Source organism: Streptomyces sp. NPDC001381 (genome assembly GCF_042895685.1).
Classification (GTDB): Bacteria; Actinomycetota; Actinomycetes; order Streptomycetales; family Streptomycetaceae; genus Streptomyces.
Genome location: NZ_JBIAWO010000002.1, coordinates 397423 through 623282 on the forward strand (window position 1 = coordinate 397423; position 225860 = coordinate 623282).

The 225860-nt window shown below is 73.1% G+C and carries 192 protein-coding genes, 3 tRNA genes, 2 pseudogenes and 1 riboswitch (2 of these 198 only partly in view); of the genes and pseudogenes, 106 read left to right on the top strand and 91 right to left on the bottom strand.

All coding sequences use genetic code 11. The features are described from left to right. The 4 genes from dxs to ACFY2L_RS08870 form a co-directional block, all read left to right on the top strand. Positions 1 to 966: the 3' portion of a 1-deoxy-D-xylulose-5-phosphate synthase gene (dxs, locus tag ACFY2L_RS08855; RefSeq protein WP_390656213.1), read on the top strand. The gene continues 936 nt to the left of window position 1, outside the view; 966 of the gene's 1902 nt are visible here — the last part of the coding sequence; its start codon lies off the left edge, out of view; its stop codon occupies positions 964 to 966. Then, a complete protein-coding gene (locus ACFY2L_RS08860) occupies positions 963 to 2348 on the top strand; it encodes an aspartate aminotransferase family protein (RefSeq protein ID WP_390821905.1) in 1386 nt (461 codons plus the stop codon). The genes dxs and ACFY2L_RS08860 overlap by 4 nt, the downstream gene beginning before the upstream one ends. A gap of 71 nt (positions 2349 to 2419) precedes the next feature. Then, positions 2420 to 3052 (top strand): helix-turn-helix domain-containing protein, encoded by a 633-nt coding sequence (locus ACFY2L_RS08865; protein ID WP_390821906.1) that lies wholly within the window; start codon positions 2420 to 2422, stop codon positions 3050 to 3052. Beyond that, positions 3049 to 3171: a DUF6126 family protein gene (locus ACFY2L_RS08870; protein ID WP_390656216.1), complete on the top strand. Its 123-nt coding sequence runs from the start codon at positions 3049 to 3051 to the stop codon at positions 3169 to 3171. Before ACFY2L_RS08865 ends, ACFY2L_RS08870 begins: the two co-directional genes overlap by 4 nt. 31 nt (positions 3172 to 3202) lie before the next feature. Here ACFY2L_RS08870 and ACFY2L_RS08875 read toward each other — a convergent pair whose 3' ends face one another. Further along, a complete protein-coding gene (locus ACFY2L_RS08875; protein ID WP_390821907.1) occupies positions 3203 to 4000 on the bottom strand; it encodes a tyrosine-protein phosphatase in 798 nt (265 codons plus the stop codon). A gap of 220 nt (positions 4001 to 4220) precedes the next feature. On the opposite strand from ACFY2L_RS08875, the gene ACFY2L_RS08880 reads away from it, so the two are divergent. The 4 genes from ACFY2L_RS08880 (at position 4221) to ACFY2L_RS08895 (ending at position 9572) form a co-directional block, all read left to right on the top strand. Further along, entirely contained in the window at positions 4221 to 6308 is a 2088-nt protein-coding gene (locus ACFY2L_RS08880) for an alpha-galactosidase (RefSeq protein ID WP_390821908.1), read from the top strand. 304 nt (positions 6309 to 6612) lie between these two features. Beyond that, a riboswitch (cyclic di-AMP (ydaO/yuaA leader) is annotated at positions 6613 to 6770 on the top strand. Positions 6771 to 6774: 4 nt separating this feature from the next. Beyond that, positions 6775 to 7743: a peptidoglycan DD-metalloendopeptidase family protein gene (locus tag ACFY2L_RS08885; RefSeq protein ID WP_390821909.1), complete on the top strand. Its 969-nt coding sequence runs from the start codon at positions 6775 to 6777 to the stop codon at positions 7741 to 7743. 209 nt (positions 7744 to 7952) lie between these two features. Then, positions 7953 to 8660: a DUF6250 domain-containing protein gene (locus ACFY2L_RS08890; protein WP_390821910.1), complete on the top strand. Its 708-nt coding sequence runs from the start codon at positions 7953 to 7955 to the stop codon at positions 8658 to 8660. Positions 8661 to 8786: 126 nt separating this feature from the next. Further along, the gene (locus ACFY2L_RS08895) at positions 8787 to 9572 is read left to right on the top strand and encodes an SGNH/GDSL hydrolase family protein (protein WP_390657097.1); all 786 of its coding nucleotides are present in this window, start codon (positions 8787 to 8789) and stop codon (positions 9570 to 9572) included. 89 nt (positions 9573 to 9661) lie between these two features. Here ACFY2L_RS08895 and ACFY2L_RS08900 read toward each other — a convergent pair whose 3' ends face one another. Together ACFY2L_RS08900 and ACFY2L_RS08905 are read right to left on the bottom strand one after the other, a co-directional pair. After that, on the bottom strand, positions 9662 to 10360 hold the full coding sequence (locus ACFY2L_RS08900; RefSeq protein ID WP_390821911.1) for a TetR/AcrR family transcriptional regulator: 699 nt from the start codon (positions 10358 to 10360) through the stop codon (positions 9662 to 9664). 68 nt (positions 10361 to 10428) lie between these two features. Beyond that, positions 10429 to 11610 carry a Glu/Leu/Phe/Val dehydrogenase dimerization domain-containing protein gene (locus tag ACFY2L_RS08905; RefSeq protein WP_390656222.1) on the bottom strand — a complete coding sequence of 394 codons (1182 nt, stop codon included), beginning with the start codon at positions 11608 to 11610 and terminating at the stop codon, positions 10429 to 10431. 128 nt (positions 11611 to 11738) lie between these two features. Here ACFY2L_RS08905 and ACFY2L_RS08910 point away from each other — a divergent pair, with 128 nt between their 5' ends. The 18 genes and pseudogenes from ACFY2L_RS08910 to ACFY2L_RS08995 all read left to right on the top strand — a co-directional run. Next, positions 11739 to 12989, top strand: coding sequence for an MBL fold metallo-hydrolase (locus tag ACFY2L_RS08910; protein ID WP_390821912.1), 1251 nt, complete (start codon positions 11739 to 11741; stop codon positions 12987 to 12989). An 890-nt stretch (positions 12990 to 13879) separates the two neighbouring features. After that, on the top strand, positions 13880 to 16786 hold the full coding sequence (locus ACFY2L_RS08915) for an ATP-binding protein (protein ID WP_390821913.1): 2907 nt from the start codon (positions 13880 to 13882) through the stop codon (positions 16784 to 16786). A gap of 59 nt (positions 16787 to 16845) precedes the next feature. Next, positions 16846 to 17280 (top strand): roadblock/LC7 domain-containing protein, encoded by a 435-nt coding sequence (locus ACFY2L_RS08920; protein ID WP_390656225.1) that lies wholly within the window; start codon positions 16846 to 16848, stop codon positions 17278 to 17280. Positions 17281 to 17282: 2 nt separating this feature from the next. Beyond that, on the top strand, positions 17283 to 17654 hold the full coding sequence (locus ACFY2L_RS08925; RefSeq protein WP_359279256.1) for a DUF742 domain-containing protein: 372 nt from the start codon (positions 17283 to 17285) through the stop codon (positions 17652 to 17654). Next, positions 17632 to 18285 (top strand): ATP/GTP-binding protein, encoded by a 654-nt coding sequence (locus tag ACFY2L_RS08930; RefSeq protein WP_390656226.1) that lies wholly within the window; start codon positions 17632 to 17634, stop codon positions 18283 to 18285. Before ACFY2L_RS08925 ends, ACFY2L_RS08930 begins: the two co-directional genes overlap by 23 nt. 63 nt (positions 18286 to 18348) lie before the next feature. Further along, on the top strand, positions 18349 to 18909 hold the full coding sequence (locus ACFY2L_RS08935) for a GAF domain-containing protein (RefSeq protein ID WP_390656227.1): 561 nt from the start codon (positions 18349 to 18351) through the stop codon (positions 18907 to 18909). A 168-nt stretch (positions 18910 to 19077) separates the two neighbouring features. Beyond that, positions 19078 to 20106: an L-threonine 3-dehydrogenase gene (gene tdh / locus ACFY2L_RS08940; protein ID WP_390656228.1), complete on the top strand. Its 1029-nt coding sequence runs from the start codon at positions 19078 to 19080 to the stop codon at positions 20104 to 20106. Positions 20107 to 20134: 28 nt separating this feature from the next. After that, positions 20135 to 21328, top strand: coding sequence for a glycine C-acetyltransferase (locus tag ACFY2L_RS08945; protein ID WP_390656229.1), 1194 nt, complete (start codon positions 20135 to 20137; stop codon positions 21326 to 21328). Between the two features lie 21 nt (positions 21329 to 21349). After that, on the top strand, positions 21350 to 22252 hold the full coding sequence (locus tag ACFY2L_RS08950; protein ID WP_390821914.1) for a LysR family transcriptional regulator: 903 nt from the start codon (positions 21350 to 21352) through the stop codon (positions 22250 to 22252). A 46-nt stretch (positions 22253 to 22298) separates the two neighbouring features. Beyond that, positions 22299 to 22874, top strand: coding sequence for a helix-turn-helix domain-containing protein (locus ACFY2L_RS08955; protein ID WP_390821915.1), 576 nt, complete (start codon positions 22299 to 22301; stop codon positions 22872 to 22874). Continuing rightward, positions 22871 to 23392: a GNAT family N-acetyltransferase gene (locus ACFY2L_RS08960; RefSeq protein ID WP_390821916.1), complete on the top strand. Its 522-nt coding sequence runs from the start codon at positions 22871 to 22873 to the stop codon at positions 23390 to 23392. The genes ACFY2L_RS08955 and ACFY2L_RS08960 overlap by 4 nt, the downstream gene beginning before the upstream one ends. A 30-nt stretch (positions 23393 to 23422) precedes the next feature. Then, positions 23423 to 23782 carry an MmcQ/YjbR family DNA-binding protein gene (locus tag ACFY2L_RS08965; RefSeq protein ID WP_390656233.1) on the top strand — a complete coding sequence of 120 codons (360 nt, stop codon included), beginning with the start codon at positions 23423 to 23425 and terminating at the stop codon, positions 23780 to 23782. A 90-nt stretch (positions 23783 to 23872) separates the two neighbouring features. Continuing rightward, positions 23873 to 23946: transfer RNA gene (locus ACFY2L_RS08970), tRNA-Pro, on the top strand. A gap of 322 nt (positions 23947 to 24268) precedes the next feature. After that, positions 24269 to 25513 carry an ABC transporter substrate-binding protein gene (locus tag ACFY2L_RS08975; protein ID WP_390822397.1) on the top strand — a complete coding sequence of 415 codons (1245 nt, stop codon included), beginning with the start codon at positions 24269 to 24271 and terminating at the stop codon, positions 25511 to 25513. 70 nt (positions 25514 to 25583) lie between these two features. Then, positions 25584 to 26543 carry a carbohydrate ABC transporter permease gene (locus ACFY2L_RS08980; protein ID WP_390821917.1) on the top strand — a complete coding sequence of 320 codons (960 nt, stop codon included), beginning with the start codon at positions 25584 to 25586 and terminating at the stop codon, positions 26541 to 26543. Continuing rightward, positions 26543 to 27376: a carbohydrate ABC transporter permease gene (locus ACFY2L_RS08985; protein WP_390656235.1), complete on the top strand. Its 834-nt coding sequence runs from the start codon at positions 26543 to 26545 to the stop codon at positions 27374 to 27376. Before ACFY2L_RS08980 ends, ACFY2L_RS08985 begins: the two co-directional genes overlap by 1 nt. A 90-nt stretch (positions 27377 to 27466) precedes the next feature. Then, positions 27467 to 28654, top strand: a complete 1188-nt coding sequence (locus ACFY2L_RS08990; RefSeq protein ID WP_390656236.1) for an ABC transporter ATP-binding protein — start codon at positions 27467 to 27469, stop codon at positions 28652 to 28654. Between the two features lie 1265 nt (positions 28655 to 29919). Then, a pseudogene (locus tag ACFY2L_RS08995) lies at positions 29920 to 30456 on the top strand (sigma-70 family RNA polymerase sigma factor); the annotation flags it as partial. 4 nt (positions 30457 to 30460) lie between these two features. Here ACFY2L_RS08995 and murJ read toward each other — a convergent pair. The 6 genes from murJ to ACFY2L_RS09025 form a co-directional block, all read right to left on the bottom strand. Beyond that, a complete protein-coding gene (murJ, locus tag ACFY2L_RS09000) occupies positions 30461 to 32029 on the bottom strand; it encodes a murein biosynthesis integral membrane protein MurJ (protein WP_390657099.1) in 1569 nt (522 codons plus the stop codon). A 126-nt stretch (positions 32030 to 32155) separates the two neighbouring features. Then, the gene (locus ACFY2L_RS09005) at positions 32156 to 32572 is read right to left on the bottom strand and encodes a (2Fe-2S) ferredoxin domain-containing protein (protein WP_390821918.1); all 417 of its coding nucleotides are present in this window, start codon (positions 32570 to 32572) and stop codon (positions 32156 to 32158) included. Between the two features lie 5 nt (positions 32573 to 32577). Beyond that, a complete protein-coding gene (locus tag ACFY2L_RS09010; protein WP_390656239.1) occupies positions 32578 to 33117 on the bottom strand; it encodes an NUDIX hydrolase family protein in 540 nt (179 codons plus the stop codon). A 15-nt stretch (positions 33118 to 33132) separates the two neighbouring features. Then, positions 33133 to 34266, bottom strand: a complete 1134-nt coding sequence (locus tag ACFY2L_RS09015; RefSeq protein WP_390656240.1) for an amidohydrolase family protein — start codon at positions 34264 to 34266, stop codon at positions 33133 to 33135. Between the two features lies 1 nt (position 34267). After that, positions 34268 to 35671, bottom strand: coding sequence for a glutamine synthetase (locus tag ACFY2L_RS09020; protein WP_390821919.1), 1404 nt, complete (start codon positions 35669 to 35671; stop codon positions 34268 to 34270). A gap of 45 nt (positions 35672 to 35716) precedes the next feature. Then, the gene (locus ACFY2L_RS09025) at positions 35717 to 36505 is read right to left on the bottom strand and encodes an SAM-dependent methyltransferase (RefSeq protein ID WP_390656242.1); all 789 of its coding nucleotides are present in this window, start codon (positions 36503 to 36505) and stop codon (positions 35717 to 35719) included. Between the two features lie 139 nt (positions 36506 to 36644). Between ACFY2L_RS09025 and ACFY2L_RS09030 the strand changes: the two genes are divergently transcribed. After that, positions 36645 to 37499: a Cof-type HAD-IIB family hydrolase gene (locus ACFY2L_RS09030; protein WP_390821920.1), complete on the top strand. Its 855-nt coding sequence runs from the start codon at positions 36645 to 36647 to the stop codon at positions 37497 to 37499. Between the two features lie 60 nt (positions 37500 to 37559). After that, the gene (locus ACFY2L_RS09035) at positions 37560 to 38813 is read left to right on the top strand and encodes an amidohydrolase (RefSeq protein ID WP_390656244.1); all 1254 of its coding nucleotides are present in this window, start codon (positions 37560 to 37562) and stop codon (positions 38811 to 38813) included. On the opposite strand, the gene ACFY2L_RS09040 is transcribed toward ACFY2L_RS09035, so the two are convergent. The 4 genes from ACFY2L_RS09040 to ACFY2L_RS09055 all read right to left on the bottom strand — a co-directional run bounded on the left by ACFY2L_RS09040 (position 38803) and on the right by ACFY2L_RS09055 (position 40806). Continuing rightward, positions 38803 to 39135, bottom strand: coding sequence for a DUF3140 domain-containing protein (locus ACFY2L_RS09040; protein ID WP_390821921.1), 333 nt, complete (start codon positions 39133 to 39135; stop codon positions 38803 to 38805). The two genes, ACFY2L_RS09035 and ACFY2L_RS09040, sit on opposite strands and share 11 nt — an antisense overlap. An 83-nt stretch (positions 39136 to 39218) precedes the next feature. Next, complete coding sequence (locus tag ACFY2L_RS09045; RefSeq protein ID WP_390656246.1) at positions 39219 to 39701, bottom strand: Dps family protein; 483 nt, start codon at positions 39699 to 39701, stop codon at positions 39219 to 39221. After that, on the bottom strand, positions 39698 to 39961 hold the full coding sequence (locus ACFY2L_RS09050) for a WhiB family transcriptional regulator (RefSeq protein ID WP_390821922.1): 264 nt from the start codon (positions 39959 to 39961) through the stop codon (positions 39698 to 39700). The genes ACFY2L_RS09045 and ACFY2L_RS09050 overlap by 4 nt, the downstream gene beginning before the upstream one ends. 44 nt (positions 39962 to 40005) lie before the next feature. Beyond that, on the bottom strand, positions 40006 to 40806 hold the full coding sequence (locus tag ACFY2L_RS09055; RefSeq protein ID WP_390656248.1) for an alpha/beta hydrolase: 801 nt from the start codon (positions 40804 to 40806) through the stop codon (positions 40006 to 40008). A 102-nt stretch (positions 40807 to 40908) separates the two neighbouring features. On the opposite strand from ACFY2L_RS09055, the gene ACFY2L_RS09060 reads away from it, so the two are divergent. After that, complete coding sequence (locus ACFY2L_RS09060) at positions 40909 to 42096, top strand: thiolase family protein (protein WP_390656249.1); 1188 nt, start codon at positions 40909 to 40911, stop codon at positions 42094 to 42096. Positions 42097 to 42193: 97 nt separating this feature from the next. Then, positions 42194 to 42967 (top strand): sulfite exporter TauE/SafE family protein, encoded by a 774-nt coding sequence (locus ACFY2L_RS09065; protein ID WP_390821923.1) that lies wholly within the window; start codon positions 42194 to 42196, stop codon positions 42965 to 42967. On the opposite strand, the gene ACFY2L_RS09070 is transcribed toward ACFY2L_RS09065, so the two are convergent. The 6 genes from ACFY2L_RS09070 to ACFY2L_RS09095 all read right to left on the bottom strand — a co-directional run bounded on the left by ACFY2L_RS09070 (position 42956) and on the right by ACFY2L_RS09095 (position 47272). Next, complete coding sequence (locus ACFY2L_RS09070) at positions 42956 to 43789, bottom strand: HAD-IIA family hydrolase (protein ID WP_390656251.1); 834 nt, start codon at positions 43787 to 43789, stop codon at positions 42956 to 42958. The two genes, ACFY2L_RS09065 and ACFY2L_RS09070, sit on opposite strands and share 12 nt — an antisense overlap. A gap of 21 nt (positions 43790 to 43810) precedes the next feature. After that, positions 43811 to 44266, bottom strand: coding sequence for a PaaI family thioesterase (locus tag ACFY2L_RS09075; RefSeq protein WP_390656252.1), 456 nt, complete (start codon positions 44264 to 44266; stop codon positions 43811 to 43813). 45 nt (positions 44267 to 44311) lie between these two features. Further along, on the bottom strand, positions 44312 to 44986 hold the full coding sequence (locus ACFY2L_RS09080; protein ID WP_390821924.1) for an enoyl-CoA hydratase-related protein: 675 nt from the start codon (positions 44984 to 44986) through the stop codon (positions 44312 to 44314). A 212-nt stretch (positions 44987 to 45198) separates the two neighbouring features. Beyond that, positions 45199 to 45795 carry a TetR/AcrR family transcriptional regulator gene (locus tag ACFY2L_RS09085; RefSeq protein ID WP_390821925.1) on the bottom strand — a complete coding sequence of 199 codons (597 nt, stop codon included), beginning with the start codon at positions 45793 to 45795 and terminating at the stop codon, positions 45199 to 45201. A gap of 101 nt (positions 45796 to 45896) precedes the next feature. Beyond that, positions 45897 to 46670, bottom strand: a complete 774-nt coding sequence (gene cobF / locus ACFY2L_RS09090; RefSeq protein ID WP_390656255.1) for a precorrin-6A synthase (deacetylating) — start codon at positions 46668 to 46670, stop codon at positions 45897 to 45899. A 44-nt stretch (positions 46671 to 46714) separates the two neighbouring features. Continuing rightward, positions 46715 to 47272, bottom strand: a complete 558-nt coding sequence (locus tag ACFY2L_RS09095; RefSeq protein ID WP_390656256.1) for a DUF309 domain-containing protein — start codon at positions 47270 to 47272, stop codon at positions 46715 to 46717. Between the two features lie 100 nt (positions 47273 to 47372). Here ACFY2L_RS09095 and ACFY2L_RS09100 point away from each other — a divergent pair. The 6 genes from ACFY2L_RS09100 to ACFY2L_RS09125 all read left to right on the top strand — a co-directional run bounded on the left by ACFY2L_RS09100 (position 47373) and on the right by ACFY2L_RS09125 (position 52191). Continuing rightward, positions 47373 to 47446: transfer RNA gene (locus tag ACFY2L_RS09100), tRNA-Pro, on the top strand. A gap of 357 nt (positions 47447 to 47803) precedes the next feature. Then, the gene (locus ACFY2L_RS09105) at positions 47804 to 48301 is read left to right on the top strand and encodes a hypothetical protein (RefSeq protein WP_390656257.1); all 498 of its coding nucleotides are present in this window, start codon (positions 47804 to 47806) and stop codon (positions 48299 to 48301) included. A gap of 231 nt (positions 48302 to 48532) precedes the next feature. Next, complete coding sequence (locus tag ACFY2L_RS09110) at positions 48533 to 49519, top strand: aldo/keto reductase (protein WP_390656258.1); 987 nt, start codon at positions 48533 to 48535, stop codon at positions 49517 to 49519. 41 nt (positions 49520 to 49560) lie between these two features. Further along, the gene (locus ACFY2L_RS09115) at positions 49561 to 50133 is read left to right on the top strand and encodes a TetR/AcrR family transcriptional regulator (protein WP_390656259.1); all 573 of its coding nucleotides are present in this window, start codon (positions 49561 to 49563) and stop codon (positions 50131 to 50133) included. A 118-nt stretch (positions 50134 to 50251) separates the two neighbouring features. Then, a complete protein-coding gene (locus ACFY2L_RS09120) occupies positions 50252 to 51430 on the top strand; it encodes an acyl-CoA dehydrogenase family protein (protein WP_390656260.1) in 1179 nt (392 codons plus the stop codon). A 2-nt stretch (positions 51431 to 51432) separates the two neighbouring features. After that, positions 51433 to 52191 (top strand): SDR family NAD(P)-dependent oxidoreductase, encoded by a 759-nt coding sequence (locus tag ACFY2L_RS09125; protein WP_390822398.1) that lies wholly within the window; start codon positions 51433 to 51435, stop codon positions 52189 to 52191. 3 nt (positions 52192 to 52194) lie between these two features. Here ACFY2L_RS09125 and ACFY2L_RS09130 read toward each other — a convergent pair whose 3' ends face one another. Next, positions 52195 to 52980: a GntR family transcriptional regulator gene (locus ACFY2L_RS09130; protein ID WP_390656261.1), complete on the bottom strand. Its 786-nt coding sequence runs from the start codon at positions 52978 to 52980 to the stop codon at positions 52195 to 52197. Further along, a complete protein-coding gene (locus tag ACFY2L_RS09135) occupies positions 52964 to 53656 on the bottom strand; it encodes a PfkB family carbohydrate kinase (protein WP_390656262.1) in 693 nt (230 codons plus the stop codon). The genes ACFY2L_RS09130 and ACFY2L_RS09135 overlap by 17 nt, the downstream gene beginning before the upstream one ends. 310 nt (positions 53657 to 53966) lie before the next feature. Here ACFY2L_RS09135 and ACFY2L_RS09140 point away from each other — a divergent pair, with 310 nt between their 5' ends. The 6 genes from ACFY2L_RS09140 to ACFY2L_RS09165 all read left to right on the top strand — a co-directional run bounded on the left by ACFY2L_RS09140 (position 53967) and on the right by ACFY2L_RS09165 (position 59514). Next, positions 53967 to 54983, top strand: coding sequence for a sugar ABC transporter substrate-binding protein (locus ACFY2L_RS09140; RefSeq protein WP_390656263.1), 1017 nt, complete (start codon positions 53967 to 53969; stop codon positions 54981 to 54983). Next, complete coding sequence (locus ACFY2L_RS09145) at positions 54983 to 56059, top strand: ABC transporter permease (protein WP_390656264.1); 1077 nt, start codon at positions 54983 to 54985, stop codon at positions 56057 to 56059. Before ACFY2L_RS09140 ends, ACFY2L_RS09145 begins: the two co-directional genes overlap by 1 nt. 5 nt (positions 56060 to 56064) lie before the next feature. After that, a complete protein-coding gene (locus ACFY2L_RS09150; RefSeq protein ID WP_390656265.1) occupies positions 56065 to 56982 on the top strand; it encodes an ATP-binding cassette domain-containing protein in 918 nt (305 codons plus the stop codon). Between the two features lies 1 nt (position 56983). Continuing rightward, entirely contained in the window at positions 56984 to 57886 is a 903-nt protein-coding gene (locus tag ACFY2L_RS09155) for a sugar phosphate isomerase/epimerase family protein (RefSeq protein ID WP_390656266.1), read from the top strand. A gap of 149 nt (positions 57887 to 58035) precedes the next feature. Continuing rightward, entirely contained in the window at positions 58036 to 59289 is a 1254-nt protein-coding gene (locus ACFY2L_RS09160; RefSeq protein WP_390656267.1) for a serine hydrolase domain-containing protein, read from the top strand. A gap of 33 nt (positions 59290 to 59322) precedes the next feature. Further along, the gene (locus ACFY2L_RS09165; RefSeq protein ID WP_390657143.1) at positions 59323 to 59514 is read left to right on the top strand and encodes a hypothetical protein; all 192 of its coding nucleotides are present in this window, start codon (positions 59323 to 59325) and stop codon (positions 59512 to 59514) included. A 41-nt stretch (positions 59515 to 59555) separates the two neighbouring features. Here the strand turns inward: ACFY2L_RS09165 and ACFY2L_RS09170 are convergent, their stop codons facing one another. The 3 genes from ACFY2L_RS09170 to ACFY2L_RS09180 are packed head-to-tail and all read right to left on the bottom strand — an operon-like array spanning position 59556 to position 62568. After that, the gene (locus ACFY2L_RS09170) at positions 59556 to 60560 is read right to left on the bottom strand and encodes a Gfo/Idh/MocA family oxidoreductase (protein WP_390821926.1); all 1005 of its coding nucleotides are present in this window, start codon (positions 60558 to 60560) and stop codon (positions 59556 to 59558) included. A 50-nt stretch (positions 60561 to 60610) separates the two neighbouring features. Then, positions 60611 to 61387: an SDR family oxidoreductase gene (locus tag ACFY2L_RS09175; protein WP_390656269.1), complete on the bottom strand. Its 777-nt coding sequence runs from the start codon at positions 61385 to 61387 to the stop codon at positions 60611 to 60613. Between the two features lie 14 nt (positions 61388 to 61401). Further along, positions 61402 to 62568: a phytanoyl-CoA dioxygenase family protein gene (locus tag ACFY2L_RS09180; RefSeq protein WP_390821927.1), complete on the bottom strand. Its 1167-nt coding sequence runs from the start codon at positions 62566 to 62568 to the stop codon at positions 61402 to 61404. Between the two features lie 126 nt (positions 62569 to 62694). Here ACFY2L_RS09180 and ACFY2L_RS09185 point away from each other — a divergent pair, with 126 nt between their 5' ends. Then, positions 62695 to 63741 (top strand): LacI family DNA-binding transcriptional regulator, encoded by a 1047-nt coding sequence (locus ACFY2L_RS09185; RefSeq protein WP_390656271.1) that lies wholly within the window; start codon positions 62695 to 62697, stop codon positions 63739 to 63741. Here ACFY2L_RS09185 and ACFY2L_RS09190 read toward each other — a convergent pair. Continuing rightward, positions 63722 to 64882, bottom strand: coding sequence for a Gfo/Idh/MocA family protein (locus ACFY2L_RS09190; protein ID WP_390821928.1), 1161 nt, complete (start codon positions 64880 to 64882; stop codon positions 63722 to 63724). The genes ACFY2L_RS09185 and ACFY2L_RS09190 overlap by 20 nt on opposite strands. A gap of 142 nt (positions 64883 to 65024) precedes the next feature. Between ACFY2L_RS09190 and ACFY2L_RS09195 the strand changes: the two genes are divergently transcribed. Next, entirely contained in the window at positions 65025 to 66026 is a 1002-nt protein-coding gene (locus tag ACFY2L_RS09195) for a LacI family DNA-binding transcriptional regulator (protein WP_390656273.1), read from the top strand. A 48-nt stretch (positions 66027 to 66074) separates the two neighbouring features. Here the strand turns inward: ACFY2L_RS09195 and ACFY2L_RS09200 are convergent, their stop codons facing one another. Continuing rightward, positions 66075 to 66419 (bottom strand): cupin domain-containing protein, encoded by a 345-nt coding sequence (locus tag ACFY2L_RS09200; protein WP_390656274.1) that lies wholly within the window; start codon positions 66417 to 66419, stop codon positions 66075 to 66077. 232 nt (positions 66420 to 66651) lie between these two features. Here ACFY2L_RS09200 and ACFY2L_RS09205 point away from each other — a divergent pair, with 232 nt between their 5' ends. From ACFY2L_RS09205 to ACFY2L_RS09235, 7 genes are all read left to right on the top strand, one after another. Next, positions 66652 to 67302 carry a GntR family transcriptional regulator gene (locus ACFY2L_RS09205; protein WP_390821929.1) on the top strand — a complete coding sequence of 217 codons (651 nt, stop codon included), beginning with the start codon at positions 66652 to 66654 and terminating at the stop codon, positions 67300 to 67302. A 69-nt stretch (positions 67303 to 67371) separates the two neighbouring features. Further along, positions 67372 to 68124: a PIG-L deacetylase family protein gene (locus ACFY2L_RS09210; RefSeq protein WP_390821930.1), complete on the top strand. Its 753-nt coding sequence runs from the start codon at positions 67372 to 67374 to the stop codon at positions 68122 to 68124. Positions 68125 to 68159: 35 nt separating this feature from the next. Then, positions 68160 to 68864 (top strand): 4-carboxy-4-hydroxy-2-oxoadipate aldolase/oxaloacetate decarboxylase, encoded by a 705-nt coding sequence (locus tag ACFY2L_RS09215; protein ID WP_390822399.1) that lies wholly within the window; start codon positions 68160 to 68162, stop codon positions 68862 to 68864. Then, on the top strand, positions 68861 to 69973 hold the full coding sequence (locus ACFY2L_RS09220; RefSeq protein WP_390656278.1) for a 4-oxalomesaconate tautomerase: 1113 nt from the start codon (positions 68861 to 68863) through the stop codon (positions 69971 to 69973). The genes ACFY2L_RS09215 and ACFY2L_RS09220 overlap by 4 nt, the downstream gene beginning before the upstream one ends. Further along, positions 69970 to 70920 carry a VOC family protein gene (locus tag ACFY2L_RS09225; protein WP_390656279.1) on the top strand — a complete coding sequence of 317 codons (951 nt, stop codon included), beginning with the start codon at positions 69970 to 69972 and terminating at the stop codon, positions 70918 to 70920. Before ACFY2L_RS09220 ends, ACFY2L_RS09225 begins: the two co-directional genes overlap by 4 nt. Before the next feature lie 205 nt (positions 70921 to 71125). After that, positions 71126 to 72451: an MFS transporter gene (locus ACFY2L_RS09230; protein WP_390821931.1), complete on the top strand. Its 1326-nt coding sequence runs from the start codon at positions 71126 to 71128 to the stop codon at positions 72449 to 72451. A gap of 120 nt (positions 72452 to 72571) precedes the next feature. Further along, positions 72572 to 73360 carry an alpha/beta fold hydrolase gene (locus tag ACFY2L_RS09235; RefSeq protein ID WP_390656281.1) on the top strand — a complete coding sequence of 263 codons (789 nt, stop codon included), beginning with the start codon at positions 72572 to 72574 and terminating at the stop codon, positions 73358 to 73360. A gap of 237 nt (positions 73361 to 73597) precedes the next feature. Here ACFY2L_RS09235 and ACFY2L_RS09240 read toward each other — a convergent pair whose 3' ends face one another. The 7 genes from ACFY2L_RS09240 to ACFY2L_RS09270 all read right to left on the bottom strand — a co-directional run bounded on the left by ACFY2L_RS09240 (position 73598) and on the right by ACFY2L_RS09270 (position 90107). Beyond that, complete coding sequence (locus tag ACFY2L_RS09240) at positions 73598 to 74542, bottom strand: alpha/beta hydrolase fold domain-containing protein (protein ID WP_390821932.1); 945 nt, start codon at positions 74540 to 74542, stop codon at positions 73598 to 73600. A gap of 95 nt (positions 74543 to 74637) precedes the next feature. Beyond that, positions 74638 to 75705 carry a class I SAM-dependent methyltransferase gene (locus ACFY2L_RS09245; RefSeq protein WP_390821933.1) on the bottom strand — a complete coding sequence of 356 codons (1068 nt, stop codon included), beginning with the start codon at positions 75703 to 75705 and terminating at the stop codon, positions 74638 to 74640. Further along, entirely contained in the window at positions 75702 to 76880 is a 1179-nt protein-coding gene (locus ACFY2L_RS09250; RefSeq protein WP_390821934.1) for a glycosyltransferase, read from the bottom strand. Before ACFY2L_RS09250 ends, ACFY2L_RS09245 begins: the two co-directional genes overlap by 4 nt. Beyond that, complete coding sequence (locus ACFY2L_RS09255) at positions 76877 to 77683, bottom strand: alpha/beta fold hydrolase (RefSeq protein WP_390656285.1); 807 nt, start codon at positions 77681 to 77683, stop codon at positions 76877 to 76879. The genes ACFY2L_RS09250 and ACFY2L_RS09255 overlap by 4 nt, the downstream gene beginning before the upstream one ends. Positions 77684 to 77686: 3 nt before the next feature. After that, positions 77687 to 77995 carry an acyl carrier protein gene (locus ACFY2L_RS09260; protein WP_390656286.1) on the bottom strand — a complete coding sequence of 103 codons (309 nt, stop codon included), beginning with the start codon at positions 77993 to 77995 and terminating at the stop codon, positions 77687 to 77689. Next, positions 77992 to 82902 (bottom strand): beta-ketoacyl synthase N-terminal-like domain-containing protein, encoded by a 4911-nt coding sequence (locus ACFY2L_RS09265; protein WP_390822400.1) that lies wholly within the window; start codon positions 82900 to 82902, stop codon positions 77992 to 77994. The genes ACFY2L_RS09260 and ACFY2L_RS09265 overlap by 4 nt, the downstream gene beginning before the upstream one ends. An 80-nt stretch (positions 82903 to 82982) precedes the next feature. After that, positions 82983 to 90107, bottom strand: a complete 7125-nt coding sequence (locus ACFY2L_RS09270; protein WP_390821935.1) for an SDR family oxidoreductase — start codon at positions 90105 to 90107, stop codon at positions 82983 to 82985. 536 nt (positions 90108 to 90643) lie between these two features. On the opposite strand from ACFY2L_RS09270, the gene ACFY2L_RS09275 reads away from it, so the two are divergent. From ACFY2L_RS09275 to ACFY2L_RS09290, 4 genes are all read left to right on the top strand, one after another. After that, entirely contained in the window at positions 90644 to 90769 is a 126-nt protein-coding gene (locus ACFY2L_RS09275; protein ID WP_390821936.1) for a hypothetical protein, read from the top strand. A gap of 265 nt (positions 90770 to 91034) precedes the next feature. After that, positions 91035 to 91108: transfer RNA gene (locus ACFY2L_RS09280), tRNA-Pro, on the top strand. Between the two features lie 220 nt (positions 91109 to 91328). After that, complete coding sequence (locus ACFY2L_RS09285; RefSeq protein WP_390821937.1) at positions 91329 to 92324, top strand: GerMN domain-containing protein; 996 nt, start codon at positions 91329 to 91331, stop codon at positions 92322 to 92324. A 239-nt stretch (positions 92325 to 92563) separates the two neighbouring features. Beyond that, a complete protein-coding gene (locus ACFY2L_RS09290) occupies positions 92564 to 93073 on the top strand; it encodes a flavodoxin domain-containing protein (protein WP_390821938.1) in 510 nt (169 codons plus the stop codon). Between the two features lie 329 nt (positions 93074 to 93402). Here ACFY2L_RS09290 and ACFY2L_RS09295 read toward each other — a convergent pair whose 3' ends face one another. Continuing rightward, positions 93403 to 94041 (bottom strand): TetR family transcriptional regulator, encoded by a 639-nt coding sequence (locus ACFY2L_RS09295; protein WP_390821939.1) that lies wholly within the window; start codon positions 94039 to 94041, stop codon positions 93403 to 93405. Between the two features lie 57 nt (positions 94042 to 94098). On the opposite strand from ACFY2L_RS09295, the gene ACFY2L_RS09300 reads away from it, so the two are divergent. Beyond that, positions 94099 to 94785, top strand: coding sequence for a class II aldolase/adducin family protein (locus tag ACFY2L_RS09300; RefSeq protein WP_390656291.1), 687 nt, complete (start codon positions 94099 to 94101; stop codon positions 94783 to 94785). Between the two features lie 25 nt (positions 94786 to 94810). Next, entirely contained in the window at positions 94811 to 95740 is a 930-nt protein-coding gene (locus ACFY2L_RS09305; protein ID WP_390822401.1) for a carbohydrate kinase family protein, read from the top strand. 514 nt (positions 95741 to 96254) lie between these two features. On the opposite strand, the gene ACFY2L_RS09310 is transcribed toward ACFY2L_RS09305, so the two are convergent. Then, on the bottom strand, positions 96255 to 97340 hold the full coding sequence (locus ACFY2L_RS09310; RefSeq protein ID WP_390821940.1) for a M12 family metallopeptidase: 1086 nt from the start codon (positions 97338 to 97340) through the stop codon (positions 96255 to 96257). 96 nt (positions 97341 to 97436) lie between these two features. On the opposite strand from ACFY2L_RS09310, the gene ACFY2L_RS09315 reads away from it, so the two are divergent. Then, a complete protein-coding gene (locus ACFY2L_RS09315; RefSeq protein ID WP_390821941.1) occupies positions 97437 to 99176 on the top strand; it encodes a response regulator transcription factor in 1740 nt (579 codons plus the stop codon). 31 nt (positions 99177 to 99207) lie between these two features. On the opposite strand, the gene ACFY2L_RS09320 is transcribed toward ACFY2L_RS09315, so the two are convergent. Then, on the bottom strand, positions 99208 to 101811 hold the full coding sequence (locus ACFY2L_RS09320; protein WP_390821942.1) for a CHAT domain-containing protein: 2604 nt from the start codon (positions 101809 to 101811) through the stop codon (positions 99208 to 99210). 312 nt (positions 101812 to 102123) lie between these two features. On the opposite strand from ACFY2L_RS09320, the gene ACFY2L_RS09325 reads away from it, so the two are divergent. The 3 genes from ACFY2L_RS09325 to ACFY2L_RS09335 all read left to right on the top strand — a co-directional run bounded on the left by ACFY2L_RS09325 (position 102124) and on the right by ACFY2L_RS09335 (position 104757). After that, positions 102124 to 103536 carry a S8/S53 family peptidase gene (locus ACFY2L_RS09325; protein ID WP_390821943.1) on the top strand — a complete coding sequence of 471 codons (1413 nt, stop codon included), beginning with the start codon at positions 102124 to 102126 and terminating at the stop codon, positions 103534 to 103536. A gap of 142 nt (positions 103537 to 103678) precedes the next feature. Further along, complete coding sequence (locus tag ACFY2L_RS09330; protein WP_390656296.1) at positions 103679 to 104254, top strand: RNA polymerase sigma factor; 576 nt, start codon at positions 103679 to 103681, stop codon at positions 104252 to 104254. A gap of 23 nt (positions 104255 to 104277) precedes the next feature. Then, on the top strand, positions 104278 to 104757 hold the full coding sequence (locus ACFY2L_RS09335) for a hypothetical protein (RefSeq protein WP_390657103.1): 480 nt from the start codon (positions 104278 to 104280) through the stop codon (positions 104755 to 104757). Between the two features lie 15 nt (positions 104758 to 104772). Here the strand turns inward: ACFY2L_RS09335 and ACFY2L_RS09340 are convergent, their stop codons facing one another. After that, the gene (locus tag ACFY2L_RS09340; protein ID WP_390656297.1) at positions 104773 to 105567 is read right to left on the bottom strand and encodes an N-formylglutamate amidohydrolase; all 795 of its coding nucleotides are present in this window, start codon (positions 105565 to 105567) and stop codon (positions 104773 to 104775) included. A gap of 151 nt (positions 105568 to 105718) precedes the next feature. Further along, positions 105719 to 107938, bottom strand: coding sequence for an NADP-dependent isocitrate dehydrogenase (locus ACFY2L_RS09345; protein ID WP_390821944.1), 2220 nt, complete (start codon positions 107936 to 107938; stop codon positions 105719 to 105721). A 219-nt stretch (positions 107939 to 108157) separates the two neighbouring features. Here ACFY2L_RS09345 and ACFY2L_RS09350 point away from each other — a divergent pair, with 219 nt between their 5' ends. Beyond that, positions 108158 to 109723: a M1 family metallopeptidase gene (locus tag ACFY2L_RS09350; RefSeq protein ID WP_390821945.1), complete on the top strand. Its 1566-nt coding sequence runs from the start codon at positions 108158 to 108160 to the stop codon at positions 109721 to 109723. A 168-nt stretch (positions 109724 to 109891) separates the two neighbouring features. On the opposite strand, the gene ACFY2L_RS09355 is transcribed toward ACFY2L_RS09350, so the two are convergent. Together ACFY2L_RS09355 and ACFY2L_RS09360 are read right to left on the bottom strand one after the other, a co-directional pair. Next, on the bottom strand, positions 109892 to 110989 hold the full coding sequence (locus tag ACFY2L_RS09355; protein WP_390656300.1) for a mechanosensitive ion channel family protein: 1098 nt from the start codon (positions 110987 to 110989) through the stop codon (positions 109892 to 109894). A 235-nt stretch (positions 110990 to 111224) separates the two neighbouring features. Continuing rightward, on the bottom strand, positions 111225 to 112184 hold the full coding sequence (locus tag ACFY2L_RS09360; RefSeq protein WP_390656301.1) for a YbhN family protein: 960 nt from the start codon (positions 112182 to 112184) through the stop codon (positions 111225 to 111227). A 162-nt stretch (positions 112185 to 112346) separates the two neighbouring features. Here ACFY2L_RS09360 and ACFY2L_RS09365 point away from each other — a divergent pair, with 162 nt between their 5' ends. After that, positions 112347 to 114215, top strand: coding sequence for an ABC transporter ATP-binding protein (locus tag ACFY2L_RS09365; protein WP_390822402.1), 1869 nt, complete (start codon positions 112347 to 112349; stop codon positions 114213 to 114215). A 10-nt stretch (positions 114216 to 114225) separates the two neighbouring features. Here ACFY2L_RS09365 and ACFY2L_RS09370 read toward each other — a convergent pair whose 3' ends face one another. The 3 genes from ACFY2L_RS09370 to ACFY2L_RS09380 are packed head-to-tail and all read right to left on the bottom strand — an operon-like array spanning position 114226 to position 119880. After that, positions 114226 to 116394 (bottom strand): bifunctional serine/threonine-protein kinase/ABC transporter substrate-binding protein, encoded by a 2169-nt coding sequence (locus tag ACFY2L_RS09370; RefSeq protein ID WP_390821946.1) that lies wholly within the window; start codon positions 116392 to 116394, stop codon positions 114226 to 114228. 10 nt (positions 116395 to 116404) lie between these two features. Beyond that, complete coding sequence (locus tag ACFY2L_RS09375; protein ID WP_390821947.1) at positions 116405 to 119062, bottom strand: ABC transporter substrate-binding protein; 2658 nt, start codon at positions 119060 to 119062, stop codon at positions 116405 to 116407. Beyond that, on the bottom strand, positions 119062 to 119880 hold the full coding sequence (locus tag ACFY2L_RS09380; RefSeq protein ID WP_390656304.1) for a hypothetical protein: 819 nt from the start codon (positions 119878 to 119880) through the stop codon (positions 119062 to 119064). Before ACFY2L_RS09380 ends, ACFY2L_RS09375 begins: the two co-directional genes overlap by 1 nt. Before the next feature lie 294 nt (positions 119881 to 120174). On the opposite strand from ACFY2L_RS09380, the gene ACFY2L_RS09385 reads away from it, so the two are divergent. The 6 genes from ACFY2L_RS09385 (at position 120175) to pqqE (ending at position 124665) form a co-directional block, all read left to right on the top strand. Beyond that, the gene (locus tag ACFY2L_RS09385; protein ID WP_390821948.1) at positions 120175 to 121296 is read left to right on the top strand and encodes a PQQ-dependent sugar dehydrogenase; all 1122 of its coding nucleotides are present in this window, start codon (positions 120175 to 120177) and stop codon (positions 121294 to 121296) included. 63 nt (positions 121297 to 121359) lie between these two features. Beyond that, on the top strand, positions 121360 to 121509 hold the full coding sequence (gene pqqA / locus ACFY2L_RS09390; RefSeq protein WP_390656306.1) for a pyrroloquinoline quinone precursor peptide PqqA: 150 nt from the start codon (positions 121360 to 121362) through the stop codon (positions 121507 to 121509). A gap of 9 nt (positions 121510 to 121518) precedes the next feature. After that, complete coding sequence (gene pqqB, locus ACFY2L_RS09395; protein WP_390656307.1) at positions 121519 to 122418, top strand: pyrroloquinoline quinone biosynthesis protein PqqB; 900 nt, start codon at positions 121519 to 121521, stop codon at positions 122416 to 122418. Then, positions 122415 to 123236 (top strand): pyrroloquinoline-quinone synthase PqqC, encoded by an 822-nt coding sequence (gene pqqC / locus ACFY2L_RS09400; RefSeq protein WP_390656308.1) that lies wholly within the window; start codon positions 122415 to 122417, stop codon positions 123234 to 123236. Before pqqB ends, pqqC begins: the two co-directional genes overlap by 4 nt. A 47-nt stretch (positions 123237 to 123283) precedes the next feature. Further along, complete coding sequence (gene pqqD / locus ACFY2L_RS09405; protein WP_390657105.1) at positions 123284 to 123505, top strand: pyrroloquinoline quinone biosynthesis peptide chaperone PqqD; 222 nt, start codon at positions 123284 to 123286, stop codon at positions 123503 to 123505. Further along, the gene (pqqE, locus tag ACFY2L_RS09410; RefSeq protein ID WP_390656309.1) at positions 123502 to 124665 is read left to right on the top strand and encodes a pyrroloquinoline quinone biosynthesis protein PqqE; all 1164 of its coding nucleotides are present in this window, start codon (positions 123502 to 123504) and stop codon (positions 124663 to 124665) included. The genes pqqD and pqqE overlap by 4 nt, the downstream gene beginning before the upstream one ends. On the opposite strand, the gene ACFY2L_RS09415 is transcribed toward pqqE, so the two are convergent. The 3 genes from ACFY2L_RS09415 to ACFY2L_RS09425 all read right to left on the bottom strand — a co-directional run bounded on the left by ACFY2L_RS09415 (position 124625) and on the right by ACFY2L_RS09425 (position 127413). Continuing rightward, positions 124625 to 125086 (bottom strand): hypothetical protein, encoded by a 462-nt coding sequence (locus ACFY2L_RS09415; protein ID WP_390656310.1) that lies wholly within the window; start codon positions 125084 to 125086, stop codon positions 124625 to 124627. The genes pqqE and ACFY2L_RS09415 overlap by 41 nt on opposite strands. Before the next feature lie 78 nt (positions 125087 to 125164). After that, the gene (locus ACFY2L_RS09420) at positions 125165 to 126637 is read right to left on the bottom strand and encodes an APC family permease (RefSeq protein ID WP_390656311.1); all 1473 of its coding nucleotides are present in this window, start codon (positions 126635 to 126637) and stop codon (positions 125165 to 125167) included. A 77-nt stretch (positions 126638 to 126714) separates the two neighbouring features. Continuing rightward, positions 126715 to 127413: a FadR/GntR family transcriptional regulator gene (locus ACFY2L_RS09425; protein ID WP_390656312.1), complete on the bottom strand. Its 699-nt coding sequence runs from the start codon at positions 127411 to 127413 to the stop codon at positions 126715 to 126717. 184 nt (positions 127414 to 127597) lie between these two features. On the opposite strand from ACFY2L_RS09425, the gene ACFY2L_RS09430 reads away from it, so the two are divergent. Next, entirely contained in the window at positions 127598 to 129061 is a 1464-nt protein-coding gene (locus ACFY2L_RS09430; protein ID WP_390656313.1) for an amino acid permease, read from the top strand. Positions 129062 to 129233: 172 nt separating this feature from the next. On the opposite strand, the gene ACFY2L_RS09435 is transcribed toward ACFY2L_RS09430, so the two are convergent. Then, positions 129234 to 129362, bottom strand: a complete 129-nt coding sequence (locus ACFY2L_RS09435) for a hypothetical protein (RefSeq protein WP_390656314.1) — start codon at positions 129360 to 129362, stop codon at positions 129234 to 129236. Between the two features lie 512 nt (positions 129363 to 129874). On the opposite strand from ACFY2L_RS09435, the gene ACFY2L_RS09440 reads away from it, so the two are divergent. Continuing rightward, on the top strand, positions 129875 to 130981 hold the full coding sequence (locus tag ACFY2L_RS09440) for an NAD(P)/FAD-dependent oxidoreductase (protein WP_390656315.1): 1107 nt from the start codon (positions 129875 to 129877) through the stop codon (positions 130979 to 130981). Between the two features lie 211 nt (positions 130982 to 131192). Continuing rightward, positions 131193 to 131606, top strand: coding sequence for a DUF6069 family protein (locus ACFY2L_RS09445; RefSeq protein WP_390656316.1), 414 nt, complete (start codon positions 131193 to 131195; stop codon positions 131604 to 131606). A gap of 65 nt (positions 131607 to 131671) precedes the next feature. On the opposite strand, the gene ACFY2L_RS09450 is transcribed toward ACFY2L_RS09445, so the two are convergent. From ACFY2L_RS09450 to ACFY2L_RS09490, 9 genes are all read right to left on the bottom strand, one after another. Further along, a complete protein-coding gene (locus tag ACFY2L_RS09450) occupies positions 131672 to 132331 on the bottom strand; it encodes a CoA transferase subunit B (RefSeq protein ID WP_390656317.1) in 660 nt (219 codons plus the stop codon). Beyond that, a complete protein-coding gene (locus ACFY2L_RS09455; RefSeq protein ID WP_390656318.1) occupies positions 132328 to 133083 on the bottom strand; it encodes a CoA transferase subunit A in 756 nt (251 codons plus the stop codon). Before ACFY2L_RS09455 ends, ACFY2L_RS09450 begins: the two co-directional genes overlap by 4 nt. 22 nt (positions 133084 to 133105) lie before the next feature. After that, positions 133106 to 133852: an SDR family NAD(P)-dependent oxidoreductase gene (locus ACFY2L_RS09460; protein WP_390656319.1), complete on the bottom strand. Its 747-nt coding sequence runs from the start codon at positions 133850 to 133852 to the stop codon at positions 133106 to 133108. Next, entirely contained in the window at positions 133849 to 134820 is a 972-nt protein-coding gene (locus tag ACFY2L_RS09465; protein ID WP_390656320.1) for a fumarylacetoacetate hydrolase family protein, read from the bottom strand. The genes ACFY2L_RS09460 and ACFY2L_RS09465 overlap by 4 nt, the downstream gene beginning before the upstream one ends. 120 nt (positions 134821 to 134940) lie before the next feature. After that, entirely contained in the window at positions 134941 to 135879 is a 939-nt protein-coding gene (locus ACFY2L_RS09470; RefSeq protein WP_390656321.1) for a VOC family protein, read from the bottom strand. A 12-nt stretch (positions 135880 to 135891) separates the two neighbouring features. Beyond that, positions 135892 to 136905, bottom strand: coding sequence for an amidohydrolase family protein (locus tag ACFY2L_RS09475; protein ID WP_390656322.1), 1014 nt, complete (start codon positions 136903 to 136905; stop codon positions 135892 to 135894). Next, positions 136902 to 138038 carry an FAD-dependent oxidoreductase gene (locus ACFY2L_RS09480; RefSeq protein WP_390656323.1) on the bottom strand — a complete coding sequence of 379 codons (1137 nt, stop codon included), beginning with the start codon at positions 138036 to 138038 and terminating at the stop codon, positions 136902 to 136904. Before ACFY2L_RS09480 ends, ACFY2L_RS09475 begins: the two co-directional genes overlap by 4 nt. A gap of 179 nt (positions 138039 to 138217) precedes the next feature. After that, entirely contained in the window at positions 138218 to 139180 is a 963-nt protein-coding gene (locus ACFY2L_RS09485; RefSeq protein ID WP_390656324.1) for a cyclase family protein, read from the bottom strand. After that, a complete protein-coding gene (locus tag ACFY2L_RS09490; RefSeq protein ID WP_390656325.1) occupies positions 139177 to 140160 on the bottom strand; it encodes a fumarylacetoacetate hydrolase family protein in 984 nt (327 codons plus the stop codon). The genes ACFY2L_RS09485 and ACFY2L_RS09490 overlap by 4 nt, the downstream gene beginning before the upstream one ends. A gap of 121 nt (positions 140161 to 140281) precedes the next feature. Here ACFY2L_RS09490 and ACFY2L_RS09495 point away from each other — a divergent pair, with 121 nt between their 5' ends. After that, positions 140282 to 141232 carry a LysR family transcriptional regulator gene (locus ACFY2L_RS09495; protein ID WP_390656326.1) on the top strand — a complete coding sequence of 317 codons (951 nt, stop codon included), beginning with the start codon at positions 140282 to 140284 and terminating at the stop codon, positions 141230 to 141232. A 273-nt stretch (positions 141233 to 141505) separates the two neighbouring features. Here ACFY2L_RS09495 and ACFY2L_RS09500 read toward each other — a convergent pair whose 3' ends face one another. The 3 genes from ACFY2L_RS09500 to ACFY2L_RS09510 form a co-directional block, all read right to left on the bottom strand. After that, positions 141506 to 142780 (bottom strand): MFS transporter, encoded by a 1275-nt coding sequence (locus tag ACFY2L_RS09500; RefSeq protein ID WP_390656327.1) that lies wholly within the window; start codon positions 142778 to 142780, stop codon positions 141506 to 141508. A gap of 276 nt (positions 142781 to 143056) precedes the next feature. Next, on the bottom strand, positions 143057 to 143599 hold the full coding sequence (locus ACFY2L_RS09505) for a hypothetical protein (RefSeq protein ID WP_390656328.1): 543 nt from the start codon (positions 143597 to 143599) through the stop codon (positions 143057 to 143059). Between the two features lie 183 nt (positions 143600 to 143782). Beyond that, positions 143783 to 145258, bottom strand: a complete 1476-nt coding sequence (locus ACFY2L_RS09510) for a glycosyltransferase family 2 protein (protein WP_390657106.1) — start codon at positions 145256 to 145258, stop codon at positions 143783 to 143785. Positions 145259 to 145725: 467 nt separating this feature from the next. Here ACFY2L_RS09510 and ACFY2L_RS09515 point away from each other — a divergent pair, with 467 nt between their 5' ends. Further along, positions 145726 to 146763, top strand: a complete 1038-nt coding sequence (locus ACFY2L_RS09515) for a glycoside hydrolase family 5 protein (protein WP_390656329.1) — start codon at positions 145726 to 145728, stop codon at positions 146761 to 146763. Between the two features lie 415 nt (positions 146764 to 147178). Continuing rightward, positions 147179 to 148339, top strand: a complete 1161-nt coding sequence (locus tag ACFY2L_RS09520; protein WP_390656330.1) for a PQQ-dependent sugar dehydrogenase — start codon at positions 147179 to 147181, stop codon at positions 148337 to 148339. A gap of 112 nt (positions 148340 to 148451) precedes the next feature. Here ACFY2L_RS09520 and ACFY2L_RS09525 read toward each other — a convergent pair whose 3' ends face one another. The 6 genes from ACFY2L_RS09525 to ACFY2L_RS09550 all read right to left on the bottom strand — a co-directional run bounded on the left by ACFY2L_RS09525 (position 148452) and on the right by ACFY2L_RS09550 (position 153425). Then, positions 148452 to 148709, bottom strand: a complete 258-nt coding sequence (locus ACFY2L_RS09525) for an acyl carrier protein (protein WP_390656331.1) — start codon at positions 148707 to 148709, stop codon at positions 148452 to 148454. Positions 148710 to 148723: 14 nt separating this feature from the next. Continuing rightward, positions 148724 to 149947: a beta-ketoacyl synthase N-terminal-like domain-containing protein gene (locus ACFY2L_RS09530; protein ID WP_390656332.1), complete on the bottom strand. Its 1224-nt coding sequence runs from the start codon at positions 149945 to 149947 to the stop codon at positions 148724 to 148726. After that, the gene (locus ACFY2L_RS09535; protein WP_390821949.1) at positions 149944 to 151212 is read right to left on the bottom strand and encodes a beta-ketoacyl-[acyl-carrier-protein] synthase family protein; all 1269 of its coding nucleotides are present in this window, start codon (positions 151210 to 151212) and stop codon (positions 149944 to 149946) included. The genes ACFY2L_RS09530 and ACFY2L_RS09535 overlap by 4 nt, the downstream gene beginning before the upstream one ends. After that, positions 151209 to 151967: a thioesterase II family protein gene (locus tag ACFY2L_RS09540; protein WP_390656334.1), complete on the bottom strand. Its 759-nt coding sequence runs from the start codon at positions 151965 to 151967 to the stop codon at positions 151209 to 151211. The genes ACFY2L_RS09535 and ACFY2L_RS09540 overlap by 4 nt, the downstream gene beginning before the upstream one ends. Before the next feature lie 101 nt (positions 151968 to 152068). Further along, positions 152069 to 153043 (bottom strand): dTDP-glucose 4,6-dehydratase, encoded by a 975-nt coding sequence (rfbB, locus tag ACFY2L_RS09545; protein ID WP_390656335.1) that lies wholly within the window; start codon positions 153041 to 153043, stop codon positions 152069 to 152071. A 58-nt stretch (positions 153044 to 153101) separates the two neighbouring features. Continuing rightward, positions 153102 to 153425: a DUF6059 family protein gene (locus ACFY2L_RS09550; protein ID WP_390656336.1), complete on the bottom strand. Its 324-nt coding sequence runs from the start codon at positions 153423 to 153425 to the stop codon at positions 153102 to 153104. A gap of 140 nt (positions 153426 to 153565) precedes the next feature. Here ACFY2L_RS09550 and ACFY2L_RS09555 point away from each other — a divergent pair, with 140 nt between their 5' ends. The 5 genes from ACFY2L_RS09555 to ACFY2L_RS09575 all read left to right on the top strand — a co-directional run bounded on the left by ACFY2L_RS09555 (position 153566) and on the right by ACFY2L_RS09575 (position 159260). Then, a complete protein-coding gene (locus ACFY2L_RS09555) occupies positions 153566 to 154321 on the top strand; it encodes an FkbM family methyltransferase (RefSeq protein WP_390821950.1) in 756 nt (251 codons plus the stop codon). Positions 154322 to 154404: 83 nt separating this feature from the next. Continuing rightward, positions 154405 to 155007, top strand: a complete 603-nt coding sequence (locus tag ACFY2L_RS09560) for a PadR family transcriptional regulator (RefSeq protein WP_390656338.1) — start codon at positions 154405 to 154407, stop codon at positions 155005 to 155007. After that, positions 155000 to 156028, top strand: coding sequence for an ATP-binding cassette domain-containing protein (locus ACFY2L_RS09565; protein ID WP_390656339.1), 1029 nt, complete (start codon positions 155000 to 155002; stop codon positions 156026 to 156028). Before ACFY2L_RS09560 ends, ACFY2L_RS09565 begins: the two co-directional genes overlap by 8 nt. 8 nt (positions 156029 to 156036) lie before the next feature. Beyond that, the gene (locus ACFY2L_RS09570) at positions 156037 to 156798 is read left to right on the top strand and encodes an ABC transporter permease (protein ID WP_390656340.1); all 762 of its coding nucleotides are present in this window, start codon (positions 156037 to 156039) and stop codon (positions 156796 to 156798) included. Next, complete coding sequence (locus ACFY2L_RS09575) at positions 156795 to 159260, top strand: excinuclease ABC subunit UvrA (RefSeq protein ID WP_390821951.1); 2466 nt, start codon at positions 156795 to 156797, stop codon at positions 159258 to 159260. Before ACFY2L_RS09570 ends, ACFY2L_RS09575 begins: the two co-directional genes overlap by 4 nt. 536 nt (positions 159261 to 159796) lie before the next feature. On the opposite strand, the gene ACFY2L_RS09580 is transcribed toward ACFY2L_RS09575, so the two are convergent. Further along, a complete protein-coding gene (locus ACFY2L_RS09580; protein WP_390821952.1) occupies positions 159797 to 161308 on the bottom strand; it encodes an FAD-dependent monooxygenase in 1512 nt (503 codons plus the stop codon). Next, a complete protein-coding gene (locus tag ACFY2L_RS09585; protein WP_390821953.1) occupies positions 161305 to 162294 on the bottom strand; it encodes a methyltransferase in 990 nt (329 codons plus the stop codon). The genes ACFY2L_RS09580 and ACFY2L_RS09585 overlap by 4 nt, the downstream gene beginning before the upstream one ends. A 228-nt stretch (positions 162295 to 162522) precedes the next feature. Here ACFY2L_RS09585 and ACFY2L_RS09590 point away from each other — a divergent pair, with 228 nt between their 5' ends. The 4 genes from ACFY2L_RS09590 to ACFY2L_RS09605 all read left to right on the top strand — a co-directional run bounded on the left by ACFY2L_RS09590 (position 162523) and on the right by ACFY2L_RS09605 (position 167315). Then, positions 162523 to 163650 (top strand): nucleotide disphospho-sugar-binding domain-containing protein, encoded by a 1128-nt coding sequence (locus ACFY2L_RS09590; protein ID WP_390656345.1) that lies wholly within the window; start codon positions 162523 to 162525, stop codon positions 163648 to 163650. Positions 163651 to 163731: 81 nt separating this feature from the next. Then, on the top strand, positions 163732 to 164955 hold the full coding sequence (locus tag ACFY2L_RS09595) for a nucleotide disphospho-sugar-binding domain-containing protein (RefSeq protein WP_390656346.1): 1224 nt from the start codon (positions 163732 to 163734) through the stop codon (positions 164953 to 164955). Continuing rightward, positions 164952 to 166118 carry a nucleotide disphospho-sugar-binding domain-containing protein gene (locus tag ACFY2L_RS09600; protein WP_390821955.1) on the top strand — a complete coding sequence of 389 codons (1167 nt, stop codon included), beginning with the start codon at positions 164952 to 164954 and terminating at the stop codon, positions 166116 to 166118. The genes ACFY2L_RS09595 and ACFY2L_RS09600 overlap by 4 nt, the downstream gene beginning before the upstream one ends. Before the next feature lie 12 nt (positions 166119 to 166130). Further along, positions 166131 to 167315, top strand: coding sequence for a nucleotide disphospho-sugar-binding domain-containing protein (locus ACFY2L_RS09605; protein ID WP_390656348.1), 1185 nt, complete (start codon positions 166131 to 166133; stop codon positions 167313 to 167315). A gap of 118 nt (positions 167316 to 167433) precedes the next feature. Here the strand turns inward: ACFY2L_RS09605 and ACFY2L_RS09610 are convergent, their stop codons facing one another. Continuing rightward, positions 167434 to 168477 carry a methyltransferase gene (locus ACFY2L_RS09610; RefSeq protein WP_390821956.1) on the bottom strand — a complete coding sequence of 348 codons (1044 nt, stop codon included), beginning with the start codon at positions 168475 to 168477 and terminating at the stop codon, positions 167434 to 167436. Positions 168478 to 168665: 188 nt separating this feature from the next. Here ACFY2L_RS09610 and ACFY2L_RS09615 point away from each other — a divergent pair, with 188 nt between their 5' ends. The 3 genes from ACFY2L_RS09615 to ACFY2L_RS09625 are packed head-to-tail and all read left to right on the top strand — an operon-like array spanning position 168666 to position 171167. Further along, positions 168666 to 169898, top strand: a complete 1233-nt coding sequence (locus ACFY2L_RS09615) for an FAD-dependent oxidoreductase (protein WP_390821957.1) — start codon at positions 168666 to 168668, stop codon at positions 169896 to 169898. 18 nt (positions 169899 to 169916) lie between these two features. Continuing rightward, entirely contained in the window at positions 169917 to 170693 is a 777-nt protein-coding gene (locus tag ACFY2L_RS09620; protein WP_390821958.1) for a cyclase family protein, read from the top strand. A 27-nt stretch (positions 170694 to 170720) separates the two neighbouring features. Continuing rightward, entirely contained in the window at positions 170721 to 171167 is a 447-nt protein-coding gene (locus ACFY2L_RS09625; RefSeq protein ID WP_390656352.1) for a nuclear transport factor 2 family protein, read from the top strand. Between the two features lie 61 nt (positions 171168 to 171228). On the opposite strand, the gene ACFY2L_RS09630 is transcribed toward ACFY2L_RS09625, so the two are convergent. From ACFY2L_RS09630 to ACFY2L_RS09660, 7 genes are all read right to left on the bottom strand, one after another. Then, positions 171229 to 171516 carry an antibiotic biosynthesis monooxygenase family protein gene (locus ACFY2L_RS09630; protein WP_390656353.1) on the bottom strand — a complete coding sequence of 96 codons (288 nt, stop codon included), beginning with the start codon at positions 171514 to 171516 and terminating at the stop codon, positions 171229 to 171231. Continuing rightward, positions 171513 to 173087, bottom strand: coding sequence for a class I adenylate-forming enzyme family protein (locus tag ACFY2L_RS09635; protein ID WP_390821959.1), 1575 nt, complete (start codon positions 173085 to 173087; stop codon positions 171513 to 171515). The genes ACFY2L_RS09630 and ACFY2L_RS09635 overlap by 4 nt, the downstream gene beginning before the upstream one ends. Next, on the bottom strand, positions 173080 to 174024 hold the full coding sequence (locus ACFY2L_RS09640) for an aromatase/cyclase (protein ID WP_390821960.1): 945 nt from the start codon (positions 174022 to 174024) through the stop codon (positions 173080 to 173082). The genes ACFY2L_RS09635 and ACFY2L_RS09640 overlap by 8 nt, the downstream gene beginning before the upstream one ends. A gap of 65 nt (positions 174025 to 174089) precedes the next feature. Continuing rightward, entirely contained in the window at positions 174090 to 176072 is a 1983-nt protein-coding gene (locus ACFY2L_RS09645; RefSeq protein ID WP_390821961.1) for a KedN5 family methylcobalamin-dependent radical SAM C-methyltransferase, read from the bottom strand. Between the two features lie 128 nt (positions 176073 to 176200). Beyond that, a complete protein-coding gene (locus ACFY2L_RS09650) occupies positions 176201 to 176956 on the bottom strand; it encodes an SDR family NAD(P)-dependent oxidoreductase (protein WP_390656357.1) in 756 nt (251 codons plus the stop codon). An 85-nt stretch (positions 176957 to 177041) separates the two neighbouring features. Next, positions 177042 to 178634, bottom strand: a complete 1593-nt coding sequence (locus ACFY2L_RS09655) for an FAD-dependent monooxygenase (RefSeq protein ID WP_390822403.1) — start codon at positions 178632 to 178634, stop codon at positions 177042 to 177044. Between the two features lie 5 nt (positions 178635 to 178639). Further along, on the bottom strand, positions 178640 to 179638 hold the full coding sequence (locus ACFY2L_RS09660; RefSeq protein ID WP_390821962.1) for an aldo/keto reductase: 999 nt from the start codon (positions 179636 to 179638) through the stop codon (positions 178640 to 178642). A 200-nt stretch (positions 179639 to 179838) separates the two neighbouring features. Here ACFY2L_RS09660 and ACFY2L_RS09665 point away from each other — a divergent pair, with 200 nt between their 5' ends. The 5 genes from ACFY2L_RS09665 (at position 179839) to ACFY2L_RS09685 (ending at position 186636) form a co-directional block, all read left to right on the top strand. Beyond that, positions 179839 to 181176, top strand: a complete 1338-nt coding sequence (locus ACFY2L_RS09665; RefSeq protein ID WP_390656359.1) for an NDP-hexose 2,3-dehydratase family protein — start codon at positions 179839 to 179841, stop codon at positions 181174 to 181176. Beyond that, positions 181169 to 182140, top strand: a complete 972-nt coding sequence (locus ACFY2L_RS09670; RefSeq protein WP_390821964.1) for a Gfo/Idh/MocA family protein — start codon at positions 181169 to 181171, stop codon at positions 182138 to 182140. Before ACFY2L_RS09665 ends, ACFY2L_RS09670 begins: the two co-directional genes overlap by 8 nt. A gap of 192 nt (positions 182141 to 182332) precedes the next feature. Next, positions 182333 to 184147 (top strand): BTAD domain-containing putative transcriptional regulator, encoded by a 1815-nt coding sequence (locus ACFY2L_RS09675; RefSeq protein WP_390821965.1) that lies wholly within the window; start codon positions 182333 to 182335, stop codon positions 184145 to 184147. A 684-nt stretch (positions 184148 to 184831) separates the two neighbouring features. Further along, positions 184832 to 185899 carry a glucose-1-phosphate thymidylyltransferase gene (locus tag ACFY2L_RS09680; RefSeq protein WP_390656362.1) on the top strand — a complete coding sequence of 356 codons (1068 nt, stop codon included), beginning with the start codon at positions 184832 to 184834 and terminating at the stop codon, positions 185897 to 185899. Continuing rightward, positions 185896 to 186636, top strand: coding sequence for an NAD-dependent epimerase/dehydratase family protein (locus tag ACFY2L_RS09685; protein ID WP_390821966.1), 741 nt, complete (start codon positions 185896 to 185898; stop codon positions 186634 to 186636). Before ACFY2L_RS09680 ends, ACFY2L_RS09685 begins: the two co-directional genes overlap by 4 nt. A gap of 1 nt (position 186637) precedes the next feature. Here ACFY2L_RS09685 and ACFY2L_RS09690 read toward each other — a convergent pair whose 3' ends face one another. Then, positions 186638 to 188407, bottom strand: a complete 1770-nt coding sequence (locus ACFY2L_RS09690; protein WP_390821967.1) for a BTAD domain-containing putative transcriptional regulator — start codon at positions 188405 to 188407, stop codon at positions 186638 to 186640. Positions 188408 to 188772: 365 nt separating this feature from the next. Then, a complete protein-coding gene (locus ACFY2L_RS09695) occupies positions 188773 to 189840 on the bottom strand; it encodes an NAD-dependent epimerase/dehydratase family protein (protein WP_390656365.1) in 1068 nt (355 codons plus the stop codon). Positions 189841 to 190127: 287 nt separating this feature from the next. Between ACFY2L_RS09695 and ACFY2L_RS09700 the strand changes: the two genes are divergently transcribed. Both ACFY2L_RS09700 and ACFY2L_RS09705 read left to right on the top strand, forming a co-directional pair. After that, the gene (locus ACFY2L_RS09700; protein ID WP_390656366.1) at positions 190128 to 190928 is read left to right on the top strand and encodes an alpha/beta fold hydrolase; all 801 of its coding nucleotides are present in this window, start codon (positions 190128 to 190130) and stop codon (positions 190926 to 190928) included. A 602-nt stretch (positions 190929 to 191530) separates the two neighbouring features. Continuing rightward, entirely contained in the window at positions 191531 to 192724 is a 1194-nt protein-coding gene (locus ACFY2L_RS09705; protein WP_390656367.1) for an oxygenase MpaB family protein, read from the top strand. A 145-nt stretch (positions 192725 to 192869) separates the two neighbouring features. On the opposite strand, the gene ACFY2L_RS09710 is transcribed toward ACFY2L_RS09705, so the two are convergent. The 4 genes from ACFY2L_RS09710 to ACFY2L_RS09725 form a co-directional block, all read right to left on the bottom strand. Continuing rightward, entirely contained in the window at positions 192870 to 194066 is a 1197-nt protein-coding gene (locus tag ACFY2L_RS09710; protein ID WP_390656368.1) for a TetR/AcrR family transcriptional regulator, read from the bottom strand. 338 nt (positions 194067 to 194404) lie between these two features. After that, the gene (locus ACFY2L_RS09715; RefSeq protein WP_390821968.1) at positions 194405 to 195496 is read right to left on the bottom strand and encodes an NAD(P)-dependent alcohol dehydrogenase; all 1092 of its coding nucleotides are present in this window, start codon (positions 195494 to 195496) and stop codon (positions 194405 to 194407) included. Further along, positions 195493 to 196002, bottom strand: coding sequence for a DUF4334 domain-containing protein (locus ACFY2L_RS09720; protein WP_390656370.1), 510 nt, complete (start codon positions 196000 to 196002; stop codon positions 195493 to 195495). Before ACFY2L_RS09720 ends, ACFY2L_RS09715 begins: the two co-directional genes overlap by 4 nt. Before the next feature lie 77 nt (positions 196003 to 196079). Continuing rightward, complete coding sequence (locus ACFY2L_RS09725) at positions 196080 to 196817, bottom strand: TetR/AcrR family transcriptional regulator (protein ID WP_390821969.1); 738 nt, start codon at positions 196815 to 196817, stop codon at positions 196080 to 196082. A gap of 263 nt (positions 196818 to 197080) precedes the next feature. On the opposite strand from ACFY2L_RS09725, the pseudogene ACFY2L_RS09730 reads away from it, so the two are divergent. The 5 genes and pseudogenes from ACFY2L_RS09730 to ACFY2L_RS09750 all read left to right on the top strand — a co-directional run. Continuing rightward, positions 197081 to 197521 (top strand): annotated as a pseudogene (locus tag ACFY2L_RS09730) (CoA transferase); the annotation flags it as partial. Positions 197522 to 197565: 44 nt separating this feature from the next. Continuing rightward, positions 197566 to 198714, top strand: a complete 1149-nt coding sequence (locus ACFY2L_RS09735) for an acyl-CoA dehydrogenase family protein (RefSeq protein WP_390821970.1) — start codon at positions 197566 to 197568, stop codon at positions 198712 to 198714. A 77-nt stretch (positions 198715 to 198791) separates the two neighbouring features. Further along, entirely contained in the window at positions 198792 to 200006 is a 1215-nt protein-coding gene (locus tag ACFY2L_RS09740; RefSeq protein WP_390821971.1) for an acetyl-CoA C-acetyltransferase, read from the top strand. Between the two features lie 47 nt (positions 200007 to 200053). Continuing rightward, positions 200054 to 202255 carry a 3-hydroxyacyl-CoA dehydrogenase NAD-binding domain-containing protein gene (locus ACFY2L_RS09745; protein WP_390821972.1) on the top strand — a complete coding sequence of 734 codons (2202 nt, stop codon included), beginning with the start codon at positions 200054 to 200056 and terminating at the stop codon, positions 202253 to 202255. Between the two features lie 467 nt (positions 202256 to 202722). Further along, the gene (locus ACFY2L_RS09750; RefSeq protein ID WP_390821973.1) at positions 202723 to 204555 is read left to right on the top strand and encodes an AMP-dependent synthetase/ligase; all 1833 of its coding nucleotides are present in this window, start codon (positions 202723 to 202725) and stop codon (positions 204553 to 204555) included. A gap of 111 nt (positions 204556 to 204666) precedes the next feature. Here the strand turns inward: ACFY2L_RS09750 and ACFY2L_RS09755 are convergent, their stop codons facing one another. Further along, a complete protein-coding gene (locus ACFY2L_RS09755) occupies positions 204667 to 205806 on the bottom strand; it encodes an acyl-CoA dehydrogenase family protein (protein WP_390821974.1) in 1140 nt (379 codons plus the stop codon). A gap of 89 nt (positions 205807 to 205895) precedes the next feature. Between ACFY2L_RS09755 and ACFY2L_RS09760 the strand changes: the two genes are divergently transcribed. Next, positions 205896 to 206522, top strand: a complete 627-nt coding sequence (locus tag ACFY2L_RS09760) for a TetR/AcrR family transcriptional regulator (RefSeq protein WP_390656377.1) — start codon at positions 205896 to 205898, stop codon at positions 206520 to 206522. A gap of 56 nt (positions 206523 to 206578) precedes the next feature. On the opposite strand, the gene ACFY2L_RS09765 is transcribed toward ACFY2L_RS09760, so the two are convergent. Both ACFY2L_RS09765 and ACFY2L_RS09770 read right to left on the bottom strand, forming a co-directional pair. Continuing rightward, positions 206579 to 208084: an aldehyde dehydrogenase family protein gene (locus ACFY2L_RS09765; RefSeq protein WP_390656378.1), complete on the bottom strand. Its 1506-nt coding sequence runs from the start codon at positions 208082 to 208084 to the stop codon at positions 206579 to 206581. After that, positions 208081 to 209022: an oxygenase MpaB family protein gene (locus ACFY2L_RS09770; protein ID WP_390821975.1), complete on the bottom strand. Its 942-nt coding sequence runs from the start codon at positions 209020 to 209022 to the stop codon at positions 208081 to 208083. The genes ACFY2L_RS09765 and ACFY2L_RS09770 overlap by 4 nt, the downstream gene beginning before the upstream one ends. 718 nt (positions 209023 to 209740) lie before the next feature. Here ACFY2L_RS09770 and ACFY2L_RS09775 point away from each other — a divergent pair. Beyond that, positions 209741 to 212836, top strand: coding sequence for a glycosyl hydrolase (locus tag ACFY2L_RS09775; RefSeq protein ID WP_390821976.1), 3096 nt, complete (start codon positions 209741 to 209743; stop codon positions 212834 to 212836). Between the two features lie 293 nt (positions 212837 to 213129). On the opposite strand, the gene ACFY2L_RS09780 is transcribed toward ACFY2L_RS09775, so the two are convergent. Continuing rightward, positions 213130 to 213963, bottom strand: coding sequence for a DUF2182 domain-containing protein (locus ACFY2L_RS09780; RefSeq protein ID WP_390821977.1), 834 nt, complete (start codon positions 213961 to 213963; stop codon positions 213130 to 213132). Positions 213964 to 214274: 311 nt separating this feature from the next. Between ACFY2L_RS09780 and ACFY2L_RS09785 the strand changes: the two genes are divergently transcribed. Then, complete coding sequence (locus ACFY2L_RS09785; RefSeq protein ID WP_390656382.1) at positions 214275 to 214931, top strand: DUF1326 domain-containing protein; 657 nt, start codon at positions 214275 to 214277, stop codon at positions 214929 to 214931. A 188-nt stretch (positions 214932 to 215119) separates the two neighbouring features. Here ACFY2L_RS09785 and ACFY2L_RS09790 read toward each other — a convergent pair whose 3' ends face one another. Beyond that, positions 215120 to 216340 (bottom strand): metallophosphoesterase, encoded by a 1221-nt coding sequence (locus tag ACFY2L_RS09790; protein ID WP_390821978.1) that lies wholly within the window; start codon positions 216338 to 216340, stop codon positions 215120 to 215122. Positions 216341 to 217198: 858 nt separating this feature from the next. Between ACFY2L_RS09790 and ACFY2L_RS09795 the strand changes: the two genes are divergently transcribed. The 4 genes from ACFY2L_RS09795 (at position 217199) to ACFY2L_RS09810 (ending at position 220572) form a co-directional block, all read left to right on the top strand. Then, positions 217199 to 218587 (top strand): rhodanese-like domain-containing protein, encoded by a 1389-nt coding sequence (locus ACFY2L_RS09795; RefSeq protein WP_390821979.1) that lies wholly within the window; start codon positions 217199 to 217201, stop codon positions 218585 to 218587. Between the two features lie 186 nt (positions 218588 to 218773). Further along, positions 218774 to 219358, top strand: a complete 585-nt coding sequence (locus ACFY2L_RS09800; protein WP_390656385.1) for a rhodanese-like domain-containing protein — start codon at positions 218774 to 218776, stop codon at positions 219356 to 219358. After that, a complete protein-coding gene (locus ACFY2L_RS09805; protein ID WP_390821980.1) occupies positions 219355 to 220251 on the top strand; it encodes a sulfite exporter TauE/SafE family protein in 897 nt (298 codons plus the stop codon). The genes ACFY2L_RS09800 and ACFY2L_RS09805 overlap by 4 nt, the downstream gene beginning before the upstream one ends. A 30-nt stretch (positions 220252 to 220281) precedes the next feature. Then, entirely contained in the window at positions 220282 to 220572 is a 291-nt protein-coding gene (locus ACFY2L_RS09810) for a metal-sensitive transcriptional regulator (RefSeq protein WP_390656387.1), read from the top strand. 1386 nt (positions 220573 to 221958) lie between these two features. Here ACFY2L_RS09810 and ACFY2L_RS09815 read toward each other — a convergent pair. The 5 genes from ACFY2L_RS09815 to ACFY2L_RS09835 form a co-directional block, all read right to left on the bottom strand. Then, on the bottom strand, positions 221959 to 222165 hold the full coding sequence (locus ACFY2L_RS09815; protein WP_390821981.1) for a methyltransferase domain-containing protein: 207 nt from the start codon (positions 222163 to 222165) through the stop codon (positions 221959 to 221961). Between the two features lie 94 nt (positions 222166 to 222259). Next, positions 222260 to 223270, bottom strand: coding sequence for a sulfite exporter TauE/SafE family protein (locus ACFY2L_RS09820; RefSeq protein ID WP_390821982.1), 1011 nt, complete (start codon positions 223268 to 223270; stop codon positions 222260 to 222262). Beyond that, a complete protein-coding gene (locus ACFY2L_RS09825) occupies positions 223267 to 223848 on the bottom strand; it encodes a rhodanese-like domain-containing protein (protein ID WP_390821983.1) in 582 nt (193 codons plus the stop codon). Before ACFY2L_RS09825 ends, ACFY2L_RS09820 begins: the two co-directional genes overlap by 4 nt. Before the next feature lie 83 nt (positions 223849 to 223931). Next, positions 223932 to 225317 (bottom strand): rhodanese-like domain-containing protein, encoded by a 1386-nt coding sequence (locus tag ACFY2L_RS09830; protein ID WP_390656392.1) that lies wholly within the window; start codon positions 225315 to 225317, stop codon positions 223932 to 223934. A gap of 112 nt (positions 225318 to 225429) precedes the next feature. Then, on the bottom strand, positions 225430 to 225860 hold the end of the coding sequence (locus ACFY2L_RS09835; RefSeq protein ID WP_390821984.1) for an FAD-dependent oxidoreductase. It continues 799 nt past the right edge of the window; the window shows 431 of its 1230 coding nt (coding positions 800–1230); the start codon falls outside the window, past its right edge; it ends in the stop codon at positions 225430 to 225432.

Sequence of the window (225860 nt, forward strand, 5' to 3'; positions counted from 1 at the left end):
GCCGGCGGGCCGTCCTGGACGTCCGTGTTCGGCGACGAGATCGTGCGGATCGGTGAGGAGCGCGACGACGTCGTGGCGATCACCGCTGCCATGCTGCACCCGGTGGGGCTCGGCGCGTTCGCCGAGCGCTTCCCGGACCGGGTGTGGGACGTCGGCATCGCCGAGCAGCACGCCGCCGTCAGCGCGGCGGGGCTGGCCACCGGCGGGCTCCACCCCGTCGTCGCCGTCTACGCCACCTTCCTCAACCGTGCCTTCGACCAGCTGCTGATGGACGTGGCCCTGCACCGGTGCGGGGTGACGTTCGTGCTGGACCGGGCCGGGGTGACCGGCGTCGACGGGGCCTCGCACAACGGCATGTGGGACATGTCCGTCCTCCAGGTGGTCCCGGGGCTGCGCATCGCCGCCCCGCGCGACGCCGGGCAGCTGCGGGCCCAGCTGCGGGAGGCCGTCGCCGTGGACGACGCGCCGACCCTGGTCCGCTTCCCGAAGGAGTCGGTCGGACCGGACATCCCGGCGGTCGGCCAGGCCGGCGGCATGGACGTGCTGCACCGCGCCGACCGGGCCGAGGTGCTGCTGGTGGCGGTCGGCGTGATGGCACCGGTGTGTCTGCAGGCCGCCGAGCTGCTGGAGGCACGCGGGATCGACTGCACGGTCGTGGACCCCCGTTGGGTCAAGCCCGTCGACCCGGCCCTGCCCCCGCTCGCCGCCGGGCACCGGCTGGTGGCCGTCGTCGAGGACAACAGCCGTGCCGGCGGCGTCGGTTCGGCGGTGGCGCTGGCCCTGGGGGACGCCGAAGTCGACGTACCCGTACGGCGGTTCGGCATCCCGGAGCAGTTCCTCGCGCACGCCAAGCGCGGCGAGGTGCTCGCCGACATCGGGCTCACCCCCGTCGAGGTCGCCGGACGGATCAGCGCCAGCCTGGCCGTCAAGGGAGCCGACGGCCCAGCCAAGGAGAAGGACGCATGACCAAGGAGTTCGACCTCGGTGCCCTCCTGGCCGAGCGCGGAGCCGAGCGTTACGAGCTGCACGCGAGATACCTCAACCACCAGCTCCCGCGCATGCTGCACACCATCGGCTTCGACAAGGTCTACGAGCGGGCCGAGGGCGCCCACTTCTGGGACGCGGACGGCAACGACTACCTGGACATGCTCGCCGGGTTCGGGGTGATGGGCCTCGGCCGCCACCACCCCGTCGTCCGCAAGGCGCTGCACGACGTCCTCGACGCCTCCCTCGCCGACCTCACCCGCTTCGACTGCCAGCCGCTGCCCGGACTGCTGGCCGAACGGCTGCTGGCCCACAGCCCCCACCTGGACCGGGTGTTCTTCGGCAACAGCGGGACCGAGTCCGTCGAGACCGCCCTGAAGTTCGCCCGGCGGGCCACCGGCAGGCCCCGGATCCTCTACTGCGACCACGCCTTCCACGGTCTGACCACCGGCTCGCTGTCGGTCAACGGCGAGGACGGCTTCCGGGACGGCTTCGCCCCGCTGCTGCCCGACACGGCCGTACCGCTCGGCGATCTCGACGCGCTGGCGCGGGAGCTGAAGAAGGGGGACGTCGCCGCCCTGATCGTCGAGCCGATCCAGGGCAAGGGCGTGCACGAGGCCCCGCCCGGCTATCTGCGCGCGGCCCAGGAACTGCTGCACGCCCACAAGGCGCTGCTCATCGCCGACGAGGTGCAGACCGGCCTCGGCAGGACCGGCGACTTCTACGCCTACCAGCACGAGGACGGCGTCGAACCCGACCTGGTCTGCGTGGCCAAGGCGCTCTCCGGCGGCTATGTGCCGGTCGGCGCCACCCTCGGCAGGGACTGGATCTTCAAGAAGGTGTTCTCGTCCATCGACCGCGTCCTGGTCCACTCGGCGAGCTTCGGCTCCAACGCCCAGGCGATGGCGGCGGGTCTCGCCGTGCTGTCCGTCATGGAGAACGAGCAGATCGTCGCCAACGCGCGGGCCACCGGCGAGCGGCTCAGGTCCCGGCTTGCGGCGCTGACCGACACCTACGAGCTGCTCGCCGACGTGCGCGGCCGCGGCCTGATGATCGGCATCGAGTTCGGCAGGCCCCGGTCACTGAAGCTGCGCAGCCGGTGGACCATGCTCCAGGCGGCCCGCAAGGGGCTCTTCGCCCAGATGGTGGTCGTACCGCTGCTCCAGCGGCACCGGATCCTCACCCAGGTCTCCGGCGACCACCTGGAGGTGATCAAGCTGATTCCGCCGCTGGTCGTCGACGAGCGGGACGTGGACCGGTTCGTCGACGCCTTCACGGAGGTCATGGACGACGCCCACCAAGGGGGCGGCCTGATGTGGGACTTCGGCAAGACGTTGATCAAGCAGGCGGTGGCCCACCGCTGACCGTCGGCCCGGGCTTTTGCCTCTGAGGCAAGGAATTTGCCCCGGAGGCAAGGGTGCGGCTGAATGGACGTATGAGTTCGTCCCCGTCCGAGCCCCCCGAGGCCGCGGCGGACCCGGCTGATGCCGTCCCCGTCGTCGCCCCGCAGCTGCGGTCCCTGCGCCGCAGGGCCGCCCTCACCCTGGAGGCCGCGGCCCGCGCCGCCGGGCTGTCGCCCGCCCACCTCTCCCGTCTGGAGACGGGACAGCGCCAGCCCTCGCTGCCGATGCTGCTCGCGCTCGCCCGGATCTACGGTACGACGGTCTCGGAGCTGCTGGGCGAGACGGCCGTCGACCGCGACGCGGTCGTCCGCGCCGCCGACATGGAACCCACCCGTGCGGGCGGCTGGACGTACTGGCAGGCCGGCGCCCCCGGGCGGGGGATGCAGGCCCTGCGCGTGCACATTCCCCACGGCTCCCAGGGCGACATCGTGCGGGTGCATCCGGGGGAGGAGTGGCTGCACGTGCAGCGCGGGCGGCTGCGGCTGCGCCTCGGGGACACCGTCCATCTGCTCGGGCCCGGGGACAGCGCGCACTTCGACTCGCTGACCCCGCACCGCCTCGCCGCGCAGGACCCCGAAGGGGTCGAGCTGCTGTTCGTCCACACCCTGCTGCAGAGCCCCACGGCCACGCTGTGCCTGGGCCCGACCCCTGGAGAGACGTCATGACCGACATGGAGGAACGGTTCCCCCGCAGCCTCTGGATCCGGCTGATCATCTACATCGCCGTGGGCCACCTCCTCGCCGCGTTCATCTGGCTGCTGTTCGAGGTGGGGGCCAAGCGGTGAGCCGCCCGCGCGGGGCCGGCCTGCCGGGCCGTCAGTCGAGCAGGCGCTCGCGCAGCCGCTCCCGGGTCTCGGACGCCAGCCCGAGGCCCCGCTCCAGATAGGTGTCGACGCCGCCCCAGGTCTCCCCGATGGTCTCCATGGCCGCCGCGAGGTACTCCGCCCGGGCGTCGAAGAGGGGGCTGAGCAGCTCCAGCACCTCGGGGGTGTAGGCGGTCGCCTGCGAGCCGTTGCTGCGTATCTTGTAGCGGCGGTGCTTGGCGTTGGACTCCAGGTAGTCCGCGAGGATGGCCTCGCGCTCCACGCCCAGGGCGAGCAGCGTCACCGCGACGGAGAGGCCGGCGCGGTCCTTGCCCGCCGCGCAGTGCATCAGGGCCGGGACGTTGTCCTCGGCGAGCGAGTGCAGCACGCGCGAGTGCTCGGCCGTGCGCTCCTTGATGATCGAACGGTAGGAGGCGATCATCCGGCCGGCCGCCTGTCCCTCGCCGAGGATCGCGCGCAGCTGGTCGATGTCGCCGTCGCGGACCATCTTCCAGAACTCGGCGCCGTCCGCCGGGTCCGACAGCGGCAGATTCACATTGCGCACGCCCGGCAGCTCGACGTCCGGGCCCTCCAGCTTCTGGTCCGCCGCGTTGCGGAAGTCGAAGATCGTGTGCAGGCCCAGGGAGGACAGGAACGCGGCGTCCTCGTCGGTCGCATGCGCGAGATGGCCGCTGCGGAACAGCACGCCGTGCCGTACCCGCCGTCCGTCGACGGTCGGCAGACCGCCGACGTCGCGGAAGTTGCGGACACCGGCCAGCTCGGGCTCGGTCGACGGGATCTGCTGCGTCACGGGGGCTCCCTCCCGGTCGGGCTCCGCCGGCGCGGCTCGTGGTGGCCGGCGGGACCTCCTCGACCATACGACATGGATTCCCCGGGCAACGGTTGTCCGCAGGTGGACAAATCCCCCGTCTCTGCAGGTGAACGGTTTCTCCACAGGCATTGCCGGGTGGGGCACCCGCATCCGATGATGTTGAGACTTGATCGCACCTGTTCGAATCAGTGGGGGTTTGATGCCCGAGACCGTGAAGCCCGAGATCGCCGCGGACGGCCGCACCTGGCTCCTTTCGGGGCCCGCGAGCAGCTACGCCCTCCATCTCACCGAGGCCGACGAGCTGGTGCACCTGCACTGGGGCCCGAGGATCGCGCTCGCCGACGCCGAGGCCCTCGCGGCCCTTCCTCTGCGGGGCCGCGCGTCCTTCGAGGCGGCTCTGGACGGCCACGAGGAGTACCCGGTGGAGGGCGGCCCCCGTTTCGTCCGTCCCGCCCTGTCCGTACGCACCGCCGAGCGGCGCGGCACCGAATGGACCTTCGAGACGTACGAGACCGAGGGCGCCGAGCTGCGGCTGCGCTTCCGCGACGCCGGTCTGACGATCACCCTGCACTACCGGATGCGGGACGACGTCATGGAGCGCTGGACGACCCTGCGCAACGAGGGCGCGGAGCCGCTGGAGCTGCTGCGCGCCGACTCCGCCACCTGGACCCTGCCCGAGCGGGAGGGCTGGCGGCTGTCGCAGCTGCACGGCCGCTGGGCCGCCGAGTCCCGGCTCGTGAGGGCCCCGCTCACCTACGGTGAGAAGGTCATCGGCAGCCGCCGCGGCCACACCGGCCACCAGTATCTGCCCTGGGTCGCCCTCGACACCGACGCGACCGAGGAGCGCGGCGAGGTCTACGGCTGCGCCCTCGGCTGGTCCGGCTCCTGGCGCATCGCCGTCGCCCAACTCCCGGACGAGCGCGTACAGATCACCGGCGGCGCCGGCCACGACGACTCGGGCCTGCTGCGCCTGGCGGCGGGGGAGTCCTTCACCGCGCCCGTCTTCGCCGGCCTGTGGAGCGACGGCGGCTTCGGCGGCGCCAGCCGCGCCTGGCACGCCTACCAGCGCGCCCATGTGATCCCGGACGCCGAGCGGGACCGGCCGGTGCTGTTCAACTCCTGGGAGGCCACCTTCTTCGACATCTCCGAGGAGCAGCAGGCGGCCCTCGCCCGCCGTGCCGCGGAGATCGGCGTCGAGCTGTTCGTCGTCGACGACGGCTGGTTCGGCGCCCGCACCAGCGACCGTGCCGGACTCGGCGACTGGCACCCCAACCCGGACCGCTTCCCCCACGGCCTCAAGCCCCTCGCCGACCAGGTGCACGGGCTCGGCATGCAGTTCGGCATCTGGGTCGAGCCCGAGATGGTCAACCCGGACAGCGACCTGTACCGCGCCCACCCGGACTGGGTGCAGTTCCAGCCGGGACGAAAGCGGACGGAGTTCCGCAATCAGCTCATGCTGAACCTCGCGCGCGAGGACGTCCAGGAGTACCTCTGGGGACAGCTCGACGGGCTCCTGTCCAGTGCGCCCATCGACTACGTCAAGTGGGACTTCAACCGCTGCTTCACCGACGCCGGCTGGCCGGACGACGCCTACCCGCAGCGTCTGTGGGTCGACCACGTGCGCGGTCTGTACGCCCTCCTGGACCGGTTGCGGGCGGCCCACCCGGGTGTGGCCTTCGAGTCCTGCTCGGGTGGCGGCGGGCGGATCGACCTCGGCATCCTGAGCCGCACCGACCAGGTGTGGACCTCCGACAACACCGACCCGCTCGACCGCCTCGCCATCCAGCACGGCTTCAGCCAGATCCACCCCGCGCGCGTCATGGCCGCCTGGGTCACCGACAGCCCCAACACCCAGCTGAACGGGCGGGTCAGCTCACTGCGCTTCCGTTTCGTCAGTGCGATGGCCGGGGTGCTCGGGGTCGGCGGGGACCTGTCCGAGTGGACCGACGAGGAGCTCGCCGAGGCCCGGCGATGGGTGGACCTCTACAAGGAGATCCGGCCCCTCGTCCAGCAGGGCGACCTGTACCGGCTGCGTCCCCCGGCGGGCGGACTGAGCGCCGTCCAGTACGTCCGCGGCGACGAGGCCGTGGTCCTCGCCTGGCTGGAGGCGCAGCGGTACGGCGAGCCCGTACCCGCGCTGAGGCTGCGCGGCCTCGACCCGGCAGCGTCGTACGAATGCCGCGAAACGGGCGAAGTGCACCGGGGTGCGGTGCTGTTGCACCATGGACTGCGGATCGCGCTGCGGGGTGACCTCGATGCGACGGTTATCCGTCTGCGTCGGATCTGAGGGTTCTGTCCGAATTGGATCCTTCGTTACAACTCGCTCTGGAATAGGGGATCCTGGAGGGGCGTCACGTGAGCAGCGTCATATTCGTGACCGTCCGTCGCCCGTCATGTTCACGTAATCCAATGTCTTTTCAGGGACGTTGGGCGAAAATGCGCGTGCCTGATGCACGCAGCGTCACCGGTAATTCTCACAGGGGATCAAGAGAAAGGAGTGAGCAGGGCAACCTGTGCTTGTTCCCGTGCGTCTGGGTCGCTTACGTTCCAGTCCAATCCGGACGGACGCCGAATCCTGCCGCCGCCCGGAGTCCGCACACTCACCCGTCACGGCAGGAGCGGGGGACCCACAGGTAGAACCGCCTGTTCCGGTCTCCGGAACAGGCTTGGGGTAAAGCCGCGCCTCGGCGCGGCCGGGCATCTCCAGTCCGCACCCGACAGCTCACCTCGCAGGCGCCGGAGAGGAATTCGCCATGCCCGCGAAGGGTAAGCACCGCCGTCCGAAGACCCAGCGTTTCACCCGTTCCATAGCCGTCGCCGGAACCGGCGGGGCCGCGCTCGCCCTCCCGCTCATGGGAGCCACCGGCGCCCATGCGGCCACCACTCAGTCGGTTTCCCAGTCGGCCGCTCAGGCCGTTTCCGGATCGGTCGCGGAAAACGCCGTACAGGCCGCTCCGGTGTCGCGGAAGTCCCCGGCTTCGCACGCCAGGACCTACACCGTGCGGGCCGGTGACTACCTCGCCAAGATCGCCGACGAGCAGAACGTCAGCGGTGGCTGGCACAAGCTGTACGCGGACAACCGTGAGGCGGTCGGCGGCAACCCCTCGCTGATCCACCCCGGCCTCGAGCTGTCGATCGGCAAGAAGGCCGCGACCACCAAGTCCTCCTCCGGTTCGTCCGCTTCCTCCTCCTCGTCGTCGAAGACCTCGACGTCGTCGTCCTCCTCCACCACGTCCTCCGGCTCGAAGGCCTCGACGTCGTCCTCCTCGAAGACGACCGCCACGGCCGCCGAGAGCGGCGCCGGCACTTCCAGCGGTTACAGCCTTCCGGTGGCCGGCGCGACCGTCGGGACCGGCTACCGCGTGGCCGGCGGCATGTGGTCCAGCGGCTACCACACCGGCGTCGACTTCGTCGTGCCGACCGGCACCTCGCTCAAGGCCGTCGGCGCGGGCACGGTCGTCTCCGCCGGATGGGGCGGCGCGTACGGCAACCAGGTCGTCATCAAGCTCAACGACGGTTACTACGCCCAGTACGCCCACCTCTCCCAGCTCTCCGTCTCGGCCGGTCAGACCGTGACCGCGGGCCAGCAGGTCGGCCTCTCCGGCGCGACCGGCAACGTGACCGGCCCGCACCTGCACTTCGAGATCCGCACCACGCCGAACTACGGCTCGGACGTGGACCCGGTCGCCTACCTCCGCTCCCACGGCGTCTCCGTCGGCTGACCCGCGCCGACGACCCCCGCGCGACACGCCTGATCGCCTGACACGCAGCCGAAGGCCGGACCCCCGCCCCCGGGGTCCGGCCTTCGGCGTGCCCTCCGGGTTCCGGGGCGGCTCGACGGGTAGGGGGTAAGCGCTTTCCGCTTGTTCCCGCAAACGTCCCCAGACGTCCCGCAGACGTCCCGCCGATGCTCACCGAAGGAGCCGCCGCCATGACCACCACCCGTCGGGCCCTGGGAGCCCTCGCCGCAGGCGCCGCCCTCGCCGCCCTGGCCCCGGCCGGTCCCGCGAGCGCCACCCCTCGCCACCGCCGGCTGATCGCCCACGACGACTTCCGCCACGGGCTGCGCCAGTGGGTCGTGGAACGGGAGCGGGGCGGGAGCGTCACGGCCTCGCGCGGAATCCTGGACATCGACGTGCCCGCCGGGGCGACGGTCTGGTTCAAGCGGCCGCTCGAAGGACCGTACGTCCTCGAATACGTCGCCACCCCCGTCGCCGAGGGCGGCGCCAACGACCGTGTCTCCGACCTCAACAACTTCTGGAACGCCGTCGACGTCCGCTCCCCGGACGACCTCTTCGCCACCCCGCGCGGCGGCGCCCTCGCCGAGTACGACCAGCTCACGACCTACTACGTCGGCTACGGCGCCAACACCAACACCACGACCCGGCTGCGCCGCTACGTGGGCCTGGCGGGTGTGCGCCCGCTGATCCTCGACTACACCGAGCCGCTGCTCGTGGCGAACCGGCCGCACCACGTGCGGATCGTCTCCGACGGCTCCACGGTGAGGTGGTGGAACAACGGGCGGCTGGTCTTCGACTACGCCGACCTGCAGCCCTACACCCGCGGGCACTTCGCCTTCCGGACGACCTGGAGCCACTTCCGGATCAACAACTTCCGGGCGTGGTCCCTTATTCCCTGAGGGGCGAACTCTTCGGGAGTGGCTTATCTCACCGACCGTCAACCCCTGCCTACGGTCGCGTAGGTCACATTCGAAGGTGAATCATGATCTGCCGTGGCAGACGATTCGAAGAGTGACAACAGATCAGTGATCGGGTCGTACGTGGCGGTGGGGGACAGCTTCACCGAGGGCGTCGGCGACCCCGGGCCCGACGGGGCGTTCGTCGGCTGGGCCGACCGGTTCGCGGTGCTGCTCGCGGACCGGCGGCCCGAAGGCGACTTCGAGTACACCAACCTGGCCGTGCGCGGAAAGCTGCTCGACCAGATCATGGAGGACCAGCTTCCGCGGGCCGTCGAACTCGCCCCGGACCTGGTGTCCTTCTGCGCGGGCGGCAACGACATCCTCCGGCCGGGCACCGACCCCGACGAGGTCGCCGAGCGCTTCGAGAGCGCGATCGCCGCACTGACCGCCGTCGCTGGCACGGTCATGGTGACGACCGGCTTCGACACGCGGGGCGTGCCCGTGCTCAAGCATCTGCGCGGGAAGATCGCCACCTACAACGGGCATGTCCGGGCCATCGCGGACCGGTACGGGTGTCCGGTGCTCGACCTGTGGTCCCTGAAGTCCGTGCAGGACCGGCGGGCGTGGGACGGCGACCGGCTGCACCTCTCCCCGGAGGGGCACACGCGGGTGGCGCTGCGGGCCGGGCAGGTGCTCGGGCTGGAGGTGCCGGCCGACCCGGAGCAGCCCTGGCCGCCGCTGCCGCCCCGGGGGACGCTCGAGGTGCGCAGGGACGACGTGCAGTGGGCGCGGGAGTATCTCGTGCCGTGGATCGGGCGGCGGCTGCGGGGGGAGTCGTCGGGGGATCACGTGACCGCCAAGGGCGCGTTGTCGCCCGCGGACATCAGGATGCGGATCGCCGCGGTGGCGTGAGGGGCGGGGTGCGGCGGGAGGGATTCACCCCGCCGCACCCTTCCCGTGCTCGCCCCCGGAGGCTGCGCCCCCCGACCCCCGTCCCGCCGTCAGGGGCCCTCGTCGTCGACCTCGGATGCCTCGGAGACCGCGGAGAACTCGGAGACCCCGGAGACCGCGGAGAACTCGGAGACCCCGGACGCCGGGCGGGCCGGGGTGCTCAGCCCGAGTTCCCTCGTCAGCGTCTCTTCCACCCACTCCTGTGCCCTGGCCCGGGACACCGTGCCGCCGTACGACGTCAGCTGGACGGCCAGACCGTCCAGGAGGGCCGTCAGCCGCAGGGCCGTCGCCGTCGGGTCCGGGCAGGTGAACTCGCCTGCCGTCACACCCTCGGTGATGACCTCGGTGAGCGCCGACTTCCACTTCCGGTCGAGGTCCCGGGCGACCTCCCGCAACGCGGGCTCGCGCAGGGACACCGCCCAGCCCTCGATCCACAGCCGCCAGCCCTTGGCCTGCCCGGTCGGGGCGTACCAGCGCACCGCCGACCGCAGCCGGCGCAGCGCGGTCGTCCGGCGGCCGAGCAGCCGGCGCAGCTGGGCCAGGTCGCCCTCGGCGGCGTACGCGAAGGCCTCGGCGACCAGCTTCTCCTTCGTCGAGAAGTGGTAGAGGACCAGCGCGTTGCTCACACCGAGCGCCGCGGCCACGTCGGCGATCCTGACCGCCGCCACGCCCCGCGCCTCGATCTGCTCGATGGCGGCCCGCAGCAGCTCCTCACGCCGCTCGGCCACGCTCAACCGGACCCTCGCCACGCCGTCACCCTACACAGGAGCCGGACGCCCGCCGATCCGTACGGGCTCCGCGACCTGCGCCGACGTCCTCACCGGTGCCGTCCGAACCGCTCCGCGATCACCGGCAGCCGCTCCGCGGCGAGGGCGTGCGCGGCGGCCCGGGGCGTCGTCCCGTCCGCCTGGGCGCGCGCCAGGACCAGCTCCATCAGCGCCCGCATGGCACGGCGCGTGTGCGCGAACGCCTCGTCCGCGTCCGCGCCGATGTCGCCGAACAGTGTCCACCACCACCAGGCGTTCGTCCCGGAGTTGACCACCACGTCCGGCAGGACGCGCACCCCGCGCGCGTGGAGCGACGCCTCCGCCTCCGGCAGGACCGGCATGTTGGCCGCCTCGGCGATCCAGCGGGCGGTGATCCGTTCCTCTTCCTCGACGCCGATCGCGTACGACACCGCCGCCGGCACCAGCACCTCCGCGTCCACCGACAGCCAGGCCTCGCCCGGCAGTTCGCGGTCGGCGGGCCGCAGCGCGGCACGGTCCACGGTGCCGTGGCCGTCGCGCGCGGCGAGCAGCGCCTCCACGTCGAGTCCGTCCGGGTTGGCGATCGTGCCCTTGACGTCGGCGACGGCCACGACCGTCAGCCCCGCGCGCGAGAGGAAGCGTGCCGTGGCGCCGCCCATGGTGCCGAGCCCCTGCAGCGCCACCCGCGTCCCGGTGTACGGCACCCCGGCCCCGTCCAGGGCGGTCAGCACCGACTCGGCCACCCCGCAGCCGCCGACCAGCTCGTCCAGGCCGATGCCGTCCACCTCGACGGCGAAGGCGTCCGCCAGACGCGCGCGGGCCGCCTCCTCGTCGTCGAGCAGCGGGTACACGGCCTGCACCGAGGAGACCAGGCCCACCTCGGCGACCGCCCGGTCCACCAGGTCCTGGGTCAGGCCCAGGTCCTCGCCGGTGGTCCAGCAGCTCTCCACGTACGGCCGCACCGCCCGCAGATAACGGACCAGCAGCCCGTACGCCTCCGGGTCGCGGGGATCGCAGTCGATGCCGCCCTTGGCCCCGCCCAGGGGGACGTAGCGCGCCCGGGGGTCGTAGTGCAGCGCCTCCTTGAGGCTCATCCCGCGCGCGAGCCCCGTCACCTCCTCCAGGGTGCAGCCCTCCCGCATCCGCAGACCGCCGCTGCACACACCGCGCACGAGCCGGTCCACCACCAGGAAGCCCCGGCGGCCGGTGACGTCGTCCGTCCAGGTCAGGGACAACAGGGGCGCGGCGGACATGGGGGCTCCTCGAACCGGATCGTTACTGAACAGTGGGTCAGTATCGGGAGGCGGGACGAGGGCTGTCAACGCACTGTCGGAGGGGGCGACCATAATGGAATGCCTCAGCGACCCCACCTGGAGGTACCGTGTCCGGTTTCCGTTCCCTGAGCCGCGGGCTCCGCGCACTGCAGCCCGAGGCCTTCGGCGCGGACCCCAGTGGTGAGCGCATGGCGCTCATCCGCAGATCGCCCCACTTCAGGGACGGGGTCTTCCAGAACCCCGGCGGCCCGGCCCGCACCCGCCCCTCGGGTTCGGCACTGGACTTCGCCAAGGTCTTCTTCGACAAGGAGCAGCGCCCCCGCCGTGCCCCCACGGGAACCGTCCCGGTGCACGCCACCACTCTCGCCGACCTCGCCAAGCCGCCCGTCACGGGCCTGCGCCTGACCTGGATGGGCCACTCCAGCGTGCTTGCGGAGATCGACGGGCAGCGCGTGCTGTTCGACCCCGTCTGGGGCGAGCGCTGCTCCCCGTTCCCCTTCGTCGGCCCCAGGCGGCTGCACCCGGTCCCGCTCCCGCTGGCCGCGCTCGGCCCGGTGGACGTCGTCGTCATCTCCCACGACCACTACGACCACCTGGACCTGCCCACGATCAAGGCACTGGCCGGCACGGACACGCTGTTCGCGGTGCCGCTCGGGGTCGGCGCCCACCTGGAGCACTGGGGCGTGTCGGCGGACCGGCTGCGCGAGCTGGACTGGCACGAGGCGACCAAGGTCGGCGGACTCACCCTCACCGCCACCCCGGCCCGCCACTTCTGCGGCCGCGGCCTGCGCAACACCCAGCACACCCTGTGGGCCTCCTGGGTCGTCGCCGGCGAGGAGCACCGGATCTACCACAGCGGCGACACCGGCTACTTCGACGGCTTCAAGGACATCGGCGCCGCCCACGGCCCGTTCGACGCGACGATGATCCAGATCGGCGCGTACTCGGAGTTCTGGCCCGACATCCACATGACGCCCGAGGAAGGCGTGCGCGCGCATCTCGACCTCCAGGGCGGCACGCCGGGCGGCGCGCTGCTGCCGATCCACTGGGCCACGTTCAACCTGGCGACGCACGCGTGGACCGACCCGGGCGAGGGCACCCTGGCCGCCGGTCGCGCCGTGGGCACCCCGGTCGCGCTGCCACGCCCGGGCGAGCCCTTCGAGCCCGGCGGCGAGAGCGTTCCGGCCGCACCGTGGTGGCGCGAGGTGGCCCTCGCACCGGCGGGTGGCTGGCGGCCGCTGGTCGAGGTGGTGACGGTGGCCAAGGCCGGTACCGACAAAGGTGTTCCGAAGGATCTGACCGATGTGCGGCGCGATCGCCTGGATCTGGTGGGCGAGGAGGGCGTACCCGGAATCTGACGGAGTCCTCCGAGCGAGGCCGCGGCCGGTCCCGCTGCAGCTCGATCACCGCGGTGTAGACCGGTTCCGCCGCAGCCCAGTGGGACTGGCGCTGCAGTGCCGTGCCCACGGCGGTCCAGGCCCGGACGGCCCGGTCCAGGCTCCGGTCACGCCTCGCAACCCGCCCGCCGCACGGTGGACTGGACGCCTTCCTCGGCGCGCTCGGGGGTGCCGGGGCCGGCCTGGTCATGACCTTCCTGGGAGCCTCGCCGGTGGACGCCGCGAGTTTCGGGCTCGGCGCCGGGGCGGTGATCGTGCAGTTGCTGACCGGGCCGCGCCGGGCCAGGCGTCTCTCCCCGCCCTCATCGGGAGGGGCCGACGGGGGAGCGGTGCAGGACCCGCCGCCCCCTTCCGAGGGTATCGGGCACCGGCGCGCCGCCGAAGCGCACCGGTGTTCCGGCTGCGGCCAACGGCACGGTGACCTCGGCAGCGCGACGAGGGACGACCCTTGATGACCGTCTCGGCGGCCGACCGAGGGCCATGGCCGATACCGAGAGTGACAACCCGGAGGGTGTGGCGGAGGGCGGCGCGGCCGCGGAGGCGGTTCCGGTCGGGTGGGAAGGAGTCCGGAAGAGGGGGGTGGTGAGGGGCGGGGGGCCGGAGGTCTCCCCGGTCCTCTCTGTTTGTTTGGGGTCGGGTCTGACCAGGTGTGATCGGTTTGTTTTCTGGTTGTGTTGTCGTCGGGTGGTGAGGTCTCGGTCTGTCGTGCGAAGCCTCATACCAGAGCGGGACCCTCACCGGGGGAGTTTGTCAACGGCCCACCGAACCTGATGCGTTGGCGACTACTGTGAGTGTCCGTCGCGCATATCTGCGCGAGCGACCAGGCCCGACAGACCAGTACGAGGACACCGATGTCTCACCTCCGCGCACCCGCCGCACGTGCAGACCGCCGTGAGGGCGGGCGGCACGGACGGCCGGTGACCCGTACCGCCCCCGCGCCGACCGAGACGCACATACGGCCCCAGTTGCTGCGGCTCGCCGTGCTGCCGCCGACCGCGGTCGCCCTCAGCGCCTGCGCGGTCGTCCTGTTCACCGTGCGCTCCACCGGCACCCGGCCCGGACCCGTCCTGTGGGCCGTCCTGGCGGGCGCGGTGGCGGTCACCGGTGTCGGCATCCTGGTCGCGGCCGTCGCCGCCGAGCGCGCCGCCCGCTCCGTCAGCGACCGCCTCGCCGCACTGCGCCGGAGCAGCGCGCGCGGCGAGGCCGAACTGCGCGCGCTCATCGAGGAACTGCGCCGCGGCGAGGTCCCGCCCCCGCGCAAGTCGCGCGGCGGACCTCCCGGTGACGCCGACGACTTCGAGCTGCTCGCCGCCGACCTCGCCCGCGCGCACGACGGGGCCGTCACCGCCGTGGTCCAGGCCTCCCAGCTGTCCAGCCAGGCCGGCAGCGAGCAGAAGCTGGAGGTCTTCGTCAACCTCGCGCGGCGGTTGCAGTCCCTGGTGCACCGCGAGATCTCGATCCTCGACGAGCTGGAGAACGAGATCGAGGACCCCGGACTGCTCAAGGGCCTCTTCCACGTCGACCACCTCGCCACCCGGATCCGCCGCCACGCCGAGAACCTCGCCGTCCTCGGCGGGGCCGTGTCCCGGCGGCAGTGGAGCAACCCCGTCTCCATGACCGAGGTGCTGCGCTCCGCCATCGCCGAGGTCGAGCAGTACTCCCGGGTCAGGCTCGTACCGCCGATCGACGGCGAGCTGCGCGGGCACGCCGTCGCCGACGTCATCCATCTCCTCGCCGAACTCGTCGAGAACGCCACGGTGTTCTCCGCCCCGCACACCCAAGTGCTGCTGCGCGCCAACCTCGTCACCTCCGGGCTCGCCGTCGAGGTCGAGGACCGCGGCCTCGGTATGCCCGTCGAGGAGCAGGCCCGTATGAACGCCCTGCTCGCCGACCCCGACCAGGTCAACGTCGGCCGGCTGCTGGCCGACGGCCGCATCGGTCTGTTCGTCGTCTCCCAGCTCGCCCGCCGGCACGGCATCCGGGTCCGCCTGCAGTCCAACATCTACGGCGGAGTCCAGGCCGTCCTCGTCGTCCCGCAGGCGCTGCTCGGAGGCGCCGCCGGAGTTGTCGTAGCGGCGCAGGACCCCCTGACCGGGGGAGGGACGCAGCCCACCCCGGCGCCGGACCCGGCCCGCGGCGCCGCGCCCGGACTGCGTCCGCCGGTGCCGGCACGCGGCGCCGTCGAGGCGGGCCACCCGGCGGGGGCGGCGTCGTCGCAGCGGCAGGCCGCTGCTCCCGTGGACGGACAGGACGCGGGCCGCGGCGGCCGCCGACGGGCGCCGGCCCACGCCGCCCCCGACGGCGGCCGCCCGCCGGTCCCGCCCCAGGAGCAGGGCATCCGGCGGCCGCCCGTGTCGTCGCGGAGCGAGGACGCGTCCACCACCGGCACGGGTGGCCCCCTCGCTTCGCCGCTCACGCGCAACACCCCCGACCCGGCCAGGTCCGCGGCGCCTCCCCGGCCCCGGTCCGCCGTGGACGCGGGCCGGCCGGCGGCTTCGGCGCGCCCGAGGTCCGGCGCGGACACGGGCGGTTCGGCCGTGCCGTCGCATCTCCGGGCCGCTGCCGACGCGGGCCAGTCGGCGGCCTCCGCGCGCCCGAGGTCCGGCGCGGACACGGGCGGTTCGGCCGTGCCCTCGTCTCTCCGGGCCGCTTCCGACGGTTCGCCTCCCGACGGCGGCCGGGGCCTCGGCGCCCCGACCACTTCCGTCGAGTCGGCCGGGCGGACGGCGTCCGGGTTTCCCCCCGGGCCTGCGTCGGCCGACGTCTCGGCCGTGCGCGCGTCGGCCCACGTGCCGGGCGGGCGGGCGGAGGCATCTCGGGCGGACGGCCCGGGGCCCGTGCCGCTGCCCGTCCGCGGAGCCCGTCAGGACCGGCCCAACCCGGCCGAGGCCGTGCCCGGGATCCGGCCGGCCGACCGGGCCGTGGTCGAGGAGCACGCGGGCATCGCACCCGTCCCGCGCGTGAGTGCCGTCCGCGGGACCATGGGCAAGCCCCAGTTGCCCCGTCGTCGCGCCCAGGAGCACATCGCGCCGCAGCTGCGCGGGGGACCGGCTCCCCGTCCGGACGCCGAGCAGGCCGCCGGGCACGACCCAGGTCTGATGGCCGCGTTCCAGCGGGGCATCGGCCTCGCCGAGGCCCAGCAGAGTCTGGAGGCGGAGTCCCCCGAATCCGCCCCGTCACCGGAGTGGGAACCACTGGAACGCAGCTCCTACCCGGTGTCCGACCCCTTCGAGCCCACCCGGCAAACCGCACCGGACTCCCCGCTCCTGCCCCCGCTCCCGCACCCTGCCCGGACGGACCCGACGGCCCCCACGGACCCGACGGCGCCCACAGACTCGACGGCCCCTCACCCCGCGTCGGACACGACGTCCACGGCGGGGCGCTCCCCGTACGCACCGCTCGGTTCCACGTCCCGCGCAACGGCGGCTCCGAACCTCGGGTCCGACGCGCCGTCGCCGGCGGAGCCCTCGCCGTACCGGCCACCCGGCTCGGCATTCCCCGACCGGACGGCTCCCCGCCCCGCGTCGGACGCGGCTCCCACGTCGGAGCGATCCCTCTACGCACCCCCCGGCTCCACCTCCCCGGTATCCCAGGCGCCGTCCGCGCACGCCTCCGCCTCCTCCCAGGGGTACGGCGTGCGGGGCGGGGCGGACGGGCCCGCCCATGGGCCCGGGCGTGGTTCCGGAACGGGGACCGGAACCGGAGCCCGGACCGAGCAGCCCACCCCCCGGCACGACGGGAGCGCGTCCGCCGGATGAGCGGTACCCCCACCCCCAGCGCTCCCGCAGACCTTCGTACCCCAAGGAGTCGATCCACCATGGCGAGCGATGTGCCGACCGGCCATGCATCCGATCTCGACTGGCTGATGAGCGGCCTCGTGCAGCGCGTCCCGCACACCATGAGCGCCGTGCTGCTCTCCTGCGACGGGCTGGTGAAGTCGGTCCACGGCCTGGACGCCGACAGCGCCGACCACATGGCCGCCCTGGCCTCCGGCCTGTACTCCCTCGGCCGCAGCGCCGGCGTCCGTTTCGGTGACGGCGGGGACGTACGGCAGGTCGTCGTCGAACTCGACTCGACCCTGCTGTTCGTCAGCACCGCCGGTTCGGGAACCTGTCTCGCCGTGCTCGCCGGGCGGGAGGCCGACGCCGCCGTCCTCGGCTACGAGATGGCGATGCTCGTGAAGAGCGTGCGGCCGTATCTGACGACCGCGCCCCGGCAGCACGCCGTCGAACCGTCGGTGACGGGACCTTGAGCGTGGCGGCGGCCGGCGACGGGCCCTGGCTCGACGACGCGGCCGGACGGCTGGTGCGCCCGTTCACGGTCAGCAACGGGCGCACCGAACCCACCGTCGCCCTCGATCTCATGTCGCAGGTGATGGCCACCGGGGCGAGACCCCTCGGCTACCTCGGGCCCGAGCACGCACAGGCCCTCGACCTGTGCCGGGCGCCCGTCCCGGTCGCCGAGGTGGCCGCCCATCTGAAGCTCCCGGCGGCTGTCACCAAGGTGCTCCTGTCGGACCTCGTCGACTGCGGGGCCCTGACCACCAAGCCCCCCGAGTTCCACCACAACCCCACCGACCGGGCCCTACTGGAGGCAGTGCTCGATGGACTACGACGACAGCTCTGAGGCCGACGCGTACGGCGTGCGCGAGGCACCCGCCGGCGGCCGCGCCGACCCCTTTCCGACCGCGCTGAAGATCCTGGTCGCGGGCGGGTTCGGGGTCGGCAAGACCACCTTCGTCGGCGCCGTGAGCGAGATCGCGCCGCTCAGCACCGAGGAGCTGCTCACCACGGTCGGCGCCGCGACCGACAACCTCGACGGCATCGAGAACAAGGTCGAGACGACCGTCGCCATGGACTTCGGCCGCATCAGCCTGGACCCGCAGCACGTCCTGTACCTGTTCGGCACGCCCGGCCAGGAGCGGTTCTGGTTCATGTGGGACGAGCTGTCCGAGGGGGCCCTCGGCGCGGTCATCCTCGCCGACACCCGCCGCCTGGAGGAGTGCTTCGCGGCCGTCGACTTCTTCGAGGAACGCGGCCTCGGCTTCATCGTCGCCATCAACGAGTTCGACGGTGCCCACCGCTACGACCCCGAGGAGGTGCGCGCCGCCCTCGACCTCGACCCGGACATCCCCGTCGTGCGCTGCGACGCCCGGATCTCCGCCTCCGGAGTCCAGACCCTGCTCACGCTTGTCCGGTACCTCATCGCCCACGCACCGGCGGAACCCCAGCCGAGCCGCGGCGCCACCACCATGTGACCCCCGCGCACCCACCCCGGAGCCGCATATGACGTACGACGTCCCCCGCGACGGAGCCCGCCCATGAGCTACGACCCGCCCCGCCCGGCCGGTCGTCTGCTGCTCACCCCGGAGGACAAGGAGGCTCCCGCCCGCACCCGGAGACTGCGCCGACTCGGTCTCGGGGAGCGGCCGGAGCCCGCCCTGGACGCCTTCGCCGACCGCCTCGCCGAACTGACCGGCGCACCCTACGCCATGGTCAACTTCCTCGACGCGGAAGGGCAGTTCCTCGCCGGACTGCACACCCCGGCGGGGGGAAGCGGCGCCCGGGGCGGGAAACCCGAGCTGGGCCGGCGGCTGCCCCGTGAGTACGGCTACTGCCCGCATGTCGTCGTCCGCCGCAAGGCGCTCGTCCTGGAGGACGTCGGCGACTACCCGCGCTTCGCGGGCAACCCGGTCGTCGACGAGTACGGCATCCGCTCCTACCTCGGCGCCCCGCTGATCGACACGACCGGCACGGTCCTGGGCACGGTCTGCGTCGCCGCCCTCGCACCCCGCGCCTGGGGGAAGGCCGGCCTGGAGACCATCAAGGCGACGGCCGCCGACCTCGTCGTACGGCTGGAGACGCGCGCGCCGCCGCCGTAGACCGGGCCGAGGACCGGGCGTGAAGGAAAGCTGTTGCTCCGCTTAAGAAAAGCTCGATGGACCGGGGCGGGCGCGATGAGGCAGATTGCTGACACATCCACACCCCTCCCCGGCCGCGGGGCGCTTCGGCCTGCTCGCGTCCGGGACCTCACGCACAGGAGCCGCAGCTTGAAGGCGCTGGTCAAGGAGAAGGCGGAGCCCGGGCTGTGGCTCACGGACGTCCCGGAGCCCGCCGTCGGCCCCGGCGACGTACTGATCAAGGTCCTGCGGACCGGCATCTGCGGCACCGACCTGCACATCCGGGCCTGGGACGGCTGGGCGCGGCAGACGATCGGCACCCCGCTCGTCGTCGGCCACGAGTTCGTCGGCGAGGTCGTGGAGACCGGCCGGGACGTGGCCGACATCGGGATCGGCGACCGGGTCAGCGGCGAGGGACACCTCGTGTGCGGCAAGTGCCGCAACTGTCTCGCCGGGCGCCGCCATCTGTGCCGGGCCACCGTCGGCCTCGGGGTCGGTCGCGACGGCGCCTTCGCGGAGTACGTCGTGCTGCCCGCGTCCAACGTGTGGGTGCACCGGGTGCCGGTGGACCTCGACGTGGCCGCGATCTTCGACCCGTTCGGCAACGCCGTGCACACCGCCCTGTCCTTCCCGCTGGTCGGCGAGGACGTGCTGATCACCGGTGCCGGCCCGATCGGTCTGATGGCCGCCGCCGTCGCCCGGCACGCGGGTGCCCGCAACGTCGTGATCACCGACGTCAGCGAGGAGCGCCTGGAACTGGCCCGCAAGATCGGTGTGAGCCTGGCGCTGAACGTGTCCGAGGCGGGGATCGCCGACGGGCAGCGTGAGCTGGGACTGCGCGAGGGCTTCGACATCGGCCTGGAGATGTCCGGCCGCCCCGAGGCGATGCGTGACATGATCGCCAACATGACCCACGGCGGCCGCATCGCGATGCTCGGCCTGCCGTCCCAGGAGTTCCCGGTCGACTGGGCCCGGATCGTCACCTCGATGATCACCATCAAGGGCATCTACGGCCGGGAGATGTTCGAGACCTGGTACGCGATGTCGGTCCTCCTGGAGGGCGGCCTCGACCTCGCCCCCGTGATCACCGGCCGGTACGGCTACCGCGACTTCGAGGCGGCGTTCGCCGACGCGGCGAGCGGCCGCGGCGGCAAGGTCATCCTCGACTGGACCGCGTAAGTCACCTGCATTCCTTAGGAGTTCCCCGATGTTCGACTCCGTGCGCGACGACCTGCGCGCCACCCTCGACGAGATCCGCGCCGCCGGTCTGCACAAGCCCGAGCGGGTGATCGGCTCCCCGCAGTCCGCGACCGTCGCCGTCACCGCGGGCGGCCGCCCCGGCGAGGTGCTCAACTTCTGCGCCAACAACTACCTCGGCCTCGCCGACCACCCCGAGGTCGTCGCCGCCGCCCACGCCGCCCTGGACCGCTGGGGCTACGGCATGGCGTCCGTGCGCTTCATCTGCGGCACGCAGGAGGTGCACAAGGAACTGGAGGCGCGGCTGTCCGCCTTCCTCGGCCAGGAGGACACGATCCTGTACTCCTCCTGCTTCGACGCCAACGGCGGTGTCTTCGAGACCCTGCTCGGCCCGGAGGACGCGGTCATCTCCGACGCCCTCAACCACGCCTCGATCATCGACGGCATCCGGCTGTCCAAGGCCCGCCGCTTCCGGTACGCCAACCGTGATCTGGAGGACCTGGAGCGGCAGTTGAAGGAGGCGTCCGACGCGCGCCGCCGTCTGGTCGTCACCGACGGCGTCTTCTCCATGGACGGCTACGTGGCGCCGCTGCGCGAGATCTGCGACCTCGCCGACCGCTACGACGCGATGGTGATGGTCGACGACTCGCACGCCGTCGGCTTCGTCGGCCCCGGCGGCCGCGGCACCCCCGAACTGCACGGCGTCATGGACCGCGTCGACATCATCACCGGCACGCTGGGCAAGGCGCTCGGCGGGGCCTCCGGCGGCTATGTCGCCGCCCGCGCCGAGATCGTCGCGCTGCTCCGCCAGCGCTCCCGCCCGTACCTCTTCTCCAACACCCTCGCGCCGGTGATCGCGGCCGCGTCCCTGAAGGTCCTCGACCTGCTGGAGTCGGCCGACGACCTGCGCGTCCGGCTCGCGGAGAACACCGCGCTCTTCCGCCGCCGGATGACCGAGGAGGGCTTCGACATCCTCCCCGGCGACCACGCCATCGCCCCCGTGATGATCGGCGACGCGGCGAAGGCCGGCCGGATGGCCGAGTTGCTGCTGGAGCGCGGGGTGTACGTGATCGGCTTCTCCTACCCGGTCGTCCCCCAGGGGCAGGCCCGGATCCGCGTCCAGCTGTCCGCCGCGCACTCCACGGAGGACGTCGACCGCGCCGTCGACGCGTTCGTCGCGGCACGCGCGGAACTCGAAGCCTGACATATTGCAATAATCGATCCCATGATCGAGGCGCGGCGGCTCCACATCCTCCGTGCGGTGGCCGACCACCGCACCGTGACGGCGGCTGCCGCCGCGCTCTACCTCACCCCCTCCGCGGTCTCCCAGCAGCTCACCGCGCTGGAGCAGGAGACCGGCCACCGCCTGGTCGAGCGGAGTGCCAAGGGTGTACGGCTGACCCCGGCCGGCGAGATCCTGCTCGGCCACACCCACGCGGTCCTCGCCCAGCTGGAGCGCGCGGAGGCGGAACTGGCCGCCTACAGCTCCGGGGCGGCCGGCACGGTCACCGTCGCCGCCTTCGCGACCGGTATCGCCCTGGTCGTCGCGCCCGCGGTGGCCCGGCTCGCCGGCACCGCGCCCGGCATAAGGATCCGGGTCCAGGACGCCGAGGGGGACGCCAGTCTGCCGATGGTCCTCGACCGGCAGGTCGACGTCGCCGTCGCCGTCGAGTACCGCGGCGCCCCGGCCGCCGACGACCCCCGGCTCGCGCACGTCCCGCTGTACGCCGAGCCCTTCGACGCGGTCGTGCCCGTGACCCACCGCCTCGCCGACGCCCCCGAGGTGCCCCTCGCGGAGCTGGCCAAGGACCCCTGGATCGGCCCCTACCCCGGCAACCCCTGCCATGACGTGGTGGTCCTGGCCTGCGAGAACGCGGGATTCCAGCCGAGGCTCGAACACTCCTCGGACGACTTCCGCGCGGTCGTCGCCCTCGCCTCGGCGGACGCCGGGGTGGCGCTCGTCCCGCGCTCGGCGCTGCGCGGCATGGACCTCACCGGCGTGGTCGTCCGCCCGATAGACGGCGCGGCCCCGACCCGCCGGGTCTTCGCGGCCGTACGGCGCGGCGCGGAGGAGCATCCGCTGATCCGTCCGGTGCTGGACGCGTTGCGTGAGGCCGCGCGGGTGTGAGCCTCCGGTAACCCTGCCGTTTCATATCCGGGATATCATCCCGGATATGAAACAGGATGACGTCCCGGAGCCGGTGGACGCCCGCCTCGGCCGCAGGCTCGCCGAGCTGCGCGCCGAACGCGGCTGGTCCCTGGGTGACCTGGCGGAGCGCAGCGGGATCAGCCGTTCGACCCTGTCCCGGGCGGAGCGGGCGGAGATCAGCCCCACCGCCGCACTGCTCAACCGGCTCTGCCATGTCTACGGCCGGACCATGTCCCGGCTGCTCAGCGAGGTCGAGGAGGAGCCCGCGCCGCTCCTGCGCGCCGCCGAGCAGCCCGTCTGGGAGGACAGGGCCTCCGGGTTCGTCCGCCGCTCGGTGTCCCCGCCGCACCCCGGCCTGCGCGGCGAACTGGTCGAGGGCAGGCTCGCCGCGGGCGCCGACATCGCCTACGACCGTCCGCCGGTGTCCGGTCTGGAGCAGCACATCTGGGTCCTGGAAGGCGGCCTCGCGGTGACGGCCGAGGACGTCGAACACCGCCTGGACGCCGGAGACTGCCTGCGGCTGCGGGTGGCGGGGCCCACCCGGTTCCGGTGCGTGGGCGGCACTCGGGCCCGTTACGTCCTGGCGGTGGTGCTGCCATGACGGCGACGCGACTCGACGCCGGGCAACTCGTGGACCGTGTCGAGGAGTTGGCCGATCTGCTGGTGGACGCGGTGGACGGGGGCGCCTCGGTCGGCTTCCTCGCGCCCCTCGACCGCGCCGAGGCCGTCGAGTGGTGGCGCGGACGGGTCTCCGAGGTGGCCGGAGGGCGGTCGGCCGTCTGGGCGGCCCATGACGGGGGCCGGGTCGTCGGAACCGTCGGCCTGGTCTTCCCCGACAAGGCCAACAGCCGCCACCGCGCCGAACTCGTCAAGCTGATGGTCCACCGCGACGCCCGCGGACGGGGCCTCGGGCGCCGCCTCCTGACCGTCGCCGAGCAGGCCGCCGTCGCCGCCGGCATCACCCTGCTGCACCTAGACACCGAGACCGGCAGCCCCGCCGAGCACCTCTACCGCTCGGCCGGCTGGACCAGGGCCGGGGTGATCCCCGACTACGCGGCGAGCCCGCACGGCGTGCTCCGGCCGACCACCCTGTACTACAAACACACAGCCGGGGGGTGACTGTCAGTGGCAGCGGCTACGGTGCGAAGCATGCCCGACGCCGAAGACGTACGACGTATCGCCCTCTCCCTGCCGGACACCACGGAGAAGATCGCCTGGAGCATGCCCACCTTCCGGGTCGCGGGGAAGATGTTCGCCACGCTGCCCGAGGACGAGACGTCCATCGCGGTGCGCTGCCCCAAGGAGGAGCGCGACGAGCTGGTGCTCGCCGAGCCCGCGAAGTTCTGGATCGCCGCCCACGAGGCCCAGTTCGCCTGGGTGCGGGCCCGTCTGGCCGCCATCGAGGACGAGGACGAACTGCGCGCCATCCTCGCCGACTCCTGGCGTCAGGCCGCCCCCACCCGTCTGCTGGAGGCGTATCCCGGGCTGGGTGTGCCGCAGGGCGGGTGACGGCGATAAACGGGTGCGCGACCACCGACCCGAGTGCGGTATTGTTTCCCTGCACGATCGGCCAGGGGAAACCCCAGGTCAGACGGGCAACGGGACGTGGCGCAGCTTGGTAGCGCACTTGACTGGGGGTCAAGGGGTCGCAGGTTCAAATCCTGTCGTCCCGACTTGTGAAGTAGCAGGTCGGAGGTCATTTCCGCTGAGTCGGAAATGGCCTCTTCGTCGTTCCTGGGGACCGGATCGGGGCCGAGCCCCCGTCCCCGCCCCCGGGTTCGCCGCGTCGGTTCCGCTAATGGGCCGGTCTGGGCGATTTGAATGCGATATGTGCTTGATCTCGCTTTATGTGGTGTCTAGCGTTCGCCGGAAGGAAGCGCTGCGAGGTCCGAGTCCCGTGTCACCGTCCGGAAGCGAGGTGGGGAGGGCGTGCACGCGAGGTGCGGCTGCCGGCCCGTTTCGGGTGACAGGGGACGTCCCGGAGGGACGCGATGGCTGCGGGCGTTCGCCGTACTGCCGTTGCTGGCGTCGGCGCTCACCGCTTGTGGCGGCGACGAGGGCACCGGTAGGCCGACCCTCAACTGGTACAACTTCCCCGACGACTCCGGTGCGCTCCAGAAGGCGGCCGACCGGTGCAGCCGGGCGTCCGGCGGCCGCTACAGGATCAGCTACAACAAGCTCCCGCGTGCCGCGGACGGCCAGCGCCAGCAGCTCGTCCGCAGGCTCGCCGCCGAGGACGACTCGCTCGACATCCTGGGTCTGGACGTCACCTGGGCGGCGGAGTTCGCCGAGGCGCGCTGGATCCGGGAATGGACGGGGGCGGCGAAGCGGCAGGCCGTGGCGGGCACCCTGCGCGTACCGCTGCAGACCTCGACCTGGAAGGGCAAGCTGTACGCCGTCCCGTACAACACCAACACCCAGCTCCTGTGGTACCGCAAGGACCTGGTGCCCACCCCGCCCAAGACCTGGGCCGAGATGCTGGACATGGCCGGCGCCCTCGCCCGCCAGGGCAAACCGCACTTCGTGGAGATCCAGGGCGCCCAGTACGAGGGCCTGACCGTCTGGTTCAACACGCTGATCAACAGTGCGGGCGGCTCCATCCTCAACGCGAGCGCGACCGAGCCCTCCCTCGGTCCTCCTGCCGTGCGGGCCGCGGGGATCATGCGTGATCTCGCGAAGTCCCCGGCTGCGGACCCCTCCCTGCCCAACCAGATGGAGGACCAGAACCGCCTCGCCATGGAGTCGGGGGTGGCGGCCTTCGAGCTCAACTACCCGTTCGTCTATCCGTCGATGAAGGCGAACAACGCCGCGCTGTCCAAGAACTTCCGCTGGGCGCCGTACCCTCGGGTCGACGCGAACCGCCCCGCACGGCCCACCGTCGGCGGCATCGATCTGGCGGTGAGCGCCTACTCGCGCCACCCCGACCTGGCCTTCGAGGCGGCGCTGTGCCTGCGCAACCGGGAGAACCAGCTCAGCGCCGCACTCGAGGGCGGTCTGCCGCCCACCCTGCGCGCCCTGTACGACGAGCCCGCCTTCATGAAGGAGTACCCCTTCTCCGGGGAGGTGCTGGCCGCCCTGGAGAAGGCGAGCGTGCGCCCGCTCACTCCTGCCTACCAGAACGTGTCGATCGCGGTCTCCCACACGCTGTCTCCGCCGGCCGGGATCAAACCGGAGAGCTCCGTCGACACCATCGGGGAGCAGATCGACGATGCCCTGCGATCCGAGGGTGTGATCCCGTGAACCACCTCCTCCCGCACCACTCCGTGAGCCGACGCCGCAGCGCGCGGGCCTCGTCCCCGGGCGGCCCGAGATGAGCACGCGGGCGCGACCGGCCGCAACCCCGCCGCCCCCCGGGGCGGAGACGGAGCATGCGGGGCCGGACCGGGCGACACTCTCGGCGGGCGCCAGGCAGGAGCGGCGGCTCGGCTGGCTGCTCTGCGCGCCCGCGGTCGTCGTCATGGTCGCCGTGACCGCCTACCCCATCGGGTACGCCGTCTATCTGTCCCTCCAGCGGTACGACCTGCGCCTCCCCGGACAGGCGGAGTTCGTGGGCCTGAGCAACTACGGGGCGGTGCTGTCCTCCCCGTTCTGGTGGGACGCCTTCTGGGTCACGCTCTTCATCACCGCCGTGTCCGTGGTGATCGAACTGGTTCTCGGAATGGGGCTCGCCCTGGTCATGCACCGCACGATCTTCTGGCGCGGCGTCGTCCGCACGTCGGTCCTCATTCCGTACGGAATCGTCACCGTGGTCGCCGCCTTCTCCTGGCAGTACGCCTGGACCCCGGAACTCGGATACCTCGCCGAACTGTTGCCCAGCGGAGAGGCCCCGCTGACCGAACAGTGGCCCGCCCTCTGGCTGATCATCCTCGCCGAGGTGTGGAAGACGACGCCGTTCATGGCCCTGCTGCTGCTCGCGGGCCTCGCGCTGGTCCCCGAGGAGACCTTGAAGGCGGCCATGGTGGACGGTGCCACCGCCTGGCAGCGCTTCACCAAGGTCATGCTGCCGCTGATGAAACCGGCCATCCTGGTGGCACTGCTCTTCCGCACACTGGACGCCTTCCGGATCTTCGACAACATCTACATCCTGACCGCCGGCGCGCACGGGACCGGCTCTCTGTCGATCCTCGGGTACGACAACCTGTTCACCGCGCTGAACCTGGGCATCGGCTCGGCGATCTCGGTCCTGATCTTCATCTGCGTCGGGATCATCGCCTTCACCTTCGTCAAACTGTTCGGCACCGCCGCACCCGGCGCGGAGGTGAAGCGCTGATGGCCGCGGCAGGAAGGACGCATGCCGCCCGATGGGGTGTCCTGAACGTGGTGGTGGTGCTGTACGCCCTGTTCCCGGTGTGGTGGATCGCCGCGTTGTCGTTCAAGGACCCCAGCACCCTCACGGACGGCGACTACATCCCCCGGGACTGGACCCTCGAGAACTACCGGGGCATCTTCGAGACCTCCGAGTTCACCCGGGCGCTGATCAACTCGATCGGTATCGCCCTGATCGCCACGGTGATCGCGGTGGCACTGGGCACCATGGCCGCCTACGCGGTGGCCCGGCTGCGGTTCCCCGGCAAGCGCGTACTCATCGGCATGTCACTGCTGATCGCCATGTTCCCGCCGATCTCCCTGGTGTCACCGCTGTTCAACATCGAGCGGATCATCGGGATCTTCGACACCTGGATCGGGCTGATCATCCCGTACATGACCTTCTCCCTGCCGCTCGCGATCTACACCCTGTCGGCGTTCTTCCGGGAGATCCCCTGGGATCTGGAGAAGGCCGCCAAGGTCGACGGGGCGACGCCCGCACAGGCCTTCCGGATGGTGATCGTGCCGCTGGCCGCGCCGGGCGTGTTCACCACGGCCATTCTCGTGTTCATCTTCTGCTGGAACGACTTCCTGTTCGCGATCTCGCTGACGTCCACCGAGTCCGCGCGCACGGTGCCGGCCGCGATCGCGTTCTTCACCGGCAGCTCCCAGTTCGAACAGCCCACAGGGTCGATCGCCGCCGCCGCTGTGGTCATCACCATCCCGATCATCGTTTTCGTTCTGTTCTTCCAGCGGCGGATCGTCGCCGGACTGACCTCCGGGGCAGTCAAGGGGTGAACGGGCCGACCGCGGCAGACAGGCCACCGGTCCGAGACGCCGACCGCAGTGCTCGGCCCCGGAAGGCATGAAGGCAAGGAGGCACCATCCATGGCCGAGATCATCCTTGAGGGAGTCACCAAGCGCTTTCCCGACGGGTCCCTCGCCGTGAAGGACGTGGACCTCGAGATCGCCGACGGCGAGTTCGTGATCCTGGTCGGTCCGTCGGGATGCGGCAAGTCCACCACCCTGAACATGATCGCCGGACTTGAGGACATCACCGAGGGCACCCTGCGCATCGGAGACCGGGTCGTCAACGACCTGGCTCCCAAGGAACGCGACGTCGCCATGGTGTTCCAGAGCTATGCCCTGTACCCGCACATGAACGTCCGGGAGAACATGGGCTTCCCGCTGCGCCTGGCGAAGGTGGACAAGGACACCATCGACGCCAAGGTGACGGAAGCCGCCCGGATCCTCGACCTGACCGAGCACCTGGACCGCAAGCCGGCCAACCTCTCGGGCGGGCAGCGCCAGCGGGTGGCCATGGGACGGGCGATCGTCCGCGACCCCAAGGCGTTCCTGATGGACGAGCCGCTGTCCAACCTGGACGCCAAACTCCGGGTGCAGATGCGCACCCAGATCTCCCGGCTGCAGCGGCGCCTCGGCACGACCACCGTGTACGTCACCCACGACCAGACCGAGGCGATGACGCTCGGCGACCGCGTCGTGGTCATGAGGCAGGGCCTGGTCCAGCAGATCGGCACACCCGCCGAGCTGTACGACCTGCCGCGCAACATCTTCGTCGCGGGCTTCATCGGCTCCCCGGCGATGAACTTCGTGAACGCGACGGTGGAGGGCGGTGTCCTGCGCTCGTCCCTGGGCGACCTGACCCTCGACGACCGTACGCGGCGGGCACTGGAAAGGCAGAACGCGCCCCGCGAGGTCATCGTCGGGCTGCGGCCGGAGGCATTCGAGGACGTGGCCCTGTCACACGACCGCGACCGGACGGGCCCGGTCTTCACCGCCACCGTGGAGGTACTGGAGTCACTGGGTTCCGATGCGTATGTCTATTTCACCGCGGAGGGCGGGCCCGCGACGACCACCGAACTGGAGGAGCTCGCCAAAGACTCGGGTCTGCGTGACACCGGCACCGACACCCAGAACATCGTGGCCCGCCTGGACGCCGCCACGCGTGCCCGCGAGGGCGAACCGGTGGAGCTACAGGTCGACATGGCCAAGGCTCACGTGTTCGACCCGGCGACCGGCGCGAACCTCACGCATCCAGTGAGGGCGGACTGACGAGGCACCACACAGGGGGCGCGATCCGCATCGATCCCGTCGTCCCGACCGGCTTCACCGCAGGTCGGAAGGCCGTTTCCACAGAAACGGGGAAGCGGCCCCGGTCGTGTGCGCGCACGCGGCCGCGCACGCCGTCGGCGCCCGGCCGCCCGGCCGTCCCGCCTGTGAGCAGCCCGAGCCTGCTGTGGATTCGCCCAACCCTCGCCGGCGTCCGTGAACCCGCTGCCAGGATGAGGCGCCATGATCCCGGGGCGCTGCTCGCGCATGCTGCGGGCCGCGGTGTTCGCGGCCGTCTGTGTGCTGCTCGCCGCCCTGGCGCATGTGCCGGTCTCCGGCCGCACCCCGGCCTGGTGGGTGGCGGCCGCCGGAGCCGTCGGCACGGGTGGCGCGGGCTGGTGCCTGGCCGGGCGTGAGCGTGGCGCGCCGCTGGTGACGGCGGTCGTGGTCGCCGCCCAGGCGGCCCTGCACACGGCGTTCTCCCTCGCACCGGCGGCCGTCCCGGCCGCGGGCGGCATGGCCGCCATGGCCGGCATGAACCACAGGGGGCCCGCCCCCGCGGGCCCGCCCTCCGCCGGCATGCTCGCCGCCCATCTGTCGGCCGCGCTCCTGTGCGGGCTGTGGCCGGCACACGGGGAGCGGGCCGTGTTCCGTGTCCTGCGTGCGGTGACAGGGTGGCTGACGGCACCGCTGGGACGGCCGGGGGAGCGGACCGTCCCGGCGCCTTCACGCCGCGCCGGGGTGCGAGCCCGCGCGGCACGGGCGGCGCGGTCGCTGTTCCTCGTCCACGCGATCACTTCCCGGGGGCCGCCCGCACGGTCCGCCGTCGCCCGACGGCGGCCGGAACCGTACGGCTCATCCCCCCGACCCGAGAAGGACCCACGCCGATGCCCCCTGCCCCGACGACTTCCCACGCGAGGACCGCGACGCCCGAGAAGGCCGCGACCCGCGCGAGGGCGGCCGTGCCCGAGAAGGCCGCGACCCACGCGAAGACCGGAAGGCGCGACAAGGCCACGACCCGCGCGAGGGCGGCGAGGCCTGAGGAAGCCGCTACCCGCGCGAAGACCGTAGAGCCCGAGAAGGCCGCGATCCACGGGACGGCCGGGAGGCCCGAGAAGGCCACGACCCACGCGAAGGCCGGGAGGCCCGAGAAGGCCGCGACCCACGCGAAGGCCGGGAGGTCCGACAAGGCCGCGCAACACGAGAACGCCCGGAGGCACACGAAGGCTCACCACCACCGTGCCCGCCGTTCCCGTGCCCGGGAGACCCCCGCCGACGAGACGACCACCGCTCTCGCCCTGGCCGCCCAGCAGGGGGACACCGACGCCGTCGAGCGGTTCGTGCGGGCCCTGCACCGGGACGTGCTGCGGTACGTCGCCCATCTGTGCGCCGACCCGCAGGCGGTGGACGATCTGACGCAGGACACGTTCCTGCGGGCGCTGGGCAGCCTGCACCGGTTCGAGGGGCGGTGCTCGGCGCGGGTGTGGCTGCTGTCGATCGCCCGGCGGGCGGTGATGGACAGCTACCGGTCCGCCGCGGCCCGCCCGCGCCTCGCGGACCTGCCGGACTGGCGGCCGGTCGTGGAACTCGCCCAGCCGCGCGGGCTGCCCGGCTTCGACGACGGCGTCGTCCTGCTCGACCTGCTGGCCGCGCTGCCCGCGGACCGGCGGGAGGCGTTCGTGCTGACACAGCTGCTGGGGCTGCCGTACGAGGAGGCGGCCCGGGTGAGCGACTGCCCGGTGGGGACGGTCCGCTCACGGGTCGCCCGCGCCCGCGCCGCACTGGCCGGGCAGGTCGCGCGGTGAGGGATCACCGCAGCCGGCCGAGCCGCCCCAGCTCCTCCACCCTCAGGAGCCGGGCCAGGCCCACGTAGACCAGGCCCAGGGTGACGGTTCCCGCCGTGAGCGCGATCGCGGTGGGGACCGTTCCGCCGCCCAGCCAGGTGCCGCAGGCCCGGTCGGCCGCCCAGCCCAGGGCGGCCGCGAGGGCCGCCGCGCACATCAGCCGGGTGTACGTCCGGCGCAGGGCGCCGTCGTCGAGGCGGCCGTCCACCCGTCTGCGGATCAGGCGTGCGGTGAGGGCGAGGCCGGCGAGGTAGGACAGGGTGTAGGCGCCGGCCATGCCGGTCACCGCCCAGCGGACGGGCAGCAGCAGATGGCAGGCGGTGGCCAGGGCGATGTTCACCGCCGCGATCCACACGGCGAGGAGGAACGGCGTCCGGGTGTCCCCGAAGGCGTGGAAGCCGCGCAGCAGCAGGTACTGGGCCGAGAACGGGATCAGCCCGAGACCGAACGCCTGGAGCATGTGCCCGAGCGGCTGCGCGGAGGCCGCGTCGGACGCGCCGTGCGCGAACAGCAGCGTGGCGACGTGCGGGCCGAGCGCCAGGAACAGGAAGGCGGCGGGCACGATCACCACCCCGCTCACCCGCAGGCCCCGGGACAGGTCCGCGCGCAGGTCCGCGATGCGGCCCTCGGCCACCGCCCGGCTCATCCGCGGCAGCAGCGCGGTCACCAGCGAGACCGTGACCACCGACTGCGGCAGCATCCAGATGGTCTGCGCGTAGGTGTACGCCGTGTAGCCCGCGCCGGCGTCCGGCAGCGCCTGGTCGGCCGCGTTCGCGTAGTTGGTGACGACGGTGAGGGCGACCAGGTTCGTGAGGACGAACAGCAGCGTCCACTTGGCGGCGTGGACACCGGAGCCCAGGCCCGAGCCGCGCCAGTCGAAGCGCGGCCGGAAGCGGAACCCGGCCGCCCGCGCGAACGGGATCAGCGCCAGCGCCTGCACGGCGATCCCGGCCGTCGTACCGATGCCGAGCAGCCGGACCTGGGCGGCGGTGACGTCCTCCACCCGCTGGGGCACGGACATCAGCCCGAGATAGGCGCCGAACACGCCCAGCAGGACGACGTTGTTGAGGACCGGCGTCCACATCATCGCGCCGAACTTCTCGCGGGCGTTGAGCACTTGGCCGTACATGTTGAACACGCCGTAGAAGAAGATCTGCGGGAGCAGGAAACGGGCGAAGACGACGGTGAGTCGGTACGCCTCGTGGCCGTCCGGGGTGTCGCGCAGATACACGCTGACGATCTGCGGGGCCGCCCACACCGCCAGCGCGGTGCCCACGGCGAGCACGGACACCACCAGTGTGACCAGCCGCTGCTCGTACGCCCGCCCGCCGTCGGGACGGTCGGCCCGGGCCCGCACCAGCTGCGGCACCAGCACCGAGTTCAGCGCGCCGCCGATCAGCAGCGTGTAGAGGCTGGTCGGCACGGTGTTCGCCGTGTTGTACGTGGTGGCCAGCAGGCCGGTGCCCAGCGCCGCCCCCTGGAGCACCTGCCGGATCAGTCCGGTCGCCCGGGACACCACCGTCCCCAGCGCCATCAGCACCGAGGAGCGCGCCGCCCCGCCGGAACGTTTCGCTGCCCGCTCTTGTGTCGTCGCCCCCATCGGGCCAACCTAAGCCATCAAGATCCGCGAGCCCAATCCGCCCGTGCGGAGCGGCAGTTGCTAGCGGCGGCTGCGGACCCGCGCGTCCCTCGGCGGTTTGACGAACTGCAGCTCCAGGGTGACCGGAGGCGCGGCGACACCCGGTCCGCCGGCCGCGGCCCACTGCAGGATCTCCTCGGTGCAGTCGTCGTCCATGGCGAAGCCGACCCAGGTGGCCCGGCCGCCGGCCCGGCGTCCGGCGGCGGAGGGCTGGACGACCACGACGTTCGCCTGGTCGCAGGGGCCGAGGCAGTCCGTCGTACGGACCTGGAAGGCGCCCCCCGAGTCGGCGGCCGCCGCCATCAGGCGCTCCAGTTGCCAGTCGTGGTCGTAACCGGGGTGCTTGCGGGCGTCGCCGCAGCAGCAGCCCCTGCACACCACGAGGGTGCAGGGACGGCTGACGGCGGCGCCGATCAGCGCACGCTGACGAGGGACCATCCCGGTCAGGAGGCCGAGAGGCCGACGTGGGCCAGGGCCTGCCGGAGCAGGAACCCGTGCCCGCCCGGCATCTCGCTCTGCACCGCAGGCGACGCCGCCTCCTGCGGGCTGAACCAGACCAGGTCGAGGGCGTCCTGCCGGGGCCGGCAGTCGCCGGTCACCGGCACGATGTAGGCCAGCGACACCGCGTGCTGACGGGGGTCGTGGTACGGGGTGATGCCCTGCGTCGGGAAGTACTCCGCCACCGTGAACGGCTGGAGGGAGGCCGGGACGCGGGGCAGGGCCACCGGGCCGAGGTCCTTCTCGAGGTGGCGCAGCAGCGCGTCACGGACGCGTTCGTGGTGCAGGACCCGGCCGGAGACCAGGGTCCGGCTGACGTTGCCGTCCGGTCCGATGCGCAGCAGCAGGCCGATGCTGGTGACTTCGCCGCTGTCGTCGACGCGCACGGGCACGGCCTCGACGTAGAGGATCGGCATCCGGGCGCGGGCCATCTCGAGCTCGTCGGCGCTCAGCCAACCGGGCGTGGTCTCGGTCAAGTCTGACATTGCTTGATCATACTTTCAGTGTCCGTCGGGAAGCCGGTAGACCCGGCGGGCGTTGTCCGCTCCGGCCCAGCGTGCCAGGCGCAGCGCGTCGGGCAGGCTCAGTTCGTCGGCGTCCACCCGGTCCTGGAGCAGTTCTCCGAGACCGCGCCGGAACGCCAGCGCGCCGAGCGCGTAGAACTCGGAGACACCGTAGGCGTCCGAGCTGTACAGCAGTTTGCGGAACGGTGTGATCTCCAACGCTTCCTCCAGCACCGCCCGCGCCCTGACCGGTCCGACGTGGTGCAGGGTGAGACCCACGTCCAGGTACACCTGCTCGAACACGGCGGCCAGATAGGCGGCCTGCCGCTGGTAGGGCCAGCAGTGCAGGAGCAGCACCGGGATCGTGCCCGCGGTCAGGTGCAGCCAGTCCGTGAGGTGGGTGGGGTCCACGCGGTGCAGCCGGATGTCGTTGTCGCCGAAACCGGTGTGCAGTTGGAGGGGGAGGCCCAGGTCCACGGCCGTCCACAGCAGGTGCCGGACCAGGACCGGTTCGTCGAGCCGTCCGCCGCGCGCCAGCCAGCGCCGGGCCGCGCGGGTGACGTCCGCCTCCGAGGGGCGGGCCGGGTCCAGGTCGAAGCCGGTGCGGTAGGCGGCCACCGACTTCACCGCGACCACCCCCGGCCGCCGCACCGCGTCCAGGGCGGCGGCCCGGAACGCGTCGGCGTACCCGCCCGCGTCGGCACCGCGCGCGGCGACCGATTCCGCCACCGCCTCCAGCCGTACGACCTCCCGGGCCGCGCCGCCTCCCGCCCGGGCCAGCTCGGCGGGCGGGGTGAGGGGGTGCGGGGCGAAACCGGTGTCGACGCAGAACACGCCCGTGCGGGCGGCCGTCAGGAAGCGCCGGTTCACCTCCCGCGGCCCCAGTTCGGCGCGCCGCGCCAGATAGACGTCGGCCGGGGCGTGCCGGTCCAGGTCCAGCAGGGGCGCGCAGTGCCGGCGTACGGCCACGCCGGCCGGGGTGTCGAAGGGGGAGACGCCGGGCCAGCGGTCGCCCTCGGTGAGCAGGGCCTCGAAGCCAGGCCGGGTCAGCGGGCCGGGGACCACGCCGTGGCAGTGGTGGTCCACCAGCTCCAGTCCGTCGAGCGCCTCGTGGACCGGTCCGGAACCCACCTCAGTACACCCAGCGGTAGGCGGCGGCCACCCGCGCGTCGTCCAGTCCGTCCACGGCGTCGATCTCGCCCTGCCGTACGGCGGTCACGGCGTCGGCGAGGACCGGCCCCAGCGCCGCCCGCAGCACCTCGTCCCCGCGGAACTCCGCGAGGGCATCGCCGAGCGAGACCGGCAGCCGCCGTACGCCCCTGGCCGCGGCCTCGTCGGCGGCGAGGTGGGCCGGATCGCCGGTGATCTCCTCCGGCAGCCCGGCTTCCGAGACCAGCCCGTCGAGGCCCGCGGCGATCAGACAGCCGAGCAGGAGATAGGGGTTGGCGGCCAGGTCGACCGGCTTGACCTCGAGGTTCGCCTGCTCGGCGCGCCGGCCCGCCGTGCCCCGCACCAGCCGCACCGCCGCCTCGCGGGTCTCCAGACCCCAGGCCGTGAACACCCCGGCCCACTGGGACGGTCTGAGCCGCAGATAGCTGGCCGGGCTGGGCGCGGTCACGGCCGTCAGGGCGGGCAGCCGGGCCAGCACACCGGCGGCGAACGCCTCCGCCTCGGCCGTCATGCCGTGCCGCCGGTCACCGCCGGAGTGCAGGTTCACCCCCTCGCGCCAGGCGGACAGATGGACGTGCCCGCCGTTGCCGACGCCCTCCGCGGCGACGGCGGGGGAGAACGACACCCGCAGACCGTGCCGGCGGGCCACCGCGCGGATCGTCTGCCGGACCAGGACGCTGCGGTCGGCCGCCGCCACCGGGTCCAGCGCGCCCACCGAGATCTCGAACTGGCCGGGCGCGTACTCCGGATGGACCTGGTCGACGTCCACGCCCTGCGCCGCGCACGCCGCCAGCAGGTCGGCGGTGTACTCGCTCAGCTCGACCTGACGGGTCGCCCCGTACGCCGGTCCGGTGGTCGCCGGCACGAACTCCCCGGCGGGCGCGGAGTCCAGGCCGACGGCCCACTCGATCTCGATGCCCGCCTTGAAGGCGAGGCCGTGGTCGCGGGCCGCGCCGGTGACGATCCGGCGCAGGAAGGTGCGGGAGCAGCCCGGGTGCCGCGCGCCGTCCTGGGCGACGCGGTCCACCGGCGCCCACGCCCACCCCGGCTGCCCGGCCAGCACGACCAGCCGGTCCAGATCGGGGTAGAGGCGCAGATCGCCGTCCGGGGAGCCCAGGACGTCCGTGGTGACGATGTGGTCGTTCGCGAGGAACGTGTCGAACACCGGGGACATGCCGACGCCCCAGGCCGCCGCCGACGCCAGCCCCGCCGTCGGGACCGTCTTCACCCGGCCGACGCCCGCGGTGTCGACGTAGGACAGGACGATCCCGTGCACGCCTCTGCCGGACAGTTCCCCGCTCAGCGCGGACGCCCGCTCGACGTCTCCGGGACGCCCGCCGGGGACGGGGTCGGCAAGGGTGGTCATACGTCCTCCACGGATACGTCCGTCGGTGCACGTCCGGCTGTGCGGTCAGGGTTTCACGGCCACCGCGCCGTACTGCGGCACCACCGGGGCACGGTCGTCGGCGGCGCGCCAGCGCGAGCAGGACACCAGGCCCGGCTCCAGCAGGTCCAGGCCCTCGAAGAACGCGGCGATCTCCGCGCCGCCGCGGGCCGTGATCGGCGGGGTGGCGTTCTCGTTCCAGAACTTCATCGCCGGGATCTGGCCCTCGCCGCCCACCTCGGGGTCGTGGGTGGGGTGGGTGAGGACCAGGCAGCTGCCGGAGGGGATCTCGGCGACGATCTTCCGGACGATGTCCCGGGCCGCCTCGTGGTCCAGGACGAAGTTCAGGATGCCCAGCATCATCACCGCGACCGGCCGGCCGAAGTCGAGGGTGGCGGAGGCCCGCTCGAGGATCGCGGCCGGGTCGTGGACGTCCGCGTCGATGTAGTCGGTGGCGCCCTCGGAGGTGCCGGTCAGCAGGGTGCGGGCGTGCGCCAGCACGATCGGGTCGTTGTCGACGTACACGATCCGCGCGTCCGGCGCGATGCGCTGGGCTATCTGATGGGTGTTGTCGGCCGTCGGGAGCCCGGTGCCGATGTCCAGGAACTGCCGCATCCCCCGCTCCTCGGCGAGGAACCGCACCGCCCGGCCCAGGAACCAGCGGTCCGCGCGGGCGATGTCCCGGATGAGCGGGAACATGCCGGCGACGTGCTCGCCGACCCGCTGGTCGACCTCGTAGTTGTCCTTGCCGCCGATCCAGTAGTTCCAGACCCTCGCGTTGTGCGCCACGCTGGTGTCCAGCCGTGCACCGCCCACGTCACCGCTCCTTCTCCGCCGTACCCTTCGGCTGCCATTGTGCCGCCGCATGATCACCGCTGTCCCGGGATTCGCCGGGTCCCCCGGTAGGGTGACAATCCGGTCATCAGCCGAGGATCAGCAGCACAGGAAGCAGGACATGCCCTACTCGCACGCCCCCCAGCCGACCGCGCCCGAACCACCGGCCGGTCCCGTCGACATCCGGCTGGTCGTCACCGACATGGACGGCACGCTGCTCGACGACGACAAGCGGACACCCGAGGGGCTGTGGGAGACGCTGGCGCGGCTGCGGCGGCGCGGGGTGCTGTTCAGCCCGGCGAGCGGCCGGCAGTACGCGACGCTGGCGGCGGAGTTCGCCGAGGTCGCCGACGGGATGGTGTTCATCGCGGAGAACGGCACCTATGTGGTGCGCGACGGGCGGGAGCTGAGCTCCGATCCGCTGGAGCCCGGGGTGGTCGCGGGGGTCGTGGACGCCGTACGGGGCCTCGCGGCCGGCGGGGTCGACCTGGGCGCCGTCGTCTGCGGGAAGCGGTCCGCTTACGTCGAGCGGGCCGACGAGGCCTTCCGGGCCGAGGTCGACAAGTACTACGTGCGCTGCGAGGTCGTCGAGGACCTCACCGCCGTCGACGACGACGTCATCAAGGTCGCCCTCTTCGACTTCGGCAACGCCGAGGAGACCACCGCCCCGGGCCTCGCGCCGTTCGCGGACACCCACCAGGTCGTCGTCTCCGGCGAGCACTGGGTCGACGTCATGAACCGCACCGCCAGCAAGGGCGCCGCCCTGCGCCGGCTCCAGCGGGAGCTCGGCATCACACCCGCGCAGACCATGGTGTTCGGCGACTACCTCAACGACCTGGAGATGCTGGACGCCGCCGACTGGTCGTTCGCGATGGCCAACGCCCACCCGGAGGTGGTCCGCCGGGCCCGCCACCTCGTGCCCTCCAACAACGACAACGGCGTGCTGCGCACGATCGCCCGCGTCCTGGACCTCTGAGACCCGCGGCCACGGGCCGGTTCCTCGACCGCCCGGCCGGCCGCGCCGTACCCTCCGCGTATGACCGAACCGGCCGACGTCGCCCGTGTCACCCGGGACATCACCTCGGGCCTGAGGACGGCGGACCTGGAGGACTTCTACCAGGACCTGCACCGGCACCCCGAACTCTCCTTCCAGGAACACCGCACCGCGGCGAAGCTCGCCGCGCGGCTGGCGGCCGCCGGGTTCGAGGTGACCGAGGGCGTCGCCCGCACCGGCGTGGTCGGGGTGCTCGCCCGGGGTGAGGGGCCGGTGGTGTGGCTGCGCGGCGACATGGACGCGCTGCCCGTGCGGGAGGGGACCGGACTGCCGTACGCCTCGGCCGTCGACGGTGTGATGCACGCCTGCGGTCACGATCTGCACGTCACCTGGCTCGCGGAGGCCGCCGGGGCCCTGGCCGCCGCCCGGGACGTCTGGTCCGGCACGCTGGTCGTGGTCGGGCAGCCCGCCGAGGAGGCCGGGGGCGGGGCGGCGGCGATGGTCGCCGACGGTGTCCACGAGCGCTTCCCGCGTCCCGACGTGCTGTTCGGGCAGCACGTCACGCCGGGGCTCGCGGGATTCTGTCCGCACACCCCCGGACTGACCCTGTCGGCCTCGGACGACGTCGACGTCGTCGTGCACGGCGTCGGCGGGCACGGTTCGCGGCCCGAGTCCACCGTCGACCCGGTCGTCACGGCCGCGTACATCGTCACCCGGCTGCAGACGGTCGTCTCCCGCGAGGTCGCGGCGGGCGAGCCGGCGGTGCTGACGGTGGGGCGCTTCCACGCCGGGACCCAGGGCAACATCATCCCTGCCGAGGCGCGCCTCTCACTGAACGTGCGCACCCAGGACACCCGGGTGCGCGAGCGCGTCCTCAGCGCGATCCGGCGGATCGTCGAGGGGGAGTGCGCCGCCGCCGGCTGCCCGGTGCCGCCGGAGATCACCGTCCACCCCGGCTGCCCGAGCACCGTCAACGACGCCGACCTGGACCGCGAGATCGCCGCCGTGCACCGTGAACTGCTCGGCGAGCACACGGTGTTCGACTTCGGCCAGGCGATGGGCAGCGAGGACTTCTCACTGCTCGCGCCCGAGGGGGTGCCCTACGACTACTGGTACCTGACCTCGACCCCGGCCGCAGTGTGGGAGGCGGCACCGGGGGAGGAGCTGACGGAGAAGCTCGCCCATGTGCCGGGGAACCACAGTCCGTTGTTCGCGCCGGACCCGTCGGTCCTGCTGCCGGGCGTACGGACGCTGGTGGCGGCCGCCCTGTCCCGGCTGGGCACGTTCAGGCCCTGAGCGGGTCGTGGCCGATCGCCATCAGCCGGTGGCGCCGGCCGGTGTCCTCGGCCTCCGGTTCGTTCTCCGGGTCCGCCTGCGCGGCGACCGTGTCGACGACCCGGTACATGACCCGGATGTCGTCGTCGGTCAGGTCGGTGCGCCTCTTCTGCAGGATCGCCAGGACGTGCTGCCCCGTCGGGGTCCCCGCCTCCCCGGGCAGCGGCTCCGCGGTCCCGTCCGCGTCCCGCACCCGCAGCCGGGCGGCCAGTTCCTGCGAGGTCATGTTCACCGCGCGGCGGAAGTCCTCCCACAGCGCGTCGAGTTCGAGGGCGTCCGTCATGACGTGCCCCTTTCCTGACGGGTCGGTACGCGTGCCGAGGGATCCTCGGGCTGAGTGGTACGCGTGCCGAGGGATCCTCGTGTTCAGTGGTCGCGCGGCCCGTTCTCCGCCTCGAACATCCAGCGCTGCTTCTCCAGCTCGGCCGTGATGCCGATCAGCAGGTCCTGGGTGACCGGGTCCGGCTCCGCGGTCGCCGCGATCCGCTCGCGCAGCCGTCCGATCGCGGCGCCCAGCGCCTCGGCGACCACCTGGACGACCTCCTCGTCCCGCAGCCAGCCCTCCTTCGGCCCGGGCAGGGTGAACGCCGAGGCGATCGTCTCCGGCCGTCCGTCCGGCGGCAGGCCGAGCGCGGCGGCGCGTTCGGCGACCGTGTCGGCGTACGAACGGGCCGCCGACACCACCTCGTCGAGCTGGAGGTGGACCGAACGGAACCGCGGGCCCACGACGTTCCAGTGCGCCTGCTTCCCGATCAGGGAGAGCCCGAGGAGATCCACGAGGGTGCCCTGCAACGCGTCGTAGGTGACCTGGCGGGCGGGTTCGGGAAGGGGGCTCCTCACGACGGTCATACCGTGCTCCTCCGTGTCCTTGTCACGTTCTGTCCCGCGGTACGGAGCAATGCGACGCGTTCCGCCTCGCCCGTCCCGCCCCACACGCCCGAGGTCTGTCCGCTGCCGAGCGCGTAGTCCAGACAGTCGGCGACGACCGGGCAGCGGGCGCAGACGCGCTTGGCGTCGGCGACCTCCCGCAGGGCCGGTCCCGTCGTGCCCACGGGAAAGAACAGCTCGGGGTCCTCGCCCACGCAGGCGGCACTGCGCAACCACTCCATGGGGGCGCGGGTGCCCCGGGCGAACCGGTGCAAACGGCCGGGTCTCAGCGGGTGAGCGCCCGGTCCAGGAAGTCCGTCAGGTCCGCGAACACCTGCTTCCGGTTCGTCTCGTGGAACACCTCGTGCCGCGCCCCGGCATAGATCCGCTCGGTCACCCCGTCCCCGCCGAGCCGTTCGACCCCGGCCCGGCTGCCGGGCAGCGGGACCAGCCGGTCGTCGTCGCCGTGCAGCCACAGCAGCGGGAGCGGGCCGACGGCGCCCTCCTCGGCGACGGTCTCCAGGGTGCGTACGAAGGCCTCCAGCGTGGGCCGCTTCATCGGCCCGTGCCAGACCAGGGGATCCGCCGCGTACGCCGTCCCGACCGCCGGGTCACGGGAGAGGGCGGCGGGGCTGACCGGGATGTCGGGGATCTCCTCGTACGCGAGCAGCCGACCCGGCAGCTCCCAGGCGCCGACGACCGGCCCGGAGAGCACGAGCGCGGCGAGCCCGGCACCGTAGCGCTGGGCGTAGCGGGCCGCGACCAGACCGCCCATGGAGTGACCGATCACCACCAGCGGCAGGTCCGGGTGCGCCTCGCGGGCGAGTTCCGCCACGGCCCGCACATCGGTGACCACGTCCTCGAAGTCCTCGATCCGCACCCGTTCGCCGGCCGATCTGCCGTGCCCCATGTGGTCGGGCGCGAACACGGCCGCGCCGTGCCCGGTCAGGACGCCGGCCAGTTCCCCGTAGCGGCCCGCGTGCTCTCCGTACCCGTGGACGACCAGGGCGACGTAGCGGGCCCGTTCGTTCGGCCACTCGTGTGCCGTGATCGTGCCCCGTGTGCCGGTGAGGACGTGCTCGGCCATGACTCCTCCAGCTGCGTCGGTGAAGGCCTGCGGGGATCTTCCCAGGGGGCCGGGCCGGGGTCTACAGTCAAAAACTAGCAGCGCTAACCAAGGAGTCCCGTCGTGCGTCCCGTCCACTTCGCCGCCGCCCGCCGCACCCCCATCGGCCGACTGCGCGGCGCCCTGTCCGCCGTACGCCCCGACGACCTGGCGGCGGCCGTGATCCGCGCCCTGGTCGCCGACGTGCCCGCGCTCGACCCGGCCCGCGTCGACGACGTCTACTGGGGCGCCGCCAACCAGGCCGGCGAGGACAACCGCAACGTCGCCCGGATGGCCGCCCTCCTCGCGGGGCTCCCGGAGACCGTGCCGGGCGCCACGGTGAACCGGCTGTGCGCCTCCGGTCTGGAGGCCGTCACGACCGCCGCCCGCACCATCGCCGCGGGCGAGGCCGACATCGTGCTCGCCGGCGGTTCCGAGTCGATGAGCCGCGCCCCCTTCGTGCTGGCCCGCCCCGACGAGGCCCTGCCGCACCGCGTCGAGACCGTCGACACCCGCCTCGGCTGGCGCCTGGTCAACCCCGCCATGAAGGACCTGCACGGTCTGCTGTCCATGGGCGAGACGGCCGAGGAGGTCGCCGCGCGGTACGGCGTCTCCCGCGAACGCCAGGACGCGTTCGCCCTGCGCAGCCACCGGCACGCCGCGATCGCCCGCAAGAACGGCCACTTCGACGACGAACTCCTCCCGGTCACCCGCCCGGACGGCGTGGTCGTCGACGCCGACGAGAGCATCCGCGAGGACACCTCGTACGAGAAGCTGGCGAGCCTGAAGCCCGTCTTCCGGCAGGGCGGCACGGTCACCGCGGGCAACGCCTCGCCCATGAACGACGGGGCGGCCGGACTCCTCCTCGTCAGCGAGGAGGCCCTCAACGAGCTGGGTCTGGAGTCCCTGGGACGGTATGTCGCGGGCGCCTCCGCCGGGGTGCATCCGGACGTCATGGGCATCGGACCCGTCCCGGCCACCCGGAAGGCGCTCGCGCGAGCGGAGTGGCGCGTCGAGGACGTCCAGGAGGCCGAGTTCAACGAGGCGTTCGCCGCCCAGGCGCTCGCCTGCGTCGACCAGCTCGGCATCGACCCCGACCTGGTCAACCCCAGCGGCGGCGCGATCGCCCTCGGCCACCCCCTCGGCTGCTCCGGCGCCCGCATCCTCACCACCCTGCTCCACCGCATGCGCCGCACGGGAGCGGAGCGCGGCCTGGCGACCATGTGCGTGGGGGTGGGGCAGGGCAGCGCGGTGCTGGTCGAGCGCCACTAGCGCCACTGGCGCCACTGCGGACCGGCTCCGGCCCGGTGGTCATCTGGCGAGACGGTGCTGATGCCGCCGTATGCGTGCGCATAGCATCGGTCTCCGCATGAACACGATGACTCTGTGGCACATCACCGGCTGGGAGTTCGCCGCCCTCGCCTTCGCGGCTCTGCTCGTCGGCTTCTCCAAGACGGCGGTGAGCGGCGCCAACACCGTCAGCCTGGCGATCTTCGCCGCGGTGCTGCCCGCCCGTGCCTCCACCGGCGTCCTGCTGCCGCTGCTGATCGCGGGGGACGTGCTGGCCGTCCTGACCTACCGGCGGCACGCCCACTGGCCCACCCTGTGGCGGCTGTTCCCGGCGGTCGCGGCGGGGGTCGTCGTCGGCACGGTCTTCCTGATGTGGGCCGACGACGGCGCCGTGCGCACCTCGATCGGCGCGATCCTGCTGCTGATGGCCGGCGTCACGGTGTGGCGCCGCCGCACCGCCGGGGCGGCCGACGATCCCGACGCCGTGGTCACCCGCGCCGGCCGCGTGAAGGCCCGCTCCTACGGCGTCCTGGGCGGCTTCACCACGATGGTGGCCAACGCCGGCGGGCCCGTGATGTCGCTGTACCTGCTCTCGGCGGGCTTCCGCAAACTCGGCTTCCTGGGCACCTCCGCGTTCTTCTTCCTCATCGTCAACGTCACGAAGGTGCCGTTCAGCGTCGGCCTCGGCCTGATCGACGGCCGCTCGCTGCTCCTGGACGCCGCGCTCGCCCTGTTCGTCGTCCCCGGCGCGCTGGTCGGCAAGTGGGCCGTGCACCGCATCAACCAGCGGCTGTTCGAACAGCTCGTCATCGCGGCGACGGTGGTGGGCGGCGTCCAGCTGCTACTGCGCTAGACCCAGGAGACCCGGAAGGTCCGCGAAGGAGTCGACGACGTGGTCGGGGGTGCCGCTCGCCTCCCGGTGCGTCTCCGGCAGGTACTTGCCCGTCCGCACCAGCACCCCGGTGATCCCGGCCCGCTGGGCGGCCAGGACGTCCGACTCGATGTCGTCGCCCACCATCAGCGCCTCGTCCGCCCCGGCGCCGAGGTGCCCGAGGGCCGCGGCGAAGAACGCCGGGGACGGCTTCCCGGTGACCTCGGCCTCGACCCGCGCGGCCGCTTCCAGACCGGTCACGAACGCGCCCGAGTCCAGCCGCAGTCCGGTGTCCGTGCGCCAGTACAGGTTCCGGTGCATCGCCACCAGCCGCGCGCCCCGCTGGAGGTGCCCGAAGACCCGGTCCAGCGCCGCGTACCCGAACTCGGGGCCGGCACCGCCGACGACGACCACGTCGACGTCCCCGGCGTCCTCGGCCCCCTGGTCCACGAGCGTGACCCCGGCCAGGTCCTCCGCGACGTCACCGCTGTTCAGCAGCGCGCACCGGGCTCCCGGACAGTGCTCGGCCAGATGCGCGGCGGTCACCGCCGGGGCGGTGAGGACGTCCTCGGCGGTCACCGGGAAGCCGGCGTCCGCGAGCGTGCGCGCGATCGAGGCACGGGTCCGGGAGGTCGTGTTGGTCACCAGGGCGACCGCGAACCCCGCCTCCCGGAGCGCCCGCAGCGCCTCGACCGCGCCCGGCAGCGGCTTCCAGGAGACGGTGAGCACCCCGTCGATGTCGACCAGGACGGCCCGCACGCCGGCCGGCGGGGCTTCCGTACGGGCATCCACACGGGCTTCCATACGGGGACGATAGCGCCGGGATCAGCCGTCCGCCGGGAGGATCATGCACGTGGTCGTCGCGTGGGCGATCAGCCTGCCCCGCTCGTCGACGACCCTGCCCTCGGCGGTGGCGGTGCGGCGGCCCGCGTGGATGACGGTGCCCTCGGCGGTCAGGGTCTGCCCGTCGGTGCGGGCGGCCCGTATGTAGTTCACCTTCAGCTCCAGCGTGGTGTAGCCGGTGCCGGCGGGCAGGGTGGTGTGCACCGCGCAGCCCAGGACCGAGTCCAGCAGGGTCGCGGCTATGCCGCCGTGCACGGTGCCGAGGGGGTTGGCGAAGTCGGGGCGGGTGTCGAGGGAGATCACGATCCGCCCGGGCTCCACCTCGTCGAAGCGCATCCCGAGCAGCCGCCCGATGGACGGCGTGTCGCTCAGGTTCCCGGCCTGCACGAGACGCATGAGTTCGAGGCCGGACAGGGCGGAGAGGTCGGTGGTGGTCACGGCGGATCCTTTCGGAGGGCTTGCTGTGTGCTGTGGTCCGGGTGCTCAGTCGCCGAGCGGGTTCTCCCGGTCCCGCAGGGCCGTCAGCACGGGCGCGTACATGCGCGACCTGATGGCGCGCAGGGTGTCGCCCGCCTTCCCGGCCTGGGCCGCGGCGAGCTCGACGGCCGTGGTCCGTACGGCGTCCTCGTCGGCCGTGTGGTCCACGATCCCGGCGGCCAGCGCCTCCCGGCCGCCGTAGCGGCGGGCGGTGACCATGGCCTCGTGCGCGGCCCGCGGGGCGAGCCGGGCCTGGATGAGGGCGGACATGCCCGGCGAGAACGGGATGCCGAGGTCGGCCTCGGGCAGGCACCAGAAGCCGCGGTCGGCGCGCATCACCCGGACGTCGTGGGCCAGTGAGAACATCGCGCCCGCCGCGAAGGTGTGCCCCTGCAGCGCGGCCACCGTGACGAGCGGCAGGGTCAGCAGCCGGGCGAAGAGCGCGTGCACCGAGATCACGTAGTCACGCTGCCGGTCCGCATGGGCGAGCAGCCAGTCCAGGTCGAGGCCGTTGGAGTAGAACCTGCCGGTCGCGGCCGTCACCAGGGCGCGCGGCCCCTCCGTCTTCTCCACCTCGTCCAGGGCGGCGTCGACGGCGGCGAGCCAGTCGGGGTGGAAGCGGTTCTCCCCGTCCCCGAGGTCGAGGACGAAGACGTTCTTCTGACGGTCGAGCTCGGGCACGGCTACTCCTTCGGACGAGGGACAGGCTCGGACGGGAGACACGTCCGGTGGACGGGACACACGTCAGGCGGACGGGAGACACGGCCGGACGCGAGACACGCTCGGACGGGACGGCCGCTCGGACGGGACGGACAGTGGGACGGGACGGACATGCGGACAGGAGGAAGGCCCGGACACGACGGAGGTTCGGACGGGGACCGGGTTCGGACCCGTCAGCCGCGCGGTCCCGCGGACCGCAGGGCGTGTTCCAGCAGGTCGTGGATCTCCACGGCGGCCGCGTCGATCGGGGCGGTGCTCCGCTCGGCCCGGCACATCACCACCGCCCCCTCGACGGAGGCGATGACGAACGCGGCCAGCCGCCGGCTGCGCTCCTCGGCCAGCCCGTGGCGCAGCAGCAGCGTGGCCAGCGCCTGCTGCCAGCGCGCGAAGGCCGCGGCCGCCGAACGGGCCGGCTCCGGGGCGGCGTCGGCGCTCTCCACGGCGACCGCGACGACGGGGCAGCCGACCCGGAAGTCGCCGCGCACCAGCCGGTCCCGCCACAGGGTGAAGAACCCGTCGACGGCCCGCAGCGGATCGGGGTCGTCCATGGCGTCCTCGATCATCCCGGCGATGAAGTCCCCGGCGAACACCACGGCCTCGTCGATCAGTTGGGTACGCCCGCGCGGGAAGTGGTGGTACACCGAGCCGCGCGGCGCCCCGCTGTGCGCGAGCACCCGGTCGATGCTCACCCCGGCGGCGCCGTGCTCGCCGAGCAGGGCGGCGGCGCCGGTGATCATCCGTTCACGGCTGTCACTTCTGCGCGGGCTCATGGCACACCTCTCCGCAGGTGCGCTGGGCACGACCCTGCTACTGCTCGGTAATTATGCTCTATGGCATAGAACATGCAAGGGGTCGTGGCCGGCCGACGGGGTCACCCCTCCCCGGGGCCCCGGCGCAGCAGGTACGTGTCCATGATCCAGCCCTTGCGCTCGCGCGCCTGCGCACGCAGCCGCTCGATACGGGGGGCGGCCTCGGCGATCGGACCGGAGACGAGGATCTCGTCCGGGGTGCCGATGTAGGCGCCCCAGTAGATCTCGATGTCCTCCTCGGCGTACTGCCGGAACGTCTGGTGGGCGTCCAGCATCACCACCACGTCGTCCACCCCCTCCGGGAACCCCTCGGCGAGCCGCCGCCCGGTCGTGATCTGCACCGGCCGCGCCACCCGGTTCAGGCCCGTGCGGTGCCGGGCGACCAGCGCCGAGACACTGCTGATGCCGGGCACGACGTCGTACTCGAACGCCACCCGGCCCCGCTCCAGCACCTCCTCCAGGATCCCGAGCGTGCTGTCGTACAACGCCGGATCGCCCCACACCAGGAACGCGCCGCTCTCCTCCTCGCCGAGCTCCTCGGCGATCAGCCGCTCGTAGATCTCCGCGCGGGCGCTGCGCCAGTCGCCGACCGCGGGGGAGTAGTCGGCCCCGCCGGCCCTGCGGTCCCGCTCCGGATCCCGGGCCTCGACCACCCGGTAGGAGCCCTCCGGTATGTGCGTCTCGAGCATGTCCCGGCGCAGCCGCGTCAGATCGCTCTTCACCTCGCCCTTGTCCAGGACGAAGAACACGTCCGTGCTCCGCAGGGCCCGCACCGCCTGCAGGGTGAGCTGGTCGGGGTCGCCCGCTCCGATACCGATGACATGAATCTTTCGCACGCCGCCGAGTCTGCCGTACGCCACTGACGGTGACCGGGGCGGGATCAGCGCAGCCGGGGCGCGTGCCGTCCCGCGTCCACCGCCGCGCCCGTCCGCTCCACGTCGTCCGCCAGCGCGCGTGCCCAGCCGGCGAGGCCCGCGAGGTCCATCCCGTACGGACGCGCCCGCCCCGCGCCCGCCGCCCACTCCTCCACGGACCCGGCGCCCCGCCGCAGCAGCCGCGGGCCGCCCGTGAGGTTGCCCCGGGCGGCGTGGGTGAGGCCCACCGCGAGCTGGGCGAGCGCGCGCCACAGGGTGCGCTCCGCCTCGGGGCCGGCCTTCCAGGCGTCCTCGAAGACCTCGTGCGCGTGGAACGGCTTTCCCGCGTCCAGCAGGGCCTGCGCCTCGGCGACGGTCTCCTCCGGGGACCGCGCGACCCCTTCGGGCTGCCGCTCCACCCCTGGTGTCCCGTACGGCAGGGGCCGCCCCAGCCCGTCCCGGGGCCGGGCGCTGCGTGCCCGCCCCTCGCCGTCCCGGTCCCGCGCCCCGGCCGGACGGCCGCCGCCCGTACCTCCCGTGCTCCCCGCGCTGTCCGCGCCGCCTGTCCTGCCCGAACGGTCCATACGCCGATTGTCCCCCGCCCGGGTCCCCTTCGGTGCGGCGCCCGGTGTGGGGTAAAGTGCTGTTCGCGCGATCACGTGGAAACCCGCGACGATCGCGCACCGGGACGTGGCGCAGCTTGGTAGCGCACTTGACTGGGGGTCAAGGGGTCGCAGGTTCAAATCCTGTCGTCCCGACTGGAGATTCTTTCTCGGTCGCAGCTTCGGAGCCCTGTCTCACTTCGGTGAGGCGGGGCTCCGCGTCGTTCACGGCTTCTCCCGGCCGGCCGGCCCGCACGGGCGCGGCGGTGCGCCGCCGCCGACACGCCGGTCCGCCTCCTCGAAACACCCGTTCATAGTAACGGGCTCTTTGGTGTGACTTGTCCGCTTCATATGCCTCTGGACTGGGCTTTTCCGCCGGTCGTGGGCCCCCGACGGCTCCTGTGGCCCGGAGCGGGCGGGACGACTGGACTTGCCGCCGGTCACGCTCCGGGGCCTGCTGAACACGGGGACCTCCCCACACCTTCCTTGTTCACTCACGAAGAAAGGCGCGGAATGCCATCTCTCAAGCGCTTCGGGCCCGCTGTCGCGTCGGCCGCCGTCCTGGCCTCCCTGGCCATGGCCGTCGCTCCGGCGGCCTCGGCGGCCGCGGACCCGCAGACCGGCACCCCTCTCCCGGTCGTCCAGGAGGCGAAGACCGAGGGCACCAAGGCGGCGACCTGTGCCGCTCTGACCGCTCAGCTCACCACGCAGTTGCAGGCCGCCCAGACGGCTCTGGCCGCCGCGACGCCCGACGTCGTCGCGGCCCAGGCGGCCATCACCGCCGCCCAGGCCACCGTGGTCCAGCTCCAGGCGCAGCTGTGTCTGCCGACGGTGCCCTCGGTGCCGCCCACCTGCGCTGCCCTCGCCCTGCAGCTCCAGCAGAACCTGCAGGCCCTGGTGGCCGCGGTGACGACCTTCCCGCTCAACCAGACGCAGATCAGCCTGGCGCTGAACGCGGTGCTCACCACGACCGCGGCACTCCAGGCCAACGCCTGCACGAGCGCCACCTGAACCGGGGGCGTCGGCACGCCGCCGGTCCCACGAGCGGTCCGGGAGTGCCGGTGTCCCCGTGAAGAGGTCTGACCTCGCGCTCGCGACGTGTCGCGTCGGGTCCGGCGGTTGCGCACCGCCGGACCTGACGCCGTGCTCGGGCAAGGGCCTTGCGGTGAAGCGCACTTCAACGTGAAGACTCCCCTCCGAGCCGGAGCCGGCGGTGGCTCCGGCCGGACGGGAGGACCCGCCATGAGGTACCGCACCATAGGAACCGATCCCGCCACCCGGCGCGAGGTCAGCGTGCTCGCGCTCGGCGCGATGCTGTTCGGATCGGCGACCGACGAGAAGACGTCGTTCGCGATCCTCGACCGATACGTCGAGGCCGGCGGCACGTTCGTCGACACCTCCGACAACTACGCGTTCTGGGAGGACGGGAGCCAGGGCGGCCAGAGCGAGGAACTGCTCGGCCGCTGGCGGCGCAGCCGCGGCGTCGGGGACGAGATCGTCATCGCCACCAAACTCGGTGCCCGGCCGCTCGCCCCGGGCACCGGCTACGTCGACAACCCCGAGGGACTGTCGGCCGAAGTGATCCGGGAGTCGGCCGAACGCAGCAGGGACCGGCTCGGCGTGGAGAAGCTGGACCTGCTCTACGCCCACATCGACGACCACACCGTCCCGCAGCGCGAGACCGTGGAGGCGTTCGCGGAACTCGTCGCCGAGGGCACGGTCGGCCTGCTCGGGGTGAGCAACCAGGCGATCTGGCGGGTGGAGCGGGCCCGCGCCCTCGCCGCCGCGGCGGGGCTGCCCGGCTACGAGGTCCTCCAGTACCAGCACAGCCATCTGCGCCCGCGCACCGACATCCCCGACGACCTCTTCCCGGACGGGAGCCTCGGCCACGCCGGCGCGGAACTCCTCGGCTATCTGCGGGCCGAGCCCGGTCTGACCCTGGTCGCGTACTCGCCGCTGCTCAAGGGCGCGTACACCCGCCAGGACCGGCCGCTGCCGGCGGACTACGACCACCCGGGCACCCCGGCCCGGCTCGCCGTCCTGCGGGAGGTGGCGCGCGAGACCGGAGCGAGCGTCAACCAGGTCGTGCTGGCCTGGCAGTTGGGCGGCGAGCTGCCCGTCCTCCCGCTCGCCGGAGCGTCCTCGCCGGCGCAGCTGGAGGAGAATCTCGCGGCCGTGGACCTGGAACTGACCGAGGACCAGCGGGCGCGGCTGGACGCCGTGCACTGAGGGCCGGGCGGCGCGGCCCACCTGCCGGTTAGGCTGGGATCATGCCGTCCACCCGCCGTACCGCCCGACAGGCCGACCTGCTGGAACGACTCGTCGCGCTGCTCACGGCGGAGGGGTTCTCGGATCTCACCCTCGACGGCCTCGCCGAGCGGCTGCGCTGCTCGAAGACCACGCTCTACCAGCTCGCCCGCAGCAAGCAGGGCCTGGTCGTCGAGGCGACCAAGCACTACTTCCGCGGGGCGACGGAGGCCGTCGAGAAGCGGGTGGCGCAGACCGTGGACCCCTCGGACCGCGTCCGGGTGTACCTCACCACCGTGGCCGAACAGCTGCGCCCGCTCTCGCGCCGCTTCCTCGACGACGTGGCGGACTTCCCGCCCGCCCGTGAGGTGTACGAGGCGAACACGCGGATGGCCGCGGAGCGGGTGCGGCAGCTGATCGCCGAGGGCGTCTCCGGCGGCGCCTTCCGTGACGTGCACACCGCGTTCGTGGGCGAGGTCGCCGCCGCGACCATGCGCCAGATCCAGCAGGGCGAGCTGAAGGCGCGGACCGGGCTGACCGACGCGGAGGCGTACGAGCAGCTCGCCTCCTTGATCGTGCACGCCGTCTCGTCCTGATCCCGGGCTGAAGTCCTCGGTGAACGGGGGTGCTGAGGGGCGCCCTCTTGCCGTACTGTGAATGATACGTTCGTACGCACTCCAGTATCACTTCCAGTACTACTTCGTGGAGGTCACCATGCCTGCCACTCGCGCCCTGCCGACCGAGGAAGCGGTGGAGCTCATCCAGCTCACCCGCACCCTCGCCGCCAAGGAACTCGCACCCCGGGTCGCCGAGGCGGAGGCGGACGGGGCGTTCCCCCGGGACGCCTTCCGCACCCTCGGCCGCAGCGGCCTGCTCGGGCTGCCGTTCGCCGAGGAGTACGGCGGGGCGGGACAGCCGTACGAGGTCTATCTCCAGGTGCTGGAGGAGATCGCCGCGGTGTGGTCGAGCGTCGCCGTGGGCGTGTCCGTGCACGCCCTGTCCTGCTTCCCGCTCGCCCGCTTCGGCACCGAGGAGCAGCGGCTCAAGTGGCTGCCCGACATGCTCGGCGGGGAGCTGCTCGGGGCGTACTGCCTGTCGGAGCCGCACGCCGGCTCCGACCCGGCGGCCATGCTGACCCGGGCCGTCCGCGACGGCGACGAGTACGTCCTCAACGGCGCCAAGGCCTGGACGACCCACGGCGGGTACGCCGACTTCTACACGGTCATGGCCCGCACCTCCGACGACCGCAGCCACGGCATCTCCTGCTTCCTCGTCCCCGCGGACACCCCGGGGCTCAGCGCCGACCCGCCGGAGCGGAAGATGGGACTGACCGGCTCGGCGACGGCCACCATGCGGCTGGACGACGTGCGGGTGCCGGTGGAACGGCGGATCGGGGAGGAGGGGCAGGGTCTGAAGATCGCGCTCGCCTCCCTCGACTGCGGCCGTCTCGGCATCGCCTCCGTCGCCACCGGCCTCGCCCAGGGCGCCCTCGACCACGCGGTGCGGTACGCGCGTGAGCGGGAGACCTTCGGCAAGCCGATCATCGAGCACCAGGGGCTGGCGTTCGTCCTGGCCGACATGGGGGCCGCGATCGAGTCGGCGCGGGCCACCGCGCTGTCCGCCGCGCGGCTGAAGGACCTCGGTCTGCCCTTCACACGGGAGGCGTCGATCGCCAAACTCGTGGCCACGGACAACGCCATGAAGGTGACCACGGACGCCGTGCAGGTCCTCGGCGGATACGGGTACACCCGCGACTTCCCCGTCGAGCGCTACATGCGCGAGGCCAAGGTCATGCAGATCTTCGAAGGAACCAACCAGATCCAGCGCATGATCATCTCCCGTGCGCTGGACCGGAACGAGGGCGGTGTGCTCACCGCCCTCGGCAAGGAGTGATGATGCAGCTCGAGAACACCGCCGCCCTCGTCACCGGCGGTGCGTCCGGCCTCGGCGCGGCCACCGCGAAGGCGCTCGCCGGCCGCGGCGCGAAGGTCTTCGCCCTCGACCTCAAGGACGGCGTCGACAAGGCCCCCAAGGTGGACGGCGTCACCTACGTCCCGGCCGACGTCACCGACCCCGAGCAGGTCCGTGCCGCCGTCGCCGTCGCGGCGGGCGCGGGCGTCCCGCTGCGTACGGTCGTCAACTGCGCCGGCATCGGCCCGTCCGCGCGGATCCTCGGCAAGAAGGGCGTCCACGACCTGGGCCTGTACGCCAAGGTGATCCAGATCAACCTGATCGGCACCTTCAACGTGCTCGCACTCGCCTCCGAGGCGATCGCCGGGACCGAGGCGGACGAGCACGGCCAGCGGGGCGTGATCGTCAACACCGCGTCCATCGCCGCGTACGACGGCCAGATCGGCCAGGCCGCCTACTCGTCCTCCAAGGGCGGCGTGGTGGGCCTGACCCTGCCCGCGGCCCGGGACCTGGCCCAGTACGGGATCCGGGTGTGCACCATCGCCCCGGGCATCGTGGAGACGCCGATGCTGGCCACCGTGTCCGAGGAGTTCCGGGCCGGCCTCGCGGCGGGCGTGCCCTTCCCGCACCGCCTCGCCCGGCCCGAGGAGTACGCGCAGCTCGCCCTGTCGATCATCGACCACGACTACCTCAACGGCGAGACCATCCGCATGGACGGCGCGCTGCGGATGGCCCCGAGGTAGTCCCTACGCTCTGACCAGCAGCTGGAAGTCGAACGCGTACCGGGACGCGCGGTAGATGTGCGTCCCGTACTCGACCGGCCGCCCGGTGTCGTCGTACGCCGTGCGCTGCATGGTCAGCAGGGCCGCGCCCTCCTCCTCCGCGAGGAGCGCGGCCTCCTCGGCGGTGGCCGAGCGGGCGCCGATGGTCTGGCGGGCGCTGTGCAGGGTGATGCCGCCCGCGCGCATCAGGTGGTACAGGCCGGTCGCCTCCAGCCGCCGCGTGTCGAGGTCGAGCAGGGCCGGGGGCAGGTAATTGCACAGGAACGCCACCGGCTGGCCGTGCGCCGAGCGCAGCCGCTCCAGGAGCGTGACCTCGGCGCCCTCCGCGATCCCCAGTGCGGCCGCCACGTCCGCGGTGGCGGGGACGCGTTCGTTGCGCAGGACGTGGGTGGTGGGCCCCTGTCCGGCCGCCTCCAGGTCGTCGTAGAGGCTGCTGAGTTCCAGCGGCCGTTTCACCTGGCTGTGCACGACCTGTGTGCCGACCCCCCGGCGGCGCACCAGCAGGCCCTTGTCGACCAGGGACTGGATGGCCTGGCGGACCGTGGGGCGGGACAGGCCGAGGCGGGTCGACAGGTCGATCTCGTTGCCCAGCAGGTTGCCCGGGGCGAGCGCGCCGTGCTCGATGGCCGACTCCAGCTGCTGGGCGAGCTGGTAGTAGAGCGGCACCGGGCTGGAGCGGTCGAGCGCGAAGTTCAGCCCGTCCAGCGCCGAGGCGGCCACCGCGCGGGCACGTTCACCGGTCTTCGCCATCGGGGGCACCTCCTGAGTCGGCCGCGTAGCGGATGGTCTCTTCCAGCGCCCAGCCCGCCAGCAGTCCGTGGACGAGCCGTCCGCCGAAGGTTTCGCCCGCCCCGGCCGGCAGCTCGGCGGTGGTGCCGTCGCGGTGCACGGCGAGGACACCCCCCGACCCGGGTCCGACGACGGCCAGTTCCACCCCGGCGGCGAGCAACTCCTCGGCGCAGGCGCGGGGTTCGCGCACGCCGGTGGCGATCGCGCAGTCCTCGGCCGTGCCCACGGCGATCGTCGCGTGGCGCAGGCCCTCCGCGTAGCAGGGCCGGGCCGCCTCCGGATCGGACCAGAGCGCGGGCCGCCAGTCCAGGCCGAACACCGTGACGGCCGTCCGGTCGCGCACCTTGAGGGCGGCGAGGGTGGCCGAGCGGTCCGGCTCCCGGCTCAGCCCGGTGCCGGTGAACCAGAAGACCCGGGCCGCGCGGATCGCGAAGAAGTCCAGGTCGTCGGCGCGGGTCACCACGGCGGCGGAGCGGCCCAGCCGGGCGGCGGTGTTCGCCACACCCGCGGCGGCACCGTCGGAGAACCTCCTCGAATCGTCCACGCGTGCGAGGGGTACACCCGCGTGCGAGGGGTAGAGATCGATTCCGGTGCGACCCATCGTGATCAGGTCCAGGGGCTGGGCTGACTCGGCCATGCGCGACACTCCTCACGGTGGTCGGGGGGCCTGGCGTCTCCCAGGTGTAGGTCCCGGTGGCCTCCGCTGTCAATGGTTTGTTCTTACATTCGGACCTGCTCGTGAAATGATGTCTTAACAAAGTATTGACAGCGGGCGTGCCAGGGGATTGGATCCCGTCCCAGCAGTGCACAAGGCGAGTCCGTACAAACCGAACAGTCGCGGACCCGGCCGCATGGCCCCACCCTGAGCAATATCGGGCCCCGGATCCTCGAGATCGCCTCCCCTTTCCCCGGTCGTTTCCCCCGTCGCACAGTGAGGTGCAGGAAAGATGGACAGCTCTTCGCCCCGCTCCCGCAGAATCGCCCCGGTCGTGGCCATGGCCGCGGCGGTGGCCCTGACCCTCGCGGGCTGCTCCAGCAGCTCCGGCGGCAAGAAGGCCGAGGAGAGCGCGGACGGCGCCTCCGCGGGCAAGGCGAGCACCCCGCAGATGACGGTCGCGCTGGTGACCCACCAGTCGCCCGGTGACACCTTCTGGGACATCGTCCGCAAGGGAGCCGAGGCCGCCGCGGCCAAGGACAACGTCAAGCTGGTCTACTCCGCCGACCCGAACGCGGGCAACCAGTCCAACCTCGTCCAGAACGCGATCGACCAGAAGGTCGACGGCATCGCGATCACCCTCGCCAAGCCCGACGCCCTCAAGGACGTGGTGGCCAAGGCGAAGGCCGCGAACATACCCGTGGTCGGCCTCAACTCCGGTGTCAGCGAATGGCAGAAGCTCGGACTGATGGAGTTCTTCGGCCAGGACGAGACCGTGGCCGGTGAGGCGCTCGGCAAGCGCCTGAACGAGGCCGGCGCCAAGAAGGCCGTCTGTGTCATCCAGGAGCAGGGCAACATCGGTCTGACCCAGCGCTGTGACGGCGTGAAGAAGACCTTCTCCGGCACCACCGAGGTGCTCAACGTCAACGGCACCGACATGCCGTCGGTGAAGTCGACGATCACCGCCAAGCTGAGCCAGGACAAGGCCATCGACTACGTCGTCACGCTCGGCGCCCCGTTCGCGCTGACCGCCGTGCAGTCGGTGTCCGACGCCGGCAGCAAGGCGAAGATCGCCACCTTCGACCTGAACAAGGACCTGACCGGAGCCATCAGCAAGGGCACCATCCAGTTCGCCGTCGACCAGCAGCCCTACCTCCAGGGCTACCTGGCGATCGACTCGCTGTGGCTCTACAAGAACAACGGCAACTACATGGGCGGCGGGGAGCAGCCGGTGCTGACCGGTCCGGCCTTCGTCGACAAGACCAACGTCGACTCGGTGGCCGCGTTCGCCGCGAAGGGCACCCGGTGATGAGCATGACCCAGCACGCCGGGCCGGCGGTGACCACACCGCCGGCCTCCGGCCCGAAGCAGACCGACGGCCGGACCGCCCGACGACCGCTGGCCATCCGCCTGCTGGCCCGTCCCGAGGTGGGCGTCTTCCTCGGCGCCGTCGCCGTGTACGTCTTCTTCCTCGTCACGGCCCCGCCGGTGCGCGAGGCCTCCTCGATGGCGAACATCCTGTACCAGTCGTCCACCATCGGGATCATGGCCCTGCCCGTGGCCCTGCTGATGATCGGCGGCGAGTTCGACCTCTCCGCCGGTGTCGCCGTGATCACCTCGGCCCTGACGGCGAGCATGCTCAGCTACCAGCTGACCATGAACGTGTGGGTCGGTGTGATCGTCGCGCTGCTGGTCTCCCTCGGCATCGGCTTCTTCAACGGCTGGATGGTGATGAGGACCGGGCTGCCCAGCTTCCTGATCACCCTGGGCTCCTTCCTGATCCTGCAGGGCGTCAACCTCGCCGTGACCAAGCTGGTCACCACCAACGTGGCCACCGACGACATCAGCGACATGGACGGCTTCGACCAGGCGAAGAAGATCTTCGCCTCGTCCTTCGACATCGGCGGCGTCCAGGTCAAGATCACCATCTTCTACTGGCTGGCCTTCGCGGCCCTGGCCACCTGGGTCCTGCTGCGCACCCGGTACGGCAACTGGGTCTTCGCCGTCGGCGGGAACAAGGAGAGCGCACGGGCGGTCGGCGTGCCCGTGAACTTCACCAAGATCTCGCTGTTCATGCTGGTCGGCTTCGGCGCCTGGTTCGTCGGCATGCACCAGCTGTTCACCTTCAACACCGTGCAGTCCGGCGAGGGCGTGGGCCAGGAGCTGATCTACATCTCGGCGGCCGTGATCGGCGGCTGTCTGCTGACCGGCGGCGCCGGCTCCGCGATCGGCCCGGTCTTCGGCGCGTTCATGTTCGGCATGGTGCAGCAGGGCATCGTGTACGCCGGCTGGAACCCGGACTGGTTCAAGGCCTTCCTCGGCGTGATGCTGCTCGGCGCCGTCCTGATCAATCTGTGGGTCAGCCGCACGGCGACCCGGAGGTGACCCCCATGACATCCACGAACGGAACCGGCACCCACGGGGCCGTCATCGCCGACACCGCCCCGGACGACGGGGACGGGGCGATCGTCGAGCTGCGCAACGCCGGCAAGTCCTACGGCAACATCCGCGCCCTGCACGGCGTCGACCTGAAGGTGCACCCCGGCCGGGTCACCTGCGTCCTCGGCGACAACGGCGCCGGCAAGTCCACCCTCATCAAGATCGTCTCCGGGCTGCACCAGCACACCGAGGGCGAATTCCTCGTCGACGGCACCCCGGTGCGCTTCTCCACCCCCCGCGAGGCCCTCGACAAGGGCATCGCCACGGTCTACCAGGACCTGGCCACCGTGCCGCTGATGCCGGTGTGGCGCAACTTCTTCCTCGGCTCCGAGATGACCAAGGGCCCCTGGCCCGTGCGCCGCCTCGACATCGAGAGGATGAAGGAGACCGCCGACCACGAACTGCGCGAGATGGGCATCGTCCTCGACGACCTGGAGCAGCCCATCGGCACGCTGTCGGGCGGCCAGCGCCAGTGCGTGGCCATCGCCCGCGCCGTCTACTTCGGCGCCCGCGTCCTGATCCTGGACGAGCCCACCGCCGCCCTCGGCGTCAAGCAGTCCGGTGTGGTGCTGAAGTACATCGCCGCCGCCCGCGACCGTGGCCTCGGCGTCATCTTCATCACCCACAACCCCCACCACGCCTACATGGTCGGCGACCACTTCAGCGTGCTGCGCCTGGGCACGATGGAACTCTCGGCCGACCGCAGCGAGGTCAGCCTGGAGGAACTCACCAACCACATGGCCGGCGGCGCCGAACTCGCCGCGCTCAAGCACGAGCTGGCCCAGGTCCGCGGCGTCGACGTCGAGGAGCTGCCGGACGAGGGAGACCTCACCGCACCGGTGGCGGGCGGCACCGAGGGGAAGGCCTGAGATGGCCGCCCCGCTGGACCGCATCCGTGTCGGATCGGCCCCGGACTCCTGGGGCGTCTGGTTCCCGGACGACCCCCGGCAGGTGCCGTGGGAGCGGTTTCTGGACGAGGTCGCGGAGGCGGGCTACTCCTGGATCGAACTCGGTCCGTACGGCTATCTGCCGACCGACCCGGCCCGCCTCACCGACGAGGTCGACCGACGGAACCTGAAGGTCTCGGCGGGCACCGTCTTCACCGGTCTGCACCGCGGGCCGTCCGTCTGGGAGTCCACCTGGGAGCACGTCAGCCAGGTGGCCGCCCTCACCCGCGCGACGGGCGCGCAGCACCTCGTCGTCATCCCGTCCTTCTGGCGCGACGACAAGACCGCGGAGATCCTGGAACCGCCGGAGCTGACGGCCGCGCAGTGGGCGTACCTCACCAAGGGCATGGAGCGCCTCGGCCACGAGGTGAAGGAGGAGTACGGCCTCGACATCGTCGTCCATCCGCACGCCGACACCCACATCGACACCGAGGAGCACGTCGAGCGGTTCCTGGACTCCACCGACACCGAACTCGTCAACCTCTGCCTGGACACCGGTCATTACGCCTACTGCGGCGGCGACAGCGTCAAGCTGATCGAGACCTACGGCGAACGCATCGGCTATCTGCACCTCAAGCAGGTGGACCCGGCGGTCCTCGCCGACGTGGTGCGCGACGAGGTGCCGTTCGGCCCGGCCGTCCAGCGCGGGGTGATGTGCGAACCACCCTCCGGAGTACCTGAGTTGGAGCCGGTGCTGGTCGCGGCCCAGAAGCTCGGCGTCGACCTGTTCGCCATCGTCGAGCAGGACATGTACCCGTGCGAGCCCGACAAGCCCCTGCCGATCGCGGTACGCACCCGTTCCTTCCTGCGGTCCTGCGGGGCGTGACCGGGGCCCGGTGGCCCGCCGCCGGTGCGCCGTCGCCGACAGGCGGCGGTACGCGCCCGCTCGTATGGTGGTGAGGGGCGCACGCGGTCCGTGCCGCTGATGCGGCGCTCGGGGCCGCGGCGCACATCTCCTCATGCGGGAGCGAGCCCATGAGACACCCGTACATCAGACTGCGCCGGGGGGCCGTCGTCGCCGCCGCGGTGGGGGCACTGGTGGCGCCGGCCGCGGGCGGGGCCGCGGTGGCCCTGCCGGATGCGGGCGGTTCCGTCGTCACCGGCACCGAACCACCCTCGCCGTCCTCGTCCGGGGACGGCGTCGTCGCGCTCACTCCCGCCGTGCGCCAGCAGGTGGACGCGGCCGTGCGGCGGGTCATGAAACAGGCGAACGTCCCCGGCGTGAGCGTCGGCATCTGGACGCCCGGCAAGGGCCGGTACGTCAAGTCCTTCGGCGTCGCCGACAAGAGCACCGGGCGGCCCATGAACCCGGACCTCTTCATGCGCATCGGCAGCGAGACCAAGACGTTCACCGTCACCGCGGTCCTGCAACTGGTCGACGAGGGCAAGATCGGTCTCGACGACACCATCGACCAGTACGTCGACGGCGTGCCGAACGGAGACGAGATCACCCTGCGTCAGCTCGCCGGCATGCGCAGCGGTCTGTTCAACTACTCGGAGGACGAGGACTTCTTCAAGGCGCTGACGTCCGACCCCGACCGGCCCTTCACCCCGCGGCAACTGCTCGGCTACTCCTTCAAGCACCCCGTGCTGTTCCCGCCCGGAGAGCAGTTCTCGTACTGCAACACCAACCTGATCCTGCTCGGCCTGGTCGTCGAGCAGATGAGCGGTCAGCGGCTCGACGAGTACGTCCAGGAGCACATCCTGGAGCCGGCCGGCCTGGACGACACCCTGTTCCCCGTCGGTGCCGAGTTCCCGACGCCGCACTCGCAGGGCTACACCGACCAGACCGCGACCGGCGAGGTCGAGGACGCGGCGAACTGGAACCCGTCCTGGGGCTGGGCGGCCGGCGCGATGATCTCCAAGCTGGAGGACCTGCGGGTCTGGGCGCGCACGGTGGCCACGGGCGTCCTGCCGGACGGACGGCGCATGATCAGCCCCGCCACCCAGAAGCAACGGCTGACCACCCCGCCGACCCCCATCCCCGGCGCGGGGTACGGCCTCGGCATCTTCGACGTCCAGGGCTGGATCGGCCACAACGGCTCCCTGCCCGGCTACGAGTCCCTGACCATCTATCTGCCGTCGGCGCAGGCGACCCTCGTGGTGGTGCTCAACACCGACGTCAACTACCGGAACCAGGAGCCCAGCACCCTGTTCGGCGACGCGATCACGACGATCGTCTCCCCGGACCACGTCTTCGACCTGCCGGCGGAACCGGCGGCGCGCTGAGGACGTTGAAGAGTGCGGAAGGTGTGCGCAGTCGTGAGCGGGGAGGGTGAGATGCAGGAGGAAGAGCGGGCCGGCAGTGCGGAGGCCCGGCGCCGGGCCAGGTTCGGAGCGCTGCCCGAGCGGGTGCGTCCCGAGGACACCGTGGAGGAGCGGCCGGCCACACCGCGGGACCCGGCGCGGGACGCGTACGACCCGGACGAATGGATGGTCCGCTACTGCCTGTGAGGGCGGCCCGGCGGGACCGCCCTGCTGGAAGGCGAGCCGGGTCAGGAGGCCCGCACCTCCGCGATCGTCACAGGCCGGTGCTCGTGCAGCGAGAGCGTGCAGGCCTCCGCGATCCAGCCCGCCTCCAGGGCGTCCTCGATCGTGCACGGAGAGGGCCGGGTGCCGGCCACGACCTCGGTGAACGCGGTGAGCTCGGCGCGGTAGGCGGCCGTGAAGCGGTCCATGAAGAAGTCGTGCGGGGTGCCCGCGGGGAAGGTGACGCCGGGCTCCACCGAGCGCAGCGGCAGCTTGTCCTCCAGACCCACGGCGATGGAGTCCCGGAAACCGTGGATCTCCATGCGGACGTCGTAACCACGCGCGTTGTGGCGGGAGTTGGAGATCACCGCGAGGGTGCCGTCGTCGAGGGTGAGCAGGGCGCCGGTGGTGTCGGCGTCGCCCGCCTCCCTGATGTAGTCGGCGCCCCGGTTGCCGCCGACCGCGTACACCTCGGTCACCTCACGCCCCGTCACCCAGCGGATGATGTCGAAGTCGTGGACCGAACAGTCGCGGAAGATGCCCCCGGAGGCGGCGACGTACGCGGCCGGCGGCGGCGCCGGGTCCAGGGTGGTCGAGCGGACGGTGTGCAGTGTGCCCAGCTCGCCCGACCGGACCGCCGCCCGCGCGGCGGCGAACCCGGCGTCGAAGCGGCGGTTGTAGCCGATCTGGATGGGCACGTCCGCGCCCTGGACGGCCTTGAGCACCTCGACACCCTCACTCATCGTCCGGGCGACGGGCTTCTCGCAGAAGACGGGCACGCCGGCCTCCACGGCCGCCAGGATCAGACCCGGGTGGGCGTCGGTCGCGGCGGCGATCACCACTCCGTCCACGCCGGCGGCCAGCACGGCCTCGGGGGAGTCGGCGACCTCGGCGCCGAACCGCTCGGCGGCGGACTTGGCGGCCTCCGCGAACGGGTCGGCCACGACGAGGGACTCGACGGCGTCGAGCCCGGAGAGGGTCTCGGCGTGGAAGGCGCCGATGCGGCCGAGGCCGAGGATTCCGATGCGCATGGGGTGCAGCTCCTTGAGACTCTTGCGGGGAGGGGGCGGAGAGGGAGGGCCTAGTCGAGGCCGCCGAGCACGTTCTGGTCCCAGTCGATCACCGAACCGGTGACCACGCCGGACCGCTCGGACAGCAGGAACACCACGAAGTCGGCGATCTCGTCCGGCTGGCCGAGCCTGCCCATCGGCAGCCGTGCGGCGGCCTGCTCGCGCCAGTCGTCCCCGGCGCCGTGGAACGCCTTCTGCGTGGCGTCCTCGCCCTCGGTCGCCGTCCAGCCGATGTTCAGGCCGTTGATCCGGATCCGGTCGAAGCGGTGGGCGTGCGCCGCGTTGCGGGTCAGACCGGCCAGCCCGGCCTTGGACGCGACGTACGGGGCGAGGTAGGGCTGCCCGCCGTGCGCCGAGGTGCTGATGACGTTGACGATCGAACCGGGCGCCTCGCGCGCCAGCATGTCGGCGACCGCCGCCTGCATGGCGAAGAACGGCGCCCTCAGGTTGATCGCGACGTGCTGGTCGAACAGCTCGGGCGTGGTGTCGAGGAGCGTGCCCCGGGAGGTCAGCCCGGCCGAGTTGACCAGGCAGTCGACCCGGCCGTACGCGGCCACCGTCTCGGCCACCGACGCCGTCGCCTGCCGAGCGTCCGCCAGGTCGGCCCGTACGAAGACCGCCTTGCCGCCCGCCTCGGTCAGCTCGGCCGCCAGGGCCTCGCCCGGTTCCGGCCGCCGTCCGGTGACGGCGACGAGGGCGCCCTCGCGGACCGCGGCCCGCGCGACGGCCGCGCCGACCCCCTGGCTGCCGCCGTTGACGAGCACGACCTTGTCGTCGAGAAGTCCCATGGACCGCGTTCCTTTCAGCTGGTGCGTCGCTCGGTGCCGGCCCGCAGTGCGTCCCGGAGTGCCCGCGGGGTCCACTCCTCGCGCAGCGCCCGCCGCAGGAGGTCCGCCTGGGCGGGCGGGGCCAGACCCTCGACCGGCGGGTCGCTGTCGAGGTTGGTGGGGAAGGGGTAGCCCTCGGCGCTCGCCGCGATCACGTGCTCCAGCCACTCCTCGGGCACGCCGTCCGCCCGGCGCCGCAGCAGCACGGGGAAGACCGCGTTCACGACCGCCTCCCGGTCCACGGTCTCCATCGCGCGCCCGAACGCCGAGGACACCTGGAGCAGGTTGGCCGTCCGGCGCACGTCCGCGGTGCGGTTGGTGCCGGCGGCGTGGAACACCGCCGGGTTGAAGAAGGCCGCGTCGCCCTTGGCCAGCGGCAGCTGGACGTGGTGCGCCTCGAAGTACGCCTGGAACTCCGGCAGCCGCCAGGCCAGATAGCCGGGCTCGTACGTCTGCGAGTACGGAAGGTAGAGCGTGGGACCGGACTCCACCGGCATGTCGCAGTGCGCGACCGCGCCCTGGAGCGTGAGCACGGGGGAGAGGCGGTGGACGTGCGCCGGGTAGGCGGCGGCGGTCTCGTTGGAGAGGAACCCGAGGTGGTAGTCGCGGTGCGGGCTCTGCGCCGCGCCGCCCGGGTTGACCACGTTGACCTGCGAGGTCACCTGGTAGCCGGGGCCCAGCCAGGCCCGTGAGACCAGCGCGAGGACGTCGTTGGCGTAGTAGTCGGCGAAGGCGTCCGGGTCGTACAGCGCCGCCTTCTCCAGCGCGTTCCAGACCCGGTCGTTGGCGCCTGGACGAGCGAAGTGGTCACCGGCGGCCGCTCCCGAGGCGTGCTGCTCGGCGATGAGCGCGTCGAACACGGCGCTGAGCCGGTCGACGACCACCGGGTCGGGAAAGGCACCGCGGAAGACGGCCACCCCGGGCCCGTCGGTGAAGGCGCGCACCAGTTCGGCGCGCAGCTCACGGTCGGCCGAGGAGGTACGGAGCCGCTCACCGTCGTAGACGAGGACGTTCCCCTGCACGGCGGAGGCGTGCGGGAAGTCCGCGAGGTCGGTCGTGCGCTCGACGAGCGCACGGAACGCCCGCAGGTCGCAGTCCCGCTCGCTCAGCCAGGCACTGCCCGGCACGGAGAGGAAGGACATCGTCGTCCCTTCGATGACAACGGCGGCTCAGCGCTGCCATTCTTGTCATGACAAACCCGTCGAACAACCAGCAGGCGGCCTTCAAAAACCCCTCAAGCATGCCCTTCGACCCGTGAGGAGCCTTCCGTGGGCCATCCCTTCCCGCTGCGCGAGATCGCACGTCAGGCGGGCCTCAGCGAGGCCACCGTCGACCGGGTGCTGAACGGCAGGGGAGGGGTGCGCGAGTCCACCGCCCAGGAGGTGCGGCGGGCCATCGCCGACCTGCACCGTCAGCGCACCCAGGTCCGGCTCGTCGGGCGCACCTTCATGGTCGACATCGTGATGCAGGCCCCGGAGCGGTTCAGCACCGCGGTGCGGGCCGCCCTGGAGGCCGAGCTGCCCTCCCTGCACCCGGCCGTGCTGCGCTCCCGCTTCCACTTCCGGGAGACCGGACCGGTCGGGGAGCAGGTCGCCACCCTCGACCGGATAGCCCGGCGCGGTTCGCAGGGCGTGATCCTCAAGGCACCCGACGTCCCCGAGATCACGGCCGCCGTGGGCCGTCTGGTCGCCGCCGGCATCCCGGTCGTCACCCTCGTCACCGACCTGCCCGCCAGCGCCCGCCTCGCCTATGTCGGCATCGACAACCGGGCCGCCGGCGCCACCGCCGCGTACCTGATGGGCCAGTGGCTCGGCGACCGCCCCGGCAACATCCTGACCAGCCTCTCCAGCGGCTTCTTCCGCAACGAGGAGGAGCGCGAGATGGGCTTCCGCGGGGTGATGCGGGCCCGGCACCCCGAGCGGACGCTGGTGGAGATCACCGAGGGCCAGGGACTGGACGCCACCCAGTACGACCTCGTCAGGGCCGCCCTGGCCCGTGACCCGGCGATCCGGGCGGTCTACTCGATCGGCGGCGGGAACTTCGCGACCCTGAAGGCCTTCGCCGACGCGCGCCGCGAGTGCGCCGTGTTCGTCGCGCACGACCTCGACCACGACAACACCCGCCTGCTGCGCGACCACCGCCTCTCCGCCGTCCTCCACCACGACCTGCGCCAGGACATGCGGGAGGCCTGCCACATCGTGATGCGGGCGCACGGCGCGCTGCCGGCCGCGGGACCGGCGCTGCCCTCGCCGATCCAGGTGGTGACGCCGTACAACATGCCCGCGGCCGGCCTGCCTACGGCGCCGGCACGCTGACCCAGCCGCCGGTCCGCGCCGACCGCGTCATCGCCTCCAGCACGGCGGCGCTGCGCACGGCGTCCGCGAGCGTCGCCCCGTACGGGGTGCCCTCGGCGACCGAGCGCAGGAACCGGTACGCCTCCACGACCTTGAGGTCGTCGTAGCCCATGGCGTTCGCGGCGCCCGGCTGGAACGCGCCGAACTCGCCGTCGCCCGGGCCGACGTACACCGTGCTGACCGGCTGGTCCTGGTACGCCGTGCCGCGGCTGACGCCCAGCTCGTTCATCCGGCGGAAGTCCCAGAACACCGCGCCCTTGGTGCCGTGCACCTCGAAGCCGTAGTTGTTCTGCTCGCCGACCGAGACCCGGCACGCCTCCAGGACCCCCCGGGCGCCGGAGGCGAAGCGGAGCAGGCAGTTGACGTAGTCCTCGTTCTCGACCGGGCCGAGCGCACCGCCCGAGGCGCGGCTGTGACCGGCCGTCGCCCCCGTCGGGCGGGCCCGCTCGGGGACGAAGACCGCCGTGTCGGCCGTCAGGGAGGCGATGTCGCCCAGCAGGAAGCGGGCCAGGTCCACGCCGTGCGAGGCCAGGTCGCCGAGCACCCCGCTGCCGCCGCGCTCCCGCTCGTACCGCCAGGTCAGGGCGCCGTCCGGGTGGGCGGCGTAGTCGCTGAGGAGACGGATGCGGACATGGGTGACCGCGCCCAGCTCGCCGGAGGCGATCAGGCCGCGGGCGGTCTCCACCGCGGGCGCGTTGCGGTAGTTGAACCCGACCGCGCCCTGCACCCCCGCCCCGGCCACCGCGTCCGCCACCGCGGCGGCGTCCTCCCGGGTCAGGCCCACCGGCTTCTCGATCCAGATGTGCTTGCCGGCCTCGGCCATCGCGACACCGATCTCGCGGTGCAGGAAGTTCGGCGCGGTGATGCTGACGGCCCGGACGCGGGGGTCGGCGGCCACCTCGCGCCAGTCCCGGGTGGTGGAGGCGAACCCGAACTGTGCCGCGGCCTCCTCCGCCCGGCCGGGGACCTCCTCGGCGACGGCCACCAGCTCCGGACGCAGGGACAGCTGCGGGTAGTGGTGCCGGACGCGGGCGTACGCCTGGGTGTGCACCCGGCCCATCCAGCCGAATCCGACGACGGCGACACCGAGCGAATCCACCATGACAGCCCTCGCAGTCCCTCTCCGGCCCGTCTTTGGACCGGTCCATTTCCTGTCCAGGCTCACCCTGGAGGCGGTCTGCCGAGGGTGTCAAGCCTTTCGCGACCCTTTGACAACCGGTCAGCGGCATGGAACGGTCCACACCATGAGACCGCCGACCATCCGCGATGTCGCCGACCGTGCCGGAGTGTCCAAGTCGCTGGTCTCCCTCGTCCTGCGCGGCTCCGACCAGGTGCGCGCCGAGAAGCGGGAGGCCGTCCTGCGGGCCGTGCGCGAGCTGGGCTACCGGCCCAACGCGGCCGCGCGCAGCCTCAGCGAGCAGCGCAGCCGCACGGTCGGCGTGCTCCTGCACGACCTGCGCAACCCTTGGTACGTCGACCTCCTGGACGGCCTCAACTCCCTGCTGCACACGGCCGGCCTGCACATGCTGCTCGCCGACGCCCGTCTCAACCGCCGCGTCGGCCAGGACCCGGCCGGCCCGTTCCTCGACCTCGGCGCCGACGGTCTGGTCGTGGTGGGGACGCTGCCCGATCCGGCGGCGCTCGGCACGGTCGCCGAGCGGATCCCGGTCGTCGTCGCGGGCGCCCGGGAGCCCGTCCCGGCCGGGGTCGACGTCGTCGCGGGCGACGACGGGCAGGGGGCCCGGCTGGTCACCGAACACCTTCTCGGGCTCGGGCACCGCCGGATCGCGCACATCGCGGGCTACGGCGCGGTCGGTGAGCTGCGCCGGCGCAGCTTCGAGGCGGTGATGCGGGACCGGGGGACGGGGCGGGCCCTGGTCGAGGCGTGCGACATGACCGAGGAGGGCGGTCACCGCGCCGCCGTACGGCTGCTCGGCCGTCCGGACCGGCCCACGGCCGTCTTCGCCGTCAACGACATCGCGAGCGTCGGTGTGCTGTCGGCGGCCGAGGAGCTGGGTCTGCGGGTTCCGCGGGACCTGTCCGTCGTGGGCTACGACAACACCAGCACGTCCCGGTTGCGCCATCTGTGGCTGACCACCGTGGACAACGCGGGCCACGAGGTCGGCCGTCGGGCGGCCCGCTGCCTCCTGGACCGGTTCGAGGGGCGCGGAGGGGACGGCCGGGTCCGACTGGCCACGCCGACGCTGGAGATCCGTGGGACGACGGCGCCTCCGTCCGACGGCTGACCGGCCACCGAGACCGCTCGGCCGCGGAGGCTGAGCGCCCCCGGTCGCTCAGAGGTCGATCGCGTACGCCTTGCGCAGTGTCTCGTGCACCGTCCACGTCGTCCGGTCGCCCGCGCGCAGTACCGCCATGTCGCCGGGCCCGACGGTGAGGGTGGGGCCGCCCTCGACCTCGACGGTCGCCGACCCGCTGAGCACGACGAACATCTCGTCCGCCTCGGTGTCCGTGACGACGCCCGGGGTGATCTGCCAGACGCCCCGGATCCGCCGGCCGTCCGGTGACTCCCACACCACCTTGCCGGTCACCTCGGGCGTCCCGGAGACGATCTGCGCCGGGTCGAGCGGCTCGGGCCGCAGGTCGGCGTCGGGGATGTGGAGAGCGAAGCTGTGCGTCATGGGGTGACCCTAGCGAGGGCGTCGGGCCGCCGGGCGTGGACACAGTGTGGGGTGTCGCCGCAGGCGGGAGGACACTTCGTCGCGGCCGACGACACCGGCGGACGGGGTGGAGGGGCTCCGCGCCGGGGGCCGGCGGGCGGGCCGATCCACAGGCAAGACGGCGGACAAAATTGTTGACAATCTTGTCTGGCTAGATTTAGGTTCGACAGGCACTCACTCAGGGAGGGCAACGATGCCGAAGGAAGCCCGTCCGGGCACCGGGGAGCAGGCCAAGCAGCACGCGCTCGCGCAGCTGCGGCAGGCGATCCTGCACGGCGAGATGGCACCGGCGCAGCGGCTGGTGGAGAACGAGCTCGCCGAGCAGTTCGGTGTGACGCGGGCCAGCATCCGCGCGGCACTCATCGATCTGGAGTCCCAGGGACTCGTCGAGCGGATCCGCAACCGCGGCTCGCGGGTGCGGGTGGTGACCGTGGACGAAGCGGTCGCCATCACCGAGTGCCGCATGGTCCTCGAAGGGCTGTGCGCGGCGAAGGCGGCCGTCGCGGCCAGCGACGAGCAGCTGGCCGAGCTGACCGAGCTCGGCACGGCGATGACCAAGGCCGTCGCCGACGGCGAGCCGGTCACCTACTCCGACCTCAACCAGGAGCTCCACGCCAAGGTCCGGGACTTCTCCGGACAGCGGACCGCCGTGGATCTGCTGGAGCGCCTCAACGCCCAACTGGTGCGCCACCGATTCCAGTTGGCGCTGAGGCCGGGGCGTCCGCAGCAATCCCTGAGCGAGCACCTGACCATGATCGAAGCGATCCGGGCCAGGGACCCGCAGGCGGCCGAGACGGCCGTCCGCGCCCACCTCAGCAGCGTGATCGAGGCGCTCCGCGACTGATCGACGCGCTCCGCGACTGATCGCGGCCGTGCGGGGCGGGCGCCCACCTGTCACCAAGGAGAATGCAGCATGACCCAGGCCAACGCGCCCGCCAGCCCACCCCGTTCGACCCTCGTCGTCACCGCGCACGCCGGGGACTTCGTGTGGCGCGCGGGCGGCGCCATCGCCCTGGCCGCCGCACGCGGCGAGAAGGTCACCATCGCCTGTCTGACCTTCGGCGAGCGCGGCGAGTCCGCCAAGGCGTGGCGCGAGGGCAGGAAGCTGGACGAGATCAAGGCGATACGCCGGGACGAGGCCGAGCGCGCCGCCGCCACCCTGGGCGCCGAGGTCCGCTTCTTCGACGCCGGCGACTACCCCCTGGTCGCCTCCGCCGAACTGACCGACCGGCTCGTCGCCCTCTACCGCGAGACCCAGCCCGACGTCGTCCTCACCCACCCCGCCGAGGACCCGTACAACGGCGACCACCCGGCCGCCCACCGTATGGCCCTGGAGGCGCGCGTGCTGGCGCAGGCCATCGGCTACCCGGGCGAGGGCGAGATCATCGGGGCCCCGCCGGTCTTCTACTTCGAGCCGCACCAGCCCGAGATGAGCGGCTTCAGGCCCGAGGTCCTGCTCGACATCACCGAGGTCTGGGAGACCAAGCGCGAGGCGATGGAGTGCCTGGCCGCCCAGCAGCACCTGTGGGACTACTACACCGACCTCGCCGTCCGCCGTGGCGTCCAGCTCAAGCGCAACGCCGGCCCCAACCTGGGCCTCGCGCACAGGACCATGGCCGAGGCGTACATGCGTCCCTACCCGCAGATCGCGAAGGAGCTGGCGTGAGCGAGCCGAAGCGGAGCTCCGCACAAGGAGGAAGCGTGGGCGGCGTGATCGTCACGGGTCCGCCCAGGGCGGAGCAGACGGACGTGGACGCGCTGGCCGGCTTCGGTGTGGCCACCGTGAGCGAGGCGATGGGGCGGACCGGTCTGCTGGGACCGGGGATCCGGCCCGTCCAGCACGGCGTACGGATGGCCGGCACCGCCGTCACCGTGCTCAGCTGGCCCGGCGACAACCTCATGATCCACGCGGCCGTCGAGCAGTGCGGCGAGGGCGACGTCCTGGTCGTCACCACCACCTCCCCGTCCACCGACGGCATGTTCGGCGAGCTGTTCGCGACCGCGCTCCAGCGGCGCGGGGTGCGCGGGCTGATCATCAACGCGGGCGTCCGGGACACCCAGGAACTGCGGGAGATGGACTTCCCCGCCTGGTCGCGGGCGGTCTCCGCGCAGGGCACCGTGAAGGCCACCGGCGGTTCGGTCAACGTGCCGGTCGCGATCGACGGCCAGGTGATCCGCCCCGGCGACGTGATCCTCGCCGACGACGACGGTGTCGTGGTCGTTCCGCGCGAGCGGGCCCGCGCCGTGGCCGAGGCGTCCCAGGCCCGCGAGGCCAAGGAGGCGCGCTCCCGTGCCGCCTTCCTCGACGGCGAACTGGGCCTGGACCGCTACGGGTTGAGGGAGACCCTGAAGAGGCTCGGCGTCGAGTACCGGACGTACGAGGAGTACACGGGGGAGTCGCGATGACCTCCGTGCCCGAGGAGGTGCCCTGTCTGCTGATGCGGGGCGGCACCTCCAAGGGCGCGTACTTCCTCGCCGACGACCTGCCGTCCGAACCCGCCCTGCGCGACGAGCTGTTGCTGCGCGTCATGGGCAGCCCCGACGAGCGGCAGATCGACGGCCTGGGCGGCGCGCATCCGCTCACCAGCAAGGTCGCGGTGGTGTCCCGGTCCGCCGACCCGAAGGCCGACGTCGACTACCTCTTCCTCCAAGTGGCCGTCGAGAAACCAGAGGTGAGCGCCCGTCAGAACTGCGGGAACATCCTCGCCGGCATCGGCCCGTTCGCCGTGGAGCGCGGACTCGTGCCGGCCGGGGAGAGGGAGACCGCCGTCCGTATCCGCATGGTCAACAGCGGTGACTACGCGACGGCGACCTTCCCGACCCCCGGCGGGCGGGTGCGCTACACCGGGGACGCCGGGATCTCGGGCGTACCGGGGACGGCCGCGCCCGTGGTGATCGAGTTCCCGCCGGGCGCGAACCCGCTGCTGCCCACCGGGAACGTCCGCGACGTGATCGACGGGGTGCCGGTGACCTGCGTGGACAACGGCATGCCCACGGTCCTGATCCCCGCCTCCGCCCTGAAGGTCACCGGCTACGAGCCGCCCCGGGACCTGGAGGAGGACGTGGCCCTGGCCGGCCGTCTGCGCACGATCCGGCTCGCGGCGGGCCGGCTGATGGGGCTCGGCGACGTCACGGACACCACCGTGCCCAAGCTCACCCTGCTCGCCCCGCCCCGGGACGGCGGCGCGGTCAGCACCCGCACCTTCATTCCCGTGCGCTGCCATGCCTCCATCGGCGTCCTCTGCGCGGCCGGCGTCGCCGCCGGTCTGCGGATCGAAGGCGGCGTGGGGGCCGAGATCGCGGATCCCCCGTCCGGCGGCGACCGCATGCGCATAGAACATCCCACTGGATTCCTGGACATCGAAACCAGCCTCGGCGGCACCACCGGCGGCCTGCCCCGCGCCGGCCGCACCGCCGTGGTCCGCACGGCCCGCAAGCTCTTCGACGGCACGGTCTTCCCCCGGTCCGCCGAGACGGCGCCGCTTCCCCCGCAATCTCCTGGAGGTCAACGATGACTCCGCCGCTCGGCGACATCGCCCACATCGGCCACGCGCAGCTCTTCACCCCGGACCTGGACGCCAGCGTCGCCTTCTTCACCGACTATCTGGGCCTCACGGTCAACGGCGAGCAGGGCGACTCCGTCCACCTGCGGACCTTCGACGACTACGAGCACCACAGCCTCGTCCTCACCGCCCGTGAGCAGCCCGGCCTCGGCCGGCTGGCCCTGCGCACCTCCAGCGAGGAGGCCCTGCACCGCCGGGTCGCCGCGGTCGAGGCGGCGGGCGGCACCGGCACCTGGGTCGAGGACGAGCCCGGCCTCGGCAAGCTCTACGTCACCACCGACCCGGACGGCCATGAACACGCGCTGTACTGGGAGAGCGAGCACTACCGCGCACCCGAGGAGCTCAGGCCCGCGCTGAAGAACCAGCCGCAGGCCAAGCCCAACCGGGGCGTGGGCGTGCGGCGCCTGGACCACGTCAACTTCCTCGCCGCCGACGTCCTCGCCAACGCCGAGTTCCAGGAAAGGGTGCTGGGCGCCCGGCCCACCGAGCAGATCAGGCTCGACAGCGGGAAGATCGCCGCGCGCTGGCTGACGTACACGAACAAGTCGTACGACGTGGTCTACACCTCGGACTGGACGGGCAGCGCCGGGCGCTTGCACCACCTCGCCTTCGCGACCGACACCCGTGAGGACATCCTGCGGGCCGCCGACCTCGCGATCGACACGGGCGTCTTCATCGAGACGGGCCCGCACAAGCACGCCATCCAGCAGACGTTCTTCCTGTACGTCTACGAGCCCGGCGGCAACCGCGTGGAGTTGTGCAACCCGCTCACACGGCTGATGCTGGCGCCCGACTGGCCGCTCGTCACCTGGACCGAGGAGGAGCGGAAGAAGGGGCAGGCCTGGGGCCTGAAGACCATCGAGTCCTTCCACACGCACGGGACGCCCCCGGTCGCGTAGCGCCCGGACGGCCCCCGGCTGGATTGTCGATGAGATTGTTGACAAAAGCGTTGACACTCTCGGGGTGGGTCCTTAGCGTCTAGCGCACCGGGTCAGCCGCACGAGCCGCTGAAGACCCGCCCCCGGCTCCCGGCTCCGTCCGAGCCGGGGGACCCCCGTTCGAGATCCCCTCCAGGGAACGCCTCCTGGACGAGAGGAAACAACGATGTCCTCCTCCCCCGCTCTGTCCGCCCGCGGCAGCAGACTGGCCCTCCTGGTCGTCGGACTGTGCTGGCTGGCCGTCCTCTTCGACGGCCTCGACATGTTCATCTACGGCTCGGTGCTGCCGCACCTGCTGGAGACGAAGACCTTCGGCCTCACCGCGGACACGGCCGGCGACCTCGGCAGCTACGCCACCTTCGGCATGCTGGTCGGCGCCCTGACGGCGGGTACCGTCGCCGACCGGATCGGGCGCAAGAAGCTGATGGTCGGCTGCGTGGTCCTCTTCTCGCTGGCCTCCGGGGTGTGCGCCCTCGCCGACGGCGTCGCGGTCTTCGGCCTCGGCCGGACCCTGGCCGGCGTCGGCCTCGGCGGCCTGCTGCCCACCGCGATCAGCATGGTCTCCGACTACGCCCCGCGCGGCCGCGCCGCCCTCGTCATCGGCCTGCTGATGACCGCCCACCACGCCGGCGGCATCCTCTCCGCCTACGTCGCCAAGTGGCTGATCGACCCGGTCGGCTGGCGGGCGGCCTTCTGGGTCTGCGTGGTGCCGCTGCTCTTCGCCCCCGTGCTCGCCAAGTTCCTGCCCGAGTCGCTGAGCTTCCTCGTCGCCAAGGGCCGCACCGAGGAGGCGGACGCGCTCGCCGCCCGCTACGACGTCGAGCTGCCCGCCGCGAAGTCCGGCCGCAGGACGGCCGCCGACCGCTGGGACGCCCTCGCCGGCCTCTTCCGCGGCGGCGAGTGGACCCAGACCCTGCTGTACTGGCTGGCCTCCTTCGGCGGTCTGCTCCTCGTCTACGGCGTCGCCACCTGGCTGCCGACCCTGATGCGCGCCGAGGGTTACGCGCTCGCCAACGCCCTGACGTTCGTCGTCGTCTTCAACCTCGGCGGCATCGCGGGCATGCTCCTGGCCGGCCGCGCCGCCGACCGGTTCGGCGCGCCCCGCATCTCGGCGGTCTGGTTCGCGCTCACCGCCGCCGGTGTCTCTCTCCTCAGCGTGCACATGTCGACGAGCGTCACGATGATCGTCGTCTTCCTCACCGGCGTCTTCCTCAACAGCGCCCAGACGATGATCTACGCGACGGTGTCGATCCGGTCCGACCCGGACCGCCGTGCCACCGCCGTCGGCTGGACCTCCGGCATGGGCCGCTTCGGAGCCGTCTTCGGCCCCTGGCTCGGCGGCCAGCTGCTCGCCGCGGGCCACGGCGACTGGGGCTTCACCGCCTTCGCGCTCGCCGGTGTCTCGTCCATGGTCTTCATCGGGATCGCCGCGCTGCGCGGCGCGCGGCAGGCGCCGCGCACCACCGACCAGGAGCTGGTGGGCGCGCACTGACCGGCCTGCACGGACACCGGGGGAACGACCTGACGCCGGCCCCGCGCCTCGTGTGCGGCGGCCGGCGTCCCGCTTCCCGTTCGGGGTGCGGGGCGCGGCGCGCGGGGTCACGCTCGTTGTATGGGTGAGCGTTGGGAGATCCGCCGGGCGGGCCCGGCGGACGCCCCGCACCGGGTCATGATGATCCCGGGCGGACTGTGCACCACCGAGTTCTGCGTGGACGTCATGGCCGAGCCCGCGGTGGCGGGGCTGGGGATGGTCGCGGTGACCCTGCCCGGCTTCGGCCGTACCGAGCCGCCCGAGGACGTGTCCATGGAGCACTACGCCCGGCTCATGGCGGACTTCGCCGCCGAGTCCGGCTGCGATGTGGTCGTGGGGCACAGTCTGGGCGCCAACGTGGCGATCGAGATGGCGGCCCTGGGCCTGTTCGAGGGCCCGCTGGTGCTGCTGTCGCCGACCTTCTCGCGCGGGGACGAGATGAGGACCCTGGCCGTCGTGAACGCCGTGGGCCGGGTGCCGGGGCTCGGCGCGATGGTCTGGGCCGGCATGCTCGGGCTGCTGCCCCGGGCGATGAAACGCGAACTGCCGCCGCAGCGCGCGGAGGCGCTGGCGGCGGTGATGGCGGACAACGATCCGGCGACCTGCCGCCGGATCGTACGGGACTACTACGCCTACCTCGACCGGTACCCGTCCCTGGTGCCGAGGCTGTGCCAGGCCGGCGTACCGGCCTGGGTGGTGCGCGGCGACCACGACGAGATCGGGCTGACGGACGCCGAACGGCGCGGCCTCGCGGCCTGCCCGCACATCCGCACGGTCACGGTGCCCGACGCCGGGCACGCGGTCCTGGTCGAACAGCCCGCGGCCGTGGCCGAGGTCGTCGCGGAGGCGGTCACGGCCGGCGTGCGCTGAGCGGACGCGACGCGCCGTGCCGGACGTCGCCCGCCCCGGCACTCAGGATCCGCAGCGGTACACCGCCGGTGCCGCGGAACGGAGTTGCGCGAGGGCGGCGGCGCGGAGCCGGCCGGGCGGACGCCCGACCCTGCCGGACGACGGCGGCTCGCGTGCCGGGAAACCCGGGGTGGCCCCGCCGGAAGCCGCCGAACAGGGGAACAGCGGCTTCCGGCAGGACCGCGGGGCCCGTGTCCCTCAGGAGACGCCGGGCGCGGTGGCCCGCCGGATGTGACGGGCCATCAGGGCGTAGGCGGCGCGGGCCTTCTCGTCGTCCTCGGTGTCGTAGCCGTGGTCGGCGCCGGTGACCTCGTGGTGCTCGGCGAGGGCGCCGGCCGCGCGCAGCCGCTCGGCGTAGCGCGTCGCCTCGGCGCGCAGCAGGTCGTACTCGGCGGTGATCACCAGGGCCGGGGCGATGCCCCGCAGATCGGCGGTGTCCGAGGGATGCGCGGGGGAGACGAGCCGGTCCGTGCGCTCGCGCGGGTCCGGCACGTACGACGTGTCGAAGACCTCCGCCATCCAGGGCCGCAGCCGGGGCCTGGCGACGGCCGCCTTCTTGTCCCCGGCGCCGGTGGCCAGGTCCAGCGGCGGATAGTGCAGGACCTGGAGCGCGATCCGGGGCCCGCCCCGCTCCAGGGCCAGACGGGCCACGGCCGCGGCGAGCCCGCCGCCCGCGCTCTGTCCGCCCACGGTGAGCCGGCCGCCGTCCCAGCCGTGCTCCGCGCCGTGCCCCGCCACCCAGCGCACCACCTCGTACGCCTGCGTGGGGGGCGCCGGGAAGGGGTGCTGCGGGGCGACGACGTACCGCACGTTGACCACGACCACCCCCGCCTCGACGGCGAGGAACCGGCACAGCGCGTCGTCCATCACCGGCATCGACATGACGTAGCCGCCGCCGTGGAAGTTGACGTGGACCGGTGGCCGGGTGGCCGTGCCGGCCGGCGGCAGGTACACCGTGACCGGCGCCGGGGCCACCGACGTGGGGACCGTCGCCTCGCTCGTGTCACGCGGGTACTCGGGGAAGCGGGCCTGCCAGGCGGCCGTGGAGCCGGGGCCGCCCGACCGGCGGCCCGCCAGCCGGGTCAGGCCCTGCATCGCTCTGGCGGCGCGGGCCGCCACCGCGGGTCTGGCCAGGATGGACATGCGGGTTCCGTTCGTCGAGCCGTACGTCGATTGCCAGGATTCCTGATGGTTCAGTGGGCCTGAAACTAGCACGGCGCACCCCGCGTGCCCAGCCGTCAGTCGCGCCGGGCCACGATCCGGTAGGCGTTCGCCACACCCAGCCGGTGCGCGAGCGGCCGCACCGCGAACCGGTCGAGCAGGGCACCCGCGGCCAGTGCCGGAACACCGGCGATCAGCAGACCGGCCCGCAGCGCGCGGCGCAGCGCGCCCGGCGGCCCGGGCAGCCACGGCGCGTCCTCGCGCGGCGCCGCGTGGTCCAGCGCCAGCCACACGGCCGCCAGCAGGTCCACCGGGTCGTGCGCCTCCGCGTGCTGCTCCGCGACCACCGTGAAGCCCAGCGACGCCAGCCGGTCCCGCAGGTTGGCGACCGGCACGAAGTGCAGGTGCTGCGGCTGCAGCCACGGCAGCCACCAGCGGCCGAGCAGCCGCGCGTAACGGCTCTCGGGATCGGGGACCTCCACGATCAGATGCCCGCCCGGCCGCACCGCCTCCCGCGCGGCCCGCAGCTCGCGATCGGGGTCCGTGCTGTGCTCCAGGTAGTGGAACATGCTCACCACGTCGTAGCGGGCGGCCAGTTCGGGCGCCAGCTCCGGGAAGCTGCCCCGGTGGCCGCGCTCCACCCGGCCCTCCCGCTCGGCGAGTTCGACGCCGTCGGTGAAGTCCAGCCCGTCGAACACCGTGTCCGGCAGCACCTGCCGCGCCGCCGCGCAGAAGTGACCGTGTCCGGTGCCGACGTCCAGCCATGTCTTCGGCGCGGAGTCGTGCGGCAGCATCGACCGGGCCCGCCCGCGGTATGCCTTCGTCCGTCCGCCGAAGGTGTCGCCCAGCTTCTTCTCACCGAGGCCGTCGTAGAAGTCCCGGTAGTAGAACTCCAGCCCCTCCGCGCTCAGCATGGGGTTCTGGAAGACGTGCCCGCAGCCCTCGCACCGGTCCAGGACGAACCGGCCCGGCTTGTGCTGCAGCAGGTCGCGGGTGCGCAGCCGGGTGGTGAGCGCGGCGCCGCCGCACCAGGGGCAGGCGGTGCGCCGGGGCTCGAAGAAGCGCGCCGTGCCCGCGGTGATGTCGGCCTGGTAGGCGGGCCGCAGCCGGGCGATCCGCTCGCCCGGCCCTCTCCTGTCGCTCATCCCGACTCCCTTGCCAGTTCTTCGAGTAAGGACGCGGCGGCCGGTGCGCCGCCCGCGGCCCGGAAGGCCGTGCCGATCCGCCCGGCCGCCGCCCGGTACCCGGGCTCGTGCAGTACGGCGTCCAGCGCCGCCCCCAGCCTCGGCGCCGTGACCCGGCCGAACCGCACCCGCACCCCGGCCCCAGCGGCCACGACCTGCCCGGCCACCACCGGCTGGTCGTCCCGGATGGGGGCGACGACCAGGGGAACGCCGTGCCACAGCGCCTCGCACACGGTGTTGTGCCCGGCGTGGCAGACGACCGCGTCGATGCCCCTTTCCAGCAGAGCGAGTTGAGGCACGGACGGCACGATCAGTACGTCCTTGTCGTCACCGCCTGCCGCGCCGTCGCCCGCCGCGCCGAGCACGTCCCCCGGATCGACGATCACCGCCCGCACCCGGTCGGCCCGCTCGCGCAGCGCCTCGCGGCACACGTCGAGGAACCGGCCGCCGGCATCGGCGTTGACGGTGCCGAGGGAGACCAGCACGGTGGCGCGGTCACCGCCGAGCCACTCCCAGGGAAAACCGGACGGCACCGGGCGGGCCGTGATCGAGGGCCCGACCCAGCGGACACCCGCCGCGGCACCCGCCAGCTCCGGGGTGCTGAAGGCGAGGACGAGACGCGGGGAGAACCGGGGGTCGGCGGTGCCCGCCGGATCGCCGATGGCGGCGCGCAGGGCGGCCAGCCGTTCGTCCAGCCACTCCCTGACCTTGGGCAGCCCGGCCAGCGGATCGGTGAGCTCCGCCGACGTGGTCGCCGAGGTCGCCCACGGCAGACCCATCCGCTCGGCGGTGAGCGCTCCCGCGAAGGCCTGCTGGTCGGCGACCACCACATCCGGACGGAACTCCGCCACCGCCGCCCGCACCCCCGGCGCCATCGCCTCGGCCAGCGGCAGCAGATACCACTCCCACAGGAACTTCAGCGCCTCCGGGCCCCGCAGACCGGCGGGCCGCTCCCCCGGGGGAGCGCCGGCGCACGCGAACACGGCCGCCCCGGCCCCCGCGAGCCGCCCGACCAGCTCCGGATCGGGACACGCCCACGCCACCCGGTGGCCGCGCGCGACGAGTGCGGCGGCGACCCCGACGGCCGGGTTGATGTGCCCGACCAGCGGCGGCACGACGAACAGGAACCGGCTCACCGGGCCGCCACCCGGAGCGTCTCCTCCACGAGGGACAGGACATGACCGCCCACCGTCCCCGGTGCCTCCACCAGGACCGAGTGCTCATGGCCCGGTACCACCACGGTCCGGCAGTCCGGCAGCACCGCCCGCAGCCAGGGCACCAGCTCGGCCAGGTCGGAGTCACCGCCGTACAGGCCGAGCACCGGGCAGCGCACCACCGCGATCTGCTCCTCCGTCAGCACCCGGCTGGCCGGGATGTCCCGGGCGAGCGTGGTCTCCCGCACCAGGCGCGCCGCGCCCCTGGCCAGCCGGGCGGTGTGCCGGCCGCGGTGGGCGCTCACCCAGGCGATGGCCTCGGGCTCGTTGTGCGCCAGCTGTGCCACCACCCAGTGCAGGATGCCGTCCAGCTTCTCCGCCCAGGCGGGGGTGGCCGGCTCGGACTCGATGAGGGAGACACCGGCCGCCCGCTCGGGGTGGCGGGCCGCGTAGCCGAAGGCGATCGTGCCGCCGTAGGAGTTGCCCACCAGATGCACCGGGCCGGTCACCCCCAGCCGGTCCAGGAGCGCCTCCAGGTCGTCGATGTTGTCGTCCAGGGTGTAGCCCTCGGCCGGGCGTTCGCTGCGTCCGTGCCCGCGCAGGTCGTACATGACGACGTCGAGGCCGGCGGCCGCGAAGGCGGGGGCGACGGTGAAGTAGTAGCTGGCCAGGCTGTCGGTGAGCAGGCCGTGCACCAGCACCACGGTGGCGGTGGCCCGTCGGCCCTGGCGGGGGCCGATCCGCTGGACGTGCAGCCGGACGGCGCCGGTGTCGACCATCGCCATGGCTCAGCTCGCCCCCGCCGTCTCGAGGCTGGTCACCACGTGGGTGACGAGCTGCCCCACGGTGAGCTCGATGATCTCGTCGAACTCCATGCCGGCCAGGAACTCGGCGAAGTTGACCCGGTCGCCGTACCGCTCCTGGAGCAGGCCGGCCAGGGTCACCAGGTCGATGCTCTCCAGCTCCAGGTCACGGTGGAAGGTGGTCTCCATGCCGATCTCGGCGTCGTCGACGCCGTACTCGTCCTCCAGGAGCCGTGTGAGCATGCCGGTGAGATCGGCGAGGACGCTCTCCTCGTCGGCGGTGACGGGGGTCATCGGTCGTACTCCTTCGCTTGAGTGGGTCCCGGGGTCCAGGCGACGACGTACTCCCGGGCCGGCAGGGCGGGCGGGTTGGCGGCCGGCTCGCAGTGGACGGTGTAGGCACGGGCCAGCCGGCCCGCGACGGTCAGCCGGTCGCCGGACGGGGTCGCGTCGAGCACGGTGAAGTCCCGCGGCCGCCCGCCGAATCCGGTTCCCTCCGCCTTGGCGACGGCCTCCTTCGCCGCCCAGAAACGGGTGAACCAGCGGGCCTCCGAGTCGCCGGTGGTGGCCGACAGGCGCCGCAGGAGGCGGAGTTCATCGGCCCCCAGGGCCGTGGCGACCGTCTCCGGGGTGCGGTCGGCGACCTCCTCGATGTCGATGCCCGGCCCCGGCCCCGGTGTGTGCGGCCGGACGATCGCGACGCCCGCCTCCGCGCAGTGGGCCAGCGACACGCTCAGCGGCGGCAGGGTGCGCCCGTGCACCCCGGTGACCCAGGGACGGCCCGACTCGTCGTTGCCCACCCGCAGTTCGGCCGGGAACACCGGCCCCTCGCCGTGGTCCCACAGCCACTGCCGTACGGCGTCCTTGACCGCGATCCGGCCGAGCAGCCACTGTCTGCGGCCGCGCGGGGCGTGCGCCGCGTACTGCGAACGCTCCTCCCCTCCCAGGGAGTTGCGCATGATCAGCTCACGGGAGGCGAGGTCCGGCCACCGCTCGTGCAGCAGCGACCAGCCACCCGGCCGGGCCTCGGACAGCGTGTTGCGCTCGGGGAAGCGCTCGACGGGCCGGGTCTTCGGGTCGTTGTCGAAGCGGCGGTCCTGCCAGCCGGACAGCTCGGCCCACACCGTGCCGTCGACCGTCAGCTGGACGTCGGCCTCCAGGACGGTGTCGGTGAGCGAGGTGATCCGCACGAAGCAGCCGACCTCGGTGCCGGGCGCCGGGTGCGGTCCGAAGAACCGCAGCTCCCGCATGCCGACCGGGAAGACGACGGTCCGCTCCGAGCGGGTCGCCATGATCCAGTAGCCGAGGATCTGGCCGACGTTGTCCAGCAGGGCGCCGGGCGCGGGCGGGGTCGTGATGATCCCGCGGACGTGCCGGTCGCCGATCGCGGTCAGCTCGGTGACGCCCTGGAAGGCCGGGCCGTGGAACATCCACCGTTCGCCGTAGAGCTGGGCGGCGGTGTGGCCGGGGGTGTGCTCGGCGGCGCGGACCGGCCAGGGGGCCGGGGGCGGGGCGGGATGGCGCGGGGCCAGTTCGACGGTGGCGCGGGCGCGGGGGCCGAAGGACACCGCCATGCGGTCCGGGCCCTCGGGCGTCGCGGTCACCGGGACGTCGACGGCCGGGGTGGCGGTGAGCCACTCCTCGAACCGGGCGCCGTGCACCGCGACCGGCACCGTGCCGGGCGCGGCCTCGGCCGCCGCGTCCATGATGTGCTGCACGATCGTCGTCGCCGGGACCACCGGCCACCGGTCGGCCACGTCGGGCCAGCCCGGGCGCTGCGGGAAGAAGCAGTGGTCCAGGAGGTGGGGCATGGTGTCGGGGGAGACGCGGACGGTGGTGCGGCGGGGGGTGAGCGGGGCGGGGACGCGGGGCGCGGCGGTCCGGACCGGCGTGGGCGCGGGCGTGGGCGCCGCGGCGGTGTCCGCCCTCCCGCGCAGGAGAAGCGCTGCCGTGTCCGCCGTCTCACGCATCAGCGCGTTCAACTCGGCCGCCAGCGGCGAGCGTTCGGCGAGCGCGTCCAGCGGTGAGGTGCTGCCGGGTTCGGGGGCGAGTCCGGGGCTGTGGCCGGGGCCGGGCGCGGAGCCGGGGCGGGGGCGCAGTCGCGCACGGAGCGCGGCGAGGGTCTCCGGCGCGAGAGACACGAGCGCCCCGCCCAGGTCCAGCCGGACGGGCGGCCGTCGCGCCCCGGTGGCCGGCCGGGGCCGGCTCGGCGAGGGGGCCACCGCGGCCCCCGCCGTCCACAGGGCCGTGGCCACCCGGCGCAACTGCGCCAGGCCCGTGCGCTGAGACGAGTTGGCGGCCACGACCAGGTGATCGTGTCCGCCGAGGGTGTCCCCCACGAGGGAGCCGAGCCGGCCGGGGCCCACCTGGACGAACACCCGGTGCCCGGACGCGTGCAGGGCCTGCGCCAACTGCCGGAAGCGGACGGGTTCCAGCAGATGCCGGACGAACAACTCCCGTATCTCGGACTCCGCTTCGGGGAAGGGGGCGGCGGTCGTGCCCGACCAGACGGGAGTGTGCGGCGGGTGCAGCCGGAAGCGTTCGGCGGCCGCCTTGATCGGCCCGAGGTGGGGCTCCAGCATCGGCGTGTGGAAGCCCGACCGGAACGGCAGCACCTGGCTGAGCACACCCCGGGCGCGGAACAGGCGGACGAAGTCCTCCACCGCCGCCTCCGGCCCGCAGACCATCGACTGGCCGGGCGCGTTGTCGTGGGAGAGGACGAGCCCCGCCCCGGCCCCGCCCTCGTCGCGCAGGGTGGCCAGCACCCGGTCGGCGGACGCGCCGATGGCACCGAAGGCCAGCCCGGGGACGGTCACCGAGCCGGGGTCGAAGCCGGCCATGAAGGCGTCGACCTCGTGCCCGGCGTACAGTCCGCCCGCCGCCATCGCCGTCCACTCGCCCACGCTGTGGCCGGCGACCGCGTCCGGCACGATCCCGGTGCGGCGCAGCGCGGTGTCGAGGAGGCGGCCCACCGCGACCACACCGAAGCCGTGGTGGCCGATGTCCTCCGTCCGGCCCCGCGGGAGCGCGGGGGCGGGCAGGCCGAAGTGGGCGGCGACGTCGTCGACCCGGGGCGTGAAGTCGCCCTCCAGACCGGGGAAGAGGAACGCCAGCTTTCCGCCCCCGGCGCCGAGCAGGGGGTCCGGCCGGAACCAGACGTCGCCGCGCCCGTGCCAGGCACGCCCCTTGTCGACCGCGCGCCGGGCCAGCGCGAGCCGCTTGGCGGTCGGCTCGACGATCCCGAGCCGGGCCGGTCCCGCGTCCGGATGCGGTCGGGCCGGGTCGAGCCCGGCCGCGCGTACGGCGTCGTCGTCACGGTCGAGCAGCGCGAGGAGGCCCTCCGGGGAGCCGGCGGCGAGCAGCAGAACGCGTTCGGTCTCACCGACCTGCGAGACGGCGGCGGGGCGGGCCGCCGCTGTGCCGGCGGCCGAGGCCGGGCGCACGCCCGGTGTGCCGGTGCCGGTGCCGGTGGCGGAGGAGGAGGGGCGGGCTGCGGGTGAGCCGGTGTCGGTGTCCGTGCCGGTGGCGGGGTGGGGCGTGGGGGTGTCCGTGCCGGTCGCCGGGTGGGGCGGGGGCGCTTCGGCAGTGGTGGCGGGGCCGGACCCCTGTACGTCCGTGGCGGCTGGGCGGACGCCCGGCGGGCCGGCGGCGGGGGTGGAGGGGCGCGCCGTGGCCGTGATGGCGGCGGTGGCGCGGTCGGCCGCTGAGGGCCCGGCAGCGGCGGTCGGGGTGTCCGGCGTGGTGGTGGGGTGGGCCGGGGGCAGGAGTGGGCCGGTGGGCGGACGGGGCGTCGAGGTGAGGGCGGCGGTCGCCGTATGGGTGCCCGGGGCCTGTTCCAGCACGACGTGGGCGTTGATTCCGCCGAACCCGAAGGCGTTGACGGCCGCGCGGCGCACCGGGCGGTCCCGGGTGGTCTCCCACTCCGCCGCCTTCTCCAGCGTGCGGAACCGGGTGCGGGCCAGCGCGGGATGCGGATCGTCGCAGTGCAGCGTGGGCAGCAGCGTGGCGTGGTGGACGGCGAGCGCGGCCTTGACCAGACCGGCGACACCGGCGGCCGGCATGGTGTGCCCGATCATCGACTTCACCGAGCCCAGGACGGCGTCCGCCTCGCCGTCCCCCGGCCCGAACACCTCCGCGAGGGTGGTCAGTTCGGCACTGTCGCCGGCCGGGGTCGCGGTGCCGTGCGCCTCCAGCAGGCCGAGCGAGCCGGGCGCCGCGGGATCGAGCCCGGCGGCCCGCCACGCCTGCCGTACGGCCTGTGCCTGTCCGCCGGGGTCGGGGTTGACCAGCCCGGCCGCCCGGCCGTCGCTGGCCACTCCGGTGCCCCGGATCACCGCGTAGATCCGGTCGCCGTCCCGCTCGGCGTCGGCCAGCCGCTTGAGGACGACGACCCCCGTGCCCTCGCCGATCAGGAGGCCGTCGGCGTCCCGGTGGAAGGGGCGGATGCGCTGGCTGGGGGAGAGGGCGCGGAGCTGGGAGAAGACGCTCCACAGGGTGATGTCGTGGCAGTGGTGGACGCCCCCGGCGAGCATCAGGTCGCAGCGCCCGGAGGCCAGTTCACCGACCGCCTGGTCGACGGCGACCAGCGACGACGCGCACGCGGCGTCCACGGTGTACGCCGGGCCGCGCAGGTCGAGCCGGTTGGCGACCCGGGAGGCGGCGAGGTTGGGCACCAGACCGATCGCCGACTCGGGACTGTCCGGGCCGAGCCGCTCGGTGAAGGCGTCTCGTACCAGGTCGAGTTGGTGGGCTGTCAGGTCGGGCAGCAGCTCGCCGAGCGTGCGCACGAGCTGGCCCGCCGTGCGCACCCGCTGGTCGAGCCGGACCAGCCCGGGCGTGAGGTAGCCGCCCCGGCCGAGGACGACGCCGACGCGCCCTCGGTCGGGGAGACGGTCCGGGCCGCCCGCGTCGTCGAGGGCGGCGGAGGCCACGTGCAGGGCGATGAGCTGGTCGGGTTCGGTGCCGGCCACCGAGTTCGGCATGATTCCGAACCGGGTGACCTCGACCTCCGCCAGCCCGTCCACGAACCCGCCGCGCCGGGCGTAGACCCGGTGCGCGAGGGCCGGTTCGGCCGCGGTGCCGGGCCGGTAGTAGTCGGCGTCCCAGCGCCCGTCCGGGACCTCGCCGATCGCGTCGACGCCGTCCCGGAGGTTCTGCCAGTACGCGTCCAGGCCGGCCGCGCCCGGCAGCAGCACCGCCATCCCGACCAGGGCGACGGGCACGTGACGCGCCGTCGAGGGGGCCGGGGCGGACCCCGGGTGGAGTGATGTCACCGTGCCCGTCACCAGCCCGACGCGGTGTGGACCACGGCGGTGGCCGACTGCTCGCCCCAGGCCAGCTCCCGCAGCAGCGCCGCGGTCCCCTCCTCGGGGTCGATCAGCCGGATGCCGCGGCGGGCGTACTCGCGGGCCAGCTCCGCCCCGACCATCCCGGCGTGCCCGGGCGCGGGCGCCCACGGGCCCCAGTGCACCGTCAACGCCCGCCGCCCGGTGCGGGCGGCGAAGGCGGCGCCGAGGGTCTCCAGCGCGTCGTTGGCGGCCGCGTAGTCCACCTGGCCCCGGTTGCCGAGGACGGCGGAGATGCTGCCGAACAGCACGGTGAACGAGGGCGCGGACGGCAGTTCCTCCAGCGCCGTGAGCAGGGCGTCCGCGCCGGTCGCCTTGGTGCCGTAGACCCGCTGGAAGGACTCGGCGGTCTTCTCCGCGATCAGCCGGTCCTCGATGATCCCGGCCGCGTGCACCACGCCGTCGAGCCGGCCGTGCTCGGCGTGGATCTCCTTGACCGCCTGCACCACCGCCTCGGGCTCCCGGAAGTCGACCGAGCGGTAGCGCACCCGGGCGCCGAGCGCGGTGAGTTCGGCGAGCGTGGCGGTGATCTCCCGCTGTGCCAGCAGGAGTTCGGCGGTCCGGTTGATCTCGGCCGGCTTCAGCCCGCCGCGCCCGGCGAGCACGGAGCGCAGCTCGGCCGGGGTGCGGGCGGCGGCCGTGTCGGCGGCCTCGGGCCCGTCCGGCGCGGGTGTACGGCCCAGCAGCTCCAGCCGGCAGCGGGCGGCACCGGCGAGCGCGGCGGCGAACTGCGCGGTGATGCCGCGCGCCCCGCCCGTCAGCACCACCACCGAGTCCCGTTCCAGGCCGAGCGCGGCCGCCTCCGCGACGCCGTCCCCGGCGGGCCCGGCGCCCGTCCCGGCGAGCGCCCCCAGCGGCTCCTCGGCCAGCTCGAAGCCGTGGCGTCCGTCCGCCGAGCGCACCACCACCGGCGTCCGGTCGGCGGCGACGGCCTCGGCGACCACCGCGTCCGCGACGGCGGACGCCGAGACGCCGGCCAGGTCGACGACCCGGGCGACCGTCCCGGGGTACTCCCGCGCCACGGTCCGGAACAGGCCCCGCAGGCCCGCGGACCGGGTGTCCGGCACCTCGCCGTCCGTATGCCGCACGGCCAGCAGCCACCGCGGGCCCCGGGCGAGGGCCGCCTTCAGCACGGGGAACGCGTCCGGCAGCACCGGGGTGTCGTCCTCCGCGCCCGCCAGGGCTCCGAGGTAGACCACACCGTCCACCGGTCCGTCGGCCTCCGACAGCACATGGTCCCGGCCGCGTACGACGGCCTCGGCACCGTGCGCCACCAGCCGGGCGGCGGTCTCCGGGGCGTCGCCGAGGACGGTCCAGCGGGTGCCGGAGAGCACCGCGGCGGGGTCACCGGCCGGTTCCTCGAGGAGGACCGGGCGCAGCACGTGCCGCCGGGGCGGCTCGCCGGTCACCTCCTCCCGCGCGGTCTCCGCGGACCGCGCGGACGCCGGTGCCGGACTCTCCAGCCGGGACGTGAGCCAGTCGGTCACGGCGGCGGCCGTACGTGCCTTGGCCAGCTCCTCCAGTTCGGCGTCGTCCATCGAGGTCAGGTCCGCACCCGTCCCGGCGCCCAGGCGTCTCGCCAGCTCACCGGCGATCTCGGCGCGCTTGATGGAGTCGATGCTGAGGTCCGCCTCCAGATCGAGGTCGGGCTCGATCATGTCGACGGGGTAGCCGGTGCGCTCACTGATGATCTCCAGGACGACCTGCTGCACGTCCACGGTCCCGGAGGCGGCGGCCTGCGGCTCGGGTGCCGCCGGTTGTGGCTGTGCATGTGCATGTGCATGTGCATGTGCCTGTATCTGTGGCTGCGGCGACGGGAGGGGCGCCACCGCCGGTGTCAGCTCGGGCTGCGCGAGCACCACGGGCGGGGCGATCCGCTCCCCGGGCGTGGCGCCCAAGTAGGTGAGCAGCACGTCCCGTTGGGCGGCGATCATCTCCCGGCTGGTGCGCAGGAACTCGGAGATCAGCGCGTCCCGGTCGGACGCGACGCCGTGCGGGGGGTTCGTCGTCACCGTCGTCACAGTCCTCTCGGCGGGGTCCACGACTCGTCGGGCCGGTGCGAGCGCACCGGGAAGGAAGGCGCCGGCGGCCGTGCGGACCACGTGCCCGTCCACCGTCCAGCCGGGCCGTTTCGGTACGGGGGTGCGGACGGCGTCGACCGCGTCCCGGCCGCGCAGCAGCCATCCGGTGCGCACCGGCAGCCCCGCCACGGCGAGTTGGGCCAGGGCGTCGAGCCAGCCGCGCAGACCGACGCCCGGCCGCGGTTCGCAGGCCACCGTGCGATGCGGACGGTCCCCGAGGATCCGCCCGACCAGCCGCGTCAGCACGGACCCGGGGCCGGCCTCGACGAAGATCCGCGCCCCCGCCGCGTACATCGCCTCGATCTGGTCGGCGAAGGCGACGGGCGCGCCGATCTGCGCGGCGAGTTCGGCCCGTACGGCGTCCGGGTCGGCGGCGTACGGGGCGGCCGTACGGTTGGACCACACCGGGAACTCGGGCGCGTGCACCGGCCGCACGGCGAGCGCCTCCGCGAACCGGTCGCCGGCCCCTGCCACGAGCGGGCTGTGGAAGGCGCAGGCGACGGGGATCCGCTTGGCTCCCAGACCCGCCTCGCGCAGCAGCCTCACGGCTTCGATGACGGCGTCGGTCGGACCCGATATCACCGTCTGCTCGGGGGAGTTGCGGTTGGCGAGGACCACGGAGTCCGGTGCGCCGGCAGACCGCAGGACCCGGGTCACCTCCCCGGCGCCGGCGGCGACGGCGGCCATCGTCCCGGGCTCCTCCCCGGCGGATTCGGCGGCGCCCAGGATCGCCGCCGCCCGCTCGGCGCTCAGCTCCAGCAGCGTCTCGGGATCGAGGGCGCCGGCCGCGCACAGGGCGACCAGTTCGCCGTAGCTGTGCCCCGCCGCCATGTCCGGATGCACCCCGGCCGCCGTGAGCACGGCGTGGGCGGCGAGCCCGGCGATGCCGAGGGCGGGCTGGGCGACCCGGGTGTCCGTCAGCGCGTCCTGCTGGCGGTCGCGTACGGCGTCGTCGAAGGCGGCCGGCGGATACAGCGCGTCGGCGTGCGAGCGGCCGAGTTCCAGGTAGGGCCGCAACTCCGGGAAGGTCACGAAGAGTTCGGCGAGCATGCCGGTGCGCTGGCTGCCCTGCCCGGGGAAGAGGAAGGCGACCTTGCCGACGGCGTCCTCGGCACGGCGTGCGTCGGGAGCGGCGGCGGGGCGGGCAGCGTCGGCCGGTGCGCCGGACACGCCGGGGGCGGACGCCGTATCGCGGGCGCCGTCCGGAACAGCCGTCGCGGGCCTGCCGGTCCCGCCTGTCGCGCCGGGCCTGCCGGTCCCGCCTGTCCCGCCGGCCCTGCCGGTCCCCTCGTCGTCCCGGCCCGCCCGATGGAGGCCGTGTCCCGGATCGTGTTCGCCCCGCAGCGCTCGGCGCAGTTTTCCGACGAGGTCGTCCACGTCCTCCGCCACGACCGCGACCCGCACCGGATCGGCGCTCGCGTCCGAGCGGCGGGCCGCGCCGAGCGCGAGGTCCCTGAGGCGCCACGGCCGGCCCTCGGCCTCGGCGGCCTTCAGCAGCTCCTCCACCGCGCGGTGGGCCGCGTTCTCGTCCCGCCCCCGGAACACGAACAGCTCGGCCGGCCAGGCCTCCAGACCCCGCACCGGCGGCGCGCCGTCCGCGTAGGCGCCCAGCACCACGTGGAAGTTGGTGCCGCCGAAGCCGAACGCGCTGACCCCGGCGACCCGTTCCCGGGCGGGCATCGCCCAGGGCCGGGCCTCCGCGTGGAAGGCGAACGGGCTGCTCTGCGCGTCCCACGCCGCGTTCGGCGCCTTCACATGCAGGGTCGGCGGTCTGACGCCGGTGTACAGCGCCAGCAGCGTCTTGATCATCCCGGCCAGTCCGGCCGCGCACTTGGTGTGCCCGATCTGCGACTTCACCGAGCCGAGCACGCACTCCCCGGACTTCGCGCCTGCCTCCGTGAACACCTCGCTCAGGATGCGCAGTTCGGTGCGGTCGCCGACCACGGTCCCGGTGCCGTGCGCCTCGACGAGCCCGACGTCGGCCGGGGAGACGCCCGCGTTGCGGTAGGCCCGTTCGAGCGCCGACCGCTGGCCTTCCGGGCGGGGCGCTGTCAGTCCCAGGGAGCGGCCGTCGCTGGAGGAGCCGAGGCCCTTGATGACTCCGTAGATCCGGTCGCCGTCGCGCTCGGCGTCCGCGAGACGCTTCAGGACGACACAGGCCACGCCCTCGCCGAGCGCGATGCCGTCCGCCGAGCCGTCGAAGGCGCGGGAGCGGCCGGTGGGCGACAGGGCGTGGACGGAGGAGAACAGGACGTAGTCGTTGATGCCGTTGTGCAGGTCGGCGCCGCCGCACAGCACGAGGTCGGAGGTGCCGGCGACGAGTTCCTTGCAGGCGACGTCCACCGCGGCGAGCGAGGACGCGCAGGCCGCGTCCACGGTGTAGTTGGCGCCGCCGAGGTCGAGACGGTTGGCGATCCGCCCGGAGATGACGTTGGCGAGCATGCCGGGGAAGGAGTCCTCGGTGAGCTGCGGGAGCTGGTCCTCCAGGCCCGCCGGTACCGTCCCGTAGTACGAGGGCAGGACGGCCCGCAGCGTGGCCGCGTTCGACAGGTCGCTGCCCGCCTCCGCCCCGAACACCACCGAGGTGCGCGAGCGGTCGAACTCCCGGCCCCCTTCTCCGTATCCGGCGTTCTCCAGGGCCCGCCGGGCGGCCTCCAGGGACAGCAGCTGCACCGGCTCGATGCTGCCGAGGGACGCGGGCGGGATGCCGTAGCGCAGCGGGTCGAAGGGGATCGGGGGCAGGAAGCCGCCCCACTTCGACGGTGTCGACGTGCCGTGGTGGACGTCCGGGTCCCAGCGCTCGGCCGGTACCTCGCCGACCGCGTCCACGCCGCCGACCACGTTGGCCCAGAAGGTGGGCAGGTCGGGCGCCTGCGGGAACATGCAGGCCATCCCGACGACGGCGACGTCGAGCGGGGCCGGGGCCGGGGCCTCGGTCTCCGTGCTCGGCCCGGTCCGCACGCCCAACTCGGCCGCCCGCAGCGCCAGACGGCCGGCCGCGCCCGTCGTCACCGACGCGTGCAGCTCCGCGAGGGTGGTGGTCGCCGAGCGCAGCACGGCCACCTCCCCGGCCATGAACATCCCCTCGGCGTACTGGCGTCGCTCGTCGACCGGCGTGAGCGGTCCGTCGCCGTCCCGGGTCACGCCTTTGCTGGCGACGCGCAGCCGGCCCACGTTGAGGCGTTCCAGCTCCTCCCAGATCCGCCGGTCGGGCACGCCCGCCGCGCGCAGCCGCGCCTCCTCCTCGCGGAATCCGGCCGCGAACGGGCTGGGCACACACCGGGTCGCGTGCCCCGGCGCCGACTCCAGAAGCGTGGTGCGCTCGGCCTCCAGGACCTGCCGCTGGAACAGCGGCCGGATCGCGCCGTGCGCCACCGCCTCCTCGGTGAACAGGTACGCCGTCCCCATGAGCAGGCCGACCGCGGCACCGCGCGCGGTCAGCGGCGCGGCCAGCGCGGCGACCATCGCAGCCGACCGCTCGTCGTGCACGCCGCCGGCGAAGAACACCTCGAGGCCGGAGCCGTCCGCTTCGGTCAAGTAGTCCTCAAGGACGGCGAGTTGGGCCTCCCACAGAGGGAAGCTGCCGCGCGGTCCCACATGCCCGCCGCACTCCGAGCCCTCGAACACGAACCGGCGCGCCCCGGCCTGGAGGAACTGCCGCAGCAGGCCGGGCGACGGCACGTGCAGAAACGTCCGGATGCCGTCCCGCTCCAGCGCCTGCGCCTGGGACGGCCGCCCGCCCGCGATGATCGCGTGCGTCGGCCGCAGCTCCCGTACCGCCTCCAGCTGGGCGGCGCGCACGTCCTCCGGCGCGAAGCCGAGCACGCCCACGCCCCAGGGGCGGCCCGCCACCGCGTCCCGGGTCCCGGCGAGCAGCGCCCGCGTCCGCGCGCCGTCCGCCAGCGCCAGCGCGAGGAACGGCAGCGCCCCCGCCTCGGCGACCGCGGCGGCGAAGGGGGCCTCGTCGCTCACCCGGGTCATCGGCCCCTGCGCGACGGGCAGCGGGGTGCCGAGCGCCCGGCTCATCGGTGAGTCCGCCCGCAGCGCCCGTACGGCCGTGTCGTCGCGTACGGCGTCCAGGACCGCCTCGCGCAGGGCGCGTACCGTCCGCCGGACGTCACGCAGCTGCTCGGCGAAGCGGGCTGCCAGGAAGCCGTCCTGTCCCACCGGGAGCAGCTGGGTGCGCGGATCCCGCGCACCCAGCAGCGCCGCCACGTCGTCAGGTCCGGCGCCGTCCGGGACCCGAGGGGCGTCGGGGCCGCGCCGCTGCAGGACGCGGTGACCGGCCACGACGACGGTCTCCGAGCCGTCCATCGCGCGCAGCGCGGCGGCCGCGGGCTCCGGCGTCGCCGCGTCGTCGAGCAGGGCGAGCTGGCTGTCCAGGACGACACCGGCCGCCCCGCCGGCCACCGCGGCGGCGGCCGTGCGCGGGCCGATGCCGCCGCACGCCCACACCGGCAGCCCCGGGCCGTCCGCCGCGAGCAACCGCTGGAGCAGGACGAACGTGCCCAGCTCGCCGATCCGGCCGCCGCACTCGGCGCCCCGCGCGATCAGCCCGTGCGCCCCGGCGCGTGCCGCTTCCCGCGCGCCCGCCAGATCGGTGACCTCCACCAGTACGCGGTGGCGGCCGTTCACTTCCGCGACCGTCCAGGGCGCGCCGACGGCGAGAACCACCGTGTGCGGACCGGCCGTGTGCGGACCGGCCGGTCCCGGATCGCCCCCGGCAGGATCGGTACGGGCGGCGGAAGGGACGAGATCGGCGGGCGTGAGCCGGCAGCCCGGTCCGATCCGCACGCCGAACGCGCCCGGGGACGCGCGGCGCAGCCGGGCCAGCGCCTCGCGCGCTCTTCGGTCCCCGGGCCCCAGGTCCAGCACGCCTAGGCCGCCGGCCCGGCCGACCGCGAGGGCGAGCCCGGCATCGGGCTCGCCGAAGGGGGTGATGCCGATGATCATGTCCTCGGAACGCGCAGCGGACGCCATGATTCTCCGAATCAACGTGAAACCGCAGGGTGGGGGGTTCAGGACAGCAAAGGCGGTGCACCGCATTCCGGCGGGCACGGATCACCGCGGAACGGGGGATTAAAACGCTTGCTCGAAACGCGTTGAAAGGTAGTGCTGTTATTACTCACCGGTCAACGATCGAACGATCGGCTGGTGACCAGCCGCAATGATTCGGTCAGTCATGGGCCGGTGGCCAGGGAGGAGGAAACCGGATGAATTCCTTTCGGGCCTGCCGGCGTTCACTCCCGACTCATGCGGTAGAAACATGAACGACCGAAAGAAATGGGTTCCTTTGGACGGCATGTCCGGATCGGGGTGCGCATTTCCGGCCCGCGCGGGGCGCGGGAGGAAAATCCGTGTGTCGGGGGCCGCGTGTCCGGGAAGGACCGGGAGGGGGCTTGACGTGCACACATCCACCGCCAAGACTGACGTGACTGCGTAGTCAGGTCGGTCCTCGGGAGGTCGTCGACCGGCTTGGCCGCGTGGTCGCTTCCGCGTGCGCCGGGGAGTCGCCCATGGCCTCGGCCCGGCCTCGGCGCGGCCCGGGGACGACGGAGGTGGCGCGCACCGCCGAACCGCCCGGCCCGGCCGCCGAGCCGCGGGTGCGCGGTTCCACCGCACCGCCCTCCCTCACCCGCTGACGCACCCGTCGGCCGACCGGGCCTTCCGCCCGCGGGCCGGGCCTTCCGCCCAGCGCCCGGCGTGGACCCCGTCCAGGGCGACGGCCAGGACGCGGTCGCGCCGCGCGCTCCGCCCGGGCGCCGCCCTGGCCGCCCTCCTGGTGTCCGCGCGCCGCCCCGCCCGGCCGCCGGAACCGGTGACGCGGCAGTCGCCGACCCGGGCACCCGCCCGCGTGCGGTAAGGTTTTCCTGCGCGTTCCCGCAGCTCACCGCCGCGGCAGCGCGGCGGGACGTGGCGCAGCTTGGTAGCGCACTTGACTGGGGGTCAAGGGGTCGCAGGTTCAAATCCTGTCGTCCCGACTTGTGACAGAACAGGTCAGGTCAGAGGTCGTACCGGAGCATTCCGGTACGGCCTCTTGGTCGTTCCGGGGGCCGACGGGACGGGGCCGGACGAGGCCGGCGGGGCAGGCGAAAAGCCGTCAAGGGTTGACGGGGGCCGGTCGGCTCCGTGAAAGAGGCCGGTCAGCCCTGGAAACCGCGCCTGCGCGGAGCTTGGCTGGAGGGGTCACAGGAGGCTGCCATGAACAGCGAAGCCCCGAGTGCCCGCAGCACCCGCCGACGCCACCGCCCCGTGCTCACCGCGGCGTTGACGCTCCCTCTCCTCGCCGTGGCCGCGTGCGGTTCGGGCTCCGGCCCGGCCACGCCGTCCGGCACCGACCGGCCCTCCGGCCCGGCCACGTCCGGCGGCGCCTCCGGCACCCCCGCGCCGTCCGCGTCGTCTCCCTCCACCGCCCCGAGGACGAGCCCCGCCCCGCCCGCCGCCTCCTCGACGAGCGGCGGCACCGGCACCGGCACCGCGGCGACGTCGGTCCGTACGGCGGTGTACTTCCTGCACGGCGAGCAGGTCTCGCCCGCCCCGCGCACCGTGACCGCGCCGGCCACCGCCACCGGAGCCGTGCGCGCCCTGCTGGCCGGCCCGGACACCTTCGAGCGCGGGCACAGCCGTACGACGGCCATCCCGGCCGGCACGAAGCTGAACTCCGTCGTGATCCGCGGCCGTGTGGCCACCGTGGACCTCTCCGGGAGGTACGACGACGGCGGCGGCAGCCTGTCCATGCGGGCGCGCCTGGCCCAGATGGTGTTCACGCTGACGCGCCTCCCGGCGGTGGACAAGGTCGCCTTCGCCCTCGACGGCAAGCCGGTGAAGCATTTCGGCGGCGAGGGCGTCGTCCTCGACGGGCCGGTGGGACGGGCCGACTTCGAGGACCTCGCTCCGGCCGTCCTGATGGAGTCCCCGCTGATCGGTGACACCGTACGGACCCCGCTACGGGTCTGGGGCAGTGCCGACACGTTCGAGGCCGTGTTCCGGCTGAAGGTCACCGACAGCACCGGGCACACCGCCGCCGACGTACGGGTGACGGCGACGTCCGGCACGGGGACGCGCGGCACCTTCGACGTCACCTTCCCGTACAAGGCCGCGGGAAGCGGGCCCGGCCGGCTGACCGCTTACTACCTGTCGCCGAAGGACGGCAGGCCCGTGACCGTCGACACCGTGCCGCTGACCGTGAACCGGTGACGACGGCCCGGTGCGCACGGGCGGGCGGCCCCCCGTCGCCGCCCCGCCCGACCGACCGGGCGACCGGCCGTGGCGGGCCCGGTCCGGCTGCTCGCCGCGGGGGTGTGTGAGATTCTCGGACCGCGGATCGACGCGCCGTGCGACCTGCCCCGCCCGCCTCCGCCACCGGGCCGCGTCCGCCCCCGCCGCCCGGCCGCCGCGGCCCGCGAGAGTGAGAAACGTCGAGGTGAGGTGACGTCATGAACGTTCTGGTGGGATACGCGACGGCGCACGGTTCGACGCGGGGGATCGCCGAGCGGCTGGCCGCCGGGTTGCGCGAGGCGGGCCTGACGGCCGAGGCGAGGTCGGTGGAGACCGTGGACGACGTCTCCGGGTACGACGCGTTCGTCCTGGGCAGTGCCGTGCACGGGCAGACCTGGCTGGATCCGGCCAAGGACTTCGTACGCGCCCACGCGGACGTACTGGGCACCCGGCCGGTGTGGCTCTTCAGCGTCGGGATGCCGGCCGCGCTGCGCGGACCGTGGAAGCGCATGGCGGACAAGGAGATCCCGGTGATCGTCGCGAGTCTGCCCGGTGATCCGGCGTACCGGGAGCACCGGCTGTTCTCCGGTGTCGTCGCGCGGGAGCAGCTGCCCGCCACCGGACGCGTCCTGTTCCACCTGGTGGGCGGCCGGTTCGGCGACTACCGCGACTGGGCCGCCGTCGACGCCTGGGCCGCCGCGATCGCGGCGGAACTCGCCCACCGCTGACGGCGGCCGCCGCCTCGCGGGCCGCGGGCGCGGGCCCCCGGCACCGACCGCCCGAAGCCTCGGACGGACGGTCGTCTCCTGGCACCCCGGCGGACCTGGGGCCTGTCGTTTGGATCACGCCGCGGACGCGGGGTCCGGCACGCGCTCCCCCCGGAGGGGGGACCCCAGCGGCGTTGTCGTCGGTTGCCGACGCTCCGCGTCGACGCCCTCCTCCGCCTTGCAGCCGCACGCACCGGACCCCGCTCGGGCCGGCCCGAAGGCACCGTCACTCTCCTGCGGCCTGATCCAGACGACAGGCCCTGGCCCCGGCGGGCCGCCGGGAGGCTGGATCAGCGTCGGCCCACGACGTCCGCCAGATAGCCGCGCAGCATCACCTTCGCCTCCCCGAGCAGCCGCGCGTCACCGTCCGCGTCCCTGCGGAAGGCCTCCTGGGCGAGGGCGTCCGCCGCGAGGACCGCCGCGTGGCAGGAGCGGGCCAGGTCCTCGCCGTCTCGTACGACGTCCAGCGCGAGCAGCACCCGGCGGATCCCGTCGGCCATCCGCCGCTTGTGCTCGCGGTCCGCCGCCCGGGTCCGCTCGGTCAGCCCGCTGCCGAACCAGAGCGCGCGGAAACCGTGTTCCGTGCGGTAGATCCCGGCGTACGCGTCGATGAGGACGCCCACCGGGTCCTTCCAGCGCTCCTCGGCCGCCGCCCGGACCAGGTCGTCCATCACCCCTTCGAGACGCGCGAAGTAGCCCGCCGCGAGGGCGTCGATGATCGCGCCGCGGTCCGGCAGGTACTGGTACAGCGAGCCCACGGACACCTGCGCCTCGGCCGCGACCCGGGTCGTGGTCAGTGCCTCCACGCCCTCCTCGACCAGGATGCGCTCGGCGGCCCGCAGGACCAGCGCCAGGCGGGCCTTGCTGCGCGCCTGCCGGGGGGTGCGGCGCAGGGGAGGGGAACCCGTGTCTGCGGTGGGCCGGCCCAAGGATCGTCTCCGAACGTGAACGTGACTTTGTTTCAGGTTTACGCTACCTTCGCGCCCATGACCGCCTCAAGCTCGGCGCTGAGCCAGGAGCGGACCGCCGTGGCGGACGCCTGCCGGCGCCTGGGGGCCGAGGGCCTCCTCATCGGCACGGCAGGGAACGTGAGCGTCCGCGTCGCCGACCGGGTCGCCGTCACCGCCACCGGAGCGGTCCTCGCCGATCTGACGCCGGACCAGGTGACCGTGGTCGACCTCGACGGGAAGACGGTCGCCGGGACCTTCGAGCCCACCTCGGAACTGGATCTGCACCTGGGCGTCCACCGCCGCCGCGGCGCCGGCGCGGTCGTCCACACGCACGCCCCGAACGCCACCGCCGTGGCCTGCGTGCTCGACGAACTTCCCTGCATCCACTACCAGTTGCTGGCCCTGGGCGGCACGGTCCGGGTCGCGCCCTACGCCACCTTCGGCACCCCGGAACTCGCCGAGTCGGTGCTCACCGCCCTCGACGGCCGCAGCGCCGCCCTGATGGCGAACCACGGCGCGGTCACCCATGCGACCACCCTCGACCAGGCCGTCGAACACGCCCTGCTCCTCGAATGGGCCTGCGGCGTCTACCGGCGGGCGGCCGCCATGGGCCGCCCGCGCGCCCTGGACGAACAGCAGCAACTGGCCGTGATCGAGGCGGCGATCGCCCGGAACTACGGAACCACCCGCCCCGTACCACCCGCGCAGGACGAGAGCCGATGAAGGGGAGCCGATGCAGGGGGAGCAGATGAAGGTCTTCACGATGGGCGTGCACGTGCTGGACGTCCTCGTGCGGCCGGTGGAGGAGATACCCGAGGGGCAGGGCGCGACCCTGGTCGAGGACATCCGGATGACCGCCGCCGGAACCGCCGGCGGTACCGCCCTCACCCTCGCCAAGCTGGGCGCACAGGTGCGCAGCGCGGGCGCCATCGGCTCCGACCCCACCGGCGACATGCTCGTCCAGCTGCTCGGCAGGGCGGGAGTCGACACCGCGTTCCTGGTCCGCCGTACGGACACCGCGACCTCCGCGAGCGTCCTGCCCATCCGCCCCAACGGCGACCGGCCCTCCCTGCACCTGCTCGGCGCCAACATCACCTACGGCCCCGACGACGTGCCCTGGGACGCCCTCGCCGAGGCCACGCATCTGCACCTGGGCGGCCCCGAGCTGATCGGCGTCGAGACCGCCGCACGCATCCTGTCGTTCGCCAAGGAGCACGGCGTCGTCACCTCCGTCGACCTGCTCGCCCCCGGTGTCCTGGGCGGCTTCGAGCAGATCGAGGCGGCCCTGCCCCACATCGACCACTTCCTGCCCAACGAGGACCAGGTCCTCGGCTTCACCGGCGAGGACGACCTGCTGACCGGTGCGCGCAGACTCCTCGACGCCGGTGCGGGCGTCGTCGCGGTCACCCGCGGCGGGGACGGAGCACTGGTGGTGACCGCGGACGGCGCCGAGCCCGTGCCCGCCTTCGTCGTCGACGTCGTCGACACCACCGGCTGCGGCGACGCGTTCTCGGCGGGCTATCTGCGGGGCGTGAGCCTCGGCCGTACGCCGAGTGACGCCGCCGTCCTCGGCAGCGCCGCCGCGGCACTCGTCGCGCAGGGACTCGGCAGCGACCACGGCGACTTCGACCTCGCCGCAGCCGACGCCTTCGCCGCAACGGCCAAGCCACGCAGCTGAGTTCGGCGGACCATGAACGGGCCGGGCCGGATCGGACCGGACCGGGTCCGTCGCCCCGCTGCGAGGAGCGGTCGCGCCGGCCCGCCCGGACGTCCGCCCGAGCCGAAGCCGGTGGTGCGGCTGTCGTCGTGGGTCCGAGCCGAAGCCGGCGGTGCGGGCGTCGTCGTGGGTGCTGGACCCGCCGGGGGTGTGGCCCCGGCCGCCCCCGGCATGCGCGGAGGCCGCCCCGTGACGCGCGCGGCGGCCTCGCGTGCCCTCCGGGGTGCGGCCGGGCCGCGTACCGCCGCAGGGCGACGCCCCGCCCGGCGGCGTGGACGCCCCGGCGCCGGCCGGCTGCGGTCCGTGCGGCTCGTGGCGCTCACTCGGCGGACGACCCCTTGACGTCGGGACACGCCGTTCCCGCCAGGGGCCCGCGAACCGGTGCGGCCGGGGCACGTCTCCCTCCCCCGAAGGAGACGTGCCCCGGACCTTCCCCCGGCGCCGGACAGTGGTCTGCGGGCGGTCGTGCGCTCCCTCACCAGCACATGACCGCCGTCTCGCCCGAGCCCCAGCCGGAGTACAGCCGGATCCGGACGAAGTAGCGGCGGCCCTTGACGAGCCGGGCCCTGATCGTCGCGTTGCGCGCGGTGCCGCCGTCGTCCTGTCCGGCGAGGAAGCGGGGTTCGCCGTCCCGCTCCTCGAAGACCACGACGACCGCGTCGCTCTCCCCGAAGGTGCCGAGGGTGTACTCCCGGGTCTCCCTCGGCTCCACCGTGAAGTCGGCCTGCTCACCCGGCCCCAGCGACAGCGCCACCGACCGGAACGGCACCAGCGCCGGCGGCCGCGGCGCGTCGAGCGGCGGGTACCAGCGCAGCACGAACTCCTTGTCCAGCGGGGACAGCGCCCCCGCCGGGTGGACACCGCCCCGGAACTGCTCCGGCTCCAGGACCAGCCCCGCCTCGAAGGGGTACTCCATCACGGAGTGCGGGTCCCACACCGGGCCGTTGACCTCGGCCGGGTCCAGCTTGCGCAGGATGTTGAACCAGGTGCGGTCCCGGCTCCAGTGGTTCGGCGGGCCCGCCAGGCCGGCGTAGACGGCCTCGTCGTCCCAGTGGAGGCCGGCGAACGGGCTCTGGTGCTCGTGCTGCATGCCGAGCGCGTGACCGATCTCGTGCAGGGCCGTCGCGCGCTCCCCGGGCGCGGTCAGGTCCCAGCCCAGGTTCATGGTCCGCTCGTTGAGGCCCGCCCGCAGAGCGTCCCGGCCCACCGCCGACCAGGCCCCGTCACCCTGCTGGAAGCCGATCCGCAGCTCCGCCTCCGAACGGTCGGCGACCTCGGCGAACGACACCCCGATGCCGAGGCCGGACCACTCACGGAAGCAGTCGCGCACCACGTCCCGCTGCGCCTCGTCGCCGACCCACGACACCCGGCGGGTGCCCCCGGCACCCGGCACGGGGATCACCGACGCGTCACCGTCGCCGTCGAAGAAGCAGTAGTGCAGGACCGTGCCGTTGACCCACATCCGGCGTCCGCTCAGGAGCGCGCCGAGCCGCTCGGCGGCCAGCCCCGGCGGGAACACGGGGGCCGGCTGCTGCGCGAGCGAGCAGTAGCGGACGGTCATGGCCACCAGGGTGCCGCGACCGCCCTGCCGGACGCCTGAGTCGGGGGCTACTCAAGTCGCCCTGTATCAGGCGTGAGTATCCGCGCTCCTGATGACGTGACGACGATCGAGACGCATGCCAGGACCGCGCGGACGCCGTGGCCGTTCACCGGCCGGGAGGAGGAACTGGAGCTGGTCCGCCGCTCGTTGACGGCCGGCCGGCCCGGAATCGTGGTGACGGGACCGGCGGGCTGCGGCCGCACCCGCCTGGCCGCCGAGGCGGTCCGCGGCACCGGCTGCGCCCGCGCGGCCGGCACCCCCGGCGCCCGCGGCACCGCCTTCGCCGCGTTCGCCCACCTGCTGCCCGACGGGGTCACCCTGCACCGGGCCGTCCAACTGCTGGCGGATGTCAAGGTGCTGCTGGTCGACGACGCCCATCTGCTCGACGACACCTCGGCCGCCCTGCTGCACCAGCTGGCCGTCCAGGGCCGCACCCGGCTGCTGGTCGTGGCGACGGACGGCGCCCCGGTGCCGGACGCCGTCACCCGGCTGTGGACCGGTGAACTGCTGCCGCGCCTGGCCCTGGAACCGCTGCCCGCCCACGACACCGCCCAGCTCCTCACGGCCGGCGCCGGCGGCCCGCTGGAGCCCCTGACCGCCGGCCGTCTGCACCGCCTGTGCCGGGGTGATCTGCGCCTCCTGCGCGAGCTCCTGGGCGCCGTACGCGACGAGGGCCTGCTCGCCCCCGTCCCCGGCACCGGCGAACGGGCGTGGCGCGGCCGCGTCCCGCTGACCGCCACCCTCCGCGAACGTGCCGCCCCCGTCCTCGCCCGGCCCTGCCCCGGCGAACGCGAGACCCTCGACCGCCTCGCCTTCGCGGAACCCCTGCCGCTGCCCGTGGACGCGCTCGACCTGAGCGTCCTGGAACGCCTGGAGACCGACGGCCTGATCGAGGTGGACGACGGCGAGGCCGCCACGACCGTGCGCCTGGCCCACCCGCTGCACGGCCCCGTGCTGCGCGCCGCCGCCGGACGGCTGCGCGCGGGGCGGCTGGCCGGCGCCCGCGGATCGCTGCGCGCCGCCCTCGACGCCGAGGCGGCCGCCCTGACCCGCTCCGTCGAACGTGCCGACGTCCGCACGAAGCGGGCGCCCGTGGGGGAGTGGCTGGTCGCCGAGGGGGAACGGGTCCCGCCCGGGTACGCGGCCGTCCTCGCCCGCGTCTCACGGCTGCGGGGCGAGCTGCGCGAGGCCGCGGCCTGGGCGCGGGAAGGCCTGGCGAGCGCCGGGGAGGACGCCGCCTGCCGTCGCGAACTGGAGCTGACCGCGGCCCGGTCGGGCGAGGCGGACACCGCCGCCGGCTTCGACGCCTACGACGCCGTACGCCTCGGCGCCCCCGGACGTGCCGCCGGCCTCCTTCCGTCCGGCAGCGTCTTCGCCCGCCACGCCCGGGCCCTCGCCGACGCCGACGGGCCCGCCCTGGACCGGGTCGCCGCAGAGCTGGCGGAACGCGGCTTCCTGCTGTACGCGGCCGAGGCGCACGCCCAGGCGGTACGGGTCCACCGCGACCCCACCGCCGCCCGCACCGCCCGCACCCGGGCCGTCGCCCTGGCCCGGCGCTGCCAGGGAGCCTGCACCCCGGCCCTGTCCGGCCTCGTCCTGGGGGAACTCACCGCCCGGCAACGGCAGATCGTCACCCTCGCCGCGACGGGGCTGAGCAACCGTCAGATCGCCGAGCGCCTCACCCTGTCCGTCCGCACCGTCGGCAACCACCTCTACGGCGCGTACACCCGCCTCGGTGCGAGCGACCGGGGTGCCCTGCCCCGGCCTGCGGGTCTGTCGCACGCCCAACCCGCGTAGCAGCAAAGGGCGTTCACGCCGATCGCACCGGTCACGCCGCCCCGAACGCCGTGAACGCCCACCCCGTCGCCTGGTGCAGCGCGTCACCCGGAAGCGCCGCCCGCGCGTCACGCAGCGCTTCCGCCAGGGACAGGCCGTCGCCGAGACCCTTGTGCAGGCCCAGCATCAGGGGCACGACCGCCGCGTCGTTCACGGGCGCGCTGCTCGCCAGCACACCCGCCGTGCCCAGCGGGAGCAACGCCGTGACCAGACCGAGGAGTTCGTCGGCGCCGACCGAGGCGAGCCGGGCGGTGTCGCAGCTGGAGAGGATGATCCGGTACGGGCTGCGGGCCAGCCGCTCGAAGTCGTGGACGATCAGCGGGCCGTCGGCCATGCGCAGCGACGAGAACATCGGGCTGTCGGCGCGGAAGGTGCCGTGCGCGGCGATGTGCGCCAGCGCGGCCCCGTCCAGCTCCCGCAGGACCCGCGTCACATGGGCGTCGTCCTGCTCCAGCACCGTGAGCCTGCTGTACCGTCCGGCCACCTCCGGGACCTCCGCGCCGCCGGTCGCCAGACCCGGGCCGCGCACCAGGACGTGCCGGCCGCCGAGCGGCGGCTCGGTCTCCCGGGCGCGCAGCCAGGCACTCGCCGACGGCGACACGCTGACCACCCGCTCCCGCAGCGACGGCAGCAGCGCCCACGGGACGCGGTGCAGACGGGCCGGGGGCACGACCACCAGCGGTCCGCGGCCCAGCCGCTCCGCCGCCTCGCCCAGCAGCAGCTCCTCCAGCCGTCGTCCCGCCGTCTCGGCCAGCGGCAGCCGGCCCTCCCCGCCCGGATGGGCCAGCCGGCGCAGCGCCGACTGCACGTACTCGGCCTCCCGCTCCGCCTCGGCCAGCAGCCCGCCGGCGAACCGTCTGACCCGCCCCCCGCCGCACAACAGGACCTGAACCCGCCCGTCCAGCACGGCGAGTTCGACCAGCCTGCCGTCACCCAGCCGGTCGAGGAGCCGGCCCGCGTCGAACCGGCCCCCGTAGCCCGGCACATGTCCCCGGATGTGCAGGGTGCGGGAGCGGATCTCCCGCTCCAGGCGGCGCTGTTCGCGCTCCAGGGTCGGTACCGGGCGGCCGTCCATCCGCGCCTCCTCGGCGCGCGCCGCGATCACCCGGAACGCGGTCAGCCCGCTCAGCAGCGCCGGGTCGGCGGGCGGCCGGGTGGGCGGGGTGGACAGGGCCGTGGCCCGCCAGCGCTCGCTCCACACCAGCAGGCGCCGGGGGCCGCCCCGCTCCAGGGTCACCTGCTGGGCCAGCGCGGCCAGTTCGGCGCCCTGCGCGGTGGCCCGGGCCCGCAGCTCCGAGGCCCCCAGCGTCGTACGGTGGTCGTCGAGCACGTCGAGGCCGCGCCGGCAGGCCTCCAGCACGCCCCGCCCCGAGCCGGTGGCCCGCGCCCACAGCGCCTGCGCCGCCCAGCCCGTCATCCGCGCCAGCGGGGGCCCGCTGCGCCGGCTGCGCGCGGCGACCTCCAGATACCGTTCGGCGTCCGCCGCCCAGTCCAGCCCGAGCGCGATCCGGCCCGCCAGCAGCCAGGCCTCCGGGGCGGCGGGCGCGCCGAACGCGGACAGCCGTTCGGCCACCCTGACCGCGTCGGCGACCAGGCGCCCCGAACCGCGTCCCGCGGCCACCCGCGCGTCGATCAGCACCAGCCGGGCGTGCGCCTCCCACCAGGTGCGCCGCTGTCCGGCGAAGAGCCGCACGGCCACCGCCGCACGCGCGATCGCCGTCCCCGGGTCGCCCGCCAGCCGGGCCGCCTTCGCCGCGGCCAGCAGCAGTTCCGCCTTGCGGGTGGACTGGCCGCCGATCCGGTCCAGGACCGCGGTCGCCGCGTCCGCCTCGGCGCGGGCCTCCGGCGCGAGGCCGGCGGCCATCAGGACCTCGCAGCGCCGGATGTTGAGCATGAACGTCGGTGTGCCGAGCTTGGCGTACCGCTCCTCCGCCTCGTCGAGGAGCCGGAGCGCCGCGGGGACGTCTCCCGAGCGGAACGCGGCGAGGCCCCGGCTCTCGACCGCGTCCGCCTTGTCGTGCTCCTGGCCGGTGGTGTCCCACAGGGCCTCGGCCGCCGTGAAGTCCGCCTCGGCCCGCTCCACCGCCCCGAGCGCGAGATGCACGGTGGCGCGCAGGGTCAGGGCGCGCGCCGTCCAGATGACGTCGTCCGCCTGCCGCAGCACGGGTATCGCCCGCCGGACGTCCTCCAGGGCCTCCCGATGGTGCCCCAGCACCCACCAGGAGTAGGCCCGCCGGTACAGCACCCGCGCGCGGGTGTGGCCCGTACCGCGCTCGACCCCCCGCTCGAACGCCGCCAGGCCCTGCCGGGTGCGGCCCGCGTGCACCAGCGCGACGCCCAGCGTGGCCAGCACGTCCGCCTCACGCTCCGCCGAGTCGGCGCGCGCCGCCAGATCGCGGGCGCGTCGCAGATGGTCCAGGGCGAGCCGCATGTCGCCCCAGTCGCGCTGCCAGATGCCGATCACCTGGTGGGCGACCGAGGCGTGCAACGGCGTCGGATCGGTGTGGAGCAGCCCTTCCGCCCGCGCCAACGCGTCGTTGGGGGCGGCGAACACCATCGGCAGCAGTTCGAGAACCGAGTCGTTTCCCGCTGTCACCCCACGGATGGTAGTGCTCCGCCCGGCACGCCACACCCGTTCGGCACCCTATCCACCCGTATCAGGAAGGCATCACGTCAAGGGGCCCGGCGCGGCAGGGAAGGCGCGCGCGCCGGTACGCGGAGCGCACGCCGGTACGAAGGACGCACCGAGGGGGCGTACACGGGAGGGGCGTACGGAGGGGGCGTACGGCCGTAAGTGCACCACCGGCTTCCGCAACCGCACCACCCGCACCCGCCGTCGCACCACCTGTATCAGAGCAGGGCCGCGGGGATCCGACTGACGAGACACCGTCCAGGGGGAGGACACGCCATGGCACCACAGCGATTCCACGAGCAGTTCGACCAGATCCAGCGCGCGCTGCCCGGCGTCCCGCTGGCGATGGGGCCGGACGACTCGGCCGAGTTCATCTACGAGAAGGGCGTCGTCCTCGCCCGCGACGGCGAGGAGGCACAGGTCGTCGAGGACACCGTCCGCACCCACTTCACCGAGACCGCCGGCCTCGTCCCCGACCATGTGCGCCGGGCCGGACCGCGGGCCAACCGCTCCGGCATCACCCGCATCCAGGTCGGCGACCCCGGCCACACCGACCGCACCGCCGACCACGCCGTGGCGGGTGCCCTGCGCGCCCTGCGCGAGGCGGAGGGCCGCACCGGACGCCGGCTCGTCAGCCGCAACCACCTCGTGTCGATCTCCGTCAACGCCTGCCCCGGCGACGAGCCCGTGCCCGCCCCGTCCAGCGGCACGCCCAACCCCGCCCGGGCGGAGGGGGAGCACGACCCGGACAGCGCCGTCGGCGTCCTGGTGATCGACACCGGCCTGATGCACGACTACCGCTCCTACCCGCCGCTCGCCCACACCACCGGCGACCTCCAGGTCCGGGAGACCGACGAGGACGGCGTCCTCCAGCAGTACGTCGGCCACGGCACGTTCATCGCCGGGCTCGTCGCCGCCGTCGCGCCGAACACCGAGGTGACCGTGCGCAACACGCTCAACGACTGCGGCGCGATCCTGGAGGACGAGTTCGGCGAGAAGCTCTTCAACGCGGTGGAGGAGGGCGGCTGGCCGGACGTCCTCAGCCTGTCCGCCGGCACCTCCAACGGGCGCCTCGACGGCCTCCTCGGCCTCGACGGCTTCATGCGCGCGCTGGGCGAGCAGCACACCCTGCTGGTCGCCGCCGCCGGGAACAACGCCAGCGCGACGCCCTTCTGGCCCGCCGCCTACGCCTCGCTGCCCGCCTACGCCGACGCCGTCCTGTCGGTCGGCGCCCTGCGCGCCGACGGGGAGTACGGCGCCTGCTTCTCCAACCACGGCCCCTGGGTACGGGTCTACGCCCCCGGCGAGCGGCTCACCGGCGCCCTCACCGGCTTCGACGCGCCCGTCCCGTACGTCTACCAGCACTCCACCTACGAGACCTGCCGCTACGGCTTCGGCTACGCCTGCACCTGCCGTTCCCCGCGCCACACGGGCGTACTGAGCGACGCCTCCGGCAAGCCGGACCAGGTGATGTTCGAGGGGTTCGCGTCCTGGAGCGGGACCTCTTTCGCCACGCCCGTGGTGGCCGGGCTCGTCGCCGCCCACATGACCGCGACCAAGGAGACCGATCCCCGTGCCGCCGCCCGCCAACTGCTCGCCCGCACCACCCACTTCGCCGAAGTACGCGGGGCCCACGTCCCGGCGCTGCGCCCGCCCGGCTGGCGTCCGGTCCCGGTCGGCGCGGCATGAGGTCCGCGACGGGGGCCGCGTCCACCGCCGGCCCGGCGGCCCGGGCCGAAACCGCCCCGACGACCGGCCCGAGGTCCGGATGAGGTCCGACGGCGCCCCCGCCACGGCGTACGATGACAGGCCGTACACGAGGGGTGGGGCCGTGGACCGTACAGATGTCGGCGCGCTCGTCCGGTCGGCCGTCGACGGTGAAACGGCGGCCTGGAAGGCGCTCGTGGAGGGGCTGAGCCCGCTGGTGTGGTCGGTCGTGCGCGCACACCGGCTCTCCGAGGCCGACGGACACGAGGTGTACCAGACCGTCTGGTTCCGCTTCGCCCAGCACCTCGGCCGGATCCGCGAACCGGACAAGGCGGGCTCGTGGCTCGCGAGCACCGCGCGCAACGAGTGCCTGAAGGTGCTCAAGAGTGCGAGGCGGCTCACGCCGACCGACGATCCCCAGCTGCTGGACCGCGCCAGCGAGGAACCGACTCCCGAGGAGTCGGTCCTCGACTCGGAGGAGGCGGCCGAGCAGAGCGAGCGCGTCCGGTTCCTGTGGCAGGAGTTCGAGGCCCTCGGCGACCGCTGCCGGCAGCTGCTGCGGGTGCTGATCGCCTCGCCGCCGCCCAGCTACCAGGAGGTGTCGAGCGCGCTCGGCATCGCCGTCGGCAGCATCGGGCCGATGCGCCAGCGATGTCTGCGCCGGCTGCGGGCCCGGCTCGACGCACGGGGGGCACTGTGAGCGACACCCACGACATGCGCGGCATGGGCGACGACGACCGCGCGGGCGAGGACTCCTTCGGCGACGAGGAGTTCGACCACGGACGTCTGGAGCTGGAACTCCGCCAGGCCGCCGCCATCCTGGACCCGGTCCCGGCCGAGCTGCGCCGCATCGCCGTCGAGGCGTACGCGCTGCACGACCTGGACGCACGGATCGCGGAGCTGACCTTCGACTCGCTGACCGACGCGATCCCGGTCAGGGGAGCCGTCGACGTGCCCCGGATGCTGACCTTCCACACGAGCGGACTGACGGTCGACGTGGAGGTGACCGAGGACGGCCTGATGGGCCAGCTGCTGCCACCGCAGCCCGCCTCGGTCGAGGTCCTGCACGGCCCGCGCGCGGGCGCCTCGCTCACCGCCGACGACATGGGCCGCTTCTTCTGCGACGCCCCGCCCACCGGCCCCTTCGCCCTGCGGCTGCGGACCGGCGGGGAGGTGGTCGTCACGGAGTGGCTGCGGGCCTGAGCCCCGCCGCGGGGGTCAGGAGACGGCGTCCACCAGGGCCGCCAGCGCCGACGCCAGCCGGGGCAGTCCCGCCCCGGCGGGCCCGCCCGGCTCGCTCATGTAGGTGTCCCGGCGGATCTCCACCATCAGCGCGGACACCCGCGGCTCCCGCCCGTAGTACTCCAGCGGGACGTACGTCCCGGCGAACGGGCTGTCGAGTCCCGTCTCCCCGACGTTCGCGAACGCCTCGCGCGCCGCGGCGAGCAGCTCCGGCGGGGTGTGGAAGGAGTCGGTGCCCAGGCAGACCGGCGGCCGCGGGCCCGCGCCGTGCAGCTCGTAGGGCAGCGGCTCGGACGGATAGGAGTGCACGTCGACGACGACGGCCCGCCCGACGGCCGCCAGCCGCTCCCGCACGGCCTCGGTCATGGCCCGCGCGTAGGGCCGGAAGTACCGCTCGACCAGCGGCTCGGGGTCGAGGTCGTCGTCCCGCAGCACCTCCCGGTGCGTGGTCCGGGTGTACACGGCCCCCATCCCGACCGCCCGCATCTCCTCCCGCTCGTCCGGGAACCGCTCCGGATCGACCACCAGCCGCGAGAGCCGGTTGACGAACCGCCAGGGCGTCACACCGGCCGACCCGGCCGCCTCCTCGGCGATCCGGGCGGTGTGCGAGTCGGTGATGTGATCCAGTTCCCGCTCCAGCTCCGCGTCGCCCAGCACGATCCCCGCCCGTACCTCGGCCGGTATCTCCCGCGCCGAATGCGGCACATGCAGGATCACGGGCGAGCCGGCGGCTCCGGGGAGCAGCTCGAAGGAGGGTACGGCAGACGTCATCGGGCTGCTCCGGGGGCGTGGTCGGTGGTGCGGTGCGTGGTCGGAGACGCCACCGCGCCCCGGCCGGGCGGTGCCGGCCGGGGCGCGGGGCGAGCGGGAGCGGCGCCGGGCCGCGTCCGCCCGGGGCCGGGCGGGACGGGGCCGCGGGGCGTCAGCTCAGGGAGGCGAGCGCCTCGTTCCAGGTGGCCGACGGGCGCATGACCGCCGCCGCCTTGGCCGGGTCGGGCTGGTAGTAGCCGCCGATGTCGGCCGGCTTGCCCTGAGCGGCGATCAGCTCGTCGACGATCTTCTGCTCGTTGGCGGAGAGCGTCTCGGCGAGCGGCGCGAAGGCCTTCGCGAGCTCGGCGTCGTCGGTCTGCCGGGCCAGCTCCTGCGCCCAGTACAGGGACAGGTAGAAGTGGCTGCCGCGGTTGTCGATGCCGCCGACGCGACGGGTCGGGGACTTGTCCTCGTTGAGGAAGGTCGCCGTGGCGCGGTCGAGGGTGTCGGCGAGGACCTTGGCGCGGCCGTTGCCGGTGGCCGTGGCGAACTGCTCGAAGGAGGGCACGAGCGCGAAGAACTCACCGAGGGAGTCCCAGCGCAGGTAGTTCTCCTTGACCAGCTGCTGGACGTGCTTCGGCGCGGAACCGCCGGCGCCGGTCTCGAACAGACCGCCGCCCGCCATCAGCGGGACGACCGACAGCATCTTGGCGCTGGTGCCCAGCTCCAGGATCGGGAACAGGTCGGTCAGGTAGTCGCGCAGCACGTTGCCGGTGACGGAGATGGTGTCCTCGCCGCGGCGGATGCGCTCCACCGACAGCTTCGTCGCCTCGACCGGGGCGAGGATGCGGATGTCCAGACCCTCGGTGTCGTGCTCCGCCAGGTACGTGTTGACCTTGGCGATCAGGTTGGCGTCGTGCGCGCGGGTCTCGTCCAGCCAGAACACCGCCGGGTCGCCGGTGGCGCGGGCGCGGGTGACGGCGAGCTTCACCCAGTCCTTGATCGGCGCGTCCTTGGTCTGGCAGGCGCGGAAGATGTCACCCGCGGCGACCGGCTGCTCGATGAGCACGTTGCCGGCCTGGTCGACCAGGCGGACCGTGCCGGCGGTCTTGATCTCGAAGGTCTTGTCGTGGGAGCCGTACTCCTCGGCCTTCTGCGCCATGAGGCCGACGTTCGGGACCGAGCCCATGGTGGACGGGTCGTAGGCGCCGTGGGCGCGGCAGTCCTCGATGACGGCCTGGTAGACACCGGCGTACGAGGAGTCCGGGAGCACCGCGAGGGTGTCGGCCTCCTGGCCGTCCGGGCCCCACATGTGGCCGGAGGTGCGGATCATGGCCGGCATCGAGGCGTCGACGATGACGTCGGACGGCACGTGCAGGTTGGTGATGCCCTTGTCGGAGTCGACCATCGCCAGGGCCGGGCCCTCGGCGAGCTCGGCGTCGAAGGACGCCTTGACGGCGTCGCCCTCGGGCAGGGACTCCAGGCCCTTGAAGATGCCGCCGAGGCCGTCGTTCGGGGACAGGCCGGCGGCCGCGAGGGTCTCGCCGTACTGCTCGAAGGTCTTCGGGAAGAAGGCGCGCACCACGTGACCGAAGATGATCGGGTCGGAGACCTTCATCATCGTGGCCTTGAGGTGCACCGAGAACAGCACGCCCTCGGCCTTGGCCCGGGCGATCTGGGCGGTGAGGAACTCGCGCAGCGCGGCCACGTGCAGCACGGACGCGTCGACGACCTCGCCCTCGAGGACCGGTACGGACTCGCGCAGGACGGTGGTGGAGCCGTCCTCGCCGGCCAGCTCGATCCGCACCGTGCCGGCCTCGGAGATCACCACGGACTTCTCGGTGGAGCGGAAGTCGTTCTCGCCCATGGTGGCCACGTTGGTCTTGGACTCGGGGGTCCAGGCGCCCATGCGGTGCGGGTGCGTCTTGGCGTAGTTCTTCACCGAGGCGGGGGCGCGGCGGTCGGAGTTGCCCTCACGCAGCACGGGGTTCACGGCGGAGCCCTTGACCTTGTCGTAGCGGGCCTGGATCTCCCGCTCCTCGTCGGTCTTCGGGTCGTCCGGGTAGTTCGGCAGCGCGTAGCCCTGCGCCTGCAGCTCGGCGACGGCGGCCTTGAGCTGCGGGATCGACGCCGAGATGTTCGGCAGCTTGATGATGTTGGCCTCGGGCGTCTTGGCCAGGGCGCCGAGCTCGCTCAGCGCGTCCGGAATGCGCTGGTCCTCGGTCAGGTACTCCGGGAACACGGCGATGATGCGCCCGGCCAGCGAGATGTCCCGCGTCTCCACGGCGACACCCGCCTGCGAGGCGTACGCCTTGACCACCGGCAGGAAGGAATACGTCGCCAGGGCCGGGGCCTCGTCAGTGTGCGTATAGATGATGGTCGAGTCAGTCACCGGGTGCTCCGCTCCACGTCTGCAACATTGCTCGACATCAAGATATCTCGTGACGGAGGCGGGCTCGACAGGGGTCCGCCAGGGGTCCGCTCACACTTTTCCGCGATCCGTGCCCTCGGCCGGGCAACCGATCCGCCGGAACCGGTGGTCCAGGAGGTAGAGAGTCGACCTCGTCCACCGGCCGGACCGACCATCCGGCCGCCACAGCGAAAGCGGACCATGAGATATCGCACCAGAGTGACGGGCCCCGCGGCGGCCCTGATCGGCACCGCAGCCGTTCTCACGGGGGGCACCACGGCGCATGCCGTCCCGGGGGGCACCACGACGGACGGCGCGAGGACGGAGGGCACCGAGGCCCCCGAGACCCTCGGCGACCCCGTCTTCCCGGCCCTCGGCAACGACGGCTACCGGGTCACCTCCTACCACCTCGACTTCTCCTACGACGCCACGACCACCCTGGTGGACGCCGCGGCGACGCTGGAGATCCGCACCACCCAGGCCCTGTCGCGCTTCTCCCTGGACGCCCTCGGCCTGGACATAGCCACCGTGCAGGTCGACGGCCGCACGGCGCAGTTCGAGCAGGTGGCGGAGAAGCTGCGGATCACACCGCCCCGCCCTCTTCCCGACCGCGACCGTGCCACCGTCCGGGTGACCTACACCGCCGACCCGCGCCGCACCCTCGCGCACACCGCCTGGGTCCCCACCCCCGACGGGTTCGCCGTGTGCCCGCAGCCGGACTCGGCGCACACCGTCTTCCCCTGCAACGACCACCCGTCGGACAAGGCCGGCTTCACCGTCCGCATCACCGTCCCGGCGACCCTGAAGGCCGTCGCGAGCGGCACCCTCGTGTGCACCGAGGACCTGGCCGGCGACCGGACCGCGTACACCTACCGCTCCCGCTCCCCGATCGCCACCGAACTCGTGCAGATCACGGTCGGCGACTACGTCGTCAAGCAGCGGCAGGGCCCGCACGGGCTGCCCCTGCGCGACGTCGTCCCGGTCGCGCGGGCCGAGGCGCTGGAGCCCGCGCTCGCCCTCACCCCGGGCCTGGTGGAGTGGCTCGAGCAGCGGCTCGGCGCCTACCCCTTCGAGACGTACGGCCTGCTGCCCTGCAACTCCGACGACCCGGCCGCCTTCGACTTCACCGGCCTGGAGACCCAGACCCTCACCCTCTACAAGCCGAACTACCTCCTGCAGGCCGAGCCGAAGATCGGCTCGCACATGATGCACGAGCTGGTCCACTCGTACTTCGGCAACAGCGTCAGCCCCGCCACCTGGGCCGACCTCTGGCTCAACGAGGGCCACGCCGACTTCTACGGCCTGCTCTACCGCTACGAGCGCGGCTGGCCGGACTCCCTGGGCCTGACCACCTTCGAGGCCCGGATGAAGGACACGTACGCGCGCGGCGACCAGTGGCGGCGGACCTCGGGTCCCGTCGCCGCGCCGAACGCGGCCAACCTCTTCGACAGCCAGCGCTACCTCGGCGGCGTCCTCGTCCTGTACGCCCTGCGGCAGTTGATCGGCGAGGACGCCTTCCACGCGGTCGAGCGTGCCTTCCTGGCCCGCCACCGCAACTCCTCGGCCTCCACCGAGGACTACATCGCCGTCGCCCGCCAGGTCTCCGGCCAGGACGTCTCCGGCTTCCTGCGCGACTGGCTGTACGGCACGACGACGCCGAGGATGCCCGGTCACCCGGACTGGACGGTCACCCCGGTGCCGCCGTCCCTCACGGCCCCGCGCGGCAAGTCCGGCGCCCGCCGGCACGAGAACTCGGCGACGCTCTGATCCCGACCCCGGATCCCGGGGATCCCGGGGATCCCGGGGATCCCGGGGATCCCGGGGATCCCGGGGATCCCGGGGATCCCGGGGATCCCGGGGATCCCGGAACGCCGGGGACCCACCCGGCGTTCCGGACGCCCGCCCCGCCCTCGATCCGGGCGGGGCGGGGCGGCCCTACCCGTCGACCCGGACGGAGAGCGCGTCGCCCGTCTCCTCCGGGGTGCGCGGGTGCGGGATGACCACCGTGCCCTGCTGCAGCGACACGTTCCGGGCCGGCGCCGGGATCCGGATGCCCTCCTCGCGGTAGCGCCTGTGCAGCCGCTTGATGAACTCGTGCTTGATCCGGTACTGGTCGCTGAACTCCCCGACGCCCAGGATCACGGTGAAGCCGATGCGGGAGTCGCCGAAGGTGTGGAAGCGGACGGCCGGTTCGTGCTCCGGGACCGCGCCGGTGATCTGCGTCATCACCTCGGCGACGACGTCCATGGTCACCCGCTCCACGTGCTCCAGGTCGCTGTCGTAGGCCACGCCCACCTGCACCAGGATCGTCAACTCCTGCTCGGGCCGCATGAAGTTGGTCATATTGGCCTTGGCGAGCTGCCCGTTGGGGATCACGATCAGGTTGTTGGACAGCGCCCGGACCGTGGTCTGACGCCAGTTGATGTCCTCGACGTACCCCTCCTCCCCGCTGCTCAGCTTGATGTAGTCGCCCGGCTGGACGGTCTTGGAGGCGAGGATGTGGATGCCCGCGAAGAGGTTGGCGAGGGTGTCCTGCAGGGCCAGCGCGACGGCCAGACCGCCGACGCCCAGGGCGGTGAGCATCGGCGCGATGGAGATGCCCAGGGACTGCAGCATCACCAGGAAGCCGAGGGCCAGGACCAGGACGCGCGTGATGTTCACGAAGATCGTGGCGGATCCCGCGACCCCCGAGCGGGACTGGGTCACCGACTGCACCAGCTCGGCGACCACCCGGGCCGCCGACACCGTCACCACGAAGATCAGCAGCACCGTCAGGCACTGGTTGACGGTGTGCTGGACCGGCTTCGTCAGCGGCAGCACCGCGGCCGCGGCGGACGTCCCTCCCGCTATCGCCGCCCACGGCACCACCGTGCGCAGCGCGTCCACGATCACGTCGTCGCCGTTCCACCGGGTGCGCTTGGCGTGCTTGGCCAGCCAGCGCAGCAGCGTGCGCGACAGGAAGGCCACGAGGAAGCCCGTGGCCACCGCGATCCCGGCGAGGACGAGGTCGTCCAGGGTCAGCGCGCGGTTCACCGCTCACCTCCGGGGAGTCGCTGCGCGGCGGAGAGGGCCGCAGACGGCCGGATGTGAAGAATCGTCACGTAGTCACCTGCTCGTTTCGGATGTGCCGGCATGCCCGTGCGAACGGGCACGACCGTTCATCCTGCCGCATGTTGCCGGGCAGTCAGCACCCGCGCACCTGCCCCGACGACGTCTTTCGGGCACGTGTCACCCGGGTCACAGCGTGCACGTGGACGGGCCGGCGTCCTCAGATCACCTTCCACCGCACCAGCGCCCCCAGCGTCACCGCCCCCGGCACCAGCGGCAGCCACACGGTGATGACGCGGTAGGTGACGACCACCGCCGTCGCCAACGCCACCGGGCCGCCCGCCGCGACCAGGGCCACGATCAGCGCCGCCTCCACCGACCCGATGCCGCCCGGGGTGGGGACCAGGGCGACCGCCACCGTCGCCGCGAGATAGGCGACCGCCATGTGCGCCGGCGGGACCGGCAGCCCCAACGCCTGCCCGACCGCGGCCAGTCCGGCCGCCTGGAGCACCGGGAACGCCAGGGAGCCGCCCCACAGGGCCAGCGCCCGGGAGGGGCAGGTGTGCACCGAGCGGGCCTCGCACAGGGCCGTGCGCAGGAACGACGACACGGCCGTCCGCAGCCGCCGTACGAGGACCAGGGCACCCGTCGCGACCAGGACGGCCGCCGCCACCGCGGCCAGCAGCGGGCCGAGCGACCCCTCGGGCAGCAGGGAACCGAACCGCAGCGCGCCGGGGAAGGCGAGCAGCAGCGCGGCCAGCAGACCCACCCGGGCCACGCCCTCCGCCAGCAGATACAGCGCGAGCGCCGCCGAGGAACGTGCCAGCGGCACCCCGCACACCGTCATGAAGCGGAGGTTGACCGCGCTCGCGCCGAGGCCGGTCGGCAGCAGATGGTTGGCCGCGCCCGCCGCGAACTGCGTGGCCAGCAGCCGGAGCCGGGGCAGCCGCTGCACCACCGCACCCTGCCGGGTGACGGCCGCGGCCACCCACGTCAGACCGGTCGCCCCGGCCGCGGCCAGCAGCCAGGGCCACTGAGCCGTCCGCAGATGGCCGAAGCCCTCGGCGAGCACCGAACGGTGCCGCACCGCGACCACGCCGACCAGCAGCACCGGCAGCAGGCACAGGATCCGGCGGACGGGGAGACGCCGGGGGAGTGAGGGGAGCGGGACCGCTGTCACAGGAGGAGAGGCTGTCCGCGCGGCGCCAACGGCGGGTTGCGGAAGCGGGGACAACGCATTACGTACGGTCATCGGGTCCTTCGGGGAGGCGCTCGGACGAGGGGACGGGGGGCCGGCATTGACCTCAAGGACGGTTGAGGTCCTACGGTCGCACCCATGAGCATGGACGCCATCGCCATGACGCAGCTGTACAGCGTCATGAACTCCCAGCAGGAACGCCGCCCCTTCGACCCCGCCACGCTGCGCCGCATCGGCGCGTTCGCACGGCCGCACCGCCGCCGGATGGCCCTGTTCGTCGTGCTCGGGGTGGTGACGGCGCTGCTCGCCGTCGCCACCCCCGTGCTCGCCGGGTGGGTCGTCGACGCGATCGTGTCGCACGGCGACCCCGACCGGGTGGTGCGGCTCGCGCTGCTCATCGCGCTCATCGCGGTGTCGGAGGCGGCGCTGGGCATCCTGGGCAGGAGGCTCTCGGCGACGCTCGGGGAGGGGCTCATCCTCGATCTGCGCACGGCCGTGTTCGATCATGTGCAGAAAATGCCGGTCGCGTTCTTCACACGTACTCGTACGGGGGCGCTCGTCTCCCGTCTCAACAACGACGTGATCGGCGCGCAGCGGGCGTTCAGCAACACCCTCTCCGGCGTGGTCTCCAACCTGGTCACCCTGCTGCTCACCCTCGCCGTCATGCTCACCCTGTCCTGGCAGGTCACCCTGCTCGCGCTCGCGCTGCTGCCGGTGTTCGTGATCCCGGCCCGGCGCATGGGCCGCCGGATGGCCGGAATGCAGCGGGAGGCGGCGGCCCTCAACGCGGCGATGGGCACCCGGATGACCGAGCGGTTCTCCGCACCCGGCGCCACCCTGGTCAAGCTCTTCGGGCGCCCCGAGGAGGAGTCGGCCGAGTTCGAGGCACGCGCCGCCCGCGTCCGGGACATCGGCGTCCGCACGGCCACCGCCCAGTCGGTCTTCCTCACCGCCCTGACGCTCGTCTCCGCCCTGGCCCTCGCCCTCGTCTACGGCCTCGGCGGCCGGCTCGCCCTCGAAGGCACCCTGGAACCGGGCGCCGTCGTCGCCCTCGCCCTGCTGCTGACCCGCCTGTACGCCCCGCTCACCGCGCTCGCCGGAGCCCGCGTCGAGGTGATGAGCGCCCTGGTCAGCTTCGAGCGGGTCTTCGAGGTGCTCGACCTGAAACCGCTCATCGAGGAGAAGCCCGACGCCCGCGAGGTCCCCGAGGGGCCGGTGTCCGTCGAGTTCGACGACGTCCGCTTCGGCTACCCGTCCGCCGACAAGGTCTCCCTCGCCTCCCTGGAGGAGGTCGCCTCCCTCGACACCCGCGGCGGCACCGAGGTCCTGCACGGCATCTCCTTCCGCGCCGAACCCGGCCAGACCGTCGCCCTCGTCGGCTCCTCGGGCGCCGGCAAGTCGACCATCGCCCAGCTCCTGCCGCGCCTCTACGACGTCGACGCCGGCGCCGTCCGCATCGGCGGCATCGACGTCCGCGACCTGAGCGCCGGCTCCCTGCGGGCCACCCTCGGCATGGTCACCCAGGACGGCCACCTCTTCCACGACACCGTCCGCGCCAACCTGCTGCTCGCCCGCCCCGCGGCCACCGAGGAGGACCTGTGGGACGCGCTGCGCCGCTCCCGCCTCGACGACCTCGTGCGCTCCCTGCCCGACGGCCTCGACACGGTCGTCGGTGAGCGCGGCTACCGGCTCTCCGGCGGCGAACGCCAGCGCATGACCATCGCCCGGCTCCTCCTCGCCCGCCAGCGCGTCGTCATCCTGGACGAGGCCACCGCCCACCTCGACAACACCTCCGAGGCGGCCGTCCAGGAGGCCCTCACCGAGGCGCTGACCGGCCGCACCGCCGTCGTCATCGCCCACCGCCTGTCCACCGTGCGCGCCGCCGACCAGATCCTCGTCGTCGAGTCCGGCCGCATCGTCGAGCACGGCACCCACGACCAACTCCTCGCCGCGGGCGGCCGGTACGCCGAACTGCACCGCACGCAGTTCGAGGAGCCCCGGCTGGCGGCCTGACCCCGCCCGCTCAGGACGTGGCGTCCTCGTACTGGCCGAGGTAGCGGAAGCCGCCGGAGGCCGCCCGGAACAGGTACAGGGCGTCCATGGTGTAGCGGGTGCTCGACCCGGTGTAGCGCAGCCGCTTGGTGATGCCCCGGTAGTCGGTCTCCCTCAGCCGGCCCACGATCGCGCCCCGTTCGGCGTGCGCCGCGCCCAGCGTGGACAGGGCCCGGCCGACGAACAGGGTCGCGTCGTAGGCCTCGGCCGCGTACGGCGGCGGGGCGGTGCCGAAGCGGGCGCGGTACGCGGAGACGAAGGACTTCGCGGCCGCCACCCGGGCCGGGTCGAGGAAGGCGGTGGCGAAGACCCAGCCGTCGGCGGCGTCGCCCGCCGAGGTGAGGAAGCGCCGGTCGAGGGCGCGCTGGGTGGCCAGCCGCGCGCCGGTGAAGCCGGCGGAGCGCAGCGCCCGGGCCAGCCGTGCCGCGCGCGCGTACCCGCCGCCGAACACCACCGCGTCCGCTCCGGCGTCCGTCACCGCATCGGCGAGGGCGCGGAACGCGCCGTCGGAGTCGTCGTCGGCGGCGAGGGTGCGACGGATCGTCGTGTGCCGCCCGGACCGCACGGCCTCGGCGACGCCGGCGCAGACGGTCCAGCTGAAGTCGCCCTCGGCCGCGTCGTCGACCAGCACCGTCCGGCGGGCCCCGGCGGTGCGGACGAGGTACGCGACCAGGGGGGCCGCGAGGTTCGCGTCCGGGGGGCGGGTGGCGGCGTACACCCGGTAGGTGACGGCGGACACGGCGTCGAGGCCGACCGACACGGAGACCATCGGGAGCAGCGCCCGCTGGTAGAGGCCGAGGGTGGCCTGCGCGCAGGCGTCGGTGGTGGGCCCGAGCACCGCGCGGACCTCCTCGTCGGCCGCCAGCCGCCGGGCGACCTGCCGCGCCCGGGCCGTGCTGCCGGCGTCGTCGTTCACCTGGAGCGCCAGGTCGAAGCCGCGGCCCGCACGGGAGTTGAGGTGGTCGACGGCGAGCCGGACGCCGTTCTGCTGTGCGCGGCCCGTCGTCCGGCCGGCGCCGCTCAGATCGGCGTGCAGGGCGAGGGTCAGCCGTTCGAGCTCGCCGGTCCCGCCCCGGGCCGGGGAGCCGCCGGGGTGGTCGGTACTCCACCAGGCCGCCGTTCCCCCCGCCGCCAGGACTCCGGCGGCCGAGCCCAGCACCAGGAACCGGCGCCGCGTCGGTTTCGGCCCGAGGACGGGATCGACGACCGTCGCGGGCGCACCGGGCACCGCCGTCACCTCGGTCGCCTCGACGTCGGGGAGGGCGAGGACGGCGGCCGAACGGCGGGCGATCAGACGGGTGAGGGACCCCGGCAGCCAGGCGTCCTCGTACGGCCGCGACCCCTCCAGCGTCCGCCGGAGGTCCGCCACGGCCGGGCGGGCCGCGGGCTCCTTCGCCAGACAGGCGCGCAGCAGCGGCAGCAGCGGCTCCGGTACGCCGTCCAGTTCCGGCTCGTCGTGGACCGTACGCATCAGCATGTCGGCCGCGGAGCCCCCGCCGAAGGGGCGTTCGCCCGTCACGGCGTACGCCAGCAGACAGCCGAGCGAGAAGACGTCACTGGGCGGGCCGATCTCCCGGCCCCTGCCCCGGGCCTGTTCGGGGGAGAGGAACCCGGGTGAGCCGACCACCATGCCGCTGGCGGTGAGCGCGGTGTCCTCCGGCATCCGGGCGATACCGAAGTCGATCATCCGGGGACCGTCGACCGCGAGCAGCACATTGCCGGGCTTGACGTCCCGGTGCACCAGCCCCGCCCCGTGCACGGCGTCCAGCGCCTCGGCGAGCCGGGCGCCCAGCACACGGGCGGTCCCGTACGGCAGCGGCCCGCACTCCTCGACCGCCTCCGCCAGCGAGGGGCCCGGCACGAACGCCGTGGCCAGCCAGGGCGAGGACGCGTCCGGGTCCGCGTCGAGCAGCGGCACCACCCAGGGGCTCGCGACCCGGCCCGCCGTCTCCACCTCGCGGCGGAAACGGGCCCGGAACCCCGGATCGTCCGCGTGTCCGGCGCGGATCACCTTCAGCGCGGCGAGCGAACCCCCCGTGGAACGGGCCAGGTACACCACACCCATGCCGCCCGCGCCCAGCCGGCGCAGCAGCCGGTAGCCCGCGATCCCGGCCGGATCCGCGCCGCGCAACGGCTCCATCGACGCCCCCTCAGGCGGACACCTGGTACGGCGCCACGCCCTGGTACGCGAACCGCCCGCCGGTGACCTTCCACAGGTGGACCCCGCTGCCGTCGACGACCAGCGCGCCGGTCGTCCTGTCGAACGCGAGGTTCCGGCTGATCCCCCGGTACGTGGCCGAGCGCAGCGCCGTCGTCAGGTTCCGCCGGGTACGGCGTCCGGCGGTCAGCGAGCCCAGACCCTTCAGGACGAGCTGCGCCACGTCGTACGTCTCGACGGCGTACCGCTCCGGTTCCGCGCCGAAACGCTCGCGGTACGCGGCCGTGAACGCCTTCGCCCCGGGCGCCGCGGTGGCGTCCATGACGGGGGCGACGATCACCCAGCCCTCTGCGGCGTCCCCGGCGGCGGACAGGAACCGGGCGTCGAGCACCCCCTGTGCGGCGGCCCGGGCACCCGGGAAGTCACGGTTGCTCAGTTCCCGGGCCAGCAGCGCGGCCCGGTCGTGGTAGCCGGCGAAGACCACGGAGTCGGCGCCCCCGTCGAGCAGGGCGTCCAGGGTCGGCGCGAAGTCGGTCCGCAGCGCGCTGACCACCTTCGGCACGGCCGGCTGCCGGTCGTCCCTGAGGATCCGGGCGAGCGTGCTGCTGATCTCCCAGGCGTAGGCGTCCGCCGCCCGGTCGTCGACGATCCCGATCGTGCGCGCCTTCGCGGTGCCGCGCAGATACGCGTTCAGATAGAACGGCAGGATCGTGTCCGTGACCCGGGCGTGGAGGAAGGACCGGCTGCCCATCACGCCGAGCACGGTGGCGCCGGGGGACACCGCGATCAGGGGCAGTGACGCGGCGTCGTAGGGCGCCAGGGAGGCCAGGGCGGTGGCGTCCGTGGTGGGTCCGATCACGGCCAGCACCGAGCGGTCGGCGACGAGCCGCTTCGCCGCCTCGGGCGCCCGGTCCGGGTCGCCGCCGTCGTCCACCGTCCGCACGGCGAGCGTGAACGGCTTGTTCTCACGGGAGTTGAACTCGTCCACCGCGAGCCGCAGCCCCCGCTCCTGCGCCCGGCCGACCGCCTTCTGGTCCCCGCTCAGGTCGGCGTGCAGGCCGATGGTGTGCACGGGGCCGGTGGCCTTCGGGGCGGGGTCGTCGTTCCCGCCGCCACCGGCCAGCGCCGCCCACGCGGCCAGGCCACCCGCGGCGGTGACCGCCGCCGCGCCCCCGGCGAGGAGGAAGCGGCGTCTGCCGAGGGAACGGGCCGGCGGCGGCTCGGCCGCGGTGTCCGTCGCAGCGGTGCCGGCGGACGCGGCGTCGATCTCGGTCTCGTCGGCACCGGGCAGCGCGAGTCCGGCCGCCGACCGCTCGGCGATCAGCCGGACCAACGGCTCGGGCAACCAGGCGCCTTCACCGGACGCCTCGTCCTCCACCGCCCCGCTCTCTGGCGCTGCGTCCTGGGCGACCCGGTCCTCGGGCGCTGTGTCTTGGGCCGCTTGGTTCTCGGGTGCGGTGTGCTGAGCCGCCCGATCGTGAGGCGCCGTGTTTGGGGCCGCTTGGTTCTCGGGTGCCGCATCCTGGGCCGCCCGATCGTCGGGCGGTGTGTCCTGGGCGGCGCGGTCCTCGGGCGCTTGGTCTTGGGCCGCCTGGTTCTCGGGCGCGGTGTGCTGGGCTGCCCGGTTCTCGGGCGCCGTGCCCTCGGTCGCCCGGACCTCGGGCGCTGCACCCTCGGCCGCCCGGTCCCCGGGTGCCGCGTCCTGGGCCGGCCGGTCCTCCGGCGCCGTGTTCTTGCCCGCCTCGTCCTCGGGTGCCGGACGGTGCTCGGCGGGCCGGTCCGGGGCCGCGGGGCGCACCGCCCGCAGGGCCTCGCGCGGGTCGGGGGGCGAGGCGGGCGGTGCGGGCGGGGCGGCGGCAAGGGACGCCGCCAGTGCCCCGGCCGTGGGCCGCAGGTCCGGGTCCTTCTCCAGGCAGCCGCCCACCACCTCGGCGAGTTCCGCCGGGACACCCTCCAGGTCCGGCGCGTCGTGCACCGTGCGGTACAGCAGCGCGTCGAGCGAGCCGGTGCCGAACGGGGGGCGGCCGGTCGCCGCGTACGCCAGCACACAGCCCAGCGAGAACACATCACCGGCCGGGCCCGTCTCCCGCCCGCCCCCGGCCTGCTCCGGGGAGAGGAATCCGGGCGTGCCGACCACGACACCGGTCGACGTGAGCGAGGTGTCCTCGGGATCGCGGGCCACACCGAAGTCGATCAGCCGTGGACCGTCGAGCGCCAGCAGCACATTGCCCGGCTTGACGTCCCGGTGCACGAGACCGACCGCGTGCAGGTCCCGCAGGGCCTCGGCGAGCCGCGCCCCCAGCACCCTCAGGCTCCGCGCCGGCAACGGCCCGTGCGCGGCCAGGGCCTCGGCGAGCGAGGGACCCGGCACGAAGACGGTCGCCAGCCAGGGCTGCGCCGCCTCGGGATCCGCGTCCACGAGGGACGCCACCCACGGGCTGGTCATCCGGCGCGCCGTGTCCGCCTCGCGCCGGAACCGCTCCCGGAAGCCGGGGTCCTCGGCGTACTCGGCCTGGATCACCTTCAGCGCGACCAGGCTTCCGCCGGCCGAGCGGGCCAGGTACACCACGCCCATGCCGCCCGCGCCGAGCCGCCCGAGGAGCCGGTGTCCCGCCAGCTTGGCGGGGTCGGAGGTGCGCAGCGGCTCCATCACTTTCCCTTCAACCGCTGCTGGATCCGCTCCAGCATCTTCGCCAGGGCGTCCGCGCCCAGCTGGGTGAGTTCCTGCTCGGTGTTCCCCTTCGCGCCCGTCACCGAGACGGCCACCACGACCGTGCCGAGCCGGGCGACCATCCACCGGTACGGCTGGGCGGAGCCCCCGTTCCCGGTGAACTCGCCGGCCTCCAGGACGGAGTCGTCGGCGTACTCCTGCTCGCGGGCGCCGAAGGGGGTGCCGAGCGAGTTCAGGCCCGTGATCCGCTCGTCGCTCCGGGGCTGCTGCTCCGGGCACCGCAGCACTTCCTCGAGCGTGGTGCCGAGCTGGTCGTCGGCACCGAGGACGGAGGCGTGCACGGTGGCCGCGGCCGTCACCTTGACCGTGCCCCTGCCGTCGCCGGCCGGGAGCATGCTGTAGCGGGACGAGCTGGCCAGCACCCCGTGCGGCAGCCTCTCCCGCTCCCAGCGGCAGGCGTCGTTCAGCACGGCCCAGGTGCCCGCGGCACTCGCGGCCGGAGACTGGGCGACGAAACCCCGGCCCCAGTCGCCCGGGGCGAGCACCACGGAGTCGGCCAGGACCCGCCCGTCCGCGGCGGTCCGGGGGACGAGGGAGGCGTCGGGGGTGAAGACGGAGGAGGCCGGGGACGAGCCGGCCGAGGGGGCCGCCGTGGCGGCCGGGGAGCCGGGAGAGGGCGAACCGCCCTTCGCGGACGACGTGTCGTCCGCCTCGTGGGCCGAGCATCCCGCAAGCAGACTCCCCGCCACCAGCAGGGTCACCCAACTGCCCCGCACGCCTTGGGCGTTGCCTCTCACTCAGTCCCCTCAACACCGCTCGCACCGTTCGACTCCCCGAACGTAGAGGGCCGCGTGGACAGGGGCCTCCGTAGAACCACGTAACCGACTACGTATTCGGCCGCGGGCGCGGTCGCCGTCGCACCCGCCGTCAGCAGGATGGACGATCTCCGGTGGCCCGCGCGAAACCCCGGCCCCAATACTCCTTGAGGGAGTCGAGGCCGTCGTACGGTCCGGCCTCCCCATGTCACCGATGCGGCGGCGCACTTCCTTTCACCGTGCGGCCGGTCGGCCCACGAGAGGAAGGGCTTGGGAATGTCACGCTCGACGCAACCGGCGCCGCATCGCGTCCGGTCCGGCAGGGCCGCCGCCGTCGCCGTCACCGCCGTCCTCGGCGTCTGCCTGCTGCAGCCCGCGTCGGCCGCCGCCGCCGACCCGGGAAGCACCCGCGCCGGCGCGGCGCCCGCGGGCGCCACCGTGCTCTCCGGCCAGTGGACCCGGCCCTGGGGCATCACCTTCCTGCCCGACGGCAAGAGGGCCCTGGTGACCGAGCGCTTCACCGCCGCCGTATGGCTGCAGGCGAGCAACGGCTCCAAGAAGAAGGTGGGCACGGTCCCCCACACGGTTCCCCCGTCGCCGAGCGGGGGCAAGGGCGGCCTGCTGGGCGTCGCCCCGTCACCCACCTGGAACGGCACCACGGACAAGGACGTCTTCTTCGTCCACACGGCCGCCTCCGACATCCGGGTCGCGCGCATGCACTTCGACGGCACCTCGCTCCGTGACTACAAGGTCGTACTCGGCGGAATCACCCGGGGCGGCGACCACAACGGCGGAAAGCTCGCGTTCGGCCCCGACGGCTATCTGTACGTCAGCGTCGGAGACGCCCTCAAGCGCAACCTCGCGCAGGACAGGAAATCCCTCAACGGAAAGATCCTGCGCATCACCAAGAGCGGTGCCGCGGCCCCCGGCAACCCGTTCGGCACCCGCGTCTACAGCCTCGGCCACCGCAATCCGCAGGGCCTCGCCTGGGACAGCCGCGGCAGGCTGTGGGAGACCGAGATCGGCGAGAACACCTGGGACGAGCTCAATCTCGTCGAGCCGGGCAGGAACTACGGCTGGCCCGCCTGCGAGGGCTCCTGCTCCAAGGCCGGCATGACCAACCCCAAGAAGGTCTGGCATCCCGACCAGGGCGGCGTGCCCGCCCAGATCGCGATCAAACGGGACGTCATCTACGTCACGACGCTGCTCGGCCAGCGGCTGTGGGCGCTGCCGATCGACGGCACCGGAAAGGCCGTCGGAACCGCGAAGTCGTACTACAACGGCACCTACGGCCGGCTGCGGGCGCTCGCCAAGGTGCCCGGCGCCGACGAGCTCTGGCTCGGCACCACCGACCGAGGCGACAACCGGGACCGCATCCTGCGGATCACCCTCAAGTGACTCCCCTCCGCACGCATCCCGCGAAGGGGTGAACCCACCCCCCTCGAAAGGAAGGCACCCACCATGAACGACACCACCGAGCAGCCGGCGCAGGCACAGCGGCCGGCCGGGACCACGGCGGAGCGGACCGAGCCGACCGCGTGGCGGACGCCCGGGTACACGGTCGTCGACACCGCGCTGGAGGTCACCGCCTACTCCCTCTCCGCCCGCTAGTCCGCCGCCATGCTGCTGCAGGTGCTCGGCACCGCGGCCGGCGGCGGCATCCCGCAGTGGAACTGCGCGTGCCCCGGGTGCTCCGGGGCACGCGCGCATCCCGAGCGCCGCCGCCGCCACGCCTCCCTCGCGGTCCGCACCGAGGAGGGCCGCTGGTACCTCGTCAACGCGACCCCCGACCTCGGCGACCAGATCGAGGCCCACCCGGCGCTCCACCCCGGGCCCGGACCCCGCCAGACCCCGGTCGCCGGCGTCGTCCTCACCGACGCCGAACTCGACCACACCCTGGGCATCGCCCGGCTGCGCGAGGCGGACGCCCTGGAGATCCACGCCACGGCCCCGGTCCGCGGCGCCCTGGAGGACCGCCTGCGCCTCGGCGAGGTGCTCGGCCCCTACACCGCCCTGACCTGGCGAGAACTGCCCTGCCACGGCACCCGGTCGCTCGGCCCGCCGGACCGTGGCGTCCGGATCAGCGCCGTCCCCGTCTCCGGCAAGCGCCCCCGGTACGCCGCCGACGCGCCCGAGGACGACGCCTGGGTCGTGGCGCTGCGGCTGTACGAGCCCGCCACCGGCCGGACGGCGGTCTACGCCCCCGCCGTCGCCGCCTGGTCCGACGCCCTGCACCGCGTCGCCGCCGAGGCCGACTGCGTCATCGTCGACGGCACCTTCTGGGACGACGAGGAGCCGCGCCGGGCCGGCATCTCCTCCCGTACCGCGACCGGCATGGGCCATCTGCCCGTCGACGGACCGGGCGGCACCGCCGGCATCCTCGCCACGCTGTCCGCCCGCTGCTACTACACGCACCTCAACAACACGAACCCCCTCGTCGATCCCACCGCGGCGCAGCACAAGCGGCTCGCCCGCCTGGGCATCGAGGTGGCCGACGACGAGTTGGTGATCGAGCTGTGACCACGACACCCGCCCTCCGGACCGGGAACGCCCCGGCCGAACCCTGGGGCCCCGCCGAGTTCGAGGACCGCCTGCGGGCGGTGGCCCGGCAGCGGTACCACGACCGCCACCCGTTCAACGTCCGTATGCACGAGGGCGACCTGTCCCCGGCGGAGGTGCGGACCTGGATCGCCAACCGCTTCCACTACCAACGGCACATCCCGGTCAAGGACGCGCTGATCACGGCGAAGCTGGACTCCCCGCGGCTGCGGCGCACGTGGCTGCGGCGCATCGAGGACCACGACGGCCGCGCGGAGGGAGAGGGCGGCATCGAACGCTGGCTGCGGCTCGGCGAGGCGGCCGGACTGGACCGCCGCGGCCTGCTCGCGGGCGACAGCGTCCTGCCGGGCGTACGGCTGGCGGTGGACGGTTACGTCAACTTCTGCCGCCTGCGTCCGCCGCTGGAGGCCGTCGCGGCCTCGCTCACCGAGCTCACCGCGCCCGATCTGATGCGGCTGCGCATCGACGCCTTCGAACGCCACTACGGGTGGATCGCGCCGGAGGGGCTCGCCTATTTCCGCGGCCGCGTCTCCCAGGGCCGCCGCGACAGCACGGAGGCCCTCGCGCTCGTCCTGGAGTGGGCCCGCAGCCGCGAGGACCAGGAACGCGCCGTGGCCGCCCTCACCTTCAAGTGCGACATCCTGTGGTCCCTGCTCGACGCGGTCCAGCACGGCTCCGCCCCCGCGCCGTCCCACGACCGCCCCGGGGATCCGGACCGGCGACCGCGGCCTGAACCGGACGGTCGGGTGGCGCGTCGCGGTGGGCGGGGGGAAGGGTGAGGGGCGTGGGCGGGGGGCCGTGGCGGCCGGTGCTGGCCCCGGCCCTGATGCTGCGGCACGACCAGGTGCGCGGCGCGGACCTGCTGGTCCTGCCCGAGAGAGTGGTCGTCCTGGAGGGACACGCCGGGCAGATCGTCGGCCTGTGCGACGGCACGCGCACCGTGCCCGGGATCGTCGACGAACTCGCCGCGCGTCACCCGGGCGCCCCGGTGGCCACCGAGGTGCCCGCCTTCCTCGACCGGCTGCGCCGTGAGGGGTGGCTCGCATGACCGCCCCCCGGACGCCGGACCAGCCGCCGCGCCCCTGGGCGCTGCTCGCGGAACTGACCCACGCGTGCCCGCTGCACTGCCCGTACTGCTCCAATCCGCTGGAACTGGCCCGCCGCTCCGGCGAACTGAGCACCGAGGAGTGGGCGGACGTCCTGCGCCAGGCCGCCGCGCTGGGCGTCGTCCACACCCATCTCTCCGGCGGCGAGCCGCTGCTGCGCCCCGACCTGGAACGGATCGTCGCCGCCGCCGAGGCCGCCGGGATCTACACCCAGCTCGTCACCAGCGGCACCGGCCTGGACGAGGAGCGGCTCACCGCGCTGCGCGCGGCGGGGCTGCGCAGCGTCCAGCTCTCGGTCCAGCACGCCGACCCGCGGGCCAACGACCGGATCGCCGGACGCCCCTCCGCCTTCGCCGCCAAGGAACGGGCCGCTGCCCTCGTCCGCCGCGCCGGGCTCCCGCTGGGTCTCAACGTGGTGCTGCACCGCGACAACCTGGACGCCGTCGGCGACCTCATCGACCTGGGCGAGACCTGGGGCGCGGACCGGGTCGAGCTGGCCAACACCCAGTTCTACGGCTGGGGCCTGCTCAACCGCACCGCGCTGCTGCCCTCCCGTGAGCAGCTGGCCCGCGCCCGGGAGACCGTGGAACGCCGGCGCGAGCGGCTCGCCGGGCGGATCGACCTGGTGTGGGTCGTCCCCGACTACTTCGACGGTGTCGCCAAGCCCTGCATGGGCGGCTGGGGAGCGGTCTCCCTCACCGTCACCCCCGACGGCACCGCCCTGCCCTGTCCGGCCGCCGCCTCCCTGCCGGACCTGGACCCGCCCAGCGTCCGGGACCGTCCGCTCGCCTGGATCTGGGACCGTTCCCCGGCGTTCGCCCGCTACCGCGGCACCGACTGGATGACCGGCCCCTGCGGCACCTGCCCCCGCCGTGAGGAGGACTTCGGCGGCTGCCGCTGTCAGGCGTACGCGCTCACCGGCGACGCCACCCGGACCGACCCGGCGTGCGCGCTCTCCCCCGACCACGGGCTCCTGCGCGCCCTCACCGACGCCGGCGGCGCGCAGGAGCCACCGCCGTACGTCTACCGCCGCCCCGGAGCGGACGTGGGCGATGAGTCCTCTACTCGTTCACCGCGGAGCGTGCGAGCCCCCAGCCGATGAGGGCCAGCACCCCGGCGAGGGGTCCCAGCGCGGGCGCGAGCGTGGTGTTGACGACGGCGGCGCCGATCAGGCCGGTCGTCTGCCAGGCCGCCCCGAGCACGGCGAGAGCCGACAGCCAGTGCCATCGGTTGTACCGCGCCACCACGAACGGCAACAGCAGGAAGGCGGCCGTCTGGACGGCGTATCCGATCAGGAAGTAGGTGTCGCCCAGGGACTCCCACCACTCCAGCCGGGTGGCGTCGGCGCGGTCCGCCAGGTGCTCGGTACGGAAGTCGAGGAACGACTGGCCGCCCCAGACGCTCTCCGGGAACCAGTCCATGACGTAGAGCCCGAGAAGGGTGAGGGCCGAGGCGGCCACCGTCAGCACGTAGGCGGTGGTCAGTTTCCCGTCGGTGGCGGCGGGGCTGCTGGAAATGGTCATGGGCCAGCGTGCCCCGGGCCCGGCCCGCTCCGCGTCCGTGGAACTACGTAGACCGCCACGCAAGACCGGCGGACGGACTCACTCCGCGTCGGCGACGACCGACCCGACCCGCTCGGCCAGGGTCGGGTCGCGGCGCACCAGGAGTGTCGCGTAGCCGACGGAGCCGAGCAGCGCGGCCACCGCGGCGTAGGGGAACCAGCTGTACGGCGCCGGCTGACCGGGCTTGGCGAGGTAGTAGAGCGGGACCAGGATGGCCAGGGCGCCGATCGCGGGCAGCACCAGGTGGCGGACCGTGCGGAACTCCTGCGGACGGTATCGGCGGTAGTACAGCGGCAGGGCGATGTTCGACGCGAGGTAGACCAGCAGGATCAGGATGGCGCCCAGGCTGGAGGACTCGGTGAAGAAGACCACCGGATCCATCGGGCCGCCGGCGGACCCGAGCAGGTGCCCGAGGCCCCAGCCGCCGATGATCAGCAGGGCGGTGACGGTGAAGGTGACGATCGCGTTGGTCGGCGTACGGCGGGTGGGGTGGACGTATCCGAAGAAGGACGGGAGCAGCCCCTCCCGCCCGGCGTTGAACACCAGCCGGGCCTGGGAGTTGATCCCGGCGATCAGCACGCCGAGGGTGGAGGTCAGTCCGCCGAGGTAGGCGACGAACGCCAGCGCCCCGAGGGCGTGGTGGGCGACGTCGATGAAGGGGATGGGGGAGTCGCCGAGCCGGGCCGTGTCGTAGTCGAAGCCGGTCACGGTCGCGTAGGAGAAGAGGATGTAGCTCACCGTCATGATCGCGACGGAGGAGAACACGGCGCGGCCCACGTTGCGCCGCGGGTTCTCCGTCTCCTCGGCCAGCGCCGCCGAGTTCTCCCAGCCGATGAACAGGTACACGGCGAGCGGGAAGCCGGCCGCCAGTCCGCTGAGGCCGTGCCGGATGTGGCCGGGCAGGAACGGGGCGGCCGACAGGCTGCCACGGTGTTCGACGAGCGTGGCGACCGATACCACGACCAGCACCAGCATCTCCACGCCGAAGAAGTAGCCGGCCCATTTGGTGGAGACGACGATCCCGCGCAGCATCAGCACGACCGCCAGCCCGGTCAGCAGCAGCGTCCACAGGATCCACGGCAGGTCGACGCCGGTGTAGTGGTGCAGGGTGATCTGCACGAAGCCGCCGGAGATCGCGATCACCGAGGCCATCGCGATGATGTAGCCGAGGCCGGCGAGCAGGGCGGTGGTCACGGCGCTGACCGGCCCGAACGTCTTGCCGACGAAGGTGATGAAGCTGCCCGCCGAGGGGTGCGCCCGGGAGAACTCGGCGAGGGTGTTGCCGAGCAGCGCGACGGCGACTCCCGCGGCGGCGATGGTCAGCGGGGACGCGACCCCGGCGGTGGTGGCCAGGAAGGCGAAGCCGAAGAAGAAGCTCATGGCCGGGCCGACGTTGGCCATCGTGGCGGCGGCGATGTCCGCCATGCCGAGCACACCGCCGCGCAGGCGCTGGGGCGCGCCGCCGGCGGGGCCCGACGCCGGCGGCGGGCCGACGGCTCCTGGATCGGACATGGCGACAGCTCCTTGTGCGGTCGGGCGGCGCGCACCGGGGTGCGCGGGGGCGTGGGCCGGGTCGGGCCGGCCGGGCGTCAGCTCGGGCGGACCCGCTGGTGGTCCTTCACGGCTCGCACGGCCGGATCCATCGCGCCGCGGCCGAGTTCGGTGAGCAGATCGGCGTGGCAGCGGTTGCGGGCCCGTACCACCGAGGGGTCCGGGGCGGGCAGCAGCAGGCACTGCCGGCCGAGCAGATCGGCGGCGAACTCGCGGATTCCGGCTCCGCCGAGCAGTTCCGCGAGGTCGAGGTGGAAGCGTGTCTCGAGTTCGACCAGCCGTGCCGGGTCGTCGGCCAGGTCCATCTCGTCGACGAGCGAGCGCAGTCCGTCGAGGTGGGCGGCCGGGACCTCGCCCGCGCCGTGGGCGACGAGACCGCACTCCAGCAGCAGGTGGAAGGAGTCCAGTACGGCCGCCTCCTCGGCGTCGTGCATCAGGGCGACGACGGTGTCCCAGTCCGCGGCGACGAAGGTGCCGCCCGCCCGGCCCCGCCGCCGGTCGAGCAAGCCGTCCTGGCACATGCCCTCCAGCGCGCGGCGCACGGTGATCTCACCGATCCCCAGCTCCTCGGCGAGGACGCCGGCGTCCGGCAGCCGGTCACCCGGCGAGACGGACTTCAGGCGCACCCGCAGCGCGACCCGGGACCGGACCAGGTCCGAACCCGTCTGACTCCCGCCGGACCGGAGGCGGGTGTCCCCGCCGCCGTAGGGCCCGAACTTGCCCGCTGCATTCACCACGGCGCCACCCTAACTGCCTGCTGAGCGGGGTCACGGCGTGGTGCACAGAGGGCTCCCGGAAGTGAGGGTTCCGCGGTTGCCTGCAAAATAGAGCAAGGTGAACACTTAAACAAGTCTTGTTCTTTTCGATCGTAGTGAACTAATTTCGCGCCTCGTCACCGTCCCCTCCTCCACGGATGTCGAGATGACCACACGTCCCCCTGTCCCCGCTCCCTCCGAGACGCCTCCGGTGGCCCCCGCCGCGGGCAACCCGGCGGACTCCGGCCTGCAGGCCGGCCTGAAGAACCGCCATCTGTCGATGATCGCCATCGGCGGTGTCATCGGCGCCGGCCTGTTCGTCGGCTCCGGCTCCGGCATCGCCGCCGCGGGCCCCGGCATCCTCGTCTCCTACGCCCTCGTCGGCGTCCTCGTCGTCCTCGTCATGCGCATGCTGGGCGAGATGGCGGCGGCCAACCCCACGTCCGGCTCCTTCTCCGCCTACGCGGACCGCGCGCTGGGCCGCTGGGCCGGATTCACCATCGGCTGGCTCTACTGGTTCTTCTGGGTCGTCGTCCTCGCGGTCGAGGCGACCGCCGGTGCCAAGATCCTGGCGGGCTGGATCCCCGCGGTCCCGCAATGGGGCTGGGCGCTGATCGTCATGGTCGTCCTCACCGCCACCAACCTGGTCTCGGTCAGCTCCTACGGCGAGTTCGAGTTCTGGTTCGCCGGCATCAAGGTCGTCGCCATCGCCGCGTTCATCGTCCTCGGCGGCCTCGCGATCTTCGGTCTGCTGCCCGGCTCGGACCACCCGGCGAGCGGCTTCTCCAACCTCACCGCGCACGGCGGCTTCCTGCCGAACGGACCGGGGGCGATCCTCACCGGCGTCCTGATGGTCGTCTTCTCGTTCATGGGCAGCGAGATCGTCACGCTGGCCGCCGGCGAGACCTCGGACCCGCGCGGCGCGGTCACCAAGGCCACCAACAGCGTGATCTGGCGGATCGCGGTGTTCTACCTGGGCTCGATCCTGATCGTCGTGTCGCTGCTGCGCTGGGACGACCCGGCCATCCTCGAGGACGGCTCGTACGTCGCCGCGCTGAGCTCCATCGGCATCCCGCACGCCGCCCAGATCATGAACGCCATCGTGCTGACCTCCGTGCTGTCCTGCCTCAACTCCGGCCTGTACACCGCCTCGCGCATGGCGTTCTCGCTCGGCCGCCGCAGCGACGCCCCGGCCGCCTTCGGGCAGACCACGGACCGCGGCGTCCCCCGGTCGGCCATCCTGGCCTCGGTCGTCTTCGGCTTCGTCGCGGTCGCCTTCAACTACCTCTGGCCCGACACGGTCTTCCAGTTCCTCCTCAACTCCTCCGGTGCGATCGCCCTGTTCGTCTGGCTGGTGATCTGCTTCTCCCAGCTGCGGATGCGCAAGATCATCCAGCGGGAGTCGCCGGAGAAGCTGGTCGTCAGGATGTGGCTCTACCCCTACCTCACCTGGGCCACCATCGCCCTGATCACCTTCGTCCTGGGCTACATGCTCACCGACACGGCCGAGGGCGGCGGCCGCGACCAGGTCGTCCTGTCCACCCTGGTGGCCGTGGGCGTGGTGGTCGTGGCCGTGGTCCGGGAGCGGCTGGGCCGCAACACGGCGCACGACGCCGTCACCCCGTCGTAGCGGCGGGCCCCGCCGGGGCGCGGGCCCGTCCGAGCGGGCCGGCCCCGGCATGATCCCGGGCCGGGGGGGGGGGGGGGGGGGGCGGGGCCCCCCCCCCCCGCGCCCCCCCGCCGCGGGGGGGGGGGGGGGGCCGGCGGGCGGTTCCTCCCGCCCGGCCGCCGCGGCCCGTCGCTCAGGCGAGGGGCTTGCCCTCGCGATGGCGGCGCAGGCCCTCCGGCCCCTCGACGACGGCCAGCGCGCTGGCCGGCTCGTCCAGGATCAGCAGACTGCGCTTGAAGTGCGCCGCACGGGCGATCGCCACCGCCTGCTGCTGTCCGCCGGACAGCGAACCGACGAGCGGCGGGGGCTCTTGATGCCCTCGAGCGTCAGCGCGCCGTCGAGGATCCGCGCGGCGATCTCGTCCGTCCTCCTCAGCCGCATCAGTCCCAGGGCATGGGTGAGTTCACGGCCCATGAAGACGCTGCGGGTGATGGGCTGCCGCCCAGGTACTTGCCGAACGAGGCGACCTCGGCCGGCCCGGCTGATTTCCTTTCGCTCCCAAGACCCCGCAGGTCCGGATTCCGGGAAGCAGTCACGGAAGAGCTCCTTGCGCGCTCTGCTGGCGCGCTCCAGTGGCAGTACGAGCTTGTTGCCGGGGGACTTCCCGCGTGCCCGCCGTGGCGGGCGCCGCCGGCGGGGGGCCGGCGGTTCGCCATGGGCGGCCGAGGTGCGGTGCCGCACCCTTCACAGGACCTGCACAGAGCCCCAAGGTGCTTTAGGTTTCAAGGGGCTACGCTCGCGCTGAATCCCCCCACCCGGTACAGGAGATCCGTTGTGCGAGACGGCAACGTAGTGGTGATAGGCGGCGGTTACGCGGGCGTCCGCCTGGCGAAACGGCTGGACGCGACGGCGAGCGTCACGCTCGTCGACCGCAAGGAGGTCTTCTTCCACCGGATCGCCTCCTTGCGTGCCGGTGTGCGCCCGGAGTGGACGGTGACCCCGTTCATCCCGTACGACCGGCTGCTGCGCAACGGACGGGTGGTCATGGGCAAGGCGGTCCGTGTCGACACCGCCGGGCGGGAGGTCGTGCTGGCCACCGGTGAACGGCTGCCGTACGACGTCCTGGTGATCGCCACCGGCGCCGACTACCCGGAGCCGGCCCGGTTCACCGGGGGCACCGCCGAGGAGGCGGTCAAGTCGTTCGCCGGACACCAGCAGAAGATCGCCACCGCCGAGCAGGTCCTCGTCGTCGGCGGCGGCCCCTCCGGCGTCGAGCTCAGCGCCGAGATCCGCCTCGCCCGCCCGGACGCCCGGGTCACCCTCGCCCACGCCGGGACGGAGCTGCTGAACTCCACGGGCAGCGCCCGCGCCGGCCGCAGGGCCCGTGCCTGGCTGGAGGCCCACGGGGTGGAGGTGCGGCTGGACTCCTTCATTTCCCCCGGCAACGACTTCGGCACCTACCGCGACGCCCGCGGCACCGTCCTCGCCGCCGACCTCTCCTTCTGGGCGACGGGCACCACGCCCAACACCCTCTGGCTGCGGCTGGCCGGGCACGGCGAGTGGCTGAACGGCGCGGGGCACGTGAAGGTCGACGCGATGCTGCGGGTCGTGGGCCGGCCGGACGTGTTCGCGGTGGGCGACGTGAACGACGTCCACGAGCTCAAGGTCACCCCCGCCGCCCTCTCCCAGGCGGAGACCGCAGCCCACAACATCGGTTCCTATCTGCGCGGTTCGGGCAGGCACGGGAAGAACTCCCGCTCCTATCGCGCCGTCCACCGCACCCCGCTCGTCGTGCCGTTCGGCCCGGCCGACGGAGTGACCGTCCTGCCCGTGCCGGGCGGCGAGACCGCGGTGCTCGGGACCCGCACCTCCACCCTGGCCAAGGCGAAGACCCTCATGACCCCCTTCATGCGGCGGCAGCTCGGCTACACGGTGGCCTGACCGCCGCCCTGGGCCGCCGGCCTCGGGGGACCCCCGGCCTCGGGGACCCCCCCGGCCTCAGGGGCCTCCGCCCTCAGGGGTCCGGGGATACGTGCGACCATGCGCTTGAAATTTCAAATGTATTCGGACAGACTCATGCCGAGCTCCTGTTTGATGTTTCAAACATACCCGTCCTCGGGGCTCATCCCCCAGCAGCCTTCCTGGAGTTGTCATGTCAGTCGCCTCTGAACCCGTCGCCGTCCGCCGGGGCCCGCTCGTGGTCGTCGGCGGAGTGGTGGCCGCCGTCGTGGTGGCGTCCGTGGCGGACGCCGTGCTCGCCCTGCTCGCCCTGGCCGCCGGCGCCCCGGACGACTTCCGGCCGCTGAAGGCGTCCTCGTACATCTTTCTGACGGCGGTCGGCGTGATCGCGGGAGCCGTCGGCTGGGCCGTCCTGCGCAAGGTGGCGAAGGACCCGCAGGCGCTCGTGCGGTGGCTGGTGCCCGCCCTCGTCGTGGTGTCCTTCGTGCCCGACTTCCTGCTCTTCGGCGACGGCGGCGCGATCGGCGTGTCGGCACTGCTCCTGATGCACGTCGCGGTCGCGGCGGTCGCGGTGTTCACCTACCGCAAGGTCATGCCGCTGCCTTAGGGCGGGACGACGACGTCGGGCGGGGCGGGACCACCCGGTCCCGCCCCGCCTCACGTGCGATGGTCCTACGCCTGCCGGAGCAGCGGCGCGTCCGTGCGGGCGGCGATGTCCCGTGCGGAGACGCCCGGCGCGCACTCCACCAGCACGAGGCCCTCGGGCGTGACGTCCAGGACGCCGAGATCGGTGACGACGCGATGGACGCACGCCTCGCCCGTGAGCGGCAGGGTGCACTCCCGGACGATCTTCGGGCTGCCGTCCTTCGCGGTGTGCTCCATCAGCACCACGACCCGGCGGGCGCCGTGGACCAGGTCCATGGCACCGCCCATGCCCTTGACCATCCGGCCGGGGACCATCCAGTTGGCCAGGTCGCCGCGCTCCGACACCTGCATCGCGCCGAGCACGGCCGTGTCGATGTGGCCGCCGCGGATCATGCCGAAGGACAGGGCGGAGTCGAAGAAGGAGGCCCCGGGCAGCACGGTGACGGTCTCCTTGCCGGCGTTGATCAGGTCGGGGTCGACCTCGTCCTCCGCCGGGTAGGGGCCGGTGCCGAGGATGCCGTTCTCGGAGTGCAGGACCACGTGCACGCCGGGCGGAAGGTGGCCCGGGATCAGGGTGGGCAGGCCGATGCCGAGGTTGACGTAGGAGCCGTCGGTGAGCTCGGCGGCCGCGCGGGCGGCCATCTGGTCGCGGGTCCAGCCGGCCCGCGCGGTGGTGGCGGTGCTCATGCGCGTACCGTCCTCTTCTCGATCTGCTTGTCGGCCGCCTGGGCCGGGGTGAGGGACACGACCCGCTGGACGAAGACACCCGGCAGATGGACCTCGTCCGGTCGCAGCCCGCCCGGTTCCACGAGTTCCTCGACCTCGGCGACGGTGATCCGGCCCGCCATCGCGGCCAGCGGGTTGAAGTTGGCGGCGGACCTGCGGAAGACCAGGTTTCCGTGGCGGTCGCCGCGCCAGGCCCGTACGAGGGCGAAGTCGGTGGTGATGCCGTGCTCCAGGACGTACGTCCGGTCGGCGAAGTCGCGGGTCTCCTTGGGCGGGGAGGCCACGGCCACGCGGCCGTCGGCGGTGTGGCGCCAGGGCAGACCGCCGCGGGCCACCTGGGTGCCCACGCCGGCGGGGGTGTAGAAGGCCGGGATGCCCGCTCCGCCCGCGCGCAGCCGCTCGGCCAGCGTGCCCTGCGGCACCAGCTCCACCTCCAGTTCGCCCGACAGGTACTGACGGGCGAACTCCTTGTTCTCGCCCACGTAACTGCCCGTGACACGGGCGATCCGGCCGTCGGCCAGCAGGACGCCCAGCCCGCGCCCGTCCACTCCGCAGTTGTTCGACACGACCTCCAGGCCGGTCGCGCCCTGGGCGTGGAGGGCCTGGATGAGCACGTCGGGGATGCCGCTGAGGCCGAAGCCGCCGACGGCCAGCGACGCGCCGTCGGGGATGTCGGCGACCGCCTCGGCGGCGCTCGGGCGGACCTTGTCCATGGGTGGGTGGGCCTTTCTGCTGCTACGGGTGGAGGGCGTCCGAGATCGACTTGGCCCCGCCGTGCGCGGTGAGGCCGCCGTCCACCGGGATCTCGGCGCCGGTGACGAAGGCGGAGTCGTCGCTCAGGAGGAAGACGACGAGGGGCGTGACGTCCTCGACGGTCCCGGTGCGGCCGAGCGGTGTCTCCCGGAGGTTCGCCACCCGGAACGCGGGGGCGGCGGAGGCGGTCATCTCCGTCTCGATGAAGCCGGGATGGATGATGTTCACCCGGATGCCACGGGGGCCCAGTTCCGTCGCGGCGGTCCTCGACAGGCCCCGCAGCGCCCACTTGCTGGCCGTGTACGCGACCGGGTAGTGGGCGGTCAGCGCCGCCGACGAGCCGACGTTCACGATCGACGCGCCCGGCCGCATCAGCGGAGCCAGTGTCCGGATGCCCAGGAGCGGACCCGTGACGTTCACGGCGTGGACCCGGGCCATGTCCTCGGGGCGCACGGCGTCGATGCGGGCCCGCCAGGTGACGCCCGCGTTGTTGACCAGCCCGTGCACCTGCCCGTACGCCTCACGCAGTTCGGCGGCGAGCTCCGTCCAGTCCTTCTCGCTGGTCACGTCGAGCCGGCGGCACCCCGGCGCCTCGGTGACGTCGGTGGCGATCACCCGGGCGCCCTCCCGGGTCAGCGCCTCGGCCTCCGCGGCGCCCTGGCCGCCGGCCGCGCCCGTGACCACGACGACCTTGCCGAGAAGCCGCTTGGGAACCAGGTCGCCGCTCACGGCCGCTCCCGCGAGCGGCGGCGGGCGCCCGGCAGCGGCACCGGCTCGGAACCGGCCACCACCGTGTTGGAGACACTGCCGAGGCCCTCGACGGTGAGCGTCACGGTGTCGCCGGGCCGCAGCGGCGCCGGGTCCCGCCTGCCGCGTACGCCCCACAGCTCCGCGAGACAGCCGCCGTTGCCGCAGGTGCCCGAGCCCAGGACGTCGCCGGGACGCACCCAGGTGCCGCGCGAGGCGTAGGCGACCATCTCCTCGAACGTCCAGCTCATGTTGGACAGCAGGTCCTTGCCGACGACCTCGCCGTTCACCGAGGCGGTGAGCGCGAGCCGCAGGAACCCCTCGGCGTCCCGGTACGGCTCCAGCTCGTCGGCCGTCACCAGGTACGGCCCGAGGGTGGTGGCGGTGTCCTTGCCCTTGCAGGGGCCGAGCCGGACCTGCATCTCGCGGGACTGCAGATCGCGGGCCGACCAGTCGTTGAGGACCGTGTAGCCGACGATGTGCTCACGGGCCTGCTCCGGGGTGAGATCGCGCCCGGCGCGGCCGACGACCGCGGCGACCTCCAGCTCGAAGTCGAGCACCGTGCTGCCCGGCGGCACCGGCACGTCGTCGTGGGCGCCGACGACCGCGTAGGGGTTGGTGAAGTAGAAGGTCGGGGCGTCGTACCAGGCCTCGGGCACCCCGCCGACGCCGTCCACCGACCGCCGTACGCCCTCGACGTGTTCCTCGAAGGCCACGAAGTCCCGCACGGTGGGCGGCTGGAGCGGGGGCAGCAGCCGTACCTCCGAGACATGGGGGCCGGCCGGGACGCCGAGCGCCGCGGTGCCCGCCTCCAGCAGTGCGGTCAGACCGCCGCCCTCGGCGAGCAGCGCGGTCAGCGAGCCCGCACCGGGCAGCGGGCGGAGCGTGCCGTCCTCTTCGACGACGGCCACTCGGTGCCGGTGGTCGTACTCGTACGTGGCGAAGCGCATGGGGAGGTCCTGTCGGCGGCGGGCGGTGGGGCAGGGCGGGTGCGGGGGGCGCGGCCCGGGGACGCGGCGGGCAGTCAGGGCATGACAGGGGAGCGCCGCGCCCCCGGAACTCGAGGGGGATCAGACCGGCGGGGCGACGAACACACCGGGGTCGACGTCGTTGAACGACTCCTTGGCGACCAGTTCGTTCATCGGGTTGGCCGTGCCCCACTGGTCGGTGACCTCGGGCTGGGAGAAGTCGTAGACGTGCGGGTGCCAGGTGTCCTCGTCCAGCAGCTCCAGCTCCGTCGTGTACTCGACGGTGTTGCCGTGCGGGTCGAGGAAGTACGTGAAGGTGTTGTCGCCCGCCATGTGCCGGCCCGGGCCCCAGACCTTCCGGAAGCCGGCCCGCATCACCCGGCCGGAGCCGCGCATGTACTCGTCGAGGCCGCGCATCTCGAAGGAGACGTGGTGCAGCGAGGTGTGCGGGCCCTTGGCGATGGCCATGGAGTGGTGCTGGTTGCTGATCCGCATGAAGTGCATGACGTCGCCGACGTACGGCGAGCTGAGCGTGTCGGAGTGGCGGAAGCCGAGGTGACGCTCGTACCACTCACGGGTCTTGTCGAGGTCCGGCGAGTTGAGGACGACGTGCGACAGCTTGACCGGGATCGACTCCTTCTCCTCGATCCTGCGGTGCCGGCGGACCTCGACGTCCGACGAGACCTCGATGGTGCGGCCGTCCACGTCGAAGAAGCGGAAGCCGTAGCCGCCGCCGGGGGTGTCGATCTTGCCCGGCTGGGAGATCAACTGGACGCCTCCGCTGAGCAGTCGCTCGGCGAGCGTGTCCACGTCCGCCGCGCTCGCGGCCCCGTACGAGACGAGGTCGAGACGCTTCTCGTCCGACCGGCGCAGCCGGACGACGTACTGCTCGGGGCTGCCCTCGGCGGCCAGGAAGGAGATGCCGGAGTCCTCGGCGACCTTGGTCAGGCCCCAGACGCCGGCGTAGAAGTCGAGCTGCTTGGCGTAGTCGGGCACGGCGAGGTCGACGTGCCGCAGATGGGTGAGCAGGCGGTCGGTCATGGGGGGTCCTCCTCAGACGAGGTCGAGCAGGGCGGCCGCGTTGCCGCCCCGCACCGCGTGGAAGTCGTGGTCGGGCAGGCCCGCGGCGCGCAGGGCGCCCAGCGGGTCCTCGGTGCCCATGTCGAAGGGGAAGTCGGAGCCGAGCAGGACCCGGTCCGGGCCGGCGGCGCGGACCAGCTCGCGCAGCACGCGCGGGTCGTGGACGAGGGAGTCGAAGTACAGCCTCCGCAGATAGCTGCTCGGCTCCCGTGCGCAGCCCCGGGCGTCGGGCCGGACCCGCCAGGCGTGGTCGGAGCGCCCGATGTGGGTGGGCAGATAGCCGCCGCCGTGCGCCGCGATCAGTCTCAGGCCGGGATGCCGGTCCAGGACGCCTGAGAAGATCAGATGGGAGAGCGCGACGGCGTTCTCGGTGGGCTGGCCGACGGTGTTGGACAGGTACCACCGGTCCAGGCGCTCGTCGAGCGTGCAGCCGAAGGGGTGCAGGAAGACCAGGGCGCCGGTCTCCTCGGCCCGCGCCCAGAACGGCGCGAGCCGCGGGTCGGACAGCTCCGTCTCCCGGGTCCCGGCCGGGCCCGGGGCGTGCGAGGAGAGCTCCACGCCCCGCAGTCCCTGGTCCAGCGCGTGGTCGAGGAGGGCCGGCGCGAGGCCGGGGTGCTGGAGCGGCACCAGACCGAGGCCGTACAGCCGGTCGGGGGCCTTCGCGCAGTGCGCCGCCGTCCCCTCGTTGGCCGACCGGCACACCCGCTCGGCCAGCCGGGGATCGGCCCAGTAGTGGTAGTGGGACGGCGAGGGGCTCACGAGTTGCACGTCCACGCCCTGCGCGTCCATCGCGGCGAGGCGCGCGGCGACGTCCGTCAGCCGGGGCACCCGCTCCCCGACCATGGGACCGTTGACGGCGAGGGCCGCCGGGCCGTTGCGGCGGGCGTCGAGGGCACGGGCCCCGGCGAGGCCGGCCCGGCCGGCGACGGCCTCCTCGACCTCCGGCAGCAGCAGGTGGGCGTGCACGTCCACGGTGGGGACCGTCACGGCGTCTCCTTGAGGGCGTTCATGGTCCGGCTCATCAGCCCGGGCACGTCGGCGTCGCGCACCCCGTCGAGCAGCCACTGGCCGAGCTGGACGGAGGCGTCGACGACCATGCGCACCCGGGGCAGCCGCCGGGCCCGGTAGTCGGTGAGGAGCCGGTCGTCCCACGTCTCGCGGGTGGTGAGCAGCTCGGCCAGGACGGAGGCGTCCTCCAGGGACATCGCCGCCCCTTGCGCGAGGGTGGGCGGGCAGCAGTGGGCGGCGTCACCGACCAGGACCACCCGGCCCCGGTGCCACGGGCCCTCGACCAGGTGGCGGTCGAACCAGGTGTAGTTGACCGCGGCCGGGTCGTCGATGTGCTTCACGATCTCGGGCCAGAAGCCGCCGTAGCCCTCGGCGAGCGCGCGCATCTCGTCGGCGTACGACCGGGCGGGGATCGAGGCACGGTCGCGGCACCCCTCGACGACATAGGCGTAGATGGTGTTCTCGCTGGTGGGGCAGTAGCCCGCGATGTACGCCGGGCCGCCGTACGCCAGGTCCGTGCGCGTCACGCCCTCGGGGCGCGGGGCGGCGATCCGCCAGATGGCCATGCCGGTGGGCTCGGGCCGGTCGGTGACGCCGATCATGGTGCGGGTGGCCGAGTTGAGGCCGTCGGCGGCGATCACCAGGTCGTAGCGGCCCTCGGTGCCGTCGCTGAAGCGCACCGAGACGCCGTCGTCGTCCTGGTCCAGGCTCTCGGCGGTGGTGCCGAGACGGACCCGGGCACCGGAGTCGCGGACCGCCTCGATGAGGATCTGCTGGAGCCGCGGGCGCTGCATGCCCACGGTGGCGGGCAGTTCGGGGCCGCCGGTCTGGATGTCCTCGGCGACGAACAGCACGGTGCCGTCCGCGGCGGTCACGCCCAGGGAGCCGAAGGCGAACCCGGAGGCGCTCACCTGCTCCCAGACGCCGAGCTCACGCAGGACGCGCAGCGCGTTGCCCTGGAGGGTGATGCCGGAACCGGTGGTGGCGTTCCAGTCCGGCTTGGCCTCGATCAGGTCCACGGCGACGCCCGCGCGGCGCAGCAGGACGGTGACGGCGTTGCCGGAGGCGCCCCCGCCGATGACGAGGACGGCGCGGCTTCGGGGGTCGGTCATGTCGGGGATACCTCCCGTTCGGGCCGCACGGCTTCGGGCGGCTGGTACGAGTGCGGCTCTTCCGCCGTGGAGGCGGACGGTATGCGGAGGGCGGGCCCGCCCGGGACCGGGCGGGGCGAGGAAGGGGCCGGATGCGCCGCAGCTGTCCGGGGAGAGGCGCATCCGGCGGCTCGGCGGGGCTACTTGACGGCGATCGGGCTGACGGGGGAGCCGACGGCGCCGGTGATGGGCAGCGGCGCGGCGGTCAGCCAGAACGCGTACACCCCGTCCACCGCGCAGTCCGCGGCGAGGGCGTCGAGGTCCCACATCTCGCCGATCAGCAGGCCCATGTTGGGGATCACGACCTGGTGCAGCGGCTGGAAGGCGTTCTCGAACTCGTTCGGCCGCACCTCGAAACCCCAGGTGTCGGTGGCGATCGCGGCGATCTCGGTGCGGTGCAGCCAGCCGGCGGCGGTGAAGGACAGCCCGGGTGCCGGGCCGCCCGCGTAGTCGCCCCAGCCGTCGCGCCGCGCCCGGGTCAGCTGCCCGGTCCGTACGAGGACGATGTCGCCGCGGCCGACGGTGACGCCGTGCGCCTGCGCGGTCCGCTCCAGGTGTTCCTCGGTGACGGCGAAGCCGTCGGGCAGTTCGCCGCCCGTGCCGACGACCCGGCCCACGTCCAGCAGCACGCCGCGTCCCGCGACGTACGGCGCCATGTGCTCGATGCCGGTGACGAGGTCGCCGTCGGAGGTGACCACCTTCTCGGCGGCCCGCCCGTTCCACGCCCTGCCGTGGTCGAAGATGTGCCCGAGCCCGTCCCACTGGGTGGAGCACTGCAACGGCATCGCGATCACGTCGTCGGCACCGCCGATGCCGTGCGGGAAGCCCTGGTTGCCGAGGGCGGCGTCGGTGCCGGTGTCGAGCATGGTGTGCACCGGGTTGGTGCGCCGGCGCCAGCCCTTCTGCGGGCCGTTCATGTCGAAGGACTGCGACAGCGAGAAGCTGACGCCCCGGCGGACCAGCGCGGCCCCTTCACGGCGCTTGGCCTCGTCGAGGAAGTTCAGGGTGCCCAGCACGTCGTCCTCGCCCCAGCGCCCCCAGTTGGAGTACGCCTTGGCGGCCTCGGCGATCGCGCCCTCGGGGTCGTGACGGTCCGGGCTCATGCCGGGCCCTCCTGCACACAGCGGGTGCGCTGCACACCGAGTCCGGTGACGGACCCCTCCATGACGTCGCCGTCGCGCAGCAGCCGCCCCCAGTGGATGCCGTTGCCGGCCGGGCTGCCGGTCAGCACCAGGTCACCGGGCAGCAGCCGGGCGGTCTGCGAGATGTACGACACCAGCCGTGCCACCCCGAAGAGCATGTCCTTGGTGGACTCGTCCTGCATGGTCTCGCCGTTCAGCTTCAGCGTGACCCGCAGGTCACCGGGGTCGGCGATCGACTCGGCCGGCACGAGCCACGGGCCGAGCGGGGTGAAGCCGGGCGCGTTCTTGCAGCGCAGCCAGTCGGTGCCGATGGCCGGCATGTCCCGCCGGAAGACGGTGGCGCGGTCGGTGAGGTCGTTGGCGATGGTGTACCCGGCGACGTGGTCCAGGGCCTCCTCGACGGAGATCCGGTGGGCGGGCCGGGCGATGACGGCCGCCAGCTCCAGCTCCCAGTCGGGCTGGGCGGCCCAGGACGGGAGGACGACGTCGTCGTACGGCCCGGCGATCGTGCTGGGCAGGCCGATGAAGACGTACGGAAGGTCCTCGGCGGCCCGGCGGTCCATGATCGCGGCGATCTCCGCACGGGCCTCCTCGACCGTGCGCGGGTCGTCGGGGGAGCGGTGGGCGACCTCCAGGTCGATCACGTGCTGCCGGTAGTTGGCGCCGGACTGGAAGATCTGCCGGGGCTCCAGCGGGGCGTGCACCCGCAGCTCCTCCAGCGGCCGCCAGTCGAGGGCGTCGTCCTCCGCGAGGGCGCGCAGGACGGGGAGGGTCTCCTCCCACCGCTCCACCACGGCCCGCACGTCGGACGGCGCCCGGTCCAGCGCCCTGCGCAGGTCGAGCACCCGTTCCCGGGCCAGCAGACCGGGGAACGGGTCCCCGTCCTGAGCGGAGAACGTGCCGAGCGCGAACGGGCCGGCAGGTTGCGCGAGCGTTGCCATGAGATTTCCTCCCGCTGGGTTGCGGTCTACTCTGAACCCGATCCGCTGATCACGGAAATCAATCCTGTGGATGCGCTGGATCCACGGCATGGATGGCTCTTCGCTCCTTAGGTGGTGCCCGGTGAACCTGTCCCGACTCGACCTCAACCTGGTGGTCGCGCTGCGTGCGCTGCTGGAGGAACGCAACGTCACCCGGGCCGGCGAGCGCATCGGACTGAGCCAGCCCGCGATGAGCGCGGCACTGGCCCGGCTGCGCCGCCATTTCGACGACGAATTGCTCGCCCGCACCGGCAACAGCTACGAACTGACCCCGCTCGGGGTCGCCCTGCGGGACCGCAGCGCGACCGCGTGCGATCTGCTGGAGCGGGTCTTCTCGAGCCAGGCGGACTTCGATCCGGGCGCCGAGACGCGGGAGTTCACCCTGCTCGCCTCCGACTACGGGGCGGCCGTCTTCGGCGCCGAACTCGCTCGCGCCGTGCACCGGGAGGCGCCCGGGATCCGGTTCACCTTCCAGCATCCGGCGCCCTCCGTCGTGGAGAACACCGCGACCGTGCTGAGCACCGTCGACGGGCTGCTGATGCCGCACGGCGTCATCGACGGCTTCCCCTGCGTCGACCTCCACCAGGACCGCTGGCTGTGCCTGGTCGCCGACGACCACCCCGAGGTCGGCCACGAGCTCACCCTGGACCAGCTGGCCCGCCTGCCCTGGGCGGTCTACCAGCGGCCCTACGACGCGCCGGCCGCCCGGCAGCTCAGCATGCTCGGCATCAGCCCCCGGGTGGAGGTCTCCGTACAGACCTTCCAGCTGCTGCCCCACATGGTCGAGGGCACCCGGCGCGTCGCGATGATCCAGGAGCGTCTGGCCCGCCGGGCGGTCCGGTCGGCGGCGGTCCGGGTCCTGCCCTGCCCCTTCGAGGCGGTACCGGTGCAGGAGGCCCTGTGGTGGCACCCCGTCCACGCCCAGGACGCCGCCCACATCTGGCTCCGCCAGAAGGCCGTGGAGGTGGGCACCACCCTGACGGGGCCCCTCCCCGACGACACCTCCGCCGCACCGCCCGCGGCGGGGGCGTAGGCCGCCTTCGGGGTGCGGGCCGCACGGGGGGGGTGCCGTGCGTGGTGGGCGGGTGGGTGGCCCGCTGCGGGCCCGGCGAGCGGCACCCCACCACCCCCGCGGCGGTCTCCGGGCCCGGCGTGGGGCGGCTTGCGGGGCGGGCGTTCCCTGGCGGGGTGTCTCCAGGCCGCGGGGGCGGGCGGGACCGGGCGGGACTGGTGGGGGATGGCAGGGGCCCGTCCCCGCGGGACCGCGGGGACGGGCCGGTGGCCGGGGGAGACGGAGGGCGGGGGCTCAGGCCAGTTGTTCGGGCAGCGGCCGCGGGTCGGCCGTGGCCGTGCGACGGCGGGCCGTCGTCAGCCCCGCCGCGACCAGGGCGGCGGCCAGCCCCAGGACGCCCACCGCGGCGGCGAGGCTGCCGACCGCCGACTCCAGGGCGAGCAGGACCAGGGGGCAGACGAACTCGCCGCCGAAGAAGGCCGCCGTCCACAGCCCCGTCCCGCGCCCGCGGTCCTCGAAGGCCAGCCGGGACATGGCGCTGGTGAGCAGGGCGGGCAGCAGCATGCCCGTGCCCACGCAGTTGACCACCGCTCCGGCGACCAGCACCGGGGCGTTGCCCGCGAGGAACATCACCCCGAAGCCGGCCGCGCAGACCGCGAGAACGGCGGGCAGCATCGGGTCGGGGGAGCGCTTCAGCCGGGCGAAGGCGACCGCACCGCCCACGGTGGCGGCGCTCGCGACCGCGGTGGCCAGGCCGATCACCCCGGAGTTCTCCACCCCGAGGTCGTCCAGCAGGTACGACATCTCCACCGGGACGGTGTAGAAGACCATCGCCCCGAAGAACGTCACTGCGCAGATGCCCGCCAACTGCCGCCAGGGGAACGGGCGCCGCGTCTCCACCGGGGCCGGGGCCCCGTCGGCGCCGGCGTCGTCCCGGCGCGCGGGGCTGGGCAGGGCGGTGGCCATCAGCGGGGCGAGCGCCAGGCTCACGGCGTACACCCAGAAGGGCACCCGCCACCCGGCCGAACCGGCGGCGCCGCCCAGCACGAAGAAGACGGTGGCCGAAGCCGAGGCGCACATGGTCTGCAGCGCGAGGTACTTCACCCGCCGCCGACCGGAGTAGTAGTCGCCGATCAGGGTCGTGCAGCAGGTCATGATGGCGGCCTCGGTGACGCCGACCAGGGCGCGGCTGGCGATGACGGCGCCGAGGGAGTCCAGCCAGAGCGGCGCCGTGCCGAACGCGGCGTACAGCACCGTCGCCACGATCAGCAGCCGCTTGCGGCCCAGCCGGTCCACCATCACGCCGGCGAACGGCGCCAGCAGGGCCAGCGCCAGCGCCGGGACCGTCAGCGCGAGCGGGACCAGCGCCTTGGCCCCCGGCACCGAGGCGAAGTGGTCCTGCATCTTCGGCAGCACGGGGGCGATCAGCACCGCCCCCAGGATCGGCAGACAACTGCCCGCCATCAGCAGGGTCACCCGCAGCAGATGGGCCGGGCCCGAGACGGCGACGGGAGACGGAGCGGCGTCGTCGACCGCGGTGGGCGACGGCGGCAGGGCGGAACCGGGCATGGCGACTCCAGGGACGGTGTACGGGAGCGGGCATGCCTTCCGGGCCTCGCGGGGCACACGGCATGCCGGGGACGGCCGCACGTGGGCGGCTGATCCGGACAGCGGCGTGCGGGTAGGGACGACTATGGGCGGTCGCCCGCCCCGCCGCCATCCTCGGCGCGATCGCAATCCCCGATCCGGCTCATCCACCCCGTGGATGAGCCCGGTCCGCCCCCGTCCGGGTCGGGCAGACGGCCGGCCCGAGGGGGGCCGTCACGCTCGTCGGCCCGGCCGGCGTCACGCGGACGCCATCACGTCCGGTTCGGCGGCCAGCAGCGTGGCCGCCGCCCTCTGGTGCAACGCGTCCAGCGTCCTGAGCTGCTGTTCCGCCCGCTGCTCCAGCTTCCGCAGCCAGTCGGCGTCCAGGCGCGGATCCTCGGCGGAGGCGGAGAGCAGGGCGCGCCACAGCAACGCCTTGCCCTGTACCCCCAGCCGTACGGCCTCGAGCTCGACCAGCACCGTGAGGCCGGAGCGGCGCAGCAGCCGGCCGTTGGGCTTCACCCGCCCGAGCTTCTCGCCCAGCCTCGCTCCGTACTGCTTGTAGTGCTGCACGGGCATCTCGAGGTCGGACAGGATCCGCAGCAGGTACCGCTTGTCCTGCGCGATCTCCGCCGCGAGCTTCTCCAGCTCGACCCCGTACTCCGTGTCGTGGTGCTCCCGCACCATGCGCCTGGCGAGCCGGGTACCGGCCGTCGCCCCGGCCAGGTGATCGTTGAGGTAGACGTCCAGAATCTTCTCCCGCGTCGGCCCGTCGCCCGGGCTCTGCGCTGTCGCGGTCATGATGTCCCTCCGGCCTCCGCACCCTGTCGACGACCTCCGAGTGCCCCTCCTGGCCCGGGTGACCACCGCCCCGGAGCGGGCAGTGTGCGGCTGGACGGCCGAGCGCCCCGGCCAGGACGCGGAAGAGGTCCTCGGCGGCCGTGTCGGCGCGGCACCGAGGACCTCTCGCGGTCGCGTGGTGGTTCAGAGGTTCTCCGCCGGCTCCAGTCTCCTGGGCGCGGCGGTGGGAACGGACTCCTCCGCGGTACCGCGGTGCGGAAGGACGACCCGGCCCACGATCACGGCGTAGAACAGGCCGGAGGCCAGCACCAGTGCGAAGTCCGGCGCGTACAGGGTGGCCATGCGCCAGACCGCGACGCCCACCCACAGGATCGCCGTCCCGCCGTTCCAGAGCCGGACGCCGACGCAGAGGCGCCTGTTCCTGTTCCGGCCCGCGGCCGCCGAGCCGGTGGGCCGCCAGGCCTGACGCCTGCCGCGGGCGATGTCCCAGATGGCGAACAGGTGCGCCCACCCGTACATCAGGCGCACGGCCCACGCCTCGATCCGGTACGGGCACCTGTGCCACAGCGGGAAGATCACCAGGGTGTAGAGAACGCTGGGCAGGACGAGCAGCGAGTACTCGACCTTGAGTTTCTCGGGCATCGTCAGCAGCAGCACGATCGGGAGCAGCGGTGCCACGAAGGTGAAGAGCGCCGTGTGGATGTAGTAGAGGAAGCCGGAGAAGTAGCAGAGCCGGGTGGTGAGCCGCAGCTTCGTGCTCCAGAACTTCCTGCTTCCCAGCAGGCTCATGGAACCCGAGCACCAGCGGTACTGCTGGTGGTAGAACGCGCTCACGTTGTCGGGACAGTTGCCGGTGGCGAGGGGGATCGGCACATAGCGCAGGGCCCAGCCCAGCCGGCCCAGGTCGAAGCCGGTGTGCACGTCCTCCGAGTGCTCGATCAGGGTGGTGCCGCCGTTGGCCTCCAGGGCCGCCCGCCGGTAGACGGCGCAACTGCCCACGCAGATGGCGCCGCCGTGGCGCTGACGGGACACCTGGATCGCCCGGTAGAACAGCTCCTGGACGGCCCCCGCACCCCGCTCGATCCACGTCTGCCGGCCGGTCACCCGGAAGAACTGCGGCGACTGGACGATGCCCGTCTTCGGGTCGCGTTCCATGTACGGCAGCAGTTCCTCCAGCAGATCCGCGCGCGGGGCGAAGTCGGCGTCGAGGATGAGGATGTACTCCTCGTCGGAGATGCCCAGCCCGTAGTGCAGATTGCCGGCCTTCTTGAACCAGCCCCGGTTGGGCCGGCTTCCGTAGACGAAGCCGAACTCCTTCGCCAGGTCGGCGAGTTCGGGAGACGCGGAGTCGTCGAGCACGTAAGCGGTGGCCGTACCGGGGTAACGGTCGGCGAGTTGGCGCACATGCGTCCAGGTGTTCTCCAGTACGTCGAGGGGTTCGCCGCACACCGGCAGGAAGACGGCGACCGTCGGATACGTCTCGGGACGCCATTTCCGGACCAGTTGGCGATGGGCCTTGAGGTCGAAGTCGGGGGTGAAGCCGTTCACGCGCAGTGAGGCGACGTAGTAGAGAACGCTGAAGACCAGGCACGGCAGCAGCGCGAACAGCCATGGCGAGGACTGGATGAGCCTGAACTGGCTGAAGACGAGGCAGCCCATGCTGATGAGCGAGGCACCCGTGAGCACCCAGAGGTGACGTCGGGCGTAGGAGTACTTCTCCTCGTCGTCCGGGGGCTCGGGGAGTACGGAGGTGGCGGTGTGCCCGGACCGGTGGGTTATCTGTGGGACCTGGGGCCGGGTCGTCTCCATGGTGGTGTCAAAGGAATCAAGGCTCAAGGTGTGCTCCTTGAAGGGGACGGTCATCTCCACCACTAGCCACGGAGGGGTGTGACCTGCGCCTTTGGCTGGGCTGATTGCTGCACGGGTCGCTCGAAGGAAGGATTCGCCGGAGTGGCGGCCGCCGGAGAGCGGTCCGCGCGGGGCATCCGCGGGCGAACGCGGGCCCCGGCGCTGCACACGGGTGAACCTTCCTGCGGCTCGGACGAATCGCGGTGACGCTGCATCACATATGAAGTGATGATTCGTCATATTTGCGTTTCGGTACCCCCAAGGAACTGGAGGCAGCAGTGCCCTCACTGACGTCCCGCAGCCGTCGCGCGGCCTGGACCTCGCTGGCCCTCGCGGCGGCGCTCGGCGTTCTCCCCGCGAGCCCGGCGCACGCACAGGACACCGGAAAGGCCCCCAGGGCCAGGACTCCGGTCCAGGCGTGGGGCAAGCTCCACGTCTGCGGCACGCAGCTGTGTTCCCAGTCCGGCCGACCGGTCCAGTTGCGGGGCATGAGCACCCACGGCACGCAGTGGTACCCGGACTGCCTGACCGGTGCCGCGCTGGACGCCGTCGCCTACGACTGGAAGGCGAGCGTGCTGCGCGTCTCGACGTACGCCCGCGAGGGCGGCTATCGCGCGGACCCGAAGAAGTACACCGCCATGGCGAGCAGGCTCGTCGACATGGCGACGGCCCGCGGCATGTACGTCATCGTCGACTGGCACACGATCCACCCGGGTGATCCGCACCAGGACCTCGCCAACGCGCGCACCTTCTTCAAGACCATCGCCGAACGGCACCGGAACAAGACCAACGTGATCTACGAGATCGCCAACGAGCCCCACCACGTGAGCTGGCCGACGATCAAGGACTACGCGAAAAAGATCATGCCGGTGATCCGGTCCCGCGTCCCCGGCAGCGTGATCCTCGTCCCGACGAGGGGCTGGGCGACGCTCGGCGCGGCCGAGGCGACCAACGAGAAGATCATCGTCGCGGATCCCGTACGCGACAAGAACGTCATGTACACGTTCCACTTCTACGCGACGGCGGGGCGCGAGCAGTTCCTGAGGCTGCTGGACCGGGCCTCGGACAAGCTGCCGATCTTCGTCACGGAGTGGGCCGTCGCGTCCTGGAACGGCTGGGGCACCGACTACCCCATGGCGCAGAAGTTCATCGACGTCATGGCCAAGAAGAAGATCGGCTGGACGAACTGGAGCCTCTCCGACAACCACAAGGATCTGTCCGTCTTCAAGAAGGGTGTCTGCGGCACCGGCAAGTTCGCCGGCACCAAGGCGCTCTCGCCCAACGGCGTCTGGGTCAGGAGCCGGATCAGGGGCTGAGCGGCTGACCGTTCCGCAACCGAACCCGCCCACCGGGGCGGACCGCGCACCGCGGTCCGCCCCGGTGGCGTGTCCGGCACACCGCCCGCCCCGTCGCGGCCCGACCTGTACCGCGCCGCACCCCCGGGATCGGGTGAACGACCATGAACAACTCCCTTGTGCGCACCGCCGCATCGCTGGGGAGCGGGCCCGCCTGCGAAGTGCTGCCGGCGTCCCACGGGCGGGACGGAACCGGCGCCCGGGACCGGCCCGTCCGGCCACGCCCCGGCGCAGCCGTCAGCAGGACGGGCGTATCCGAGTGGCTCTCCCGTCGCCGGGCGCTCGATACTCGGGACATCTCCTGGGCCGCAGCCTGCGGTGGACGCCCCTGGCCAGGGCCCACGCGGCTCCCCCCACGACAGGAAAGGCCCTCCGCATGTCACGCTTGGCGCAAGCAGCGCTGCGGCGCGTCCGTCCGGGCGCAGCCGCGATCACCGCCGCCACCGCTCTCCTCGCCGTCTGCGCCCTGTCGCCGGCGACGGCGGCCGGGGCGGCGCGGCACCCCGCCCCCCGGACGGCGGACCTCCGGGCGGGCGCCCCGTCCGACGACAGCGCCCCGAAGACCGTCGCCACCCTCTCGGGTGAGCTGACGGAACCCTGGGCCATCTCCTTCCTGCCCGACGGCGCCACGGCGCTGGTGACCGAGCGGCACACCTCGCAGGTGTGGCGGGTGGCGCGGGACGGCTCCAAGAAGGCCGTGGGCGTGGTGCCGGACACGGTCAACGGCACCACCGGGCCCGGGGTGGGCAACGGCGGGCTGCTGGGCGTCGCCCCCTCGCCGACCTGGAACGGCACCACGGACCAGGACGTCTTCTTCGTCCACACGGCCGCCGACGAGACCCGGGTCGTGCGGATGCGGTTCGACGGCACCTCGCTCAGCGACTACGCCGTCGTGCTCGGCGGGATCGCCCGGGGCGGGGACCACAACGGCGGAAAGATCGCCTTCGGCCCCGACGGCTACCTGTACGTGTCCACCGGCGACGGCCAGACCGGCGCTCGCGCGCAGGACAGGAACTCGCTCAACGGGAAGATCCTGCGCATCACCAGGAGCGGCGAGGCGGCGCCCGGCAACCCCTTCGGCAACGCCGTCTACAGCCTCGGTCACCGCAACCCCGAGGGCCTGGTGTGGGACGACCGGGGCCGGCTGTGGGAGACCGAGATCGGCCAGGACACCTGGGACGAACTCAACCTCATCGAGCCGGGGGCCGATTACGGCTGGCCCACCTGCGAGGGTTCCTGCGCCGTCGAGGGCATGACGAACCCGGAGTTCGTCTGGAACCCGGACCGGGGCGGCGTCCCCGGCCAGGTCGCGGTCAACCGCGACGTCCTGTACGTGACGTCGATGCTGGGCCAGCGCCTGTGGCGCCTGCCGATCAGCGGCGACGGACGGAGCGTCGGCACCCCCACCGAGTACTACGGCGGTGTGTACGGGCGGTTCCGCGCCATCGCCAAGGTGCCCGGCGCCAGTGAACTGTGGCTGGCCACGGACAGGCGGGGCGAGAGGCAGGACATGATCCTCAAGGTGACCGTCGACTGACGGGCGGTCGGACGGGCGGAGGCGGGGTACCGGAAGCCGCGCGGCTCCCGGTACCGGCGCCGTGCTCCGGTCACCTCCGCGGAGGCCCGCCGGTCACCGCGTCACGGGGGGCTCAGCGTCGCGCGGCGAGTGCCGCGTTGACCAGGTCCAGGTAGCGGCGGGGGGTGTCCGCCTCGGGCACCGCCTCCTCGTCCAGCCGGATGTGGTGCTCCCGCTCGACGACCCCGGTCAGCTCGAGGATCGCGAGCGAGTCGTAGCCGAGGTCGGCGAACGTCAGGTCGAGGACGTCGCCCTCCAGGTCGACGGACTCGTCGCTGCCCGCGCACTCCCGGAGCAGCCGCGTCAGGTCGTCCAGGCGCAGTGCGGTCATCGTTGTTCCTCTCGTCAGGGGGACGGGCTTGCGGCGGCGCCTCCCGGGGAGCGCACCACCATGGCGGAGTTGAAGCCGCCCCGGCCGCGCGCCAGCACCAGCGCGGTACGCAGCCGGGCCGGGCGGGGAGCGTCGGTCACCAGGTCGATCGGACAGTCGTCGGCGACGCCCCCGACGTGCACGGTGGGCGGGATCAGCTGGTCGCGCAGGGCCAGGAGGGCGGCGGCCAGGTCGAGCGAGGCGGCCCCGGCGGAGAGCCGTCCGGTCATCGTCTTGGGCGCGGTCACCGGAACGCCGTACGGGCCGAAGATGCCGGCCAGCGCCTCGGCCTCCGCCACGTCGTCGGCCCGTACGCCCGCCGCGTCGCCGAAGACCACGTCCACGTCGGCGGGGACGGCCCCCGCGTCGGCGAGGGCCAGCTCCGCAGCGGCGCGCAGCCGGGAGGGCCCGGCGGGAGGATCGAAGGTGGCCGCATGGCCGGCGATCTCCCCGTACGAGTGCTCCGCGCGCGCCGCGTCCTCCAGGACGAGCAGCGCACCCCCCTCGCCGATCACCTGGCCGCAGGCCTGCGCCGAGTACGGCAGGAAGGCACGGGCCGGATCGTCCGAGGTGCTGAGCCGGCCGTCGGCGAGGTACCCCGCCCAGCCCCACGGACACAGCGCGGAATCCACGCCGCCGCCGAGCATCCGCCGGGTGCCCCTGCGCAGCTGCCGCCGGGCCTCGGCGACGGCGTCCAGACCGCCCGCCTGCTCGCTGACGACCACCCCGCCGGGGCCGCGCATGCCCTGCGCGATGGAGATCTGGCCGGTGTTGACGGCGTAGAACCAGGCGAAGGACTGGTACGCGCTGACGTACCGGCCGCCCTTGCTCCACAGCGCCTGCAACTCGCGCTGTCCGAACTCGAAGCCGCCCACCGAGGAGGCGGTGACGACACCGGTGTCGTAGCCCTCCCCGGTGGGTGTCGCGCCCGCGTCGGACAGGGCCTCCGCGGCGACGGCCAGCGCGAGCCGCGTCATGTGGTCGGTCTGCGGCAGCAGCCGGGCCGGGACGTGCTCGGCCGCCTCGAAGCCCGGCACCTCACCCGCGAGCCGTGCCGGGTACCGGCCGGCGTCGAAGCGGCTGACGGGACGGATGCCGCTCTCCCCGGCCAGGACGGCGCGCCACCACGCGGCGGTGCCCAGACCGTTGGGCGCGGCGACCCCGATGCCGGTGACGGCGGCTGCCGGACGGCTGCTCATACGGCGTCCCCCGTGCGCGGAGCGGTGAGCACCATGGCGCTCTGGAAGCCGCCGAAGCCACTGCCCACGCTCAGCACCGTGTCGGTGCGCTGCGCCCGCGCGGTCAGGGGGGTGTAGTCCAGATCGCACTCGGGGTCGGGGGTGTGCAGGTTCGCGGTCGGTGGCACGGTGTTGTGCTCGATCGCCAGGGCGCTGGCGGCGAGTTCGAGGGAGCCGATCGCGCCGAGCGAGTGCCCGACCATGGACTTCACCGAGCTGACCGGTACGTCGTAGGCGTGAGGGCCGAGGCCGAGCTTGAAGGCGGCGGTCTCGTGCCGGTCGTTCTGACGGGTGCCGGAGCCGTGCGCGTTGACGTAGTCGATGTCGCCGGGGTCGGTGCGTGCCTCGTCGAGCGCGGCCCGTATGGCCTCGGCCATCTCCTTCCCGTCCCTGGTCAGGCCGGTCATGTGGTAGGCGTTGCAGCGGGTGGCGTAGCCGGTGATCTCGGCGTAGACGTGCGCCCCGCGACGCCGGGCGTGCCCGTACTCCTCCAGGACGAGCACCGCGGAGCCCTCGCCGAGCACGAAGCCGTTGCGGGTGGCGTCGAAGGGCCGGGAGGCCGTCGCGGGATCGTCGTTGCGCGGTGAGGTGGCCTTGATGGCGTCGAAGCAGGCGACGGTGATGGGGGAGATGGGCGCCTCGGTGGCGCCGCTGACCATCACGTCGGCGCTGCCCTCGCGGATCAGGCCGACGGCGTGGCCGACCGCGTCGATACCGGAGGTGCAGCCGGTGGAGATCAGGGACACCGGGCCCTGGGCACCGGAACGGTGCGCCACCTCGGCCGCCATCGAGCTGGGTACGAAGTAGTCGAACAGGTGGGGGACCGCGAGCCGGTGATCGACCTGCCAGCTGCTTCCGTCCCGGCTGACGGTGCGGTACTCGCGGTCCAGGCCCGTGGTGCAGCCCACCGCGCTGCCCAGCGCGACGCCGGTGCGCAGCGGGTCGGCCTCCCCGGCGAGACCGCTGTCGGCCACCGCCTCGCGGGCGCCGACGACGGCGAACTGCGCCGCCCTGTCCAGCCGTTCGGCCTCCTCGGGGGAGAACCCGTGCGCGGCCGGGTCGAAGTCCACCTCCGCGGCGACACGGGAGCGGAACGGTCCGGCGTCGAACAGCGAGATGGCGCGGGTCGCGGTGCGGCCGGAGGTCAGCAGGGACCAGAACTCCTTGGTTCCCAGGCCGCCGGGGGCGACCACTCCGATCCCGGTGATGACGACGCGGCGGTTCATCGACTCCCTCTCTGTACGGTCCCTTCGACGGCGGGCCGCGCCGCGCACGCCGCGCGGCCCATGACCCGGCACGCCCTGCCCATCAGCCTGGGCAGCTCCGGGCCCCGTACGAAGAAGTGGTCACCCGGCAGGGTGCGTTGCACCACGCGGTCGGCCCCCCAGCGGGCCCAGCCGGCCATCACCTCGGGCCCGGCCAGCGGGTCGTCCCGGCCCGACACCACCAGGAGGGGCACGGACAGCGGCGCGTCCGCGCCACGGCGCAACGCGCGGGCCAGGCACAGGTCGTCGCGCAGCACGCCGAGCACGGTCCGCTGCCACACCGCGCTGTGCGGGGTCGTACGCGGCAGCCTGGTGCCCAGGCCCGTCAGCAGCTCCGGCAGCCGGTCGTCGGCCAGGCCGTCCGGGAACGGGTCGCGGTCCGGGGGCGGGCAGGCGCCCACGGCCACCAGCGCGGGCTGCGGCAGACCGGCCCGGTGCACGGCGCGGGCCACGGTGTAGGCGACGAGACCGCCCAGGCTGTGGCCGTACAGCACGTACCGCCCGTCGGGCGGGCGGCCGTGGCGGCGCAGCAGATCCACGAGCAGCGGGCGCACGGCGGTGATCCGCGGTTCGCGGCGGCGGGCCTCCCGGCCCGGCAGCAGCACCGGCTCGGTCCGGATGCCGGGGCCCGTGCCGTGGGACCAGCGGCCGAAAGCGGCGATGCCGGCGCCGGCGTGCGGGAAGCAGTACAGCCTCATCGGCCGGCCGTCCTGCATGTCAGCTCCCTCCGTGTGCCCTGGTGTGGCCGGGGACGACGTTCGCCGGTGCCGCTCGATTCCCGGTCGACGACGGGGCACGCCCCGTTGGAGCCCGGGGTTCACGAGGCGACCAGGGGCTTCCACCACTGCGGGTGGTCCCGGTACCAGGCGACGGTCTGCGCCAGGCCCTCGGGGAAGGACCGGCGGGGCGCGTATCCCAGTTCGGTGCGGATCCGGGTGTCGTCCGTGGCGTACCGCCGGTCGTGGCCCTTGCGGTCCTCCACGTGCCGGACGCGGCCGGCGTCGGCATCGCACAACTCCAGGAGCATGCCGGTGAGTTCCCTGTTGGTCAGCTCGGTGCCGCCGCCGATGTTGTAGATCCGGCCGGGGACACCGCGGGTGAGCACCGCGGCGAGGGCCTGGCAGTGGTCGTCGACGTGCAGCCACTCGCGGATGTTGCCGCCGTCGCCGTACAGCGGTACGTCGAGACCGCGCAGCAGGCGGGTGACGAAGTGCGGGATGAGCTTCTCGACGTGCTGGTGGGGGCCGTAGTTGTTGGCGCAGCGGGTGACGCGCACGTCGAGGCCGTGGGTGCGGTGGTAGGCGCGGGCCAGCAGGTCGCCGGACGCCTTGGAGGCGGCGTAGGGGGAGTTGGGCTCCAGGAGGTGCTCCTCGGTCCACGACCCCTCGTCGATGGAGCCGTACACCTCGTCGGTGGAGACGTGCAGGAACGTCCCGATGCCGGTGTGCAGCGCGGCTTCCAGCAGGGTCTGGGTGCCGAGCACGTTCGTCCGGACGAACGCGGACCCGCCGCGCAGCCGCACGGAACGGTCCACGTGCGACTCGGCCGCGAAGTGCACGATCGCGTCGTGCCCGGGCAGGAGGCGGTGCAGCAGGTCCAGGTCGGCGATGTCACCGCGGACGAAGGTGAGCCGCTCCGTGTCCGGGGGGAGGTTGGCCCGGTTGCCCGCGTAGGTGAGGCTGTCCAGCACACACACGCGGGAGTTCTCCAGGCCGGGGTAGCCGTCGGCGAGCAGGGTGCGGACGAAGTGCGAGCCGATGAAGCCGGCACCGCCCGTGACGAAGATCCTCATGGCCGCATGGTCGCGGCCGGTCGTCAACTGCCGGTCGAGGCGGGCTGGGCACGGGCCCTCAGCCGGGCCAGATCTCGCGGGCCAGAGCGCGTTCCAGGGCGGTCAGGGGCTGGTCGGGCCGCAGTCGTTCGGGGGAGCCGGGCGGCGGCGCGGACCGGGGCGGGGGCGCGGACCGGGGCGGGGGCGCCTGCTCCTGGGCCGCGGGCTCCGGCGGTTCGGGCGCGGGCGGGACGTACCAGCTGTGCGCCACCAGCGCCTCGGGATGGAACTGGGCGGCCCCGAACCAGTCGCCGCCCCACCGGCAGACGGCCCGCTTCGCCTCGGCCGCCGCCGCCCGCCGGCCCAGGAAGCACCGCCAGAGGGACCTCCACCACCCGCGCATCACCGCACCTCCTCGACGGCAGGGTGCGGGACGCGGCTCGCGGCCCGGTGGAGCGGCGCTGGTCCGAGGTTCGAGCGCCGGGCCGGAGGCTGCGGGGCGACGGCCGGCCGGCCGCGGCCCGGCGGAGAGGGGAGCGAGTGATGGGTCTGCGTCTCATGGAGCTGGCGGACGGATTCAGCTGCTGGGTGACCGGCGAGCTGGAGGCGGCGTTCATCTACGCGGAGATCTTCGAGGACGGCACGTACGACCTGCCGGCCCTGCCGAGGGCGCCGTTCGTCGTGGACGTCGGGGCCAACATCGGCCTGTACTGCCTGTGGATGAAACGGCGTCACCCGGACGCGCGCATCCTCGCCTTCGAGCCCGCGCCCGGCAACGCGGAGGCGCTGCACCGCAATCTGCGGCTGCACGGGGCCGCCGACGGGGTGACGGTACGTCAGTGCGGGCTGGGAGCCGCACAGATGGAGGGGGCGAAGCTCACCTACTACCCGGGGATGTCCGGGAACTCCACGCTGCACCCCGAGGAGAAGGTGCTGCACCGGCGGCTGATGGAGGAGCGGCTGGGGGTGGCGGAGGCGGCCGAGCTGTTCGCGGCCGAGGAGATCCCCGTGCGCATCGAGAGGCTGTCGTCCGTGCTGCGCGAGGCGCGTCCGCAGGGGGCGATCGACCTGCTGAAGGTCGATGTGGAGGGCGCGGAGGCCGAGGTGCTGGCGGGCATCGACGCGGCGGACTGGCCGCGCATCGGCGCGCTCCAGCTCGAAGTGGCGGACGTGGACGGGCGGCTGGCCGAGGTGGAGCGGCTGCTGCGCGGTCACGGTTACACGGTCGGCTCCTCGCCCGTGCCGAGGATCTGGGAGGAGCTGAAGTTCTGGTACGTCACCGCGGCGCGGAGTGAGTAGCCGGTTCCCGCCGCCGCGGGAAGCCGGGCAGCCACGTCCGGATCAGATTGACAACATGCGACTAGAAACATGAGACTAATCGCATGTCCCTAAGCAGACTCATGGTCCTCGGCCTGCTGGCCAACCACGGACCGCAGCACGGCCACCAGATCAAGCTCACGGCCACGCGGACGGAGGTGGAGAGCTGGGGAGGCATCAGCGTCGGAGCGCTCTACCGGGAACTGCGCCAGATGAACACGGACGGGCTGGTGCGCACGGTCTCCGTCACCCAGGTGGGCAACCGTCCGCAGCGCACGGTCTACGAGATCACCGACGCCGGCCGCGAAGCGCTCCGCGACCTCCAGGAGAAGGCCATCTGCGACCTGCGCCTGGGGCCCGACTCCTTCGCCGTGGCCCTGATGTTCGGCCGCGTCCAGGACGCCGACGAGATGGCCCGGCTGCTCGGCCGCAGACGGCAGCGGCTCGCCGAGATGGCCGCGGGCATCGACGCGGAACGCGAACAGCACCTCGCCGAGGGCAGCATCACCGCGCTGGACGCGGCCCTCTTCCGGCGCCAGGCGATGCTCCTGGAGGCCGAGCTGCGCTGGCACGAGGAGTTCGACCCGGTGCTCGTCCAGCAGGTCTCCGGCGGCGGGGACACCTCGACCGGCCAGGACACCACGGAAGAAGGACACGCATATGCCTGACCACGCCATCGAAGCCCGCCGCCTCGCCCGCAGCTTCGTCGCGGGCGAGCAGAAGGTCGAAGCCGTCCGGGGCATCGAGTTCGCCGTGCGGACCGGTGAGATCTTCGGCTTCCTCGGCCCCAACGGCGCCGGGAAGACCACCACCATGCGGATGCTCGGCACCCTGCTGCGCCCGGACTCCGGCTCGGCCACGGTCGCGGGCCACGACCTGCTCGCCGACCCCGCCGCCGTCCGCCGGGACATCGGCTACGTCGCGCAGCAGGGCGGCGCGGACCCCAGCGCCACCGTCCGCCAGGAACTCGTGCTCCAGAGCCGCCTCAACCGGCTCTCCAGGCAGGAGGCGGCCGCACGCGCCGAGGAACTGTCCCGCATCTTCGGCCTGACGGAGTTACTCGACCGGCCGGGAGCCACCCTCTCCGGCGGCCAGCGGCGCCGGCTGGAGATCGCCCTCGGCCTGGTGCACCGGCCGAAACTGCTCTTCCTGGACGAGCCCACCGCCGGCCTCGACCCGCCGAGCCGCGCCCTGCTGTGGCAGCAGATCCGCAGGCTGCGCGACGAGGAGGGCCTCACCCTCTTCCTCACCACGCACTACCTCGACGAGGCCGACTCGCTCTGCGACCGCGTCCTCATCCTCGACAAGGGGCAGGTCGTCGCCGAGGACACCCCGGAGTCGCTCAAGGCCAAGGTCGCGGGTGACATCGTCACCGTGCGCGTCTCCGGGAACGCGGAGGAGGCCCGTGCCGCGCTCGCAGCCCAGCGGGGCGTGCACCAGTTGACGCTCACCGGCACCTCCCTGCGGTTCTCCGCCGTGCACGACGAGGCGGTCATCCCGAAGGTCGTGCGCGCGCTGGACGCGGTGGGCGTCGACCCGACCTTCGTCGAGGTCACCCGGCCCACCCTGGACGACGTGTTCCTGGCCGTCACCGGCGAACGGCCCGCGGAGCCGGCCGAACCGGACGGGCCGGCGGCCGACGTCCCCTTGCCCACGGCCCGGGTCGCGTCCGGCGCCGTGCCCGAATAGGAGAGCCGATGGACCTCGTTCGTGACACCGCAGTTCTCGCCCAGCGCCAGTTCCGGCTCACCGTCGGCAGCCGCGTGGGACTCGTCATCGGCCTGCTGCAGCCGGTGCTCTTCCTCGTCCTGTTCGGCCCGCTCATGAACAACGTGCTGACCGGGGCCGACCTGCACGGCGGCACCGCATGGCAGCTGTACGTGCCCGGCATGCTCGTGATGCTCGGCCTGTTCAGCGCGGGCTTCGCCGGCTTCGCCATCTTCCCCGACCTGCACTCCGGCTTCCAGGAGCGGCTCCGCGTCACCCGCGTCAGCCGCGAGGCGCTGCTGTTCGGCCGGATCGCCCACGACGTCGTCGTGCAGTCCCTCCAGGCCGCCCTGATCCTCGTCATCTCGGTGCTGTTCTGGCTCCGGGTCTCGGTCGGCGGGCTGCTCGTCGGGATGCTGTTCGTCGTGCTCATCACCGTGGCCTGCGCCTCGCTGTCCTACACGCTGGCCCTGCGGCTGAAGATGGAGTACGCGTACGCGCCGTTCATCAGCGGCCTCACCCTCCCGATCATGCTCCTGTCCGGGATCCTGCTGCCGATGGACCTGGCGCCCCGCTGGCTCCAGGTGGTGTCGTACGCCAACCCGTTCCGGCACATCGTGGACGGGATGCGGTTCGCCTTCCGCAGCGATTTCGGCGCGCCCCGGCTGTACGCGGGACTCGGCGTGGCCCTCGCGCTGGCGGTCCTCTCCCTGGTGCTGGGCGCGCGCAGCTTCCGGAAGGAGCACGCGTGAGCAGCGCCACCGATGCCGGTACGGGGGTGTTCGCCACCCCCGTACCGGGGCCGCTGGAGGTGACCGGGGCCCGCACCCACAACCTGCGCGGAATCGACGTCACGGTCCCGCACGGCCGCATCACGGCCTTCACCGGCGTCAGCGGCAGCGGCAAGACCTCCCTGGTCATCGACACCGTGCACACCGAGGCGCAGTTGCGCTACCTGGAGGGCTTCGACCCCTACGCGCGCAAGCTGCTCGCCCCCGGGGACCGGCCCCAGGTGGACCGGATCCGCGGGCTCGGCGCGACGCTCGCCGTCGACCAGCGCAAGCTCAACCGCAACCCGCGCTCCACCCTCGCCACGCTGACCGGGCTGGACGCGGTGGTCGGGCTGCTGTTCTCCCGTCTGGCGCCGCTGGGCGGCGGTGTGTCACGGGCGCTGCGCCCCGCGCAGTTCGACCCGCACTCGCCCGAGGGCATGTGCCCGGCCTGCAAGGGGTCGGGCGAGAAGGCGACCGCCGACCCGGAGCTGATCGTGCCCAGCCCGCGGCTGCCGCTGCTGGCGGGCGGGTCCCCGTGGTTCGAGCGGCGCAGGTCCACGGAGGCCGCGGCACTGCCCTCGCTCGCCCGGCACCACGGCACCGACCTGGACCTGCCCTGGCAGGAACAGCCGGAGGCGTTCCGGCACGCGGTGCTGTACGGCACCGGCGGCACCGAGATCGAGATCACCATCGCGGGCACGGGCAGGAAGTCCCAGGTGACCTACACGGCCTCGAAGGCGCTCAACGGCGCGCTGGCCGAGGCCGAGCGGCTCTACGCCACGGCGAACAGCGAGAAGAGCCGTGAGATCTACGCCGAGTTCGTACGGCAGCGCCCCTGCCCGGAGTGCGCGGGCACCGGGCTCGGTGAGATCGCCCGGACCGTCACGCTGGGCGGACTGACCTTCCGCGACGTGGTGGACCTGCGGGTCGACCGGATCACGGCGTGGAGCGAGTCGGCCGGGCAGCACTTCGGGCCCGCGCAGCGCGAGGTCGCGGGCATCATCCTGCCCGACCTCCGCAGCCGGGTCGGTCTGCTGACCCGCCTCGGACTCGGCCACCTCCAACTGTGGCGCAGCGCACGGACGATGTCCGGAGGAGAACTGCAACGCGCCCGGTTCTGCGCGCAGATCGGCGCCTCGCTGACGGGGATCACCTATGTGCTCGACGAGCCGGGCGCCGGGCTCCACCCGGCGGACAAGGAGCATCTGTTCGCCATCCTGAGGGAGTTGCGGGACGCGGGCAACACGGTGCTGCTCGTCGAACACGACCCGGACCTCGTCGCACGGGCCGACTGGGTCGTCGACCTGGGGCCGGGCGCGGGCACCAAGGGCGGCACGGTGGTCGCGACGGGCACACCCGCCGAGATCGCCGCCCACCCCGACTCGGTGACGGGGCGCTACCTCGCCGACCCGTCGTACGTGCCCTCCCGTACGGCGGCGCGCGGCGCACCGCGGGACTGGCTGGTGCTGCACGACGCGGCCGCGCTCAACGTGCGCGAGGAGCGGATCCGTATCCCGCTCAACCGGCTCACCTGCCTGACCGGAGTCAGCGGGAGCGGCAAGAGCAGTGTGCTGCACCGGATCCTCGCCGACTCGGTGGCCGCGGCTCTCGCCGGGCGGCGGCCGGAGACGGTGAGCCGGATCTCCGGCCTGGCCGCGCTGCGGTCGGTCACCGTCGTCGACCAGGACCCCATCGGGCGCACCCCGCGCTCCAACCCGGCCACGTACACGGGGGCGTACGACCTGGTACGGCAGCTCTTCGCCCGCACCGAGGAAGCGCGGCGGCGCGGGCTGAAGGCCGGCGCCTTCTCGTTCAACTCCGCGGGCGGACGCTGCGAGGGGTGCGCCGGGCTGGGCAGCGTCAGGACGGATCTGGCGTTCCTGGGGGAGACCTGGCTCACCTGCGAGACGTGCGCGGGGCGCCGGTTCCTGCCGGAGGTGCTGGCCGTCACCCAGCGGGGGCTGGCCGTCGACGAGGTGCTCGGGCTGACCATCGGGGACGCCGCCGAGCACTTCCGCGGGCACGCCGCGCTGGACAGGATCCTGCGCGCGCTGACCGACGTCGGACTGGAGTACCTGACGCTCGGGGAGAGCGCGACGGCCCTCTCCGGGGGTGAGGCGCAGCGCCTGAAGCTGGCCAGGGCGCTCACGGCGGGGCGTACGTCCGGGGAACGCGGACTCGTCGTCCTGGACGAGCCGCTGACCGGCCTCCATCCGGCGGACGCCCAGCGCCTGGTGGGCGTCTTCGACCTGCTGCTGGACCAGGGACACACGGTGGTGATCGCGGAACACGACGCGCACATGGCGGCGAGCGCGGACTGGATCCTGGACCTGGGCCCCGGCGCGGGGGAGACCGGCGGACGGATCATCAACGAGGGACCACCCCACCAGGTGGCCCAGGGCCCGGGCCCGACCGCCCCGTACCTGCGCGCCCTGCTGTGAGACGCCCCTGAGACGACACACCCGGGGACGCGACACACCGAGACCGACGGCCGACCCGCCCGACGCTCGGCAGTGTGGCCCGACGGACGGTCGTGCGGCCCGACGTTCGGGCTGGGCCGGTCCGGCGGACGGCTGGGCGATGCGGCGGGCCACGGGGCGATCGTGGGCATCCTGGACGATCCGGCGATGCCCGGGCGCTCCGTTGGCCACCCGGTGGCCGACGCCTGGCCCTGCGGCCCTGACCCGGAGATCCTGGCCTCCGGCCCGGGCGTCGGTCCGGAGATCCTGGCGCCCTCTGGCCCCCTGGTCCGGCGATCCGGGGCCACCGGACCGGCCTCGGCTCGGCGAACCGGCCTCCGACCTTGCGGCCGACCCGCGATCCCGGCCCGGCCCGGCCCTGCCCTCGGCCCCGCGATCCCGGCCCTCGGCACCGCGGCCCGCCCCCGCCCGGCGGTTCCGGGCCGGGGGCCGTCGTCGCTGGCTGTCCGGGGCGGGCGGGCGGTGGGGCGGGCACGTCGGGGGGAGTGTGGTGGGGGTCAGGGGCGGGGGCCGAACCAGTGGGTCAGGGAGGACTCCAGGGAGGCGCGGTCCTCGGGGGAGGCGTCCTCGGTGTCGGTGGCCCAGGCACAGTAGCCGTCGGGGCGGACCAGCATCGCGGCGGCCGGCCGGTCGCCCGCCGCCGCGGTGACCGTGCGCACCCGGGCCGCCCAGCCCTCCGCGGCGGCCGCCAGGTCGGCCCGGTCCGCCAGGACGAAGAGGGCGCCCCGGCCGTCCGCCAGACACTGCGCGACGGTGGTGTCGCCGTCGGCCGACTTGAGGGTGAGGTCGGGTGCGAACCGGCCGACCAGGGGATGGGCCGGAGCGTCCCCCGCGAGCCCCAGGTCGTAGCGGACACTCAGCCCGTTGATCATCTCGGTGATGTGCTGGTTGGCCTCGGGTAGGGCCAGCAGCTCCTCGAACAGCGCGCGCAGCGGGGTGATGTGCTGCCGGTCGGGGTTCATCAGGGCGAGCTGCGCCCGGGTGTTCATCTGGACGCGCTCGCCGACCGGATGCCGTTCCGCCTGGTAGGAGTCCAGCAGCTCCTCCGTGCCCCAGCCGTGCACCCGGGCGGCGAGCTTCCAGGCGAGGTTGACCGCGTCCTGGAGGCCCGTGTTGAGCCCCTGACCGCCCACGGGGAAGTGAATGTGCGCGGCGTCGCCCGCGAGGAACACCCGACCGGTGCGGTAGCGCTCGGCCTGACGGCTGACGTCGCTGAAGCGGGACATCCAGTGGACGGGTTCGGTGAACTCGATCTCCCGTCCCGAGACCCGGCGCACCGACTCGGCCATCTCCTCCAGGGTGACCGGCGCGTCCCTGTCGGCGAGGGCCCTGCCGTACTCGATCGTGACGACACGGCCCATCCCGCCCTCGGGCGGGAACCCGAGAATGATGATGCCGTTCTCGGCCCGCTCCCACTTCATCGGCAGGTTCTTCTCGTGGCAGGTGACGTAGCCGATCACCGCGCTCAGCGAGGCGTCCGTGCCGCTGAACGGCACGCCGAGCAGCGACCGCACCGTACTGCGGCCCCCGTCGCAGCCCACGAGGTAGCGGGCGCGCAGCGAACGCCGCCCGCCGGGCCCGTCGGCCTCCACGGTGACCCCGTCGTCGTCCTGGGCCAGTCCCACCACCGCGTGGCCGCGGCGCACCTCGGTGCCCAGCTCGGCCACCCGCTCGGCGAGCAGCCGCTCGGTGCGGGACTGGGGCACCAGCAGCGAGTACCGGTGCCGGGTGTCCAGCTGGTCGAAGCGCAGTCCCTGACTGAAGATGCCGGCGAACGGAAGTCCGTCCGTCGTGGCGTGCCCCTCGCGGAAGCGGTCCAGCAGGCCGCGCAGGGCGAGGGTCTCGACGGTCCGGGTGTGCAGCACCCCCGCCCGGTCGTGCAGGCTGGGCTCGGTCAGCCGCTCCAGCACGACGGTGCGCACACCGGCCAGCGACAGCTCGGCGGCGGTCATCAGCCCGACCGGGCCGCCCCCCGCCACGACCACGTCGTAGACGGGCTCCTTGCTCATGCCCCGGCCTTCACGGCCGTCAGGATGCGGTCGTCGGTCAGCGTGTCGACCGGCAGCAGCCGCCGCACCTCGAACCCGGCGGCCTCCACCCAGGCGCCGCACTCCGCGGCGGTGTACTCGGAGCCGCCCTCGCGCATCATGCGGCAGCGCAGGCTCTGCAGCAGGGACTCCGGGTCGCGGCGGGCATCGTCGATCATCGCGTCGTAGATCACGAGCATGCCCCCGGGGCGCACCGCCTCGCCGAGCCGCCCGATCAGCCTCTCCCGCGCCGCCGGCGGCCAGTCGTGCAGCACGTGCCCGACGACCGCCACGTCCGTCGCGGGCAGCGGGCTCTCGAAGAAGTCCCCCTCGTGAAAGGCGATCCGGTCGGCCGTGCCGTGTTTCTCCATGTGCTCGTCGAACAACGGCTTGATCTCCGGCAGGTCGAAGACACCGCCCGCCAGATGCGGATGGGCCTTGACCAGTCGCATCGCGATATTGCCGCGCGCCCCGCCGAAATCCACGAACGACTGATAGGAGGCCCAGTCGACGCAGTTCACCAGTTCATGGCCGACGAAACTGGTGTAGCCGTCCATGTGGTCCATGAACTGCCTGATGTGGCCGGGGTCCTTGTACGAGCGCTGGAAGGAGGCGTCCGCGATGACACCGGACTTGGCGTGGCCGTCGCGCAGCGCCTCGGTGAGCTTTCCCCACACGTGGTAGTGAATGGTGGCGTGGCTGTACATGCTGCCGCCCAGGTGCAGCGGCGAGCCGGGAACCAGGAACTCCTCGGCTCCGGCGCTGTTGCTGTAGCCGCCCCCCGCGTCGTCCCGCTCCAGGAAGCCGAGCCCGACCAGCGAGTCGAGGAAGTCCCCGGTCAACCGGGGGTGCAGGCCGAGCCCTTCGACGATCTGCGCCGCGGTCGCCGAGCGGCCCGTGAGGAAGGGGAACAGGCCGAGTTCCACCGCGCTGTGCACCACCCGGGCCTGGCAGTACGCGGTGCTCATCCGGTTCATGGACCGTGCGGCGGAGACCCGTTCCGAGGAAAGTACGCTTTCCGGCATGCGGTCGCCCCTCAATGTGTTCGACGGAACCGACGTGATGGCCGCCTCAGCGTGCCGGGCCGGTCTCGAAAACCACTGGAGCGACGGTGGGAGAAGAGGAATTCGAGGCTCGCTCGCGGGCGGCTCCGGTGCTTTCCCGTACGCCGCGGGCACCGGGTTACCGTGCCGTGCATGCGCATTCTGCTGACCACCGCGCCCCTGCCGAGTCATCTCTTCCATCTGGTGCCGCTCGCCTGGGCCCTGCGCACCGCGGGACACGAGGTCCTCGTCGCGGCGCAGGAGGAGTTCGCCGCGCAGGTCACCGCCGCGGGACTGCCGGCCGCGCCGCTCGCGCCGGGCGCCGCCCTGCCCGACATGATCGGCCGGGACCGGGCCGGCCGCCCGGTGCCCTGGGTGGCGGACCCCGAGGAGAAGGCCCGCCGTTCCGGGCACGGCTTCGGGCGGCTCGCCGCGCACGCCCTGCCCGCCACCGCGGCGCTCGTCCGCGCGTGGCGGCCGGCGCTGATCGTCAGCGAGCCCAGCGAGTTCGCGGGAGGACTCGTCGCGGCCCGGGAGGGCGTCCCGTGGGCCGAACTGGACTGGGGGCCGGTCGTGCTCCCCGCGTTCACCGCCGGCGCCCACGACGAACTCGCGCCCGAGCGCGCGCGACTGGGGCTCGCCGCCATGCCCGAGCCCCACCTGCGGCTGGACATCTGCCCGCCCGGGATCAGGGGGACCACCCCACCCCCCGCGCGCTCCCGCCCGATGCGCTTCGTCCCGTACAACGGCAGCGCGACGGCTCCGGACTGGCTGGGCGAGGAGAGCGCCCTGCCCAGGATCTGCGTCACCCTGGGCAGCTTCGCCGCCGCCGCGGCGCACCGCGCGCTGCTCGACGCCGTCCTGGCCGGGCTGGCCGGGCTGGACGCCGAGATCCTGGTCACCGCCGACACGCCGGACGGCTGTCCGCCCGGGGTGCGTCCCGTCGGGCGCCTGCCCCTGGACCTCCTGCTGCCCCACTGCGCCCTGGTGGTGCACCACGGCGGTGTCGGAAGCCTGCTGACCGCGCTGCACCACGGGGTGCCGCAGCTGTGTCTGCCGCTGGCCGGCCACGACGCGCGGCACGCCGACCGGCTCGCCGCGCTGGGCGCGGGCCGCGGGCTCGACCCCGCGGAGGCCACCGCACAGACCGTGCGCGCGCAGGCCGTCCCGCTGCTCACCGACCCGCGTCACCGGGCCGCCGCCGCGCGGGCCGCGCGCGACCTGGCCCGGCTGCCGGGACCCGACCGGCTCGTGACCGTCCTGGAGGAACTGGCCGGCTGACTCCACCGGCGCTGGAGCGGAAGTCCAACGGCGCGGCGCAGCATGGCGGCGCACCGCAGCCGACCGGACGGGAGTCACCTGATGCGCGTGCTGTTCACGACCTTTCCTTCCGAGTCGCACCTCCACGCGCTGGTCCCCCTGGCCTGGGCGTGCCGGGCCGCCGGGCACGAGGTGATCGTCGCCTCCACCCCCGCGCTCGCGCCGGCCATCGTCTCCTGCGGCCTGCCCGCCGTACCGGTCGGCCGCGACGTGGACCTCGCCGCCCTGTCCACCGGGACACGGCTCGCCGCCTGGCACGACGCGGACGGCTGGCCGCGGGGCTGGACGGAGCGGCCCGGACTCCTCGGCGCGCGGCGGCTGGAGCTGCTGGAGAACCTGGCCGGACTGCAGTTCGCGATAGCCGGGACGATGGCCCCCGACCTCGTCGCCTTCGCGCGCCTCTGGCGGCCCGACGTCGTGGTGAACGACGCGGTGACGTACGCGGGACCGGTCGCCGCCGCCGTCCTGGGAGTGCCCTGCGTCAGCCAGCTGTGGGGCAGCCCCGGGGTGCACCGGCTGGAGATGCGCGGGCTCGGCACCGAGCCGCTGCCCGGGTACGCCGACCTGTTCGCCCGGTTCGGCGCCCCCGTCGTGGATCCCGTCGCCTGGATCGACCCCTGCCCCGGCAGCCTCCAGTACGCGCACACGCTGCCGGCCTGGCAGTCCCGGTACGTCCACCACAACGGGGCGGCCCGCATTCCCTCCTGGGTGCTCGCCCCGCCGGAGCGACCGCGCGTCTGCCTCACCTGGGGGCAGACCACGGCCCAACTGCTCGGCCGGGGCGGCCTGACCGTGTTCGGCAAGGCGGTGCGCGCCCTGGGCGAACTGGACGCCGAGGTGGTCCTGGTGACCACCGCGGAGCAGGCCGGGCAACTGGGCGACCTGCCGGACAACACCCGTGCCGCGCTCTCGCTGCCCCTGCACGCGCTGCTGCCCGGCTGCGCCGCGATCGTGCACCACGGCGGCTCCGGCACCGCGATGACCGCCGTGAACTTCGGCGTGCCCCAGCTGACCGTCACCAGGCGTCCCGAGCCGGGGCTGGCCGGCGAGCGGCTGGCTGAGGCAGGAGCCGGACGGCACCTGACCCACACCCGGGTCGAGAACGATCCGCACGCGATCGGCACGCTGCGCGACGAGGCGGGGGCGCTGCTGACGGAGCCCGCCTACCGCAAGGCCGCCGAGGAGCTGCGCCGTGAGGCGCTGTCCCGGCCCGCGCCCGCGCAGCTCGTCGCGCGGCTGGCCGCGATCGGAAAGGACCCCCGATGAGAGTTCTGTTCGTCACCTCCGGCTGGCGCACCCACTTCTTCCTGGTGGCCCCGCTGGCCTGGGCCTGCCGCTCCGCGGGACACGACGTACGCGTCGCCGGCCCCCCGTCCGGCGCCCGGACCGTGCTCGAGGCGGGACTGCCGTACGTGCCCGTCGGACCCGGCATCGACTTCGCCGAGGTACGGCGGCGCACCGTGGAGGACGAGCGGTCCGGGCAGGACGACGGCGGCTCCGTGCTCGCCGAGTGGCAGAAGTCCACCTTCGCGCCCACCGGGGACGTGGTGCGTCTCGCCACCGCGTGGCGGCCCGACGTCGTGGTCGCCGACCCGATGTCCGTCGGTGGCTTCGTCGCGGCCCTGCGGACCGGCGTCCCGGCGGTGCGGCATCTGTTCGGCGTGGACATCCTGGGCAGCCCGGGCGGCGAACGGCTGTGGGAGATCCTGCCCGGCTTCGCCGAGCACTTCGCCGAGTTCGGGGTGAGGCTCCACGGCGACCCGGCCGCGCTCACCCTGGACCCCTGCCCGCCCAGCATGCAGCGGCCTCCCCTGCCCACCCGCAGGCAGATCCGCTTCGTCCCCTACAACGGCCCCGGCACCGTGCCCGCCTGGCTGCTCGACCCGCCCGCCGGGCCGCGTGCCGTGGTCACCTGGGGCGCGTCCTCCGTCTGGGCGGCGGGGGAGAGCACCTTCCTGGTGCCGCGGGTACTGGAGGCGCTCACCGCGGAGGGCCTCGACCCGGTGGTCACCCTCGGCACCGGACAGGACCGCTTCCTGCCCGACGGCGTGCCCGAGGGCGGGCGGCTGCTGGAGAACTTCCCCGTGCACCTGCTGCTGCCGCACACCGAACTCCTCGTGCACCACGGGGGTTCGGCGACGATCCTCACCGGCGCCCTGCACGGCGTTCCCCAGCTGTGCCTCCCGCACCTGCCCGAGCAGGTCACGGACAGCGAGGCGTACGCCGCGACCGGCGCCGGGCGCTGTCTGCCCGCCGCCGGGGCCACCGTGGAAGCGCTCCGCGCGGCCGTCCGCGCGCTGCGCACGGAACACACCGGGGCCGCCGCCCGGCTGCGGGCGGAGATGCGGGCCCAGACCCCCCTCGCGGACGTGGTCCGCATGCTCGAAGCACTCGCCCTGAAGAACCCGACCCCGACCCCGACCATGTGAAGGACGCCCCGCATGAAGGTACTTCTGGTCACTCCCGGCTGGCCGACCCACGTCTTCATGATCGTCCCGTTGGCCTGGGCGCTGCGCGTGCAGGGCCACGAGGTGCGGGTGGCGAGCCCGCCCTCCGGCATCGACGCCGTCGTCCGGGCCGGCCTGCCCGCCGTCGAACTCGGGCCCGACATCGACTTGCTGGAGCTGCGCAGGCGCGCGGCCCGCTATGAGACGGCCGGCAACGAGAAGCCGGCCGACGAGGACGAGGTGAGGAACCGGCTGGCCGGCGAGGACGGCAGCCGGATCATGGCCGTGTGGCAGGAGATCTCCTTCTCCGCCACCGAGGACCTGGTCGGCTTCGCCCGTGCCTGGCGGCCCGACCTGGTGGTCAGCGACTCCCTGGTGGCGGGCGGCCTGGTGGCGGGGCGCGCCGTCGGAGTCCCGGCCGTGCGGCACCTGTTCGGCATCGACATCCTGGGCACCGAGGCGGGCGAGGGACTGCTCGGCATGCTGCCCGGCTACCACGACAGGTTCCGCCAGTACGGGGTCGAGGTCACCGGTGACCCGGCGCACCTCACGCTCAGCCCGTTCCCGCCGAGCATGCAGCCCGCCGCCCCCGCCCGGCTGCCGATGCGGTACATCCCGTACAACGGCCCGGCGGAGCTGCCCCCCTGGCTGCTGGAGCCGGCCGAGCGGCCGCGGACGGTGGTCACCTGGGGGACCTCCTCGGCCTGGTCGGCCGGCGAGCACACGGTGCGCATCCCGCAGGTCGTCGAGGCGCTGGCGGACAGCGACGGCGAGACCGTGGTCACGGTCGGCCGCAAGCAGCGCGCGCTCGTCGGCGAACTGCCGCCGGGGGTACGGCTGGTGGAGAACGTGCCGCTGCACTTCCTGATGCCCTCGTGCGACCTCCTGGTGCACCCGGGCGGCGCCTCCACCATGCTGACCGCCGCCTCCTACGGGGTTCCGCAGCTGACCGTGCCGCACCTCAACGAGCAGATCCAGGACGCCGAGGCGCACGCGGCGACCGGCGCGGGTATCTGTCTGCCCGCCGAGCGCGCCGACGTACCGGAGCTGAGGGACGCGCTCAAGGCCCTGCGCGGGGATCCCGCGTACCACCGTGCCGCGCGGCGGATCCGCGCGGAGATCGAGCAGCAGCCCTCACCGGTGCGGACCGTGCGGGTGCTGGAGGAGCTGGTGGGCTGAGCCCCCGGCGCGGGGGGGGGGGGGGGGGGGGGGGGGGGGGGGGGGCGGCGGCGCCCCCGGGGGGGGGGGGCGGCCGGGGGCGCCCCCCCCCCCCCCCCCCCCGCCGCGCCCTGCGTGTCTAGCCCAGCCGCTCCGCGACCAGGATCCGGATCGAGGACCCCGGCTTGGAGTGCAGCTCGGGTGCTCCGAAGCCGTGGTCGGCCAGCATCTCCGTGTACTCGTCCAGCGAGTACACCTGGCCTTCCCGGGTGAGCACCAGCATCAGGGCCGAGAACAGATGGGCGCGCGGATCGCGCGCCGGATCGCTGTCCGAGATGACGGGAGCGGAGATCACCAGCCGTCCGCCGGGGACCACCGCCTCGGCCAGTCTGCCCAGCAGCGCGCGCACCCGCCCGGCCGAGAAGTGGTGCAGCACGCCCGCCACCAGCGCCACGTCGTACGGCCCGCCCAGCTCCACCTCGAACATGTCGCCCGCGGTGAACGTGACCCGGTCCGCGATGCCGCGCTCGCGGGCGTTGCGCTCGGCGTACGGCAGGATGTGCGGGAAGTCCACGCCGTGCACGCGCGATCCGGGATTGGCGGCGGCCAGCGCGTACCCGTACCAGCCGGGACCGCAGGCGAGGTCGAGCACCGACAGCCGTGGCCGGGTGCGGGTCCAGGGGCGCAGCACCTCCGCCGTGCGACCGGCCAGGGCGATGGTGTCGCTGCCGCCCGCGGCCAGCTCGGCCCACTCCTCCAGATAGGCGGCCTCCGGGTTCTCCAGGCCGATGTCCAGCACCGAGCCGCCGTGCCGGACCGCCTCGGCGAGCCGTGCGAGCCCCTGCCACTCGGCGTCGGTCGAGGTGAGCCTGACGGCCGCGCCGATGTACTCGTAGTTGCCCTCGGCCGGCACCAGGGCCTTGACCAGGTCGGGCGGCAGGGTGAACCGGCCGCCCTCGCCGCGCAGTACGCCGATCGCGGCCAGCGCGCAGAGCAGGATCCGTGTCCCGCGCGGATCGGCCCCCACGGCCCGGGCCACCGTCTCCGCGTCCACCGGCTCCCCGGCCAGATGCTCGAAGACCCCCAGTTCCACGGCAGCGCGGATCACCGCGGCCTTCCGTACCTCCATGAGCGTGCCGACGATCTCCTGCCTGGTGAGAAAGGGCGCTTGCGAAGGTGTCACGTGGTCTCTCCCCTCGTGGCCGGCGGGCGGATGCGGCGGATCCTCCCGCGCGCCGCTCAACCGTGGTTGGACTCCCGGTCCACCCGCGCTGCCGCCCACCGGCTCTTGTCCGCAGGTCGAGCCGGACTCGAAGCGGCCCGGCGAGGGTGGGCGCACCGCCAGGAGCAGGCCCGAGACCGGAGGCGCACGTGCGTGAGCTCAGAACCGATGTCTGCGTCGTCGGCGGCGGCCCCGCCGGCTTGATGACGGCGCTGCTGCTGCTGCGCTCAGGGGTGCGGGTCGCCGTCCTGGAGCGCTCGCCGTCCCTGGACCGCTCGTACCGGGGCGAGATCCTGCAACCGGGCGGTCAGGCCCTGCTGGACCAGGTGGGGGTGCTCGCGGGCGCCCGGGAGCGCGGCGCCCACGAACTGCGCCGGTTCCGGCTGGTGGAGGGCGCGCGGCCGCTGCTCGACGTCGACTACGGTCGCCTCCCCGCACCGTACGATCATCTGCTCAGCCTCCCGCAGCGCCACCTCCTCGAAGAACTCCTCGCGCACTGCCGGCGCCACGACGGCTTCGCGTACCTCGCGGGCTGCCGGGCGACCGGACTGCTCACCGAGCGGGGGGCGGTGCGCGGCGTGAGCGGTGAGGGGCGTGAGGGCCCCTGGGAGGTGCACGCGCCGGTGACGGTCGGGGCGGACGGCCGGTACTCCAAGGTGCGGCACCTGGCCGGGATCGAGAACCACCGGTCCGACGTGTTCGACCTGGACCTGCTCTGGTTCCGGCTGCCCCCGGGCGGCGACCCGCCGCAGGACGTCACCATCCACCGCGGCCCGGGCGGCCCCGTCCTCGCCTACCGCTCCTGGCCCGGCAGGCTCCAGCTCGGCTGGACCCTCCCGCACGGCCGCTACGCCGAGATCGCGGCGGCGGGCATCGAGGGGGTGAAGGAGCGCGTCGCGGCCACCGTGCCGCAGTACGCCGAGAGCATCGCCGCACACCTGACGAGCCTCACGGACCTCTCGCTGCTCGACACCTTCGCCGCCCGCGCCGAGGAGTGGACTCGCGACGGGCTGCTGCTCCTCGGCGACAGCGCGCACACCCACGGACCGCTCGGCGCCCAGGGCATCAACCTCGCCCTCCAGGACGCGGCCCTCGCCCACCCCGTCCTGCTGGCGGCGGTGCGCCGGGGCGACGCGCGCGCGGAGGTGCTCCGCCCGTACGAGACGGACCGGCGCCCCGACATCGACACGGTGACGCGCACCCAGGTCATGCAGAGCAGGGGGATGCTGTCGCGCGGCGGGCTCCAGGACGTCATCCGGCCGCACGTCACCGCGCTCCTGCGGCGCACCCCGCTCTTCGACCGGATCACCCGCTCCATCGCCTACGGCCGGCGGCCCGTCCGGGTCGCCGAGGAACTGTTCACCACCGTCGAGAGAGCCTGACCAGGAAGTAGGTGCGTGATGCGCACGCTGGACCTGTCCACCCCCATCGACGCCGGGCAGTGGGAACCGGAGAAGGTCACCCACGACATCGTCTCTCCCGCCGAGGGCGCCCGGCACATGAGCGAGGAGATGAAGCTCCACTTCGGGCTCGACTTCGACCCCACCGTGCTGCCCGACGGCGAACTGCTCTCCATCGACACCCTCGGCCTCACCACCCACACCGGCACGCACGTCGACGCGCCCTCGCACTACGGCACGCGCGGACCGGGCGGCCGACCGCCGCGCACCGTCGACGAGCTGCCGCTGGACTGGTTCCACCGGCCCGCGTTCGTGCTCGACCTGCGCGGTGCCGAGGCGAGCACCGCCGGCGCGGACGACCTGCGCGCCGAGCTCGCCCGCACGGGGTACACCCCGCAGCCGCTGGACATCGCCCTGCTGCTCACCGGGGCCGACGAACTGGTCGGCACCAAGCGGTACTTCACCGACTTCCGCGGCCTGGACGGCGGCGCCACCGCGTTTCTGCTGGACCTCGGCGTGCGCGTCATCGGCACCGACGCCTTCAGCCTGGACGCCCCGTTCACCGACATGATCCGCCGCTACCAGGAGTCCGGCGACCGGGGCGTGCTGTGGCCCGCGCACTTCCTGGGGCGGGACCGCGAGTTCTGCCAGATCGAACGCCTCACGGGGCTCGACGCGCTGCCCCCGTACGGCTTCACCGTCAGCTGCTATCCGGTCAAGGTCGCGGGCGCGGGCGCCGGCTGGTGCCGGGCGGTCGCCGAGATCCCCGAGAACTGACCGCCCCCTCCCGAGAGAGGCCACACGATGTCTTCCACCACCACACCCGTCGCCTTCGAACGGCTCTACGCCGAGGTGCAGCAGTTCTACGCCCACCACATGCACCTGCTCGACGCCGGCGCCGCCGGGGAATGGGCGGCTACCTTCACCGAGGACGCCGAGGTGCTGCTGCCGCTGATGACCGAACCGGCCCGCGGCCGCGCCGCGTTGACGGCCGCCGTCGCCCGCGCGGCCGCCGGGCGCGCCGAGCGCGGTGAGGTCCAGCGGCACTGGCACGGCATGGTCTCCGTCCACCCGGACCCGGACGGGCGCACGGTGCGGGTCCGCTGCTACGCGCTGGTGTTCCTCACCGTCCGGGGCGGCTCGCCCGTGCTCCACCGCACCTGTGTGTGCGAGGACGAGATGGTGCGCGACGACGGGGCGGGCGGCTGGCTGATCCGCCGGCGCACGGTGACCCGCGACGACCTGTCCTGAGGGACGGCGGCACACGGTGAGGGGGCCGGTCCCGCGGGACCGGCCCCCTCACCGTGCCGTGTCAGTTCTCGTCGATGACCTCGAAGAGGTCCGGGTCCGGCTTCGCCACCTGGATCAGGTACTTGGCGCGCGAGCGGAAGTCCTCCGCGCTCATCGCCTCGCGGTGCGACGCGGCGTCCGTCCAGCGCGCGGTCTCCACATAGACCTCGGGGTTCTTGGTGGAGCGGTACAGGGTGTGTCCCAGGAACCCGGGACGGCTGGTCATGTAGGCGGTGATCCCGGACAGGATGTCCTCGAACTCGGCGTTGCGGCCCTCGGTCACGGTGAACCGGTTGATCAGCGTGATCACGGCGCTGTCTCCTCCCTGGTCGACGGAATGCTCGGGTTTCTCGGGTTCGGGCGGCCCAGCAGGCCGTCCCGGATCTCGCGGCGGCGGATCTTGCCGGTCGCGGTGCGGGGAATCGCCGCCACGGCGGTGACGGTCCGCAGCCGCTGGAAGGGCGCCACCCGCTCGTTGACGTGGTCGCGCACCGACGCGCACGAGACGTCACCGCGCACGACCACGTACGCGTGCGCCACCGAGCCGGCGAACTCGTCCGGCCCGTCCACCACGACCGCGTCCGCCACCTGCGGGTGGGTGAGCAGCACCCGCTCGATCTCGGTGGGCGAGACCAGCCAGTTGCCGTGCTTGAAGACGTCCTTCAGGCGGTCGACGAGGAACAGATAGCCCTCCTCGTCGACCCGCCCCACGTCCCCGGTGGCGAACCAGCCGTCCGCGTCCACCGGGCCCGGGCCGTCCAGATAGCCGGTCATCACCTGGGGTCCGCGCACCAGCACTTCACCCACCTCGCCCGCTCCCAGTTCAGCCCGGGTGGTGACGTCCACGACACGGCACTCGGTCTGCGCCACCACCACACCCACCGAGCCCGGTCTGGACCGCTGCGGCAGGTCGCAGTGGACCAGCGGCGAGGTCTCCGCCAGCCCGTACCCCTGCACCACGGGGATCCCGAAGTGCCCCGAGAGCTTCTCGGCGGCGGCGACGGGCAGCGCGGAGCCGCCGGAGTAGACGGCCCGCACGGTGTCGAGCGCGAGCCCGCCGAGTCCCGGGTCCGCGGCCAGCCGGGCGAGCCGCACGGGCAGGCTGTAGTAGTGCGTGGCCCGGTGCCGGTTGGCCAGCGCGATCGCGTCGGCACTGTCCGGGGAGGTGCACAGTACTTGTTCCGCGCCCGCGCACATCGCCGAATTCAGGTGCATGGGGTGGTAGTTGGGAAGGTGGTTGAGCGTGACCGACGTGCCGTCCAGGCCGTGCGCCTGAGCGGTCTGCGCCGCGTTGACACACAGATTGCGGTGGCTGAGGACGATCGCCTTCGGCTCGCCCGTGGTGCCGCTGGTGAACTGGATGCAGGCGCGCTCCGCGGGCGGCGCCACCTGCTCGGCCGCGCCCTCCTCCCGCGCCATCAGGCCGGACAGACCCTGGTGCAGCGTCACCACCACGGGCCGCCCGTCCAGCCGCCCGGCCAGGTCCCGCAGCCGCCCGGCCACCCGCTCGGGCGCCACCAGCACCCGCGGCCCGGCGACCCGCAGTGCCCGTATCAACTCGTCGTCGCCCAGCAGGGGGTTGACGAGCGCCACGGTGCAACCGCCGCGCGCGATGCCGTAGTACGCCACCGCGCAGGCCGGGTCGAGCGCCGCCGTCAGGCCGATCACCGCCCCCGGCCCGCCGGCGAGCCGGGTCAGCGCCCCGGCGCACCGGCTCACCAGCCGGTCCAGCTCGCCGAAGGTCACCGCACCGGAGTCACCCCGGACGGCGACCCGGTCCGGATGCCGGCGCGCGGCGTCCCGGACCAGGCCGTCCAGCCGCTCCGCCGTGGCCGGCAGCGGTCCGCGCACCACGGCGGGCGGCGGTGACGGCTCAGTCATCGGCGCGTTCCTCCGCGTACTTCTTGGCGACGTAGAGGTTGCTCACGCTGTTGGCGCTCAGCACCCGGCGCAGGTACCGCCTGGCCTTCGGCACGGTGGTGCCCTCGCCGAGCACGTGCAGTGCCGACGGCTTGATGGTGGCGATGTGCCGGGCGGCGGCCACCACGCCCTCCGGGGTGGTGGTGAACGTCCAGGAACCCCGGTGTCCGTCCAGCAGCGCGGGCAGTTCGATCTGCTTGTAGACGATCAGATGGTGCGGGAAGCACAGCCGCACCGAGCGGGTCGTGTGGGAGGAGCCGTCGGCGGTCCTGGTCTCCATGTCGAAGAACTGCACGTTCGGCTCGTCCTCGGTCATGTCGATGGCGTCGACGTGCGCCATCCGCTCGGGCCACTTGTCGGCCTCGTACAGCACCTGGTAGGCGTCCTGGGCGGAGCCCGCGATGAACAGGGGGTCCTCGAAGTCGACGACCCGCTGTTCCAGCTCCTTCCAGTTCTCCGCCGTCGCCGTGAGCGTCTCCAGATGGGCGCGGGTGCCCTCGGCGATCGCGGCGGCCGTCCGCTCGACGGCGGCCTCGTCCCCGGCCACCTCGATGTCGTGCCACATCTCGACCTCGGTGGAGTCCTCGCCCCGCGCGGTCAGCCGCCAGCCGCCGGACACCGCGGTGACGGGCGGCCGCGGGTCCAGGTGCTCGAAGGTGATGCGCAGCCCCGACGGGTCGAAGGTGCGCCGCATCCGCCGGCTGCGCACCGCGTCCCGGCCGTGCAGCGACCAGATCCTGACCGTGTCCTGCTCCCGGCCGCGTTCCTCGTACGCGGCGTGCACGGCCGGCGCGTGGTACTGCGGCCAGCTCTCCACGTCGCGCAGCACGCCGTGCACGGTGGCCGCGGGCGCGGCGACGGTCACCGTCCGCGCGATTGTCCTCCGACGGTTCGGCACGTCTCGGCTCCTCCTGTGATCGGTGAGTGGTTCGGGGGGGAGTGGGTTCGGGGGGCGCCGCGTCCTCAGCCGCAGCCGCCCCGGTCGCCGAGCAGCGCCGCGACCTCGGGTTGTCCGTCCGCGGCGTCACCGGCCAGTTCCAGGTCGACCTGGGCCCGGGTCATGCCCATGAAGTGCACGATCTCCTCGTGGTTGGTGGACGTCGCGAAGTTCTCGAATCCCTTGCGGTAGTGCAGGTCCACGAGGTGGGAGCCGGGGGTGAGGTCGGGTGTGCGCTCCGCCCGCAGGTCGGCGACGATCCGGCGGACGTCGTAGCGGAACGGGATGCCTTCCCGCAGGAAGAACGGTTCGCCGTTCAGCACGACCGTCGGCAGTTCGTCCTCGGCCGGGGCCGTCTCCTCCTGCGGGAAGACGGGCTGGGTGACGATGTCGTAGCGGAACACCTCGTCCAGCACCTCCTGGTGCTCCTCGGGCACCCGGGGACGGATGGACTCGTTCCACCAGCGGCCCAGCATCCGCTTGGCGTCCGGGGAGCCGTAGAGGTAGCTCACGGCGATGCCGTACAGGTCGGCGCCGCCGGCGATCTTCTCGAAGGTGTTGCGCAGCGGCTCGGCCGCCGGGTCGTCGGTCCGCGTCATCCAGGCCCCGATGTCCAGGAGGACCTCGGACTGGCGCAGGCCGGCGAACTCCCGAAGCGCCACCCAGATGTGCCGGAAGACGGCGTTCTCGCAGAGGATGCGCGACCAGGACAGGAAGCTCTGCATCCGCTGGTTGTCCTCGTAGCTCATGGTGCGGTGCGCGAGGACGTACTCGAAGTCGTCGTGATCGCCGCGCACGGAGATGATGCCGTGCACGTCCTTCTGCTCCGCGTACTCGGTGTTCGGCAGCAGCAGGAGCGGGTAGACCGCGATGCGCGACACGTGTTTCGACAGCCGGTCGTATCCCTCCATGAAGGTCTCGACGGTCTCGCCGGGCGCGCCCCAGATGAGCTCCGCGTAGCAGTCCAGCCCCTCACCGTCGAGCCATTCGACGAGGTCCTCCCAGGCGTTCACCTTCATGTTGCGCCGGTTCATCAGCTTCAGCGCGTCCTGGTTGAGCGTCTGGAGTGCCAGCGTGAAGGAGCTGCGCATGCCCGCTTCCTTCATCTTGTGCACGATCGAGTAGAAGACCTTCGACTTGTTCTTCGCCCAGGAGGTCTCCAGCGCGCGGGGATAGCCGTACAGATTGCGCACCTCGATGAGGTCGTCCACGAACTCCTCGTCGATCGGCAGCAGCCCGAAGTTCGCGTCGCACAGCACGATCGTGTGCACCTTCAGCTTGGCGAACAGCTCCAGCTCCTGGCGCAGCCGCTCACGCGAGAACGCCCGCACCCGCTGGCCGACCGCACCGCCCCAGTAGCAGAAGGAACACTTGTACGGGCAGCCGCGGTTGGTCTCCATCAGCGCGACGTCGTACCGGAACCGGCCGTCGTCGTCGGTGAGCGGGACCGCCCCGGTCAGGAAGGGCGAGGGGATGATGTCCAGGTCCTCGATCCGGGGCCGGTCCTCGGTGGTCACCAGGGTGCCCTCGCGGTCCCGGAAGGAGATGCCCTGGACGTCGTGCAGGCCGGTGCCGTCCCGTCCGTCGAGGCGGGCGTGGATCAGGTCGCGGAAGGTCAGCTCCCCCTCGCCGTTGACGATGACGTCGACGTGCGTGTACATGCGGAAGATGCGCTCGGCCTGGTTGGCCACGTGGGTGCCGCCGAACACGACCAGACCGTCGGGGTTGAGCTGCTTGTAGGTCTCGGCGAGCAGGCCGAAGGTGCGCACGTTCCAGCCGAGCACCGAGCAGGCGAGGATGTCGGGTGGCTGCCCTTCCAGCAGGTCGCTCGCCATGGCGGCGAGCGTCACCTCACCCTTGTAGTTGTGGATGTCGATGGTCACGCGCTCACTGATGCGGTCGTCCGCCAGCGCTGTCGATTTGATGTAGCCGGCCGCGAGAGGCATGGACTCCAGGGGCATGTCCCATACACCTTGCTGCACCAGGCTCACCGTGATCCGCGGCTCCATGCGCGGTTCCTCCACCTGTTGTCGGGCTCCGGACCGGCGGCTGCCGGCTCCCGGTGTGACGATGGCGCCTTGCGCTAGAGGGCTGCTCCACGCGGCGGTGAGAGCCGGGTCCCGTCCGGGCGGGGGCGTCAGCGCCCGCCGTCGACCGTGATCGACTGCCCGCTGACGTTCCCGTTGGCCGCGGAGCAGAGGAACAGCACCGTGCGGGCGACGTCCTCCGGGCGGCTCAGCCGGCCGCCCGGGGTGCGCGCGGCGGCCTCCGCCCGCACCCGTTCCGGCAGTTCGGTCCGTACGCCCTCGGTCAGGGTCAGCCCCGGGCAGACGGCGTTGACCAGCACCCCCGCCTCCCGTACGTCCCACGCCAGACTCCGGACCAGGCCGTGCAGGGCCGCCTTGGCGGCGCCGTAGAACTCCTGGCCCGCGGCGCCGTTGGCGGCGATGTGCGAGGAGATCAGCGCCACCCTGCCCCAGCCCCGCTCCCGCATGCCGGGAAGCGCGAGCTGCACCGTGCGCAGCGTGCGCACCAGGTTGTCGTCCAGGAACGCGGTCCACTCGGCGGGCGGCACGTCCTCGAAGTGCTCCCCGGGCGCGCGCCGCCGGGTGCGCCGCAGCGCGCCCGCGACCAGCACGTCCGGGCCGCCTCCCCACCGCTCGCGCAGTTCCCGCAGGGTCTGCTCCGGAGCGCCGGGGTCGTCGAGCGGGTGGCGCAGCGCCAGGGCGTCCGGGCCCAGCCGCGCGGCCACCTCGTACGCCGCCGCGGCCCCGGTGCCGTACGTGACGGCCACCCGTGCCCCCTCCCCGGCGAACGCCAGCGCCACGGCCCGGCCGATGCCCCGGCTGCCGCCGGTGACGAGCACGGTCCTGTCCCTCAGCCCCAGATCCACGCCCGCCCCCCGCCCTGGAGGAGACCGCTCGACGACCACTCGCGCCACGCCGTCCGCACGGCGGCTCCCGGCACGGCGGCGCCCCTCACGAGGCGTGCTCCGCCAGGGGCAGCGCGCCGAGCGCGGAGCGCAACCCCGTCTCGGTGAGCCGGTCGCCCCGGGCCGCCAGATACCCGTCGGGCCGGACCAGCAGCCAGCCCCCCGGCTCCAGCCCGAGACCGCGGCGGGCGACGCCGCCCGGGTCGGCCAGCGCGCCGGGGCCCGTGGCCGCGTCCTCTCCGGCGGTGCGCACGGACAGCCAGCCGCCGTGCTCCTTCGCGGCGCGCTCCAGCCAGTCACCTTCCGGCGCGCCGTGCGCCAGCAACGTCCAGCGGGGGTCGCGGAGTTCTTCCAGGAACGCCTGCCAGCCCGGGGCGCGCGCCTCCTCCTCGGTGACCTGCGCGGCCCGCTGCCCCGGCCGGGGGCCGGGGCCGTCGGGGGCCCGGCGGGTGAGGGGACCGTCCGCGTAGTCCAGGGCGAGCGCGGTCATGCTCCGCATGATCTTGCGCTCGATGCCCGCCTGGAGCCCCGGCACGTTCCGGATCACCGCGAAGGCCACCGGCATCGCCATGGCCTGCACCGCGTTCTTCAGCGCGACGAGCCCGGTCGCCGTCCGGGTGGCCCTGAGCAGTCGCGCGCCGACCGGCACACGCTCCGCGCCGTAGGAGTCCAGGCAGGTCTCGGCGGCCTCGCCGCGCACCACCATGGCCAGCTTCCAGGCCAGGTTGAACGCGTCCTGCACACCGGTGTTCAGGCCCTGCCCGGAGGCCGGACTGTGCACGTGCGCGGCGTCCCCGGCGACCAGGCAGCGGCCGAGCCGCATCCGGTCGATCATGCGCTGCTGGATGTCGAACACCGAGACCCACGTGGGCTCGTGGACCCGGGCCCGCACCCCGCTGCCCGCCGTGATCTTGCGGGAGAAGCGCGCCGCGACCAGCCGGGGATCGTCGGCGTGGTCGGTGTCCACGGTGTCCAGCAGCCGCCACCTGCCCTCCTGGGGGAAGGGCACCGCCATCACGGTGCCGCCGCCCACGTGCATCAGATGCAGGCTGTCGGGAGGGAGCTCCATGTCCACCACGGCGTCGGCGATCAGCCAGCGTTCGGTGGAGTCACCGGTCAGGGTGAGCCCCAGCTCCTTGCGCACGGTGCTGTGCCCGCCGTCGCAGCCCGCCAGCCAGGCCGCGTCCGCCGTCTCCTCGGTGCCGTCGCCGTGCCGCAGGACGGCCCGTACGCCGGTGGCGTCCTGGTCGAGCGAGACCAGCCGGGTGCCCCACTCCACCCGAACGCCCTGGCGGGCCACGGCCTCCCGCAGCACCTCTTCGGTCAGCGCCTGGTCGATGACCAGGGTGTACGGGTACCGGGTGGGCAGCCGCGAGTACTCGGGGCCGAACCGGACCAGCCGCCGGCCGCCGCGGTGGATGCTGAAGTGCTCCGCCTTGCGGCCCCGGACGAGGATGTCGCCGACCACGCCCATCTGGTCGTAGATCTCCAGGGTCCTGGCGTGCGTGGCGAGCGCGCGGCTGGTGGGGGACGGGCCGGCCGCCGCGTCGACGAGGCGGACCCGCACACCGCGGCGGAGCAGTTCGTGCGCGAGGGTCAGCCCGACCGGCCCGGCCCCCGCGATCAGGACGTCCGTCATCGCGGTCACGCCCCCTCGGCCCGCGGCAGATCGGCCTCGGTGCGCACCACCACGGGGCCGAGGATCTCGTCGATCCGCTCCAGCACCCGGGGCTCCAGGGCGACACTGGAGGCCGCGGCGCTCTGCTCCAGGTGCTCGGGACGGGTGGCGCCCACGGTGACGCCGCAGACCCCCGGACGGCTCAGCAGCCAGGCCGTCGCGAGCTGTCCGGTGGTGATGCCCAGCTCCCCGGCGACCGGCCCCAGCCCGGCCACCCGGGAGAGCACGTCCTCGTTCAGCATCTGCCGCATCAGCGCCGCACGCCCGCCCCGGGCGTCGTGCGCGCGGCTGCCGTCCGGATACGGCTCGCCGGGGCGGTACTTGCCGGTGAGCACGCCCTGTTCGAGCCCGAAGTAGGGCACCACGCCCAGGCCGAGCTCCTGGCAGACGCCGATCGTCTCCTGCTCGGGCAGCCGCCACAGCATCGAGTAGCGCATCATGTTGGCGATCAGCTGCACGCCGTACTCGCGCGCCAGCGGGACCGCCCGGCGCAGCTCCTCGGGCCGCCACTCGGAGCAGCCCATGTAGAGGATCTTGCCCGCGCGGGTGAGGTCGGCGAAGGCCCGCATGGTCTCTTCCAGCGGGGTCGCGTAGTCGTAGCGGTGCGCCACGTAGACGTCGAGGTGGTCGGTGCCGAGCCGGCGCAGCGAGCCGTCGATGGACTCCATGATGTGCTTGCGGGACAGGCCCTGCCCGTTGGGGCTCAGGCTGACCGGCATGGACACCTTGGAGATCAGCTCGACGGTGTCGCGCGGCACGCCGTCGAGGGCCTTGCCGAGGGACCGCTCGCAGGCGTGCATGCCGTAGATGTCGGCCGTGTCGAAGGTCGTGACGCCCGCGTCGAGCGCGGCACGTGCGTGATGGGCCAGTTCGGCCTCGTCGACCGCGCCCGCGGGGTGCCGCATGGTGCCGTGGATGATCTCGCTGATCTGGAGACCGCTGTTGCCGAGCCGGCGGAATCGCATGGCCGATGCCTCCCTGAGAGAGCCTCTGGTCCGGCGCAGGATCGCCGCGCCGTCTCGAAGAGCCCTTGAGAGCCCCGCCACCGCAGCGGGCGCCTGGTGCGGGTGTGGAGGGAGCGTCAAGTGACCGTTGAGCCCTTCGATCGAGGCTCGATCACCTGATCGGTCACCGCAGGCCTGCCCGGTTCGTCACTGGAGGTGCCATGCCCACGACCCGTTCCCTTCCGCCGCCGGGACCGGCACCGGTCCGGGACACCGTCCGCCGCTTCGAGGAGTCCGCGGCCGTCTCGCGGGGAACCGCCGGCGATTTCGACGCGTGGTTCCGGCAGCGGTCCGCGCGACAACGCGCCGATGTCTCCCTGATCCCCTTCGCGGGCCTGGACGGCTGGTCGTTCGAGCCCTCGTACGGGGATCTCGTGCACCGCAGCGGTCAGTTCTTCGGCGTGCGCGGGCTGGCCGTGAGCACCCCGGCGGCCGAGTGGTGCCAGCCGGTCATCGACCAGCCGGAGATCGGCGTACTGGGCATCCTGGCCAAGGAGTTCGACGGCGTCCTGCACTTCCTGATGCAGGCCAAGATGGAACCGGGCAACATCAACTCGGTACAGCTCTCGCCCACGGTGCAGGCCACCTGGAGCAACTTCACCGGGGTGCACCGCGGCCGCGGGGTGCGGTACCTGGAGCACTTCCGCCCGGGGCCCGACACGGTGCTGGTCGACGTACTCCAGTCCGAGCCGGGCTCCTGGTTCCTCGGCAAGCGCAACCGCAACATGGTCGTCGAGACGACCGGCGAGGTGCCCGAGCACGAGGACTTCCGCTGGCTCACGGCGGGCGAGCTGCGCGCTCTGCTGCGCCGTGACAACGTCGTCAACATGAACGCGCGCAGCGTGCTGTCCTGCTTCCCGTTCGCCGGGCGACGCGACACCGCGGAACTGCGCCGCTGGCTCACCGGCAGGAAGGCGGCCACGCTGGTGCGGCGGCGCCGGGTGCCGCTCGCCGGGCTGCCCGGCTGGCACCGCACGGCCGACGCGATCGCCCACGAGCAGGGCCTCTACTTCTCCATCGTCGCGGCCGACGTACACGCCGACAGCCGCGAGGTCCCGGCCTGGACCCAGCCGCTGCTGCGCCCGGCCGGCGAGGGAGTGGTGGCGTTCCTGGTGCGGGAACGGGCCGGCGAGACACAGGTGCTGGTGCAGGCCAGGGCGGAGGCGGGGTCGCTGGACCTGCTCGAGCTCGCCCCCACCGTGCAGTGCACCCCCACCAACCACACGCGGCCTCCCCGCTTCCTCGACGAGGTGCTCGCCGCCGGACCCTCACGGATCCGGTTCGACACCCGGCTGTCGGACGAGGGCGGCAGATTCCACCACGCGGTGCAGCGCTTCCTGCTGGTGGAGGCGGCCGGCGGGCCGGACGAGCCGGGGGAGGGATTCCGGTGGACCGGCCTGGGAGAACTGACCGGACTCGTCCAGTACGGGTACCACCTCAACATGCAGGCCCGCACCCTGCTGGCGTGCCTGCAGGCGACGGGGGCGCGCTATGAGTGAGCGGCCGGTACGGTTCGGGGTGATCTCCTGCGCCGACATCGCCTGGCGGCGCACGCTGCCGGTGCTGGCGGCCGCGCCGCAGGCGCGCATCACGGCCATCGGCAGCCGTGACCCCGACCGGGCCGCGCACTTCGCGCAGCGCTTCGGCGGCGCACCCGTCCACGGCTACCGGGCGGTGCTGGAGCGGGACGACGTGGACGCCGTGTACGTGCCGCTGCCGACCGGACTGCACCGCGAGTGGGTCGAGCGGGCGCTCCTGGCGGGCAAGCACGTCCTGGTGGAGAAGCCGACGACGGTCAGCGCGCCGGAGACGGAGGAACTGCTCGCGCTCGCCCGGGAACGACGGCTGGTGCTGCACGAGAACATGACCTTCCCCCACCACACCCTGCACGCCGAGGTCCGCCGGCTGCTGGAGGGCGGTGCCATCGGCGAACTGCGCGAACTGTCCGCGGCGTTCGGCATTCCGCCGCGCCCCCCCAGGGACGTCCGCTACCGCCCGGAGCTGGGCGGGGGCGCGCTGCTCGACGTCGGGGTCTACCCGGTGCGGGCCGCGCTGGAGTTCCTCGGCGCGGGCCTGGAGGTGGCGGGCGCGGTGCTGCGCGCGGACCCGGCGAGCGGTGTGGACGTGGCGGGCGGTGCGCTGCTGGCACGGAAGGACGGCGTGACCGCGCAGGTGAGTTTCGGCTTCGCTCATGCATACCGGAACACGTACGCGCTGTGGGGCTCGGAGGGCCGGCTCAGCGTGGACCGGGTCTACAGCCCGCCGGGCACCCTGCGACCGGTCGTGCGCATCGAACGACAGGACCATACTGAGGAGTTGATGCTGAACGCCTTCGATCAGTTCGACGGCAGCACCAGCGCGTTCGTGCGCGCAGTGCGCGGAGCGCGGTGCGGCGACCCGTGGGCGGTGACCGAACAGGCCCGCGTCGTGGACGCCGTCCGGGCTCGTGCGTCGGTCCTGTGACCGCTGCCGGGAAGGGGGTTCGCACTTTGCGCCACGGCGACCGTACGCCGGGAGCGACGTCGGTGGCTGGGGTCGCCCGCTCGAACTGCCGGAGGTGGCCCGGGACTGATCTACTACGGACTGACCTAGCTTTGAAGGGGGCACGATATGAACGGGGCTACTTCTCCGGTTGCCGCACGATTACGCTTCACGGTGCTGGGATCCCTCCAGGTGCTCGCGGGCGACCAGGACATCACGCCCACCGCACCCAAGCAGCGACAGGTCCTCGCGCTGCTCGTGCTGCGCCGCAACAGCATCGTGCGGGTGGACGAGTTCATCACGGAACTGTGGGGGGACAACCCCCCGAGCAGCGCCATGACCACCCTCCAGACCTACATCTACAAGCTGCGCCGGATCTTCGCCGAGCAGGGTGCCGACGAACTGCTGCGCACCAGCGCGGCCGGGTACTCCCTGACGATCCCGGACGCCGCCACCGACGTCCACCGCTTCGGTGAACTCGTCGACGAGGGCAAGGGGCTGCTCGCCGAAGGCCGCGCCGAGGAGGCCGGCGCCCGGCTCGCCCAGGCTCTGGACATGTGGACCGGTACGGCCCTGATGGACGTCGAGTCCGGCGAGTTGCTGTACGCCTACGCCGTCCGGCTGGAGGAGGTCCGCTTCCAGGCGCTGGAACTGCGCATCGACGCCGACCTGCGCACCGGCCGGCAGATAGAGCTGGTCAGCGAGTTGAAGGTGCTGGTCTCCGAGCACCCGCTGCACGAGTGGTTCCACGCCGCGCTGATGACGGCCCTGCACCAGTCCGGCCGCCGCTACGAGGCGCTGGAGGTGTTCCGGACCCTGCGGGCCAATCTCGTCAGGCAGCTGCAACTGGAGCCCGGGCCCGAGGTGACCGCGCTGCATCAGAAGATGCTGTCCTCGGACTCCGTCCCCGCCCCCTCCCCGGTCGGCGCGCTCCCGCCCGACACGGCCGAGCCCGAGGTGCTGACCCCGCCGTCCCAGCTCCCCTGCGACATCTGGGACTTCGTCGGCCGTGCCGAGCACGTGGAGGAGCTGACCCGGCGCCTCAGCCCCGACGACAGCCGGACCACCGCGCCCCTGGTGGTGATCTCCGGCGCCCCGGGCTGCGGCAAGTCCGCACTGGCCACCCGTGCCGCGCACCGGCTGCGCGACCGGTTCCCCGACGGCCAGCTCTACGCGCGTCTGCCGTCGGGCGCCGGACCCGCCGAACCCTGCGGGATCCTCGGGAACTTCCTGCGCGCCCTGCATGTACCGAACGGCGAGATACCCGAGGGCGAGCAGGAACGAGCCAAACTCTTCCGCTCGGTCACCGTCGGACTGCGGATCCTGATCGTCCTCGACGACGTTCCGGACATCGGCCTGCTGCGCGCCCTGCTGCCCAACGACCCGCACTGCGGCGTCATCGTCACCAGCCGCCGCGGGCTGCACGGTTACGGGGGTTCCACCACGCTCGAACTCGGCGCGCTCACCCGGGAGGAGGGCGTCGAACTGCTGGCCAAGGTGCTCGGCCGCGACCGGGTGGAGCGCGAGCGCCCCGCCGCCGAGCGCCTCGTCGACCTGGCGGGCGCGCTGCCCCTGGCCCTGCGCGCGCTCGGCAGCCGACTGGCCGTCATGCCGCAGTTCCCGCTCGCCGAGATGGCGGACCAGCTGGTGCGCTCCCGCACCCCGCTGAGCGAGCTGCGCTACGGCGACCACGACGTCCGTGCCATGTTCGACCTCAGCTACGAGTCGCTGGCCCGCAGCGAGCAGGCCGCCTTCCGGCTGCTGAGCATGTTGCCCAGCGCGGAGTTCACCGCGGAGATGGCCGCCGACTTCCTCGGCTGGGACCTGGCCACCGTGGAGTCGGCACTGGAGTCGATCCTCGACCAGCACCTGATCGAGCCGGTGCTCTCGACCGAGGCACAAGTGCGCTTCGGCTACTCCGCGTTGGCCCGTCTCTACGCCACCGAGCGGCTCGCCGACAAGTTCGCCCGCCTCAACCCCGTCTGGTGACCACCGGCAGTGCGCCCGGGGCGGCGCCCGGGCCCTCGGTGCCGGACACCGGGGCAGGACGCGCGGGCCGCGCAGGGCGCCCCGTACGGAGAACGGCTTCGCCCGCGGGCCGGGCACCCTGCCGGACACCCGCCCCCGCGGCCCCGAGGTGCCGTCCGTGGGGCAGGCCCCTGCCCCGGCGCCCGGCGGCGCGGAGTCCTGAAAGCGGTCCTGTTGATGCCGGGGGCAGGCCCTCCAGGACCGTCTCGTCTTTTGAAAGCGGCCTCCGACGTTCTGGGGCGGGCCCCTGAGTGCCGTCTCGCCGGCGCCCTGCGGCGCGGCACCGGGAACGTGACCGCCGGGGCGTGGCGGGGGCGGCCCCGATGCCCGTGCCGCGTCGACGCCGGGGGCGCGCTTGGGCGGGGCTCGAAGAGAGCGGGTCTCGCGCAGCGCACGGCACGGCCGGGTCCCGCCCGGGGTGCGGTGCGCCCGCGGTACCGCGGGATCCGGCGAGTCCGAGCCGACCGGCCCGGGCCCGCTCCGCGCGGTCTGGTGACGTCCCGCGTCGAGTGAGGCCCTAGGTCCCGCGGGCGACCCCTCAGCCGGTGGTCGAGCGGCCGTCAAGCGCCCGTGGCCATGCTCTCCGTGTCCACACGGCGTCGTTCACGCAGGGCGGCCGGAGCCACCCGGTGGTGAGGAGACAAGATGAGGGCCCTCGTACTCGCCGGCGGCAGCGGCACCCGCCTCCGGCCGATCACCCGGACCATGCCCAAACAGCTGATCCCCGTCGGTGGCAGGCCAGTCGTCTTCCACTGCCTGGAGAACATCAGGGCCGCCGGGATCACGGAGGTGGGGATCGTCGTCGGCGAATGGGAGGACGTGATCCGCGAGGCCGTCGGAGACGGCGGTGCCTTCGGCCTGCGCGTGACCTATCTCCGCCAGGACGCGCCGCGCGGCCTGGCGCACGCGGTGCTCATCGCCCGGGACTTCCTCGGCGACGACGACTTCGTGCTCTACCTCGGCGACAACGTCCTCGCGGGCGGGATCGGCGAACTGGTCGCGGAGTTCGCCACGGTCGGCCCCGACGCGCAACTGGCGGTGGGCAAGGTCACCGACGTCAGCGAGTACGGCATCGCGACGCTCGACGCGGAGCGCCGGGTGACCGGCGTCCAGGAGAAGCCGCAGAGTTCGACGAGCGACCTGGCCGTCATCGGCGTCTACCTGTTCGGGCCGCGCATCCACGAAGCCGTGCGCGCCGTCGACGTGAGCGCACGGGGCGAGCTGGAGATCACCGATGCCATCCAGTGGCTCATCTCCACCGGCCACGACGTCCGGGGCAGCACCTACGAGGGCTACTGGAAGGACACCGGCAACGCCGACGACCTGCTGGAGTGCAACCGCACCCTGCTCGCCCCGCTGGAGCCGCGCGTCGACGGCTCGGTGGACGCCGCCAGCGAACTGACCGGCCCGGTCCTGATCGGCGAGGGGGCCCGGATCCTCGGCTCGGAGATACACGGTCCGGCGATCGTCGGCCCGGGCTCGGTGGTCCGGGACAGCACGCTGGGCCCGTTCACCACGGTCGGCGCGGGCTGTCTGCTGGAGGGCGCCTGCCTGGACGAGTCCATCGTGCTGGACGGCGCCTCCGTGCGGCAGGTGCACGGTGTCTCCCGGCTGCTGATCGGCGGCTCGTACGGCGCCTCGGCCGGCAGCGCGGGCGCGGGCGGTCTCAGCCTGGTGCTGGGCGACAGCCGGGTACCGGTGGCCCACCGATGAAGATCGTCGGGACCGGCTTCCTGGCCGGTGCGCTGGCTCCCCTCGAAGGCGCGTTCCCCGACGTCGTGGCCGTCGCCGCCGGAGTCTCCGGGACCGGCGACATCCCCGAACGGGCCTACGCCCGGGAGGCGGAGCTCGTCCACCGGCTGCTGCGCGAGTGCCTGCGCGAGGGGCGCAAGCTGCTGTTCCTCTCGACCGCCTCCGCCGCGATGTACAGCGATCCGCACGAGCCCGGCCGGGAGTCGGGGCCGGTCTTCCCGGTCAACGCCTACGGCCGCCACAAGCTCGGCCTCGAAGCGGTCGTCGCGGCCTCGGGGGCCGACCATCTGATCCTGCGCCTCTCGCACGTCGTCGGCCCGGGCCAGCCCCCGCACCAGCTGCTCCCCGCGCTGGTGCGGCAGCTGCGCTCGGGCCGGGTGCGGGTGCACCGGGGCGCCTGGCGGGACCTCGTCGACGTCGCCGACGTGGTGACGGCCGTCGACCGGCTGGTGGCCCGCGGCACGTCGCGCACGGTGGTGAACGTGGCCTCGGGGGCCGCCGTCCCCGTCGAGCTGATCGTGGACCACCTGGCGGCGGGCCTGGGCGTCTCCGCCGTACGGGAGTACGCGGACCGTCCGCAGCCGCACCGGGTCTGCGTCGACCGGCTCCACCGGCTGGTCCCCGAACTGGCCTCCCGCCCGGCGGACGAGGAGTACGCCCGCCGGGTCCTCGACGCCCATCTGCCCGCCTACAGGTGACTCACGCGGCCTGCGGAACCGGCGGGCGGACCCGCTGGGCCACGTACGCCCGGGTGATCCGGTGGATGGTGTACCGCAGGTGAGGACGGCGGTCGTGCCGCGGTTCGACCCGGATGAGATGGTTCCCCGCGAGCCGGATCAGCAGTTGTTCCGCCGTGCTGTCGTTGCAGCCGAACGCCTCGGCGACCTGCCGCGCGGTGAAGGTGTGCTCCGGGAGCTGGCTCAGCAGCCGCAGTGCGGACCACTCGGAGTCCGCGAGCCGGCCCCGCTCCAGGTCGTAACTCCTGGACACGTCCAGCCCGCCGAAGCGCAGCGTGCTCAACAGGGTCTCCGGGGCGGCCAGTCGGTCGGCCAGCGAGCGTAGCGACCGTCCCCCGGTGGCCGAGGCCCGCGCGGCGACCGCGCGCAGGGCGAGCGGCAGCCCCCCGCACAGCTCCACCAGCCGTTTCGCGGACGCCCGGTCCCGCGTGATCGTCCCGGTGCCGAGCACATGCGTCAGCAGGTCCAGGCCGTCGGCCGGCTCCATCGGCTCGACGGACACCAGCGCGGCTCCGGCAAGCCCGTGCGACCGGCTGGTGACCAGGACCGCGCAGCTCCCCGAGCCGGGCAGCAGCGGCTCCACCTGCTCGGCCGACGCCGCGTCGTCCAGCATCACCAGCAACCGCCTGCCCGCGGTCGCGGTCCGCCACAGCTTGCCCCGCTCCTCCACGTCGTCCGGTATCTGCGCGCGGGGCAGTCCCAGGGCGGTCAGGAAGGACAGCAGCACCCGGGCAGGCTGCGCCGGTTCGCGCGTGCCCGCCAGATCGGCGTACAGCTGACCGTCGGGGAACTGGTCCTTCACCCGGTGCGCGGCGCGGACCGCCACCGCGCTCTTGCCCACCCCCGGCATGCCCGTCACCCAGGCGATGCGGGGCGCGCTCTCCCCGGACGGCACCGCGACATGCTGCCCGATCCGGTCGAGCACCGCCTCCCGTCCTTCGAAGTCGCCGAGATCCGGCGGGAGTTCGGCGGGTACCGGATGCGGTGCCTCCGGCGGCGGGGCGCATCGTGCCGTGGTGGTCCGGCGGGAGATCTCCTCGTGCAGTCTGCGCAGTTCCTCCGAGGGGTCGAGCCCCATCCGGTCCGCGAGGGTGTCGCGGAGCCCCTCGTACACGTCGAGCGCCTCGCTGCGCCGTCCGTTCCGGTGCAGCGCGCGGATCAGCATCGCGTGGAAGCCCTCGTGCAGCGGGTGGGCCGGCAGCAGTGCGCGCAGCCTGTTGATGACCAGCGGGTACGAGCCGCGCCGCAGCGCCGTCTCCAGCACCAGCTCCAGCAGCCTGAGCCGGGTCTCCTCCAGCGCCTCCACATGGATGGTGAGGAGCCGCCCGGTGGCCACGTCGGCGAGGGTCGGTCCGCGCCACAGGGCCAGGGCCCGGCCCAGCAGCCGCTCGGCCTCGTGCAGATCGCCGCGCGACAGGGCCAGGCCGCCGAGCGGCACCACGGTCTTCAGCTCGCCCAGGTCCAGTTGCGACGGCCGCAGGGTGAGCAGGTAGCCGGACTGGGTGGTGTGCAGGACGGGGCGGTCGTCCGCGAGGGGGTCCTCGGCGAGGAGTTTGCGGATCTGGTGGATGTACGTCTGGAGTGTGGAGACGGCGCTGCCGGACGGTGCTTCGCCCCACAGCTCCTCGATCAGGTCGGAGGTGCGGACGAGTTGTCCACGGCGGAGCAGCAGAAGCCCGAGCACCTGGCGGAGCTTGGGGGCGGTCGGCGTGATGTCGACGCCGTCGCGCACGACACGGAGCGGGCCCAGGACGGCGAATTCAGCGGGGGTGTGGGAGGTGTGGGGGTTGTGAGGGGTGGCATTCGGGGCATCGGCCGGCGAATTATGGACAGTCATCAATGCGGTTCCCCGATCTCAACGTCGTACGTTTTCCCCACGCACCGAGACGAGCGGCGAAGGGATGTGAGGGGTTACGAAATCAGGAATCAGATCTGGAGACGCGGTAGAGCCTGTGAACCTTCTGTGTGAAATCAACTCCCTAAAAGACTGGTGTATTTACGCTCAGTCTAGTTCCTTCGATCTTGACGGAGGTAAAGGAGCCCCAAAGAGAAAGTAAATGGGGTGGCCCGGAAAGCGCGCCGGACCCGAGCCGTGCCTCACGGTGCCTCACCGCGCATCGGAGCGGACACGAACTCCCCGACCCCGGACGGGAACGGGACGCGGGGCCGCCAGTCCAGCTCCCGTCTCGCGCGCGCCGGCGAGGCCACGATGTGCCGCGCGTCCCCGATCCGGTACCGCCCGGTGACCACGGGCGGCGGTGCGCCGCCCGCCGCGGCGACGGCGGCCGCCAGCTCACCCACCGAACGCGGCTCGCCGCTCGCGATGTTGAACACCCGCAGTCCCTCGGCGCGCTCCGCGCCGGCCCAGCGCACCGCGGCGGCGTTGGCCGCGGCGACGTCCCGGACATGGACGAAGTCCCGCTGTGACGCGCCGTCCTCGTACACCTCGGGCGCCTCCCCCCGGGCCACCGCGGAGCGGAAGGCGGCGGCCACACCGGCGTACGGGCTGTCGTAGGGCATCTCCGGCCCGTACACGTGGTGGTAGCGCAGCGCCGCCACCCGCCCCGCGGCCTCTCGTGCCCAGGCGGCCACCAGATACTCCTGCGCCAGCTTGGTCACGGCGTACACGTTGCGCGGCGGATCGACCGGGTCGTCCTCCGTCACCGGCTCGGCGCGCACCCCGGCCCCGCAGCGCGGGCACCGGGGATCGAACCGGCCCGCGTCCAGGTCGGCCCTCGACCGCGCCGGGGCGCGCACCCGGCCGTGCCGCGGGCACACATAGCCGCTCTCGCCGTAGAGAGCCACCGAACTGGCCAGGACCATGCGGGAGATGCCCGCCTCCGTCATCGCCGCGAGGAGCACCGCGGTCGCCAGGTTGTTGCAGCCGACGTGTTTCGGGGCGTCCAGGATCTCCCGGCCCCGGCCGACGACGGCGGCCAGGTGCACCACCAGCCCGACGCCGTCCAGCGCACGGCGCACGGCGGCCTCGTCCCGCAGATCGGCGTGCACGAACCGGGTCACGCCCGGCAGTCGCGGCGGGACCCGGTCCGGGTGCGCCTCGGGCAGCAGCGCGTCCAGGACGCGTACCTCGTGGCCCTGCCGCACCAGTTCGGCCACGGTCCTTCGGCCGATGAACCCGGCACCTCCCGTGACCAGCACCCGCATGGCAGCCCCCCTCGCTCGTCGCCCGTCCGCCGAGCCACAAGCTCACAGCCGCCGCTCGAAGACCGCCTGACGGGGGGACAAGCGGCGAGCGGCCGACGGAGGGCCGTGCTCCGGCGGCCTTCCGCCCGCGTCCCGCCTCGAGCCCCGCTCGATCCGCGCTCGAACGGCACTCGAGCGCGGCTCCAGACGGCTCGACGCGATCTTGCGTGCGCGGGGACGCGCTGCTTGAGTTCCGCAAGGAGCCGTTCCGGTGTGTCCGACTGTCTCCGACGGAGGGTGAGGAAGCGATGTTCGAGCCCCTGACAGGCTCCGTCCGTTCGGCGGACGGTGCCCGCATCGCCTACGAACGCAGCGGGACCGGCCCGGCACTGATCATGGTCGACCCGGCCGGACGCTACCGCGAGCTGGGATCGTACCGCTCCCTGGCGAAGCTGCTCGCGCCGCACTTCACCGTGTTCGTCTACGACCGGCGCGGCCGGGGCGCCAGCTCCGACCGGCAGCCCTACGCCCTGGAACGCGAGATCGACGACCTGGCCGCGCTCATCGACGCGGCGGGCGGGTCGGCCTTCGTCTACGCCATGACCTCGGGCGCGCTGCTCGCCCTGCACGCCGCCGCGGCCGGCCTGCCCATCCCGGCGCTCGCCGTGTTCGAGCCGCCCGTCTGGACGGACAGCAGCCCGGTCGAGAAGCGCGACCTGACGGGCGAACTGGCGGAGTTGATCGCCCAGGGGAAGCGGCCCGAGGCCGTCGAGCTCTTCCACACGGCGATCGGCGTCCCCGCGGACCTGGTGGCCGGCATGCGCGAGGCGGACAGCTGGCCCGCCCTGGTGGAGATCGCGCACACCTTCGTCTACGACTGCCGTGTCTCCGACGCCACCACGCTCGACGTCATCTCCTCCGTCCGGACCCCGACCCTGGTCATCGACAGCGAGCGCGGCACGGGCGGACTCACCACCGGATGGGCCCGCGCGGTCGCCGGCGCCCTGCCGGACGCGACGCGCAGCAGCCTGGTCGGGCAATGGCACATCGTCCCCGACGAGGACGTGGCCGAGGTACTGACCGGGTACTTCCGGAAATTCACGGGCTGACGAGCCGCGCGTGGAGACGAGGCGGACCGGCGGGGCCTGAAATATCGCGGGAAATGAACCGGTGCCGCTTGCACGGTGGAGCGAAGGAATTGCGGAGCCGAGGTCCTTCTCCCTGTCGTCCGGAAATCAGGTTCCCGCGCACCGGACCGGCCCGCCCATCCGTTCCCGGAAACCCGGATCGGTATTCCGGTACGTCTCCGCGCTTGCAGACCGATGTGGCCCTGCCGTTCCCCGCTCCGGCGGGCGGGACCTGGCCAGGCGGTCGTCACGGCTGCTGCCGGGGCGGCGGGGGTCGCTGTCGTGTAAGGCGATCAGGAGCCGGGGGAGCGCGAGAGTGAGCCCGACGCCGGCCACCTGAGCCGGAGAGCCGCTCAGGCGGGTCGCCGTGAGAGGCGGCACGACCTTGGTCACGCCGTCGGCGGATCGTGGACCACCCCGGACGGCAAGCCCTCCGTCACCACCATTGCCCAGGGCAACGCTCCTCACTATGTTAATCGAAAATCACATCTGTGCGACAAGATTCATCGCTCATCGGTCACACAACTGGCAAGTCTGCGAAGGCACCCGGAACCATCTGGCCCCTCAGGGAAGCAGGTAAGTCAATGGAGAACCTCAGCAGGCGAAAGGTCCTGTCGCTCGGTGTCGCGCTCGGTCTCGTGAGTGTGGCGAACCCCGCCCGGGCGTCGACGGGCTCGGTGGCCGGAGCCGCCGCGGGGACCGGTCCGGAGTGGATCTGGGACGACGCCGCGGACCCGCTGATGGCCTCGATGCTCGACAACGGACACGTGCCGGCGATCAACACCGCCTGGGCGTCGTGGGTGAACAACAACGACCCGCTGCCCAGCGGTTTGCCGGCCGAATTCGCCGCCTACCTGCGGCAGGTCAACCGGCTGCCCTCCTGGGCCGACCCCGCCAAGCTGGCTCGCGCGGCCGACTTCAACCGGCGCAGGGACACGTACCTCTTCATGCTGTACGGCCTCGGCAGCGGCATCATGAGCACCGTGATCCCGCGCGAGGCCAAGAGCGTCTACTGGTCCGCGGGCGGCGCCGACATGCAGGACCGCGCGGCCAAGACGTTCACCTTCGGCTACGACCTGTCCCAGCTGGGCGCCTTCGAGCCGACGGGACAGTTCGTCGTCACCGCCAACAAGACGCGCGTGGTGCACGCCGCGGTGCGTCACCTGCTGCCGCAGTCGCCGCACTGGCGGGCGGTCGCCGACGAGACCGTCCCGATCAGCGCCGCCGACATCCTGGTCACCTTCCACAGCCTGGGCACCTACGTGTACCGGAAGCTGCTCGACTGGAAGATCCCGTTCCCGGCCGCGGACCAGGAGGCGTTCCTGCACTCGTGGCAGGTCGCCGTCCACCTGCTCGGGGTGCCGTACGAGCACATCCCCCGGACATGGGCGGCCGCCGAACAGCAGTCGGCGCAGGTGCTCGCCCCGATCCTCACCCCGTCGACCGAGGGCATCGCCCTGGCCGAGGAACTGCTCGGCCTGACCGCGCAGATCGACCTCGGCGTCACGCGCGGGTTCCTGAACGAGTTCGTGCGCTACGTCCTCAGCGACGAGGTCGGCGACTGGCTGGGACTGAAACGCGACTACGTCTCGGCGGCCCTGGTCCGCACCGCATGGCCGGCGTACATCCTGTTCCGTGAGGGGCTGTCGCCCGTGATGCCCGGCACCTTCTACCTGGTCGACCAGTTCGTGCGCGCCCTGGCCATGCTGTTCCTCAACAAGGGCTCCTCCGGGACCACCACCCCCATCACGATCCCCACCGGAAACAGGGCGGCCTGAGCCGTCGGTCCGGTTCCGCCCGTGCCCGCCCCGCGGCAGGGGGGACGAGGGGCGGGCACCAGGGTGACTCGTGCCCACGCGCGCAGACTCGCGTCCGAGGCGCTCCACGGCACGGCGCCTCGCCGCAGCCGGGGCCCGACGGCGTTCAGAGACCCAGAGCGCCCAGGACCAGAGCGGTCACGGCCTCACGATGGCCGGGGCTGTCCTGCCACCGCAGTCTGCGTCCCGCCTCGACCACCACACCGAACCCCGCGTGCACCAGCACCCGGGCCTGGCGCGGGTCCAGCTCCGGACGGGCCAGCCGCAACTGCTGCTCCCAGACGGCGATGTGTTCCCGCTGCGCGAGGACAACGGGCCGCCGCAGGTCGGCCGGCAGGCCTGCGAGCTCGGCCTCGGCGACGCTGTTGAGCTCGGTGTACTCGAAGCTGTAGGCGACATACGTGGCTGCCAGCGCGACCACGGCGGAGTGCGGGCCGGACACCTCGCGCAGACTCTGCTCCACCCCTTGGGCCAGCAGCCCCGCCGCCTGGAGGCAGGCCGCCGCCAGGATGTCGATCTTGCCGGGGTAGTGGCGGTAGAGCGCGGACGGGGTCAGCCCCACCGCCTCCGCGATCTGTCCGTTCGTGACGTTGGCGAATCCGTCCCGGGCGAACAGCGGGACGGAGGCCGCGAGGATCTCCGCGCGTCGCGTGCGCGGCACCGGCCGGGCGGGCAGCTCGACGGGGTGCGCGCCCGGCCGGCCCGCCGTCGGATCGCTCGCGGCCACGCCCAGCGCGGACGTCAGCAGCAGGTCCTCGGCCCGGCGCCCGGCGATGGAGGTGTGGTGCATCGTGATGGACCCGATCGCGCCGAGGGCCGCCATCGCCCGCAGGCGCTCGTCAGGCAGTGGGTGCTCGCGCTGTACCGCCTCGTCGACCCGCGCGACGAGCCGGCCGAACTTCACCCCGAGACGCCGGCGGTCCTCGCGGTTGAGGTACCGGGCCTCCCACCGGTACACGCCGCCCGACGCGCGATGAGCGACGGTGATCCGGGTGAGGGGGGTGAGTACGTCTGTCAGGCCCGCCCCGGGCGGCACCTCGTCCAGCGCGGCGACCAGTCTGTCCACCATGACGTCGGCGCACTCGGCGAACAGCGCGTACTTGTTCGGGAAGTGCCGGTACAGGGCGGCCGCGGTGATCCCCACGCCGGCGGCGACCTCCTCCATCGACGCCGTGTGGTACCCGCGCTCGCTGAAGACCCGCCCGGCCGCGTCGACGATGAGCTGCTTGCGGTTGCGGGGCCGAGTGGCCGCGGTCGGATCGGCGGACGCGGCCGAATGGCCGGACGGGGAGGCGGGGGCCATGCGGATCAGTCAATCACACGCCGTCAGGAGGCCGGGCTCCCTCGGCGCGCACCGCGCAGGACGTGACTCCGGGATCACTTGCCGGGTGATGTGCCGTCCCACGACGTGAACGGTTCGTGCCGGCTCAAGGCCCAAGGCCCAAGGCTCAGGGCTGCCGACTGCCGACTGCCGACTGCCGACTGCCGACTGCCGACTGCCGACAGTCGACAGCCGGCGCGGGGAGCGGCCGTCGGCGTTCCGGCGGGCGGCTGGCGGCCTCCGTCAGGGACATGCCTTCCGGCACCGCCGTTCCCGGTGCTGGGCGCAGCCGCGCTCTTGCGGCGGGCCGGAGCGGCCGGTCAGGCGAAGGTGAGGACCGGCTTGACCACGCTGCCGTCCCGCATGGCGGCCACGGCCGCGCCGATGTCCTCGAACGGGAAAGCGGTGACCAGCCGGTCGAGCGGGAAGAGGCCACGCCGGTGCAGGCCGATCAGCTCGGGGACGAAGCGGCCGGGGTCGGAGTCTCCCTCGACGACCCCGTGGACGCGGACGCCCTTGGCGAGCAGGCCCATCACGTCGAACGTCACCTCGCCGCCGATGCCGGGGAGGGCGAGTGCGCCGCGCGGGCGCAGCGCGCCGACGGCCCGGCGGGCCATCTCCGGTCGGCCGGTGGTCTCGACGACGTGGTGCGCATCACCGCCGGTGAGGTCGCGCAGCGCCGCCACCAGACCGTCTCCGGGGGCCAGGGCCGCCTTGGCGCCGAGTGCGGTGGCCAGGACACGGCGGGAGGCGACCGGGTCGACGGCCACCACCGGGTCGCAGCTCACGGCCACCGCGGCCATCAGCGCGCTCAGGCCGACCCCGCCCGCGCCGAGGACGACCAGCGACGAACCCCGTTCGGGGCGCAGCCGGTTGAGCACGGTGCCCGCGCCCGTCTGGCCGCCGCAGCCCAGCGGCGCGGCGACCGTCGCCGGCAGGTCGGAGGGCACCTTGACGACGCCGCGTTCCTGGACGACGGCGTGCGTGGCGAAGCTGGACTGACCGAAGAAGCCGGCGTGCAGCGGCGCGCCGTCGAGGGAGAGCGGAGTGGTGCCGTCGGCGCGTCCGCCGGAGAAGTTCCGGGCCCGGGCGGTGTGGCAGTAGGCCGGGTGGCCCATCGCGCACTGCTCGCAGGTGCCGCAGCTGGCGAAGGTGAGGCAGACATGGTCCCCCGGCGCGACGCCGGTCACCTCCGCGCCCACCGCCTCGACCCGGCCGGCGCCCTCGTGGCCGAAGACCATCGGGGTGAGCTGCCGGGGCCAGGTGTCCCGCATCCCCAGGTCGGTGTGGCAGACGCCGACCGCGGTCATCCGCACCAGCACCTCGTCCGGCCGCGGGTCCTCGAGGTCCGCGTCCCGGAGGGTGAACGGGGCGCCCGGCGACTCGGTGACCGCGGCGCGGACGCGCCTCACGGGCCCTCTTCGGCACGCGGACTCCCGTGCGGGGGCTCGGGAGCACGGTCGAGGAAGAAGTAGTAGAAGGGGCCTTCGGCGGGGACCCCCTTGGCGTTCATGATCCCCATCAGCGTGGTGTCGTCCACCCACTTGAAGTGGTCGAAGACCGGCCGGCCGTCGTAGACCATGGTGGCCGTCGGCTCGCCGCGGAACTCGACGGTCCACAGGCTGGCCTCGCCCTGGCCGAGCTCGCGGTTGGAGTACAGCTCGCCCGCCGCGTTCCGGCACATCAGCGGCTTGGCGTCGTGCACCGAAGCGAACGTCTTGCCGTACCAGTCGGCCTCCGCCAGCATGCCTTCGAGGGGGTGACCGGTGCGGAACTCGCCGCCCTTCCACTCACCGAGTATGTCCTCGGGGCGGGCGGTCGCCAACGCCGCCCAGATCTGGTCGAGTTCGGCGGCGGCGATCAGGCCGTCCCTCTTGCGCAGTTCCTGGAACCGGGCTCGGGCCTCAAGCATGTCCATGCTGCATGTCCTCTCGTGGATGCTGGATCATGGAGGTGGAGCGTCGGGGCGTTGCGGGAGCGCGGTGCCCCGCCCTGTCACCGGGACGTGCGCGTGGCGGAATCCCGGGGGACGGAGGTCCGCGCGAGGGAGGCGGGCCGCGGGGACGAGCGCCGTGGGAAGGGGAGCGAAGGGTCGCCGGTGACCGCGCCGGGGTGGCCCACGGTGCCGAGGCACAGCAGGACGTGGCGTTCGGCGACCTCCTCCGCGGTGAGCGGGCCGTCCTCGCGGAACCAGTTGGCGACCCCCTGGCACATGACGAGCACCGAGCGCACCGCGTCGGCCGGGATCGGCGTGGTGAACACGCCCTGGGCCCGGCCCGCTTCGACCGTGTCCAGCAGCATGTGCTCCAGATAGTCGCGCAGGGCGACGTAGCGTGCCCGGTTCTGGGGCTCCAGGCTGCGTATCTCCGTGTCCAGGAAGGCCAGTTGCCGACGGTGGGTCATGAAGAGCACGATCGACTCGATCATGCCGCAGAAACGCGCCAGCGGATCGTCCCCGGCCTCCCCGGCCGCGGCCCGGCAGCGGTCCAGGACGTCCTTGATGGACGACTCCAGCAGGGTGGCCAGCAGAGCCTGCTTGTTGGCGTAGTGGTAGTACAGCGCCGGCACGGTGACGCCGACCCGGCCGGCGATGTCCCGGACCGAAGTGCCGTGATAGCCGTGTTCGTTGAAGGCCCTCATGGCGTGCAGCAGGATCGGGTGCAGATCGAGCGGTCCGTAGGAGCGCCAGTGCTCCGCCGGGGGAGTGGTGTCCTGGCTCGGCTCGGTGTTCAACGGCTCTCCTCGGGACGGGCGGCGGTCGGCGACATCGTACGGCCGTGAGTCCGAAGGCCCATCTCCCTTCCGTTGCTTAGCGGTCGTTCAGGGAAGCCTGGCGCGTGACGGCCGGCTGATGCCACTTTCCCGGTGTCGATCCGTAAAAACAAGTGCTGCGCGGGGAGTTGACCGACCGGCATCGCACTCCTACGTTCTTAGCGAACGCTCGGTAAGTCCCCGGCTGGCGGCGGCCAGTCCGCCTCGCGCCGAGAAAGGAACCCATGAGCCGGCACTCCACCGACCCGCCCGGCCACGACATGGCGGGCCCGCTGGACGGCGTGCGCGTGGTCGAACTGGCGGGGATCGGTCCCGGTCCGTTCGCCGCGATGCTGCTCGCCGACCTGGGCGCCGACGTGGTGCGCGTGGACCGCCCCGGCCCCGCGCCGCTCCGCGGTGATCCCGCCCACGACGTCACCAACCGCAACAAGCGCTCCGTCCTGGTCGACCTCAAGGCACCCGAAGGGCCGGAAACGGTACGGGCGTTGGCCGCGCGCGCCGAGATCCTGGTGGAGGGGTACCGGCCCGGTGTCGCGGAGCGGCCCGGGGTCGGCCCCGAGGAGTGCATGGCCGACAACCCCGCGCTGGTGTACGGCCGGATGACCGGCTGGGGCCAGCGAGGACCCCTGGCGTCCCGGGCCGGACACGACATCGGCTACATCGCCACCGCCGTGTCCTGTCGGCTGATCGAGCACGTGAGGAGTTGGCTGTGACCTTGGAACGAGACCTGTACGGCCCCGACCACGAGGCCTTCCGCGAGACGGTGCGGACCTTCCTCGCCAAGGAGGTCACCCCGCACCACGAACGCTGGGAGAGGGACGGCGTCGTCGACCGCGAGGTGTGGCGCTCGGCGGGCCGCCAGGGCCTGCTGGGCATGGCGGTCGGCGAGGAGTACGGCGGCGGCGGTACCGGCGACTTCCGCTACAGCGCCGTCCTCATCGAGGAGTTCGCCCGCGCCGGCGCCTCCGGGCTGGCCCTGAGCCTGCACAACGACATCGTCGGCCCGTACCTGACCCGGCTCGCCGACGAGGAGCAGAAACGCCGCTGGCTGCCCGGATTCGTCTCCGGCGACCTCGTCACCGCCATCGCCATGACGGAACCCGGCGCCGGTTCCGACCTGCAGGGCATCCGCACCACCGCCACCGACCAGGGCGACCACTACCTGCTCAACGGCGCGAAGACCTTCATCTCCAACGGCATCCTCGCCGACCTCGTCGTCGTGGTCGCCCGCACCACCCCCGAGGGCGGTAGCGGCGGGCAGAGCCTGCTCGTCGTCGAGCGCGGCATGGCGGGCTTCGAACGCGGCCGCAACCTCGACAAGATCGGCCAGAAGGCCCAGGACACCGCGGAGTTGTTCTTCAACGACGTGCGCGTCCCCAAGGAGAACCTGCTGGGGGAGGAGAACCGGGCGTTCGCCTACCTCATGGCCAACCTCGCCCAGGAGCGGCTGGCCATCGCGGTCGGCGCCGCCGCCGCGGCCGAGGAGATCCTGGACGTCACCCTGCGGTACGTGAAGGAGCGCGAGGCGTTCGGGAGGCCGCTGGCCAGACTCCAGCACATCCGCTTCGAGATCGCCGAGATGGCCACCGAGACCGCGGTCACCCGGACCTTCGTGGACCGCTGCGTCACCGAGCACAGCCAGGGCCGGCTCGACGCCGTGCACGCCTCGATGGCCAAGTGGTGGGCCACCGAACTGCAGAAGCGGATCGTCGACCGCTGTCTGCAACTCCACGGCGGCTACGGCTACATGAGCGAGTTCCGGGTGGCCCGGGCGTTCCTCGACAGCCGCGTCCAGACCATCTACGGCGGCGCCACCGAGATCATGAAGGAGATCATCGGCCGCTCCCTGCTCGGCTGAGCGGCGGCCGACTCCCCCCGACAGCACGTGAGTTGCGTTCGAGGCTTCCTCCAGACCCGACATGGAAGGCACCCAGGGTGAGCACCGAAGCGTACGTGTACGACGCGATCCGCACCCCGCGCGGTCGCGGCAAGGCAGGCGGGGCCCTGCACGGCACCAAGCCGATCGACCTGGTCGTCGGCCTGATCCACGAGACCCTGCGCCGCTTCCCGGACCTGGACCCGGCGGCGATCGACGACATCGTGCTCGGTGTGGTCGGCCCGGTGGGCGACCAGGGCGCGGACATCGCCCGCACCGCCGCCGTCCTCGCGGGTCTGCCCGAGACGGTGGCGGGCGTCCAGGAGAACCGCTTCTGCGCGTCCGGTCTCGAAGCCGTCAACATGGCCGCGGCCAAGGTCCGTTCGGGCTGGGAGGACCTGGTCCTGGCGGGCGGCGTGGAATCCATGTCGCGTGTTCCGATGGGCAGTGACGGCGGCGCCTGGGCGCTGGACCCGCGCACCAATGACGTCACCGGGTTCGTCCCCCAGGGCGTCGGCGCCGACCTGATCGCCACGCTGGAGGGCTTCTCCCGGCACGACGTGGACTCCTATGCGGCGCTGTCCCAGGAGCGGGCCGCCGCCGCCTGGAAGGACGGGCGCTTCGACCGCTCCGTCGTGCCCGTCCGGGACCGGGCCGGGCTGACGGTCCTCGACCGGGACGAGCACATCCGGCCCGGCACCACGGCCGAGAGCCTGGCCGGGCTCAAGCCCTCCTTCGCCGACATCGGCGAGCTGGGCGGCTTCGACGCGGTGGCGCTGCAGAAGTACCACTGGGTGGAACGGATCGACCACGTCCACCACGCGGGCAACTCCTCCGGCATCGTCGACGGCGCCGCCCTGGTCGCCCTCGGCAGCGGGGAGGCGGGCGAGCGCCACGGCCTGACCCCGCGTGCCCGGATCGTCTCCGCCGCGGTCTCCGGAGCCGATCCCACCATCATGCTGACCGGGCCCGCGCCCGCCTCCCGCAAGGCGCTCGCCAAGGCCGGCCTGACCGTCGAGGACATCGACCTGGTCGAGATCAACGAGGCGTTCGCCGCCGTCGTCCTGCGCTACGTCAAGGACATGGGGCTGAGCCTGGACCGAGTCAACGTCAACGGCGGAGCCATCGCCATGGGGCATCCCCTCGGCGCCACCGGCGCGATGATCCTCGGCACCCTCGTGGACGAACTGGAGCGCCGGGACCTGCGATACGGCCTGGCCACCCTGTGCGTCGGCGGCGGTATGGGGATCGCCACCGTCGTCGAACGCCTCTGACCGTCCCGCCCCTCCACAGCCGTTCACCTCCACGGGAGACCACAGCCATGGACACCACCGCGGGACCCTCCACCATCCGCTGGGAAGAGTCCGACGACCACGTCGTCACCCTCGTCCTCGACGACCCGGACCAGTCCGCCAACACCATGAACGCCGCGTTCATCGACTCGCTGGACGCCGTCGCGGCGCGCCTGGCGGAACGCCGCGACACCATCCGGGGCGTCATCGTCACCTCCGCCAAGAAGAGCTTCTTCGCCGGCGGCGACCTGCGCGATCTGATCTCCGTCACTCCCGGGACCGCCGGTGCCTCCTTCGAGGCCGGGATGCGCGTCAAGCGCTCGCTGCGCGTCCTGGAGACGCTGGGCAGGCCGGTCGTCGCCGCGATCAACGGCGCCGCGCTGGGCGGCGGTTACGAGATCGCCCTGGCCTGCCACCACCGCGTGGTGCTGGACACCCCGGCCGCCCGCGTCGGGCTTCCCGAGGTCACCCTGGGCCTGCTGCCCGGCGGCGGCGGAGTGACCCGCACGGTCCGCATGTTCGGCGTGGCGGAGGCCCTGCGGAAAGTCCTCCTGGAGGGCACCCAGTACGGACCGGCGCGCGCCCTGGAGGCCGGCCTGGTCGACGAGATCGCCGCCGATCCATCCGAACTCCTCGCCCGTGCCAGGGCGTTCGTCGACGCCCACCCGCGGTCCGCGCAGCCCTGGGACGCCCCCGGGTACCGTATCCCCGGCGGCACCCCCTCGACCCCGGAGCTGGCCGCGCGACTCCCCGCCTTCCCCGCGCTGCTGAAGAAGAAGACGGGCGGCGCCCCGTACCCGGCCCCGCGCAACATCCTGGCCGCGGCCGTGGAGGGCTCCCAGGTCGACCTGGACACGGCCTTCGAGGTGGAGGCCCGGTACCTGACGGAACTGGTCACCGGGCAGATCACCAAGAACATGATCCAGGCGTTCTTCTTCGACCTGCAGGCCGTCAACTCCGGCGCCGGCCGCCCGAAGGGCGTCGAGCCGCGCAGGGTGACCAGGGTGGCCGTGCTGGGCGCGGGCATGATGGGCGCCGGCATCGCCTACTCCTGTGCCGCGGCGGGCATCGACGTCGTGCTGAAGGACGTCTCCCCGGAGGCGGCGGCGCGGGGCAGGGCCTACTCCGAGAAGCTGTGCGCCAAGGCCGTCTCGCGCGGCCACTCGACGCCGGAGAAGGCGGACGCCCTGCTGGCCCGCATCACCCCCACCGCCGACGTCCGGGACCTGGCCGGCTGCGACGCGGTGATCGAGGCGGTCTTCGAGGACACGGGCCTCAAGCACAGGGTGTTCCAGGAGACACAGGGGGTGCTCGCGCCGGACGCGCTGCTGTGCTCGAACACCTCCACCCTGCCCATCACCGTCCTCGCCAAGGGGGTGGAGCGGCCGCAGGACTTCATCGGCCTGCACTTCTTCTCACCGGTCGACAAGATGCCGCTGGTGGAGATCATCAAGGGGGAGAAGACGGGGGACGAGGCACTGGCACGGGCCTTCGACCTGGTGCGGCAGATCCGCAAGACGCCGATCGTGGTCAACGACTCGCGCGGCTTCTTCACCTCCCGTGTCATCGGCCGCTTCATCGACGAGGGCGTCGCCATGGTCGGCGAGGGCATCGAACCGGCCTCCGTCGAGCAGGCCGCCGCCCGCGCCGGCTACCCGGCCAAGGTCCTCAGCCTGATGGACGAGCTCACCCTCACCCTCCCGCGCAAGATCCGCGAGGAGACCCGCCGCGCGGCCGAGGCGTCGGGCCGCGACTGGGCGCCGCACCCCGCGGACGCGGTGGTGGACCGCATGATCGACGAGTTCGGCCGCACCGGCCGGTCCGGCGGTGCGGGCTTCTACGACTACGTCGACGGCAAGCGCGCCGGGCTCTGGCCAGGGCTGCGCGAGCACTTCACCGATCCCGCGAAGCAGCCCGCCGACCTGACCGAGATGGTGGAGCGGATGCTCTTCGCCGAGGCGCTGGACGCGGTGCGCTGCCTGGAGGAGGGGGTGCTGGTCTCGGTGGCGGACGCCAACATCGGCTCGCTGCTCGGTATCGGCTTCCCGGCGTGGACGGGCGGCGTGCTGCAGTACATCAACGCCTACGACGGCGGCGCCGGCGGCGCCACCGGACTGCCCGGCTTCGTGGCCCGCGCGCGTGAGCTGGCCGGGAAGCACGGCGAGCGCTTCGCCCCGCCCGGGCTGCTGCTGCGCAAGGCCGAGCGCGGCGAGACCTTCACCGACTCCTGATCCGCCCGAGGACCCACGGCACCTCCGGCCGGGCTCCGCAGCGCCGCCCCGCGGTCCGCACGCCCGCCCCAGCGGTCCGGGTCTCCGTCCGGGGTCCGGGTCTCTGTCCTCGGGTTCGGTTTCGGTCTCGGGTCGGTGTCTGGGACCTGGGTCGGGTCTTCTGTCCTCGGGTCCGGTTTCCGGGTCGGGTCCGCGTGTCCGGGCCGGGGCCGCACAGCCGCCCGGGTCCGTGCCTCCCGAGCACCGGCCGGTGCCCATGAGCCGGGCCTCCTTCCCCGGAGCCCGGACCCACGGGCGGCCCACCCCACCTCGTCCCCGTCGCACCCCCACCTCGTCCCCGTCGCACCCCCGCCCACCCCTTCGCACCCCGCCCCACCTCCCACCCAGTCCCACCGGGCATGCCCGCACCGGATTCCCACCGCCCCGCTCTCCCCGGACGTTCCCCTCCGACCCGCAAGGAGGCCCTGATGACATCGGCCCACCGCACCACCGGCGACCTGCCCGACGACCCGGCCGACCGGACCCTGCCTCGGCTGCTGGCCCGGAACGCGCGCGAGTACCCCGGACTCCCCGGCCTGTCCTGGCAGTCGGCGGACCCGGACGGCGACTGGAAGACGTTCAGCTGGGCGGAGATCCACGAGCACACCCGGAGCCTCGCCGCCGGCTACCGGGCCCTCGGCGTCGGCCGCGGCGACCACGTGCTGCTGATGATGACCAACCGGCCCGAACACTGGCTGTCGGACCTGGCGCTGGTCCGCCTCGGCGCGGTCCCGGTCAGCGTCTACAACACCGCGGCCCCCGAGCAGATCACCCACATCGCCCGCAACTGCCGGGCCCGCCTCGCCGTGGTGGAGGGGGCGGCCCAGGTGGCGGTGTGGGAGCCGTTGCTGGCCGACGCCGCCACCCCGCTGGAGCGGCTGGTGGTGGCCGAGGCGGGTGCGGAGGGCGGCCACCTCCCGTACGCCGCCCTGTCGCGCGAACCGGTGCCGGAGCAGTTCGCCAAGGAGCTGGACGCCGCCCGCCCCGAGGACCCGCTGACCGTCGTCTACACCTCCGGCACCACCGGCGAGCCCAAGGGCGTCGTCCTCACCCACCGCGAGGTGCTGTCCAATGCCCTGGCGCTGGACGCCGTGGTGGAGCTGCCCCCGCACGTCGAGCACATCTGCTACCTGCCGTTCGCCCACATCGCCGAGCGGATGCTGGGCATCTACCTGCCCTGCCACCGGGCCTCGCACGTCCTTCTCTGCGCCGATCCGACGCGCGTCGGCGAGGTGGTGCGCAAGGTGCGCCCCGCGCAGTTCTTCGGCGTGCCCAGGGTCTGGGAGAAACTGTCCGCCGCCGTGCGGGCCGTCCTCTCGCTGATGCCGGCCGAGCAGCGGGCGGTCATCGACCGGGCGTTCGAGGTCGCCCGCGAGCACGTCGGGTACCGCGAGCGGGGCGAGACCCCGCCCGCCGAGCTCGAGGAGCGCTACGCCCGCGCCCGCGAGGAGGTGCTGCTGCCCCTGCTGGCCGCGGGCGGTCTGGACCGGGTGACCTGGTCGGCCAGCGCGTCGGCGCCGATGCCGGTCGACGTGGTGAGGTTCTGGGCCGGTTTCGGGATCGTCATCATGGACGCCTGGGGACTGACCGAGACCACCGGCGTGGTCACCAGCAACAGCCCGAAGACCGGCTTCCGGCTCGGCTCGGTGGGACGTCCGGTGGAGTCCGTGGAGATCCGCCTCGCCGAGGACGGCGAGATCCTGGTGCGGGGCTCGACCGTCTGCTCCGGCTACCTCCAGCCGGACGGCTCGGTGCGGTCCGTCCTGGACGCCGACGGCTGGCTGGCCACCGGCGACGTCGGCCGGATCGACGAGGACGGCTACCTCTGGCTCACCGACCGGAAGAAGGAGCTGATCATCACCTCCACCGGCAAGAACGTCTCGCCGGCCCTGGTGGAGAACGCGCTCAAGGAACACCCGCTGATCGGCCAGGCGATGGTGTACGGCGACAACCGCTCCTACCTGGTCGCCCTGCTGGTGCTCGACGCGGAGGCCGCCCCCGCGTGGGCCGCGGCCCACGGCGTCGAGGCGGCGGGGGGACTGGCCGGGCTGGCGGCCCACCCCGCCGTCCGGGCGGAGGTGGACCGCGCGGTGGCCGCCGCCAACACCCGGCTCAACCGCACCGAGCAGGTCAAGCGGTACGAGCTGCTGGCCGAGGAGTGGGGCCCGGCGACCGGCGAGCTGACGCCCTCGCTCAAGATGCGGCGCCGGGTCATCCGGGACAAGTACGCCGACGAGCTGTCCGGGCTCTACCAGGACTGACGCGGCCGTGTTCCTGTAGCCCCCGCGTCCGCGGGGCCCCGCGCCTCCCGCGCACGAAAGGCGCCCGCCCACCCCCGAACGGGGGCGGGCGGCCGCCACGTTCGGGCCGCCTCAGAGACCGTAGGTCTTGCCGATGACGTCCCGCTGGATCTCGCTGGTCCCGCCGTAGACCGTGGAGACGACCGCGGCCCGCAGGTGGCGCTCCATGTCGAACTCCGTGGTGTAGCCGTAGCCGCCCATCATCTGCATGCCCTCCAGGGCGGCCCGCTTGGCGGTCTCGGTGGCCTTCAGCTTGGCCATGGACGCCTCGCGCGGGAACAGCTCGTCCGGCTGCGCGTCGCAGTCCAGCGCCACCTCGCGCACCAGCAGCCGGGTGCACTCGAGTTCGGTGGCGAGATCGGCGATCCGGTGCCGCAGCGCCTGGAAGGACCCGACGGGCTGCCCGAACTGCTCGCGTTCGCGGACGTAGGCGACGGCGTCGTCGAAGGCGCGGCGCGCGAGGCCCAGCATGTTCGCGGCCAGGAAGAGCCGTTCGTGGTTCAGGCCGGCCATCAACTGCCGCCAGCCGTTGTCGACCCGGCCGACGACGGCGTCCGCCGGCAGCCGCACGCCGGTGAGGAAGACGTCGTTGACCTCCCGCCCGCGCATGGTCTCGATGCCCCGTACCTCCACGCCCGGGGCGTCGGCGGGCAGATGGAACATGGTCAGACCGCCGTGCTTGTCCTCACCGGTGCGGGCGACCAGCAGGATGCTCTTCGCGCAGTGCGCGTTGGAGATCCAGGTCTTCTGACCGTCGATCACCCATGTGCCGTCCCTCTCCTGCCGGGCGCGGCAGCGCAGCGCGCCGACGTCCGAACCGGCCCCCGGCTCCGACATGGCGATGGACAGCACGTCGCCGCGCACGGCGCCGGACAGCACCTCCTGCCGCTGCCGCTCGGTGCCGAACCGCTCGTACGTCTTCGCGGCGATGACGGTGGTGATGAAACCTCCGCACGGGACCATCCCGTACGAGGTCTCCTCCAGGAAGAGGCAGGCGTCGGCCACCCCGCCGCCCGAGCCTCCGTACTCCTCGGGCAGGCACACCCCGAGCCACCCCAGGTCGGCGAGCCTGCCGTACAGCGTGGGGTTGTGGACCTCGCGTCCGCCGGCGGTCAGCGCGTCGCGCTGTTCCCGGGTGCCGCACTCGCGCTTGGCGAAATCACGGACGGCCGCGACGAAATCGGCCTGTTCTTCGGTGAGGCGACTGCCCATCAGGTCCTCCGGCTCTCGGGTCGTGTTACTGAGATACGATAATTGTTTCAACGTATCTAGGGGAGACATCCGCCGGTATCGTGAGCACCATGACCACTGACACGAACGCCTCGGGGCAGGCCCGGGCCCTCGCCCAGCCGGAAGCGGAGGACCGTACGGCGCGGAGGATCCTCGACGCCGCCCTGGAGCAGTTCACCCTGCTGGGCCTGCGCCGCTCCTCCGTGGACGACGTCGCCAAGCGCGCCGGAGTCTCCCGCGTCACCGTCTTCCGGCGCTTCCAGACCAAGGACAAGCTGGTCGAGGCCACCCTGCTGCGCGAGCTCAGCCGGTTCTTCCAGCGGCTGGACGCGGCGGTGGCGGCGCTGCCGACCATGGAGGAGCGGGTCGTCGAGGGCTTCGTGGTCGCCCTGCGGCACACCCGCGCCCACCCGCTCTTCGGCGGCCTGCTGCGCCTCGAACCCGAGCTCGTGCTGCCCTACCTGACCGTGCAGGGCGGCTTCTCGCTCTCCGCCACCGTCGAGTACCTGACGGCCCATCTGCGCCGCGCGCAACAGGTCGAGGGCCGGCCCGACGAGGACCCGCGCCCGGTCGCCGAGCTGATGGTGCGGGTCGCCGTGTCCTTCCTGCTCAACCCCGCCAGCTGCATCGAGATGGAGGACGAGGACCAGGCCCGGGCCTTCGCCCGCCGCTACCTGGCCCCGCTGCTGGACGCCTGACCGGCCCGGACCGCCCGTGGAGCCGGGGGCGGTCCGGCGGGGCGCCGCCCGGCCGTTCAGCGGCGCCGGTGCAGTGCCCGGGCCAGCCGCACCGCGCGCTCCCGCGTGGCGGCCGGAACCTCGAAGGTGGTCAGCGCGATCGGCGGGGTGAACCGCTGCACCGTCGTCGACTGCACCGAGGTGAAGGCACGCAGCCCTTCCGCGCCGTGGATCCGCCCGAAGCCGGAGTCCCGCGACCCGCCGAACGGCAGCGCGGGCACCGCCGCGAAGCCCAGCACCGAGTTCACCGACACCGCCCCCGCGCGCAGCCGCGCCGCGATCGCCGCACCGGCGCGCCCGCTGCGGCAGAACACCGCGGCCCCCAGGGCGTATCGCGAGGCGTTGGCCCGTTCCACCGCCTCGTCCACGTCGGCCACCGCGTTGACCGCCACGACCGGCCCGAAGGTCTCCTCCGCCATCGCCGCCGCGTCCTCCGGAACGCCGGTCAGCACGACCGGCGCGACGTACGGGGCGCGCACCGACTCGGGCCCGCCCAGCAGGGCCCGCGCACCCGCCGAGACCGCACCGGTCACATGCCGCTCGACGACCCCGACCTGGCCCGGCAGCGTCATCGGGCCGTACGGGGCGTCCGCCCCGGCACCCGGGCGCAGCGCCTCGGCCCGCGCGACCACCCGTTCGCACAGCGCCGCGTGGATCTCACGCACCGCGTAGACGCGCTCCACCCCCGCGCAGGTCTGCCCCGCGTTGCTCAGCGCGCCCCACACGATCGCGTCGGCCGCCGCGTCCAGATCCGCGTCCGCGGTGACGATCACCGCGTCCTTCCCGCCGCACTCGGCGAGGAACGGCGTCAGCGTCTCGGCGCACACCGCCATCACCTTGCGGGCCGTCCCCGGCGAACCGGTGAACGCCAGCTTGTCGACCCCGGACCGGGCCAGGGCGTCCCCGGTGGACGCCGCGCCGGTGACGGTGGTGAGCAGCCCGGCATGCCCGGGCACGGCGGTGTCGAAGAGTTCGGCCAGCAGGACCCCGGTGCCCGGGGTCAGCTCGGACGGTTTGAAGACCACGGCGTTCCCGGCGGCCAGGGCGTAACCGATGGAGCCCATCGGGGTGTACAGGGGGTAGTTCCAGGGGCCGATCACGCCGACCACGCCCAGCGGCCGGTGCACCAGCGAGGCCCGCTGGTGGACGGCGAACAGCCCGGTGCCCACCTTCCGCCGGCGCAGCACCCGTTCGGCGTTGCGGGAGGCCCAGCCCAGGTGCTCCAGCGTGAGGACCACCTCCAGCGCGGCGTCACCGGCGGGCTTGCCGGTCTCCTCGGCGATGGTGCGGGCCACGGCGTCCAGGTCGGTGGCGAGGGCCTTCTTCCAGCGCAGCAGGTGGTCACGGCGCCGGGACGCGGACAGCGCCGCCCAGCCGGCCTGGGCGGTCCGGGCCCGGGCCACGGCGCGGGAGACCTCTTCCGGCCCGTGCACCGGGTGTTCGGCGATCGGCTCGCCGGTCGCGGGGGAGTGGGTCGTGAAGGTCGCGGCGCGTGCCGCGGCGGCCTGGGTGGTGTCGGTCATCGGGTCTCCTGACGGGGAGCACGGGGGACGGACGACTGCGCGGGAACTGGGGCGTCCTCGGGCGGCGTCTCCTCCTGGAGCGGGGCCGGCGGACGGGAGTGCGCCCAGTGCGGCCCCAGGTCGTCCAGGGTCCAGCCGAAGGGGTAGGTGCGGGCCTTGGGCATGCGCGGGAACCGCTCCGGCCGCCCGGGCAGCAGGCGGATCAGCGCGGCCCGGACACGGAACCCCCGGTGGACGGCGGCCCGCAGCCAGCGCGGCTGCGGGCGGAAGCCGAGCGCCTTCAGCAGCGGTTCGTCCAGGACGGCGAGCGCGACCCGGGACGCCGGCCGCCGCACCGGGGCCGGGTACCAGGAGGCCAGGATCCGCAGGGTGGCCGCGGCGACCCTGCGGTTGGCGGGGTCGTAGGCGAACATCTCCCGCTCGTAGTCGTCGTGGAGCCGCTCGAACGCGGCGTAGGTGTCGGGCACGCCGGAGATGCCCATCATCTCGCCCATCCGCCGGCCCACCAGCGCCAGACTCTCGGTCTCCTGCTCGGACAGGCGCCGCCAGCCGAACCGGTCGATCCACCGCTTCGGCCCCACCACCGTGGTGGCCAGGACGTACAGGAAGTCCTCGTCGGGGATCCGGTAACGCCCGTGGATGCGGTTCAGATGGCGGGCGGCTGCCCGGCCGTGCTCCGAGTCCATCCCCTCGCGGACCATCTCGTACGTGATCAGCACCGTGTCGTCGTACCGTTTCTGACCGGCCCGTTCGAACTCCTGGGTGCGGTCCAGGAGCCGGGAGATGCGCGGGACGCCGTAGTCGCGCAGGAACGCGATCGACGTCCCGTGGAGATAGTCGCGGGGGAACTCGTAGTGGATGATCCACCGGTAGATCTGCTCGAAGTCCCGCTGCGGATCCATCTGCCGGATGCGGCGGAGTCGGCTGTAGCGGCCCATGGGTGATCCCTCCTGTCGGAATCGCGGCCACCGGCTCGCCTCGCGAGCGGTCATGTCGGCGAAGTGCACCGTCGGGACGACCATGCCGCCGGTGAGCCGGGTGGCGCGGCTACGCGGTGCCGCGCGGGTCGCGGGCGGCGGCGCCGATGGTGCTGCGGACGCATCTCACGAGCTGCGCTCCCAGCGCGTACGACCCTCTTTGGAGCGGATCGTGGTGGTGCCGGCCGTGCTGGATTCCATAGGGAGCACCCCCTGTGAGTCGAAGATACTGAAACTATTGAGTTGTTTCATCGGCCGTCAATACTCCGGACGCGCCGCGCCCCGCCTTTCGTGACGCCCGTCAACTTCCTTACAGGCCGGAGCAGATGACCGACAGCGCTCTCAGAATCAGCGGACCGGCGCCGGACCGGGACGAGGGGGCGGAGGTGCACCGGTCGGCGCCGGGACTGCCTGCCGTCGGCCGAATGACCGCCCGTGGACGGGACATTGACCGTCAAGCCGATCTTCGCCCCGTCCGGGCCGCGCCGCCGGGCGCACGCCCAGGACAGCGGTTGCGGCCACGCGGCTTCCGGGGCGCCCGGCCCTGGGCGGATCTGTCCTCGGGCGTCGCCGGCACCCGCCCGCACCGGCGGGACGGACCCTTGCTTCAGGTATTGACCACCCCGTGCCGCGAACCTACGTTGACGGCGTCTTGAGAGCGCTCTCAGAAGGGTCGCGCATGAGATTCCGTAGACGTCTGGCGCTTCTGTCGGCGGCCGCCGTGGCCGCCACAGGTCTGGCCGCCACTGTCGGTGGCGGCGCCGCCTTCGCCGCCACCGTCGAGGTGGGCAAGGGAAGTTACAGCGACGTTCGTCCGGCCGGGAGGCAGGGGCCCTCCGACAACGGCGGCCGGCCGGTCAAGCCCAAGGTCACGTCCGCCATGGCGGACAAGCCCGTGCCGACCAACGACTGGTGGTCCTCGCTGGTCTTCCAGCGGTTCGCCGGCAACCCGTGGTCGGAGAACATGTACGGACATCCCCTCACCTACAAGGCGGTGTCCGGCGGTCTGGAGGTCGGTTACCCGACGACCCATCAGATCGTGGGCGGCGGCCGCCAGTACGAGTTCCCGCACAAGGCCGACCTGACCCTCGGCCTCGCGGGCCTCAACTCCCCCGACGCCAGGGCCGACGGGTGGAGCGACTGGACCGTCACGCCGTACTGGAACGACGGTGCGCGCACCCTGCGGGCGACCATCGGCCACGGCCTGCCGTACGTCTACGCGGAGGGCACCGGCGGCGCGGCACAGATCAGCGCCGCCGCGCCGCCGACCGTCTTCGCCGACCGGGGCAACGTCCTCGGCGTCACCATCTCCGGCCACCACTACGCGCTGTTCGCCCCGAGCAGCAGCGACTGGACCGTCTCGGGCAACGAGATCCGTGCCGACCTCGGCACCAAGGACTACTTCTCCCTGGCGGTCCTCCCCGGCAAGGAGGCGCTCGCCGACTACGCGAAGTACGCCTTCAGCTTCGTGACCGGCTCCGAGGTGGACTGGGACTACCGGGAGGGCGACGGCGAGATCAAGGCCACCTACACGCTGACCACCGAGGCGAAGGAGGGCGAGGAGACCGGTACCCTCCAGGCGCTCTACCGCCACCAGTGGCTGCACACCTCCGACCCGCTGACCGACTACACCTACGTCTCGTCGCGCGGTGAGATGAAGGTCCGCGAGGGCACCTCCTTCACCACCACGCAGAAGGTGAACGGCGTCCTGCCGGGGCTGCCGAGCGCCCCCGGCGTCGACAGGACGAAGCTCAGGACCTACCTCAACGACGTGCTGACGCAGGGTGATCCGTTCAGCGGTGCCGTCGACACCTACTGGACCGGCAAGGCCCTGGGCAAGCTCGCCCAGCTCGTGCCGATCGCCGACCAGATCGGCGACACGGCAGGCCGCGACAAGCTCCTTCAGCTGATCAAGGGGCGCATGGAGGAGTGGTTCACCGCCGGCGGACCGTCGGAGTTCTCCTACGACAAGGACTGGCGCACCCTCATCGGCTACCCCGCCTCGTACGGCAGCGACCAGGAGCTGAACGACCACCACTTCCACTACTCCTACTACGTGCTGGCCGCCTCCGTCGTGGCGCAGTACGACCCGCAGTGGGCCGCCGACTCCGAGTGGGGCGGCATGGTCGGGGAACTCGTCAAGGACGCCGCCAACCCGGCCAGGGACGACGAGAAGTACCCGTTCCTGCGCGGCTTCGACGTCTACGCGGGCCACAGCTGGGCGGCCGGCCACGAGGCCTTCGCCGCGGGCAACAACCAGGAGTCGTCCTCGGAGTCGATCAACCTCAGCGCCGGCCTGATCATGTGGGGCTCGGCCCTCGGCGACAAGGCGCTGCGCGACCAGGGCGTCTACATGCTGACGACCGAGTCGGAGTCGATCGCACAGTACTGGTTCGACGCCGACCAGCAGGTCTACCCCGAGGACTTCACCCACGACGTGGTCGGCATGGTCTGGAGCAGCGGCGGCGCCTACGCCACCTGGTGGACCGCCAACCCCGAGGAGATCCACGGCATCAACTTCCTCCCCGTGACCGGTGGTTCGCTGCACCTGGCCCGGGAGAAGGACATGCTCCGCCGCAGCGTGGCCGAGATGGAGAGGGAGAACGGCGGCCCGGCCGTCGAGTGGCGGGACATCTTCTGGCAGGTCCAGGCGCTGTACGACCCGGCCAAGGCCATGGCTGCCTGGAACCAGTGGGACGGCGGCTACGTTCCCGAGGCCGGCGAGACCAAGGCCCACACCTATCACTGGGTCGCCACGATGAACTCGATCGGTGCACTGGACATGACCGTCACCGCCGACATGCCGACGGCCGTCGCCTTCGACAAGAACGGCACCAAGACGTACGCCGCCCACAACTACGCGGCAGAGGAGTGCTCGGTCCTCTTCTCCGACGGCGGCGTGCTGAACGTACCGGCGAAGTCCACCGCGTCCGGCGCGGGCGACGACACCCGGCTCGGGACGCTCTGCGGCGCCGCGGGCGGCGGTGGGGAACCGCCGCCCGCCGACGAGAAGCCCACCGCGCCCGGCACCCCGGCCGCGGCCGACGTGACCGACACCTCCGTCCAACTGACCTGGGACGCCGCGACCGACGACAAGGGCGTCAGGAACTACGACGTCTTCCGCGGCGGCACGAAGGTCGCCACCGTCACCGGGACCACGTACACCGACACCGGACTGACGCCCGGCACCGAGTACACCTACGCGGTCAGGGCCCGCGACACCGCCGGCCAGGTCGGTCCGGCGGGCGGCACCCTGACCGTCACCACCACCGGCGACGCCCCTCCGCCGTACGTCACGGGCGACACCTTCTACCTGCGGCCGGGCGGCACCCTCGCCACCGAGGCCGCCGCGACGGGCTCCTCCGACACGATCCCGTCCGCCGGCGGCACGAACAACGACGGCACACCGAAGAACCCGCTCGTCTACGAGGTGAAGAACGTCAAGGGCACCCTGAAGCCCGGCTCCGGCACGGCCTTCACCTTCAAGGTCGACGCAGGCGGCTCTGTCGGGTACGCCCAGCAGGCCCGGGTGTCGTACGACCTGACGGGTGACGGCACGTTCGACCGCGTCGAAACGTTCCGCTACTTCGCCACCGACCCGATCCCCGGCTGGGAGGAGTACTCCTCCGCCCGGCAGGGTCCGCACTCCGCCTCGGGCACCCCGGGCGACCTGAACGGCGGCACCGTCCGCGTGGAGGTCTGGAGCGCCCTGGGCAACGGCCCGTCCACCCTCCAGGTGGGCACGGGCTCGGTCCTGACGATCCCGTTCGCCTGATCCGAGCGAGCTGGATCACCCTCGGAACAGTCGGTGTCCGGGCCCGCGAAGCGCCCCGGGGCGTGCCCACCGGGCGTGCCCCCGGGCGCGGGTGGAGGCACAGGGCGCCGTTTCGTCGCACACGATCGGCACGGGAGCAGGCCGGGAACGTCTGCCCCCGTGCCGGTGCCGCCGCGACCGCCGCCGCGGCCACGGCCGTGCGCGTGGCGACGAACTGGGTGGTGCCGTCCCGCCGGTCGAGCGGCGGACACTTCAGCCGCCGGAGGGCCGCCCGGCGCGATCAGCGACGGCCGTCAGTGCGCCGCCGCACCCCTCATCTGGTCCATCGACGGACCCGACATCTGAAGACCCGGCAGCAGCCAGTCCTGGAAGGGGGCGAGCACGGCGAGTACGAGGAGGGCGACGCCCACCGCCCAGCTGAGCCAGGGGCCGCCCCGCCACAGCTTCTCCAGGAAGATCACCGCCGCCAGGCCCGCCATCGCCGCCACGTTCATCACGCCGAGGGGGATCAGGACGATCATCAGCCCCCAGCAGCAGCCGACGCAGTAGAGCCCGTGGTGCGCGCCCACCCGCAGATCCTTCGCCCACGGCCGGAACCGCGCGTACCGCACCAGCTGGAACATCGGGCTGCGGCAGTGCCGCAGACAGACCCGCTTCAGCGGCCCGAACTGCTGGACTCCCGCCAGCAGGAACGCGCCCGCGCCGATCCAGCGCCCCCACTCGGGGCGGGCGTCGACCAGGTGCCCCGTCGCCGCCAGGGCCCCGTACACCAGCAGTCCGAAGCCGGCCCAGGCCAGCAGATAGCCGCCGACGAATTCGGTGAGGCGCAGCGCACGGACGCGGCCCGCGCTGCCGCGGTTGATCGCCTGTACCCAGGTGAGAGCCACGGGTGCCAGCGACGGCAGCATCATCGCCGCCATCATGACCACCCACAGGAGCAGGAAGAGCGGGAGCGCCAGCCCCATGGTGCCCGGCTCCATCCCCATGTCGCGGGACTGCGCGGCCGTGAGCACCCACGCCAGCGCGGCGATCAGGGTCAGGAGGAACCAGCCGAGGGCCAGATCACGCCTCGGCAGCAGGACCCCAGGCCTGGTGGGCTCCGGTGGGGCGAGCCGGAGATGCGGCACGGCATGCCTCCCGGGACGCCCGCCGCTTCGGTGGCCGCGACGAGTGCTTTCGAAGACATCTCCAGCAGAGCACAGAATCACCGGCCCCAAAAGCGGAGGTGGCGGGACCCTGGCGACAGCCCTCATGGCAGTGAGCGGGCCCACCCGGTGCGTCGACGGCGACGGATCCCGCCCCGGGCGACGTGTGCGAGCCGGCGTCCCCGTCAGCGCCTCCCGGTTCCCCTTGCCTGCGAGGGCCGCTTCGCTTTCGCGTCGGCGAGGAGCACCCTGGAAGTGACACCGCTCCGTACACCGGGGAGAGGAGGAGCGAAATGGCTGAGCAGACCACCAGCAGCCCGCCCTGGCACGTGGCCGGCGACTGGTTCGACACCTGCAAGTGCGCCATACCCTGCCCGTGCACCTTCGCCCAGCCCCCGTCCGAGGGCGATTGCGAAGGTGTGCTCGCCTGGCACATACGCGAGGGACGGTTCGGGGACGTCCGGCTCGACGATCTGAACGTCCTGATGCTCGGGTCCTTCACCGGCAACGTGTGGGCCGGCGAGCACACGGACCCGTATGCCGCGGTCTTCGTCGACGAGCGCGCCGACGAGCAGCAGCGCGCCGCACTCGGCGCGATCTTCGGCGGGGAGGCCGGCGGCTGGCCGCAGCAGTTCGCTCAGGTCCTCGGAGCCGAGGTGCGCGGCATGGACGTCGCTCCGATCACCGTCGAGGTCGACGAGGACCTGGGGGCGTGGCGCGCTGAGATTCCCGGCCGGGTGACCGCCCGTGCCGAGGCCCTCACCGGTCCCACCACGGCCGAGGGGGCCCGGGTCCAGGTCCACAACGCCCCCGGTGCCGAGGTCGGCCCGGGACAGATTGCCACCTGGGGCCGGTCCACCACCGATCAGGCCGACGCCTTCGGCTTCAGCTGGAGCCGCAGCGGCCGGTCCAGCAAGTACTTCCCCTTCGACTGGAGCGGCCCCGACTGACACGCGGCCGGCCGGCGCTCCGGTCGGTCGGCCATCAGCTCGTGGTCACGCCGGACGAAGACGCCACCGGCCCACGGCTCCGCACGGCCGTCGTGGACCGGCTCGCCTTCGGCGGCAACATCATCGGGACCCGCAAGACCCGGAAGGCAGTGGCTGGCCGGCAGGCGGAGGTGCCGGCCCGCCCACGGCTACGGCGAGGTGGGCGGGTGCGGGGAACGGAGTACGAGCAGGGTGATCTCGCTGGGGGCGAAGACGCGGAACGGCGGGCCCCAGAAACCGGTGCCGCGGCTGGTGTAGAGGAGGGTCCGGGCGCCGTGCCGGCTGAGGCCGGCGAGGGCGGGCTGGTCGATGCCGACCAGGTGGTGGAAGGGCCAGATCTGGCCACCGTGGGTGTGGCCGGAGAGCTGGAGGTCGATGCCGGCGGCTGCCGCCCGGTCGATGAACTTGGGCTGGTGCGCCAGGAGCAGGACGGGCAGGTCGGGGTCGGCGCCGTTCAGGGCTCCGGCGAGGTGGGCGCGATGGCCGGGCAGGCCGGAGGACTCGGCGGTGACGTCGTCCACGCCGGCGACCACGAGGGTGTCGCCTCCGCGTTCCAGCAGCAGATGGCGGTTGCGCAGCGGCTCCCAGCCCAGCTCGTCCATCAGGTCGACCCAGCCCTGGGCCTCGCTGTAGTACTCGTGGTTGCCGGTGACGTAGACACGGGCCCGGGTCGCCCGCACGGTTCCGAGCGGGGCGGCCTGGGCACGACGGCGTTCGGCCGTGCCGTCCGCGATGTCGCCGGTGTGGCAGACCAGGTCCGCTTCCAGGGTGTTCACCGTCTCGCACACCTGTGCCGACCAGCGGGCGCGATCGAGGGGACCGTAGTGGGTGTCGGTGATGAGGACGACGCGGATGCCGTCCAACCCGGCACCCAGGCGCGGGAGTTGCACGTCAAGTCGGCGCACGCGGGGCACCCGGCGGGCCTCGGCGTACCCCCAGGCGAGCAGTACGGCGGTGACGCCGAGAACGGCCCAGGTGACGATTCGGGCCCGGTCCTGGCCCTCGCCGACGCCGGTCACGCTCAGGGCGGCCCGCAGCAGGACGCCGAGCAGAACGGACCAGGTGAACAGGACCCAGCTGATGCCCAGCAGGGTGTCACCGAAGATCGCGGCCCGGTCCTGCTGGCGGCTGCCGTGGCCGCGCACCATCGCGAGCGGCATGCCGACGAGGCCGAGGGCGAACGGGGCGGTGCCGGCGAGCGTGACGGGCAGCGGCCAGTGCTGGCCGGTGTACAGGAGCACCCAGCACGGCACGGCCCACAGCAGGACGGGGGCGACCAGGGGGATGTACCGCATCAGGCGGTGCAGTGGGCTCCGCCGCGGTGCTCGCGCTTCGCTCTCGACAGGTCGGGTGTCGCTGGTGTCGGTCACGCTTGCCCTCCCTGACGAGGCTGCCGTCTCGCGCACTGTATCGCGCTGGTCCCGCAGGACATCCGGTGCCGGGGAGCATCACCAAGGCTGCCCGAATCCTGGACGCCGGTCTCCGGGAAGCGGCTTGACGAGTCGGTGCGCGATAGCGGGTGGGACGCGTCTGGCCTGGTCGCCGCCTGCTCTCAGATGCTGATCGTGTGGTCGGAGGCGAGGCCGGCGATGGCTCGGTAGGTGTCGGGCGGGCGCCCGTGGCGTCCAGGAGGACCTCAGCCTCGGGGACACATCGCGCGCGACACGTGATGAGCAGCGACGAACCCACCGCGCTGCGAGCAGTTCGAGGAACGGATCTCCCTCGTCGAAAGCCGCTCACCTGTCCGAGCCTTCTGACCGGTTCTCCGACCGAGGCGCGCACAGCCGGCCGGCCGGTGGGACCTCGCGCTGCCGCCGCCGGAGGCGAGCGACAGGCGCTGGGGATATGTCGGATGCAACCGATATCCGGGTGGGTTTGTTCCGTACTCCGGGATTCGGTCGAGCGGGTCAAATACCCGTGGGGGTATTTGACAAGGTCTGCCAGTCGCCCCTACGGTCGAGAGCGTAATACCCCAGGGGGTATACGGAGGTGAATCCCGCCATGGCTCGTGACGTGGACCTGGAAACCTTTGCCGCCCCTCACGCACCCGGGTCGCCGACGGGGCCCGGGGCTGGGCCGGCGGTGGTCGCCCGGTGCTGATGGGGTCCGCTCCGGGGTCGGCCTGACCTTCCAGGCGGCTCACCCGCCCGCCCCTTCGGGGAGCGGGCCTGCTTTTGGCCTCTCGAATACCCCCCAGGGTATCTAACCCATCTCTTACGGAGGTTCCCGTGTTCTTCGCCCAGTACTACCTCGACTGCCTCTCGCAGGCGTCGTACATGATCGCCGACGAGACCACGGGCCGGGCCGTGGTCGTCGACCCCCGCCGGGACGTCTCGGAGTACCTGGCGGACGCCGAGGCGCACGGCTTCACCGTGGTCGGCGTCATCAACACCCACTTCCACGCGGACTTCGTCGCCGGACACCTGGAGATGGCGGCCGAGACCGGTGCGTGGATCGGCTACGGCCGCCGCGCCGAGACGGAGTACCCGATCCGCAAGCTGGCCGACGGGGAGATCATCAGCCTCGGCGACGTCACTCTGAAGATCATGGAGACGCCCGGGCACACCCCGGAGTCGATCAGCGTGCTGGTCTACGAGCACGGCGAGGACGCCATCCCCTACGGCGTACTCACCGGCGACGCCCTGTTCATCGGCGACGTGGGCCGCCCCGACCTGCTCGCCTCCGTCGGGGTGACCGCCGAGGAACTCGGCGCCATGCTCCACGACAGCGTGCAGAACAAGCTGATGGGCCTGCCGGACGAGGTCCGGGTCTTCCCCGCCCACGGCGCCGGCTCCGCCTGCGGCAAGAACCTCTCCACGGAGAAGCAGTCGACCATCGGCGAGCAGCGGGCCACCAACTACGCGTGCGTGCCCATGTCGCAGGCCGACTTCGTGGGAATCGTGGCCGCCGGCCAGTCCGCGGCTCCCGGTTACTTCGCCTTCGACGCCGAGCTCAATCGCAAGGAGCGCGAGCTGTTCGACCCGGCCGTCGCCCCCCGGCCGCTGAGCGTCGAGGACTTCGCCGACCTCCGCGCCTCCGGTGCCGTCGTCGTCGACGCCCGTGACCCGCAGGAGTTCGCAGCCGGTCACCTGCGCGGCGCGGTGAACGTTCCGGCCGACGGACGCTTCGCCGAGCAGGCCGGCACGGTCCTGCCCGCGGACGCCGACCTCCTCGTCCTCGCGCCCCAGAACCGCGAGGAGGAGATCGTCACCCGCCTCGCCCGGATCGGCTTCGACCGCGTGGCCGGCTACCTGCGCTCCCCGGACGACGCCCTCACCGTGCTGGCCGATGAGGTCACCCCGGCCAGCCGCCTCACCGCCGCCCAGGTCCGCACCGCCCTGGAGAGCGACGACCCGCCGGTCGTCATCGATGTGCGCAACTGCGGCGAGCGCGGCGAGCACGGCTACATCGACGGCGCCCTGCACATCGCGCTCGGCGAGCTGCCGCGCCGCCTGGACGAGATTCCCGGCGACCGGCCCCTGGTCCTGCACTGCGCGGGCGGCCACCGTTCGTCGATCGCGGCGAGTCTGCTGCGCCACCACGGCTTCACCGACGTCTCGGACATCCTCGGCGGCTACGCCGCCTGGGCGCTGCTCAACACGCCCGCGACCGTCTGACCGGCCGCCGCCTCACAGACCGGCCCTTCCCGGCCGAGACGAACCGCCGACGCCCCCGCGGGGAGGCGCCCTCTGCCCTGACGGGCCTTCCTCGCGCGGGCGCCGGCCCCCGCTCCTGACCTCTGACCTCACGTATGCCCCGCCCCGCATTTCTGTGCGGGGTCGCCTCACCACGACGGAGTTTTCATGACGACCGACGCCTCCCGTACCGCTGGCCTCACCCCCGCCGCCCTCCAGCAGCTGATCAAGGACGGACGCGGGCCGCGTCTGCTCGACGTGCGCACCCCGGGCGAGTTCCGGACGGTCCACATCCCCGGTGCCTACAACGTCCCGCTGGACACCCTGCGCGAGCACCGTGCCGAACTCCTCGCCCACCTCGACGAGGATGTCGTCCTCGTCTGCCGCTCCGGAGCCCGCGCCGCCCAGGCCGAGCAGGCGCTCGCCGAGGCCGGCCTGCCCAACCTGCGTGTCCTGGACGGCGGCATGATGGCCTGGGAAGTGGCCGGGGCTCCCGTCAACCGGGGCGAGGCGCGCTGGGACCTGGAGCGCCAGGTCCGCCTCATCGCCGGATCGATCGTGCTCGTCACCGGCGTCGCGGGCCTGCTCGTGCCGGGCGTGCACCTGATCGGCACCGCCATCGGCGCCGGGCTGACCTTCGCCGCGCTCAGCAACACCTGTGCCATGGGCATGCTGCTGTCCAAGCTGCCCTACAACCGCGGCCCGCGCACCGACATCCGTACGGTCATCGCCTCCCTGCGGGACCGCTCGTGATCACGCTCGTCCTCATCGCGTCCGTACTGATCGGCATCAGCCTGGGCGTCCTCGGTGGCGGCGGTTCCATCCTGACCGTGCCGATCCTGGTCTACCTGGCCGGGATGGACACCAAGGAGGCCATCGCCACGTCGCTGTTCGTCGTCGGCGCCACCAGCCTTGTCGGTCTCGTCCCGCACGCTCGCGCGGGCCGGGTGCGCTGGCGCACCGGTCTGATCTTCGGCGCGGTCAGCATGGTCGGCGCCTACGGCGGCGGACGCCTCGCCGAGTACGTCCCCGGCACCGCCCTGCTCATCGCGTTCGCCCTGATGATGCTCGCCACCGCCGCCGCCATGCTCCGCAAGCCCCGCAAGCCGAAGGCGGCCAAGCCCGCCCGCACGGAACTGCCCGTCAAGCACGTGATCGCCGAGGGCCTCGTCGTCGGCGCGGTCACCGGCCTGGTCGGCTCCGGCGGCGGATTCCTCGTCGTCCCCGCCCTCGCCCTGCTCGGCGGACTGCCCATGAGCGTCGCCGTCGGCACCTCGCTCCTGGTCATCGCCATGAAGTCGTTCTCCGGACTCGCCGGCCATCTCAACGGGGTCCAGATCGACTGGAACCTGGCCCTGATGGTCACCGCCGCGGCCGTCGTCGGCAGCCTGGTGGGCAGCCGCTTCGCCGGACGCATCCCCCAGAACGCCCTCCGCAGGGCGTTCGGCTGGTTCGTCGTCGTCATGGGCGTCTTCGTCCTCGGCCAGCAACTGCCCCACGCGATATTTGCCAGCCCGCTCACCTGGGTCGGCATGGGTCTCACGGCAGCGACCGCCGTGACCTGGGGCACGGCTCGGGCACGCCGTTCACGGCTCAGCGCGGACGCACCCCGGGCACGCTCCCGGGAATCGGCCGGATACCCCTAGCGTCATACCCCGAGGGGTATCCTTGAGTCGATGGTCGGTGAGAAGGAGGACCCGGTGAAGGTAGAAGAAGAAGCGGCGGCCGCGGTCCTCAACCGGTTGCGCCGCGCGCAGGGCCAGCTCGCGGGCGTCATCGCCATGATCGAAGCCGGCCGCGACTGCGGGGACGTCGTCACCCAGCTCGCCGCCGTCTCCCGCGCTCTCGACCGGGCCGGATTCAAGATCGTCGCCAGCGGCATGCGCCAGTGCCTCGCCGAAAGCGAGGAAGGCGCACCCCCTATGAGCGAACAGGAACTGGAGAAACTCTTCCTCACGCTCGCGTGACACACGACGGCGGCCGGCGGACATCCGCCGGCCGCCGTCGCTTCACGCCGCGGGCGGACGGGTGCGCGGCGCCCTGCTCCGGCGGCCGGCTGCCGCCGGGCGATCGAGGCATTCCGCCGGGCCGCGTCCCCGTCCCGGGTGGACCAGGTCATCGCCCGGGCGGGAGAGCGGCAGACCGCCGCGATGCGCGCATCGGCCCGCCGTGCCTCGAGCCCGACGCCGCGTCCCGGACGATGCGCCGCCCCTGACCGAGCAGGCCCGCGCAGAGTGCCGCCGCCAGGCCGCGGCGACCGAGGCCGCCGCGCTGCGCCGGGCCCATGCCGAGCGGGTGGCCAGGGCCACAGGTCGTGAGGCTTCGCGGGCCGATGGCTACGCTGCCGGGTATGCCGAAGCATCGTCGGTGGCCGAGCCGAAAGGGTCGTCGTACGGTGCCGCACCGGAACTCCCCTCGTACGACCGGCCACCGGCCTGCGACGTCACCATCGCGCGTCGCGACCGCACCCGCCGGCCCGGCCCCGTGGTTGTCCCGGTGCTCGTACGACCCCGCCCGCGGATGGGCGGAGCTGGATGCCGCACGTCGCCCCCTGGTACGGGGGAGTGGAGGCCCGGGCCCTGTCGATCCTGAGGGACCCGGGCCCCCAGACGCAGGAGGGGGTCGCCTCTGGGTTTCTGTGCGTGGCGAACGACGATCCGACAGCGGAGCTTCAGGTCCAGCTCTTGACGGGACGTGCTCCGTGGGGAGGTCGGGCAGATGTAGGTTCGCGCGCACGGATCAGGCCGTGGAGCAGCTTGCCGACAGGCGGGGGTGGCGCCGGGATGAGGGGGCGAAGTGGCACAGGTGACGCGCTGGAGGTGTCGCGAGTGCGGCGCGGAGATCCGAGGGGCAGCGCTCAGTTCCGAGAGGTCAACGAACCAGATCGATCACGCGCGCCGCTCTGGTCATCGCGCGGCCCTGGACCCGTGGCCGAGAGGACGCGCCAACGCCCACGGCAGGTCTGGCTCCGGGTGGGTCGTGTACACCCGCGAGCCCGGCAGGTGGCGGCAGCGCTGGGACGGTCTCGCCCTGTCGACCCGCGTCTGTATCGCGCTCGGCATGTTCGTGTTCGCGTTCTCCATGGGCACATGGATCGCCGAGCAGAACACGGAGCCGACAGGACGGCACGTGTGTGAGGTCCCACGTAATGACGGGACCGGCCTGGTGTGGCGCCGCAGGTGCTGACCAGCGGGGCTGGCGCCCCGGACAGCGTAGATGCGGAGGGCGGGGCCGGGGCACATGGTCGTCTTGCGCCGGGCGAGGGTGCGGGCGAGTCCGTCGAGCGGATCCAAGCCCGGTCGGATCACCCCCACCGGCAAGCACAAGGGGCCCAGCCCCTCCGTCGCGAGCATCTACCGGCGCTCTCCGAGCACGCCCCGCGGGGGAGGCGCCCCGCAGCCGTCGAACTCGGCCCGCACGGTCCGCAGCCGCACACCCCGTTCGGCGGCCAGCCCCTCGGCCTTCTGCAGCGCTACGGCGGAGAAGTCGACGGCGCCCACCTCCCAGCCCCGTGCCGCGAGCCACACCGCGTTGCGGCCCTCGCCGGCGGCGAGGGCCACCGCCCGCCCGGACGGCTTCAGACCGGACAGCTCCTCGGCGACGAACCGGTCGGGCCTCCAGGGGGACCGGGTTCTTGGAGCCTCTGCTGCGCCACTACGTGTCGTGCGGTGACGCGGTGCTGCCATTGCGCCGCACGGCCTCAGCAGGGACGGGGCGCGAGACGGTCCGCCCGCTTGCGTCGTCCGACGGCGCCGGGGCCTCGCCTGCCGTCCCCCACGCTCGGCCTTGCTCGCGCGGGGGGACCCCCGTCGGCGTTCGTCCGTCGGAGCCACGCAACATGTACCAGCTGAACACGATCCCCGCAGCCGCGGCCACGGAGGCCCAGGTCCAGGGGCTGGTCAGCAGCGTGTGGCGCAGGTCGGGGCTGATCTGCTGGCCGAGGACGAAGACGCCCATGACGGCGACGAACCAGCCGAAGGACTTGCGCAGGGCGTCCTGCGGGATGCGTCCGGCGAGCAGACCGCCGAGCAGGCTGCCGACGACGGCGGTCGCCGTGACGAGGGCCGCGAACCCCCAGTCGATGTGCACGCTGGCGAGGTAACCGGCGAGTCCCGCGAAGGACTTCATGGCGATGACCAGCAGGGAGGTGCCCACGGCGACGGTCATCGGCAGTCCGCCGAGCAGCGCGAGGGCGGGGACGACCAGGAAGCCGCCGCCCGCGCCGACCAGCCCGGTGACCAGGCCGACGACGATGCCGTCCAACAGGACGTGCAGGACGGGGAGTTCGTGGTGGACCTTCTTCGGCTGCTGTTTGCGTCCCCGGATCATGGCGCCGGCGGTGGCGATCATCATGAGGGCGAACGCGATGAGCAGGACGGTACCGGGGACGAACTCGGCCAGCCGTCCGCCCGCGTAGGCGCCGGTCATGCCGGCCAGGCCGAACAGCAGCCCGGTGCGCCAGCGGACACGTCCGGCGCGGGCGTGTGAGACGACCCCGGCGGCGCTGGTGACACCGACGACGAACAGCGAGGTGGCGATGGCCTCCTTGGTCTCCATTCCGGCCAGGTAGACCAGGATGGGCACGGTCAGGATGGACCCACCACCGCCCAGGACGCCGAGGCTGACCCCGATGAGCAGGGAAGCGGCGATGATCACGGCGATCATGACGTGCTCCGCAGGGCGGCGACGACGGTGTCGATGTCGGCGCGCGGGCCGCGGTTGTAGGGCAGCTTCGCCAGCAGCATGCCCATCGCGCAGGTGTTGGTGAGCGCGGCGACGGTCAGCCCGGCGCCGACGGCTGTGCCGATCAGGTGCAGGCCGGGAAGGAACAGGCCCGCGATGCCGGTGATCAGGACGAGGGTGCCGGCGACCAGGCGCACCTGGCGCTCCAGGTCCCAGCGCTCCGGGCCGCGGGTGAGGGCGCCGCCGGCGGCCTCCCAGGCCATGACGCCGCCGTCGAGGACGCGCAGGTTGGGCAGTCCGGCTTCGGCGAGGGCCTGTTCGGCCTGGGCGGCGCGGGCGCCGGAGCCGCAGATGAGGACGACGTCCTCGTCGAGGTGGTGGCGCAGTTCGGCGCGGTGCTCGCGGAGGGTGTCGAGGGGGACGTTGTAGGAGCCGGGGATGTGGGCCGTGCGGAACTCGCCGGGCGTGCGTACGTCCAGCAGGCGCGGGCCTTCCCCGTCCCGGGTCAGGTCGCGCAGGGCGGCGGGATCGAGTCGTGGTTTGTCGGTGTGGGTGGTCATCGGGTTCCTTGCTGTCTTTGAAGCTCTCTCTTGACGGGGGGCGGCGGCCGCGGCCTGGGGACCGCCGCCCGGGGCGGGGTGGGTCAGGCGTCGGCCGTGGCAGGCTGGGCGAGCCAGGCGCCGTAGCCGCCGAGCAGGTCGGAGACGTCGGTGCGGCCCTGGTGGCGCAGCAGGCTGGCGGCGATGGAGGAGCGGTGACCGCCCGCGCAGTGCACGACGAGGGGCCGGCCGGCCGGGATCTCGTCGCTGCGGCGGGCGAGTTCGGCCAGGGGGATGTGCAACGAGCCTTCGATGAATCCCTCTTCGCGCTCGGCGGTGTTGCGCACGTCGAGGACCAGCGGGGGTACCTCGCCGTCCAGCGCCCGGCGCAGCTCGTCGGCGGTCAGCCGGCTGGCCTGCTCCAGTTCGTCGGCCAGGGCCAGGAAGGCGCCCTCCGGCTCGCGCAGATAGCCGCCGACCTTGTCGAAGCCGATGCGGGCCAGCCGGGTGACGATCTCCTCCTCGCGGTCCTGGGGCGCGACCACGACGACGTCCTGCTCGGGGGCGACGACCATGCCCGCCTGCTCGGCGAAGCGCCCGTCGGCGGGCACGTTCACCGAACCGCACACGTGACCGGCGGCGAAGTCCTGCGGGGAGCGGGCGTCGACCACGACCGCGCCAGCCGCGCGCCGCTCCAGGAAATCCCCGACCGACAACGGTCGCGGCGCATCGGCCGCGTCGAACAGGCCGTGTTCCTTGCGGTTGAGGATGGCGTCGTAGACGAAGTAGGCGGGCGCGGAGGGCTGCCCCGCGGTGACCAGCTCGACGAACTTCTCCTCGCTCATCGGGCGGCAGGCGTAGTTGGTGGCACGCTGCTCGCCGATGGTGGACTGGCGCCGGGTGGAGAGGTTCTTGCCGCAGGCGGACCCGGCGCCGTGAGCGGGGAAGACGCGGACCGCGTCAGGGAGGCCCATCAGCTTGTGCTGGATGGTCTGGTAAAGCATCCTGCCGAGTTCGTCGGCGGTCACGCCGATCGAGGCGAGCAGGTCGGGGCGGCCGACGTCGCCGATGAACAGGGCGTCGCCCGTGAGGACGCCGTAGGGGACGGCGTCGTCCGCGTGCTCGTACACCAGGACGCTGATCGACTCCGGGGTGTGGCCCGGGGTTTCGAGGATCTGCAGCTGGACGTCGCCGAGGCTGATGCGCTCGCCGTCGGTCAGCTTGCGGATCGGGTATTCGGCCTCGGCGCGCTGTCCGTAGCCGATCCAGGCGCCGGTGCGGTCGGCGAGTTCCAGGTGACCGGCGAGGAAGTCGGCGTGGAAGTGGGTGTTGATGACGGCCTCGATGGTGAAGCCGTGCTCGGCGGCGTCGGTGAGGTACTCGGACACGTCACGGCGGGGGTCGACGACGACGGCCTTGCCTGTGGTCTCGTCGGCGATCATGTACGACGCCTGGGAGAGGCAGTCGAGGTAGTACTGGGCGAAGAACATCTTGGGGTGACCTCCATGTCGGAAGCGAGGACTCTTCATACCCATGGGGGTATGTAAGAGGGTCTGGTCCGCCCTTCTTCGAGGGCGGGGCGGTAGCCCGGGCCGGGGCCGGTCAGAGGCGGCCGGTGAGCATGCCGTGCCAGTACACCGGCGGCAGCCCGTACCGCTTGAACAGCCACATCGTGCGCCGCTCCTTGAAGGGGTCGAGCAGCGGGAAGGTGGGTGTGGGGTTCAGGTCGTAGTCGAACTCGGCGAGCAGCATCCGGTCGCGGGCGGTCACCAGCGGACAGGAGGTGTAGCCGTCGTAGCGGTGCGACGGGGGGCGGCCGTTCATCACGTCGAGCAGGTTGGCGGCCACGACCGGAGCCTGCTTGCGCACGGCGGCCCCGGTCTTGGAGGTGGGCAGGTTCGCCACGTCGCCGAGCGCGAAGACGTTGTCGTACGACGGGTGCTGGAGGGTGTGTTTGTCGGCGGCGACGAATCCCTGAGGGCTGGCCGGGTCGGCGAGTGAGCCCGACGCGATCCAGTCGGGGGCGCTCTGCG

What these genes read in the sequence shown, in the direction of transcription:
- ACFY2L_RS08860 (WP_390821905.1), top strand. Translation starts at nt 963, where the DNA reads ATGACCAAGGAGTTCGACCTCGGTGCCCTCCTGGCCGAGCGCGGAGCC.
- ACFY2L_RS08865 (WP_390821906.1), top strand. Translation starts at nt 2,420, where the DNA reads ATGAGTTCGTCCCCGTCCGAGCCCCCCGAGGCCGCGGCGGACCCGGCT.
- ACFY2L_RS08870 (WP_390656216.1), top strand. Translation starts at nt 3,049, where the DNA reads ATGACCGACATGGAGGAACGGTTCCCCCGCAGCCTCTGGATCCGGCTG.
- ACFY2L_RS08880 (WP_390821908.1), top strand. Translation starts at nt 4,221, where the DNA reads ATGCCCGAGACCGTGAAGCCCGAGATCGCCGCGGACGGCCGCACCTGG.
- ACFY2L_RS08885 (WP_390821909.1), top strand. Translation starts at nt 6,775, where the DNA reads ATGCCCGCGAAGGGTAAGCACCGCCGTCCGAAGACCCAGCGTTTCACC.
- ACFY2L_RS08890 (WP_390821910.1), top strand. Translation starts at nt 7,953, where the DNA reads ATGACCACCACCCGTCGGGCCCTGGGAGCCCTCGCCGCAGGCGCCGCC.
- ACFY2L_RS08905 (WP_390656222.1), bottom strand. Translation starts at nt 11,610, where the DNA reads ATGTCCGCCGCGCCCCTGTTGTCCCTGACCTGGACGGACGACGTCACC.
- ACFY2L_RS08915 (WP_390821913.1), top strand. Translation starts at nt 13,880, where the DNA reads ATGTCTCACCTCCGCGCACCCGCCGCACGTGCAGACCGCCGTGAGGGC.
- ACFY2L_RS08920 (WP_390656225.1), top strand. Translation starts at nt 16,846, where the DNA reads ATGGCGAGCGATGTGCCGACCGGCCATGCATCCGATCTCGACTGGCTG.
- ACFY2L_RS08930 (WP_390656226.1), top strand. Translation starts at nt 17,632, where the DNA reads ATGGACTACGACGACAGCTCTGAGGCCGACGCGTACGGCGTGCGCGAG.
- ACFY2L_RS08935 (WP_390656227.1), top strand. Translation starts at nt 18,349, where the DNA reads ATGAGCTACGACCCGCCCCGCCCGGCCGGTCGTCTGCTGCTCACCCCG.
- ACFY2L_RS08945 (WP_390656229.1), top strand. Translation starts at nt 20,135, where the DNA reads ATGTTCGACTCCGTGCGCGACGACCTGCGCGCCACCCTCGACGAGATC.
- ACFY2L_RS08950 (WP_390821914.1), top strand. Translation starts at nt 21,350, where the DNA reads ATGATCGAGGCGCGGCGGCTCCACATCCTCCGTGCGGTGGCCGACCAC.
- ACFY2L_RS08955 (WP_390821915.1), top strand. Translation starts at nt 22,299, where the DNA reads ATGAAACAGGATGACGTCCCGGAGCCGGTGGACGCCCGCCTCGGCCGC.
- ACFY2L_RS08960 (WP_390821916.1), top strand. Translation starts at nt 22,871, where the DNA reads ATGACGGCGACGCGACTCGACGCCGGGCAACTCGTGGACCGTGTCGAG.
- ACFY2L_RS08965 (WP_390656233.1), top strand. Translation starts at nt 23,423, where the DNA reads ATGCCCGACGCCGAAGACGTACGACGTATCGCCCTCTCCCTGCCGGAC.
- ACFY2L_RS08980 (WP_390821917.1), top strand. Translation starts at nt 25,584, where the DNA reads ATGAGCACGCGGGCGCGACCGGCCGCAACCCCGCCGCCCCCCGGGGCG.
- ACFY2L_RS08985 (WP_390656235.1), top strand. Translation starts at nt 26,543, where the DNA reads ATGGCCGCGGCAGGAAGGACGCATGCCGCCCGATGGGGTGTCCTGAAC.
- ACFY2L_RS08990 (WP_390656236.1), top strand. Translation starts at nt 27,467, where the DNA reads ATGGCCGAGATCATCCTTGAGGGAGTCACCAAGCGCTTTCCCGACGGG.
- murJ (WP_390657099.1), bottom strand. Translation starts at nt 32,029, where the DNA reads ATGGCGCTGGGGACGGTGGTGTCCCGGGCGACCGGACTGATCCGGCAG.
- ACFY2L_RS09005 (WP_390821918.1), bottom strand. Translation starts at nt 32,572, where the DNA reads ATGGTCCCTCGTCAGCGTGCGCTGATCGGCGCCGCCGTCAGCCGTCCC.
- ACFY2L_RS09010 (WP_390656239.1), bottom strand. Translation starts at nt 33,117, where the DNA reads ATGTCAGACTTGACCGAGACCACGCCCGGTTGGCTGAGCGCCGACGAG.
- ACFY2L_RS09020 (WP_390821919.1), bottom strand. Translation starts at nt 35,671, where the DNA reads ATGACCACCCTTGCCGACCCCGTCCCCGGCGGGCGTCCCGGAGACGTC.
- ACFY2L_RS09030 (WP_390821920.1), top strand. Translation starts at nt 36,645, where the DNA reads ATGCCCTACTCGCACGCCCCCCAGCCGACCGCGCCCGAACCACCGGCC.
- ACFY2L_RS09035 (WP_390656244.1), top strand. Translation starts at nt 37,560, where the DNA reads ATGACCGAACCGGCCGACGTCGCCCGTGTCACCCGGGACATCACCTCG.
- ACFY2L_RS09040 (WP_390821921.1), bottom strand. Translation starts at nt 39,135, where the DNA reads ATGACGGACGCCCTCGAACTCGACGCGCTGTGGGAGGACTTCCGCCGC.
- ACFY2L_RS09045 (WP_390656246.1), bottom strand. Translation starts at nt 39,701, where the DNA reads ATGACCGTCGTGAGGAGCCCCCTTCCCGAACCCGCCCGCCAGGTCACC.
- ACFY2L_RS09050 (WP_390821922.1), bottom strand. Translation starts at nt 39,961, where the DNA reads ATGGAGTGGTTGCGCAGTGCCGCCTGCGTGGGCGAGGACCCCGAGCTG.
- ACFY2L_RS09055 (WP_390656248.1), bottom strand. Translation starts at nt 40,806, where the DNA reads ATGGCCGAGCACGTCCTCACCGGCACACGGGGCACGATCACGGCACAC.
- ACFY2L_RS09065 (WP_390821923.1), top strand. Translation starts at nt 42,194, where the DNA reads ATGAACACGATGACTCTGTGGCACATCACCGGCTGGGAGTTCGCCGCC.
- ACFY2L_RS09070 (WP_390656251.1), bottom strand. Translation starts at nt 43,789, where the DNA reads ATGGAAGCCCGTGTGGATGCCCGTACGGAAGCCCCGCCGGCCGGCGTG.
- ACFY2L_RS09085 (WP_390821925.1), bottom strand. Translation starts at nt 45,795, where the DNA reads ATGAGCCCGCGCAGAAGTGACAGCCGTGAACGGATGATCACCGGCGCC.
- ACFY2L_RS09095 (WP_390656256.1), bottom strand. Translation starts at nt 47,272, where the DNA reads ATGGACCGTTCGGGCAGGACAGGCGGCGCGGACAGCGCGGGGAGCACG.
- ACFY2L_RS09105 (WP_390656257.1), top strand. Translation starts at nt 47,804, where the DNA reads ATGCCATCTCTCAAGCGCTTCGGGCCCGCTGTCGCGTCGGCCGCCGTC.
- ACFY2L_RS09110 (WP_390656258.1), top strand. Translation starts at nt 48,533, where the DNA reads ATGAGGTACCGCACCATAGGAACCGATCCCGCCACCCGGCGCGAGGTC.
- ACFY2L_RS09115 (WP_390656259.1), top strand. Translation starts at nt 49,561, where the DNA reads ATGCCGTCCACCCGCCGTACCGCCCGACAGGCCGACCTGCTGGAACGA.
- ACFY2L_RS09120 (WP_390656260.1), top strand. Translation starts at nt 50,252, where the DNA reads ATGCCTGCCACTCGCGCCCTGCCGACCGAGGAAGCGGTGGAGCTCATC.
- ACFY2L_RS09125 (WP_390822398.1), top strand. Translation starts at nt 51,433, where the DNA reads ATGCAGCTCGAGAACACCGCCGCCCTCGTCACCGGCGGTGCGTCCGGC.
- ACFY2L_RS09130 (WP_390656261.1), bottom strand. Translation starts at nt 52,980, where the DNA reads ATGGCGAAGACCGGTGAACGTGCCCGCGCGGTGGCCGCCTCGGCGCTG.
- ACFY2L_RS09135 (WP_390656262.1), bottom strand. Translation starts at nt 53,656, where the DNA reads ATGGCCGAGTCAGCCCAGCCCCTGGACCTGATCACGATGGGTCGCACC.
- ACFY2L_RS09140 (WP_390656263.1), top strand. Translation starts at nt 53,967, where the DNA reads ATGGACAGCTCTTCGCCCCGCTCCCGCAGAATCGCCCCGGTCGTGGCC.
- ACFY2L_RS09145 (WP_390656264.1), top strand. Translation starts at nt 54,983, where the DNA reads ATGAGCATGACCCAGCACGCCGGGCCGGCGGTGACCACACCGCCGGCC.
- ACFY2L_RS09150 (WP_390656265.1), top strand. Translation starts at nt 56,065, where the DNA reads ATGACATCCACGAACGGAACCGGCACCCACGGGGCCGTCATCGCCGAC.
- ACFY2L_RS09155 (WP_390656266.1), top strand. Translation starts at nt 56,984, where the DNA reads ATGGCCGCCCCGCTGGACCGCATCCGTGTCGGATCGGCCCCGGACTCC.
- ACFY2L_RS09160 (WP_390656267.1), top strand. Translation starts at nt 58,036, where the DNA reads ATGAGACACCCGTACATCAGACTGCGCCGGGGGGCCGTCGTCGCCGCC.
- ACFY2L_RS09170 (WP_390821926.1), bottom strand. Translation starts at nt 60,560, where the DNA reads ATGCGCATCGGAATCCTCGGCCTCGGCCGCATCGGCGCCTTCCACGCC.
- ACFY2L_RS09175 (WP_390656269.1), bottom strand. Translation starts at nt 61,387, where the DNA reads ATGGGACTTCTCGACGACAAGGTCGTGCTCGTCAACGGCGGCAGCCAG.
- ACFY2L_RS09180 (WP_390821927.1), bottom strand. Translation starts at nt 62,568, where the DNA reads ATGTCCTTCCTCTCCGTGCCGGGCAGTGCCTGGCTGAGCGAGCGGGAC.
- ACFY2L_RS09190 (WP_390821928.1), bottom strand. Translation starts at nt 64,882, where the DNA reads ATGGTGGATTCGCTCGGTGTCGCCGTCGTCGGATTCGGCTGGATGGGC.
- ACFY2L_RS09195 (WP_390656273.1), top strand. Translation starts at nt 65,025, where the DNA reads ATGAGACCGCCGACCATCCGCGATGTCGCCGACCGTGCCGGAGTGTCC.
- ACFY2L_RS09200 (WP_390656274.1), bottom strand. Translation starts at nt 66,419, where the DNA reads ATGACGCACAGCTTCGCTCTCCACATCCCCGACGCCGACCTGCGGCCC.
- ACFY2L_RS09205 (WP_390821929.1), top strand. Translation starts at nt 66,652, where the DNA reads ATGCCGAAGGAAGCCCGTCCGGGCACCGGGGAGCAGGCCAAGCAGCAC.
- ACFY2L_RS09210 (WP_390821930.1), top strand. Translation starts at nt 67,372, where the DNA reads ATGACCCAGGCCAACGCGCCCGCCAGCCCACCCCGTTCGACCCTCGTC.
- ACFY2L_RS09220 (WP_390656278.1), top strand. Translation starts at nt 68,861, where the DNA reads ATGACCTCCGTGCCCGAGGAGGTGCCCTGTCTGCTGATGCGGGGCGGC.
- ACFY2L_RS09225 (WP_390656279.1), top strand. Translation starts at nt 69,970, where the DNA reads ATGACTCCGCCGCTCGGCGACATCGCCCACATCGGCCACGCGCAGCTC.
- ACFY2L_RS09230 (WP_390821931.1), top strand. Translation starts at nt 71,126, where the DNA reads ATGTCCTCCTCCCCCGCTCTGTCCGCCCGCGGCAGCAGACTGGCCCTC.
- ACFY2L_RS09235 (WP_390656281.1), top strand. Translation starts at nt 72,572, where the DNA reads ATGGGTGAGCGTTGGGAGATCCGCCGGGCGGGCCCGGCGGACGCCCCG.
- ACFY2L_RS09240 (WP_390821932.1), bottom strand. Translation starts at nt 74,542, where the DNA reads ATGTCCATCCTGGCCAGACCCGCGGTGGCGGCCCGCGCCGCCAGAGCG.
- ACFY2L_RS09245 (WP_390821933.1), bottom strand. Translation starts at nt 75,705, where the DNA reads ATGAGCGACAGGAGAGGGCCGGGCGAGCGGATCGCCCGGCTGCGGCCC.
- ACFY2L_RS09255 (WP_390656285.1), bottom strand. Translation starts at nt 77,683, where the DNA reads ATGGCGATGGTCGACACCGGCGCCGTCCGGCTGCACGTCCAGCGGATC.
- ACFY2L_RS09260 (WP_390656286.1), bottom strand. Translation starts at nt 77,995, where the DNA reads ATGACCCCCGTCACCGCCGACGAGGAGAGCGTCCTCGCCGATCTCACC.
- ACFY2L_RS09265 (WP_390822400.1), bottom strand. Translation starts at nt 82,902, where the DNA reads ATGGCGGTGCTGCTGCCGGGCGCGGCCGGCCTGGACGCGTACTGGCAG.
- ACFY2L_RS09270 (WP_390821935.1), bottom strand. Translation starts at nt 90,107, where the DNA reads ATGGCGTCCGCTGCGCGTTCCGAGGACATGATCATCGGCATCACCCCC.
- ACFY2L_RS09275 (WP_390821936.1), top strand. Translation starts at nt 90,644, where the DNA reads ATGGCCTCGGCCCGGCCTCGGCGCGGCCCGGGGACGACGGAGGTGGCG.
- ACFY2L_RS09285 (WP_390821937.1), top strand. Translation starts at nt 91,329, where the DNA reads ATGAACAGCGAAGCCCCGAGTGCCCGCAGCACCCGCCGACGCCACCGC.
- ACFY2L_RS09290 (WP_390821938.1), top strand. Translation starts at nt 92,564, where the DNA reads ATGAACGTTCTGGTGGGATACGCGACGGCGCACGGTTCGACGCGGGGG.
- ACFY2L_RS09300 (WP_390656291.1), top strand. Translation starts at nt 94,099, where the DNA reads ATGACCGCCTCAAGCTCGGCGCTGAGCCAGGAGCGGACCGCCGTGGCG.
- ACFY2L_RS09305 (WP_390822401.1), top strand. Translation starts at nt 94,811, where the DNA reads ATGAAGGTCTTCACGATGGGCGTGCACGTGCTGGACGTCCTCGTGCGG.
- ACFY2L_RS09310 (WP_390821940.1), bottom strand. Translation starts at nt 97,340, where the DNA reads ATGACCGTCCGCTACTGCTCGCTCGCGCAGCAGCCGGCCCCCGTGTTC.
- ACFY2L_RS09325 (WP_390821943.1), top strand. Translation starts at nt 102,124, where the DNA reads ATGGCACCACAGCGATTCCACGAGCAGTTCGACCAGATCCAGCGCGCG.
- ACFY2L_RS09335 (WP_390657103.1), top strand. Translation starts at nt 104,278, where the DNA reads ATGGGCGACGACGACCGCGCGGGCGAGGACTCCTTCGGCGACGAGGAG.
- ACFY2L_RS09340 (WP_390656297.1), bottom strand. Translation starts at nt 105,567, where the DNA reads ATGACGTCTGCCGTACCCTCCTTCGAGCTGCTCCCCGGAGCCGCCGGC.
- ACFY2L_RS09350 (WP_390821945.1), top strand. Translation starts at nt 108,158, where the DNA reads ATGAGATATCGCACCAGAGTGACGGGCCCCGCGGCGGCCCTGATCGGC.
- ACFY2L_RS09365 (WP_390822402.1), top strand. Translation starts at nt 112,347, where the DNA reads ATGGACGCCATCGCCATGACGCAGCTGTACAGCGTCATGAACTCCCAG.
- ACFY2L_RS09370 (WP_390821946.1), bottom strand. Translation starts at nt 116,394, where the DNA reads ATGGAGCCGTTGCGCGGCGCGGATCCGGCCGGGATCGCGGGCTACCGG.
- ACFY2L_RS09375 (WP_390821947.1), bottom strand. Translation starts at nt 119,062, where the DNA reads ATGGAGCCGCTGCGCACCTCCGACCCCGCCAAGCTGGCGGGACACCGG.
- ACFY2L_RS09385 (WP_390821948.1), top strand. Translation starts at nt 120,175, where the DNA reads ATGTCACGCTCGACGCAACCGGCGCCGCATCGCGTCCGGTCCGGCAGG.
- pqqA (WP_390656306.1), top strand. Translation starts at nt 121,360, where the DNA reads ATGAACGACACCACCGAGCAGCCGGCGCAGGCACAGCGGCCGGCCGGG.
- pqqB (WP_390656307.1), top strand. Translation starts at nt 121,519, where the DNA reads ATGCTGCTGCAGGTGCTCGGCACCGCGGCCGGCGGCGGCATCCCGCAG.
- pqqD (WP_390657105.1), top strand. Translation starts at nt 123,284, where the DNA reads ATGCTGCGGCACGACCAGGTGCGCGGCGCGGACCTGCTGGTCCTGCCC.
- pqqE (WP_390656309.1), top strand. Translation starts at nt 123,502, where the DNA reads ATGACCGCCCCCCGGACGCCGGACCAGCCGCCGCGCCCCTGGGCGCTG.
- ACFY2L_RS09415 (WP_390656310.1), bottom strand. Translation starts at nt 125,086, where the DNA reads ATGACCATTTCCAGCAGCCCCGCCGCCACCGACGGGAAACTGACCACC.
- ACFY2L_RS09420 (WP_390656311.1), bottom strand. Translation starts at nt 126,637, where the DNA reads ATGTCCGATCCAGGAGCCGTCGGCCCGCCGCCGGCGTCGGGCCCCGCC.
- ACFY2L_RS09430 (WP_390656313.1), top strand. Translation starts at nt 127,598, where the DNA reads ATGACCACACGTCCCCCTGTCCCCGCTCCCTCCGAGACGCCTCCGGTG.
- ACFY2L_RS09445 (WP_390656316.1), top strand. Translation starts at nt 131,193, where the DNA reads ATGTCAGTCGCCTCTGAACCCGTCGCCGTCCGCCGGGGCCCGCTCGTG.
- ACFY2L_RS09450 (WP_390656317.1), bottom strand. Translation starts at nt 132,331, where the DNA reads ATGAGCACCGCCACCACCGCGCGGGCCGGCTGGACCCGCGACCAGATG.
- ACFY2L_RS09455 (WP_390656318.1), bottom strand. Translation starts at nt 133,083, where the DNA reads ATGGACAAGGTCCGCCCGAGCGCCGCCGAGGCGGTCGCCGACATCCCC.
- ACFY2L_RS09465 (WP_390656320.1), bottom strand. Translation starts at nt 134,820, where the DNA reads ATGCGCTTCGCCACGTACGAGTACGACCACCGGCACCGAGTGGCCGTC.
- ACFY2L_RS09470 (WP_390656321.1), bottom strand. Translation starts at nt 135,879, where the DNA reads ATGACCGACCGCCTGCTCACCCATCTGCGGCACGTCGACCTCGCCGTG.
- ACFY2L_RS09480 (WP_390656323.1), bottom strand. Translation starts at nt 138,038, where the DNA reads ATGACCGACCCCCGAAGCCGCGCCGTCCTCGTCATCGGCGGGGGCGCC.
- ACFY2L_RS09485 (WP_390656324.1), bottom strand. Translation starts at nt 139,180, where the DNA reads ATGAGCCCGGACCGTCACGACCCCGAGGGCGCGATCGCCGAGGCCGCC.
- ACFY2L_RS09490 (WP_390656325.1), bottom strand. Translation starts at nt 140,160, where the DNA reads ATGGCAACGCTCGCGCAACCTGCCGGCCCGTTCGCGCTCGGCACGTTC.
- ACFY2L_RS09500 (WP_390656327.1), bottom strand. Translation starts at nt 142,780, where the DNA reads ATGCCCGGTTCCGCCCTGCCGCCGTCGCCCACCGCGGTCGACGACGCC.
- ACFY2L_RS09505 (WP_390656328.1), bottom strand. Translation starts at nt 143,599, where the DNA reads ATGACCGCGACAGCGCAGAGCCCGGGCGACGGGCCGACGCGGGAGAAG.
- ACFY2L_RS09510 (WP_390657106.1), bottom strand. Translation starts at nt 145,258, where the DNA reads ATGGGCTGCCTCGTCTTCAGCCAGTTCAGGCTCATCCAGTCCTCGCCA.
- ACFY2L_RS09520 (WP_390656330.1), top strand. Translation starts at nt 147,179, where the DNA reads ATGTCACGCTTGGCGCAAGCAGCGCTGCGGCGCGTCCGTCCGGGCGCA.
- ACFY2L_RS09525 (WP_390656331.1), bottom strand. Translation starts at nt 148,709, where the DNA reads ATGACCGCACTGCGCCTGGACGACCTGACGCGGCTGCTCCGGGAGTGC.
- ACFY2L_RS09530 (WP_390656332.1), bottom strand. Translation starts at nt 149,947, where the DNA reads ATGAGCAGCCGTCCGGCAGCCGCCGTCACCGGCATCGGGGTCGCCGCG.
- ACFY2L_RS09535 (WP_390821949.1), bottom strand. Translation starts at nt 151,212, where the DNA reads ATGAACCGCCGCGTCGTCATCACCGGGATCGGAGTGGTCGCCCCCGGC.
- ACFY2L_RS09540 (WP_390656334.1), bottom strand. Translation starts at nt 151,967, where the DNA reads ATGCAGGACGGCCGGCCGATGAGGCTGTACTGCTTCCCGCACGCCGGC.
- rfbB (WP_390656335.1), bottom strand. Translation starts at nt 153,043, where the DNA reads ATGAGGATCTTCGTCACGGGCGGTGCCGGCTTCATCGGCTCGCACTTC.
- ACFY2L_RS09550 (WP_390656336.1), bottom strand. Translation starts at nt 153,425, where the DNA reads ATGCGCGGGTGGTGGAGGTCCCTCTGGCGGTGCTTCCTGGGCCGGCGG.
- ACFY2L_RS09555 (WP_390821950.1), top strand. Translation starts at nt 153,566, where the DNA reads ATGGGTCTGCGTCTCATGGAGCTGGCGGACGGATTCAGCTGCTGGGTG.
- ACFY2L_RS09560 (WP_390656338.1), top strand. Translation starts at nt 154,405, where the DNA reads ATGTCCCTAAGCAGACTCATGGTCCTCGGCCTGCTGGCCAACCACGGA.
- ACFY2L_RS09565 (WP_390656339.1), top strand. Translation starts at nt 155,000, where the DNA reads ATGCCTGACCACGCCATCGAAGCCCGCCGCCTCGCCCGCAGCTTCGTC.
- ACFY2L_RS09570 (WP_390656340.1), top strand. Translation starts at nt 156,037, where the DNA reads ATGGACCTCGTTCGTGACACCGCAGTTCTCGCCCAGCGCCAGTTCCGG.
- ACFY2L_RS09580 (WP_390821952.1), bottom strand. Translation starts at nt 161,308, where the DNA reads ATGAGCAAGGAGCCCGTCTACGACGTGGTCGTGGCGGGGGGCGGCCCG.
- ACFY2L_RS09585 (WP_390821953.1), bottom strand. Translation starts at nt 162,294, where the DNA reads ATGAGCACCGCGTACTGCCAGGCCCGGGTGGTGCACAGCGCGGTGGAA.
- ACFY2L_RS09590 (WP_390656345.1), top strand. Translation starts at nt 162,523, where the DNA reads ATGCGCATTCTGCTGACCACCGCGCCCCTGCCGAGTCATCTCTTCCAT.
- ACFY2L_RS09595 (WP_390656346.1), top strand. Translation starts at nt 163,732, where the DNA reads ATGCGCGTGCTGTTCACGACCTTTCCTTCCGAGTCGCACCTCCACGCG.
- ACFY2L_RS09600 (WP_390821955.1), top strand. Translation starts at nt 164,952, where the DNA reads ATGAGAGTTCTGTTCGTCACCTCCGGCTGGCGCACCCACTTCTTCCTG.
- ACFY2L_RS09605 (WP_390656348.1), top strand. Translation starts at nt 166,131, where the DNA reads ATGAAGGTACTTCTGGTCACTCCCGGCTGGCCGACCCACGTCTTCATG.
- ACFY2L_RS09620 (WP_390821958.1), top strand. Translation starts at nt 169,917, where the DNA reads ATGCGCACGCTGGACCTGTCCACCCCCATCGACGCCGGGCAGTGGGAA.
- ACFY2L_RS09625 (WP_390656352.1), top strand. Translation starts at nt 170,721, where the DNA reads ATGTCTTCCACCACCACACCCGTCGCCTTCGAACGGCTCTACGCCGAG.
- ACFY2L_RS09635 (WP_390821959.1), bottom strand. Translation starts at nt 173,087, where the DNA reads ATGACTGAGCCGTCACCGCCGCCCGCCGTGGTGCGCGGACCGCTGCCG.
- ACFY2L_RS09645 (WP_390821961.1), bottom strand. Translation starts at nt 176,072, where the DNA reads ATGGAGCCGCGGATCACGGTGAGCCTGGTGCAGCAAGGTGTATGGGAC.
- ACFY2L_RS09655 (WP_390822403.1), bottom strand. Translation starts at nt 178,634, where the DNA reads ATGACGGACGTCCTGATCGCGGGGGCCGGGCCGGTCGGGCTGACCCTC.
- ACFY2L_RS09660 (WP_390821962.1), bottom strand. Translation starts at nt 179,638, where the DNA reads ATGCGATTCCGCCGGCTCGGCAACAGCGGTCTCCAGATCAGCGAGATC.
- ACFY2L_RS09665 (WP_390656359.1), top strand. Translation starts at nt 179,839, where the DNA reads ATGCCCACGACCCGTTCCCTTCCGCCGCCGGGACCGGCACCGGTCCGG.
- ACFY2L_RS09670 (WP_390821964.1), top strand. Translation starts at nt 181,169, where the DNA reads ATGAGTGAGCGGCCGGTACGGTTCGGGGTGATCTCCTGCGCCGACATC.
- ACFY2L_RS09680 (WP_390656362.1), top strand. Translation starts at nt 184,832, where the DNA reads ATGAGGGCCCTCGTACTCGCCGGCGGCAGCGGCACCCGCCTCCGGCCG.
- ACFY2L_RS09685 (WP_390821966.1), top strand. Translation starts at nt 185,896, where the DNA reads ATGAAGATCGTCGGGACCGGCTTCCTGGCCGGTGCGCTGGCTCCCCTC.
- ACFY2L_RS09695 (WP_390656365.1), bottom strand. Translation starts at nt 189,840, where the DNA reads ATGCGGGTGCTGGTCACGGGAGGTGCCGGGTTCATCGGCCGAAGGACC.
- ACFY2L_RS09700 (WP_390656366.1), top strand. Translation starts at nt 190,128, where the DNA reads ATGTTCGAGCCCCTGACAGGCTCCGTCCGTTCGGCGGACGGTGCCCGC.
- ACFY2L_RS09705 (WP_390656367.1), top strand. Translation starts at nt 191,531, where the DNA reads ATGGAGAACCTCAGCAGGCGAAAGGTCCTGTCGCTCGGTGTCGCGCTC.
- ACFY2L_RS09710 (WP_390656368.1), bottom strand. Translation starts at nt 194,066, where the DNA reads ATGGCCCCCGCCTCCCCGTCCGGCCATTCGGCCGCGTCCGCCGATCCG.
- ACFY2L_RS09720 (WP_390656370.1), bottom strand. Translation starts at nt 196,002, where the DNA reads ATGGACATGCTTGAGGCCCGAGCCCGGTTCCAGGAACTGCGCAAGAGG.
- ACFY2L_RS09745 (WP_390821972.1), top strand. Translation starts at nt 200,054, where the DNA reads ATGGACACCACCGCGGGACCCTCCACCATCCGCTGGGAAGAGTCCGAC.
- ACFY2L_RS09750 (WP_390821973.1), top strand. Translation starts at nt 202,723, where the DNA reads ATGACATCGGCCCACCGCACCACCGGCGACCTGCCCGACGACCCGGCC.
- ACFY2L_RS09755 (WP_390821974.1), bottom strand. Translation starts at nt 205,806, where the DNA reads ATGGGCAGTCGCCTCACCGAAGAACAGGCCGATTTCGTCGCGGCCGTC.
- ACFY2L_RS09760 (WP_390656377.1), top strand. Translation starts at nt 205,896, where the DNA reads ATGACCACTGACACGAACGCCTCGGGGCAGGCCCGGGCCCTCGCCCAG.
- ACFY2L_RS09765 (WP_390656378.1), bottom strand. Translation starts at nt 208,084, where the DNA reads ATGACCGACACCACCCAGGCCGCCGCGGCACGCGCCGCGACCTTCACG.
- ACFY2L_RS09770 (WP_390821975.1), bottom strand. Translation starts at nt 209,022, where the DNA reads ATGGGCCGCTACAGCCGACTCCGCCGCATCCGGCAGATGGATCCGCAG.
- ACFY2L_RS09775 (WP_390821976.1), top strand. Translation starts at nt 209,741, where the DNA reads ATGAGATTCCGTAGACGTCTGGCGCTTCTGTCGGCGGCCGCCGTGGCC.
- ACFY2L_RS09785 (WP_390656382.1), top strand. Translation starts at nt 214,275, where the DNA reads ATGGCTGAGCAGACCACCAGCAGCCCGCCCTGGCACGTGGCCGGCGAC.
- ACFY2L_RS09800 (WP_390656385.1), top strand. Translation starts at nt 218,774, where the DNA reads ATGACGACCGACGCCTCCCGTACCGCTGGCCTCACCCCCGCCGCCCTC.
- ACFY2L_RS09810 (WP_390656387.1), top strand. Translation starts at nt 220,282, where the DNA reads ATGGTCGGTGAGAAGGAGGACCCGGTGAAGGTAGAAGAAGAAGCGGCG.
- ACFY2L_RS09820 (WP_390821982.1), bottom strand. Translation starts at nt 223,270, where the DNA reads ATGATCGCCGTGATCATCGCCGCTTCCCTGCTCATCGGGGTCAGCCTC.
- ACFY2L_RS09825 (WP_390821983.1), bottom strand. Translation starts at nt 223,848, where the DNA reads ATGACCACCCACACCGACAAACCACGACTCGATCCCGCCGCCCTGCGC.
- ACFY2L_RS09830 (WP_390656392.1), bottom strand. Translation starts at nt 225,317, where the DNA reads ATGTTCTTCGCCCAGTACTACCTCGACTGCCTCTCCCAGGCGTCGTAC.